147 protein-coding genes, 1 tRNA gene, 1 rRNA gene and 1 riboswitch are annotated in these 169834 nt (G+C 40.9%); of the genes, 71 read left to right on the forward strand and 78 right to left on the reverse strand.

Translation table 11 applies throughout. The annotated features are described in order from the left end of the window. A 16S ribosomal RNA gene (locus ACPEH5_RS08710) occupies positions 1 to 185 on the reverse strand; the annotation flags it as partial. Positions 186 to 916: 731 nt separating this feature from the next. Here ACPEH5_RS08710 and purH point away from each other — a divergent pair. Both purH and purD read left to right on the forward strand, forming a co-directional pair. Then, entirely contained in the window at positions 917 to 2506 is a 1590-nt protein-coding gene (purH, locus tag ACPEH5_RS08715) for a bifunctional phosphoribosylaminoimidazolecarboxamide formyltransferase/IMP cyclohydrolase (protein ID WP_042849013.1), read from the forward strand. A 17-nt stretch (positions 2507 to 2523) separates the two neighbouring features. Further along, entirely contained in the window at positions 2524 to 3807 is a 1284-nt protein-coding gene (gene purD / locus ACPEH5_RS08720; RefSeq protein WP_042849014.1) for a phosphoribosylamine--glycine ligase, read from the forward strand. A gap of 270 nt (positions 3808 to 4077) precedes the next feature. Here purD and ACPEH5_RS08725 read toward each other — a convergent pair whose 3' ends face one another. From ACPEH5_RS08725 to nudC, 6 genes are all read right to left on the reverse strand, one after another. After that, on the reverse strand, positions 4078 to 4719 hold the full coding sequence (locus ACPEH5_RS08725) for a DUF1481 domain-containing protein (RefSeq protein WP_306804129.1): 642 nt from the start codon (positions 4717 to 4719) through the stop codon (positions 4078 to 4080). 74 nt (positions 4720 to 4793) lie between these two features. Beyond that, positions 4794 to 5066, reverse strand: a complete 273-nt coding sequence (locus ACPEH5_RS08730; RefSeq protein ID WP_004264522.1) for an HU family DNA-binding protein — start codon at positions 5064 to 5066, stop codon at positions 4794 to 4796. 199 nt (positions 5067 to 5265) lie between these two features. Beyond that, positions 5266 to 5853 (reverse strand): YjaG family protein, encoded by a 588-nt coding sequence (locus ACPEH5_RS08735; RefSeq protein ID WP_042849016.1) that lies wholly within the window; start codon positions 5851 to 5853, stop codon positions 5266 to 5268. A 74-nt stretch (positions 5854 to 5927) separates the two neighbouring features. Beyond that, positions 5928 to 6599, reverse strand: coding sequence for a deoxyribonuclease V (gene nfi / locus ACPEH5_RS08740; protein ID WP_048605386.1), 672 nt, complete (start codon positions 6597 to 6599; stop codon positions 5928 to 5930). A gap of 109 nt (positions 6600 to 6708) precedes the next feature. Further along, the gene (gene hemE / locus ACPEH5_RS08745; protein WP_042849018.1) at positions 6709 to 7773 is read right to left on the reverse strand and encodes a uroporphyrinogen decarboxylase; all 1065 of its coding nucleotides are present in this window, start codon (positions 7771 to 7773) and stop codon (positions 6709 to 6711) included. Between the two features lie 92 nt (positions 7774 to 7865). Beyond that, complete coding sequence (gene nudC, locus ACPEH5_RS08750; RefSeq protein ID WP_042849020.1) at positions 7866 to 8657, reverse strand: NAD(+) diphosphatase; 792 nt, start codon at positions 8655 to 8657, stop codon at positions 7866 to 7868. A gap of 243 nt (positions 8658 to 8900) precedes the next feature. Between nudC and ACPEH5_RS08755 the strand changes: the two genes are divergently transcribed. From ACPEH5_RS08755 to thiH, 14 genes are all read left to right on the forward strand, one after another. After that, the gene (locus ACPEH5_RS08755; protein ID WP_042849021.1) at positions 8901 to 9953 is read left to right on the forward strand and encodes an ABC transporter substrate-binding protein; all 1053 of its coding nucleotides are present in this window, start codon (positions 8901 to 8903) and stop codon (positions 9951 to 9953) included. Positions 9954 to 9985: 32 nt separating this feature from the next. After that, entirely contained in the window at positions 9986 to 10807 is an 822-nt protein-coding gene (locus ACPEH5_RS08760; protein ID WP_042849022.1) for an alkaline phosphatase family protein, read from the forward strand. After that, positions 10800 to 11702 (forward strand): ABC transporter permease, encoded by a 903-nt coding sequence (locus ACPEH5_RS08765; RefSeq protein WP_042849023.1) that lies wholly within the window; start codon positions 10800 to 10802, stop codon positions 11700 to 11702. Before ACPEH5_RS08760 ends, ACPEH5_RS08765 begins: the two co-directional genes overlap by 8 nt. A 43-nt stretch (positions 11703 to 11745) precedes the next feature. Then, complete coding sequence (locus ACPEH5_RS08770) at positions 11746 to 12519, forward strand: ABC transporter permease (protein ID WP_094301225.1); 774 nt, start codon at positions 11746 to 11748, stop codon at positions 12517 to 12519. Next, positions 12519 to 13535 carry an ABC transporter ATP-binding protein gene (locus ACPEH5_RS08775; RefSeq protein WP_042849026.1) on the forward strand — a complete coding sequence of 339 codons (1017 nt, stop codon included), beginning with the start codon at positions 12519 to 12521 and terminating at the stop codon, positions 13533 to 13535. The genes ACPEH5_RS08770 and ACPEH5_RS08775 overlap by 1 nt, the downstream gene beginning before the upstream one ends. An 18-nt stretch (positions 13536 to 13553) precedes the next feature. Further along, positions 13554 to 14216, forward strand: coding sequence for an HAD family hydrolase (locus ACPEH5_RS08780; protein WP_166686809.1), 663 nt, complete (start codon positions 13554 to 13556; stop codon positions 14214 to 14216). Between the two features lie 210 nt (positions 14217 to 14426). Beyond that, positions 14427 to 16466, forward strand: coding sequence for a hypothetical protein (locus ACPEH5_RS08785; RefSeq protein WP_166686808.1), 2040 nt, complete (start codon positions 14427 to 14429; stop codon positions 16464 to 16466). A 53-nt stretch (positions 16467 to 16519) separates the two neighbouring features. Continuing rightward, on the forward strand, positions 16520 to 17746 hold the full coding sequence (locus ACPEH5_RS08790; protein WP_131680935.1) for a hypothetical protein: 1227 nt from the start codon (positions 16520 to 16522) through the stop codon (positions 17744 to 17746). A 182-nt stretch (positions 17747 to 17928) separates the two neighbouring features. Continuing rightward, positions 17929 to 18041, forward strand: a riboswitch (TPP riboswitch). 141 nt (positions 18042 to 18182) lie between these two features. Continuing rightward, positions 18183 to 20156, forward strand: a complete 1974-nt coding sequence (thiC, locus tag ACPEH5_RS08795) for a phosphomethylpyrimidine synthase ThiC (RefSeq protein ID WP_048605394.1) — start codon at positions 18183 to 18185, stop codon at positions 20154 to 20156. Beyond that, complete coding sequence (gene thiE, locus ACPEH5_RS08800; RefSeq protein ID WP_042849031.1) at positions 20140 to 20805, forward strand: thiamine phosphate synthase; 666 nt, start codon at positions 20140 to 20142, stop codon at positions 20803 to 20805. The genes thiC and thiE overlap by 17 nt, the downstream gene beginning before the upstream one ends. A gap of 70 nt (positions 20806 to 20875) precedes the next feature. Beyond that, positions 20876 to 21634 carry a HesA/MoeB/ThiF family protein gene (locus tag ACPEH5_RS08805; protein WP_042849032.1) on the forward strand — a complete coding sequence of 253 codons (759 nt, stop codon included), beginning with the start codon at positions 20876 to 20878 and terminating at the stop codon, positions 21632 to 21634. Continuing rightward, positions 21622 to 21822: a sulfur carrier protein ThiS gene (gene thiS / locus ACPEH5_RS08810; RefSeq protein WP_048605395.1), complete on the forward strand. Its 201-nt coding sequence runs from the start codon at positions 21622 to 21624 to the stop codon at positions 21820 to 21822. The genes ACPEH5_RS08805 and thiS overlap by 13 nt, the downstream gene beginning before the upstream one ends. Before the next feature lie 2 nt (positions 21823 to 21824). Beyond that, a complete protein-coding gene (locus ACPEH5_RS08815) occupies positions 21825 to 22595 on the forward strand; it encodes a thiazole synthase (RefSeq protein WP_042849034.1) in 771 nt (256 codons plus the stop codon). Continuing rightward, positions 22592 to 23713, forward strand: a complete 1122-nt coding sequence (gene thiH, locus ACPEH5_RS08820; RefSeq protein ID WP_423727029.1) for a 2-iminoacetate synthase ThiH — start codon at positions 22592 to 22594, stop codon at positions 23711 to 23713. Before ACPEH5_RS08815 ends, thiH begins: the two co-directional genes overlap by 4 nt. 58 nt (positions 23714 to 23771) lie before the next feature. On the opposite strand, the gene ACPEH5_RS08825 is transcribed toward thiH, so the two are convergent. Then, a complete protein-coding gene (locus ACPEH5_RS08825; protein ID WP_129467290.1) occupies positions 23772 to 25073 on the reverse strand; it encodes a uracil/xanthine transporter in 1302 nt (433 codons plus the stop codon). 866 nt (positions 25074 to 25939) lie between these two features. Between ACPEH5_RS08825 and pepT the strand changes: the two genes are divergently transcribed. Both pepT and dcuC read left to right on the forward strand, forming a co-directional pair. Next, positions 25940 to 27193 carry a peptidase T gene (gene pepT, locus ACPEH5_RS08830; RefSeq protein WP_042849037.1) on the forward strand — a complete coding sequence of 418 codons (1254 nt, stop codon included), beginning with the start codon at positions 25940 to 25942 and terminating at the stop codon, positions 27191 to 27193. Further along, positions 27190 to 28563 carry a C4-dicarboxylate transporter DcuC gene (gene dcuC, locus ACPEH5_RS08835; RefSeq protein WP_129467291.1) on the forward strand — a complete coding sequence of 458 codons (1374 nt, stop codon included), beginning with the start codon at positions 27190 to 27192 and terminating at the stop codon, positions 28561 to 28563. The genes pepT and dcuC overlap by 4 nt, the downstream gene beginning before the upstream one ends. Positions 28564 to 28633: 70 nt before the next feature. Here the strand turns inward: dcuC and ACPEH5_RS08840 are convergent, their stop codons facing one another. The 19 genes from ACPEH5_RS08840 to fkpA form a co-directional block, all read right to left on the reverse strand. After that, positions 28634 to 29506, reverse strand: coding sequence for a VWA domain-containing protein (locus ACPEH5_RS08840; protein WP_241105347.1), 873 nt, complete (start codon positions 29504 to 29506; stop codon positions 28634 to 28636). Between the two features lie 423 nt (positions 29507 to 29929). Beyond that, positions 29930 to 34150: a DNA-directed RNA polymerase subunit beta' gene (rpoC, locus tag ACPEH5_RS08845; protein WP_042849041.1), complete on the reverse strand. Its 4221-nt coding sequence runs from the start codon at positions 34148 to 34150 to the stop codon at positions 29930 to 29932. 109 nt (positions 34151 to 34259) lie between these two features. Then, a complete protein-coding gene (rpoB, locus tag ACPEH5_RS08850; RefSeq protein WP_042849042.1) occupies positions 34260 to 38288 on the reverse strand; it encodes a DNA-directed RNA polymerase subunit beta in 4029 nt (1342 codons plus the stop codon). Between the two features lie 358 nt (positions 38289 to 38646). After that, entirely contained in the window at positions 38647 to 39015 is a 369-nt protein-coding gene (rplL, locus tag ACPEH5_RS08855) for a 50S ribosomal protein L7/L12 (RefSeq protein ID WP_042849043.1), read from the reverse strand. 60 nt (positions 39016 to 39075) lie between these two features. Beyond that, complete coding sequence (rplJ, locus tag ACPEH5_RS08860) at positions 39076 to 39573, reverse strand: 50S ribosomal protein L10 (RefSeq protein WP_042849044.1); 498 nt, start codon at positions 39571 to 39573, stop codon at positions 39076 to 39078. A gap of 329 nt (positions 39574 to 39902) precedes the next feature. Then, positions 39903 to 40604 (reverse strand): 50S ribosomal protein L1, encoded by a 702-nt coding sequence (gene rplA / locus ACPEH5_RS08865; RefSeq protein ID WP_042849045.1) that lies wholly within the window; start codon positions 40602 to 40604, stop codon positions 39903 to 39905. A 4-nt stretch (positions 40605 to 40608) separates the two neighbouring features. After that, the gene (rplK, locus tag ACPEH5_RS08870; RefSeq protein WP_042849046.1) at positions 40609 to 41037 is read right to left on the reverse strand and encodes a 50S ribosomal protein L11; all 429 of its coding nucleotides are present in this window, start codon (positions 41035 to 41037) and stop codon (positions 40609 to 40611) included. A 177-nt stretch (positions 41038 to 41214) separates the two neighbouring features. Further along, on the reverse strand, positions 41215 to 41760 hold the full coding sequence (gene nusG, locus ACPEH5_RS08875; protein ID WP_004264378.1) for a transcription termination/antitermination protein NusG: 546 nt from the start codon (positions 41758 to 41760) through the stop codon (positions 41215 to 41217). Next, on the reverse strand, positions 41761 to 42147 hold the full coding sequence (gene secE / locus ACPEH5_RS08880) for a preprotein translocase subunit SecE (protein ID WP_042849047.1): 387 nt from the start codon (positions 42145 to 42147) through the stop codon (positions 41761 to 41763). 247 nt (positions 42148 to 42394) lie between these two features. Beyond that, positions 42395 to 42580, reverse strand: coding sequence for a hypothetical protein (locus ACPEH5_RS08885; RefSeq protein ID WP_129467292.1), 186 nt, complete (start codon positions 42578 to 42580; stop codon positions 42395 to 42397). Positions 42581 to 42747: 167 nt separating this feature from the next. Then, complete coding sequence (gene tuf, locus ACPEH5_RS08890) at positions 42748 to 43932, reverse strand: elongation factor Tu (protein WP_166686806.1); 1185 nt, start codon at positions 43930 to 43932, stop codon at positions 42748 to 42750. A 78-nt stretch (positions 43933 to 44010) separates the two neighbouring features. After that, positions 44011 to 46137, reverse strand: coding sequence for an elongation factor G (fusA, locus tag ACPEH5_RS08895; RefSeq protein WP_129466963.1), 2127 nt, complete (start codon positions 46135 to 46137; stop codon positions 44011 to 44013). A gap of 85 nt (positions 46138 to 46222) precedes the next feature. Further along, positions 46223 to 46693, reverse strand: a complete 471-nt coding sequence (rpsG, locus tag ACPEH5_RS08900; RefSeq protein ID WP_004262486.1) for a 30S ribosomal protein S7 — start codon at positions 46691 to 46693, stop codon at positions 46223 to 46225. 98 nt (positions 46694 to 46791) lie between these two features. Further along, positions 46792 to 47166: a 30S ribosomal protein S12 gene (rpsL, locus tag ACPEH5_RS08905; RefSeq protein WP_004923923.1), complete on the reverse strand. Its 375-nt coding sequence runs from the start codon at positions 47164 to 47166 to the stop codon at positions 46792 to 46794. A 136-nt stretch (positions 47167 to 47302) separates the two neighbouring features. Beyond that, on the reverse strand, positions 47303 to 47590 hold the full coding sequence (gene tusB, locus ACPEH5_RS08910) for a sulfurtransferase complex subunit TusB (protein WP_042847582.1): 288 nt from the start codon (positions 47588 to 47590) through the stop codon (positions 47303 to 47305). A 39-nt stretch (positions 47591 to 47629) separates the two neighbouring features. Beyond that, positions 47630 to 47959, reverse strand: coding sequence for a sulfurtransferase complex subunit TusC (gene tusC / locus ACPEH5_RS08915; RefSeq protein ID WP_208292484.1), 330 nt, complete (start codon positions 47957 to 47959; stop codon positions 47630 to 47632). A gap of 55 nt (positions 47960 to 48014) precedes the next feature. Then, on the reverse strand, positions 48015 to 48419 hold the full coding sequence (gene tusD / locus ACPEH5_RS08920) for a sulfurtransferase complex subunit TusD (RefSeq protein WP_042847585.1): 405 nt from the start codon (positions 48417 to 48419) through the stop codon (positions 48015 to 48017). After that, positions 48416 to 49120: a helix-turn-helix transcriptional regulator gene (locus tag ACPEH5_RS08925; RefSeq protein WP_042847586.1), complete on the reverse strand. Its 705-nt coding sequence runs from the start codon at positions 49118 to 49120 to the stop codon at positions 48416 to 48418. Before ACPEH5_RS08925 ends, tusD begins: the two co-directional genes overlap by 4 nt. Positions 49121 to 50193: 1073 nt before the next feature. After that, the gene (gene fkpA, locus ACPEH5_RS08930; protein ID WP_042847796.1) at positions 50194 to 50937 is read right to left on the reverse strand and encodes an FKBP-type peptidyl-prolyl cis-trans isomerase; all 744 of its coding nucleotides are present in this window, start codon (positions 50935 to 50937) and stop codon (positions 50194 to 50196) included. 253 nt (positions 50938 to 51190) lie between these two features. Here fkpA and ACPEH5_RS08935 point away from each other — a divergent pair, with 253 nt between their 5' ends. Next, the gene (locus ACPEH5_RS08935; RefSeq protein WP_042847589.1) at positions 51191 to 51412 is read left to right on the forward strand and encodes a SlyX family protein; all 222 of its coding nucleotides are present in this window, start codon (positions 51191 to 51193) and stop codon (positions 51410 to 51412) included. A 57-nt stretch (positions 51413 to 51469) separates the two neighbouring features. Here ACPEH5_RS08935 and slyD read toward each other — a convergent pair whose 3' ends face one another. The 4 genes from slyD to kefG form a co-directional block, all read right to left on the reverse strand. Further along, positions 51470 to 52069 (reverse strand): peptidylprolyl isomerase, encoded by a 600-nt coding sequence (gene slyD / locus ACPEH5_RS08940; RefSeq protein ID WP_042847590.1) that lies wholly within the window; start codon positions 52067 to 52069, stop codon positions 51470 to 51472. Between the two features lie 88 nt (positions 52070 to 52157). Beyond that, entirely contained in the window at positions 52158 to 52361 is a 204-nt protein-coding gene (locus ACPEH5_RS08945; RefSeq protein ID WP_042847592.1) for a YheV family putative zinc ribbon protein, read from the reverse strand. Positions 52362 to 52372: 11 nt separating this feature from the next. Next, positions 52373 to 54178, reverse strand: a complete 1806-nt coding sequence (kefB, locus tag ACPEH5_RS08950) for a glutathione-regulated potassium-efflux system protein KefB (RefSeq protein WP_042847594.1) — start codon at positions 54176 to 54178, stop codon at positions 52373 to 52375. Beyond that, complete coding sequence (gene kefG, locus ACPEH5_RS08955; protein WP_042847597.1) at positions 54178 to 54732, reverse strand: glutathione-regulated potassium-efflux system ancillary protein KefG; 555 nt, start codon at positions 54730 to 54732, stop codon at positions 54178 to 54180. The genes kefB and kefG overlap by 1 nt, the downstream gene beginning before the upstream one ends. Before the next feature lie 222 nt (positions 54733 to 54954). Between kefG and ACPEH5_RS08960 the strand changes: the two genes are divergently transcribed. Beyond that, entirely contained in the window at positions 54955 to 56889 is a 1935-nt protein-coding gene (locus ACPEH5_RS08960) for an ABC transporter ATP-binding protein (protein WP_240133407.1), read from the forward strand. Between the two features lie 75 nt (positions 56890 to 56964). Here ACPEH5_RS08960 and adiA read toward each other — a convergent pair whose 3' ends face one another. Both adiA and ACPEH5_RS08970 read right to left on the reverse strand, forming a co-directional pair. Further along, the gene (gene adiA / locus ACPEH5_RS08965) at positions 56965 to 59232 is read right to left on the reverse strand and encodes an arginine decarboxylase (RefSeq protein ID WP_240133408.1); all 2268 of its coding nucleotides are present in this window, start codon (positions 59230 to 59232) and stop codon (positions 56965 to 56967) included. 109 nt (positions 59233 to 59341) lie between these two features. Further along, a complete protein-coding gene (locus ACPEH5_RS08970) occupies positions 59342 to 60202 on the reverse strand; it encodes a MurR/RpiR family transcriptional regulator (protein ID WP_240133409.1) in 861 nt (286 codons plus the stop codon). A gap of 256 nt (positions 60203 to 60458) precedes the next feature. Here ACPEH5_RS08970 and murQ point away from each other — a divergent pair, with 256 nt between their 5' ends. Together murQ and murP are read left to right on the forward strand one after the other, a co-directional pair. Then, the gene (murQ, locus tag ACPEH5_RS08975) at positions 60459 to 61370 is read left to right on the forward strand and encodes an N-acetylmuramic acid 6-phosphate etherase (RefSeq protein ID WP_042847603.1); all 912 of its coding nucleotides are present in this window, start codon (positions 60459 to 60461) and stop codon (positions 61368 to 61370) included. A gap of 27 nt (positions 61371 to 61397) precedes the next feature. After that, on the forward strand, positions 61398 to 62867 hold the full coding sequence (murP, locus tag ACPEH5_RS08980; protein WP_042847605.1) for a PTS N-acetylmuramic acid transporter subunit IIBC: 1470 nt from the start codon (positions 61398 to 61400) through the stop codon (positions 62865 to 62867). A 57-nt stretch (positions 62868 to 62924) separates the two neighbouring features. Here murP and ACPEH5_RS08985 read toward each other — a convergent pair whose 3' ends face one another. Continuing rightward, positions 62925 to 63530 (reverse strand): LysE family translocator, encoded by a 606-nt coding sequence (locus ACPEH5_RS08985; RefSeq protein ID WP_048605414.1) that lies wholly within the window; start codon positions 63528 to 63530, stop codon positions 62925 to 62927. 102 nt (positions 63531 to 63632) lie between these two features. Between ACPEH5_RS08985 and ACPEH5_RS08990 the strand changes: the two genes are divergently transcribed. Genes ACPEH5_RS08990 through ACPEH5_RS09000 form a run of 3 tightly spaced genes read left to right on the forward strand, consistent with a single transcriptional unit; the run spans position 63633 to position 65746 of the window. Beyond that, on the forward strand, positions 63633 to 64616 hold the full coding sequence (locus ACPEH5_RS08990; protein ID WP_042847799.1) for a hydrolase: 984 nt from the start codon (positions 63633 to 63635) through the stop codon (positions 64614 to 64616). Next, entirely contained in the window at positions 64613 to 64822 is a 210-nt protein-coding gene (locus tag ACPEH5_RS08995; RefSeq protein WP_048605415.1) for a YheU family protein, read from the forward strand. Before ACPEH5_RS08990 ends, ACPEH5_RS08995 begins: the two co-directional genes overlap by 4 nt. 57 nt (positions 64823 to 64879) lie before the next feature. Then, entirely contained in the window at positions 64880 to 65746 is an 867-nt protein-coding gene (locus ACPEH5_RS09000; protein ID WP_042847611.1) for a phosphoribulokinase, read from the forward strand. A 90-nt stretch (positions 65747 to 65836) separates the two neighbouring features. On the opposite strand, the gene ACPEH5_RS09005 is transcribed toward ACPEH5_RS09000, so the two are convergent. Beyond that, positions 65837 to 66238 carry an OsmC family protein gene (locus tag ACPEH5_RS09005; protein ID WP_042847613.1) on the reverse strand — a complete coding sequence of 134 codons (402 nt, stop codon included), beginning with the start codon at positions 66236 to 66238 and terminating at the stop codon, positions 65837 to 65839. Between the two features lie 355 nt (positions 66239 to 66593). Here ACPEH5_RS09005 and crp point away from each other — a divergent pair, with 355 nt between their 5' ends. From crp to ACPEH5_RS09020, 3 genes are all read left to right on the forward strand, one after another. Beyond that, positions 66594 to 67226 carry a cAMP-activated global transcriptional regulator CRP gene (gene crp, locus ACPEH5_RS09010; protein ID WP_004262556.1) on the forward strand — a complete coding sequence of 211 codons (633 nt, stop codon included), beginning with the start codon at positions 66594 to 66596 and terminating at the stop codon, positions 67224 to 67226. Between the two features lie 191 nt (positions 67227 to 67417). Further along, a complete protein-coding gene (locus ACPEH5_RS09015; RefSeq protein ID WP_226693575.1) occupies positions 67418 to 68404 on the forward strand; it encodes a hypothetical protein in 987 nt (328 codons plus the stop codon). 175 nt (positions 68405 to 68579) lie between these two features. Then, positions 68580 to 69929, forward strand: coding sequence for a hypothetical protein (locus ACPEH5_RS09020; RefSeq protein WP_166696966.1), 1350 nt, complete (start codon positions 68580 to 68582; stop codon positions 69927 to 69929). A 60-nt stretch (positions 69930 to 69989) separates the two neighbouring features. Here the strand turns inward: ACPEH5_RS09020 and ACPEH5_RS09025 are convergent, their stop codons facing one another. From ACPEH5_RS09025 to ppiA, 3 genes are all read right to left on the reverse strand, one after another. Then, positions 69990 to 71204, reverse strand: a complete 1215-nt coding sequence (locus ACPEH5_RS09025; protein WP_042847617.1) for an aspartate aminotransferase family protein — start codon at positions 71202 to 71204, stop codon at positions 69990 to 69992. A gap of 129 nt (positions 71205 to 71333) precedes the next feature. After that, on the reverse strand, positions 71334 to 71909 hold the full coding sequence (locus tag ACPEH5_RS09030) for an aminodeoxychorismate synthase component II (RefSeq protein ID WP_042847620.1): 576 nt from the start codon (positions 71907 to 71909) through the stop codon (positions 71334 to 71336). A 403-nt stretch (positions 71910 to 72312) separates the two neighbouring features. Then, positions 72313 to 72885 carry a peptidylprolyl isomerase A gene (ppiA, locus tag ACPEH5_RS09035; RefSeq protein WP_042847622.1) on the reverse strand — a complete coding sequence of 191 codons (573 nt, stop codon included), beginning with the start codon at positions 72883 to 72885 and terminating at the stop codon, positions 72313 to 72315. Positions 72886 to 73215: 330 nt separating this feature from the next. Between ppiA and yihA the strand changes: the two genes are divergently transcribed. Further along, the gene (gene yihA / locus ACPEH5_RS09040; RefSeq protein WP_042847624.1) at positions 73216 to 73827 is read left to right on the forward strand and encodes a ribosome biogenesis GTP-binding protein YihA/YsxC; all 612 of its coding nucleotides are present in this window, start codon (positions 73216 to 73218) and stop codon (positions 73825 to 73827) included. Positions 73828 to 74302: 475 nt separating this feature from the next. Here the strand turns inward: yihA and polA are convergent, their stop codons facing one another. From polA to ACPEH5_RS09060, 4 genes are all read right to left on the reverse strand, one after another. After that, positions 74303 to 77095, reverse strand: coding sequence for a DNA polymerase I (gene polA / locus ACPEH5_RS09045; RefSeq protein ID WP_131680831.1), 2793 nt, complete (start codon positions 77093 to 77095; stop codon positions 74303 to 74305). Between the two features lie 422 nt (positions 77096 to 77517). After that, positions 77518 to 78138 carry a thiol:disulfide interchange protein DsbA gene (dsbA, locus tag ACPEH5_RS09050; RefSeq protein ID WP_226693573.1) on the reverse strand — a complete coding sequence of 207 codons (621 nt, stop codon included), beginning with the start codon at positions 78136 to 78138 and terminating at the stop codon, positions 77518 to 77520. Between the two features lie 33 nt (positions 78139 to 78171). After that, on the reverse strand, positions 78172 to 79167 hold the full coding sequence (locus ACPEH5_RS09055) for a serine/threonine protein kinase (RefSeq protein WP_423727034.1): 996 nt from the start codon (positions 79165 to 79167) through the stop codon (positions 78172 to 78174). Positions 79168 to 79173: 6 nt separating this feature from the next. Further along, positions 79174 to 79443: a YihD family protein gene (locus tag ACPEH5_RS09060; RefSeq protein WP_042847634.1), complete on the reverse strand. Its 270-nt coding sequence runs from the start codon at positions 79441 to 79443 to the stop codon at positions 79174 to 79176. Positions 79444 to 79659: 216 nt separating this feature from the next. On the opposite strand from ACPEH5_RS09060, the gene mobA reads away from it, so the two are divergent. The 8 genes from mobA to ACPEH5_RS09100 all read left to right on the forward strand — a co-directional run bounded on the left by mobA (position 79660) and on the right by ACPEH5_RS09100 (position 88277). Beyond that, a complete protein-coding gene (mobA, locus tag ACPEH5_RS09065; protein ID WP_048605421.1) occupies positions 79660 to 80247 on the forward strand; it encodes a molybdenum cofactor guanylyltransferase MobA in 588 nt (195 codons plus the stop codon). Positions 80248 to 80249: 2 nt separating this feature from the next. Next, entirely contained in the window at positions 80250 to 80768 is a 519-nt protein-coding gene (mobB, locus tag ACPEH5_RS09070; protein ID WP_131680828.1) for a molybdopterin-guanine dinucleotide biosynthesis protein MobB, read from the forward strand. A gap of 232 nt (positions 80769 to 81000) precedes the next feature. Next, positions 81001 to 81837 (forward strand): BglG family transcription antiterminator LicT, encoded by an 837-nt coding sequence (licT, locus tag ACPEH5_RS09075; protein WP_042847639.1) that lies wholly within the window; start codon positions 81001 to 81003, stop codon positions 81835 to 81837. Between the two features lie 176 nt (positions 81838 to 82013). Next, complete coding sequence (gene bglF, locus ACPEH5_RS09080) at positions 82014 to 83909, forward strand: PTS beta-glucoside transporter subunit IIABC (RefSeq protein WP_131680827.1); 1896 nt, start codon at positions 82014 to 82016, stop codon at positions 83907 to 83909. Between the two features lie 11 nt (positions 83910 to 83920). Further along, the gene (locus tag ACPEH5_RS09085; RefSeq protein WP_281110833.1) at positions 83921 to 85315 is read left to right on the forward strand and encodes a glycoside hydrolase family 1 protein; all 1395 of its coding nucleotides are present in this window, start codon (positions 83921 to 83923) and stop codon (positions 85313 to 85315) included. A 175-nt stretch (positions 85316 to 85490) separates the two neighbouring features. Beyond that, positions 85491 to 86795, forward strand: coding sequence for a carbohydrate porin (locus tag ACPEH5_RS09090; protein WP_071547625.1), 1305 nt, complete (start codon positions 85491 to 85493; stop codon positions 86793 to 86795). A 137-nt stretch (positions 86796 to 86932) separates the two neighbouring features. After that, entirely contained in the window at positions 86933 to 87631 is a 699-nt protein-coding gene (locus ACPEH5_RS09095; protein WP_187550763.1) for a helix-turn-helix transcriptional regulator, read from the forward strand. A 49-nt stretch (positions 87632 to 87680) separates the two neighbouring features. Beyond that, positions 87681 to 88277 (forward strand): glutathione S-transferase family protein, encoded by a 597-nt coding sequence (locus tag ACPEH5_RS09100; protein ID WP_166686802.1) that lies wholly within the window; start codon positions 87681 to 87683, stop codon positions 88275 to 88277. Between the two features lie 79 nt (positions 88278 to 88356). Here ACPEH5_RS09100 and gorA read toward each other — a convergent pair whose 3' ends face one another. Both gorA and ACPEH5_RS09110 read right to left on the reverse strand, forming a co-directional pair. After that, the gene (gene gorA, locus ACPEH5_RS09105) at positions 88357 to 89709 is read right to left on the reverse strand and encodes a glutathione-disulfide reductase (RefSeq protein ID WP_166697082.1); all 1353 of its coding nucleotides are present in this window, start codon (positions 89707 to 89709) and stop codon (positions 88357 to 88359) included. Positions 89710 to 89848: 139 nt separating this feature from the next. Further along, positions 89849 to 90691 carry a 23S rRNA (adenine(2030)-N(6))-methyltransferase RlmJ gene (locus tag ACPEH5_RS09110; protein WP_048605429.1) on the reverse strand — a complete coding sequence of 281 codons (843 nt, stop codon included), beginning with the start codon at positions 90689 to 90691 and terminating at the stop codon, positions 89849 to 89851. Between the two features lie 234 nt (positions 90692 to 90925). On the opposite strand from ACPEH5_RS09110, the gene ACPEH5_RS09115 reads away from it, so the two are divergent. Together ACPEH5_RS09115 and yhjD are read left to right on the forward strand one after the other, a co-directional pair. Beyond that, a complete protein-coding gene (locus tag ACPEH5_RS09115) occupies positions 90926 to 91330 on the forward strand; it encodes a DUF1090 domain-containing protein (RefSeq protein ID WP_042847646.1) in 405 nt (134 codons plus the stop codon). 205 nt (positions 91331 to 91535) lie between these two features. Next, positions 91536 to 92528: an inner membrane protein YhjD gene (gene yhjD, locus ACPEH5_RS09120; RefSeq protein ID WP_370661209.1), complete on the forward strand. Its 993-nt coding sequence runs from the start codon at positions 91536 to 91538 to the stop codon at positions 92526 to 92528. 47 nt (positions 92529 to 92575) lie between these two features. Here yhjD and ACPEH5_RS09125 read toward each other — a convergent pair whose 3' ends face one another. Continuing rightward, a complete protein-coding gene (locus ACPEH5_RS09125; RefSeq protein ID WP_131680826.1) occupies positions 92576 to 93637 on the reverse strand; it encodes an NAD(P)H-dependent flavin oxidoreductase in 1062 nt (353 codons plus the stop codon). Positions 93638 to 93722: 85 nt separating this feature from the next. Here ACPEH5_RS09125 and ACPEH5_RS09130 point away from each other — a divergent pair, with 85 nt between their 5' ends. Continuing rightward, positions 93723 to 94604 (forward strand): LysR substrate-binding domain-containing protein, encoded by an 882-nt coding sequence (locus ACPEH5_RS09130; RefSeq protein ID WP_071547624.1) that lies wholly within the window; start codon positions 93723 to 93725, stop codon positions 94602 to 94604. A gap of 39 nt (positions 94605 to 94643) precedes the next feature. Further along, positions 94644 to 95648 carry a serine hydrolase domain-containing protein gene (locus tag ACPEH5_RS09135; RefSeq protein ID WP_166685439.1) on the forward strand — a complete coding sequence of 335 codons (1005 nt, stop codon included), beginning with the start codon at positions 94644 to 94646 and terminating at the stop codon, positions 95646 to 95648. Positions 95649 to 95689: 41 nt separating this feature from the next. Here the strand turns inward: ACPEH5_RS09135 and ACPEH5_RS09140 are convergent, their stop codons facing one another. The 11 genes from ACPEH5_RS09140 to glyQ form a co-directional block, all read right to left on the reverse strand. Then, positions 95690 to 97180: an insulinase family protein gene (locus ACPEH5_RS09140; RefSeq protein ID WP_129466952.1), complete on the reverse strand. Its 1491-nt coding sequence runs from the start codon at positions 97178 to 97180 to the stop codon at positions 95690 to 95692. Between the two features lie 168 nt (positions 97181 to 97348). Next, a complete protein-coding gene (locus ACPEH5_RS09145; protein ID WP_131680825.1) occupies positions 97349 to 98047 on the reverse strand; it encodes a HAMP domain-containing protein in 699 nt (232 codons plus the stop codon). 195 nt (positions 98048 to 98242) lie between these two features. Continuing rightward, positions 98243 to 99247, reverse strand: coding sequence for a dipeptide ABC transporter ATP-binding subunit DppF (gene dppF, locus ACPEH5_RS09150; RefSeq protein ID WP_042847655.1), 1005 nt, complete (start codon positions 99245 to 99247; stop codon positions 98243 to 98245). Continuing rightward, positions 99244 to 100224 (reverse strand): dipeptide ABC transporter ATP-binding protein, encoded by a 981-nt coding sequence (gene dppD, locus ACPEH5_RS09155; RefSeq protein ID WP_042847656.1) that lies wholly within the window; start codon positions 100222 to 100224, stop codon positions 99244 to 99246. Before dppD ends, dppF begins: the two co-directional genes overlap by 4 nt. A gap of 12 nt (positions 100225 to 100236) precedes the next feature. Next, positions 100237 to 101139: a dipeptide ABC transporter permease DppC gene (gene dppC / locus ACPEH5_RS09160; RefSeq protein ID WP_129466951.1), complete on the reverse strand. Its 903-nt coding sequence runs from the start codon at positions 101137 to 101139 to the stop codon at positions 100237 to 100239. Positions 101140 to 101149: 10 nt separating this feature from the next. Beyond that, a complete protein-coding gene (gene dppB, locus ACPEH5_RS09165) occupies positions 101150 to 102169 on the reverse strand; it encodes a dipeptide ABC transporter permease DppB (protein ID WP_048605437.1) in 1020 nt (339 codons plus the stop codon). Between the two features lie 304 nt (positions 102170 to 102473). Beyond that, a complete protein-coding gene (dppA, locus tag ACPEH5_RS09170) occupies positions 102474 to 104081 on the reverse strand; it encodes a dipeptide ABC transporter periplasmic-binding protein DppA (protein WP_042847660.1) in 1608 nt (535 codons plus the stop codon). A gap of 605 nt (positions 104082 to 104686) precedes the next feature. After that, positions 104687 to 106261 carry a ShlB/FhaC/HecB family hemolysin secretion/activation protein gene (locus ACPEH5_RS09175; protein ID WP_281110812.1) on the reverse strand — a complete coding sequence of 525 codons (1575 nt, stop codon included), beginning with the start codon at positions 106259 to 106261 and terminating at the stop codon, positions 104687 to 104689. Positions 106262 to 106489: 228 nt separating this feature from the next. Further along, a tRNA-Pro gene (locus ACPEH5_RS09180) sits at positions 106490 to 106566 on the reverse strand. Between the two features lie 220 nt (positions 106567 to 106786). Further along, positions 106787 to 108856, reverse strand: a complete 2070-nt coding sequence (glyS, locus tag ACPEH5_RS09185) for a glycine--tRNA ligase subunit beta (RefSeq protein WP_281110813.1) — start codon at positions 108854 to 108856, stop codon at positions 106787 to 106789. Positions 108857 to 108865: 9 nt separating this feature from the next. Beyond that, a complete protein-coding gene (gene glyQ / locus ACPEH5_RS09190; protein WP_004262647.1) occupies positions 108866 to 109774 on the reverse strand; it encodes a glycine--tRNA ligase subunit alpha in 909 nt (302 codons plus the stop codon). 199 nt (positions 109775 to 109973) lie between these two features. Here glyQ and ACPEH5_RS09195 point away from each other — a divergent pair, with 199 nt between their 5' ends. Continuing rightward, positions 109974 to 110537: a DNA-3-methyladenine glycosylase I gene (locus ACPEH5_RS09195; RefSeq protein ID WP_042847664.1), complete on the forward strand. Its 564-nt coding sequence runs from the start codon at positions 109974 to 109976 to the stop codon at positions 110535 to 110537. Positions 110538 to 110743: 206 nt separating this feature from the next. Next, complete coding sequence (locus tag ACPEH5_RS09200; RefSeq protein ID WP_042847666.1) at positions 110744 to 112000, forward strand: valine--pyruvate transaminase; 1257 nt, start codon at positions 110744 to 110746, stop codon at positions 111998 to 112000. 265 nt (positions 112001 to 112265) lie between these two features. Here ACPEH5_RS09200 and ACPEH5_RS09205 read toward each other — a convergent pair whose 3' ends face one another. After that, positions 112266 to 113924 carry a putative transporter gene (locus ACPEH5_RS09205; RefSeq protein ID WP_042847668.1) on the reverse strand — a complete coding sequence of 553 codons (1659 nt, stop codon included), beginning with the start codon at positions 113922 to 113924 and terminating at the stop codon, positions 112266 to 112268. 387 nt (positions 113925 to 114311) lie between these two features. Between ACPEH5_RS09205 and ACPEH5_RS09210 the strand changes: the two genes are divergently transcribed. Then, complete coding sequence (locus tag ACPEH5_RS09210; protein WP_281110814.1) at positions 114312 to 114614, forward strand: YceK/YidQ family lipoprotein; 303 nt, start codon at positions 114312 to 114314, stop codon at positions 114612 to 114614. Positions 114615 to 114932: 318 nt separating this feature from the next. Here ACPEH5_RS09210 and ACPEH5_RS09215 read toward each other — a convergent pair whose 3' ends face one another. Further along, entirely contained in the window at positions 114933 to 116261 is a 1329-nt protein-coding gene (locus ACPEH5_RS09215) for a DUF3748 domain-containing protein (protein ID WP_281110815.1), read from the reverse strand. A 122-nt stretch (positions 116262 to 116383) separates the two neighbouring features. On the opposite strand from ACPEH5_RS09215, the gene ACPEH5_RS09220 reads away from it, so the two are divergent. Next, positions 116384 to 116998 carry a trimeric intracellular cation channel family protein gene (locus tag ACPEH5_RS09220; protein WP_042847674.1) on the forward strand — a complete coding sequence of 205 codons (615 nt, stop codon included), beginning with the start codon at positions 116384 to 116386 and terminating at the stop codon, positions 116996 to 116998. A 111-nt stretch (positions 116999 to 117109) separates the two neighbouring features. On the opposite strand, the gene ligB is transcribed toward ACPEH5_RS09220, so the two are convergent. Next, positions 117110 to 118819 carry an NAD-dependent DNA ligase LigB gene (ligB, locus tag ACPEH5_RS09225; RefSeq protein WP_166686796.1) on the reverse strand — a complete coding sequence of 570 codons (1710 nt, stop codon included), beginning with the start codon at positions 118817 to 118819 and terminating at the stop codon, positions 117110 to 117112. A 315-nt stretch (positions 118820 to 119134) separates the two neighbouring features. Here ligB and gmk point away from each other — a divergent pair, with 315 nt between their 5' ends. The 5 genes from gmk to recG are packed head-to-tail and all read left to right on the forward strand — an operon-like array spanning position 119135 to position 125043. Then, entirely contained in the window at positions 119135 to 119758 is a 624-nt protein-coding gene (gmk, locus tag ACPEH5_RS09230) for a guanylate kinase (protein WP_042847679.1), read from the forward strand. 56 nt (positions 119759 to 119814) lie between these two features. Next, on the forward strand, positions 119815 to 120090 hold the full coding sequence (gene rpoZ, locus ACPEH5_RS09235; protein ID WP_004262665.1) for a DNA-directed RNA polymerase subunit omega: 276 nt from the start codon (positions 119815 to 119817) through the stop codon (positions 120088 to 120090). A 19-nt stretch (positions 120091 to 120109) separates the two neighbouring features. Continuing rightward, positions 120110 to 122227, forward strand: a complete 2118-nt coding sequence (gene spoT / locus ACPEH5_RS09240) for a bifunctional GTP diphosphokinase/guanosine-3',5'-bis pyrophosphate 3'-pyrophosphohydrolase (RefSeq protein ID WP_129466948.1) — start codon at positions 120110 to 120112, stop codon at positions 122225 to 122227. Positions 122228 to 122232: 5 nt separating this feature from the next. Next, complete coding sequence (gene trmH / locus ACPEH5_RS09245) at positions 122233 to 122946, forward strand: tRNA (guanosine(18)-2'-O)-methyltransferase TrmH (RefSeq protein ID WP_042847682.1); 714 nt, start codon at positions 122233 to 122235, stop codon at positions 122944 to 122946. Positions 122947 to 122961: 15 nt separating this feature from the next. Next, positions 122962 to 125043, forward strand: coding sequence for an ATP-dependent DNA helicase RecG (recG, locus tag ACPEH5_RS09250; protein WP_042847683.1), 2082 nt, complete (start codon positions 122962 to 122964; stop codon positions 125041 to 125043). Between the two features lie 107 nt (positions 125044 to 125150). Here the strand turns inward: recG and gltS are convergent, their stop codons facing one another. After that, complete coding sequence (gene gltS, locus ACPEH5_RS09255; RefSeq protein ID WP_042847684.1) at positions 125151 to 126365, reverse strand: sodium/glutamate symporter; 1215 nt, start codon at positions 126363 to 126365, stop codon at positions 125151 to 125153. A gap of 235 nt (positions 126366 to 126600) precedes the next feature. Here gltS and ACPEH5_RS09260 point away from each other — a divergent pair, with 235 nt between their 5' ends. Both ACPEH5_RS09260 and ACPEH5_RS09265 read left to right on the forward strand, forming a co-directional pair. Beyond that, positions 126601 to 127989 (forward strand): uracil-xanthine permease family protein, encoded by a 1389-nt coding sequence (locus tag ACPEH5_RS09260; protein ID WP_042847810.1) that lies wholly within the window; start codon positions 126601 to 126603, stop codon positions 127987 to 127989. Between the two features lie 125 nt (positions 127990 to 128114). Next, the gene (locus tag ACPEH5_RS09265; protein ID WP_166686795.1) at positions 128115 to 129875 is read left to right on the forward strand and encodes an AsmA family protein; all 1761 of its coding nucleotides are present in this window, start codon (positions 128115 to 128117) and stop codon (positions 129873 to 129875) included. Positions 129876 to 129951: 76 nt separating this feature from the next. On the opposite strand, the gene fabY is transcribed toward ACPEH5_RS09265, so the two are convergent. The 4 genes from fabY to ACPEH5_RS09285 all read right to left on the reverse strand — a co-directional run bounded on the left by fabY (position 129952) and on the right by ACPEH5_RS09285 (position 133098). Continuing rightward, positions 129952 to 130866 carry a fatty acid biosynthesis protein FabY gene (fabY, locus tag ACPEH5_RS09270; RefSeq protein ID WP_042847688.1) on the reverse strand — a complete coding sequence of 305 codons (915 nt, stop codon included), beginning with the start codon at positions 130864 to 130866 and terminating at the stop codon, positions 129952 to 129954. Positions 130867 to 130889: 23 nt separating this feature from the next. Beyond that, complete coding sequence (gene dtd / locus ACPEH5_RS09275) at positions 130890 to 131327, reverse strand: D-aminoacyl-tRNA deacylase (protein WP_042847691.1); 438 nt, start codon at positions 131325 to 131327, stop codon at positions 130890 to 130892. Positions 131328 to 131391: 64 nt separating this feature from the next. Then, positions 131392 to 132006 carry a glucose-1-phosphatase gene (gene yihX, locus ACPEH5_RS09280; protein WP_042847693.1) on the reverse strand — a complete coding sequence of 205 codons (615 nt, stop codon included), beginning with the start codon at positions 132004 to 132006 and terminating at the stop codon, positions 131392 to 131394. A gap of 165 nt (positions 132007 to 132171) precedes the next feature. Further along, entirely contained in the window at positions 132172 to 133098 is a 927-nt protein-coding gene (locus ACPEH5_RS09285) for a LysR family transcriptional regulator (protein WP_071547616.1), read from the reverse strand. 265 nt (positions 133099 to 133363) lie between these two features. Between ACPEH5_RS09285 and ACPEH5_RS09290 the strand changes: the two genes are divergently transcribed. The 3 genes from ACPEH5_RS09290 (at position 133364) to abgT (ending at position 137728) form a co-directional block, all read left to right on the forward strand. Then, positions 133364 to 134686, forward strand: coding sequence for a M20 family metallo-hydrolase (locus ACPEH5_RS09290; protein WP_206226946.1), 1323 nt, complete (start codon positions 133364 to 133366; stop codon positions 134684 to 134686). Further along, entirely contained in the window at positions 134679 to 136127 is a 1449-nt protein-coding gene (locus ACPEH5_RS09295; protein WP_042847700.1) for a M20 family metallopeptidase, read from the forward strand. The genes ACPEH5_RS09290 and ACPEH5_RS09295 overlap by 8 nt, the downstream gene beginning before the upstream one ends. A gap of 74 nt (positions 136128 to 136201) precedes the next feature. After that, on the forward strand, positions 136202 to 137728 hold the full coding sequence (gene abgT / locus ACPEH5_RS09300; RefSeq protein WP_042847702.1) for a p-aminobenzoyl-glutamate transporter: 1527 nt from the start codon (positions 136202 to 136204) through the stop codon (positions 137726 to 137728). A 46-nt stretch (positions 137729 to 137774) separates the two neighbouring features. Here abgT and typA read toward each other — a convergent pair whose 3' ends face one another. Further along, the gene (typA, locus tag ACPEH5_RS09305; RefSeq protein ID WP_042847704.1) at positions 137775 to 139598 is read right to left on the reverse strand and encodes a ribosome-dependent GTPase TypA; all 1824 of its coding nucleotides are present in this window, start codon (positions 139596 to 139598) and stop codon (positions 137775 to 137777) included. A 433-nt stretch (positions 139599 to 140031) separates the two neighbouring features. On the opposite strand from typA, the gene ACPEH5_RS09310 reads away from it, so the two are divergent. Together ACPEH5_RS09310 and ACPEH5_RS09315 are read left to right on the forward strand one after the other, a co-directional pair. Beyond that, positions 140032 to 140889 carry a PadR family transcriptional regulator gene (locus tag ACPEH5_RS09310; RefSeq protein WP_281110817.1) on the forward strand — a complete coding sequence of 286 codons (858 nt, stop codon included), beginning with the start codon at positions 140032 to 140034 and terminating at the stop codon, positions 140887 to 140889. 139 nt (positions 140890 to 141028) lie between these two features. Beyond that, complete coding sequence (locus ACPEH5_RS09315; RefSeq protein ID WP_042847710.1) at positions 141029 to 141427, forward strand: hypothetical protein; 399 nt, start codon at positions 141029 to 141031, stop codon at positions 141425 to 141427. Positions 141428 to 141452: 25 nt separating this feature from the next. Here ACPEH5_RS09315 and ACPEH5_RS09320 read toward each other — a convergent pair whose 3' ends face one another. Next, positions 141453 to 141704 carry a colicin Z C-terminal domain-related protein gene (locus ACPEH5_RS09320; protein ID WP_281110819.1) on the reverse strand — a complete coding sequence of 84 codons (252 nt, stop codon included), beginning with the start codon at positions 141702 to 141704 and terminating at the stop codon, positions 141453 to 141455. A 443-nt stretch (positions 141705 to 142147) separates the two neighbouring features. Between ACPEH5_RS09320 and glnA the strand changes: the two genes are divergently transcribed. The 13 genes from glnA (at position 142148) to ACPEH5_RS09385 (ending at position 154795) form a co-directional block, all read left to right on the forward strand. Continuing rightward, positions 142148 to 143557, forward strand: coding sequence for a glutamate--ammonia ligase (gene glnA, locus ACPEH5_RS09325; RefSeq protein ID WP_042847713.1), 1410 nt, complete (start codon positions 142148 to 142150; stop codon positions 143555 to 143557). A 155-nt stretch (positions 143558 to 143712) separates the two neighbouring features. Then, positions 143713 to 144762 carry a nitrogen regulation protein NR(II) gene (gene glnL, locus ACPEH5_RS09330; RefSeq protein ID WP_042847714.1) on the forward strand — a complete coding sequence of 350 codons (1050 nt, stop codon included), beginning with the start codon at positions 143713 to 143715 and terminating at the stop codon, positions 144760 to 144762. Between the two features lie 9 nt (positions 144763 to 144771). Further along, positions 144772 to 146238, forward strand: a complete 1467-nt coding sequence (glnG, locus tag ACPEH5_RS09335) for a nitrogen regulation protein NR(I) (RefSeq protein ID WP_423727030.1) — start codon at positions 144772 to 144774, stop codon at positions 146236 to 146238. A gap of 647 nt (positions 146239 to 146885) precedes the next feature. Further along, positions 146886 to 147410, forward strand: a complete 525-nt coding sequence (locus ACPEH5_RS09340) for a fimbrial protein (protein ID WP_042847716.1) — start codon at positions 146886 to 146888, stop codon at positions 147408 to 147410. A gap of 59 nt (positions 147411 to 147469) precedes the next feature. Further along, a complete protein-coding gene (locus tag ACPEH5_RS09345) occupies positions 147470 to 148138 on the forward strand; it encodes a fimbrial biogenesis chaperone (RefSeq protein ID WP_048605455.1) in 669 nt (222 codons plus the stop codon). Positions 148139 to 148164: 26 nt separating this feature from the next. Beyond that, positions 148165 to 150675, forward strand: coding sequence for a fimbria/pilus outer membrane usher protein (locus tag ACPEH5_RS09350; RefSeq protein ID WP_048605456.1), 2511 nt, complete (start codon positions 148165 to 148167; stop codon positions 150673 to 150675). Between the two features lie 13 nt (positions 150676 to 150688). Continuing rightward, entirely contained in the window at positions 150689 to 151660 is a 972-nt protein-coding gene (locus ACPEH5_RS09355) for a fimbrial protein (protein ID WP_042847719.1), read from the forward strand. A 9-nt stretch (positions 151661 to 151669) separates the two neighbouring features. Continuing rightward, positions 151670 to 152185 carry a fimbrial protein gene (locus tag ACPEH5_RS09360; protein WP_042847720.1) on the forward strand — a complete coding sequence of 172 codons (516 nt, stop codon included), beginning with the start codon at positions 151670 to 151672 and terminating at the stop codon, positions 152183 to 152185. Positions 152186 to 152199: 14 nt separating this feature from the next. Then, a complete protein-coding gene (locus tag ACPEH5_RS09365) occupies positions 152200 to 152697 on the forward strand; it encodes a fimbrial protein (protein WP_042847721.1) in 498 nt (165 codons plus the stop codon). Positions 152698 to 152748: 51 nt separating this feature from the next. After that, positions 152749 to 153039 carry a helix-turn-helix domain-containing protein gene (locus ACPEH5_RS09370; protein ID WP_281110820.1) on the forward strand — a complete coding sequence of 97 codons (291 nt, stop codon included), beginning with the start codon at positions 152749 to 152751 and terminating at the stop codon, positions 153037 to 153039. Further along, positions 153026 to 153991 carry a fimbrial protein gene (locus tag ACPEH5_RS09375; RefSeq protein ID WP_131680890.1) on the forward strand — a complete coding sequence of 322 codons (966 nt, stop codon included), beginning with the start codon at positions 153026 to 153028 and terminating at the stop codon, positions 153989 to 153991. The genes ACPEH5_RS09370 and ACPEH5_RS09375 overlap by 14 nt, the downstream gene beginning before the upstream one ends. A gap of 204 nt (positions 153992 to 154195) precedes the next feature. Beyond that, entirely contained in the window at positions 154196 to 154435 is a 240-nt protein-coding gene (locus ACPEH5_RS09380; RefSeq protein ID WP_042847724.1) for a helix-turn-helix domain-containing protein, read from the forward strand. 72 nt (positions 154436 to 154507) lie between these two features. Continuing rightward, entirely contained in the window at positions 154508 to 154795 is a 288-nt protein-coding gene (locus ACPEH5_RS09385; protein ID WP_129466941.1) for a helix-turn-helix domain-containing protein, read from the forward strand. A 67-nt stretch (positions 154796 to 154862) separates the two neighbouring features. Here ACPEH5_RS09385 and ACPEH5_RS09390 read toward each other — a convergent pair whose 3' ends face one another. After that, positions 154863 to 155744, reverse strand: a complete 882-nt coding sequence (locus ACPEH5_RS09390; protein ID WP_042847728.1) for a LysR family transcriptional regulator — start codon at positions 155742 to 155744, stop codon at positions 154863 to 154865. A gap of 182 nt (positions 155745 to 155926) precedes the next feature. Between ACPEH5_RS09390 and ampC the strand changes: the two genes are divergently transcribed. Then, positions 155927 to 157069: a class C beta-lactamase gene (gene ampC, locus ACPEH5_RS09395; protein ID WP_281110822.1), complete on the forward strand. Its 1143-nt coding sequence runs from the start codon at positions 155927 to 155929 to the stop codon at positions 157067 to 157069. Between the two features lie 408 nt (positions 157070 to 157477). On the opposite strand, the gene hemN is transcribed toward ampC, so the two are convergent. From hemN to pstS, 11 genes are all read right to left on the reverse strand, one after another. Further along, a complete protein-coding gene (gene hemN / locus ACPEH5_RS09400; protein ID WP_042847731.1) occupies positions 157478 to 158851 on the reverse strand; it encodes an oxygen-independent coproporphyrinogen III oxidase in 1374 nt (457 codons plus the stop codon). Positions 158852 to 159182: 331 nt separating this feature from the next. Then, on the reverse strand, positions 159183 to 159698 hold the full coding sequence (yihI, locus tag ACPEH5_RS09405; protein ID WP_048605465.1) for a Der GTPase-activating protein YihI: 516 nt from the start codon (positions 159696 to 159698) through the stop codon (positions 159183 to 159185). A 474-nt stretch (positions 159699 to 160172) separates the two neighbouring features. Next, positions 160173 to 161507: an NCS2 family permease gene (locus ACPEH5_RS09410; protein ID WP_042847736.1), complete on the reverse strand. Its 1335-nt coding sequence runs from the start codon at positions 161505 to 161507 to the stop codon at positions 160173 to 160175. Positions 161508 to 161692: 185 nt separating this feature from the next. Next, positions 161693 to 162445: an amino acid ABC transporter permease gene (locus ACPEH5_RS09415; protein ID WP_166696981.1), complete on the reverse strand. Its 753-nt coding sequence runs from the start codon at positions 162443 to 162445 to the stop codon at positions 161693 to 161695. Between the two features lies 1 nt (position 162446). Continuing rightward, positions 162447 to 163199 carry an amino acid ABC transporter permease gene (locus ACPEH5_RS09420; protein WP_240133371.1) on the reverse strand — a complete coding sequence of 251 codons (753 nt, stop codon included), beginning with the start codon at positions 163197 to 163199 and terminating at the stop codon, positions 162447 to 162449. An 89-nt stretch (positions 163200 to 163288) separates the two neighbouring features. Next, entirely contained in the window at positions 163289 to 164128 is an 840-nt protein-coding gene (locus ACPEH5_RS09425) for an ABC transporter substrate-binding protein (protein ID WP_042847740.1), read from the reverse strand. A gap of 548 nt (positions 164129 to 164676) precedes the next feature. Beyond that, complete coding sequence (phoU, locus tag ACPEH5_RS09430; protein WP_036958602.1) at positions 164677 to 165390, reverse strand: phosphate signaling complex protein PhoU; 714 nt, start codon at positions 165388 to 165390, stop codon at positions 164677 to 164679. A gap of 13 nt (positions 165391 to 165403) precedes the next feature. Continuing rightward, positions 165404 to 166180, reverse strand: a complete 777-nt coding sequence (gene pstB / locus ACPEH5_RS09435) for a phosphate ABC transporter ATP-binding protein PstB (protein WP_042847741.1) — start codon at positions 166178 to 166180, stop codon at positions 165404 to 165406. A 37-nt stretch (positions 166181 to 166217) separates the two neighbouring features. Continuing rightward, positions 166218 to 167099: a phosphate ABC transporter permease PstA gene (pstA, locus tag ACPEH5_RS09440; protein ID WP_042847744.1), complete on the reverse strand. Its 882-nt coding sequence runs from the start codon at positions 167097 to 167099 to the stop codon at positions 166218 to 166220. Position 167100: 1 nt separating this feature from the next. After that, positions 167101 to 168057, reverse strand: coding sequence for a phosphate ABC transporter permease PstC (gene pstC, locus ACPEH5_RS09445; RefSeq protein ID WP_042847813.1), 957 nt, complete (start codon positions 168055 to 168057; stop codon positions 167101 to 167103). A 114-nt stretch (positions 168058 to 168171) separates the two neighbouring features. Next, positions 168172 to 169215, reverse strand: a complete 1044-nt coding sequence (pstS, locus tag ACPEH5_RS09450) for a phosphate ABC transporter substrate-binding protein PstS (RefSeq protein WP_042847746.1) — start codon at positions 169213 to 169215, stop codon at positions 168172 to 168174. Positions 169216 to 169834: the final 619 nt, after the last annotated feature.

Consider the following 169834-nt stretch of genomic DNA (forward strand, 5'->3'; position numbering starts at 1 on the left):
AGAGATTATGCGGTATTAGCCACCGTTTCCAGTGGTTATCCCCCTCTATCGGGCAGATCCCCATACATTACTCACCCGTCCGCCGCTCGTCAGCGGGAAGCAAGCTTCCCCTGTTACCGCTCGACTTGCATGTGTTAGGCCTGCCGCCAGCGTTCAATCTGAGCCATGATCAAACTCTTCAATTAAAAGTGTTTGATGCTCAAAGAATGTTTACTGTCGCCTGATTTCCGAAGAAACCAGATTACCTATTAGTTCATATATATGAATTAACGTGTTAGTCACTCTTCAAGACTTAAAATCAAATATTTTTTTGATAGTGTCCTGTGAGTGCCCACACAGATTGTCTGATAAATTGTTAAAGAGCGTTGCGACATTTCTTTTGGAAATTCGACTCAGTTTTTATTAACTTAGGTCGTTGTCGCGAGGTGGCGTATATTACGCTTTCCTCTGTGAGAGTCAAGCAATTTTTTGCTTTTTCTTTTCAGAATCTCTCGCTGCCGTTTCAGTGTTCATCGCGCTTTGCGTTGTCTTGTTCCCGGTCAGTGGATGCGCATTATAGGGGGTCTCAGAAATCTCGCAACCTTTTTTTTAAGATTTTTTGGCATTTTTAGTTCAACTGCTGCATTCCACAGCAAAACCCCCACTTATACTGAGTTATCCACGAAATTATCCACAGGCTAAAAATAATTTAAAATTTATCGCGCATTACGCAAACGTTTGCGTTACAATTAGCGCGAAATTTCAGCATTGATTTTATTTTTATGTTCTGAAATTGTTAGTGACTTATATATTGCTATTGAAGAAGCTTGCAAATTCCGCACTGCTTTTATAAATAGGTATATAAGAAGAGCACTCAGGCTTTCGCTAATTAGATATTGTTATTGCCTTATTTATTCAAATCCAAGGGATCTATCTCATGCAACTGCTTCGTCCTATTCGTCGTGCCCTGCTTAGTGTGTCTGATAAAACAGGGGTTGTTGAATTCGCTAAGGCGCTATCTCAACGTGGTGTTGAGCTTCTATCTACTGGTGGTACTGCAAAGTTACTAGCTGAATCAGGACTTAAAGTAACTGAAGTGTCAGATTACACAGGGTTCCCTGAAATGATGGATGGTCGGGTAAAAACATTGCACCCAAAAGTGCACGGAGGGATCTTAGGTCGCCGTGGCACTGATGATGCCATCATGCAATCCCATGATATTGCACCTATCGACATGGTAGTTGTGAATTTATATCCTTTTGCTCAAACAGTAGCAAAACCAAACTGCACACTTGAAGATGCTGTTGAGAACATCGATATCGGTGGTCCAACAATGGTACGCTCCGCAGCAAAAAACCATAAAGACGTTGCAATTGTGGTAAATAGTAATGATTACCAAACCATTATTGATGAAATGGATGGTCACGAAAACTCCCTTAATTGGTCAACACGCTTTGACCTTGCTATCAAAGCATTTGAGCATACAGCCGCTTATGACAGTATGATTGCTAATTACTTCGGTGAATTAGTTGCCCCTTATTATGGTGATACCACACAACCTTCTGGCCGTTTCCCTCGCACATTGAATCTAAATTTCATCAAAAAACAAGATATGCGTTATGGGGAAAATAGTCATCAAGATGCGGCGTTCTATATAGAAGAAAGCCCAAAAGAAGCGTCTATCGCGACTGCACAACAAATTCAAGGTAAAGCACTCTCTTATAATAATATTGCTGATACTGATGCAGCCCTTGAGTGCGTTAAGTCATTTGATGAGCCTGCGTGTGTGATCGTTAAGCATGCTAATCCTTGTGGTGTCGCAATTGGCAATAATATTCACACCGCTTATGACAAAGCGTTTAAAACTGACCCAACTTCTGCTTTTGGCGGTATCATCGCTTTTAACCGCCCATTAGATAAAGAAACTGCACAGGCAATTATTGAGCGCCAATTTGTTGAGGTGATTATCGCGCCTTCGATTGCTAAGGATGCACTGCCAATTCTTGAAACCAAACAAAATGTACGCGTACTTGAATGTGGCGAATGGAGTAAACCTGTTGCTGGCTTAGATTTTAAACGTGTCAACGGTGGTTTATTAGTCCAAGACCGCGATTTAGGTATGGTTGAAGCCGAAGAGTTACGCATAGTCACAAAGCGCCAACCAACTGAGCGTGAATTAAAAGATGCCTTATTCTGCTGGAAAGTCGCTAAGTTTGTGAAATCAAACGCCATCGTTTATGCCAAAAATGACATGACAGTGGGGATCGGTGCTGGTCAAATGAGCCGAGTATACTCAGCAAAAATTGCTGGGATCAAAGCTGCCGATGAAGGCTTAGAAGTTGCAGGTTGTGCAATGGCATCTGACGCATTCTTCCCATTCCGTGATGGTATTGATGCCGCTGCCGCTGTTGGAGTGACTTGTGTGATCCAACCTGGCGGGTCGATTCGCGATAATGAAGTCATTGATGCTGCAAATGAACATGGCATCGCAATGATTTTCACAAATATGCGTCATTTCCGTCACTAGTTATTAGGAGTTTAATAATGAATATATTAATTATTGGTGGCGGTGGTCGTGAACATGCTTTAGCGTGGAAAGCGGCTCAGTCTCCTCTAGCCGATAAAGTCTATGTGGCACCGGGTAATGCAGGTACCGCATTAGAACCAGCTATTGAGAACGTTAATATTTCTGCTACTGATATTGATGGATTACTACAATTTGCGAAAGATAATCAAATCGATTTAACCATTGTAGGTCCTGAGGCTCCTTTAGTTATTGGTGTTGTTGATACATTTACACAAGCTGGGCTAACTATTTTTGGTCCAACTCAAGGTGCTGCCCAACTTGAAGGCTCTAAGGCGTTTACTAAAGACTTTTTAGCTCGTCATCATATTCCAACCGCAGCATATGAGAACTTTACTGAAATAGAACCCGCTTTGGCTTACTTAGATAAAGTTGGTGCGCCAATCGTGATTAAAGCGGATGGGCTTGCGGCCGGCAAAGGCGTTATTGTTGCGATGACTCTGCAAGAAGCTAAAGATGCAGTACATGATATGTTGGCTGGCAATGCGTTTGGTGATGCAGGGCATCGGATCGTAATTGAAGAGTTTCTTGATGGTGAAGAAGCTAGTTTTATCGTGATGGTCGATGGTGAAAATGTCATCCCAATGGCAACAAGCCAAGACCACAAGCGTGTAGGTGACGGCGATACTGGCCCAAATACAGGCGGAATGGGCGCTTATTCCCCGGCTCCTGTTGTTACTGACCAAGTACATCAGCGCGTTATGGAACAAGTTATTTACCCAACAGTTAAAGGTATGGATAAAGAAGGAAACCGCTATCAAGGTTTTCTATACGCAGGTTTAATGATTGATAAAGCAGGAAACCCCAAAGTGATTGAATTTAACTGCCGCTTTGGTGACCCTGAAACTCAACCTATTATGATGCGTTTACAGTCAGACTTAGTCGCTCTATGCTTAGCGGGTGCAAAAGGTGAACTGGCAGGCAAAGATTCATTATGGGATGAGCGCCCGGCTTTAGGTGTTGTGATTGCTGCCGGCGGTTACCCAGGTGATTACCGCAATGGCGATATAATTTCTGGATTGCCAACCAGTGAAGCAGCTGATAGCAAGGTATTCCATGCTGGTACTCGCATGAAAGAAGGCGAAGTGGTTACTGCCGGTGGCCGTGTATTATGTGTTACCGCACTGGGTGATGATATTGAAAAAGCCCAAACAAAAGCATACGAGACAGCTAAAAACATTCACTGGAATGATAGCTTCTATCGTAGCGATATTGGCTACCGCGCTATCGCCCGTATTAAGTAATAGAACAAATAATAGAAACAAAAGACCATAAGCTGATAAGAGGAAACTTTTATCAGCTTTTTTATTGCTTATCTTTCTTTTTATTTCTTTCTATCTTTTTATTTTTTGAACTTGTTTTTGCCTTTTACCTTCACACCGCCAATGGCTCTAAGTATTTCGAATCACAGCAAAGCTGCAAGAGAGAGAATCTCTAGGAGCATACATAAGTATGTGACTAGGGTGAACGAACGTAGCAATGCAGCAGTGGTTCGAAAAACGACGAGCGGTTATTTATAAACTATCTCTAGAAGGTTGCCAGCGGCAAAAATCAGTATCCGCTACCATCAAAAGTTGTGTCCCCTCAGGAGACTCTAACCACGCTAAATTTAATTGTGAGTGCCAAATTTTTGCACGACTTTCTATCCAATTTTGTGCATAAGGTTCGAAAGTGACATCCCGAACCTCCCCTTCACAAGTTGTCACCTTCCCTTGCTGCCAATGCCCTTGATAAAGTTTTACATCGCCAACAATCAAAGCGGTATTAGTTTCAAGAATACGTTCAGCCTCAAAACGCCAACGCGCAATCTCATCTGTTGAAAGTGGGGTTTTACTATTTTGCTGGACACGCTGCATAAAAATAACTTCATCATTTTTATTAAAGCGTAATTGTTCCATGATATCGCCACTTTGTTGGTTTAGAACTTGGCTGCGGATCTGCCAGAGAGCACCTGAGCGATATTCAAAGAAATTAACGGAAGTCCCCGTACCTTTATAAGGACTATAAACGACCATTAAGACAAGAGGTTGGCTTTTTGCATCGTTGAGCCGCCACATACGAATGACGCCATCATCAGCAATAAAACCACTTGCGCTAAATTCAGGGAGTTTTGGCGCATTAGAAGAGCAGGCGCTTAGTATTGAGATGACTCCCAATACCAGCAACCCTTTTTGAATAAGCAAAAGGGGTAGTTGTTTACCCCTTCTGGCAATTCGTCTGTACAATGTACTTATTTTACTGCTTCTTTCAATGCTTTACCGGCAGAGAAAGCAGGTACAGTTGTTGCAGGAATTTGGATTTCTGCTTTAGTTTGTGGGTTGCGACCAGTACGAGCTGCACGATGGCTAACTTTAAAAGTACCGAAACCGACCAGTTGGACTTGCTCGCCTTTTTTCAGCGTTTCTGAAATAGCATTTAAAGTAGATTCTAATGCTGCTTTTGCCTGAACTTTGGTCAGGTCCGCTGATTCTGCGATAGCATCAACTAATTCAGTCTTATTCATAAATTATCCTTACACAGTGTGTTTATCGTTTGCAAAGCATCGAGTGCGTCGGATATGCCAAATTGACAGCCCCTGATACACGCCCCCGATAGCCACTTCTTCTTGCCCCTAAATGTAGACCAGAGTCGGGGCAAATGTGAAGCCTTAGTACTCAGCATTACTGCGCTAAGTCACGTTTTCGATAATGAAAACATGAATATTAGCTTAAAGTAATACCTATATTGCTCACCCCCGCTTCACGGAGGTCAGATTTTAATCCTTTAATTAACTCTAAGTCGCGCTCTTCACAAGCTGCCAGTAAACGGAAAATGTCCCACTGGATATCCCACTCTTCTTCTATAGCAGGTATGTCTTTGAGTTCTTCTTCTGTCATTTCCCGCCCTGCTTGAGTCATTTCGAGCATGGCAACTGTACGAATGGATGCTTCGCTAACCAATATTGCATGTTCGAGTGTTTCACCACTCAATTTTGAGTGAATGATTTCCCCTAATGCAATACAGGCATCAATAGCTGGATATACACCATACATATCGAAATCATCGGCTGTAGGGATAATTTCTTCTAATTTTTCTAACTGATTGTCGAAATTAACTTTGCTATCTTTGATAACCAATGTTTCCCATACTATATCGAGAATAGAGCGGTACACTTTGGCATCTGCAAATTCAGTTTGCTGACAAAACATTTGAAAGTTGGGATACATTCTTTCGCATAAGCTTGCCATAAATGTGACATGTTGCCAGCTTTCTAATTTTTCCAACCTCAAATGAATGGGATTTCTTAACATAATTTCTGACTCATCAATCTTAATACTTCGCAGTTTACCTGAAAATCTGTCAATGCCACATATTTTGCTGATAATTAGCTGATTTTCTCATTCATTCGCTTAAAAAACGTTCGATTTGATGCAATTCCATCAGCAAAACGGGTTGGTTCCGGCAATTTATATCCTCTTAGACACTGCTTAACCCATGTTAATGATGATGAAAAACCTATCTTATGACCTGGCGAAACATACAAGGGTTTGCAGCGTTTCTTGCTACGTAATACCCAACCTAATTGATTTTCACCCATCATTAATGGGCAACAACTTTCAGGCTCTTCACCTAATACAACATCATCACCACATAAACGGCTTTTGGCGACACCAATTGTTGCCACATTTGCTTGTAAGCCAAAGTGACAAGCAACACCAAAACGCCGAGGATGCGCAATCCCTTGGCCGTCAACTAAGACTAATTCAGGTTTGTGCTGTATTTTTCCCCAAGCCGCCATTAACCCAGGTACTTCCCGAAATGAAAGTAACCCCGGGATATAAGGCAATTGGGTAGGGACTCGCGCTATTTGGTACTCAACCAATTCTAATTGTGGCCACGATAAAACAACAATGACGGCTCTCGTGACTGTGCCTTGTTGCTCAAAACCCACATCTGCCCCACCAACCCATTTTGGATGCAACATTTCATCATGCAAAATAATTTGTGAAGCTTGGTCAGTTTGTTGTTGTCGTAATGATTGAGTATCTAGAACCATAATGCGTCCAATGCTTATCGAACTTAATTATTCTTAATCATAGATGATAATGGTGTACTTACAAGGTTCAATAAATACACCACAAATCAAGAACATCAATAAATGATAATTACTGATGGTATTGGCGAGAAAAACGGTGAACTGCGTCCACAAAAGCACCAGCGTGCTCAGGTGGAACATCTTGATGGATGCCATGACCTAAGTTGAATACATGACCCTCACCTTGGCCAAAGCCTGCAAGTATATTTTTCACCTCTTCTTCTATACGAGCAGGGGGAGCATAGAGCATTGATGGGTCCATATTTCCTTGCAGAGCGACCTTATCACCGACACGGCGACGAGCATCGGCAATTTCAGTTGTCCAATCTAGTCCTAAAGCATCGCAGCCTGTTGCCGCCATTTCTTCTAACCATTGACCGCCACCTTTGGTAAATAAGGTAACAGGCACACGGCGACCATCGTTTTCCCTGATCAACCCATCAATAATTTTTTGCATATAGTTTAGGGAGAACTGCAAATAATCACGCTTAGTGAGCACCCCACCCCAAGTATCAAAAATCATGATAGATTGCGCACCAGCTCGAATTTGCGCATTAAGGTATAAAATGACGCTGTCCGCCAGTTTATCCAATAATAAATGTAACGTATTTGGATCTTCATACATCATTTTTTTGATTTTGGTAAAGGCTTTGCTGCTACCACCTTCCACCATATAGGTCGCCAATGTCCAAGGGCTTCCTGAAAAACCAATTAGAGGTACATTACCTTCGAGGGCTTTACGGATGGCACGTACTGCGTCCATCACATAACCTAGTTCCATCTCAGGGTCAGGAATAGGAATATTTTTCACATCTGCCGCACAAGTAATGGGCTTGTGAAAACGAGGGCCTTCGCCAGTTTCAAAATAAAGGCCAAGCCCCATAGCATCGGGGATTGTTAAAATATCAGAAAATAAAATAGCCGCGTCTAATGGAAAACGACGTAATGGTTGTAACGTAACTTCACAAGCCAACTCTGTGTTCTTACACAAAGCAATAAAATCACCAGCTTCAGCACGTGTTGCTTTATATTCAGGCAGGTAACGCCCCGCTTGACGCATCATCCATACAGGGGTTACATCTACAGGCTGACGTAGCAAAGCACGTAGATAGCGGTCATTTTTTAACTCAGTCATTATTTACTCCATTATTATAAGTGGCCGCCGCAAATGGCTAAAAGCGAATATACCTATTGTAACATGTAAAAAGTAACATTATCAGCGCAGTACTATTTACTTATTTCATATTCCTGTTGGCGGCATAGCGCTACCGTGTCTTCAATCAAGCGCCTTGCAATTGTATCCCCCGGAGGGATAAGCGGTAATTCATTGTAATGATACCAATTTGCACTCACTAATTCTTTTGGATCAACTTGGATTTCACCACTTTCATAATCTGCTAAAAACCCCATCATTAATGAATGAGGAAAAGGCCATGGCTGCGAAGATACATAACGAATGTTTTTTATCTTTATATTACTTTCTTCCATGACTTCGCGGGCTACAGCTTCTTCTAATGTTTCTCCCACCTCAACAAAACCAGCAAGTACAGTAAATAATGGGTTTTGTGAGTGTCGTCGGTGCTGGGCTAAGAGAATATGATCATCACGGCGGATCCCGACAATAATGCAAGGCGCAATTTGTGGGTAATATCGCTCATGGCAATGGTCGCATAAGCACGCCCATTCGGTGCTACTATGGCGCATCGCGGTACCACAATATCCACAATAACGATGTGAGCGATAAAATTCAGCGAGTTGCACCCCGCGTCCGGCTAAACGAAATAACCCCTCATCTTGGGAAGCGACTAAGCGTGGAGAGGCCATATCCGATGGCATTTTTTCCGCAATTAACCAAACAATTTCACCTTGCCACTCACCAATTGGTGTCGCTATTTTTCCAATTAATGAATAGTCCTTAGCCGTTCCTCTAGGAATATCCCCACGAGGTAGCCATAAGCGACCAGCGAAACAGACGAACCACCAGCCACTTTCTGTTCCTACTAATGTTAATTTATCCATTTTTAGTATCTTTCGTTAATTTGTATATTGATAAAAACGAGACAATTATTCACACAATACACTTCTTTTAAAGAATGTCATTCAAACGTTTGTTTCATCTTTTTTCATCACTAATTTTGACACTTTTTAGACGAACCATTCCATAAAATGTCTAAAAAGTGTCACAAAAAGGTCAACTGTCTGTCACCTGTTAAAATTAGGATGCTAGGTAACCAATACGGCTCCTCAAGAGTGAGAACAAAGATGAAAGCAATTGTACCGGCAATTTTCCTATCACTAACAACCTCCAGCGTGGCATTTGCCTCAGATGCTAACCTAACAGAATTAATCAATGCCGCGAAAAAAGAAGGCCAAGTTTATAGTGTAGGCATGCCTGATACTTGGGCAAATTGGAAAGGCACTTGGCAGGATTTAGCTTCTCAATATGGTTTAAAACACCAAGATACCGATATGAGCTCGGCGCAAGAAATAGCGAAATTTGCTGCTGAGAAAAATAATGCCACTGCCGATATCGGTGATGTGGGCGCAACTTTTGGGCCAGTTGCGGTGTTAAAAGGGGTCACCCAACCCTATAAACCAACTACTTGGTCACAGATCCCCGATTGGGCAAAAGATAAAGATGGTCATTGGGCGTTGGCCTATACCGGCTCCATCGCTTTTATGATTAACAATGAGTTAGTCAAAGATGCACCAAAGAGCTGGGATGATTTGCTAAAAGGTAAATATAAAGTCACCGTTGGTGATGTCGGGATTGCTGCACAAGCAAATAATGCCGTTCTAGCTGCTGCATTTGCTCGTGGTGGTAACGAAAATAACCTAAAACCTGCCATTGAATTTTTTGCCGAACTGGCAAAACAAAAACGTCTATCCGTTAATGACCCAACCGTAGCTAATATTGAAAAAGGTGAAGTCGAAGTTGGGATCTTGTGGGACTTTAATGCCTTGAATTATCGTGATCAGATCAACCGCGATCGCTTTACTGTCGTGATCCCATCTGATGGTTCTGTGATTTCCGGCTACACCACTATTATTAATAAATACGCGAAAAACCCAAATGCAGCAAAACTAGCCCGTGAGTTTATTTTCAGTGATAAAGGGCAAATTAACCTTGCCGAAGGCTACGCTCGCCCAATTCGCGCACAATATCTAACTTTACCAGCAGATATTCAAGCTAAGTTACTACCAGAAGAACAATACAAAAATGTTCAGCCAATCAAAGATGCTGATGGTTGGGAAAAATCCTCTCGCAATTTACCGAAAATGTGGCAACAGCAAGTGCTAATCCACCAGCAGTAATCTAATCACTTGATTTTAGGAATAAAAGTCTGATGTCTGATAAAGTCATACTTGTTGTCCTAGACGGTTTAAATTATTCAGTAGCCCATCATTGCATGGGCTATCTCAATGGTCTTATCAAAGCCGACAGCGCAACACTATATAAGTTGGAATGCGAACTCCCTTCAATGTCCCGCCCACTGTACGAATGTATTTTAACGGGAGTTCCCCCCGTTAAAAGCGGTATTGTGAATAATGATATCGTACGGTTATCAAATTTCGATAGTATTTTCTCCCTCGCTCGTCTTGCTGGTAAAACTACGGCGGCAGCAGCTTATTACTGGGTTAGTGAACTATATAACCGAGCACCATTCGTTGCTGTTCGTGACCGCTTTACTCAAAATGAATTGCTACCTATTCAATATGGCTGTTTTTACCAAGCAGACCATTACCCTGATGACCACTTATTTATGGATGCCGAGTATCTTCGCAACCAATTTTCCCCTGATTTTTTATTAATTCACCCAATGAATATTGATGATACTGGGCATAAATTTGGTTTTGATTCTTCTCAATATCGCAATGCAGCACGTCATGCGGATATCATCCTGTCAAATTATATTCCCGAGTGGATCAAGCACGGTTATCAAATCCTCATTACTAGCGATCATGGTATGAATAACGACCGCAGCCATGGTGGTACGTTACCAGAAGAATGCTCAGTACCACTGTTTGTTATTGGTTCAAAATTTTCACACCAACCTTGTGATATAGAACAAACTGCCATCTGTGGCACTGTTTGCCGTTTACTTGGCGTGGACCCTATCGATAAATCAGTTTGTGAATCCCTATTACAAGGAGAAAATCATGGCTGATATTATCGCCCCCTGTGAGCAGGCTAACCAACAACAGGGAAAAATAGCCATGTTAAAAAAACGATTATCTCGTTTTCATTGGCATGCCTCACTATTACTACTGCCATTTATCATACTATTTTGCTTATTCCAGATAGCCCCTATGGTTTGGGTACTAGTGAATAGTTTTATTTATGAAGAAACTTGGTCACTAGGTAACTATCTCGAAGCCTTTAGTAATGACTTTTATCTGCAAGCTTTCGAAAATACCTTATGGCTTTCTGTCATTTGTAGCGTGATAGGCTTATTTATCGCCAGTATAACCGCCTTTTCCATCTATAAAATGCAGGGAAAAGTACGCCGGATTATGATTTCTTTCACCACTATGGCAAGTAACTTTAGTGGTGTCCCACTTGCCTTCGCCTTTATTATTATTCTGGGATTTAATGGCGCTATCACTCTACAACTTAAAGCATGGGGGATTATTGAAGACTTCAATATTTACAGTGCGAGTGGCTTGATGCTGCTGTATATCTATTTCCAAATCCCATTAGGTATTTTATTACTTTATCCTGCATTTGATGCTTTAAAACCTGAATGGGAAGATGCCGCAAAAACGATGGGCGCCAGTAAGCTAACATACTGGCTAAAAGTTGCGATTCCGGTGCTTTCTCCCGCTTTACTTGGCACATTTATTATTTTGATTGCGAACGCGATGGGGGCATATGCCAGTACTTATGCACTGACAAGTGGTAATTACAACCTTGTGACTATTCGTATCGCTAGTTTAGTCTCTGGCGATTTGTTCTTAGAACCCAATATGGCCGCTGCATTATCTATGTTGCTTATTACTATTTTGGGGTTCATTACTGCAATCCATCACTGGTTAATAAAACGGAGCTACCATGCAAAGTAACTCTGCTATTGGCTCTGCTAACATACATAATCCCCATTCCAAAATGTGGGTTCATAAACTGATATTAATTAGTGTTGCTAGTCTACTAGCCCTACCTATATTAGCGACTTTTCTTTACTCAATTGCCAGTTCATGGGGCGCAACGGTGCTACCCGATGCTCTATCCATAAAATGGTATCTGCAATTGTGGCAAGACCCGCGCTTTTTAATGGCGTTTGGTCGCTCACTCATTATTTGTTTTGGCACATTGCTAGTAAGTACGCTAGTCATTTTACCGATGACTTTCGCGGTATTTTATCGTTTTCCAAAACTCAAAGGTTTAATGGATTTATTGGTCATTTTACCTTTTGCTATTCCTCCCGTGGTGTCCTCTGTCGGTTTACTGCAAATTTTTGCGGATGAGCCATTTATGATAGTCGGCACACCGTGGGTCCTCATTGGTACCTATTTCACTATCACTTTACCTTTTATGTATCGGGCACTCGCCAATAGCTTCCAAGGTATTCATTTACATGACTTAATGGATGCGGCTCATTTACTTGGTGCCAGTAGTTTTAAAGCGTTCATGATGATAGTGCTACCTAATATTCGTAAAGGTATGTTGGTTTCATTATTAATTTCATTTTCTTTTTTAATGGGTGAGTTTGTGTTTGCCAATATTTTGGTGGGAACACGCTATGAAACCTTGCAAATCTACCTTTTCAATATGCGCCAAACGAGTGGGCATTTCACTTCTGCACTCGTGATGTCTTATTTTCTGTTTACATTATTGCTGACATGGTTAGCAATGCGGTTAAATCGTTCAGGAGATGAATGATGAGTTATGTTATTGCTGATAATTTAACGAAGTCCTTTGGTTCAAACAATGTATTTTCTGATATCCAATTTACGATTGAAAAAGGCGAGTTTATTACTTTATTAGGGCCTAGTGGCTGCGGGAAGTCGACACTGTTACGTTGCATTGCAGGGCTTGAACAGCTCAACCATGGTGAACTTTACATTAATCGTAAAAATGTTACACAACAAGCTGCACAACAGCGTGGTGTCGGAATGGTATTTCAAAGTTATGCTTTATTCCCCAATATGACTGTGGCTGAAAATATTTCGTTTGGTTTAAAAATGCGTAAGGTCGATAGTAACGATAGAGTCAAAGCCGTTGCTGAGGTAATTGAAATGGTGGAATTACAAGGCAAAGAACAGCAATATCCACATCAATTATCTGGAGGTCAGCGCCAACGCGTTGCCTTAGCGAGAGCCTTGGTCATGAAGCCTCAAATTTTGTTACTTGATGAGCCATTATCTGCACTTGATGCACGTATTCGTAAGCGTTTACGCCAACAAATTCGCCATATTCAGCGTGAATTAGGTTTAACCACCATTTTTGTTACCCACGATCAAGATGAAGCCATGATCATGTCAGACCGAATTTTTCTGATGAATAAAGGGCAAATAGTACAAAGTGATAGCGCAGAAAATATTTATACTCAGCCAGCTAACGAGTTTGTTGCGCGCTTTATGGGTCATTACAACCTTGTTGATTCGGAAAAAGCAAATGCAATACTAGGCCTTAACTTGCAAGGGTTACTCGCGATTCGACCTGAGTCGATTTATGTCAAAGAATCGGGTCGTCAATACGGTGAACATATATCGCACCCTGTTGATGCTATTATTGTAGATCACCAATTACTGGGGAATATTATTCGTTATAATGTAAATACGCCTGTCGGGGTCATGACAGTCGATTTACTCAATCGCTCATCAGAGCGTTTATTCGAGCCAGGTACTCACCTTGAATTAATGTTTAATAAAAACGAAATTCGCGCACTTAGCTAATAATTAGATAGGAATATAATGCAAAACCAATTAGCCATTTTCGACTTGGATGATACCTTAATTCAAGGAGATAGCAGCGTACTGTGGACACAATATCTGTGGGATAAGCAAATTATCCGCGACCCACAATTTGTAGAAGCAGATAAAGCCATGATGGCGCAATATAATGCAGGCACATTAGATATGCCAACTTACTTACGCTTTAACCTACAAACTCTCGCCAATGTAAAAGTTGAGCAAGTAGATATCTGGTTGGACGATTTTGTACAAACCGTGATTTTACCGCGGATCTACCCTGAAGCGATTAGAACGATCGCAAATTATCGAGCGAAAGGTTTTCCAATTATTGTAATCTCCGCAACGGTGGCCTTTATCGTGAAAAAAATTGCAGATCAATTAAATGCAGATGTCGCAATGGGGATCGATATCAAACAAAAAGATGGCTGCTACACCAGAGAGATTGACGGCGTTCCAACCTTTAAAGAGGGCAAAGTCAAACGCCTGTTAGCTTGGGTTCGCCACCAGCCAATTACTGATGCCTACATTTATTTCTATACTGACTCAGCTAATGACCTGCCAATGTGCCAATTTGCTGACGAAACCTTTATCGTCAACGGTGACTCTCGTTTGCAACAAGCTGCTACGGAATATAACTGGCCACAATATACTTGGCACTTATGACTTATAAAAAATAACCCCTTGGGAATAGTGTTAGAGACTCTAAAATATAACGAGTATGATATGCAGACTGTACAACTTTCATTTTACTCACACTATTTCCTGTATCAGATCAGAATCTAATTACAGAAAATTTGTTCTGCCTTTTCGAAAGAAATAGCTTTTCCGCTAATAGACAATGTCCTCCTATTCACAATACCCATTGAGGACAAAATGCCAAATATTAACAACACTCACTTACTACATGCCAATACTGACTATATTATTACATTAGCGCAGGCAGATACTGATGATGGTATTAAGAATTTTTTTATTGATAACCATACAAATACGGCTTATCAATTAGTTTCATTGAAAAACCGTGAAATCCAGTTTCATCAAACAGCCCCATCAATATTAGATATCTTAAAAAAAAATGGTTCTCTTCTAGCAAACAGGATGGTTCACGTTAACCTTTCAGAATTAATTCAAGGTATTAATTTAACGGGTAATTCAAGCTTAACTACAAACCCAAATTTCACGAAATTAATTCTTAGCCAATATAATACTGTTATTACACAGCCCAATAGATTCAAAGCTATCTCTGAATTAAGTCAAGTTGAAAAAAACCAATACCAACAACTCACAAGATCAACTGATACCGCACAACTCCGAGCCGCTTTACTCTCGCTCATTGATGATGAGGTAAAAGGTGAGCTGAATATAATGGCCAAAGAATGGGGGATGTATGGCATGTCTGCTTGTGAAGTTGATAAGAAAAGCTATGCCCTATTCAAGGAATTCTATGACGAAAAAATGAAGGAACATGCCGTCTGTAAGGATGACTACAAAAAACTCGACTTTGCTACCCAAAACATCAAAACCGCCATTACAGACCCCCGCTGCCTTAATGCTAAATTAACCCCACTTCAAATATTCAAAGCAGCCTATCAGTTAGGTGATATTCCTGCCGTTTCTAACTTTCGTTTTATGTTCAACCCTGCAAGTAAAGACGATGGCAAATACCGCGAGTGGATGTATCACTTTGATAATAGTAATTATGCTGCTGAATTTAAGCTGATCACCACGCGCACTGCAAATAGCCTTGAAGCAAATACCGAACAATGCTTAGCCGCATTTCCATATGATACAGAAAGTACAATCCGCTTTACGAAAAACGAAGCCGCCACCAAATTCCCAACAATGGACAACCTACAGCATGAGTTTAGCCATGTTCCAGGTGCGCACTATACTGTTATTCGCAACCCCAATAATACAACACCGATTGAAACTGGCATTCGCACTGAAATGATTGTCCACCACCGTTCTGCTAGCGGTCAAAATGAAACCCAATCACGAGATGCTGAATTGATGACATTTCATGGTACAGAACGCTGCCAACCTTTTCTTTCAATACAAGAGCTTGCGAGTGCACCACACCTGACATCACTACAACGCTTTGTATTAGGTGGATTCATTGATACTGACCCCAACGAATTTATTGACAAGTTAAGGGAGGAGAAAGAGACCTTAAATGCACAAGTCAAACAAAGCATTCAACATCAGCATTTCGTCCCTTTAGATAACATTACTGTTGCTAAATTCAGTGAACAAGGCATACAAGTCACTAATCAATCATTATTTAATAAACAAGTGTCAACCTATGATAATTTACCCGAAGTATTAGATAAAATTCCCAAACTGAAACTTGACCACCCATTAACTGAGCAACAAAAAACGGTTCTCGCGATAGTCCCTTTGCTAATGAATTACGACCAAAATGCAGAACTGAAACCTGACTGTTCTGAAAATAAAGCGTTTCCCGCAAGAACACAGCTAAGAGAGCGCACTAAAGAAGCTTTTACAAAACCGCTCCTACGTGACCTACCTAATATAACGTTTCACGATCCCGCCGATCACTTAATCGCGAATCAACATATTATTCAGTTGGCCAAAGATATTCAGCAGTTTTACCAAGATGTGGTTCAATCCCTGACGATATCCAATACCGAGCCAAAACAAATTGCCTTATATGAAAGCCGAGCGGCACTAGCGGAAGAATATATCGGCCAGTTTGATAAACGAGCGACATACCCTGAGACTCATCAGGTATTAGCATTATTTACTTATTATATGATTGAAGATTTAAAATCAGATTCTGAGCTTCAACGTAACAACCAAGCGCTATTCCATAAAATTGAAGCCCAACAGCGCCCTTTATTACAACATTTTGCCAGTCACCGCTTACTCAACGACATGCTCTCGGATGGCTAATGCAAGTCAAGCCCTCAGCCGACCCAATGATGTAATATAGGAAATACATTAATATGATGAACCATGATTACCGTACGATGATTGCCCAGTTTACAAGTCTTCCCCCAGATAATACCCAGCCATACACGGCTAGGCTCTCCATTGAGAGACCTTCTAGTGAATATATTAAATTAGATGCTGTACCCGGAAGCAGTTCGAGTAGTATAGAAAAAATGACACATCCATTAGCGGGGAGCCATAAATCGACAGAGATGTCCCCCTATATGATATCGTTACTCGGCGACCAAGCAAGCTTACGCTTTGCTGAAAAAGTGTTTCAATCGCCAAAACAGCGCCTGTTCGACCAATGGGGAATAGATAATACATGCCAAAGCTATACTGATAAATGTACTCAGCTAGATACCATTGTTCGTTTTTACTTTCGTGATCAACAGTCACAATTAAAAAAGATTGAGCTAAATGGCCAACCATTTATTGAACAACAGCCAACCAAACCTTATTTTCTTGGTCAGAAAGTTATAACCCCTGATTTTACAATCCATAGAGCACAAGAACAGCAACAGAAAAACACGTTATTACAGAGTAAAACGCGTGATGATTGTGCCTTATACTTTAATAAACAGCCTATCCTTGATCTGCAAACCTATAATGATCAGGTATACAAGCAAGAATCCCAAATACGTCAGGGTAATAATTTTTTAAATGAAGCTAAGTATTTTATTCCTATGGTGGAATACCTGACTCATTTTGGTCAAATAAAAGATCTCTTAGTACAAAATTCGCTAGAGTGTAGTAGTGACGAAAATACCCCTCATTTTCAATTTATTCCGCATGATGTGAAGTTACCGCTGTTACAGCAAAAAACATTGCCCTCTGACAATGAAAAATATAAATGGGTGGATTGGTTTTTACCAACGCTATGCATTGAAATGGATAGCGCAAAAGTTGACTGGCAGGAACAGACCTTATTAATCCAAGACTTTTGCCAAAAATTATCAGGCGAAAAACATATTAGTACGACATCAGTGTTCCAACATTTGGGGGATAGGCAAGTCAATATGTATTTAATATTCAAAAACGATGAATCTCGACTCACGCCAGAGCAACTTAAGCAATCACCGGGCTGGCTTGAATCCTGTGGGGTATTTATTACGGATACGCCAAAAGCAACATTATTTACTCATCAAGGCGCAGAACAATACTACGCACCTTATGGTGAGCTAGAAATAGATAAGCAACAAATATTGGCTGCCCTTGAACAACATATTAATTATAACTGACCACTTACTTTAGACTTGGTTCCTCTAAACCAACCACTATCCACTTCCTCTAAATTATTCAAGTAAGAAGCAGGCGGCAAGCGAGGGTATTCCAAGGAGCATACATCAGCATGTGACTTGGATAGCCGAGTGCAGCCAACGCACTTATCGCTTGAAGAATGACGAGGAAGGCTTATACTGATTAATTCTTGTCGGAGTGCCTAGTATGTGAAAACATCAGGCTGAGACCGTTAATTCGGGATCCGCGGAACCTGATCGGGTTAATACCCGCGAAGGGAACAAGAGTAATCATTTAGCGCAATTATCACTGCCTTGTAAGGTGATAAATTAGCCGCAATATCTTTTTATTACTCCTCCGAACTCCTGACAAGCAACTTTCTTTCGATAAACCCGCTACACAAAACTGTGATAGCCGAGACAATGTCAGGAAATTGCTATGTCCAATAATACACAACAAAACGTCATCCCTACTGCAGACTTATCGCCACAAGCGGCACCGGCACGTACACGTAAAGCTCAAAGAGATGCAGCAGAAAACTTTATTAATACAGTTTCTGGTGTATCATTCCCTAACTCTAAACGCATTTATTTACAAGGTTCTAGAGAAGATATCCAAGTCCCTATGAGAGAAATTCAACTCTCTCAAACTTTAATTGGGGGTGATAAAGACAACCCACAATTTGAAGATAACGAACCTGTTCCTATCTATGACACTTCTGGCCCATACGGCGACCCAACTTCTGAGTTAAATGTCCACATAGGCTTAAAAAAAATTCGAGCCCCTTGGATAAACGAACGAGCAGATACCATTACCGTAGAAAGCTTAAGCTCAGACTTCACACAACAACGCTTAGCAGATGCAGGCCTTGACCATCTCCGCTTTAACAACCGCCCTAAACCATTAAAAGCGCAAAATAATAAATGTGTAACCCAATTACATTATGCGCGCAAAGGGATAATTACCCCAGAAATGGAGTTTATCGCTATCCGTGAAAATATGGGCCGCGAACGTATTCGCGGCGAAGTGTTATTACAACAACACCCTGGACAGGCTTTTGGGGCAAATTTGCCCGAAAATATTACACCTGAGTTTGTCCGCCAAGAAGTGGCGGCTGGTCGAGCAATTATTCCTGCGAATATTAACCACCCAGAATCTGAACCCATGATAATCGGTCGCAACTTCTTAGTTAAAGTGAATGCGAATATCGGTAACTCATCCGTGACTTCATCTATCGAAGAAGAGGTGGAAAAACTGATTTGGTCAACCCGCTGGGGGGCTGATACCGTTATGGACTTATCAACTGGGCGTTATATTCACGAAACTCGCGAATGGATTTTACGCAATAGCCCTGTGCCTATCGGGACGGTTCCTATTTATCAAGCGCTCGAAAAAGTAAATGGTGTAGCTGAAAACCTAACTTGGGAAATGTTCCGCGATACCCTGCTAGAGCAAGCCGAACAAGGTGTTGACTACTTTACCATCCATGCGGGAGTGCTACTACGTTATGTACCAATGACGGCTAAACGCCTTACGGGAATTGTCTCTCGCGGTGGCTCTATCATGGCAAAATGGTGCTTATCTCATCACCAAGAAAACTTCCTATACGAAAACTTCCGCGAAATCTGTGAAATTTGTGCCGCTTATGACGTTTCCTTGTCATTAGGCGATGGCTTACGTCCAGGATCAATCCAAGATGCGAACGACGAAGCACAATTTGCTGAACTTCATACCCTTGGCGAGCTGACCAAAATTGCATGGGAATATGACGTCCAAGTAATGATCGAAGGCCCAGGTCACGTCCCGATGCAAATGATCCGCCGCAACATGACGGAAGAATTGGAACATTGTCACGAAGCCCCATTCTATACCTTAGGACCACTCACGACAGATATAGCTCCGGGTTACGACCACTTTACCTCGGGTATTGGTGCAGCAATGATCGGCTGGTTTGGCTGTGCGATGCTTTGTTATGTAACACCTAAAGAACACTTAGGGTTGCCTAATAAAGACGATGTAAAACAAGGGCTAATCACCTATAAAATTGCCGCCCATGCCGCTGACCTTGCCAAAGGCCATCCCGGAGCACAAATTCGAGATAACGCCATGTCTAAAGCGCGTTTCGAATTCCGTTGGGAAGACCAATTCAATTTAGCACTTGACCCTGAAACCGCACGCAAATACCACGATGAAACCTTGCCACAAGCATCTGGAAAAATTGCGCATTTCTGTTCAATGTGTGGGCCGAAATTCTGCTCAATGAAGATTTCCCAAGAGGTCCGCGACTATGCTGCTAAAAAAGAAGCTGGCATGGAACAAATGTCCGAAGCATTTCGCGCACATGGCAGTGAGCTTTACCATGGTGCTGAAATCGTCAATGCAGAGGTGACTAATAATGAAAAAATCGCCTAGCGCTGTCACTATTCCTAGTACACCTTTTCCAGCTACCGAAAAATACCTCGGGCTTTATCCTGTTGTCGATTCGGTTGAATGGATTGAACGCCTGCTCAATGCAGGTGTTTCCACCATCCAATTGCGCATCAAAGATAAAACTGATGAAGAAGTACGCGATGATATTCAACAAGCAATTGCCTTAGGGAAAAAGCATAACGCCCGGTTATTTATCAATGATTACTGGCAATTAGCCGTTGAATTAGGAGCCTACGGCGTACACTTAGGCCAAGAAGACTTAGAAACCACGGACTTATTGGCAATTCATCAAGCAGGCCTTCGATTAGGCATTTCAACCCATGATGAACATGAACTCACCATCGCAAAATCAGTGCGCCCTTCCTATATTGCGATGGGACATATATTTCCAACACAGACCAAAGAGATGCCATCTTCCCCTCAAGGATTGGAAACATTAAGGCAAATGGTTGCTGCAACACCTGACTACCCAACCGTCGCAATCGGGGGAATTTCTATCGACAGAGTTCCTGCAGTGCTTGCAACCGGCGTCGGTAGTGTTGCCCTCGTGAGCGCAATTACGCTGGCTGACGATTGGTTAGCCGCAACACAGACACTGTTAGATTTAGTTGAAAACAAGCGTTTATATTAATACTTGATAATCATGGAGTTATTGCGATTTCTCGTAATTTCTCCATGATGATAACTCGAAAGGATCTATCATGTTGAGTGACCAAGAATTTATGCGTTACAGCCGCCAGCTCTTACTCGAAGATATCAGCCCTGAAGGTCAGCAAAAGCTCAAAAATAGCAAAGTGCTGATTGTTGGATTAGGGGGATTAGGTTCACCTGCCTCTCTCTATTTAACTGGGGCTGGTGTAGGGGAACTATGGCTAGCCGACCATGATGACTTACATGTATCTAATTTACAAAGGCAGGTTTTATACGATAGTGACGATATTTCGCTATCAAAAGCTCAGTTAGCAGCCAATAGACTCAACCAGCTCAATCCGCTGGTAAAAACACATGTCATAGCCCAACAACTTGATGTTAAAAGCTTAATTCCATTAGCTGAGCAAGTCGATCTTGTCCTTGATTGTTGTGACAATATGGCGACCCGCCATGCAGTCAATGCCGCCTGTGTTATGACAAGTACTCCTCTCGTTAGTGGTAGTGCTGTTGGGTTTGGTGGGCAACTGATGGTACTCGAACCGCCATTTCGTTCAGGCTGTTATGCATGCCTCTACCCTGAACAAAGCGAACCGGAACGTAACTGCCGCACCGCCGGTGTCCTAGGCCCTGTCGTCGGTGTTATTGGCACATTACAAGCATTAGAAGCCATAAAACTCCTTGTCGGCCTTCCTTCCTCTTTGAGCGGTAAGTTGCGGTTATTCGATGGCAAGCAGCAGCTCTGGAACACATTGCAACTCTCTCCATCCTCGCAATGCCCAATCTGTAGGGAGGAAATATGCATATCATAATTAACGACCAACCCATGGATTTTGATGCACCGCTTACGGTCAATCAATTGTTTGCCGCTCTTCAACGACAAACAGCAGGAACCGCACTTGCCATTAACCAAGTGATTATTCCTAAAAGTCAGTGGGATTCTCATGTCATCAATGACCAAGACAATATCTTGTTATTTCAAGCTATCGCTGGGGGCTAATGATGTTAAAAATTGCAGATTTTACTTTTCAATCACGTCTGTTTACTGGAACAGGCAAATTTGCCAGCGCGAGCCTGATGCAAGATGCTATTCAAGCCTCAGGGAGCCAATTAGTGACTATGGCAATGAAACGTATTGATTTACGTGGAAAAAATGATGGTATCTTACAGCCACTTCAAGAACTTGGCGTAAAACTATTACCCAATACCTCTGGAGCAAAAAACGCACAGGAAGCCATTTTTGCCGCACAACTCGCCCGTGAAGCATTAGGCACTAACTGGGTTAAACTCGAAATTCACCCTGATATGCGTTATTTGCTACCAGACCCAATTGAGACCTTATTGGCCGCAGAACAATTAGTTAAAGAAGGCTTCGTCGTTCTACCTTATTGCAGTGCAGATCCCGTACTTTGCCGACGCCTTGAAGAAGTCGGTTGTGCTGCAGTTATGCCGCTAGGTGCACCTATTGGCACCAATAAAGGCTTAGCTACGAAAGAAATGTTACGCATTATTATCGAACAAGCTACTGTGCCTGTTGTAGTAGATGCAGGGATTGGTGCTCCCAGCCATGCGGCAGAAGCTATCGAAATGGGGGCCGACGCGGTCTTAGTCAATACGGCAATTGCTGTCGCTAAACAGCCGGTCTTAATGGCAAAAGCCTTCAAGCTCGCCGTCGAAGCCGCTGAACTTGCTTACCAAAGCGGGTTAGCTGCGCCTCAACAACAGGCTCAAGCATCTAGCCCATTAACTAGTTTCTTGGGAGCATTATCATGATCCCGAGTTTCAAAGAACGCTTAGAAACACTGAATTGGGATGATATTACACTGCGTATTAACAGCAAAACGTCTCATGATGTGGAACGGGCTTTAGCCAATGATATGCTCACACTCGACGACTTTATGGCATTGCTATCGCCTGCTGCGCAGCCTTTCATTGAAACGATGGCGCAAAGAGCACAAATGCTGACTCGTCAACGCTTCGGCCATGCAGTTGGGTTTTACGTCCCACTTTATTTATCGAATTTATGTGCAAATGACTGTACTTATTGTGGTTTTTCAATGAGTAATAAAATAAAGCGTAAAACCTTAAATGATAATGAGATAATTAATGAATGCGAAACCATCCGTAAAATTGGCTTTGATAGCTTATTATTAGTCACAGGTGAGCACCAAAATAAAGTCGGAATGGATTATTTTCGTCATACACTCCCAATTATTCGCCAATACTTTAGCTCGTTAATGATGGAAGTACAGCCATTGCACACTGACGAATATAAGGAATTGAAATCATTGGGGCTTGACGGGGTAATGGTCTACCAAGAAACCTACCATGAACCGACCTACCAATTACATCACCTAAAAGGTAAAAAACAGGATTTTCACTGGCGTTTAGCAACACCTGAGCGCTTAGGGGAAGCGGGTATTGATAAAATTGGCTTGGGCGCTTTGATTGGTTTATCAAATAGTTGGCGCACTGACTGTTATATGGTGGCTGAGCATCTACTGTATTTACAACAATATTACTGGCAGAGCCGCTATTCTATCTCATTTCCACGCTTACGCCCTTGTGCGGGGGGAGTAGTCCCAGCATCGATTATGAATGAAGCGGAACTCGTCCAGCTTATCTGCGCCTTTCGCATCCTTGCACCCAATGTAGAGCTATCACTTTCTACACGTGAATCCCCCTACTTCCGTGACCATGTTGTGCCTCTCGCAATTAATAACATAAGTGCTGGCTCGAAAACCCAGCCGGGTGGATATGCGGATACCAAAGAAGAATTGGAACAATTTTCGCCAAATGATAATCGCAGGGCAGCACAAGTCGCGGACGTACTTGTTAAAGCAGGGTTACAACCTGTTTGGAAAGATTGGGATGGTTATTTAGGACGCTAAGTATCATCAGTATTAATGGAAAGCATCCCATTAATACTGATTAATTTTGTTTTTATTCCTAAGCAATTTTATCCCAGTTAATCGTATTTTCTAAAACCAATGCCAATATGATCCCCATTAATAAACCATTTCCTAACAGAGAGCTGAACATAATGGGTAAGGAATCCAGTACAGCTGCGGGCGCTGACATTAAAAATATGCCAATAAAAATAGGTAAGGCAAGACGATAGATGTTGCGTGCGTTCAGTTTTATATCTGCGAGAAATGAAAACGACGAAAAAAGTAAAGGTAGATAAGTCGCTAACATGACCGCACTTCCGATAGCAAGCGGTAATGAACGAAAAAACTGCGTTAATATGGCAACCCCACCAACACAAAATAAGATCAGACTACCGATACAAAAAGAGAGCCGTGAACTGTCTTTGGTTTGCGTAATTAATCCAATGGAGGAAACAAAAGGAGAATAAGGCACTACCCCTATCGGGGCCGACAACATAGTGACCAAACCTGACATAATAAAACTTCGGCGATATAAGGACTTAGTCGGTAATGAATGAGGATAAAACACATCCGTCCCCCGCATAGCCCCAAACGTGTTTGACGTATTTAATATCCCAGCCAAAATAGCTGTGAGTACAATACTGATACTGATTTGATCAGATTTTCCTAATGGAAATAACATCCATTGGGCAGAAGAAACTGATGACACTGTATTACCAAATAGCCCGCTATATGTAACCCAACCAATAATGGTCCCCATTAATAGTGCATACTTACTGATATTCGAAGGCAAATAAATAATCACCCCAATAACAAAAATAAGTACTGCTAATGCCAGAAAGAAAACTGGGTAATTAACTGTAACACTGTCCCCTGCTACACCAAAAGGTAAACCTAGCATCCCTTTTAAGAAAATAGTGACTAACTGGGCCCCAAGTAAAAACATAAATACTACAAGTACCCCAGGTTTAAATAATTTAGCTAGCCAACCACCTACCCCACTTAGACCAATTAAAACAGTCAGTAATCCAGACAAAAAAATACCAATAGCTAAGCTCCACCCCACCGTCTCAAGCGCTGTTCCTTGCATAGATTCTGATAATGTCACCGTTAAAATAGTTGCCCACCATAACCCTGTAGGACCTTCCATTACAGCGCGTTTATGACCTAAAAAAGTTTGAAGTAGACAGGCTAATGCCGTTAAGAGAAAAGCATATTGCGTGATCACAAATGTGGTCTGTGACGATAAATGGAAAGCGGATTGTAATGTAGGGGGAATAACGACCGTGTTACAAAAAATAAAAAAGAACCATTGAAAACCAGAAATAATATTATTTTTTTTAATGAGGGAATATTGCATATTGGTTCCTTGCTTTATCTTACTTAGCGTACTACAGCGTAGTAATATTTAATTTTTTCTATCTACTTAAGTATTTTCAATGTTATCTATTTGCATCATGACAAAAAAATAGCGCAAGTACCATTAAAATACATTTTAATCTATATATTGAATTTTATGGTCTCTTTATATTAATTAATCAATTTTATTTATTCATTGTTAGGTTATCGATAAATTTACCATAGTATAAATCAAACCACCTTCACGTATTTTTATAATCACATATAAAAACAAGATACTCCTTTTTAGATTGCATCTTCTATAACTTTCGTTTTTTTTCGAAAACGAAAAATAAGTAATAATACTTAAATACATGATTATTATAAAAATAATCTCAATATAAAAAGACGTTCACGATGTAAGGAATTAGCTTTTTGTACTTAATTATTGTTATAAATCAGAATTAACATCTATTTAAAGTTGTATTTATATATTGTAAAATTAACATATAAAATTAACTATATTATTTAAAATATTTTTATTCATTAAGAAGGATGTCTTTATTAATATATTTAAGATAAGTGAATAGGAAATAGTTTGTTAAATATAACATACAATAGAAGGATAGTTATTACGCTTTAATATCAATATATTAACAATAAAACATGAGGGTGAAATAAAGTATCTCATTTTAATTCATTACGCAAATAAAGCCACTATTAATTATCAAATTTATATTGTAACTAGCATTTCTTAAAAAAAATGAACAGGTCTGATATTCAAAACCTCTTTCTTCGTGATAAAAGAATGATGTTGTGAAATCAAATTACAACCGCAGAAAAAACTAATGTAAAACACATTCGATAAAATATCGGAGAATTAAAAGAATGAATATTGTTGATCGGTTTATTTCTTATACAAAAATTAACACCACCACTGACAGGGAAAAGGGCGCAGCTGGGATCATGCCATCTTCAGAAGGACAGCGCGTTCTAGCGAAACAACTTGTTCAAGAGTTAGAGGCTCTTGGCGTTGAAGATATTAAATTGCGAGATACGGCTATTGTTACCGCCACTTTACCTTCCAACCTTGATTATGATGTCCCAACAGTCGCTTTCTTCGGCCACTTAGACACCAGTGCAGAACAAACCAATGACACTAAAGCACAGATTTTGCCATACACTGGCGAAGACCTATGCATGAATAAAGAACTCAATATTTATCTACGTAAGAGTGAGTTCCCTGAACTGGTGAATTACATTGGTGATGACATCATCGTCACCGATGGAACCAGCCTATTAGGCGCTGATGATAAAGCGGCAATAGCCTCTATCATGGATATGCTGCAATATTTCAAACAAAACCCAGAAATCAAACATGGCACCATCAAAATTGGCTTTGTTCCAGATGAAGAACAGGGGCTCCGCGGCGCTAAAGCTTTTGATGTGCAAGAATTTGGGGCGGATTTTGCTTATACATTAGACTGCTGCGGGATAGGTGAATTAGTGTATGAAAATTGGAACGCTGGCGATGCCGAAATTATCTTTACTGGTAAATCAGCACACCCAATGTCTGCAAAAGGTAAATTAATCAATTCACTATTAATGGCGCAGAAGTTTATTGCTATGTTACCAGGCGGTGAAGCACCTGAATATACCGATGGCCGTGAAGGTTATTATTGGGTAAAACAAATGTCAGGTAACAGCGCACGTACTGTCCTAAAAATGGATGTGCGTGATTTTACAGAAGAAGGTTACCGCACCCGTATGGCTTTCTTAAAAAAATTAGCAGAAAGCTGTGAAGGTTTATGGGGTAAAGAGAGCGTTGTTTGTAAATTATCAGACCGTTATTCTAACGTTTATAACAGCTTGCAAGGTGAAAACCGCTACCCGATCGATATCGCCGTTGAGGCGTACCAAGCTTGTGGTATCACGCCTAAAGTGATCCCAATGCGTGGTGGGTATGATGGCGCAGCATTGTCACAAAATGGCTTGCCTTGCCCAAATATTTTCACTGGTGCACATAATTTCCACTCCATCTATGAATATTTGCCAGTAAAATCACTGTATGCTGCAAGTGACGTATTAAAACAAGTCGTACAAATTACTGCTGAGCGCTTCAAACCAGGAGCTAAAGCATGATCCCAATCCTAACGGTTCTGATTATCGTTGTTTTGGTTGCGCGGTTTATTTTGAAGGGATACAAAGCTGAACCAGTATTATTAATTGCTGGTTTAGTATTGATGATATTCACCCTAGCCCTTGGCTGGGGGCCTATCCTCCCTAAAAATGTCACCACCACAGGGATAACTTGGCTCGACCCATTTGAGGTCATGCGTGATTTATTCAGTAGTCGCGCTGCTGATCTCGGTTTAATGATCATGGCATTGATGGGCTTTGCGCACTATATGGACCATATCGGTGCCAATGAAGCGGTAGTGCGTGTTGCAACCAAGCCACTGAAAAATATGCGTTCACCTTATGTACTACTATTTTTCTCTTTCTTGTTGGCGAGTATCTTGCAATTAGCCATTCCATCAGCAACAGGCTTGGCCGTATTGTTAATGGGTACCATGTTCCCAATCATGATTGGCTTGGGGTTATCACCGGCATCTGCGGCTGGGGTTATCGCGACATCCCTTGGTGTTGCCTATACACCAACGGCGATTGATGCTATCCGTGGCGCAAAAGCTGTTGATATGTCTGTCGTTGAATATGTACTTTATTACCAAGGCCCTGCCGCATTAGCAACCGTCCTTGTTGTAGGAATTACACATATATTTTGGCAGCGCCATTGTGACCGTAAACAAGGCTTTGTACCAGAGATTGGAAAAGCGGTACAGTCTCACGAAAAAGAAGAAAACAAAAAATCCGTACCCGGATACTATGCATTTCTTCCTATGTTACCTATCGTGATGGCTGTTGGTACTTCAAACTTATTCTTTAATGGTATTCACTTGGATGTCGTCACAATCGTATTAATTGCTATGGCAATCTGTATGGTGATTGAAACTGCACGAGTCCGTAATTTCAAAATAGTTTGTAATGGCTTCCAAACCTTTTTAAATGGAATGGGCCATGCGTTTAGTAATGTCGTCGGGTTATTAGTTGCGGCTGGTGTTTTTGCTCATGGTATTAAAGTCAGTGGTGCTATAGACCAACTTATCCTTGGTGCAGAATCAGTCGGCTTACCGCCATTTGCAATGGCAATTGTGTTTGCCTTAGTCACTCTTGCTGCAGCAATTATTATGGGTTCAGGTAATGCACCATTCTTAGCATTCGTGGAATTAATCCCACAAATTGCTCACAGTATGGGCGTTAACCCAATCGCTATGATCCTGCCGATGCAACAGGCTTCTCATATGGGGCGTGGTATGTCCCCTGTTGCAGGGGTTATCATTGCGGTTTCCAGTGGAGCTAAACTACAACCTTTCGATGTAGTCAAACGTACTGCTGTACCATTGATGGTCGGGTTTGTTGCCCACTGTGCAATTATAGGTATTTTTTATTAATCACGAAACTTATCAATAATAATGACAAAGCGGGAAAATATTCCCGCTTTTATTTTTTAATAACATAACATTAATGCTGACACTGGCATGGCTCATCATGTTTTGTATCTGAGTCTATTGGGCAACAAGAGTTGATTGTTTTATTGATGATATTGGATAATGTGTTTACCGTATTAATAATTAATGGCAAGTTGTCACACACCGCATCACAACTTAATAAACCTTTATCTGGTTTTACTGGTGGGGTTAAGCTATCGCACAGTATTTCCTGTAAAACCAACGAGAAATTCGCAATTCCTGTGGTGTAAATGTACGCACGTCCGTCGGTTTCTTTGGCGAGTCGTTCATACTCTCTCGTCACGTTATCTCTATCAGCAAGAGTTGGAAAACGATCTAGATTGGTGGGGCTATCGTCTGGCGTACCTTGGTAGGTATATACTTTAATTCCTCTTTCTTGAGCCACAGATATAGCTTCATTATTTTTGGCGATAGCAGCACGAGTGAGAATTCCGCCGCCCCCTTCCATTCCTTCATCACCCAATACAAAGATAGCCCTACGGGCATCATCGCGCCAATCAAAATATTTACTAATATCAATAACCGCGCGACATAAATCCTCTTTATTTCCAGCGTGATCTCGCCCGTCAGATTCTTTAAACGGCAATCTAGCTTGTAGATCCCTTTCGTTTGCACCTATCTTGATTAAATATTCGCTGGCAGATTGATCAAACTTTGTGTTTGCCCAATTCCCTTCTATGCCTAAAAATGTCGCTCTAAGATGGGATGGACACTTTGCTGATGCCGCTTCAATCGTCGCATCAATCTGTTGACTTAAATCCCCTGCTTCATCAGCCATTGAACCGCTGGTATCAATAATAACGACTAAATCTAAAGCAATAGGGCCGTTACCTGTCACTATTTGTGCTGTATTTTTATTATGCATAATAGATGCTTGGGATGTCTGGATATTCGGTGGGAAAATACTATCTTTACTATTATCTATATTTTTATTCAAAATGATTATCCTATCGTTTATTAATTAATATTTTTATAATTCAAACTTATTAATAATAAATTAAAAGTGAAATTATAAGTTTATCGTCACACATCGGAGATAAACATTATTAATTTATTTCCCTCAATAATCACTTAATTTATAAAATCAGCTTATAGTTAAATTTAACATTCAATATTAAATTTAATTAACGCTATTATTTATAAATAAAAATCAAAATAATAATACAGCAAGTCATATAGCTACCAATTGAATAATTAAAAATACTATCGGTTGATATTTAATTTATATATAAAAAAACCGATGCACATAAGTCATCGGTTTTTTCTAGAAAACTAAGACTAATAGGTCTTAATTTTTGTCGCTAGTAAAGCCAGCGTTTAACAGTTCAGCTAAGTTCGCTGTTGCTTCATCTGCACTCACTTGTGGAGCTTCCACAACATCATTCAGATGACGGCGACGGATACGGTCTTGGTGATACGCAAAACCAGTACCTGCAGGGATCAGACGTCCAACAATAACGTTTTCTTTCAGACCACGCAGTTCGTCACGTTTACCTGCAACCGCTGCTTCAGTCAGTACGCGTGTTGTTTCTTGGAACGATGCTGCCGAGATAAAGGATTCTGTTGCCAGAGATGCTTTAGTAATACCCAACAGGTCACGAGCATAGTTAGCTGGAATTTTACCTTCAACTTCCAGTTTACGGTTAGAAACTTTAACACGTGAGTACTCAACTTGTTCACCTTCGAGGAATTCTGAACTTCCAGCATCCGCGATGGTAACTTTACGCAGCATCTGACGCACGATAACCTCAATGTGTTTATCGTTTATCTTAACGCCTTGTAAGCGGTAAACTTCCTGAACCTCGTTAGTGATATAACGTGTCACTGCATGAACACCACGCAGACGCAGAATATCATGTGGAGATTCTGGGCCATCGGAAACAACATCACCGCGTTCGACGATCTCACCTTCAAACACGTTGAGCTGACGCCATTTAGGGATCATCTCTTCGTATGGATCACTACCATCTAATGGTGTGATAACCAAACGACGCTTACCTTTGGTTTCTTTACCAAACGAGATAATACCGCTAATTTCAGCCAAGATAGCTGGTTCTTTCGGACGACGAGCTTCAAACAAGTCAGCTACGCGTGGCAGACCACCCGTGATATCTTTTGTACCCACAGATTCTTGTGGAATACGTGCTAAAGTATCACCCGCGCTGATAGCAACACCATCATCTAACTGAACAATCGCTTTACCCGGTAAGAAATACTGAGTTGGCATATCAGTGTTAGGAATAAGAACATCGTTACCTTTTGCGTCAATAACACGCAAAGCAGGACGTAAATCTTTACCACCACTAGTACGTTCAGCGCTATCCAGTACAACGATTGAAGACAGACCAGTTAATTCATCAGTCTGACGCGTCATCGTTTGACCATCAAGCATGTCAGAGAAGCTGATAAAGCCTGAAACTTCACTGACGACTGGCATCGTATGTGGATCCCAGTTAGCAACAGTTTCGCCACCTGTTACCGCAGCGCCATCGCCTTTCGTCAAGTGCGCACCGTAAGGGACTTTATAGCTTTCTTTCGTACGACCGAACTCATCGATCAGGCGAAGTTCTGTATTACGTGAAGTAATAACCAACTTACCTTCTGAGTTAGTAACATATTTCGCGTTAACTAATTTCAGCGTACCTGTGTTACGAACTTGAATGCTAGATTCAGCTGCCGCACGAGATGCCGCACCACCGATGTGGAACGTACGCATCGTCAACTGTGTACCCGGCTCACCGATTGATTGTGCCGCGATAACACCGATAGCTTCACCTTTGTTGATGATATGACCACGAGCAAGGTCACGACCATAACAGTGAGCACACACACCGAAGTCAGTTTCACAACTTACTACTGAACGAACTTTAACGCTGTCGACTGAGTTAGCTTCTAACAAGTCACACAGTTTTTCGTGCAGTAATGTGTTACGTGGAACTAAAATATCCGCAGTACCTGGAACCAGAATGTCTTCTGCAGTCACACGACCCAGTACACGCTCACGCAGTGGTTCTTTCACGTCACCACCCTCGATAACCGGAGTCATCAGGATACCTTCATGAGTACCACAGTCGTCTTCAGTAACAACCAAGTCCTGTGCAACGTCAACTAAACGACGAGTCAAGTAACCGGAGTTCGCTGTTTTCAATGCGGTATCGGCAAGACCTTTACGCGCACCGTGCGTCGAAATAAAGTACTGGAGAACGTTCAGACCTTCACGGAAGTTTGCCGTGATTGGTGTTTCGATGATTGAGCCATCTGGCTTAGCCATCAGACCACGCATACCCGCTAGCTGACGGATCTGAGCAGCAGAACCACGAGCACCGGAGTCGGCCATCATAAAGATACTGTTGAAAGAAACTTGTTGTTCTTCTTCACCATCACGGTTAATAACCGTTTCAGTTGACAAGTTTTCCATCATTGCTTTTGCAACGCGTTCGTTTGCAGCAGCCCAGATATCGATAACTTTGTTATAACGTTCGCCTGCTGTTACCAAACCAGATTGGAACTGTTCTTGAATTTCAGCAACTTCTGCTTCTGCTTCTGCGATGATCCCAGCTTTTTTCTCTGGAATAACCATATCGTCGATACCAACCGATGCACCAGAACGTGCCGCATAGGCAAAACCGGTGTACATGATTTGGTCAGCAAAAATAACGGTTGGCTTCAGACCCAATACGCGGTAGCAGGTGTTCAGCATTTTGGAAATCGCTTTCTTACCGAGTGCTTGGTTAACCAATGCATAAGGCAGACCTTTCGGTACGATCATCCATAAAATTGCACGACCAATCGTGGTATCAACTAAACCAGTATTAATCGTAATGTTACCTTCCGAATCTTTAACTTCTTCAGTGATACGGACTTTAACACGGGCATGCAGTGATGCATGACCTGAACGGTAAACACGCTCAGCTTCTTTAGGGCCGGCTAACACCATGCCTTCGCCTTTCGCGTTTACACAGTCACGAGTCATGTAGTAAAGACCTAATACAACGTCCTGAGAAGGAACGATGATAGGCTCACCACTTGCAGGTGACAGAATGTTGTTTGTTGACATCATCAACGCACGTGCTTCTAACTGAGCTTCCAGAGTTAGAGGAACGTGTACCGCCATTTGGTCACCATCGAAGTCGGCGTTATATGCCGCACAAACGAGTGGGTGCAATTGGATAGCTTTACCTTCGATCAAGATAGGTTCGAAAGCTTGGATACCCAGACGGTGAAGTGTTGGTGCACGGTTCAGCATAACTGGATGTTCGCGGATAACTTCATCCAAGATATCCCAAACAACGGCTTCTTCGCGCTCAACCATTTTCTTCGCAGCTTTAATGGTTGTTGCCAGACCACGTAATTCTAATTTGCCATAGATAAATGGTTTGAATAACTCAAGTGCCATTTTCTTAGGCAGACCGCACTGATGCAGACGTAGGTATGGACCTACGGTGATAACAGAACGACCTGAGTAGTCAACACGCTTACCAAGTAAGTTCTGACGGAAACGACCTTGTTTACCTTTGATCATATCAGCCAAAGATTTCAGAGGACGTTTGTTAGAACCAGTGATAGCACGACCACGACGACCGTTATCTAACAGAGCATCAACCGCTTCTTGCAACATACGTTTTTCGTTACGTACGATGATGTCTGGCGCAGCCAGATCCAGAAGACGTTTCAGACGGTTATTACGGTTGATTACGCGACGATACAGATCGTTGAGATCGGACGTTGCGAAACGGCCACCATCCAATGGAACTAATGGACGCAGATCAGGTGGTAATACTGGCAGCACATTTAGGATCATCCACTCTGGTTTGTTGCCAGATTGAATAAATGCTTCCAGTAGTTTGATACGCTTAGTCAGCTTTTTACGCTTAGTTTCAGAGTTAGTTTCGTTTAACTCTTCACGCAGCGTTTCACACTCGTTCTCAAGATCGAGGTTTTTCAGCAGGCCTTGGATAGCTTCCGCACCCATTTTCGCATCAAATTCGTCACCGAACTCTTCTAGCGCATCTAAATATTGCTCTTCTGTCAGAATCTGTGCACGCTCAAGGCTAGTCATACCACCTTCAACGACGACATATGATTCAAAGTACAGAACGCGTTCGATATCACGCAGTGGCATATCGAGCAACAAACCGATACGTGATGGCAGTGATTTTAAGAACCAGATATGTGCAGTCGGAGAAGCAAGTTCAATATGACCCATGCGCTCACGACGGACTTTGGTCTGTGTAACTTCAACGCCACACTTCTCACAAATCACACCACGGTGTTTTAAACGTTTGTACTTACCGCACAGACATTCGTAATCTTTTACTGGCCCGAAAATACGTGCACAGAAAAGACCGTCACGCTCAGGTTTGAACGTACGGTAGTTAATGGTTTCTGGCTTTTTCACTTCACCGAATGACCACGAACGGATCATATCAGGCGATGCCAGAGCAATTTTGATCGCATCAAACTCTTCGGTCTTGGTTTGCGCTTTCAGAAACTTTATTAAGTCTTTCACAAAATGGCTCCTGTCGGAGTTAGACCTGTCAGGTGAGTGTTCAAAGCCACTCTCCCCAAATCCCAGTGCTTACATAGGCCGGAAGGCGAGCCCTCCGGCACAAAACGAATTACTCGTCTTCCAGCTCGATGTTGATACCCAGTGAGCGGATTTCTTTCAGCAATACGTTGAAAGATTCCGGCATACCAGGTTCCATCTGATGGCTGCCATCGACGATGTTTTTATACATCTTCGTACGGCCGTTAACGTCATCCGATTTAACTGTAAGCATTTCTTGAAGAGTATAGGCTGCACCGTATGCTTCCAGTGCCCACACTTCCATCTCCCCGAAACGCTGACCACCGAACTGCGCTTTACCACCCAGCGGTTGCTGAGTAACCAAGCTATAAGAACCTGTTGAACGGGCGTGCATCTTATCGTCAACCAAGTGGTTCAGTTTCAGCATGTACATATAACCAACAGTAACTTGACGTTCAAAACGCTCGCCAGTACGACCATCGAATAATGTAATCTGACCTGAAGTTGGTAGACCACCCAATTTCAGTAGTTCTTTGATTTCTTTCTCTTTCGCACCATCAAATACTGGTGTTGCAATTGGCATACCTTTTTTCAGGTTCTCAGCCAAACGCATAACTTCTTCGTCAGAGAAAGTGTTCAAGTCAACTTTCTGGCGCGGGTCATCACCTAAATCGTATGCTTTTTGGATAAACTCACGCAGTTTGGCAACTTCTTCTTGCTGTTTAAGCATAGCATTGATTTTCTCACCAATACCTTTCGCAGCCATCCCTAAGTGGGTTTCCAAAATCTGACCGATGTTCATACGTGATGGTACGCCCAGCGGGTTCAGAACGATATCAACTGGGTTACCGTTTTCATCGTAAGGCATGTCTTCAACTGGGTTGATTTTTGAGATAACACCTTTGTTACCATGGCGACCCGCCATTTTATCACCCGGTTGGATCTGACGTTTAACAGCCAGATAAACCTTAACAATTTTCAGTACACCCGGTGCTAAGTCATCACCTTGAGTAATTTTACGACGTTTCGCATCGAGTTTTTTCTCAAACTCAGATTTCAGTTCATCGTACTGTTCAGCTAACTGTTCTAACTGGTTTTGCTTCTCTTCGTCTGCTAAAGATAGTTCTAACCAACGATCACGAGGCAGTTTATCCAGTTTTTCAGCTTCAATTCCGCCGTTAACCAGTACAGAACGGATACGAGCAAACAGACCTGCTTCAAAAATACGCAGTTCTTCTGTTAAGTCTTTCTTCGCATCACGTAACTGAGTTTCTTCGATCTCTAATGCACGTTTATCTTTCTCTACGCCATCACGAGTAAATACTTGTACGTCAATAACCGTACCAGAAACACCGTTAGGAACACGTAAAGAAGAGTCTTTAACGTCTGATGCTTTTTCACCGAAGATAGCACGTAACAGTTTCTCTTCTGGCGTTAATTGTGTTTCACCTTTAGGTGTCACTTTACCGACCAGAATGTCGCCGCCTTTCACTTCTGCACCGATATAAACGATACCGGATTCGTCAAGTTTAGAAAGTGCAGCTTCACCGACGTTTGGAATATCCGCAGTGATTTCTTCAGGCCCTAATTTAGTGTCACGAGACACACAAGAAAGTTCCTGAATGTGAATAGTTGTGAAACGGTCTTCTTGAACAACACGCTCAGAGACTAAGATGGAGTCTTCGAAGTTATAACCATTCCATGGCATGAATGCCACACGCATGTTTTGACCAAGCGCTAATTCACCGAGGTCTGTTGAAGGACCATCAGCTAACACGTCACCACGTTCAACTGGTTCACCTAAAGATACACAAGGCATCTGGCTAATACAGGTATTTTGGTTCGAACGTGTATATTTGGTCAGGTTATAAATATCGATCCCAGCTTCACCCGGATACATCTCATCTTCGTTAACTTTAATCACGATACGAGAAGCATCAACGTACTGAACTGAACCACCACGTCTTGCAACAGCAGTAACCCCTGAGTCAACCGCTACTGCGCGTTCCATACCTGTACCTACCAACGGTTTGTCAGCACGTAAAGTAGGAACCGCTTGACGTTGCATGTTCGCACCCATCAATGCACGGTTAGCATCATCGTGTTCAAGGAATGGGATCAGTGACGCCCCTACAGAAACAACCTGTTGGGTCGAAACGTCCATATATTCAACTTGTTCACGGCTGAATAAGCTTGATTCACCTTTGTTACGACAAGTGATCAGTTCTTCAACAAAGCTACCATCATCACCTAAAACGGTGTTCGCCTGAGCAATGATAAAGTTGCCTTCTTCGATTGCAGACAGATAGTGAATTTCGTCAGTAACTAAGCCATCACGAACTAAACGGTATGGGGTTTCCAAGAAACCGTACTCATTGGTCTGTGCATAAACAGATAATGAGTTAATCAGACCGATGTTCGGGCCTTCAGGCGTTTCGATTGGACATACACGACCGTAGTGAGTTGGGTGAACGTCACGTACTTCGAAGCCCGCACGCTCACGAGTCAGACCACCTGGACCTAACGCAGAGATACGACGTTTGTGCGTAATTTCAGATAGCGGGTTGTTCTGGTCCATAAATTGGGACAGCTGGCTGGAACCAAAGAACTCTTTAACTGCCGCTGAAATTGGTTTCGCGTTGATCATGTCTTGTGGCATTAATGCATCAAGGTCGCCCAGAGAAAGACGCTCTTTCACTGCACGCTCAACACGGACCAGACCTACACGGAACTGGTTTTCTGCCATCTCACCAACAGAACGAATACGACGGTTACCTAAGTGGTCGATATCATCAACTTCGCCTTTACCGTTACGGATATCGATGAGTTTACGCATAACATCAATGATGTCTTCTTCACTCAAGATACCAGAACCTTCGATTTCTTCGCGGTTCAGTGAACGGTTGAACTTCATGCGGCCTACTGCAGACAAGTCGTAACGGTCTTCAGAGAAGAATAAGTTTTCGAACAAGTTCTCAGCAGCTTCACGTGTTGGTGGCTCACCAGGGCGCATCATACGGTAGATTTCTACCAGTGCACTTAAACGATCGTTAGTTGGGTCGACACGAACGGTTTCAGAAATGTAAGCACCGTGGTCTAAGTCATTAGTAAACAATGTTTCGATTGTTTTATGACCTGACTGGCTTAAACGCGCTAACATATCTAAAGAAAGTTCCATGTTCGCTGCACAAATCAGCTCACCAGTACTTTCATCAATGTAGTCTCTTGCAACAACTTTACCTGCAATATATTCAACAGGTACTTCGATGTTACTAACTTCTTCTTTTTCTAACTGACGAATATGACGTGCTGTGATACGGCGGCCTTTTTCTACATAGACTTTACCGTTCGCTTCGATATCAAAAGAAGCTGTTTCACCACGTAAACGCTCAGGAACTAGCGTCATCATCAGTTTGTTATCGCGGATTTGGAAGACAGTTTTTTCGAAGAACAGATTTAAGATATCTTCAGTACTGTAATCCATTGCACGTAGAATAATGGTCGCTGGTAATTTACGGCGACGGTCAATACGTACAAATAGGTTATCTTTCGGGTCAAATTCGAAATCAAGCCATGAACCACGGTAAGGGATAATACGTGCGTTATATAGCACTTTACCTGAAGAGTGTGTTTTACCTTTATCGCTGTCAAAGAATACACCAGGGCTACGGTGTAACTGAGAAACGATAACACGCTCAGTACCGTTGATAACGAAAGTTCCGTTTTCAGTCATGAGTGGAATTTCACCCATGTAGACTTCTTGTTCTTTGATGTCTTTAACTGTACCTTCTGGCGCTTCACGCTCATAAACGATGAGACGTAATTTCACTCGTAAAGGTGCAGAGTAAGTTACACCGCGAATTTGACATTCTTTAACATCAAAAACAGGCTCGCCTAAACGATAGCTGACATATTGTAGTTCAGCATTACCGCTATAGCTCTGAATTGGAAACACAGAACGGAAAGCTGCTTCTAGCCCATTCTGGCCATCTGGATCTTGCTCGATAAACTTCTGGAACGAGTCAAGTTGGATAGAAAGGAGATATGGTATGTCCAAAACTTGTGGACGTTTACCAAAGTCCTTACGAATACGTTTTTTCTCGGTATAGGAGTAAACCATAGGTTTCCTCAGCTCGTTGATCAGTGACCCAAGTGGTTAGCTCTTTTAGTAAGAGTCTGAACCGCAACGCGTTTTTTATTAGAAACGGAAAATGAATACTTTCCTTAATACTCATTGCTATTACTCTTAAATCATTTCATTGCGTTACATTTGCTACCGAGCTACCCGAGCGGGTCGTAGCTAAGAACACAGTATATTAAGTCGTCAATAGAAAGAAGTATTGGAGGGTTGTTGTTAACATTAAAACTGCGTGAAAAGCTGTTAACACCCATCACGCTTTACAGCGCAAAAAGGCTGGTGATTAAAAAATCACCAGCCGTCAGCCTAAATAAACTAGGCTGCGTTCTTGAAGTTAAACTTATTTAAGTTCAACAGAAGCGCCTGCTTCTTCAAGAGCTTTCTTCAGAGTTTCAGCTTCGTCTTTGCTTGCGCCTTCTTTGATAGTCGCTGGAGCTGATTCTACCATGTCTTTAGCTTCTTTCAGGCCAAGACCAGTTGCGCCACGAACTGCTTTGATGACTGCAACTTTGTTGCCGCCAATACCAGTCAGAACAACATCAAACTCAGTTTTTTCTTCAGCAGCTTCAGCAGCAGCACCTGGTGCAGCAGCAACAGCAGCAGCAGCAGAAACGCCGAATTTTTCTTCCATCATAGTAATCAGTTCAACAACGTCCATTACAGACATTTCTGCAACTGCATCAAGGATTTGGTCTTTAGTGATAGACATAACAAGTGTTCCTAAAATTCAGAAATAGTTTATACGTTAAAAAGCAACGAAGGAAAGGGCTTATGCAGCTTCTTTCTGATCGCGCAGAGCAGCCAGAGTACGAACCAGTTTGCCGGCAGCGGCTTCTTTCATGGTTGCCATCAGGCGTGCGATTGCTTCTTCGTAAGTTGGGAGAGTTGCCAGACGATCGATATCTTTCGCTTGGATTAACTCACCTTCAAAGGCCGCAGCTTTAATCTCAAATGCTGGATTCGCTTTCGCGAACTCTTTGAACAGACGAGCAGCAGCGCCCGGATGTTCGTTAGAGAAAGCAATTAAGGTTGGACCAACAAACGCGTCTTTCAGTACATCATAAGAAGTACCTTCAACAGCACGGCGGATCAGTGTATTACGAACAACACGGATATAAACGCCAGCTTCGCGACCTGCTTTACGCAGTTCAGTCATTTTTGCTACAGTTACGCCGCGTGAATCAGCAACAACTGCAGAAAGCGCGCCTTTGGCTACTTCGCTGACTTCAGCAACAATCGCTTGTTTGTCTTGAAGATTTAGTGCCATTAGCTTCTTGCTCCTGGATTAACCGGGAAACCCCCGGGACTCACATCACTCAGACACAACATGTGTTTGAGCGCTAAAACACGGTGAGCAGAATCCAGAATAAAATTCTAGGTATCTCTGTCACCGTCTACGCAGGCAAATTAAGTAGCTATTAATAACTAATAAACTACACCTGCGGTCTTGGACGGGGTCTGGAAAGGCCAGACTCCATACCGAAATTCGTGGTTTGTTGAGCATATTTCTATACCCAACAAACTCAAGGCGTCAAATTCTATACAAAATTGACGCAAAGGTAAAGCCTAATTACCAATTAGCCAAAGCTATGGAAATTAAACTGTCGCTGATAAACCAGCTTGGTCAACAGCAACACCTGCACCCATCGTCGTAGACAGGCTAACTTTCTTGATGAAAACACCTTTAGCTGAAGCTGGTTTTGCTTTTTTCAGAGCAACCAACAGAGCTTCTAAGTTTTCTTTCAGTTTGTCAGCATCGAAATCAACTTTACCGATAGTGGTGTGGATGATTCCGTTTTTGTCATTACGGTAACGAACCTGACCTGCTTTAGCATTGTTAACTGCTTCAGCAACGTTTGGTGTTACAGTACCAACTTTCGGGTTTGGCATCAGACCACGTGGGCCTAAAACTTGACCTAATTGGCCAACAACGCGCATTGCATCTGGAGATGCGATAACAACGTCGAAGTCCATTTCACCAGCTTTGATTTTATCAGCCAGATCTTCCATACCAACCAGTTCAGCACCTGCAGCTTTAGCAGCTTCAGCGTTTGCGCCCTGTGCAAATACAGCAACGCGAACTGAACGGCCAGTACCGTGTGGCAGTACAGTAGCACCGCGAACGTTTTGGTCAGATTTACGAGCATCGATGCCCAGGTTGATAGCTACGTCAACGCTTTCTACGAATTTAGCAGTTGCTAATTCTTTCAGCAGTGCAACGGCTTCGTTGATGTCGTACTGTTTAGTTGCATCAACTTTCTCACGGATATTGCGCATGCGCTTAGTCAGTTTAGCCATTGTCTTAGTCCTCCACTACCAGGCCCATGGAACGAGCAGTACCTTCGATTGAACGCATCATTGCGTCAATATCAGCACCAGTCATGTCCGCAGCTTTAGTTTCAGCGATTTCGCGAATCTGAGCAGAGGTCACTTTACCAACTTTGTCTTTGTTAGGCTTGCCTGAACCAGACTTAACGCCAGCTGCTTTTTTCAGCAGAACTGCTGCAGGTGGAGTTTTGGTAACGAAAGTGAAAGAACGGTCTGCATAAACAGTAATAACAACAGGAATTGGTAAACCTTTTTCTAGGCTGTCTGTTTTTGCGTTGAACGCTTTACAGAATTCCATGATGTTAACACCTTGTTGACCCAGAGCTGGACCAACTGGTGGACTTGGGTTCGCCATACCAGCTGCAACTTGCAGCTTAACGTAGGCTTGAACTTTCTTAGCCATGATATTTCCTCTAGATGGGTGATAGCGCCTTACGATTTGCAAGGCTCCCCGTTACATTAAACATGCCCCGCCCTATATTAAGCCAGTTAAGAGGCTAAATTGGCAAAGCATAAAAACAAAAGGCGCGAAATTGTAGTCAAATTTCACGCCTTTTGCAAGTCAGTTTTGTCGTTTAGATTAGGCTTTTTCGACTTGGCCAAAATCCAATTCGACTGGAGTTGCACGACCAAAGATAGAAACAGAGACTTTTAAGCGGCTCTTTTCATAATCGATTTCTTCAACAACACCGTTAAAGTCAGCAAATGGACCTTCACTAACGCGAACCATTTCACCAGGTTCAAACAGTGTTTTCGGACGTGGCTTATCACCAACTTGTTGTAAGCGGTTCATGATCGCATCAACTTCTTTATCGCTAATAGGTGCAGGTCGATCTGACGTTCCACCAATGAACCCCATTACACGTGGTACACTACGTACTAAGTGCCAAGAGTCATCGTTCATGACCATTTGGACTAAGACATAGCCTGGGAAGAATTTACGTTCACTCTTACGGCGCTGACCGCTACGGATTTCAACAACCTCTTCTGTTGGAACCATAACTTCGCCAAAAGAATCTTCCATAGCATGTAATTTGATATGTTCACGTAAAGACTGTGCTACGCGACCTTCAAAACCAGAGAATGCCTGAATGACATACCAGCGCTTTTTAGGTGAATCGGACATTTAGAATAACCTCAGGCTTGTAATAAATGAAACTAAACGCACCAGGATACCATCTAATCCCCACAGTATTAATGACATAACCGCCGTTACTGCGGCAACAATCAATGTAGTTTGTAATGTTTCCTGGCGAGTAGGCCAAATGACTTTTCTCATCTCAATGCGAGCTTCGCGCGCAAACGCCAGTGTTGCTTTACCTTTTGCAGTCCATAAAGCGACAGCACCCGCAATAGCGACAACAGCCACGACCGCAAAAGCACGCAGGGCGAGATTATATTGACGGAAGTAATAGTTGCCGACAATAGCAATTATTAATAGGGCACAGACAATTACCCATTTGAAGATGTCTGCACTGCGTCCACTTCCTTGAGCTTCGCTATTCGCACTCATAATTCAACCTGTTACCATGAAGTATGTACAAAGCCAGCTTGTTTACAAAGGTAAAACAAGCAAGCCAAACCAATAGAATATGCCAACATATCCCCCAAATACTACCAACTCAACCTGTAGCACCTGATAAGGATATCAATAACATCACCTGCGAGTTAAAGGCGATTAGCCTTGTTTAATGGAGTTAAATTAGCGCTATTGGTTCTGCAAATACGACTAAATGCAGTCACATTCTATTTCGCAAGTACTATTTGTTGGCCAGTACTATCCATTTCACAAGTGCTATCCATTCCGCAGGAATTTCAGCATGCTCAGCAAATTTTTCAACCACACCAATAGGAAAATAACCTTCTTTTTTGTGGCAGCGGTAAAATATACCATATCTTCTGAGCAAAACCTTAATAAATCTCATATAACTGCGTAAAGTAAACAACGCAGTTACCAATTTATTGTTTCAAATCGTTGTTTCAGAGCCTATCTCACCAATAATTATATAAACGATTGATGAGATAGGTTCTTAATTTTGCAACGTATAAAAAGGACGTCTAATAGACGCCCTTTTTTACTAAAGTAGTTCTTTCTTATTCAGAAAGAGCGGTATTATGCAATGATTTTTGCAACAACACCCGCACCTACAGTACGGCCACCTTCACGGATTGCGAAACGTAAACCGTCGTCCATCGCGATTGGGTGGATCAGGGTAACGATCATGTTGATGTTATCACCAGGCATTACCATTTCTACGCCTTCTGGCAGTTCGATAGTACCTGTTACGTCAGTTGTACGGAAGTAGAACTGTGGACGGTAACCTTTGAAGAATGGAGTATGACGACCACCTTCATCTTTGCTCAGAATATAAACTTCTGATTCGAACTGAGTATGTGGTTTGATTGAACCTGGTTTAGCCAATACTTGACCACGTTGAATTTCTTCACGTTTTGTACCACGTAACAGAACACCAACGTTCTCACCTGCACGACCTTCGTCAAGCAGTTTACGGAACATTTCAACACCAGTACAGGTAGTTTTTACAGTGTCTTGGATACCAACGATTTCAACTTCTTCACCAACTTTGATGATACCACGCTCAACACGGCCTGTTACTACTGTACCACGACCTGAGATTGAGAATACGTCTTCGATTGGCAGCAGGAATGGCTTGTCAATTGCACGCTCTGGCTCTGGGATGTAAGAATCCAAGTAACCTGCTAATTCAACAATTTTCGCTTCCCACTCTGGGTTGCCTTCCAGCGCTTTCAGAGCTGAACCACGAACAACTGGAGTGTCGTCGCCTGGGAAATCGTATTGAGACAGAAGTTCACGAACTTCCATTTCAACTAATTCTAACAGCTCTTCGTCGTCTACCATGTCACATTTGTTCAGGAAAACGATGATGTATGGAACACCAACCTGACGACCTAACAGGATGTGCTCACGAGTTTGTGGCATTGGGCCATCTGTCGCAGCAACAACCAGGATTGCACCGTCCATCTGAGCAGCACCAGTGATCATGTTTTTAACATAGTCGGCGTGTCCTGGGCAGTCTACGTGTGCGTAGTGGCGAGTTGGAGTATCGTACTCTACGTGAGAAGTAGAGATGGTGATACCACGCGCTTTTTCTTCTGGTGCGTTATCGATTTGATCGAATGCACGCGCTGCGCCGCCGTAAGTTTTAGCCAGAACAGTAGTGATAGCTGCTGTCAGAGTAGTTTTACCATGGTCAACGTGGCCGATAGTACCAACGTTAACGTGCGGTTTTGAACGTTCAAATTTTTCTTTAGACACGACTCTATTCCTTATGGAGTTCCCTCTTCACTATAAAGAAGGAACTTAAATTAAAGTAGTTAATCGATAAAAAACCGATTATTTAGCGTTACGAGCTTCGATAACAGCTTGTGCAACGTTGTTTGGTGCTTCATTGTACTTCAGGAACTCCATAGAGTATGAAGCACGACCTTGTGTCTGAGAACGCAGGTCAGTAGCATAACCGAACATTTCCGACAATGGTACTTGTGCACGAACGACTTTACCAGTAGGTAGGTCATCCATACCTTCAATCATACCACGACGACGGTTCAGGTCACCAATAACATCACCCATGTAGTCTTCTGGTGTTTCCACTTCGACTTTCATGATTGGCTCAAGCAGAACTGGTTTAGCTTTTTTGAAGCCATCTTTAAACGCGATTGATGCCGCAAGTTTAAACGCCAATTCAGAGGAGTCAACATCATGGTAAGAACCGAAATGTAGACGAACACCCATGTTAACCACAGGATAACCCGCTAATGGGCCAGATTTCAGCTGCTCTTGGATACCTTTGTCAACCGCAGGGATGTATTCAGTAGGAATTACACCACCTTTGATTTCGTTGACAAATTCGTAGTCCATTGGAGCACCGTCTTTATCGTTTTTGTCCAGTGGGAACATATCGATAACGACATGACCATACTGACCACGACCACCAGACTGTTTAGCGTGTTTACCTTCGATATCAGTCACTTTAGCAGTGATTGCTTCGCGGTAAGCTACTTGAGGTTTACCAACGTTCGCTTCAACTTTAAATTCGCGACGCATACGGTCAACCAGAACGTCCAAGTGCAATTCACCCATACCAGCGATGATAGTCTGATTCGTCTCTTCATCACTTGATACGCGGAAAGATGGATCTTCTTGCGCCAAACGGCCCAATGCGATACCCATTTTTTCTTGGTCAGCTTTAGTTTTTGGTTCGATTGCAACAGAGATTACTGGCTCTGGGAATTCCATACGCTCTAGGATGATTGGTGCATCAATCGCACATAAAGTATCACCTGTAGTAACGTCTTTCAGACCGATAGCTGCCGCGATGTCACCAGCGCGAACTTCTTTAATCTCTTCACGTTTATTAGCGTGCATCTGTACGATACGGCCAAAACGCTCTTTTTTCGCTTTAACTGCGTTCAGTACTGTGTCACCTGAGTTAACAACACCAGAGTAAACACGGAAGAACGTCAAGTTACCCACGAATGGGTCAGTTGCAATTTTAAATGCTAATGATGAGAATGGCTCATCATCACTTGCGTGACGCTCAGCTGGAGTGTCTTTACCGTCGTCCAGAATACCATTGATCGCAGGTACATCTGTTGGCGCAGGTAAGTAATCGATAACTGCATCCAGCATCGCCTGAACACCTTTGTTCTTAAATGCAGAACCACAGGTAACCAGGATAATTTCACTTGCAAGAACACGTTGACGTAATGCAGCTTTAATTTCTGCTTCAGTCAGTTCTTCACCGCCCAGATATTTCTCCATCAGTTCTTCTGATGCTTCTGCTGCGGTTTCGATTAGGTTGTTGTGCCACTCTTCAGCTGCTTCTTGCATGTTCGCAGGGATATCTTCGTATTCGAAGGTAACGCCTTGGTCTTCATCGCTCCACTTGATTGCTTTCATTTTCAGCAAGTCAACAACACCAGTGAACGACTCTTCTGCGCCTACTGGTAATTGCAGTGGAACTGCGTTAGCTGCTAAACGTGTTTTTAATTGCTCAACAACACGTAAGAAGTTCGCACCCATACGGTCCATTTTGTTAACGAACGCAATACGTGGAACTTTATATTTGTTAGCCTGACGCCATACAGTTTCAGACTGTGGCTGAACACCACCAACCGCACAGTAAACCATTACTGCGCCATCAAGAACACGCATAGAACGTTCTACTTCGATGGTGAAGTCAACGTGTCCTGGGGTGTCGATGATGTTAACACGGTGTGGCTCATACTGTTTTGCCATACCAGACCAGAATGCAGTAGTCGCAGCAGATGTGATAGTAATACCACGCTCTTGCTCCTGCTCCATCCAGTCCATTGTTGCAGAACCTTCGTGAGTCTCACCAATTTTATGGTTTACACCAGTATAGAACAGAATACGTTCAGAAGTTGTGGTTTTACCGGCGTCGATGTGTGCACTGATACCGATATTACGATAACGTGCTATGGGCGTTTGACGGGCCATTTTTTCCTCTCTCGTGGGCGTTCATTTCTTCATATAAAGGGTAGCAAAGGCTACCCTGAGATACAGCACTAAGGTCGATAAAAAATTACCAACGGTAGTGTGCGAACGCCTTGTTAGCTTCTGCCATACGGTGAACGTCTTCACGTTTCTTAACAGCGGAACCTTTGTTCTCAGCAGCATCTGATAATTCGTTTGCCAGGCGCAGAGCCATAGATTTATCACCGCGTTTACGAGCAGCATCAACGATCCAACGCATTGCCAGGGCATTACGACGAACCGGGCGAACTTCAACTGGAACTTGGTAAGTTGAACCACCAACACGGCGGGATTTAACTTCCACAGTCGGACGCACGTTATCCAGTGCTAATTCGAATGCATCAAGTTCAGTTTTACCAGAACGCTGAGCAAGGGTCTCAAGTGCGTTATATACGATTGCTTCAGCAGTAGATTTTTTCCCGTCTACCATCAGGATATTTACAAATTTGGCCAGTAATTCTGATCCGAACTTAGGATCTGGAAGAATTTTACGTTGACCTATTACGCGACGACGTGGCATGGATATGACTCCGTTGTTAATTCAGGTTTGTCCAAAACTCTACGAGTTTATTTTGACATTAAGATTAAAAATGTTTGGCCTTACTTAACGGATATCCATTAAGCCTTAGGCTTTTTAGCGCCGTACTTAGAACGTGCTTGTTTGCGGTCTTTAACACCAGAACAGTCCAGTGCTCCGCGAACGGTGTGATAACGCACACCTGGCAAGTCTTTAACACGACCACCACGGATAAGAATTACGGAGTGTTCCTGCAAGTTGTGGCCTTCACCACCAATGTAGGAAGAAACTTCATAACCATTAGTTAAACGAACACGGCATACTTTACGTAATGCTGAGTTTGGTTTTTTAGGAGTAGTAGTATATACACGTGTACATACACCACGTTTTTGCGGGCAAGCTTCCAGTGCTGGAACGTTGCTTTTCACAACTTTCGAGCTACGGGATTTGCGTACCAGCTGATTAATAGTTGCCATTATTAAAAAAGCTCCTGGTTTTTTTGCTTCGTAAACACGGATTTCGACCTCGTTCGCCAACATGACGATACACGAGGACGCGAAATTTTATTGCTGACTGGCTCAGGTGTCAAGAAATATACAACTTTTAGTGCCTTTATATGGCAAAATGTTGTTTTTGGACTTCTGTTAGCTTCACAAAACCTTGATAAGTGATTACAGAAACTGCGTTTGAGAGGGAATTTTGTAACCCCCGCGCGTTGATGTCTACATCTAATGCATACAACTGAGCCCCTGTTTTTTGCAATGCATCAAGGTAAGGCGACTGCTGTACCGCGACAACCACGCCATCTTGCATCAGTAAAACTACGTCTTTATCAGTAATTAAACGTAACACTGCCGAAAAATCACAACTAAACGGAGATGTTGCTAATGTATACAGCATAGAAAAGATCCTATCATAGATCAAAAACCACACAAAAGATTAAAATCTAAGCACCACATCGCATTCCGCAATTTTCTTGCGAATCTCTTCAACGCCAAGGATCTTAGGCGGGACTACCCATTCATGATGTTCATCCAACCCTCTTTCTTGCATAGAAGCGCGGCAAAGATAAATATTTTCAATATCATACAGCGGTAAAATTTTAAACGTAGCGATGTAATCTCGGGCCAGAACTTTGCTAGGTTGTTGTTTTGCAAGAAGCTGAAAAATACCATCAGAAATAAAAAATACATTAATGTCTTCTGTCAGCGCTGAAGTCGCCAATAAGGCATCTAACCCTTCTCGGCCACTTGCATTTCCATGAGGCATAGTTGTAAAGACAAAGGCAATTTTTTTCACACAATACCTTAGTGTTGGGCTGTTCTTAGAATTGGACTGTTCTGTCTGTGGTCATCATAGCCTCAGCTAAGCTCCCTAAGCCGCTCATGATGAAGCCATTTGCAAGATTAGCGACGGGCAGCGTTAAATTTTGCGCTTGTTCTTGGTCAACGATACCCCGTCGTAATGCGGCAGAAACACAAATGTGCATTTCACACCCTGATTGCTCTGCCAGTTCCTGCCATGCTGCAACTAAATTAAATTCATCCGTTGCAGGCGAGGTCAACAAATTAGCATTGGTCACCCCTTCCCGATAAAAAAATAGGGTTTTCAATTGGTGCCCTTCTGCAAGAAGGGCTTTCGCAAATTGGAACGCACTTGTGGCTTGTTGCGTTCCATAAGCCGGACCAGTAACTAATAAACAGTAACTTAATGAATTTACGTGACTCATTCACCGCTCTTGAATTGACGAATATATAAATAAACTGTGTGTTTAGAAATATTCAGGCGATCAGCAACTTGGTTTATCGCGTCTTTGATATCGAAAATCCCTTTTTCATAAAGGTTAAGTACTACCTGCTTGTTTTTCGCATTATTCGAAACATTACGGTCATTACCGACTTCTTCGATAGTATATTCCAGTGTTTGTGCAACAAGATCGTCAACAGAAGATGCAAAGTTAACATCTGAAGTGACTTCTTGTTTTGTTTCTGGAACAAACGATTGAATAATTTCAGAGAATGGCACATCCAAGTTCATATTAATACATAGCAAGCCAATAACACGCTGCTTACGATTACGGATAGCAATAGTCACTGATTTCATTAAATCGCCACTTTTAGCTTTCGTAAAATAAGCCTTGGAAGCGTTGGATTCTTCATCTGCCATATCATGCAACATGCGCAGTGCGAGATCCGTTATCGGCGAGCCAATTTTACGACCAGTGTGTTGCCCATTCGCTATTCTCACTGCTGAACAGTTTAGGTCTTCCAAAGAATGAAGAACAATTTCGCAGTGCCCACCAATTAACATTGCTAAGCCATCAACCGCCGCTTCATATGATTTTAAGATTTCGTGGTCGGTCTCAGTAAACGGCTGGTTATCCAGTATATTGATATCGCTGAGGTCGTGTGACTGTAAAGAATCTGACATTTTCAACATCATCCTTCTAAATGTAAAAATTCATCCCGTTGACTAATAAGGCATTCATTATTCGACTAATTTACCTTAATTATACGACTTGTAATCAACAATTATGATGATAAAAAATAAAATAGAGTCTTGTGAAGTTAAAACTCCAAGACGTTGTCGTCAAGCGAATGAATGCAAGACAGTCTGTTTTATCACAAGTTTTAAACAATTTGAGAATTTTTTTACAGAAAATTCATCAAGGTTAGTCTCTTTCGTCACCACCATGGTGTGACGTATCGACAACTTACTCATTAACCGGGAGTACCTCGACTTAGCAAGATCTATAACAGAGTAAATTTAGTTTTTTCGTTATTCATATAAATGGGACTATTCGCGATAGTGATTTATTATTAATAATATATGTAAAACCAACTCATAATTATTAATTAAATAATAAAGGTATAATTATTTACAATTTTACTTAGCTGAAATAACATCAAAAACTCACCATTATAATTAAAAAGCAATTTCACTAAAAAATTTTATTAATTCGTAAGGTTTCTTATGCCAAAATACAAATCTATAGTTCTAACTATTTACTTTCTAATAGTTTCATTCAATGAAATATATGACTTATTACTGTTAATCACCGGCACTGTCACGGTGCACATTGATGAGCTGACCATCTATTCAATCAGTTTTACTTTACTGATTATGGCAATGCGCTCACTGCTACTTACCTCTGTGCTAAATTATTCATTACATATTAAATCCATAATTAAACGCATTTTTATGTTAGCCATTTCATTAATATTAATCGTTGATGTGATTAACCTTTTTGTTTTTTATTTATCAGATATTGACATTTCATATTTTACGCCTTTCCATATCATTAGAAACTCACCTAAAACATTTATATTTTTAACCGTATTATCTACTGTATTTTCTTTATTTTTAAATAAGGAGCTTTCATGGCAGGAAACAAAGATATCTTATAGATGCTAATGAGTCGCCATAGAGATAATTAAAATGCTTTATACAAAAAAAACCCAAGACCTGACGCCTTGGGCTCTTGAAACAAACTTTATTTGCGCTTATTTAGCCGCTGGTTTGATATCTAATAATTCAACATCAAAGACTAAAGTTGAGTTTGCAGGGATACCCGGAACGCCGTTTTCGCCATACGCTAAATCAGCAGGGATCACTAACTGCATTTTACCGCCTTTTTTCAGGTTAACTAGACCTTCAGTCCAGCCTTTAATGACTGAGTTTAAAGGAATAGTCAGTGGCTCATTACGTGTGTATGAGCTGTCAAATTCAGTACCATCAATCAGAGAACCTTTGTAGTGAACAACAACGGTTTCGTCTGCTTTAGGTTTTGCACCTGTACCTTCTTTTTCAATTTTGTACAGTAAGCCAGACTTAGTTTTTACTACGCCTTTTTCTTTCGCATATTTTTCGCGGTACTCAGCACCTTTTTTCTCATTGCTTGCTGATTCTTCTTTCATTTTTTTGTCGGCAGCTTCTTTGACTTGCCCTTCAAATTGACGCAGTGTTTCTTCAACCTCTGCATCCGTCATTTTGCTTTTGCCATTGAAAGCATCTTGAACACCCGCCAGTAATTGAGCGTTATCCAAGTTAATACCAATGGTTTTTTGTTCTTCTAAAGAATTCTGCATGTAGCGGCCTAATGAAGCACCTAATGCATACGCATTACGCTCTTCTGCGTTTTTGAATGCGCTGCTTTGTGCTTTGGCTTCCGCTGCCATCACCTGTGGAGCAGCGAAAGTAAATGCTAGCGTAGTTGCTAAAAGGCTTGCCTTAAACAGTGATTTCATCCTAATCTCCGATAACTTTTATTCGAGTATGTTCGAATAGCGAACTATTCGTTTTTATGTTTATTGATAATCAACTTTTAACTTTAGAAACTGATTACCAAATTAGTATAGAAAAAAATAAGAATTTCTTAGACTACATTAACAAAAAGAGGTTTCATCGCCTACATCTTTAACTAAAACTTATCTATGGATTTGTAATGTTCGGTTATTATGATGGTTTAATTATGACAAATACATCTAAGGAGAGTCGAAGATGGGCTCATCTGATACATTAGAACAACGTTTAGAACTTTTAGAAAGCAAAGTCGCCTTTCAAGAATTGGCGATTGAACAACTCAACCAAGTTATCACCGACCAACAAATGCAACTTAACCGTATGCAAGAGCATTTACGCATTGTGACGGAAAGGCTGAAATCTTCGCAAGATAGCCATTTAGCAAGGCCAGAAGAAGAAACACCCCCTCCTCATTATTAATGAGGCCACAAAAAAGGAAGCTTTCGCTTCCTTCTAATACTTAGCTATTGCTAGTTATTAATGGCAACCGCAGCCGCCTTGTTTGTGACCATGGCCTTCGCCACCGCCACAACAACCGCCTTCTGAGCCGTGGCTATGACCGCCACCGCCACAGCAACCACCTTCGTGGTCGTGGTCATGGTCGTGACCGCCTGCACCATGAACGTGCCCATGTGCAATTTCTTCTTCTGTTGCTTCACGAATAGCCATGACTTCAACATTAAATTTCAAGTTTTGGCCTGCTAACATGTGGTTACCATCAACGATAACTTCATCACCTTCAATACCGGTGATTTCAACAGGAACTGGGCCCATGTCAGTGTCAGCTAAGAAACGCATACCCACTTCTAGCTCATCAACGCCCATGAATACATCTTTAGGAACGCGTTGAACTAAGTTGTCATCGTATTGACCATATGCATCGTCTGAAGCAACTTCAACATCAAAGTTTTCACCGACAGCACGTCCTTCTAATGCTTTTTCTAGACCTGAAATTAAAGACCCACGGCCATGCAAATAGTCCATTGGCGCGCTTGCTGGGGACTCATCAACTAAAACACCGTCTTCTGTTCTTACTTGATAAGCCAAGCTGACCACCAAGTCTTTTGCTACTTTCATGACATCTCCTACTACCCATATGGGGAAAATTTTTCTGCCAATTGTACCGAAAAACTATAGTGATGTATTGAGAATTGACAAAATTCTCTCATTCAGGTGTAAAAATCCCTATAACTTGCTCTTTTTCCCTAATATGCCCAGTTGTTTCATCCCCTGCTTGACGCTGCTGATCGCCACAATTGACACATTCAACTACATCAATTTTATCTTCACGCCACATCATTAACGTGTCTTGTGACTTACATTTAGGGCAAATTGCACCTGCAATAAACCGTTTACGTGTTGACGACATGTTGGTTTCCTTTATTCATCTTTATTCCAGCCATGTGGCTGGCGATGCTCTCTAAGCATTTCTTTTTCAAACAGCTCATTTAACTCGCGCCTTGCCTCTTTGACACGAGAAACTTGGCCGCTATCCCCTTCATTTTCAGGAATAATCTCTCTAAGCACACGCATATCTAGACGGCGGAAATGTTGTTTAGCTCGGTATGCTTTATGTGGATGCATACCGGTACTAATTAATGCCTTACTCCCCAATTCTAATGCGCTAGAGAAGGTTTCTCGACTAAAGTCAGTGACACCACTTTGCAATAATTCGTGTGCCTCTACACGGCCTTTCGCGCGTGCGATGATATGTAAATTAGGGAAATTCTCTTGGCATAAATGTACAATTTCCATAACTTCTTCGGGCACATCACTAGTGATCACAATTGCCTTCGCTTTTTCTGCTCCCGCTGAGCGCAATAATTGTAGCTCACGCGCATCCCCATAATAAACAGTATAGCCATAGCGCCGCATTGTACCTATCGCTGTAACATCCTGTTCAAGTACGGTAATTTTGACTTTATTGGCCATTAATAGGCGGCCTACCACTTGCCCCATACGACCAAAACCAACCAAAATAACATGAGGGTCGTTATCTTCGACAAATGGTTTTTCACTTGACGTTGGTTGCCGATTATAGCGGTAGTTCAGATAAGCGTCTATCAACTGCATCACAAGTGGTGTTGTCATCATAGAAAGGGTGACGACCACCAATAAGAGGTCCATTTGGCGCTCGTCAATCACACTTGCACCAGATGCGGTTGCGTAAATGACAAAAGCAAATTCCCCGCCTTGACTTAAAACACCAGAAAATTGTGCTCTAGCACCATTCCTAAGCCTTGCTGCATGGCTCAGGCCATAAAGGACAAGGGCTTTTACCGCGACAAGAATGACCACAGCAACCAAAACTTGTGGTAAATACGCCCAGAGTATTTGTAAATTTAGTGACATCCCAACTGAGATAAAAAATAACCCCAGCAATAGCCCTTTGAATGGCTCAATATTAATTTCGAGTTCATGGCGAAATTCTGTTTCTGCTAGCATCACACCTGCCATAAACGTCCCTAATGCCATTGAGAACCCAAGGCTTTCCATTATTAATGCAGACCCTAACACTACCAATAGTGCTGCAGCTGTAAAAATTTCATGTACGCCTGATTTCGCCGCTAATTTAAACATTGGGCGTAACAAGTAACGCCCCACCACCCATAAACCGGCAAATGCGATAACTTTTAAGCCAATCTTTTGCCAATCACTTGTGGCCGAATCCCCAGCTAATAAGGGGATCAATGCCATAATGGGGATCACCGCCATATCTTGGAATAACAACACAGAAAAACCAAGCTGCCCGCTTTCTTTGTTGGACATGCCTTTTTCATTCATGAGTTGCAAAGCCATAGCGGTTGAAGACATTGCCATCCCCAGCCCACCAACCACAGCAGCTTGCCAAGAAAACTTCGCTAAAAATAACAGTGATGCCATTATTGCCGCAGTAACAACCACCTGCACGGTTCCTACACCAAAAATAGAGCGCCTAAGTTCCCACAGTTTAGATGGTTTTAACTCTAAACCAATTAAGAACATTAGGAATACCACCCCCATTTCAGAGAAATGTAAAATGTCATCGACGTTATGAATAAAGCCCAAAACAAATGGCCCAATCATAATCCCCGCGAGTAAATACCCAAGCACCGCCCCTAAACGGATTTTTTGTGCAATAGGTACCATCACCACACCGGCACATAAAAAAATAATGACAGATTCAAATAGCCCCAATTCTGACATTAGGAGAGCCCTCCCGCGCTTAGCGGTTGTTGTATCCATTGACGGTAGTCATCAATCAGCTGTTGAAACCGCTCAGTGGGCTGCCGACGTGCTGCATAAATAATGATAGGTTCCAACCATTGCATATCACACATCAATGCGGTCAATTCAAATGGTCGAAGTATTTCGTTAAGTGGGTAATGATTATAGCCGTCATGTTGATATGCATGAATGGGTTCGCCTGTCGTGATCACAGAACGCCAGTATTTCCCTTTCAGTTTTTGATAGCCCATCTCCGTTGCAAAACGGCGCGTTAAAACACGGTCAAACCATTCTTTCAACAACGCAGGGCAACTATAAGTATAGAGAGGGTGTTGAAAAACAATGATATCGTGCTGGCACAGTAATTCTTGTTCCGCAGTTACATCAATAAAATAATCAGGATAGGTTGCGTATAAATCATGGACTGTCACATGTTCAAAACCACACACCACACTAAGTAATGCCTTGTTAGCAATAGACTCATCAGGGTCTGGGTGAGCGTAGATCACCAGTACTTTAGGTGTATTTGACATCTTTCCCTCCTCAAAGGCGTGTCAGACGGAACATTTTCCGTTACCATGCAGCCTGCTATACTCGTCATACTTCACGTTGCTGTGTTGTTGACTACGCGCATTCGCACTAGTCACCTACTTAAATAGGCTCCTAGCGACTCATTTGTTTGTCGCCTAACAGCACCGTGAATTATTTAGAGTATATACGTTGATAATTTAACATATTTTTAATAGACGGTTGCTATGATTGTTTTCTCTTCACTCCAAATTCGCCGAGGTGTTCGTGTCCTACTGGATAACGCCACTGCGACGATTAACCCTGGCCAAAAAGTTGGTTTAGTGGGTAAAAACGGCTGCGGTAAATCGACCCTTCTAGCACTATTAAAAGGCGAATTACAAGCTGAAGCAGGTTCTGCAACCTTCCCAAGTAATTGGTCCATGGCATGGGTCAACCAAGAAACCCCTGCCCTTGATGTCCCTGCCCTTGAGTATGTGATTGACGGTGACCGTGAGTTCCGTGCTCTAGAACAAAAGCTACAACAAGCCAATGAAAAAAATGATGGCCATGCCATTGCGGTTATCCATGGGCAACTCGATGCAATTGATGCATGGACAATCCGTTCTCGCGCCTCCAGCTTGCTACACGGCTTAGGCTTTAGCCAAGCGCAATTAGACTCACCAGTGAAATCTTTTTCTGGTGGGTGGCGTATGCGTTTGAACCTCGCTCAGGCTCTACTTTGCCGTTCTGACCTATTACTACTCGATGAACCAACTAACCACCTTGATTTAGATGCGGTTATTTGGTTAGAAAAGTGGCTTAAAGGCTACCAAGGTACATTAATTTTAATTTCCCATGATAGGGATTTCCTTGATCCAATTATTGATAAAGTCCTGCATATAGAACAAGAAAGCCTGTTCGAATACACGGGCAACTATTCTTCTTTTGAGCGCCAACGTGCAACTAAATTAGCACAACAACAAGCGTTGTATGAAAGCCAACAAGCAAAAGCCGCTCATTTACAAAGCTATATTGACCGTTTTAGAGTGCAAGCGACAAAGGCCAAGCAAGCGCAAAGCCGTATTAAGATGTTAGAAAAAATGGAAATGGTGGCGCCCGCTCATGTGGATAACCCGTTCCATTTTTCATTCCGCAAACCTGAAAGCTTACCTAACCCATTATTAAAAATGGAAAAAGTCAGTGCGGGTTATAGCGAAAAAGTCATTTTGCAATCGATAAAATTGAATTTAGTGCCCGGTTCACGTATTGGTTTATTAGGCCGTAATGGTGCTGGTAAATCCACCTTAATTAAAATGCTAGCTGGCGATTTACCACCATTACAAGGGGAGATCTCCCTCGCTAAAGGTATTAAGTTAGGTTACTTTGCTCAGCATCAATTAGAGTATCTACATCCTGAAGAATCGCCCTTGCAGCATCTAGCTCGTTTGGCTCCTGAGCAAACTGAGCAGCAGTTACGCGACTATTTAGGCGGTTTTGGCTTTAAGGGTGACCAAGTGACAGACCCTAGTGGCCGTTTCTCTGGCGGTGAAAAAGCACGCTTAGTCTTAGCGTTGATTGTTTGGCAGCGCCCGAATCTGTTGTTACTCGATGAACCAACCAACCACTTGGATTTAGACATGCGCCAAGCGTTGACAGAAGCCTTAATGGCATTTGAAGGGGCTTTAGTGGTGGTTTCCCATGATAGGCATTTATTGCGCTCAACTACCGATGAGCTGTATTTAGTTCACGGCGGCGCGGTCGAGCAATTTGATGGTGATTTAGAAGATTACCAACAATGGCTTGTCGAGCAAAACAAGCTGGAACTACAGCAAGTCCGAGATCAACAAGAAAAAGATAAGCCTGCGGCAACTTCAACAGTCACCGCCCAAGATAGAAAAGACCAAAAGCGCCGCGAAGCAGAATTCCGTCAACTGACTCAGCCAATCCGTAAAAAAATCACGGAATTGGAAAAGCAGATGGATAAACATTCCAACGCCCTGAGTGAGCTAGAGGCAAAACTTTCTGATGCAGCTATCTATGAACAAGATAAAAAAGCCGATTTGGCAGAATGTTTGAAAAAGCAGACTGAGCACAAATCAGCACTTGAAGACGTTGAAATGGAATGGATGGAGCTGCAAGAACAGTTAGAAACCATGACCAGTGAGTTTGAAATAAATTAGTTATAAAACATCACAATTCCTTAAAATCACGAAAAGCTATCTTTGATAGCTTTTCGTTTTTATCATAGTTGAATCTTATCCTTTCACACACATCACATAATACTGCCCATCGATAATTTCAGTCCCTTCGGTTTCGTGTTCAAAACCGGGGAACTCACTGTCCCACGCTTGCAAGCTATGCAAGTAACCGATATGTGGACTATTTTTATCACCGAAGCTTTCACCTGATAACAACATTGGGATACCCGGTGGATACGGAATTATTGAGTTAGCAGCAATGCGCCCTGCCAGTTTATCAAGGGGCACCGCTTCAACACGGTTAGCGACAATCTCTTGGTACGCATCCCTTGGGCTCATCATTACTTCAGGCAGTTGCTCATAAGCTTGGTTCAGTTGCCCTCCGGGGTTATTTTTTTGCAGATAAGTGAACATTTTATCACCTAAGTCACGTAACCCCATATGACCATAAATCTCAGGAGCGGTTTCCACCACTTCCGGTAATACCTTCTTCAGCCCAGTATTATTGTCATAGTGGCGTTTAAAAGACAGCAGCGCATTGACCAAAGTCCCCCACTTCCCTTTGGTGATCCCCATAGAAAACAAGAACATAATCTGGAAGTCAGTGGTGCGGGTCGGCACAATACCATAATGATTTAGCCACGCGGTCACTAGTGCCGCGGGTACACCTGTACCCAGCAGTTTGCCATCCTCCCCCATTCCCGGTGACAAAATACTGACTTTAATTGGGTCAAGCATCGCCCAGTTTTCAGGGATATCCTTAAAACCGTGCCATTTATCTTCAGGATTCATTACCCAGCAGCTTTGCTCTTTCATCAACAATTGAACAGGGGCTTCTTCAAAGGCATAACCTTTACCTGTTGCAGGGTCTTTCACCATTTCCTGATTCCATGGTTTAAAGAACCATTCATCATCGTTAAGAAACTCTTTATACAAGTAACCTAATGATTGGCGAAAATCGATAGCTTCACGAATAACTTCATCTGTCAAAGAACGCCCACTATTACCATCCATCATATCTGCTGCGATATCATTCGAGGCACAAATCGCATACAGCGGTGAGGTGGTGGCATGCATATGATAAGCCTGATTAAAGCGATTGAAATCAATAGCATTACGGCCATTTCGGATATGAATAAATGAGGCTTGTGAAAGAGCGTTAAGTAATTTATGAGTGGAGTGTGTAGCAAAGATGGTCGGTTCATCGCCATTTCGTGGTTCATCCCGCATGGCAAAATGGCCATGATAAATTGGGTTAAAACGTGCATAACCGTACCATGCCTCATCGAAATGGATTCTATCTAAGGATTTATCGAGTAAATCTTGCACCTTACGTGCATGGTAGCAAACACCGTCATAGGTGCAATTGGTTACCACGCTATAAGCTGGGCGTTTGCCGATTTTATCCGATGTTAGTGGATTTTGAGCGATTTTTTCAGTGATCGCTTCCGGCGTCATCTCTGTCGGGTAAATTGGCCCAATAATTCCGTAGCGGTTACGACTCGGGGTCATGTATACGGGCTTAGCTCCGGTAAGGATCAGCCCTTGTTCGATAGATTTATGGCAATTTCGGTCGATTACCACCACATCTTCATCAGTCATACAGGCTTGCATAATGGTTCGATTGGAGCCCGAGGTTCCCACAACCACGGAATAAGACTGGTCAGCCCCGAAAATACGCGCTGCATTTTTTTCGCACTCACCAAAAGCACCGGTATGATCCAGTAAAGAGCCTACTGCGACGCGTTCAATACCAATATCAGTACGAAATAAATTTTCACCAAAAAAATCATGATAAATGCGGCCCGCAGGGGTTTTGGTAAAACCAACGCCACCTTGGTGACCCGGTGCTGCCCACGAGTATTCATGTATATCGCTATATTTAATTAAGCTTTTCATCAGTGGCGGCAATAATTGCGCACGATAACGAATAATAGCGGCGAGGACGCGCCCTGCGATAAAATCAGCTGAATCTTCTAAAATCCATGCAAACTCATCGACTTGTTCCATCATTTTTCGGTCAAATGCCGTTAAAGCTTCTTCGCGATCACTCAATAAAAAAACGGGGACATCTTCTTGGCGGCGATGAAGTTGAGTAATTAATTGATGTGCTTGTGTTTGTTCTTGTTTGTCGGACATATCACGCCCATATAACAAACAATCAATGCTGGTATTCGAGCGAATGTATGCCATTCCATCTTCAAAATCGCGGATAATCACGGTCTCTACGTGTTCATCATTAAGCTCACTAGCAAGCCTTGCTACGGCATGGCTGATAACGGAATCTTCGTCGGTTAACTCAGTATAAACAATGAGTGCTCTCATCAATAATTCCTCTTAAACTAGTTAAAATTAAAATACTTATATCGTTAGTCTTAACGTAAATAAGGATTTTTTGCAAAGTTATCGATGAGCCCGTTCTTCCTTTTCAACGCTATTCATCTAATTTATTAATAACAACTCTTGCATTCATTACTAGCGATTTTGCTTTGCCTTCTCGCCTTTGTAATAGCGCCATAAAGATTAAATCGGTCAGCGTATTCTGAGCGGTTCTCGATGAAATAGAAGAACTACGCCATTCATCTTCTTCTGCGACACTTTCAAGAATGTAATCAGAAATTTGTGCAAGAGGTGAATGCCGGTCCCGGGTAATGGCAACCACACAGGCTCCTTGTTTACGTGCAATATTAGCCGCTGTTAGCATGTCTTTGCGTTTACCTGTAAAAGAGATAACTATCTGTATGTCATTGGCATTAAGTGTTAAAGCGGCGGCAATTTGCACATGATGGTCGGACTCGACGAGTGTCGTAATACCTATTTTTTGTAACTTGTAGCTCAAGTCCTTTGCCGTCAGCCCTGACCCACCAATGCCAACAATTTGTACTCGCTGAGATTGGTCTATTCGTTCGACAATTTTTTCAAATTGCTTGAAATCAATTAATTTTGTTGTTTCCGTGATGGAATGGTTCTTTTCCATCGCTAATTTTTGAGCTACTACCATCAAGTTATCATTCGGTGCAATACGGTTATGCAAAGCCACGTGAGGGGCACTTTCATTAAGCTGTTGACGCCCAATAATCTCACTTAATGCCAGTTTTAGCGCTGGGTAGCCTTTTACCCCAACTTTTTGACTAAACTTAACAATAGCTGATTGGCTCACATCTAAGATTTCTGCCAATTGTTGAGAAGATAAGTTCAGTACGTTTTCCGGATTTTCAATAATAAATTGTGCAATTTTACGTTGATTTTCGGCTAATCGCGGTAATGAATAAGTAATGATATCCAATAATGTCATGACAACCTCAGCTGATAATCGCTATATCAGGGTTCATAAAAATAAAATAATAATAAATTATTCCTCTTTTAATTCGCTGATGAATCAAAAATAATAACTATAATTCAATCACATACAATTTAAAGCCATTAAAAAAATAACAAAATATTCTTTTATATTCGCAAGTTAGAATAGATAACACCGTGATTCCAATCACACCATTGGAATAAATAATTCCTTAATATTAATCCAATTATGGATTTAGGAGCAATTTTTTATGGCTATCGATTTAAGCAAAATGGTAACGGAAAGCCGCAATGCGGCGAGTACGCATATTGACCAACTACCGACCTTGCAAATGCTGCAAGTGATTAACAACGAAGACAAACAAGTCCCTTTGGCAGTCGAGAAAGTTCTTCCTGAAATTGCACAATTGGTTGATAAGGTCGCAGACGCATTTCTAAACGGCGGGCGGTTAATTTACTCGGGAGCAGGAACATCAGGGCGTTTAGGAATACTTGATGCCAGCGAGTGCCCACCAACATACGGTACCCCCCATGAGCAAGTCGTTGGGCTTATTGCAGGCGGTCACCAAGCGATTTTCCGTGCCGTTGAAAATGCAGAAGATAAACCCGAATTAGGTGAGCAAGACCTGAAAAATATTCAATTTAATGAAAAAGATATACTCGTTGGTATTGCTGCGAGTGGGCGTACCCCATATGTGTTAGGTGCGTTAGCCTATGCAAACAAGATTGGTGCAACCACAGCTGCCATCAGCTGTAACCCAAATAGCCCTATCGCTAATGCAGCAGATATCGCTATCACCCCTGTTGTGGGCGCAGAAGTGGTCACAGGCTCTTCACGCATGAAAGCGGGAACCGCTCAGAAATTAGTGCTGAATATGATCACTACTGGCGCGATGATCCGCATTGGAAAAGTATTTGGTAATTTGATGGTCGATGTAGAAGCCACCAATGCCAAATTAATTGAAAGGCAAACGAAGATTGTCATGGAGGCAACAGACTGCGACCGAGCAACCGCAGAAACCGCGCTTCAACAATGTGATAGGCACTGTAAAACGGCCATTTTGATGGTGTTAACCGGCCTGAATGCCGATGATGCACGTCAACTACTCTCGGACAATCATGGTTTTATTCGTACAGCACTCAATATGGCACCTTCCGCCTAATTCGCGGATTTTAATGAGATAAATGGTATGGCTAAAATAACAATAGAAATGATGCAGCAGATCCTGCAACAGGTTGGGGGTCGTCGCAATATTAAATTAGCGGGTAACTGTATGACCCGTTTACGACTCACACTCAATAATGATCAATTAGTCGATAAAGCCGCACTAAAACAAATCGCAGGTGTGCTTGGCGTTATCGAAAGTGATGAACAACTGCAAATTGTTCTGGGCCCCGGTAAAGCCCAAACTGCCGCGGACTTAATGAACCAAATGCTAGAAGATGCTGAAGATGATATCGACGAGTCTTCTCATCAGACCCAAGACCTTAACCAAATTGCTTCTGCTAATAAACAGCAGTTAAAAAAGAAACAAACTAGCGCAGTACACCGCTTTCTCTCAAAATTCGCCACCATATTTACCCCCTTGATTCCAGGATTCATCGGAGCGGGTCTTTTGATGGGGATAGCCTCATTGCTTGGGTTGTTAGTCGCCAATGAAAACTTATTTCCACCGGACTCCCAACAGTTGGGCTGGTTAAAAAGTGCCATTGCCTATCTCGCGATATTCGGCAAAGGTTTATTTACCTTTATGGGACTATTAATTGGCTATAATGCCCAAAAAGCCTTTGGAGGTAGTGGCGTTAATGGTGCCATTATTGCCGCTTTATTTATTTTAGGTTACGACCCAGAAGCAACAAAAGGCTTTTATTCGGGGATGTCAAACTTCTTCGGCTGGCACATTGACCCTCGAGGCAACATCATTGGAATTTTAATTGCCTGTATTTTTGGGGCATGGGTTGAAAAACAAGTTCGCAAAATTATCCCATCCAGCCTTGATATTATTTTAACCTCAACCATAACTCTGTTAATTGTGGGCGCAGCAACCTTTATCTTTATCATGCCGATTGGTGTTTGGCTGTTTGATGGAATGTCTTGGTTATTCATGCACTTAAATGGCAATCCTATTGGAACAGCTATTTTGGCTGGGGTGTTCTTAATCGCCGTGATGTTTGGTGTTCATCAAGGGTTTATTCCTGTCTACGTTGCCCTCGTTGATGCACAAGGGTTTAACTCACTATTTCCGATATTGGCAATGGCGGGCGCTGGTCAAGTGGGTGCAGCCCTCGCCTTGTATGTGAAAGCGAAAAAAGGTTCAGTCACCCGTGGGCAAATTGGTGGCGCCCTGTTCCCCGGTTTCTTAGGGATCGGTGAGCCGCTGATTTATGGTGTCACACTCCCGCGCGTCAAACCGTTTGTCACCGCCTGTTTAGGTGGCGCAGCTGGTGGTTTCTTTATCGGGGCCGTCGCGTGGATGGGGTTACCTGTCGGTTTAAATACTGTGTTTGGGCCATCTGGGTTAATTGCCATTCCATTAATGACATCCGGTCAAGGTGTCCTCGCCGGGATGGCTGTGTACGCGGGGGGAGTATTGGTTTCCTATGTGTGCGGCTTCCTATTTACCTACCTGTTTGGTAGTAAAGGCGTAGATTTAAGTTAATCATGCCCTAAACAAAAAGCAGCTCTTAGGGCTGCTTTTTTCAATCAATAAAAAACGCTATTCCAACCAAATCAATGGGACACACAGCGCAGTTAGCAGCCCCATCGCTAAATTAAAGATAAACCAAGCTTGGCGACTACGTAAAAATAAGCTAATCAATGAGCCAAAGCCCATCCAAATCAAACCTGCCACTAAGTTGACGATTACAAATGCCACGCTCATGACTAAAATAGATTGGCTGAATAACTCACCAGGCAGGCTAAAGCCACCAACTGCCCCTAGCCCCATCATCCAAGCTTTAGGGTTTAGAAATTGTAATAAGCCCCCCTGATACCATGTTACGCTTTTCCCCACTTCGCTATCCGTCTTAATTGGTGCATAATTAGCTGTTGCTGTTTTCCATGCCAGCCAGAGAAGATACACACTGCCCACCACTTTTAAGGCAATATGAATCGCAGGATAGAGCAATAAAAGTGCAGCAATACCAAATGCTGAGAGGTAAAGTATCGATTGCATACCTAGCATAATACCTAAGCATAATGTAATCGCATGACGAAAACCGTAGTTTGCCGCACTTGATGTTAGCAACATATTATTAGGGCCGGGTGTGACTGCTGCAATGAATAGAAATGTAAAAAGAGAAAAGATCAGCCCCAGTGTCATTTATAATTTAATCCTCAAACCCAAATTTGTTTACTTGCATCACAAAAAAATAACAGTATGTTATGTGACTCACAAGAGCTCCTATTAAATAAAAATAAGGTTATGTCTGAAAACTTTCGTCCAATCAGTTGGGCTAAAAATCCACACCTCCAAACTCTACTGCCTAGGATTTTTCGTAGAACCCCGAAAATTAAACCTATTTGGCAGCGACTTGAATTGCCTGACGGTGATTTTATTGATCTCGCATGGAGTGAAAAACCTGAGCTTGCGGCTCATAAACCACGCTTAGTCATTTTTCATGGGTTAGAAGGTAATTTTAAGAGCCCTTACGCTCATGGAATGTTAGAAACAGCGGAAAAACACGACTGGCTAGGCGTTGTCATGCACTTTCGTGGATGTAGCGGCGAACCCAATCGCCAACAGCGTATTTATCATTCAGGTGAAACCGATGATGCTCGCTACTTCTTACGCTGGTTAAAACAAACTTTTGGTGATACGCCAACGGCTGCTGTGGGGTATTCCCTTGGTGGGAATATGTTGGCTTGTTACTTGGCTGAAAGTGGTCAAAATGCGGATTTAGATGCGGGAGTGGTTGTATCTGCCCCATTAATGTTAGAGGCTTGCTCCCTACGAATGGAAAAAGGCATTTCCCAGTTTTATCAGCGCTATTTATTAAATGGCTTAAAACGTAACGCAACTCGTAAACTCGTACGCTATCCTGGGTCATTACCACTGAATTTATTGCAGCTTAAGCAAGTTAAACGCATTCGTGATTTTGATGATGTTATCACTGCACGTATCCACGGTTTTGATGATGCCTCAGATTACTATCAGAAATGCAGTGCATTACCTAAATTGGCTCACATTACTAAACCAACATTAATTATTCACGCCAAAGATGATCCATTTATGGCTCCTGAGGTTGTTCCTGATTTATCTTTTCTTCCCCATAATGTGGAATATCAAATGACAGAACATGGCGGGCACGTTGGTTTTGTCAGCGGGACCTTTAGAAAACCGCAAATGTGGCTAGAAACTCGAATTCCGCAATGGTTAACCCCTTATTTAAATAAGGAAAACCCATGATTATTCCTTGGCGTGAGTTATCTCCAGAAGCACTGGAAAACCTCATCGAAAGCTATGTTTTACGAGAAGGAACTGACTATGGGGCACATGAGAAAAGCTTACAAGACAAAGTTAATGATGTGAAACGGCAGTTAGTTTCTGGCGAAATTGTGCTAGTCTGGTCTGAATTGCATGAGTCGGTTAATTTCATGCCTAAAACCCGCTAACCCGCTTTGTTCGCTATTTTGTCATAGTGGACATAAGCGCAACACAGGGAGTTCGCTATGTCCAAAAAACATCCGATTATTGCTATCACCGGTTCCAGTGGTGCAGGCACGACCTCAACTAGCCAAGCATTCCGTAAAGTTTTCCACCAACTCAATATCCAACCAGCTACATTAGAAGGGGACAGCTTTCATCGTTACACGCGGCCTGAAATGGACATGGCTATCCGCAAGGCGAGAGAACAAGGTCGGCATATCAGTTATTTTGGTCCTGAAGCGAATGACTTTGCTTTGCTAGAACAAACTTTAATTGATTATGCAAAAACAGGTTGTGGACAATCACGAAAATACCTACATACCTATGATGAAGCGGTTCCGTACGGTCTACAACCAGGTACTTTTACACCTTGGGAACCACTCCCTGAAAAAACTGATGTGTTATTCTACGAGGGTCTGCATGGTGGGGTTGTTACACCTGAGCATAATGTAGCTCAACATGTTGATTTACTTGTTGGCGTTGTCCCGATTGTCAATCTTGAATGGATTCAAAAGTTGGTTCGTGATACGACCGAAAGGGGCCATTCCCGTGAAGCGGTTATGGACTCTGTTGTGCGTTCAATGGGGGACTATATCAACTACATTACCCCTCAGTTTTCGCGTACTCATATCAATTTCCAACGAGTTCCGACTGTAGACACTTCCAACCCATTTTCAGCCAAAACTATCCCTTCACAAGATGAAAGTTTTATTGTGATCCGCTTTAGAGGGCTCGAACACATCGATTTCCCCTATTTGCTTTCAATGATCTGCGGTTCTTTTATTTCGGCTATGAATACCATTGTCGTACCCGGAGGAAAACTCGGTCTAGCAATGGAATTGATCATGATGCCATTAGTTGAAAAGTTAATTAATCAGAAAAACAGTTAAATTATTTCTCAAATAATAAGTAAGACGCTTACCATTAATTAAGGTAAGCATCTTTTTATTAAAATTTTAATATAAAAAATAAATTTATTTTTAATTTTTTATTTCAAAGCTATGAGTGACTTCAACCGTTTTTTCTAGCATCAGTGCCACTGAGCAATATTTTTCAGCCGAGAGCTGAACAGCTCTTTCAACCGTTTTTTCCGTTAATTCATTTCCTGTTACGATAAAATGCAAATGTATTTTAACAAAATAACGTGGAGCTTCTTCACGGCGCTGCGATGTTAATTTAACTTCACAATCAGTAATATCATTTCGCCCTTTTTGTAAAATTGAAACGACATCTATTGCACTACATCCACCTGCCGCCATTAGCACCATTTCCATTGGGCTAGGTGCTTTATCACCTGCATTACCATCCATCATGACTTGATGCCCTGAAGCTGACTCACCTAGAAAGGAAAGTCCTTCTACCCATTTTACTCTTGCTTCCATTTTATTCCCCTTGAAATGAAATCGGTTTAAAGGCTACATTGTTCCATAGATATAATGAATGTTATATCAGCTTTATTAGGCTGAAGCGATACAGGGGAGACTTTCTTCATTGGATATGCTACAAACAATACTTAGTTGATAGGACTAAGATCAAAACTCAGCGGTTTAATTGATTATATTATAGTGTTGATATCAATTTGTTTACCCTAGCCTATCGAATGCGCTGAAGTTATTCAGCTCTTCACATTATTTAGGGTATATAAGGCAAATTAATATGCTAAGCTAGTGACTTTAAAGCCAGCCTTTCTGGTAAGCTTTTCCGGATGGCTGCAATAACATACAGAGGATAACGCTAATGGTTCTCGGCAAGCCACAAACAGACCCTACTCTTGAATGGTTTTTGTCACACTGCCATATTCATAAGTATCCATCCAAGAGCACACTGATCCATCAGGGTGAGAAAGCAGAAACCCTTTACTATATCGTTAAAGGTTCAGTGGCTGTTTTAATTAAAGATGAAGAAGGCAAAGAAATGATCCTCTCTTACCTGAATCAAGGGGATTTCATTGGTGAACTGGGGTTATTTGAAGAAGGGCAAGAACGTACTGCGTGGGTGAGAGCTAAAATCGCTTGCGAAGTTGCTGAAATTTCTTACAAAAAATTCCGTCAATTGATTCAGGTTAACCCTGATATTTTAATGCGTCTCTCAGCGCAAATGGCCAGTCGTTTACAAACAACATCCGAAAAAGTCGGCAACCTTGCCTTCTTAGATGTCACAGGCCGTATCGCTCAAACCCTATTGAATCTAGCGAAACAACCTGACGCAATGACCCACCCAGACGGTATGCAAATCAAAATTACCCGTCAGGAAATTGGCCAAATTGTCGGTTGTTCCCGTGAAACTGTTGGCCGTATTTTAAAAATGCTGGAAGATCAAAACTTGATCTCTGCACACGGTAAAACCATCGTTGTTTACGGTACACGTTAATTAACCTTTCAGCCTCGCTCTCTTGGCGAGGCATGCAATTTAAAATAGCTTTATATCGTCGATATAAGGCTATTTCAGTTTAATTATAGCAACATATTTATATGCTTATATTAATGAGTATCGTTTCTTTATATTTTATCTATTTAGCTCTCTATAAAATAATAATCATAATATTAAGTAGGGTTATATTTATGAAAATTACACTTAGCAATTTGTCAGGCCATTCCGAACTTTTTAAAAACATTAGCAATTCCGATGATTTTATAAAGAAAATCTTTGCTGTGACTGCATCATCGAGAAAAGAGCCCTTATCCACTCAGCAACAATCTAAACTATCAGATGCTTATAGCCTAGAAAGCATTGACTCAGCTTATGAAAGTGATTCAGAAAGTATAAATAATACTAAATTATTGAGCGCTGACGAATTTAAGCATAAAGTTAATCAATTGAAAGTCCGCTTGTATAAATTTTATGCATCTACTTTTTATAATGAACAAGATGCAGACTCACTAATAACAGAAAACCAGACAGTTTTTGAGGATTTTAATAGTGCTGATAAAGAAATTCGTAAATATGCTGATTTTTTGTATCCGCACGTTAAAACTCCAGGGATTAACATCAAAAACTCAGAAATAAAAAACGAAATCATAAAAAATCACCATCATCCTAAGCAACTAGAAAATAAAAATAGCACTAAAACCCCTTTAATAACCAGAACAAACAAAAAAAATACCAATAATATTGATTTACCTTTGGAACCAATGAAACAAAAAACAAAGAATTCCTCTCAGAAAAAATTTAAATATGTGCACTATAAAGTCGCTGATAATAATCAAGATAATTCCAAATACATTCCTCTACCTAAAAGCACTTTTGAATTCAAGGGAAATATACAACAAACAAAAACTTCAGTATTAAGAACACAATATATCATGCAACATTACAAACTATCTAACAAATCTATGCCATTAGACTATAAACCACGAAAAAATCACTTTAATAGAAATGTTAATTCAATTAAAACCGCTGACTTAATAAAAATAAGCAATAGCATTGAAAAAGAAAAAAGACTAACCATGGAAATGAAGGCACTTAAAGATAATATATTTGAAATACAAAACCAAATTCATATTAACGATAATTTATTGAAAGAATTAAAAAAACAAACCATTAAATAAAACATCTCTATTTTATACAAGATCATTATTAATTCAAATGATTAATAATACATTATTAGTAAAATCATAATGCCATAAGATAAAATCAATGCATTGAATAAATTAATTATTTCAATATTAAGCATGAATATTTATTTAGCAAATTACTTTTTTAATATTAATATAGGATATGACTATGAAAACCACCCCCCTAGATACCACCACAACTAGCTCACTATACAGAAAAAACTCATCAACTGGGGCTAAGAAAGAAACACCCACTATTACACAAAAAATTAAAAATTTGAAAATAAATAATCCATTCTCATTTTTTCATTTTAACAAAAAAAATACGGAATCAAAATTCTATATTAGCTTACCAGAAGCTGGTTCAAAGGGAAGTGATTTAAATTTACTTAATAAATTAAACTCAAACAAAAAAACAATTTCTTCCCTTGAAAATAAGCTTATAAATAATTCATTTAATATCCCACAATTCATTAAGGATTTAAAAAATAAAACAGAAAACTCCATTGATAATTTACTAGGTAAGAATGATTTTTTTAGCGAAATTCCAGCTACAGATAAAATCATAGAGAAACAAAATGAAACAATAGGCTATCTTAAACATTACCTAGATTTATTAGACAAAAATAAAAAATTGACCAATAAAAGCGAAGAGCTAAAAAACGAAATTGATGATCTGAAATCAGCCATAAGATATGAATCAAAAATAAGAGGAATTGCATACTTAAAAAAAGAAAGTAAATACTTAGTGTCATTAGAAAAAGAAATACCAATGGAAAATAACATAGAAGGAAAAAATAAAAAAATCGAAAAATTAATTAAAATACAAAACTCAGTAAAAATTTTATTGAGTAATGAGTTAAAAGATATAAGAAATAAAGTTCACAATATTACATTGGATAAAAATGCTCTAGAAAAAAATATTTTAGCTCTGAAAAAACCGATAATATGTGAATCTTTCATTACCTACGATGAAGATAATACACCTATTTACCACAATGAGTCTCACGACTTTGATTTTGATGACCTATTTGAAAAAAAATTAGAAACTGAAAACACAAAAAACAATAGAATTATTAAAAACTTAATATTAGAAAATGACTTGTTATATAATTCAATTGAAGAGTTAGATAATGATAACCTTGATTATAGAGGTTTAGTCCAAGACTTAAGAATTGATAATAATAATAAAAATCATGAAATTAGAGCACTACAGGAAAAGCTTGCCAACAAAGCGCTATCCATGGCCTCAATTAGTCTCACCTCGTTATCTTCTGGCTACCATTCCGATAATGAAGACAATAACCTTACATCAGATCTTAAGGTTAGTGAGGAAAAAATAGCTCAAAAAGAAGAGACACTAAAAAATAAATATCCTTTAGCCAATAATAAAGGAGTAAAAAAATATTTATATACACATAAAGTTCAATGCCTAGCTGCTGGAATACCAATTAGTAGTTCAAAAGAGCAATTACAAGCACGATTGAAGGCAATAAAAATACAATTACCAACTCAGTAAATGCTATAAAAATTAAACTTTCAATAAGTTGCAGAAATTATTCTGCAACTTATCTCTTAGTTATTTCAACAACTTCCCAATCGCTGTCTCTAATTTCACCATACCGCTATTAATTTCTTCTTCAGAAATAATCAGTGACGGCGTAAACCGCAATACATTAGCACCCGCATTAAGCATCATTAAACCTTCTACTGCACTGGCTTGCAGGATATCTTTCGAACGGTTCAATAGTTTGCCGTCTAACTCAGCACCAATTAATAAGCCCATTCCTCTGATCTCAGAAAAAACGTGGTATTTATCATTCAGTTTATTTAAATGAGCGATAAATAATTCACGGCGCTTTTCGACACCATTTAGTACTTCCTCAGTATTAATAATATCAAAGGCCGCATTCCCTACCGCACAAGCCAATGGATTACCACCATAGGTAGTACCGTGAGACCCAACTTCCATTGTTTTAGCAATTTCTTCTGTGGTGATCATAGCACTAATAGGAAAGCCACCCCCCAGTGCTTTTGCCGTGGTTAAAATATCGGGGGTCACATCATAATGCATATATGAAAATAATTTCCCTGTACGCCCCATACCGCTTTGTACTTCGTCAAAAATTAACAGTGCATTATTTTCATCACACAGCTTACGTACACCTTGTAAAAATGCAGATGTTGCCGCGGTCACCCCACCTTCACCTTGTACAGGCTCAAGCACTACCGCACAGGTATTTTCATCTATAACCGCTTTTACTGCTTCAAGATCGTTGAAAGGGACATGGATGATATCGGCAGGTTTTGGCCCAAAACCATCTGCATATTTCGCTTGCCCACCAACAGAGACCGTAAATAATGTTCTGCCATGGAAAGCTTGCTTAAATGCAATAATCTTAGTTTTATAAGGATTATATTTGGTGATGGCATAACGACGCGCTAACTTAAATGCGGCTTCATTCGCTTCAGAACCTGAATTAACAAAAAATGCACGGTCAGCAAAAGTAGCGCTAGTTAATTTTTGCGCTAACTTAAGTGCTTGCTCATTGGTAAAAATATTACTGACATGCCACAGTTTTTCGCTTTGTTCACGCACTGCCGACACTAAGCTAGGATGGCAATGCCCAAGGGCAAGAACGGCAATCCCCCCTGCAAAATCAATATATTCTTTACCTTGCTGATCCCAAACACGGCTACCTTCACCTTTAACTGGGATAAACTCAGCGGGTGAAAAAATAGGCAACATAACTTGATCAAAAGTCTGCCGATTGACTGATTGTTGTTCTGACATACCCCTCACCTACCCTTACTCTCTGCTAAAATGAAAATATAATCATCAAATATGAATAAAAAATCACAAAAGAGCAATAGTTAACGGAGAAATATGCATAATTAATTTGTTATCAATGATATTCGCAAACTAATACTTCAGAAAATTATTCAGTAATTCATGACCTTGTTCACTTAGAATACTTTCTGGGTGGAATTGAACACCTTCTATAGGTAAAGTTTTGTGCCGTATTCCCATGATTTCATCAACATCACCGTTATTTAATGACCATGCTGACACATCAAAAGAAACAGGAAGTGTCTCTGCTGCAATAACTAAAGAATGGTAACGAGTCACAGTCAAAGGACGGTTTAAACCTTTAAACACACCTTGGTGATTATGATGGATTGCTGATGTTTTGCCGTGCATAACTTGACGAGCCTTAACGACTGATGCGCCAAAAGCTTGCCCAATCGCCTGATGCCCCAAGCAAATACCCAAAATAGGGAGTTTACCCGCAAAATATTTTATTGCCTCAAGGGAGATACCAGCCTCATCAGGCGTACATGGCCCAGGCGAAATCACAAGATGGGTAGGCGAAAGCTGTTCAATTTCTTCGATGGTAATTTCATCATTACGTTTTACAACAACCTCAGCACCTAACTCACAGAAGTATTGGTATAAGTTGTAGGTAAATGAATCGTAATTATCAATAAGTAGAAGCATATTAGGCTATCCGACTGATTTTTATCATTATATATTATTTTCTTATGCATATTTTTTAGGTCTTGGCAATCAGAACGATGATTAAAAACGCTAAAAAATAATAAGGTCGGCTATCATAGCACAGCCAAGACAAGAAAATAGCCTATTTAAGTCAATGAATGCTTTTATCAGAAATAATTTTCCATATAAAAATCATGGAATTATATTTACATTACGATAACAAAATGATATTGAAGTTAAGAATTACTTTAAATACAAGGAAGTAAAAGCCACCTCAAAAAATAGAAAAATCGGATTAACTTTTAGTGGATAACACAAGTAAGGTGCATCAGAACATGTCACAGAACCGATATTTACAACTCAAGCGGGTAGGTAAATTCACCTACCCACTGTGTATATAAGATTAAGGCTTTTTAATCACTTCTGCTGAAATGATAGTAACGGGTTCAACAGGAACATTTTGATACGGACCAACATTCTCTGTTTTCACTTTAGAGATTTTATCCGCTACATCCATACCTTTTACCACTTTACCAAAAACCGCATAACCAAAGTCACGTTGACCATGGTCTAAAAACGCGTTATCAGCAACGTTAATAAAGAACTGGCTTGTTGCGCTATCTTTATTTGCAGTACGAGCCATAGAGATGGTGCCACGTAGGTTACGTAGCCCGTTATCTGCTTCATTTTTAATTGGCGCTCGAGTTTGTTTTTGCTGCAAATCTTTATTAAAGCCACCGCCTTGGATCATAAACCCAGGAATAACACGGTGGAAAGTGGTTCCGTTGTAATAACCTTCATTAACATATTGAACAAAGTTTTCTGTCGAAACAGGGGCTTTCTTACCATTCAGTTCTAATTCAATATCACCTGCTGAAGTGACTAATTTAACATAAGTCTCACCCGCCGATAATGCAAAAGAGGACGCGCTAATTGCGCAAATGGCCAAAATTGGCACAAAAATTCGTTTTAACATGTAAGATCCCTTTCATTGTGACTCATTACAACTACAATCAAGCAATTCTAGAGCGAAGCTAGCAAGATTGCTGAAGATTTACCTATATTTACGCCAAAAACGGTCAAACCTACCAAGCGTGTTAAATTGTAGACTAATTTAGACAAAAAACTTCACAGATAATGATTATTTATCAATTAGCTAGATTTTACGATTTATATCACGCTAAAGGTAAAGCATTTCACTATTAAGTCAGTAAAACCAATACAAGGGATATTTCAAGTTGTCGGGATGGCGTAAGCAAAGCTATAATCCCCCAGCCTTTTGAGGCTAACTCAGGGAGAACGACAAATGGCAATTAAGAATCATAACTACCAGATGGCAAAATTTGTCATCAGTGCACCGGATATTCGGCATTTACCAAAAGATACCGGTATCGAGGTTGCTTTTGCTGGCCGCTCAAATGCGGGTAAATCAAGCGCTTTAAACGCATTAACTCAACAAAAAGGTTTAGCACGCACCAGTAAAACCCCAGGAAGAACTCAGCTAATCAACCTATTTGAAGTTGAGGAAGGCATTCGCCTTGTTGACCTTCCCGGTTATGGTTATGCCGAAGTTCCCGAAGAAATGAAACGCAAATGGCAACAAGCGCTCGGTGAATACTTACAAAAGCGGGAATGTATTAAAGGGCTTGTGGTGCTAATGGATATTCGCCATCCATTGAAAGATCTTGATATGCAAATGATAGAATGGTCTGTTGCAATGAGTGTACCAGTCCTCGTTTTACTGACTAAGGCGGACAAACTTGCCTCTGGCGCGAGAAAAAAACAGCTGACGGAAGTGCGTCAAGCTCTTGCACCACTTGAGGGGGATATTGAAGTTGAATATTTCTCAGCACTGAAAAAAATAGGCGTTGATAAACTTCGTATTAAGTTAGATAGCTGGTATAACACACCAATTTAATCCCATCACTGTGTGAGCTAGAAATAGCTCACTAAGCCTTTGATAGTCTAATCTACTGAATTTTAGGCAAAAAAAATGCTCCAATCAAAAAAATTGACTGGAGCAGCTAATATTCAGCTAAATCCGATTACGTGAAGTAAAAGGTCTGAAAGATAGAACATCTTACCTCTGTACCCTACGCCTATTAATGTACTTTATTTTTCGCTCGAAAAAAAGGCTTTTTGTAGTTTTTTTTCAAAGCTTACTACGATTCAGCAAGTACATCTTAAAAATACAGCCCTAAAAACGTATTTTAATTACATATTTATGAGAGGTAAGTCGCATAAATATGTCATGAAATCATTCTGTTTTCATTGTTAGTTTAGTGGTTTATCGGGTAGTTATATTCAATTTATAGTGAATAATGTCAAATGCATAAAAAACGCCTAATGGTTTTATTAGGCGTTTTTTATTGTCAGTCAGATAAAACTAATAATTAATGAGCTTCATCCCAATTATTACCTATTCCAATATCTACTTTTAACGGAACATCCAGTTTCATGCTTTGCTCCATTAATGTCTGAACCTGTGCTTGTACCTGTTCGAGTTCTGACTCCTTAACTTCAAACACTAATTCATCATGAACTTGCATTAGCATATCAGCATGGGGTTTCTCTGTTTGTAGCCACTCATCGACAGCAATCATTGCCTTTTTAATAATATCAGCAGCTGTTCCTTGCATTGGAGCATTGATAGCTTCACGTTCAGCAGCTTTACGGCGCATACCATTACTTGATTTTATATCAGCCAAATAAAGCCTGCGCCCTTCTAGTGTTTCAACGTAGCCTTGTTCTGATGCTTGTAGACGTGTATTTTCCATATAGCGTAAAACACCCGGGTAACGTTCAAAATAGAGATCCATATAACGTTGAGCTTCACCACGCGGGATACCTAATTGCCTTGCTAGCCCGAATGCGCTCATCCCATAGATAAGACCGAAGTTAATTGCCTTAGCACTACGACGCTGATCACTGGTTACTTGTTCAAGTGGAACACCAAATACCTCTGCTGCCGTTGCTTTGTGAATATCCTTGCCTTCCGCAAATGCAGTGAGTAGGCCTTTATCTTGAGATAAATGTGCCATGATACGTAATTCAATTTGTGAATAGTCCGCAGCCATGACTTTATAGCCTTCGCGTGCAACAAAAGCTTGGCGAATACGGCGGCCTTCTTCTGTTCTTACTGGGATATTTTGTAAGTTTGGGTCCCTTGAAGACAAACGCCCAGTCGCCGTAACGGCTTGATGATACGACGTATGCACACGCTGCGTACGTGGGTTTATCATAAGCGGTAGTTTATCTGTGTAAGTCGATTTCAATTTAGCTAAACTACGATGCTCCAGAAGTAATTTTGGTAAAGCATGGTTTAATGCAAGTTCTTCAAGTACTTCTTCATTGGTCGAGGCTGCACCACTTGGCGTTTTTTTGATAACAGGTAGTTGTAATTTTTCAAATAAAATTGCCTGTAATTGTTTTGGTGATGCCAGATTAAACTCTTCACCAGCGAGCTCAAACGCTTCTTTTTCAAGTTCTGCTAAACGCGCAGTAATGATTTTCGACTGTGCGGCTAATACTGTTGCATCAATCAAAACCCCTTTACGCTCCATTCTGACTAAAACAGGAACTAATGGCATTTCGATATTCTTAAAAATATGGTTAAGTTTTGGCTCAGCTTCCAATTGAGGATACAGTGCTTGGTGCAGTAATAATGTTACATCAGCATCTTCTGCCGCATAGTTCGAGGCCTGCTCTAACGCGATTTGATTGAAAGTTAGCTGTTTTTTGCCTTTGCCCGCAATTTCTTCAAAACTCACTGTCTTATGGTTCAAATGACGCTCAGCCAAACTGTCCATATCATGACGGCCCATCCCCGCAACGCTATTGAGCACATACGACTCCAACATCGTATCGTAGCCGATACCTTTTAACTCAATGTCATAATTTTCAAGAACTTCCGCATCGTATTTCAAGTTTTGCCCGATTTTGAGGATTTTTTCACTTTCCAGTATCGGTTTCATTGCTTGTAAAACTTCATCCAGTGGCAACTGAGCTGGTGCATCAAGATAATCATGGGCTAACGGTAGGTAGGCGGCATGACCCGCTTCAATTGCAAATGACATCCCCACAAGGCGCGCTTCTTGTGTGTCTAAGCTATCTGTTTCAGTATCAAAAGCAAACAAAGATGCTGAGCTCAATTTTTCCACCCAGCGGTCTAAGTCTGCCTTTTCTAAAATTGTTTGGTAATTTTCAGCATTTAAGGTGGGGGCCGTCGGTACTGAGACTTTTGCCGTAGATGTTGCTATAGCCGGATTTGCTTTAGCAGTTGAACCTTTACCTTCCATCCACGTCCCATTTTCTACATCAGACAACCAGCGCTTGAATTCATAACGGCTAAACAACTGATGCAATTTGTCTACATCAGGTTGATCGACGCGTAACTCTTCACAGGTTTTGTCTAACTTAACATCCGTTTTAATAGTGGCCAGTTGGTATGATAAGAAAGCTAATTCACGATTTTCAGCCATTTTTGGCGCTAATGTTTTAGACCCTCTAAAGCCCAAAGGCGCTATAGCTTCTAGGTTCTCATATATTTTTTCTAAGCTGCCAATCCCTTGTAATAAAGCCAGCGCTGTTTTTTCACCAACACCAGGCACACCTGGGATATTGTCTGATGAATCCCCCATTAACGCTAAGAAATCGATGATAAGCTCAGGTGGAACCCCATATTTTTCTTGAACCTCATCCGGACCTAAAATAGTGTTATTCATGGTATTGATGAGCGTAATATTAGGCTCCACAAGTTGTGCCATATCTTTATCACCAGTACTAATCAAAACAGGTGTACCGTTACGACTAGCTTCACAGGCCAAAGTACCTATTACATCATCAGCTTCTACACCAGAAACAACGAGCAACGGTAGCCCCATAGCTTCAACCATACTGTGTAGTGGTTCAATTTGTGCGCGTAAATCATCTGGCATCGGCGGGCGATGAGATTTATAACTTTCGAATAACTCATCACGAAATGTTTTTCCCTTCGCATCAAAGACAACAGCAACATGGCTAGGTTTATATTGCATGACCAAGCTACGCAGCATATTAATTACGCCATACATAGCCCCTGTAGGTTCACCAGCACTGTTGGTCAAAGGTGGAAATGCATGGTAAGCACGGTATAAGTAAGAGGAACCATCAACCAAAATAAGAGGGTTTTCTGCAATCTGAGCCATAATCTGTCATCATCTTTTATCGGGAACGAATGCTAATAGGATGCCATAATGTCGCTTCAGATACATCCCAAGTTTTTTCCACTTAACCACTTTGTTAAAATCTCGCCGATCAGCATCTTCTTTCAAGTAAACGACCTAGCTATAGTTAACCTAAGTGATTACTTTCATTAACTCTAGTCACTTAATGTTACTAGCTGCTTTGACAAAACCTGTGGATAACCGTGTGTATAAATTTATGTTGCTCAGTAAATTCAACAAGTAACATGCATTAAAAAGACTAAAACAAGAAAGTAATATCAATGACTTAGTGTAATGAAGAATTGCTTTAATGCAAAGAAGAGGAGATTAAGTAATTGTGGATATTGATTCAATATACTTTATATGACAGTTGATGGTGGCGATATTACCACCATCAATCATACTTATTTTTTATTGACTAAAAAATTCACAACGTTAGAGAATTCTTTACCATAGTCTTCGGCGTTATCTACAGTGATGCCGTTATTACGTACTTGGTATTTACCATTAACAAATACAGCTGGAACGCCTCTAAGCTTTAAGTTCTGCGCGGCTTGTCTTTGTTGCTCAACAAGACCTTTAACAACGAAACTATTTAAAGCTGCATCATACTTCTCAGCAAGAATACCAGCTTTGATAAAGGTATTACGGATATCTTCTTTGGTGTTAATAGTTTGCGTTTTTTGAATACCTTCAAACAAAAGAGGGGTCATTTTATCTTCTACTTTCAGAACAGTAGCAACCACCCAAGCTTCAGTTAAATCAGGCCCCAAAGGACCAAGGAAATCGACGTGATAGCGCGCTTTTGTTACATTGTCTGGTAAGTTTTTTTCTACTGTTGCAGGTACTTTATACACAGTTTCAAATTGGTAACAGTGTGGGCAATAGAAAGAGAAAAACTCAATAACTTGTGGTAAACCTTGCACAGGTTGTACCTCAGTGTACTCTTTACCTTCGGTATAATTTGCCGCAGCAGCACCAAATGACATAGCAATACCAAGCAAAGCCAACATAATTTTTTTCATATACTACATTCTCCAAAAACAAAGACTTAAAAGTTAAAACTGAGGGGTTAACTGCAAAGGGGGATCTTTCAATCGTTCGGTTTGTTGTATAAATTCGAGTGATTGTCTTTTCCAAAAATCATCAGCTTGCAGCCATGAAAATGCACGAGGGAATGCAGGGTCTTGCCAGCGACGGATAACCCATCCAAGATAATGCACCATACGCATAGCCCTGAGAGGTTCAATAAGCTTTAGCTGTTTTACATCAAAGTCACAAAACTCATTATAACTTTCTAATAATGTATCTAATTGAATGACCTGCTCTTGACGAGGGCCATTTAATAACATCCATAAATCTTGGATTGCGGGACCATTTCGAGCATCATCAAAGTCCACCAGCCAAGCCTCATCTCGCCATAAAATATTACCGGGGTGGCAATCACCTTGTAAGCGAATTGACGACAATGTTGTAGGCCACAGTAATTTTACTTGTGCAATTAATGCATCCAGTGACTCAATAAACTGCTCTTTATAACGTGCAGTTATCAGTGGGCTAGATGTAATTATGTGCCGAGGTTGATCAAGGTATTCCTCAACACCCATTGTAGGACGAAATGCAAAGTTTTTACGTTTACCAATCTGGTGTATTCGCCCTAATAAGTGCCCTACACTTTCTAATTGAAATAAATTATCAGTTTCATATTGCCGACCACCGATACTCGGAAAAACAGCAAATAAAAAACCACCGAACTCTAATACTGTTTGCCCTGCAAATTCAATTGGTGCAGCTATAGAGAGACCTTCCTCGACTAATTCCAATGTAAAGTCGTGTTCTTCTTGAATTTGTGAGCGGTTCCAACGTTCAGGGCGATAAAATTTCACCACATAACGCTGACGGTTTTCGTCTTGAAATTGATAAACTCGATTTTCATAGCTGTTTAACTCTGTTAAGCCCGATTCAGGGTAAATCCCCACTTCCATCAAGGCATCTAGAATCAAATCAGGAGAAATTCCACTGAAATGGAAATTCGAATGCTCTATTTTATCCATCACAGTTTAATCTTTAATGATGCCGCGAGCGCGCAAAATGGCTGTTTTAAAGTCATCTTCATAATCTTTTTTTAGACCAGGGATCACTTCATTACTGTTCGTGCCACGCATTTTTAAATGATAAATTAGTACATCATCTGTCAATTCAGACAAACTGCCTTTAAAACCTGCTTCATCTGCCAGCTTTTGTAATAACTCTACTAGGTTTAAATCTGAATTATCTTTCCAAACAGGATGTAGTAGCTCAATAACTTCATTTAAACGATGGCATTTCATGTTTATTCCTTTATCACGAATATTCGATACAAGTTACCAATAATCATACAAGAGAAAAAGCGAACTGTTGTCAATCTACGTAAAGTTTAACTGCAATTGTGACGAATATTCATTGATTTTATAACCAAATAGAATAAATTTTAGCAATTACTATACTCGAAGGTGTTTTCTGGGAATGTTAAAACATTTTATTGAAGATATTCAAGGATATTGAACATGACGTTTCGCCAGTCAATAACAGGTGTCATACTTGCAGGTGGCCTAGGCACCAGAATGGGGGGGCAAGATAAAGGTTTAGTCCCTTTGATGGGTAAACCTCTTTACCAACACATATTAGAGCGCCTAAGCCCACAGGTAGGGTCAATAATGATCAATGCCAACCGTAACCAAGCTCGTTACAATGAAAGTCAGTTAACGGTTATTTCTGATTTAGAGAATAACTTTTCTGGCCCTCTTGCAGGTATGCAATCTGCAATGCATTATGCCAAAACTGATTGGTTGCTATTTGTCCCCTGCGATGTCCCCGCTTTTCCGCTAAATTTAGCTGAAAAAATGTTTAACGAAAAAGGCAATCATTTAGCCTGTTATGCACAAGATGAAAGACGCGAGCACCCTACATTTGCCTTGCTCCATCGTTCATTAAAAACACAACTTGATGATTACCTTGCAAGAGGTGATCGTAAATTGATGATATTTATGCAAGAAGTTAATGCAAAAGGGATTATTTTTTCATCAGAATTCGATGCATTTGCAAACCTAAATACCTTAGAAGATAGTCGTAATTGGGAGTTACAACAAAAATAACTATGAAGCAAAATACTCTACCTCTACTAGGAATTACTGCTTATAGCGGTACCGGTAAAACAACATTGTTGAAAAAAGTGATCCCTTTGCTCCGCCAGCGTAACTTACGTGTTGGCTTAATCAAACATACACACCATGATATGGAAGTAGATAAACCGGGCAAAGACAGCTTTGAACTACGCAAAGCTGGGGCTGACCAAACCTTAGTCGCCAGTCAAAAACGCTGGGCACTGATGACTGAAACCCCTGATGCCAATAAAATGGATTTGTATTATTTAGCGAGTCGCTTCGACCCCGCGTCATTAGACCTTATTTTAGTCGAAGGGTTTAAACAGGAAACGATCGATAAAATTGCCTTGTTTCGTTCAGAGGTCGGTAAGCCACTCAACGGCTTGATTGACAACTATGTCGTTGCTGTTGCTAGTAATGAAATTATCGATACCAATGTGCCACAGTTAGATATTAATAACCCTGAGCAAATTGCTGATTATATTGTATCTTGGTGGCAAAAGAGCCATTAGTTTGCTAATTTTTGTGTAATTAATAAACAAGTAAATTTGGATTAACTATACATAGCAATACGAGGTTCCTCACATTTTCAAGCTTTGGCATTTGAATTCATATCCCAATTTGATTAAAGTGCAGAAAAGTAAGAATACTGGATTGTTACTGTCATTACTGACAGGCAAAACCTGATATACCAATGATTTGTCATTGGGCTATCGGGTTTTTTTCGTTTCTAAGGGATTGAAAGTGAAGATCGCAAAAATATTAAACAACAATGTGGTCATTGCCCTGAATGAGAAACAACAGGAAATCGTTGTCATGGGGAGGGGCTTGGCATTTCAAAAAAAAGCACATGACGATGTCGATATAACAAAAATTGAAAAAATTTATGAGTTACGTAGCGACGAGTTAACTGCTCGGCTTAGCGAATTACTTAGCCATATTCCCATTTCCATCATGAAAACCTGTGATGAGATAATTCAACGAGCTAAATACCAGTTAGGTGAATTAAACGAAAGTTTATATATTGTATTAACCGACCATTGCAATTATGCCATTGAAAGGCAAACAAAAGGCTTAGCAATCACTAATACCATGCTATGGGAAATACAACGTTTATATCCAAAAGAGTACCAATTAGGCTTAGATTCATTAGCTCTAATTAATGAAAAACACGGTATCGAGCTACCTGTTGATGAAGCGGGGTTCATTGCTTTACATTTTGTAAATGCACAACTTACTGGGGAAATGCCCGTTGTCATACAAACAATGAAAGTAATGCAAGAAATCATTAATATCGTGAAATATAACCTCAAAGTTGACTATCATGAAGAAACTTTGAGTTATCAACGTTTTATTACTCACTTAAAGTTTTTTGCCCATCGCATGATGAATAATACACCCGTGCCAAATGATGATGCTTCGATGCATCTTGTCATTAAAGAAAACTATTCAACATCTTGGCGATGCGCCGAAAAAATAAGCCAGTTTTTACAAAAAAAATACCAACGCACTTTAACGGATGAGGAATGTATGTTTCTTACTATCCACATTGAGCGTGTCAGAAAAGAGAACTCGATATAACTTAATTAAATACGCTATGTGACTGACTTACAATAAAAACCTAATGGATTGTTACCGCCAATTCTGGTGGGCAAAACCTGATAATGACTCTTCTTACTGATAAGAAGAGAGTATCAGGTTTTTTTTTGCACATTCATAGCACTAATGTTTATCATCATGTGATAAAGGAATATTTTATGAAGTACCAACCTTTAGCAGAACAAATCATTCACGATGTTGGCGGTCAAGACAATATCGTCAATGTTATTCATTGTGCCACTCGCTTACGCTTTAAACTTAAGGAAATAAAACAAGCCAACCCTGAACATTTGAAACAAAATTCAGAGGTGATTACCGTTGTTGAAAGCGGTGGACAATTTCAAGTTGTCATTGGCAATCACGTTCATGAAGTCTATAACGCAATAAATCAATTAATTGGCAAAGAAGATACAACCGTAGTGTCTCCCTCTAAAAAAGATAAAAACCTATCCAGCGAAAAAGAGGATAAAGAAAATATTTTTAGCCATTTTATCGATATTGTTTCCAGTATATTCACGCCAATACTGGGAGTTATGGCTGCATCAGGGATTTTAAAAGGCTTTCTTTCTTTATTTGTTACACTTCATTGGCTATCAGAACAAAGTGCCACCTATAAATTATGGTTTGCAGCCAGTGATTCACTATTTTATTTCTTCCCGCTAGTGCTCGGTTATACCGCAGGGAAAAAATTTGGGGGTAGCCCATTCTTAACCATGGCTATTGGAGGTGCGCTAGTACATCCATCCATGTTAACTGCGTTTCAACAAAGCCTTGCGGGCGCAGCTCCCGAATATTTTTTAGGAATTCCACTCACATTTATTAATTACAGTACGTCTGTTATTCCTATTATCTTTGCAGCTTGGCTGAGCTGTTTATTAGAAAAAAGGCTGAACCTCTTATTACCTGCGGCGATGAAAAATTTTATTTCACCATTTTTATGTTTATTAATTATCGTCCCCCTCACTTTCTTGGTTATCGGCCCGTCAGCAACTTGGTTAAGCCTATTAATTGCAGATACATTCCAAGCTATTTATAACTTTACCCCCATTATTGCTGGCGCATTTATGGGCGCAATTTGGCAGGTGTGTGTTATTTTCGGTCTACACTGGGGAATTGTTCCAATTAGTATCAATAACCTCAGTGTATTTGGGCAAGATGCACTCGTGCCATTACTTCTCCCTGCTGTTGCTGGGCAAGTCGGTGCAGCACTTGGCGTCATGTTAGCAACCCATAATGCAAAAATGCGAATTATGGCAGGCTCTTCCGTCACCGCGGGGATCTTTGGTATCACTGAGCCCGCTGTGTACGGTGTTACCCTACCACTACGCCGACCTTTTATCTTCGGCTGTATTGGAGGCGGTGTCGGTGGTGCAATCATCGGCTACAGCCAAACGCTAACTTACTCTTTTGGGCTAGTGAATATTTTTACCTTTACCCAAATCATCCCTGCAAGCGGCTTTGACAAAACCGTTTGGGGAGCAATCATCGGCTCATTGATTTCATTTACCTTCGCTTGCCTAGCAACCCGTTTTTTTGGCGTTAAAAAGCAGCCACAACAAGCTCAACCTACTGATGTTCAAGTGCAACCCGTTGCTCCGAATGACATTCTATCGCCAATGTCTGGCCGTACATTACCTTTAAATGAAGTTCCCGATGAAACCTTTGCAAGTGGATTACTCGGCCAAGGTACTGCAATTATTCCAAACATTGGTGCGGTATATGCCCCATTTGATGGGGAAGTGGCCTCATTTTTTAAAACTGGGCATGCGCTAGGTCTATTAAGTCAAAGCGGTATTGAGGTGTTGATCCATGTGGGTATAGACACTGTGAAACTAGACGGTCTCTACTTTACTCCTGAGGTAAAACAGGGGGATACGTTCAAAGCCGGTGACCTGTTACTCACCTTCGATTTAGAAAAAATTATTGAATCTGGTTATGACGTAACAACACCAATCATTGTTAGTAATAGTGATGACTATGCTGCTGTTAAAACCATCACGCTCAACCAAACAATCAATCCCGGTATTACATTCATGACAGTTAATCCGAAATAAGGAATAAAATGATGACAAAATTTCCTGAGACATTTTTATGGGGAGGCGCCATTGCAGCAAACCAAGCCGAAGGCGCTTATTTGACAGCAGGAAAAGGGTTAAGTACCTCTGATGTTCAACCAAATGGTATTTTTGGTGGAGTCGTTAAACGCACCAATAATGACCAATATATTAAAGATATCGCTATCGATTTTTATCATCGTTACCCAGAAGATATTGCTCTTTTTGCTGAAATGGGGTTCACCTGTTTACGTACCTCTATCGCATGGAGCCGTATTTTCCCACGTGGCGATGAGCAAGAAGCAAATGAAGAAGGGCTGGCTTTCTACGATAAATTATTTGCAGAAATGGCGAAATACCATATTCAACCTGTAGTTACTTTATCTCATTATGAGATGCCCTATCACTTAGTCACGGAATATGGTGGTTGGGGAAGTCGCCAAGTCATTACATTTTTTGAACGCTATGCACGCACTGTTTTTCAACGGTATAAAGACAAAGTCAAACTTTGGCTCACATTTAACGAAATCAACATGTCACTTCACGCCCCGATGACAGGTGTAGGATTAGTAGAGACCAGTTCAAAAACAGCGATTTATCAAGCTATCCATCACCAACTTGTTGCCAGCGCAAGAGTGACAAAAGCCTGCCATGAAATTATCCCTGATGCCAAAATAGGGAACATGTTGCTCGGTGGGTTAGTTTATCCCCTAACATGCAAGCCCAATGATATTTGGGAAGCCATGACTGAAAATCGCACATGGTTATTCTTTGGTGATGTTCAATGCCGTGGGGCTTACCCCGGTTATATGCTACGTTATTTTAAAGATAACCAAATTCATCTGAATATTACCGAAGAAGATAAACAAGATCTTAAACAAACTATTGATTTTATCTCTTTCAGTTATTATATGACTGGCTGCATTACCGCAGATAAAGAAGAATATAATAAGAAACGAGGTAATATTCTCAGTATGATCCCAAACCCTCATTTAGAAAGCTCACAGTGGGGATGGCAAATTGATCCTCAAGGGCTAAGAACAATATTAAATTTATTATGGGATAGATACCAAAAACCATTATTTATTGTTGAAAATGGGCTAGGGGCTATCGACCAAGTGACTCCTGAGGGAGATATTATTGATGATTACCGCATACAATATATTAACGACCATTTAGTCCAAGTACATGAAGCCATTCAAGATGGTGTAGATGTTATGGGTTATACTAGTTGGGGACCGATTGATATTGTTAGCGCCTCAAATGCGCAAATGTCTAAACGTTATGGGTTTATTTATGTTGATAGAGATGACCAAGGCAATGGCACGCTTGAACGCAAACGGAAAAAAAGCTTTTATTGGTATCAAAAAATCATTAAGTCAAAAGGGGAGTTATTAATTCGTTAATTAACCTAATTAAATATTGAGGGGTTTATACTTTATAAGCCTCTCTAGTAATATTACAGATATTATATAGGTAGTTTCTACATCCTATATTTAATATATAAAATTTACGTAGATATTAATAAATACTATTTTGTATTTATTAGTTTTTTGCGCCTTAAAATAGGTTCCATAATAAATGAATAAAAAAATTATATTTCCCCTGTTATTTTTAACATTACCCGCTATTGCTAATGAACAATCATGGGATGGTACTGTATTAGGGTTTGAACCTGCCCCTAAAGGGCTATTTGGCGACATGCTTGGCATTCGCCCTATTTTATCGGATCATGGTTTTTCATTTCATAGTAATTATTTAAGCCAAGTTGCCTATAATGCAAGTGGCGGTTATGATGATGATAAATACACCGCTTATATTGACCAATTTGCCTTCACCTTTACCCAAGACCTAGAGCGGTGGACAGGCATCCCAGATGCTCGTATTGAAGGGAATATTGTTAACCGCAATCACAATGATGACCTCACCTTAAAACGGGTTCAAGACCCACGAACTCCTAATTATGACCAAACCCAAGAAAGTGCTGGCGGTGGTTCTATTACACGCTTAGGTTGGCTAACTTTCGCCCGAAGTTTTGACGAACGCCGTCTCACTTGGCGTATTGGCATGATGAATAAAGTACAAGAATTCGACCAAATTATTCCATGTGATTTTCAATTGCGCACCCAGTGTGGTGGTAAATCTGCAAATGCTCTTGTCTGGAGTAACTGGAATATTCACACGTGGGGAACCACTGTCAGCTATAAAATCACACCAGAGGTGACTATTAAAACAGGGGTTATGGAACAAAATCCTCAAGCAACTGATAGAAGCCACGCTTGGAGCTGGTCAACTAAAGGCAGTAAAGGCATTGTATTACCTTTAGAGGTCGAAAGCCGCACTTTCGTCAATGGGTTACCGGGGGCCTATAATGTAGGATTATTGTACACCAATGCCAAACAGCAAGATCTCTACAAAGATAAAACCTACCACAGCACATGGTTTATCTATGGTGGCATGAACCAACAATTAACTCGCCACCAAGACGACCCCAATAGAGGTTTAAGTTTATCCTTAAGTGGAAGCTACCACGATGAACGTAGTAATTTTATGAATTATGTGGTTTCAAGTTCCTTGCGTTATCGTGGATTATTCGATGCAAGGCCTGAAGACTGGGTGGGTTTAGGTGTTTCTTATATTGAATTAAGTGATCACTTTGCCAAAGGCCAAAAACAGTATAACCAACAATTTGGCATCACAGATTACCATGACCCTTTCTTTCGCCCTATAACCTCTAACGCGTTTAACGCAGAACTGTATTACCGTTTCAAACCGGTTTCTTGGCTAGAGCTACAACCTGATGTCCAATACTGGCACAATCCAGGGGGGATTAAGCAAACCTCTGATGCATGGGTACTCGGCTTAAAAACCGTCGTCACTTTCTAAACATATCAGGCCTGAAAGCTAAACTTACCGGCTATCAGGCCAATAATTTTCCGCCATCTTTCGCAGCTTTGATTTTTCCCTGTAATACCCTATTCTGTGTTTAATTTCTTAATCTATCGTTCTAGCTAGGCTGATAAATGACTCGCACTCAACGCTTACTGACTTTATTGCAAATACTCAAAGAAAACCGCTACCCCATTACGGCAGAAGCTCTTGCTTCTCAGCTACAAGTCAGTATCCGCTCTATTTACCGAGATATTGAGTCGTTACGCAACCAAGGAGCTGAAATCTTAGGTGAGGCGGGTATTGGTTACCAACTAAAAACCGGCTTATTATTGCCTCCACTCACTTTCGATGAAAATGAACTGGAAGCACTGGTTTTAGGTTTGCGCTGGGTTAAAAGTAATGCCGATAGAGAGCTAAAAAACTCAGCAATACGTGCCATTAGTAAAATAAATGCTGTCGTAGCAGGTAATTCACAGAAAATCTTAAACCAAAACACCTTGTTTGCGCCCACCACACATTTCCATGAAATAAACGATATTATTGCTAAAGACTTGCGCCTAAGCTTGCGCGAAGAATGTAAAGCTCAAATTATTTACCTAGATGGCCAGAACCAACAGAGTGAACGAATTATTTGGCCGATTGCAATTGGTTATATGAAAGATTCCCAAGTACTCGCCGCTTGGTGTGAATTACGGGAAAGTTATCGCCATTTTCGTTTAGACCGCATTCAATCCTATCGTGCCCTTGAGCATAAACTCCCCTACCCTAAAAATTATTTGCTTGAACGATGGAGTAAAGAAATCCTCTGCGTGTCTACTGACAATTTCTGACACAGCTCTACCTTATAGTAAGTGCTCAACTTCTTATAAGGGAATAATCATGAGCGAACTGGTGCTTTTTACTAATTCAATGTCACGCGGTAATACTGTTGACCTACTGTTAAAAATTTTAGATGTTCCTTATAAACGTATTGAATTAGATTATGGTGCAGATATGCACACGGCCGAATATTTGGCAATTAACCCAATGGCAAAAGTCCCAGCATTGGTTGATGGTGAGGCTATCGTCACTGAAACAGCGGCGATTTGTTTATATTTAGCGGACAAATTTATTGAAAAAGGCTTAGCTCCTGCACTTAACGACGCCAAGCGTGCTGATTATTATCGATGGTTCCTCTTTACCGCGGGCCCAATAGAAACTGCGTTCACAATTAACGGCCTTAATATTCAGCTCAATGAAGAACAACAAAAATCATCTGGATTTGGTTCTGTTGAACGCACAATGGCGTGCTTAGAAACCGGTTTAAATAACGCTAAACCTTTTATTTGTGGCGAGCAATTCACCGCAGTGGATGTGTATGTAGGGGCATTTGTAATATTCTTCACTAAATACAATTTGATGGAAGTCACACCAGCAATGAAAGCTTACATGAAAAGCTTGTCAACTATTCCTGAAATTGCCGAGCTACTCGCGTAATCCCCATGTAAAAAGAGCCAAGTTATTAACTACTTGGCTCTTTTATTCATTAACAGTATAACCAATATTATTCGTATGCTTAACGCATAGTCACAAACTCTTCCGCTGCGGTTGGGTGAATAGCCACAGTGTTATCAAAGTCTTTCTTGGTTGCGCCCATTTTTAACGCTACTGCGAAGCCTTGCAGAATTTCATCCATACCAAAACCAATGCCATGAATACCGACAATTTTTTCTGCTTCACCCACACAAATTAACTTCATACGGCAAGGTTGACGATGAGAAGTTACCGCAGTATACATGGCTGTGAAAGACGATTTATAAGTTTTCACATTTTCAGCGCCATATTTTTCAACGGCTTCTGGCTCAGTTAAACCCACAGTGCCAATTGGTGGGTGTGAAAATACTACCGTTGGAATATTACTGTAATCTAAATGTTCATCTGGTTTATTATTAAATAAACGTTCGGATAAACGACGCCCTGCCGCAACAGCCACAGGAGTCAATTCAACAGCACCAGTATTATCACCCACTGCATATACACCAGCGACATTGGTATTTTGGTATTTATCCACTTTGATGTAGCCTTTCTCATCCAGCTCAACACCCGTGGCTTCAATATTCAGGTTATCCGTCATTGGCTCACGACCAATAGCCCAAATCAATGCATCAACTGTATGCTCTTGGCCATTTTCCAATTTTAACGTTAAAGAACCATCGGCATTTTTTACCACTTCTTTTGGAATAGACTCTGTGTGCAGTTTTGGCCCTTCCGTGTTCATAACTTCAACCAGCGTTTCTACAATCAGAGGGTCGAATGAACGCAGTGGCGCATGTTTACGAACAAATAAGTGTGCTTGCGCACCGAGTCCATTTAAAACACCTGCCAATTCAACAGCGATATAACCCGCACCCACCACTGCAACACGCTTTGGTAGCGCTTCCAGCTCGAAGAAACCATCAGAAGTCATACCATACTCTGCACCAGGGATAGCAGGGATCACAGGGCGACCACCGGTGGCAATTAAAATATGATCCGCGGTATAAGTTTCGCCATCCACTTCAACAGTATGTGCATCAACAAAACGAGCAAAACCACTGATCACATCAACTTTATTATTGCCAAGAACGCGGTCATAAGATTGATGAATGCGATCAATATAAGCAGTACGGCTATCAATTAATGTTTTCCAATCAAAACGATTAATTGTCGTATCGAAACCATAGTCAGGACCATAATTACGAATGGCTTCAGAAATTTGTGCCGCATGCCACATAACCTTTTTCGGTACGCAACCTACGTTCACACAAGTTCCACCTAATGCTTTAGCCTCAATTAAGGCACATTTTTGCCCATACATTGCTGCACGGTTCATCGACGCAATACCACCGCTTCCGCCACCAATTGCAATATAGTCGTAATGTTTGCTCATAATTTGGTTATTCCCATTGATTGAATGACTCATTGATTCATTTTCTCGCATCATGCTATTGATTGCCATGGCATGAATAGCGTTTTATGATAGCTAATACCTGTTAATTCAATTGGCTATACCTATCCTATTGTGCGAATTATTCTGGTACAACCCACTCAACTAAAGTATGCCCTATACCTTCAGGCACCAGTGTTTTATGTAACCAAGGCAGCACATTTTTCATTTGCTGTTCCAATTTCCACGGTGGGTTGATGACAATCATACCCGATGCCGTCATGCCGCGTTGGTCGCTGTCAGGTCGCACAGCCAATTCGATTTGTAAAATTCTGCGGATCCCTGTTGCTTCTAATTGATTAAGCATACGTTTTATTTGTTGGCGCAACACGACGGGATACCAAATTGCATAGGTTCCCGTTGCAAAACGTTTGTACCCTTCAACCACACCTTTAACGACCGCTTCATAGTCTGTTTTCATTTCATAAGGTGGGTCCATCAACACAAAACCTCGACGACTTTGTGGTGGTAACTTTGATTTTAATTGTTGATAGCCATCTTCTTTAGAAACTTGTGCTCGATTATCACGTGAAAACTCAGTACGTAATAACGGATAATCGCTCGGATGTAATTCCGTTAATACCAGTTTATCTTGCTCACGCAATAAATATTTGGCTAATAAAGGCGAGCCCGGATAATAACGCAAACGGCCATTATCATTGAGCTTACGTACAATACTCATATAGGGCTGTAATTCCTCAGGTAAATCTGGTTGCTCCCATATCCGCGCAATCCCTTCGAGGTATTCACCTGTTTTTTCTGCATGTTCACTGGTTAGTTGATAACGACCTGCACCTGAATGCGTGTCTAAATACAGAAAAGGTTTTTCTTTCTCTTTTAGAGACTCAATAATCAAACTCTGTACCGTGTGTTTTAACACATCGGCATGGTTGCCTGCGTGAAAGCTGTGACGATAACTTAACATGTAACGTTTATTTCCTGAGGAAATTCAACACTAGCCAAATAAGATGACTACTATTAAATAGGTGCTTTAAAGAGTGCCTTTTTGAACAAAAAATAGGCCGGATTAATTCTTCAGCCTCATTATAGCTAAATTTAGCCACAATTGTCACAGTGAAGGCAGCGCTAAAATTCACATGACCTAAATGAAATAAAACGCTATCCTAAATACAAATTTCAACATAACCAGGGGTAAATCATGAAGAAGCTACTGATAGTAACCACAGCTTCCGCTTTGTTTTTTGTAAGTTCATCAGTCATGGCAGCTAAAACACAAAATGGCTGCGACATTAAAAAACAAAGAATTGAAGCACAGATAAAATACGCGAAACAGCATGGCAACCAATACCGTGTTCGCGGCTTAGAAGAAGCATTAGATAACGTTAATCGTTATTGCACCCCAGAGTCTTTATATCGTGATAGCCAAAAGAATGTCGACGAAAAACGTGAAAAAGTGCAAGAACGCGAAGCTGAATTAAAAGAAGAAAAGCAACAAGGTAATGACCTCAAAAAGATTAAAAAACGTGAACGCAAATTAGCTGAAGCGCAGGCTGAATTAAAAGAAGCACAAGACGAGATGCAGATATACAAAGGGGCTCTTTAATTTTGATATATTCCCTTTTTCCTGATTAATGAATTGGTTACTTTCACTGCACAATATCATTCCAATGACATTTGTTTATCTAAAAAATAGGCATTGGGATGAAGTTACCCTTTATTTTAGGCTATAGTATTGTGCATATCATTCATAACTAGCCACTGAACAAGGCCAAAGTAAGACAGTTTTCGTTGCAGGAAAAGGGGATTAAATGTCGAATATGCAGGAAGAAGAACAAAAAGATAGCAACAAGCTGAAAGCGACACTGAATAAAAGTATTGATGGCAGTAAAAAAGCGCTCACATTCTCAATGCGTGTTGTTAATTTTATTTGTGCAATTCCATTTATTGCACACCTCATTCGTACCGCACAACGTTTTACTGACCGTATGGGAAACCAGTTTGGTGCCGCAATTACCTATTTCTCATTTCTATCGTTAATTCCTGTTTTAATGTTTTCATTTGCAGCTGCGGGTTTTGTCTTAGCCAGTAACCCTGAACTACTTGAAAAATTAGTCCGAGGAATTTCTGCAAATATTACTGACCCAACCCTAGCTAATACATTAGAAAGAACCATCGATACTGCAATTCGCCAACGTACGACGGTCGGGTTAACCGGTTTAGCCTTAGCGGTATATTCAGGGGTCAACTGGGTAAATAACTTACGTTTAGCTATTTTGGCTCAATCGCGCCCTGTATGGGAGCGAAATGAAGATGAGCACGAAAACATTATTTTCCGCTATATCCGCGATTTTTTTGCTTTGATTGGTTTGCTGATCGCATTGGTTGTCACAATCATGCTCACTTCAGTGGCCGGTTCTGCACAAGCAACCATTGTCAGCACATTAGGGCTTGATGGTATCGAGTGGTTAAAACCTGCGTGGACACTAATAGGGTTAACTATTTCTATCATGGCTAATTTCCTATTATTTTTATGGATTTTTTGGATTTTACCTCGTATGCAACATCGTCGTCGGTCCCTCATCAAAGGGACTTTTCTGGCTGCCATCGGGTTTGAAATTATTAAATCAATCATGACATGGATTTTACCGAACCTAGCGTCATCTCCTTCCGGTGCAGCATTTGGTTCAGTACTAGGTTTAATGGCTTTTTTCTACTTTTTTGCCCGTTTAACCCTATTTTGTGCAGCATGGATAGCTACCGATGAGCAAAAAGACTCATTGCCTACCGAAACAACGCTTTAATCATCCAATTAGGGCAGCGATAATCGCCGCCCTACTATTTACACAATTTATCCATTCATCTCTTCAACCCACGTTTTCACAAGCAAGGCGGCTGGCATTTCGCGTATTTTCACTAGGTTTTTCCCTGCCCAATGAGCAGAAAAGTCATCACTCCCCAACTGACTTGCTGCGGCATTTAACTGTTTTGCAATATCATAAGCAATTGGATAATCAGGTAATTCATTTATTTTATAATCAAGGCCTATTTGCGTAAATTGATTCGCAATCCCCCTTGCCGGCCGCCCTGAGATTACAGTTGTTAAAGTGGTGGTATCCGTTGTCTGGCTTTTCAATTTTTGCCGATAGCTACTATTTGCGGCAGATTCAGGACACAAAATAAACGCCGTTCCCAACTGCGCTGCGGTTGCACCGCCATCTAATGCCCCTTTGATATCATAACCATCCATCATTCCCCCTGCTGCAATAATAGGTAACTGGGTCTGTTTTATAAGTAATGATACCAATGCGTTAGTCGTTAATTGTTCATCTTGCATATTTACATCAAATATACCGCGATGCCCACCAGCCTCAATACCTTGAGCAACAATTGCATCAATCCCGGCCTGTTCTATTAACTGGGCTTCTTGCAAATTAGTCGCGGTGGCTAAGGTATAAATGCCTTGCGACTTTAATTGCTGTACGACCTCGACTGAAGGGATATTAAAATGAAAGCTGACTGAAGCTGGTTTCATCTCTAACAACATCGCCAACATTTCAGAGTTACCTAAAAAAGTTTGGTAGATTTCATTAAGATGAGTTGGAGGAGCCGTATTAAACTGAGCAAAGTAAGGCGCCAGATATTCTATCCATGCGCGTTCATTAGTTTGGTTGCGTTTTGGTGGTTGATGACAAAATAGATTCACATTGAATGCCTTATCTGTCAGTGCCTGTGTTTGAGCTATCATCTGACGTGCTTGTTCAACTGTGCTTGCCCCTAACCCTAATGAACCTAACCCACCGGACTCAGAAACTGCCGCCACTAATGCAGGTGTAGACACCCCCACCATCGGTGCTTGAATGATAGGATAGCGTAAGCCTAACCGGTGTAAAAATGCATTTTCTTTAGCCATTTTCTTTCCTTTATTGTAATGTCGGGATACACTTTACTTTCTTACATTGAGAATGAATATAGCACTATATTCACATAAAGAGAAAATGAACACTGAAACTCTTAAAATATTCTGTACCGTTGCTGCTGAGCTCAATATCACCCGCGCAGCTGCACGTTTAGGTCGCGTACCATCGAATATCACAACACGAATTCAACAATTGGAGTCAAATCTTGGCGAACTGTTGTTTATTCGGCAAAATAAACGCCTTGAACTTTCAGAGGCTGGTAGGCAATTTCTTGATTATGCTCATCGGTTATTAGCCCTTGAGGAAGAAGCTCGCCATGTCATTAGTGGGGGGCGAGAAGGTGGGCAGTTGCGTATTGGAAGCATGGAAAGTACGGCGGCTTGTCGGCTACCCATACCTTTAGCACAATTTCATCAGCAAAACCCAAATACTAAATTGTTATTACGTACTGGGTCTTCACTTTCATTGCTAGAACAAGTCAATAGCGGCAAACTGGATTGTGCGTTTGTCGCACTGCCTTCTGCGCTATATGAACCTAACCAACTCTCACAAATGGGGATCAAGACCGAGGTCATTTGGCAAGAAGAATTGCAATTGTTGCTTCCTGAACATGAACATTCAGCAACCATTGTAAATCAAGTTAAAACCCGTTGTTTAGCGGCTTTTGCACAAGGGTGTAGCTATCGGAATATTGCGGAGCAATGGTTAAATATTCCAGCAAGTTTCGATTGGAATGTACAAGAAATGAACTCTTATCACGCGATGGTGGCTTGTGTTACCGCAGGGAGCTGCGTGGCACTTCTTCCAAAAAAATTAATCGAATCAATGCCTGTTTCATCTTTAAAATTAGGCAGAATTACAGTGACTCACTGTGATACCCTTTTGATTTACCGCGAAAATTACCATGTCCCTGCTTTTAGCGCATTTAAAGCGTGTATTAGTGCATCTAGTCATGATTAATATAGTGCCTTCATTATAATTACCTAACATGGGGTCATGATGACTAGCTTTGTGAAACAACTTGAAGAATTAACCTGTGGGGTTGTTCTCTATTATCACAACCAGACGAAAAGCAGTGTTGCTAGTTTCTGTTCTAGGGGATCAGACCTTGCAGGCTCCCCACTCACTGTCGATACACCACTACGGATAGCGAGTAATACAAAAACCTTTACCGCGGCAGCGATTTTACGACTTGCTGAATTAGGCAAACTGAGCATCAATGATGCTATCTCTAAACATATCGACCCAAAATATAATTTATTACTAAGTGCCCAATATGACACGAATGCAATTACCGTGCGTCATTTACTCAATCACAGTAGCGGGCTATTAGACCATGCTGATGCCGACTACCTAACTGAAGTTCTCAAACGCCCTAATTATCAGTGGAGCCGTGCAGAGCAATTAGAAATGTACATCCACAAGCAGTTTCCATTTTTTCCACCTGCTAAATCGTACATCTACTCAGATACTGGCTATATTTTGTTGGGGGATATTATTGAGCGAATAACAGGCAAATCACTTGGTCTAGCAGTAAGAGAATTACTCAAATTTGATTCAATTGGACTAGAAACTGCCTATTGGGAACACCTAGAATCTCCCCCAACAATAGCAGCACCTAGATCACGCCAATATTTAGGGAAGTTGGAAGGGACACATATCCACGCCTCTATGGATGCTTATGGCGGTGGTGGTTTAGTGATGTCATCAAAGCAGATGGCAGTGTTTTTAGAGGCGCTTTTCGGGGGGGCTATTTTTTCATCGCCAGCGACCCTAACAACCATGTTAAGTACCGGCCCCCATGATGGAGCAGAAAATTATCGACTCGGCATTATGGCAAATGTTGTTAACGGCATTACCTTATATTCTCATTTAGGTTTTTGGGGCTCTGTGGCTTATTACTCCCCTCAAACAAAAACAAGTGCCGCAGGGTTTGTCGATAACAGGGGTTCACGAGAAATACTAATAACGGCTATTGAATCGTTACTAAGCCAACAAGTTTGAAAAAGGATAGCCAATGGCGACCAACGGCTACCCTTCATCATTTATTGTGCAACGGCCGGTTTAGCAGGCACGAGATCTGTTTGCGTGGCAGTTGATGTGGAGGCTTGAGGCCAAAGTGCTTTAATAAATTTTTGGCGAATTTGTTCCGCATCCATTGTTTGTTTATCTTTTGGCTGCGCTAAAACAAAAGCTGCTTCTTGCGATAATAAGCGACGCGCTTCCATGTTAACTTGCTCAAGGCTTTGCGATGCTAAAAAAGACTGCCTTAAACGTTGATACTGTTCGGGAGCAATATCAACGACCCCATTTTGCTGGGAAATCAAACGCTGACTAATCAAAACATCAGTGCTAGTGCGGGCATAGGCAGCAAACAATTGCGATAGCTGCACCTGTTTTTCTTTCATCATGTCATCAAACAGCTCGGCAGGGATACCATTTTGGTTAATTGTAGCTAACTCATTAATGACAATATCAGTCACCGCGGCCATTTTTTCGGGTGCAGCACTGACAGATAGCGTACAAGTGGCTTTCTGGTATTGCACACGACAATCAAGCCCGGGGACCACTTCACCTTGGTTAAATTTTTGATTAAACGTTTTTTGCAAAGAACGATAAACCGCTTCGCGCGCTAAGTCACTTGCCCAATAACGTAATAATATATTTGAGTCTTTAATTGGTAACCAATCGATATCCCAAATCAAAGAAAGGGTATCCTGCGCCAGTTGCTCTTGTAAAATATCAATAGATTGTGGTTTTACCGTCGATAGCACCGCGACAGAAACAGGCTCAGAGCGTCTGCCTTCTAGAGATGAAAAAGTTTGCGATATCGAGTCAGATAACATCCGAGAATCCACATGACCAGCAACGTATAACGTCATCACATCCGGCGTATACCATTTTTGGTAAAAAGCGTTCACGCTTTCGAGATCGACATTGTCATTTGGTTTTTGGCCAGGGTCATAACCCATCATCGCAGAACCTTTTAAACGAGCTCGCCAAACTGGGTCGCTTGCATTTAAAGGCAGTGTTGCAACAGGCACGTTTTCAGCTGTTAAGCCATTATGCAGTGTCGTTTCGGTATATTCGGCTTTCACTACAGAGGTAGCTAGCCAACTCAATGCTTGCTTGATTAAATCAGGCCTGTTGTTAGGTAAACTTAAGCTGTAAGTTGTGTAATCATAAGAAACAACCGCAGGTGGAATTGGCATGTCTGGGTCTGTTGCCTGACGCCAAAACTCTTGTAACGTTGCGGTTGGAAATGTTTCAGTCTGATGATACAACGCCATTTTAGGAATTAAATAACTGTACCCTTTCTCACTCGCTTTTTCTGTTAATGAACCTGTTTTAATTGCTAATCTGAGTTGGATACGGTCATTTGGACGCTGTGGTGTTTGTAATAATTGCCAGCTAAAGCCATTTTCTAGCTTTCCTTGCTGCCATGCTGGATCAGGTTGCAGAGATTCAGCGCTTGCAAATTGAGTCACTGATAATAATACAACACTGATAATATACCGAACTTTCAAGCCCTGCATGTAAACCCCTATGTGTTTTATATCTTTATATTTAACCGCAAATTACGACAGGTAAATTAACGAAAAGCGTGAACTTACCGGGTTAAACAATACCGTTTGGCTTTATCCAATTTTAATTTTCACCACTATAACGATATTAGACCATAAAGCTGAGTTCATGTTCATGGCTTAGTCTGAATTTTGCTGTTTTCTTTGACGGTTGTAACCTTTTGCAAGTAACCCAAGCTCATCATCATGATGATATTCAGAAACAACCAGCTGATTAACTTGATCATTTGCCTGTAACTCGATAGCCATTTTACGCAATGGCCTGACAATCATCCTGCTGACACACCACGTCATTGCAATAGCAATGATAAGCACCAACAATAAGTAAGTCGTTGTCATCAATGCCAGTGTGTTTAAAGCAAACCGATATACACGATTAGGGTCGACTTGTAAGGTTAAATACCCTTGAGGCTTCGCTTGCAATACAGCATTGCCGTATGCATATAAAGGTACCGTCATTTCGACTGGAATGCCGACAAAGTAAGTCGCCCACTCGGGGATTGGCTTCGGTGTTGCAAAACTTAAATTCATCACCGTTGCATTATCAACCGTCACAATCGCATTACCCATAATACCTGATGTCTTTAAGCTAATGAGTAATCTTTTCGCCTCGCTAAGGTCCGAACTTAGCAATGCGTCGGTTAATGGTTTCTGAATTTGTACAACAGCATTACTAAGCTGGTCTAAATAATCTTGCTTACGTTGTTCGATTAAGTAGCTGAATTGGATAGCTAAAAAAAGCGCGAGAGAGAGTAACGTAATTCCAAAGAATACGATCATACTTTTTAACGTTAGTGAGCGTTGGACCTGTGTGTTCATTTGACCACAACCTTCCTAATCAAGCAGCTTTTTAAAGAAAAATAGAAACGTCAATCAGTATACTTGATTTTATCCCCAAAAGAGTAATTTAAAAAGAAAGATTGGATATTTAGGATAAACGATATCCTAAAGAGAATTAAATATAAAATAGAAGAGAAAAACGGCAGAAAGTCAGACTTTCCGCCGTATTAAACATTAACTCACGACAACAGATTGTTTCTCGTCTTCATCAACAGCAAAACACGCTACCAACTGTTGGTCATACTCATTTAATGTCGGCTGGAACTGAGTACATTGGCCAAAAGCTCTACGGCAACGAGCCGCGAAAGCACAGCCTGGAGGTGGGTTCAGTGGGCTCGGCAATTCCCCTGTTAACTTAATACGTTCACGCCTTGAGTCTGGGTTTAACCTTGGTGTTGCAGATAACAAGGCTTGTGTATAAGGATGCAAAGGGTTATTAAAAATCTGCTCTTTCGTGCCTTTTTCAACGCAACGTCCTAAATACATTACCATGACCTCATCAGCAATATGCTCAACCACAGATAAGTCATGGGAAATAAACACATAAGACAAGCCAAGATCCTGTTGTAAATCCATCATCAAGTTTAATACCTGAGCGCGAACAGAGACATCCAGCGCAGAAACAGGCTCATCTGCAACAACAATGTCTGGGTCAAGCATTAAACCTCGTGCTATCGCAATACGTTGTCTTTGCCCTCCCGAGAACATGTGTGGGTATCGGCTATAATGTTCTGTTTTTAAACCTACTTTTGCCATCATTGATAATACTTTTTCTTTGCGCTGTTCTTTCGATAGCGAAGTATTAATCAATAAAGGTTCTTCTAAAATTTGCCCCACCTTTTTACGGGGATTCAATGAGCCGTATGGGTTTTGGAAAACAATTTGAATTTTCTGACGACGCAGCTTCTCCGCTGATTTATCTCTAATCAGCAAATTTTGATCTTGATAATACAATTCGCCATCAGAAGGTTGCTCTATCATCGTTAACAAACGACCAAGTGTGGATTTACCGCACCCCGACTCCCCAACTACGGCTAGCGTTTTACCTTTCTCTAATTCAAAAGAAACCCCATCTAACGCTTTAAGGGTTTTCTCCGCAGAAAAAAAACCACTTTTAACAGAATAATACTTTTTCAAATCCACGGCTTTTAGCAATGGGGTATGTTGTTTGTCACTCATAATGTTGGCCTCCCCATATCATCTAACGGCATATGGCATTTGACTTGGCGATCACCAACGGTTTGTAACATTGGCTCCTCTTGACGGCACTTATCCGTTGCGTATGGGCAACGTGGATTTAATAAACAACCGACAGGCCTGTCATATTTACCGGGAACAACACCAGGGAGTGATGCTAAACGTGATTTATTCGTTGCAAACTCAGGTAATGCTCTCAATAGTGCTTGGGTATAAGGGTGACGTGGGTGTTTAAAAATATCACTCGCTTTTGCTGATTCAACCACCTGCCCTGCATACATCACGATGATATGGTGTGCAGCTTCAGCCACAAGTGCAAGGTCATGGGTGATCAACACTAACGCCATGTTTTCTTGCTGTTGTAGCTCCAAAAGTAGCTCAATAATCTGCGCTTGAATTGTGACATCCAAAGCTGTTGTTGGCTCATCAGCAATCAACAGTTTAGGGCGACAAGCAATCGCCATTGCAATCATCACCCGCTGACTCATCCCACCTGATAATTGATGGGGATAGACATCCAAGCGTGATTGAGGATCAGGGATACCTACCATGTCGAGTAAATCGACAGCCCGCTGTTTCCGTGTGCTTTTACTGCCGCCTTGATGCACTTTGAGTGCTTCCATGATTTGATAACCCACGGTAAAACATGGGTTTAGGCTGGTCATCGGGTCTTGGAAAATCATCGCGACATCCGCACCAATAATTTGTCTACGTTCTTTTTCAGGCATAGACAATAAATCGCGTCCATCAAACTCCAACGATTCTGCCATCACTTTCCCGGGGTAATCAATTAACCCCATGATGGCAAGTGAGCTAACCGATTTCCCAGAACCAGATTCACCGACGATACCAACGACTTGCCCTTTATCAACGCTATAACTGATACGATCAACCGCGCGAAATGGCGCTTTTCCATCGCCAAAATGAACCGAGAGTTGTTCTACATTTAACAGTGCCATTAGATTACCTCATCACTGCTTGAGTTTTGGATCGAATGCATCGCGTAAACCATCACCCATCAGGTTAAACGCAAGCACCGTCAGTAAAATCGCCAGTCCTGGGAAAGTCACCACCCACCATGCACTCTGTGCAAACTGCAGCACATCAGACAGCATAGTTCCCCACTCAGGAGTTGGTGGCTGAGCGCCCATACCGAGGAAACCCAAAGCAGCCATATCTAAGATAGCATTCGAAAAACCTAAAGAGGCCTGTACAATCAATGGAGCCAAACAGTTAGGTAAAATATTCACAAACATTTGACGTATTGAGCCTGCACCAGCAACTCGAGAGGCCGTCACATAATCACGGTTCACTTCCACTAAAACGGCGGCACGCGTTAACCTGATATAGTGAGGTAAAGCAACAAAAGTCAGAGCAATAGACGCATTAACAATAGAAGGCCCAAAAATTGCGACTAAAACTAAAGCCAATAGCAAGCTAGGTAATGCCAACATGATATCAACTACACGCATGATTAGCGCATCAACAATACCACCGAAGTAACCTGCAATTACGCCAATGGTCACGCCCATTATCAAGGACAGCACGACAACCAAGCACCCAACTAATAAAGATAAACGAGCGCCATACATCAAGCGAGAAAGTAAATCACGCCCAACATCATCCGTTCCTAGAATAAACTGCCAGCTCCCACCCTCATCCCAAACTGGTGGAGCCAATAAAAAATCACGAAACTGTTCATCAGGGGAATGTGGTGCTAATACACCCGCAAAAATAGCAATTAGTACCATCAGGATGATATAAAACATCCCAACAACGGCCCCTTTATTACGTTTAAAATAATGCCAAAATTCTTGTAATGGTGTCATCGGCTGTGGGGCGCTGACAACAGTTGGCTCAGTAGATTGAGACATTTAGCGCTCCTTATTTTTTATGACGAATGCGTGGATTTACAATGCCATATAGCAAGTCGACCACTAAGTTAACAAAAATGATCAGCGTTGCCACGAGCAGTACGCCACCTTGTACGACAGGGTAGTCACGACGTTGCAGCCCTTCGATTAACCAACGTCCCAACCCAGGCCATGAGAAAATAGTTTCTGTTAAAATAGCGCCAGCTAACATGACGCCAACTTGTAAACCGATAACCGTTACAACGGGGAGTAAAGCGTTGCGTAGTGCGTGGATTAGGATCACGCGTGCACGGCCAAGGCCTTTCGCTCGCGCTGTTCGAATATAATCTTCGCCTAACACTTCCAACATTGATGAACGCGTCATGCGAACAATAACCGCCAGAGGGATCGTCCCTAATACAATAGAAGGCAATATCAAGTGCTCAACAGCATCAATAAAGTTACCTTCTTCACCCCAAATCCAAGTATCGATTAACATAAAACCGGTCAGTGGGTTTGAATCATCAAGGAAGACCATATCACTCACCCGCCCAGCAACTGGAGTGAGGTCTAATTGCACCGACACTAACATGATGAGCATAATCCCCCACCAAAATATCGGCATTGAATAACCCGTTAAAGAAAGACCAATCGCGGTGTGGTCAAAGATTGACCCACGTTTTACAGCGGCTAAAACCCCAACAGGGATACCAACAGAAACCGCAAAAATCATTGCACAAGTGGCTAATTCAACTGTCGCTAAAAAGCGAGGTAAAAACTCTTCCCAAACACCAATACGGCTTTTTAGAGAAATCCCTAAGTCACCATGAAATATCCCATTAACATAATGCAGATATTGCTTCCAAAGTGGCTGGTCAAGGCCTAACTCAGCCATTAAGTAGGCGTGCCTTTCAGGAGAGATCCCCCTCTCCCCAGCCATGATCATAACTGGGTCACCGGGGATCATGTGAACAAAAGCAAAAGTAAGTAGTGTGATACCGATAAACGTCGGGATCACAAGCCCCAATCGTCGGAGGATAAATTGCAGCATATCCTGAATCTCTTTAATAATGCCGTTGACGGCTCTTAGTCCGTTTGGCTACTCAGAAAATAAATTTTCCGGGTGCTCACAAACAACTGAACTTCTCTGTTTCTTCTAAGTCTTTGGGTTATTGATCCTTATGGGTGCTGCTTACAGCACGCTTAGATGCAAGAAACCGTTAACATGATTAATTTACAGACTACTTAATACAAAACTCACCGTGCAAAATTATCATCTAGAAGAATACCCCTTAGAGGAGAAAACGCCCCGCGCTGCAAATTAGCAACGAAGGGCATTAACAGATTAGATACGATTACTTCTCAATGTCGACGTTTTCGAAGTGATGTTTACCTAATGGATCAACCACATAGCCTTTCACTTCCTTACGTACAGGTTCAAACACCGTTGAGTGTGCAATGATAAGCGCAGGAGCCTGCTCATTCATTACGACTTGTGCCTGTTTATACAATTCGACGCGTTTGTCATGATCAGCCGTCTGACGTGCAGGTTGGATCAAGTTTTCAAAGCTTTGATTACACCATTTTGAATAGTTAGAACCTTGTTCTTTTGCTGCACAGCTAAATAATGTTGCGAAGAAATTATCAGGGTCACCATTATCACCAGTCCAACCCATCATCACGGTTTGAGGCTCACCATCTTTCGCACGTTTGAGATATTCGCCCCACTCATAGCTCACAACTTTAGATTTAACACCGATCTTTGACCAATCCGCTTGGATCATTTCAGCCATACGGCGCGCATTTGGGTTATACGGACGTTGTACTGGCATTGCCCATAAATCAATCTCAAAGCCATTAGGGAAGCCTGCTTCTGCTAATAATGCTTTTGCTTTTTCAGGGTTATATTCATAATCCTTCACAGCGTCGTTATATCCCCACATTGTTGGCGGGATTAAGTTTTTCGCTTTCTGACCTGCGCCTTGATAAACCGCATCAATGATGGCGTCTTTATTCACTGCCATTGAGAGGGCTTGACGAACTTTTTGGTTATCCAGTGGTTTTTTCTCAACATTATATGAAAGATAGCCAACGTTCAGACCTGGCTGCTCCATCAATGTAATGTTTTTATCTTGCTTCATCCGCTCTAAGTCAGCCGGGTTTGGATATGGCATAACTTGGCATTCATTTTTTTGTAACTTAGCATAACGTACTGAAGCATCCGGCGTGATTGAGAAAACTAAGCGGTCAAGTTTCGGTTTTGTACCCCAATACTGATCATTGGCTTTATACAGAATACGAGAGTCTTTTTGGTATTGCTGTAAAACAAATGGGCCCGTCCCTATTGGGTTTAAGTCCACTTTTTCTGGCGTACCTGCTTTGAGCATTTGGTCCGCATATTCCGCAGAAAGGATTGATGCAAAGTCCATAGCCATATCCGCTAAGAATGGAGACTCAGGGCGAGTTAGCGTAATTTTTACTGTGTTATCATCAACTTTTTCAACTTTATCAATGATTTTGTCCATATCCATGCCCATAAAGTACTCATAGCTACCACCTGATACTTTATGATATGGGTGATTAGCGTCTTTTTGGCGCATAAATGTGTAGATCACATCATCTGCATTGAAGTCACGGCTTGGCTTAAATTGTTTATTAGAGTGCCATTTAACCCCTTTGCGTAAATGGAAGGTATATACCTTGCCATCATCACTTACTTCCCAGCTTTCAGCTAAGCCAGGTGCGATCTCTGTTGTCCCTAATTTAAATTCAACTAAACGGTTATATAATGGGATTGAACTTGCATCATACGTTGTTCCAGAAGTAAAGAGTTGAGGGTTAAAACCTTCAGGAGAACCTTCTGAACAATAAACTAATGTTTTTGCTTGTACTGAGGCCGATACAGCCAATGCTGCTAATGTTAACCCTACAGTAAGTAGACCTGTCTTTTTAATAGAGCGCATCTGTATGCTCCTATGTTGTTTTTGCTTAATGCCTAAACCCGTCATATAAATGACAGATGTAGTATCTGTATTTTTTGTTATTCATTGTGCAATTAATCAACTGTCACTCACTTCGTCAATAGCCGTATTTGCTACACACCCACAACTCTCGTAACATATTAGAAACATTTGTCACGCTAAATTAGCTTAATATATTACCAATCAAGACAAAAGGCAGACGTTATAACCACATTATTATTGATGATTAGTGTTTTATGTTTGAGCTATTTATTTTTATATTTGTGATTAAGTGCTGAATTAGTGAACGAATATAGCGTGCTATACGGAGGTATGCAAAATAAAACTCTAAAGGAAATAAAGTTAGAAACTATTTTAGTTTGTTATTATTTAGCTTGTTTTTCATGCAGACAAAAAACATTCAACTAAACAAGCTAAACATAATTTTAACTATTTGATAACTTAAAGAATAAAATCGCTATATGTCACTTTTTTATTTAATTAGACTGAATACAGAAAATGCTTTTATACCCACCATAAAAGATATAATTATCCAAAATTAAAATATATAGAATAAAAACAAATGGATACAGGAAAAACCAATTAAGTTAATAATGAAAACTGAATTTAATACCGGAACTGACTGTATTGAAAGCAAGCGGCTGAGATTGCCATAAAGGGGTATCAATGAATAAATGGTAAGACAAGCCCTTTAACTGACCTTTCGCGCCTATTTTACAGCCTAACAGTAGGTTCTCTTTCCAAAATGTCGCTCGGTCATTCGCCGTTGTTCCTAAGCCTAATGACGAATACAACTGTACATGTGGCCAAGGAGTCTGCCACCGCAGCTCATTGTGAAATTTTAAGCTATGATCCCCCATTTCAAAATGTTTTACCCCCGTAAGAAAACCACTCATACCGCCATTTCCTATGAATGTATCACGTTCTAATAAAGCATCTAGATTGGAACGACTTAACTGCACATCAAGTTGGCTTAGATAATAAAACGGCTGTATTTCTCTCAAGTTAGACAGTGAAAACTGAAAGATTTGTGCTTTATCCAAACCTGTCGTTTTTTGTGCATTAGCACCAAACCAATCTACCCCTTGTTTGTATTTTAAAGAAACAAGCGTATTCCCCTTTAAAAAATCAACCTGATGGGAAAATTCAGCAATAGCATAGCTCGCCAGACGTTTTTGCGTCTGTAAACGTAAGTCGGATAAAAAAGTATCACTTTTTTGAACTTGGCTACCAATACCGAATGAAGTAACTGCGTTTTCAGTGCGATTCAGTATGCGCTCAATTTGTAGCAATAAACCCCAGCTACGCTGTTGAAAAGGTAAATTAACATCATAATTTGTTATTACTACTTGGTTTTTATGGTACTCAGCAGATACAGAAAATAGCCAATAGTGGTATGGGAGAGAATATAACAATACCATTGATTTCATTTCGCTTCCGTTAAAAGCATTTAAGTGATGGTTAACCTCTGAATACAAAAAATCACTTCGTAGTAAAGGGTTTGCAAGCATCCATATATGGCTTATAACATTAGTCGTTTGCCCAGCAGCCCTGTGAGCTTCATAAGAAATCACCCCATTTAATGCACGGCGTTGCTGGCCAACAACGATAACTTGAGTAGCATTTTTATCAGCGTCATCAGGCACTAGATTTATATGAAATGGAAGTAAAGATACATTCTGTAAATTAGATAAGCCTTGTTCAATATGGCGGAGATTTAATAGGTCCCCTGGCTTCAGTGGAAAAATAGATAATAAAGAGCGATCTTTGTTTTTTTCATTTTGGTAACTCACCGCAGAGATAGTCCCCTCAACGATTTTTATACGCAAAATACCAAACAAAAATGTTTGCTCAGGATAGTATAAATATGAGGTTAAATAACCTGCGCGGACAAGGTCAGCTGTAATATAATCGGCATACTCCAATAGCTTACGATCATCAACGCATTGCCCTTCAATTTGCTGCCTCCATGCATTAATACGTCTTGGCTCTACTTTAGTTAACCGCTGGGAATTTACCAAATGAACTTGATTAATAAGAATGCATTGCGCGGTATTAATAGGTTGAGTTATAGCGGAACTATAAGCGTGAGAAGTAACAAGAATATATAACCCTAACAATAAAAAACGAATGTGTTTTGGTACAACGTATTTTGCTTTCATTAACAGGTCCTTGTCATGAAAAACTGTTTTATTAGCTAAAACCACCCTAATAGAGGGAGCTGCCAGCAAAAAATACGTAACCCATGAGATATTCTCAAACCGTATGCTTTTATCTATATCAGCAGAATCTAGGTGTTGGATGCAAGTAAAGTTATTCTTAAAAATGGAGAGGAAATGAGAAGTGCCATAAACGGAAAAACCCACCTCATTGAGGTGGGTTTTAAAATTTGGTCGGCGAGAGAGGATTCGAACCTCCGACCCACTGGTCCCAAACCAGTTGCGCTACCAAGCTGCGCTACTCGCCGAAAACGGTGTGAATAATACTGCCAAGAATGGGGGTCGTCAACCCATTTTTTATTAATTTGGCTCGAGTGCTGATAAAACCACCAAAATGGTAAGGTTTATAGGCAACTCACCTTATTTTACTAAAAAAATAAGCACTAAATTAATTTAGTGCTTATTTATCAAACAGATTAACTTTTATAAAAATAGCATCATAAAACCAGTTTATGGCCTAATTTTAAGTTATTGCAGTAAAGAAATATCTGCTACCTTTAAAAACAGCTCACGTAATTGGCTTAATAGCGTCAAACGGTTAACACGAACCGCTTGGTCTTCGTCCATTACCATCACATTTTCAAAGAATTCATCCACTACATCGCGTAAAGAAGCTAGCTCAGCTAATGCTTCTTGATAATTTCTTTGCGCAAACATTGGAGCAAGCTTTTCTTGTAGAACTACAACATGAGTTGCTAGTTTCACTTCTTCTGGTGTTTTCAGTACAGAAGCTAAGACAGTATCCGCTAATTTTTCTTCTGATTTACTCAGAATATTAGAAACACGCTTATTTGCCGCTGCAAGCGCTTGTGCTTCATCTAGCGTACGGAAGTGAGTCACAGCTTTAACTCGTGCATCGAAGTCAGCAGGTTGAGTTGGGTGACGAGCTAATACAGCTTGGATGGTATCAATGCTATAACCTAATTCTTGATACCAAGAACGGAATCGGCCAAGCATAAATTCGACCACATCATTAACGACGTCTTTATTCGTTAATTTATCGCCGTATAAACGAGCTGCTTCGGCGGTCATTTCAACGAGATCAAGCTGATAGCCTTTCTCAACGATAATGCGTAACACACCCAAAGCCGCGCGACGAAGAGCAAATGGGTCTTTATCACCTTTAGGGTGCTGCCCAATACCAAAGATACCGGCAAGTGTATCCATTTTCTCAGCAATGGCTAATGCAGCAGAAACATCAGTAGAGGGAAGTGCATCACCGGCAAAACGTGGTTGGTATTGCTCTTTCAGAGCCAATGCGACGTCTTCTGATTCACCATCATGCCGAGCATAATGCATACCCATTACACCTTGAGTATCTGTGAATTCAAACACCATATTGGTCATTAAGTCGCATTTAGCGAGTAAGCCAGCACGAGTCGCATGATTAACGTCTGCACCAATTTTATTGGCAACCCAACCCGATAGTGTTTCTAAACGGTCTGTTTTATCACGCAAAGTACCTAATTGCTTTTGGAATAGCACCGTTTCTAAGCGCGGTAAGTTGTCTTCTAAACGTTGCTTACGGTCAGTTTTAAAGAAAAACTCCGCATCAGCTAAACGAGGGCGTACAACTTTTTCGTTACCTGAAATAATTTGTTGAGGATCAGAAGATTCAATATTCGCCACAAAGATAAAATTAGGCATTAATTTACCCGCATTATCATAGACGGGGAAATACTTCTGGTCACCTTTCATGGTATAAACCAATGCTTCAGATGGGACGTCTAAAAATTTCTCTTCAAACTTCGCCGTTAAAACAACTGGCCACTCAACCAATGAAGCAACTTCTTCAAGTAAACTATCAGTTAAATCAGCGTTACCACCTAAAGCTTGAGCCGCCTTTTCTGCATCCGCTTTGATTACGGCTTTACGCTCTTCGTAATCAGCCATCACTTTACCGCGTTCACGTAGGATAGCAGGATATTGCTCGGCGTTATCAATGGTGAATTCTGCTTCACCCATAAAACGATGCCCACGAATTGTGCGCCCACTCTTAATACCTAAAATTTCACCCTCAATGACATCACTACCTAACAGCAATGTTACAGTGTGAACAGGGCGAACAAATTGGGTGTCTTTATCTGCCCAACGCATTAATTTAGGAATAGGTAGTTTAGCAAGTGAGCGGCTAACCATATCAACCAGTAGTTCATTCACGGCTTGCCCTTTAACTTGGGCACGATAAAGTAACCACTCGCCTTTATCGGTTGTTAAACGCTCAGCTTGGTCAACGGTGATACCACAGCCTCGAGCCCAACCTTCTGCGGCTTTAGTTGGTTGGCCATCAGGGCCAAAAGCCTGAGAAATAGCAGGACCACGTTTTTCAACCTCACGGTCAGGTTGGGAAGATGCTAAATCAGCAACTTTTAGTGCCAAACGACGGGGTGCAGCAAACCACGTTACCGCGCCATGCGCAATATTCGCGCTATCAAGTTCGCTGGTAAAATTTGCAGCAAATGATTCAGCTAATGAACGAAGAGCCTTCGGCGGTAACTCTTCGGTGCCGATTTCCACAAGGAAAGTCTGTTGAGTCATGACAGCCTCTTAATTCTTATGACACATAGGGAATCCAAGCGCTTCGCGTGAAGCATAATAAGCTTCAGCAACCCCTTTCGTCAGGGTGCGGATACGTAAAATATAGCGTTGGCGTTCAGTAACAGAAATAGCTTTACGCGCATCAAGTAAGTTAAAAGTATGAGCAGCTTTCAAGATACGTTCATAAGCCGGCAGTGGAAGTGGAGTTTCCAAAGCGAGCAGATGTTGAGCTTCTTTTTCATATTCTTCAAAGCATTTGAAAAGAAAATCAACATTTGCATATTCGAAGTTGTAAGTTGATTGTTCAACTTCATTTTGATGGTAAATGTCACCATAAGTGGTTTTGCCCAGCGGACCATCACACCATACAAGATCATATACGCTATCAACACCTTGGATGTACATCGCCAAGCGTTCCAAGCCATAAGTGATTTCGCCAGTCACAGGTTTACACTCAAGCCCACCCACTTGCTGGAAATAGGTAAATTGAGTCACTTCCATACCATTTAACCATACTTCCCAACCTAAACCCCAAGCCCCTAAAGTTGGGTTTTCCCAATTATCTTCAACAAAGCGAATGTCATGAACAGTTGGGTCAACACCCAGCTCTTTTAAAGAACCGAGGTATAATTCTTGGATGTTATCTGGTGATGGTTTAATAATCACCTGAAATTGATAATAATGCTGCAAACGGTTTGGGTTTTCACCATAGCGGCCATCTGTTGGCCGGCGAGATGGCTGAACATAAGCCGCCGCAATAGGCTCAGGGCCTAATGCTCGCAAACATGTCATTGGGTGGGAGGTTCCTGCGCCGACTTCCATGTCCAGTGGTTGAACAATGGTACAGCCTTGGCGCGCCCAGTAATCCTGCAATGTCAGGATAAGACCTTGAAAGGTTTTGGTATCAAACTTTTGCATGTTAGATCCGCACGCGATACGTTAAATTAATGAAAGTACGTCAGTATACCCTTTGACCGCAAGATATACAGCATTGAATATGTCTGTATTTATTCTAAAAATAAAAAAAAATACTTTCACCCCTTTTAGGCTGGTTATTTATACAGTATAAATATCTCATTTTTAAAAAAGATTAATATGATTGTAAAAAGGATGAAAAATGAATACAGCATCAACACGTTGCCATTGGGTTAATAAAGACCCTGAATATATTGCTTATCATGATCATGAATGGGGCAAACCAACCCATGATAACCAAGCCCTGTTCGAAATGATCTGCCTTGAAGGGCAACAAGCAGGTCTTTCTTGGTACACTATTTTGAAAAAACGCCAAGGTTATCGGGAATTATTCTATCAATTTGATCCTAAAAAAATCGCCTTGATGAACGACAGTGATATAGAACGCCTTATGCAAGAGCCCCGTATTATCCGTAATAGGTTAAAAATTAAAGCGATAATTGCCAACGCAAAAGCCTATTTAGCAATGAAAGAAAGCGGAGAGGACTTTTCCACTTTTCTTTGGCAATTTGTTAATGGCCAACCTATTGTCAATGGCTGGGAAAACTCGTCCCAAGTCCCCGCCGAAACAGAACTTTCTATGCTGCTTTCTAAAGCGCTCAAAAAACGTGGGTTTAAGTTTGTCGGTTCAATTACTTGTTATGCCTTTATGCAAGCCACTGGCATGATAAATGACCATTTAATACATTGTTGCCAGTTTAAATAAATTAGTGTTTATGGATGATACTTAGCGTATAAAAAGAAAAAGAAACTATCAAACCATTAACATCGCAGAATTTTCATCCATTAATTTATCCATTGCCAGATATTTAAATCACAAATATATGCAAATGAGCGGTTGAACTCTAAGGTTCAGCAGAGTATGTTTTAAATCCTATTAACAATTTATATAGACATATGTGAATAAATGCGATGATATTCTCTAAATTTGGTAATAAATTTGCTCAAAATTCAGGTATTTCATTATTAATGAAAGACTTGAATGAAGGCATAAGAACCCCCGGCTCCATAATGTTAGGGGGAGGGAACCCAGCTCATATCCCTGAAATGGACAAGTATTTCCAAGATCTGTTAACTGAAATGTGTGCTAATGGCCAATTGACGGACACTTTATGTAATTATGATGGTCCTCAAGGCAAAGATGCCATGTTGAAAGCGCTTGCTGCAACACTAAAAGCAAAACTAGGTTGGAATATTAGTGCGAAGAATATCGCTCTATCAAATGGTAGCCAAAGTGCGTTTTTCTACCTATTTAACTTGCTAGCTGGTCGCTTTGAAGATGGTATCACCCGTAAAGTTCTATTTCCTTTAGCGCCTGAATATGTGGGTTATGCGGATTCTGGGCTCGACGATGATTTATTTGTCGCCAACAAACCGCAAATTGAATTTCTACCTAATGGTCAATTTAAATACCGTGTGGATTTCAATACACTAGAAGTCACTGATGATATTGGTGTTATTTGTGTTTCTCGTCCAACAAACCCAACTGGTAATGTAATTACCGATGAAGAAGTTGAACACTTAGATCAATTAGCTAAGCAAAATAACATTCCACTATTAATAGATAATGCTTATGGTGTTCCTTTTCCAGGTATTATATTCAGTGAAGCCACACCATTTTGGAATGAAAATGTCATTCTATGTATGAGCTTATCTAAACTTGGTTTACCGGGGACTCGTTGCGGTATTATCATCGCGAATGAAGAAATCATAGAAGCCGTCAGTAACATGAATGGCATTATTAGCTTAGCTCCCGGTGGGATTGGGCCTGCCCTAGCTTTAGAGATGCTGAAAAAAGACGACCTTATATCGCTGTCCCAAAATGTCATAGGGCCTTTTTACAAACAACGTGTAGAAGAGGCAATTGACATCATTCGCCGTTATATCCCTGAAGATAAGTGCTTAATACATAAGCCTGAAGGGGCTATTTTCCTGTGGCTATGGTTTAAAGATTTACCTATTAATTGTTTAGAATTATACCAACGCTTGAAAAAACGGGGGGTCTTAATGGTTCCCGGCCACTACTTTTTTCCTGGTATCGAGCAAGATTGGCCACATGCACACCAATGTATGCGTATGAACTATGTTCCTGAACCCGCAAAAATTGAACAAGGCATTAAAATACTGGCTGAAGAATTAGAAAAAGCTTATCAAGAAGTCACTTCTTAAATTGAAGTAAAAAAAAGCCCTTTCAATGATAGAAAGGGCTAAAATTAGCGAGAACTCCGTAATTGAAATCAAATTTATTTTTCAATACGAATATCATTCAAAACTATTAAAACAGGTTTTAGACTTGGTGATTGCTTGAACAACGGTACTTTTTATCTCTATATATCGTGATACTAACTATTATTTTTTATGTACCTTATCAATCACAGCCCTTCTAACTCACCCTATCAAATTGAAAAATATATATTTATTTTATAAGAAAACGCTAAACTGCCCAAAATAAGATTGCAAGTAATTGAGGAGAAATAATCCTTAAAAACATCGCCAATGGATATACTGTCGCATAAGATAATGCAGGGGCACCACTCGTCGGGTGAATACCATTTGCAAATGCCAGTGCCGGAGGGTCAGTCATCGAACCCGCTAATACCCCACAAAGGCTTAAATAATTCATTTTGCCAAAAATTCGGGCAACGACCCCCGTAATAAATAAAGGCACAAACGTAATCAACAAACCATAGCCAATCCACGTTAACCCATCACCTTTAATTAAGGTATCAATAAACCCACCACCAGAATTTAGCCCCACCACAGCTAAAAACATCACAATACCGAGCTCCCTTAAAGCAAGGTTAGCGCTCGGTGGCATAAACCAATATAAGCGGCCAATAGTCCCTATCCGGCCTAAAATTAATGCGACAACCAGCGGCCCACCAGCTAAACCTAATTTAAGTGCGGCAGGAAAACCTGGTACAAAAACGGGAATAGACCCCAATACAACCCCAAGACCAATACCAAGAAAGACTGGAAGCATTTGTACTTGTTGAAGCTTTTGTTTCGCATTACCTAATAAAGCAGTCACCGCTTCAATAGATTCAGGCCGTCCAACAATATTTAGAATATCGCCAAACTGTAAAACTGAATTATTATTTGCCACCAAATCAATACCTGTACGATTTAGGCGTGTAACCACAACATCATATTTTTGTTTTAAATTTAGCTCTTTAAGCCGTTTACTTAGTACAGCATCATTGGTCACTACCACTCTGACAGAATGTAAAGTTGAATTTGATGTCGATAACGAGGCATCGACTTCTTCACCCAAAATTAAACGAACTTTGTTTAAATCTTCTTTCTGACCAACAACATGAAGTAAATCACCCAAGTGAATCTCTGTTGTTGGTTGAGGGACAACAAGCATATCGCCACGCTTTAACCTTGAACAAACAATGGCTTCACTACCAAGCAATGGAACATCTTGCATCATCAAACCATCAAGATTCGCGTTACGAATAGCAATGTTCATTGTTTGTAGGGCATCGCGCTGTTGAAAATTAGAGCTATTGAATGCAGACGCTTCTTTATCCACTGAAATTCGAAAGATAATTCGTACAAGCCACATCACCAATAAAATACCGCAAATCCCCATAGGATATGCCATGGCATACCCCATTCCCATTTGGTCAACAAGATTTGGGTCTGAGCCTAAATCTGTTAAAATTTGCTGCCCTGCCCCCAGAGATGGAGTATTGGTTACTGCGCCTGAGAAAATACCTAATATGATTGGCAAAGGAATATTAGCGACTTTATAAATAATTGCGGTTACAACAGCCCCTAATACAACGACCATCAATGCAAAGCCATTAAGCTTCAAGCCCGAAACTCGAAGCGAAGAGAAAAAACCGGGTCCAACTTGAATACCTATCGTGTATACAAAAAGTATTAAGCCAAACTCCTGAATAAAATGCAGCATGTCTTTATTGAGTTGTAAACCATAACTTTGAGCAAAGTGCCCAACGATGATCCCTCCAAAAAGGACACCTCCGATACCTAACCCAACATTACGGATTTTCCAATTACCAATCCATAATCCAAGCGCGGCAGCCAACGCCAACAAACTTACAGTAAGAGCTAATTCACTCATAGACCGCATCCTTTTGACGATAAGTAACCCATTACCTCAACCTAAATAGGCGAGAAAACATACTACTGAATCGATTATGCCAAATAGCACAGCAGTAATATGTGCCATAGAGCACAGTTCAGGATGAATTAAAATGGCTATTTATTTGAGTTTTCAATCTGATAACAAATATAGAATAGTAAACCTTTATTCTTTAACGTTATTCACAGTCTATATAGATACACAAAGAATAAACAACCTCAGCTAATACTTAAAAATAATGCATTAACATAAAAAATATATCTTGTTAAATTCGATAATAATATCGCTCTGTCATTGTGAATTTTTTGTTTTTAGTTATTATAACTACAAGTTAGAACTAACAAACCAATTTAGGTTAACTAGCATATGTCGAGTTTAATTTCAGCACGGTTACTTACCCTTATAATACCTGTTATTTTAAGTGGTTGTTCAAGTATTATGACTCATGCCGGCCCTTCAGAAGGCTATTATCCGGGTTCTAAAAATAGTATTAAAATGATTAAAGATGATGAGACAGGTTGGGTTGTTAGGCCGCTACTTGCTATTGACCTTCCATTTTCTTTCATAATGGATACCCTTTTAATTCCATTAGACTATTCTAGGTCGAATAACGACTCAAAAGAAGATTCCCCCAAAAAGCGCTTGGAAGAATTAGATAAAAAACAATAAATTAATGAATTTATTTAATGTTACCTGTTTTTTAATGGTAATGACTTAATTTAAATAATTATATACCCACTAGTTTTATGGGATTTTTGTAAACTTAAAGGCAACTAACAACCTATTTTTTATAATAGTTTTGATTAGAATTATCTTTTTATTGGGTCAAAGTAATTAAACTATAGATGCTTATTTATATAGCCTAAATTAAATGTTATCTTCCTACTTTGACGAGAAATAACAACAGAATAAAATAAAGCAAATTATGAATAAAAAAGTTAACTAGAACATTTTTATTCATAATAATAGTGAATACCTTACTAAAATTTAACAAGATAACCCTGTTTCTACGATATAAATTTGCCTGAAACCATCTAGGTCACGCATAAAAGCAATCAGTTTATTGTTAGGAGAAAAAACAACAGCATCTGCTACTGGAGGTTGCTGGGTTCTCTCTGTTAATCTTTCTATAGCCCCAGATGCAACATGACAACGAACTACACTGTTATCCCAGATAAAAGCGATATACTCACCAGTGCTATCCCAATTAAATGCTGATTGAATTGGAGATAAGCTATGAGTAATTTGTAATATTCCCCCTGTAAGTGTATCTACTAAATATAACTGAGCATTACCGTGGTCGTCTGCCATCAAACAGGCGATTGATTGACCATTCGGTGAGGCTCTAAGCCAATGCCTTGGCTGCTTTGCTAGCCCTGGGAACTTTCTGTGATGTGTAAAGGTTAAACGCCTTTGAGACACCCCTTTTGGTGGAAAGGGCATCCGTGACTCCGTGCCTTGAATGGGGCACTCCCCTGCTATTGTGTATTTTTCAGGCTTTGCTGGGAGATCAACAAGATAAACCTCTGGCACAATGTCCCCATTTATAGAATGGGTATCACCAATAAATGCTAATGCCCTTTCTTGCCACTCCCCATTGCTTTTTTGATACCCTCTAACCCCGACCCACCCCTCTTCATATGCTCGGCTAATTTGATCGCTATTTGGCGCAGGCTCTAATGTGGTTTGCGTTACTACGCAACAGAAATAATCCCCATTATATTCCCTACAATGCTGTTTCACAGCGACCTCAACAGACCCAGCTGGAACGGCTACAGCTACATTCCGTTGGTCTAATTTTGCATCTAATTCATGCATTACATGGTCGTTATAGGTAAAACTCAGCCATTTTCCATCAGGGCTAAAAACATGTACATGAGTGCCTCCCCTTAACGCCCCCACTAAATAAGGAGGTGTAATACACATGGCATCAATAGGATAGGCAACATTTAGCTGTTCATCATGAACGTATACTCCTCGACGATGATGAAAGTCATACTGCCAATGCTCATCTGGATATTCAGGGCCGTGTATAAAGGCATATTTGGCCGGTGAATTTGGGCTGACAGTAACAACACCGACATGAGCCCCGTGACTCGCACGATAAATCTCAACCAGTTGTAACGTATTTACATGAATTTTTTCTATCGATAAACCAGTAAAAGAGCTCCCGCTTGGACGGACATCATAAGCTAACCATTCGCTATCAGGCGTCCATACATTAATATTAGTCAGCTGATGACATCTATTATCATAGGTTAAACGTGTTTCTTTATAAGGTAATTTGCTATTCAATCTGTTATCCTTTGGCATCATTAACTATCACTATCGGATTACTTTAACTAATCTACCCTATTGAGTACTAGAAAATCTCAGTCGAGAAGTTATTAAAGTAATAATACCCTTTAGTAATAACCTTAGCATCGAATAAAACCATCATGTTATTAAGTGTACTTTATATCATTGGTATCACCGCCGAAGCCATGACTGGGGCGCTTGCTGCTGGTCGGAGAAAAATGGACGTCTTTGGCGTCATCATTATTGCATCTGCCACTGCGATTGGCGGTGGCTCCGTCCGTGATATTTTACTTGGTCACTACCCTCTTGGTTGGGTCGAACACCCAGAGTATATTCTGACTGTTGCTGGAGCCGCTATTGTAACAATTTGGATAGCTCCGATGATGAAACACTTAAGACGGTTATTTTTAATTTTGGATGCTATCGGGCTTATTGTTTTTTCTATACTTGGCGCTCAAATTGCGTTAGATATGAATTACAGCCCAATCATTGCAGCAATCGCCGCAGTGATTACTGGTGTTTTTGGTGGTGTTTTAAGAGACATGTTGTGTAATACCATACCTTTAGTGTTCCAAAAAGAAGTCTATGCGGGTGTCTCTTTTGCCGCTGCTTGGATTTACATCGGTTTGGTGCATACCCCACTCCCCAAAGATATTGTCGTTATCATTACCCTTGTTGTTGGCTTAAGTGCTAGGTTAATAGCAATTCGCTATCGCCTTGGGCTTCCCATTTTTAATTATGAAAGCCAAGATTAATTACCTCTATAACCAAACTTCTCGCCCCAAAGTGAACTGAACGACGGGGCTCTGCCGTATGTTGAATAACAACTTTTGAGTGATTACTTACTCCCCATTAACAACACTAAATTAAGGGGAGTTTACTTGTCTACCCGCCAACACTTGTAGAATCAATTGGACTTCAGGCTCTGCTAACCATTTGCTAAGTTTTTTCTTTTGATTGGCGGTTAATTTCATTTTGTTAATCACAGATTGGTTATCCAACATTTTCAAATCAGTAATTCGCCCTATATATTCTTTTGGTAAAGGGATCGCTAGCCCCCTTAACCATGCAGAAAGTGGTTGGACACTGGCCAATCTTAATTGCTCAATTAATAACTGATTTCTTTTATTTTTAGGTAAACTATTTTGCCATGACTCTGATAGCCATGTTGTTAGCTGAGTGAGGTTATTATGAGTGACCCACTGCTGCCATGTGGCTTCACTGATCCCTTTCATATTTAATTGCTTACCTAACCAAACGAGCCTCGCAACGAACTGTTGCAGGCAAGACCTCGTATAAGTAAAACAAGTTAATGAGTGGAATTGTATAAAATTGGTGGTATCAGGATAAAGTCGTTCTTCTCGCCGCCAAACAACTTCTTCAATTTTCGGTGTCCCCAACCCTGAAAGGGAGACAAGGACTTTATCTCCGACTAACAAATCACGTTTTTTCCATGAAGACAGCGACCCTAGACTTACCCTAGAAATTTTTTTTGAATCAATCGTCACTGGGCTAATGACTGCGACAACACTGACCCGCCCTGTTCGACCTACTTTGAACTGTAATTCGACGATACCTGACAACGTGCTACGAAACGGGTATTTCCACGCTATCGCCCAACTATTTTGCTTAGCCTGCCAAGCCTGTGCGCTTGGGGCAGGGAAACTTTTTAATACTATGCCGTCGGTTACGAAAGGTAATTTACTTTGATAGTAATATTCACGTAATTGCTTAACGTCAGCTTTACTTTCAATCTTATGGCTATATTGCTCTGCAAGTGGGAAGCCGATTTTAGAAAGTAATGACAGCTGTGTTTTGGGGTCAGTATTTCCCGATGGCCACGCCCAAATGAAAATGCCAATATTATTTTCATTGGATGTTGGCAAATTTTTTCGCATTAACCACCCAGCGACTTTATTTCTCGCATTCATTCCCCCATATTCTGCTTGAATATGTTCATGCATTTGCCAAAAAAGCTCCCCCTGAAGGATTAATGTCCCCTGATGTTTAATTTTTTTAGGTACTGTAGGGATAAAATCCGCTTTTGCTCGCCACTCTATGCCTTCAAGGTTATTACCTCTACTTATCATTGAAATAAGTTGCCCATTTTCATAAACCAAGCTGACTGCTACACCATCGATTTTTGGTTGAAGCCAAATATCCTTGCGTGTATTTATCCAGTTATAGACTTCTCGTTCATTAAGTTTTTTTAACCCTGTATGGGGGATTGGGTGTTTAGCCAATAACACTTTTTCAGGAAGAGGGACAGGGGGAAGTTTTTCTGAAAGCTGGCGACACCGCTGCATAGAGCGCCATAGGTTGAGTAATTGGTCATAGGCTTCATCACTAATTGGGCTACTACCTGATAACTGATAAGCCTGATCCCACTTCTGTAATTGTCCCCCTAACCTATTACTCTCTTGAGCTATTAAGGTGAGGTTTTTTGCTTCGCACAGTCCGTCAACTGAATGATTACTCGCCGCCTGCACCACATTTACACCAACCACTAACCCAACAATTAATTTGCTTAGCCTATAAACTAAAACCAATATATACCTACAGATAATAGAAAACATAAACATTCCTTGTCGTTATCCACCGATGACGGTGCCTTCATTTAGCTCTTTTCTACCCCCTTAAGCATGAAGCTATTTTTTGTAGCACTCATATCAAAATGCCGTTATTTGCAAAAGTCTTCGCAAAAAAAATGTGATTTTCATAAGTAAAAGACTAATTTCTGGAACCGGCTCACAACTTGATCGCAAATTAAATATTTTTATCTAAAATTCATGGTTTATTGTTATCGCTGCATGTTAGCGCAAGTATGTGTATACTATGTCGGGTTTATCACCATCTTTTATGTTTAATCCTCGACTATTCAAGAAATCATCATGATACAAGGCACGTTATATATTGTTTCTGCGCCTAGCGGTGCGGGTAAATCAAGTCTCATTCAGGCTTTATTAAAAACACAACCATTGTATGACACTCAAGTTTCTGTTTCTCATACAACACGAGCAGCACGTCCTGGGGAAGTTCATGGCGAACACTATTTCTTTGTATCTGAAGCTGATTTTTTAGGTATGGTCGAAAAAGGTGAGTTCTTAGAACATGCTTGTGTTTTTGGTAATTATTATGGAACGTCTAAACCTATCATCGAAGATGTCCTAAATAGTGGTGTCGATGTTTTTTTAGATATTGATTGGCAGGGAGCGCAACAAATTAGGGCAAAAATGCCTGAAGCCCGTAGTATTTTTATTCTCCCTCCATCAAAAGATGAGTTATATCGCAGGTTACGAGGCCGTGGGCAAGACAGCGATGAAGTGATTGAAAAACGGATGTCGCAAGCAGTAGGTGAAATTGAACATTTCAACGAGTATGATTACCTTATTGTTAATGATGATTTCAACACGGCATTAAGTGATTTACAATCTATCATCCGAACTGAACGTTTGAAATTAGAGCGCCAAGTTCAAAGACATGGTGCTTTAATCAGCAAATTACTAGCAGACTGAGAATAGTTTCAGTATCATATCAGGTCATTTTTTTATTTCTTTGGAGTAGCACACTTATGGCACGCGTAACTGTTCAAGACGCAGTAGAGAAAATTGGTAACCGTTTTGACCTCGTATTGGTCGCAGCACGTAGAGCTCGTCAGTTACAAACGGGCGGAAAAGACCCTTTAGTTCCTGAAGAAAACGATAAATATACTGTTATCGCGTTACGTGAAGTAGAAGAAGGCTTAATCAACGGTCACATTTTAGATGTGCGTGAGCGCCAAGAGCAGCAAGAGCAAGAAGCGGCTGAAATGCAGGCAGTTTCTGCAATCGCTGAAGGTCGTCGCTAATCACTAAGGTGGGTCTGCCTTGTATCTGTTTGAAAGCCTTAATTTAGTCATTCAAAAGTATCTCCCTAAAGAACAAGTTGAATTACTAAGAAAAGCCTATGTTGTCGCGCGGGATGCCCATGAAGGACAGACCCGCTCAAGTGGTGAGCCTTATATAACTCACCCAGTTGCTGTTGCTTGTATTCTTGCTGAAATGCGGCTGGATCATGAAACACTTATGGCAGCGCTACTTCATGATGTGATTGAAGATACTCCAGCGACATTCCAAGATATAGAAGAGCTGTTTGGTACCACGGTGGCCGGTTTGGTCGAAGGGGTATCCAAACTAGACAAGCTTAACTTTCGCGACAAAAAAGAAGCTCAAGCAGAAAACTTCCGCAAAATGATCATGGCGATGGTAAAAGACATCCGGGTCATTTTGATCAAACTGGCAGACCGCACTCACAATATGCGCACCTTAGGGTCTTTAAGGCCTGATAAACGCCGTCGCATTGCTCGTGAAACCCTTGAAATCTATAGCCCTTTAGCTCATAGATTGGGTATACATCATATAAAAACAGAGCTCGAAGAACTCGGTTTTGAAGCGTTATATCCTAACCGTTACCGCGTAATCAAAGAAGTGGTAAAAGCGGCTAGAGGTAACCGTAAAGAGATGATCCAAAAAATCCTCTCTGAAATTGACGGCCGCCTAACCGAAGCTGGTGTACCTTGCCGAGTCAGTGGGCGGGAAAAGCACCTTTATTCCATCTATCGTAAAATGCACCAAAAAGAGCAGCGTTTCCATTCCATCATGGATATCTATGCTTTCAGGGTTATTGTCAAAGATGTGGATACTTGCTACCGCGTGTTAGGCCAAATGCATAGTCTATATAAGCCACGTCCGGGGCGTATAAAGGACTATATTGCTATTCCTAAAGCTAACGGCTATCAATCGCTACATACCTCTCTAATTGGGCCTCACGGGGTACCTGTTGAAGTACAAATTCGTACTGAAGACATGGACCAAATGGCTGAAATGGGGGTTGCTGCACACTGGGCTTATAAAGAACAAGGTGAACAAGGCACTACAGCGCAAGTTAGAGCACAGCGCTGGATGCAAAGTTTGCTTGAATTACAACAAAGTGCGGGCAGTTCATTTGAGTTTATTGAAAGCGTTAAATCAGACTTATTCCCTGATGAAATTTACGTTTTTACACCGGAAGGGCGAATTGTTGAATTACCGACCGGAGCAACGCCTGTTGACTTTGCGTATGCCGTGCATACTGATATTGGCCATGCCTGCGTAGGCGCCCGTGTTGACCGCCAGCCTTATCCTCTATCACAGTCACTCACTAGTGGTCAAACTGTCGAAATCATTACTGCTCCTGGTGCGCGGCCAAATGCAGCTTGGCTTAATTTTGTCGTGAGTTCGAAGGCTCGCGCCAAAATACGCCAATTATTAAAGAATTTAAAACGTGAAGATTCTATCAACTTAGGTCGCCGTTTACTGAATCACGCTTTAGGAGCCGGAAATAAATTAGCGGATATCCCCCAAGGGAACATCGATGCTGAACTGGCACGCATGAAACTACACTCAATTGATGACCTACTGGCAGAAATCGGGTTGGGGAATGCAATGAGCGTAGTCGTTGCCCGTAATTTACAAAATAACGCTCAAACGACACCTGAAGAACAACCTGTCGTAGAAAGTCGCAACAAATTATCAATCAAAGGGGCTGATGGCGTTTTAATTACTTTCGCCAAATGTTGCCGCCCTATTCCCGGCGACCCAATTGTCGCACATATCAGTCCCGGTAAAGGTTTGGTTATCCACCATGAATCTTGTCGCAATATACGCGGTTATCAAAAAGAACCCGATAAATTTATGCCGGTCGACTGGGATAACGACACTAATACCGATTTCATCGCTGAAATTAAAGTGGATATGATCAACCACCAAGGTGCTCTTGCAAACTTAACTGCCGCAATCAATGATGCAAACTCTAGTATTCAAAGTATGAATACTGAAGAAAAAGATGGTCGCGTGTATTGTGCCTTTATCCGCCTAACAACTAAAAACCGTGTTCAATTGGCGAATGTCATGCGTAAAATTCGTATCATGCCAGATGTCCTACGTGTTAGCCGAAACCGTAATTAACTACTATGAATGAACGCCGCTATCGCCGCATTTGCCAAATGATGGCGATGCGGCAACCCGACCTAACTCTCTGTCTTGAAGAAATTCACAAACCTCACAATGTTTCCGCTATTGTACGTAGCGCTGACGCCGTAGGGGTCCATCAAATTCATGCTATTTGGCCCGACCAACAGATGAGGCTCTCTGTCTCCTCAGCCGCGGGAAGCAATAGTTGGGTAAAAATCATTTCGCATCAATCAACTGAAGATGCGATTACCCAAATAAAATCACAAAATATGCAAGTTCTAGCAACCAACTTATCTGAGCATGCGGTTGATTTTCGCGAGATTGATTATACCCGTCCAACTTGTATTATGATGGGGCAAGAGAAAAAAGGAATTTCACAACAAGCTCTCACATTAGCGGATAGCCATATCATCATTCCAATGGCAGGCATGGTGCAATCTCTAAACGTTTCAGTTGCTTGTGCATTAATCCTATATGAAGCACAAAGGCAACGGCAGCAAGCGGGCATGTATGAACGCGAATACAGCCTACTATCGCCACATGAACAACAAGAATGGCTATTTGAAGGTGGCTACCCTGTACTGGCAGAGGTTGCTAAACGTAAAGGCCTTCCTCGCCCATTTATTAATGATCAGGGGCAGATTGAAGCTGATGACGAATGGTGGGTACAAATGCAATTAACTGAAAAAATGAAAAGACGGCAATTTGGTTAAGGAAAAGGACATAATATGAATAATGGGCTACTTGATACCATTTCTCTGACCTCATTGCATGGAATTGGTGCAAGCCAGTCAGAAAAGATGCGTAAAATCGGTTTGAACACCGTTCAAGATCTGCTCCTCCATTTTCCTCTTCGCTACGAAGACCATACCCGCCTTTACCAAATCAAAGATCTTTTACCTGGAACTACAGCAACTATTACTGGCGAGGTGTTACAAACAAAAGTTGTCTTTGGACGACGAAGGATGATGACTTGCCTGATAACAGATGGAACCGGCAACCTCACCTTACGTTTTTTCAATTTTTCTGCGGCGATGAAAAACAACTTAGCCGAAGGGCGTCGGGTTACAGCTTATGGTGAAGTACGTCGAGGAAATACAGGCCCAGAAATTATTCACCCTGAATATAAAGTTTCTCAAGATGCCGATAATGTTACTTTACAAGAAAATTTAACACCGGTTTACCCCACAACAGAAGGGGTACGCCAAGCCACATTACGCAAAGTCATCGATCAAGCTCTTGCTCTGCTTAGTAATGGGAAAATTAAAGAACTACTTCCTGAAGAACTTAGCCGGGGGATGATTAGCTTACCAGATGCAATACGCCTGTTGCACACCCCTCCACCAAACGTCGCGTTGAGTGAACTGGAAAAAGGTCATCACCCAGCCCAAAAACGTTTAGTGCTTGAAGAGCTACTCGCTCACCACCTAAGTATGTTAGCGATCCGTGCAGGTAATGAGCGTCTGTATGCAGAGCCATTAATCAATAATGGTAAGCTAAAAACACAACTCTTAGCCCAACTTCCTTTTTCACCCACCAAGGCTCAAAATCGAGTTGTCAGTGAAATCGAAGCAGACCTTGCTAAAAACGCGCCTATGATGCGCTTAATTCAAGGTGATGTCGGGTCAGGGAAAACCCTTGTCGCGGCCTTAGCGGCTCTCTGTGCTATCGAGAATGGCAAACAAGTTGCCTTAATGGCACCTACCGAAATTTTAGCGGAGCAACATGCTAATACATTTAAGCAATGGTTCGAACCTTTAGGTATCAAAGTTGGCTGGCTCGCTGGGAAGCAAAAAGGTAAAGCACGCCAACAGCAACAAGAAGCGATAGCCAATGGTGAAGTGGCAATGGTTGTTGGGACGCATGCTATTTTCCAAGAACAAGTCAGCTTTAAAGCTTTAGGGCTGGTAATTATTGATGAACAACACCGCTTTGGGGTTCATCAGCGGCTCGCTCTGCGTGAAAAAGGCGAAAAACAAGGCTTCCACCCCCATCAATTAATTATGACCGCAACGCCCATTCCACGCACGCTAGCAATGACCGCCTATGCAGACTTAGATACATCAATTATTGATGAACTTCCACCGGGTCGAACACCTGTAACTACGGTTGCAATACCGGATACACGGCGTAATGATATTATCGAACGAGTTCGCCAAGCTTGTATCGAAGAAGGCCGCCAAGCCTATTGGGTATGCACTTTGATTGAAGATTCGGAGTTATTAGAAGCTCAGGCCGCTCAGGTAACAAGTGAAGAATTAGCCCTAGCATTGCCTGAATTGAAAGTGGGTTTGGTACACGGTCGTATGAAACCCGCAGAAAAACAAAGCATCATGGCTGCTTTTAAAAATAATGAAATTCAGCTACTTGTTGCGACCACGGTTATTGAGGTCGGTGTAGACGTGCCTAATGCCAGTTTAATGATAATCGACAACCCTGAACGTTTAGGCCTCGCACAACTGCATCAATTAAGAGGGCGTGTAGGGCGAGGGGCTATCGCCTCCCACTGTGTATTACTCTATAAAACACCGTTAACTCACACCGCAAAGCAAAGGTTGCAAGTCTTACGAGACAGCAATGATGGTTTTGTGATCGCCCAAAAAGACCTTGAAATTCGCGGGCCTGGGGAGCTATTAGGGGCGAAGCAAACGGGTAATGCCGATTTTAAAGTCGCTGATTTATTACGCGACCAATATATGTTGCCAGAAGTGCAACGCATTGCTCGTCATATTCAGCAACACTACCCTGAAAACGCGCAGCAAATTATTGATCGCTGGTTACCAGAGCGGGAACAATATAGCCACGCTTAATTATTACATAGCAACCTATCATTATTGTTTATTCATATCTTAAAACGAAAATTGCCGTGAAAAATTTCACGGCAATACCTGCTTTACTTATTATTATTTAATCTATGTTATCCAGCAATCGTTGGAAATATCGGTAGCAATAGATACAGTTTAATCACGATTGCATTAACGATATCAATAAAGAATGCTCCAACCATTGGCACGACTAAGAATGCTAGGTGAGATGGGCCTAGCCTATCTGTTACCGCCTGCATATTTGCAATTGCAGTCGGTGTCGCACCAAGACCGAAGCCACAATGACCCGCAGCTAAAATAGCAGCATCATAATTTTTGCCCATCACTCGGAAGGTGACAAAAATCGCATACCCTGCCATAACACAAGCTTGAACAGCCAAAATAACTATCATCGGAATTGCCAATGATGCTAATTCCCATAATTTTAAGCTCATTAATGCCATTGCTAAGAATAATGAAAGGCTGACGTTCCCCATGACGGAAACCGCGCGATCAAATACACGGTAAAAACCCAGCAATGATAAGCTATTACTTAAAATCACACCGACAAACAGCACACACACAAATTTCGGTAACGCGAACACTGTGTCCGCTAATAAACCTGCAATATAGCTTCCCACCAGCAAACAGATAGCAATTAATGCAATAGTTTCAATTAAAACCATTGAAGTGATCATTCGCCCTGATTGCGGTTTTTCAAATGCGCTAGGAACGTCTTTATCATCGTCAGTATTTCCCGGCGTTGGGATATTTCGAGTTAAGAAGCGAGCAACAGGCCCACCGATTAACCCACCCAGAACCAAACCAAACGTTGCACAAGCCATAGCAACTTCTGTTGCACTCTGGAAACCGTAACTCTCGGTAAAAATTTTACCCCATGCCGCACCAGTACCATGACCACCGGATAAAGTTACAGAACCCGCTAACAGCCCCATTAATGGGTCTAGGCCAAGTAACTCAGCAAGAGCAATACCCACCGTGTTTTGAACAAGCAGTAACCCTACAACAACAAAAATGAAAATAAACAATGCCTTACCACCTGCCTTCAAACTCGCTAAGTTAGCATTTAGGCCGATTGTGGCAAAAAATGCCAGCATCATTGGTTCTTGCAGTGATAAGTCAAAAGAAAGGCTCCAGTCAAATAATTGCTTCAGCAATAAAAGACTAAAAGCGACTAACAACCCGCCCGCAACGGGCTCTGGGATAGTGTATTTTTCAAGAAAGGGAACTGATTTTACCAGTTTACGCCCAAGCAATAATACTAAGGTAGCAGCTACTAGCGTACCGTAGACATCGAGATGATACATTTACGTACCTCGTCTGTTGTTAAAATTATTAAAAACCAATAAGACGTTAATATCTTCCTTAAAACGCCAAAAGCAGGTTATAGGATTAGAAAAAAAAACTGTTATAAATACAAGTTAAAAGATATAAAAATGTGACAGCGTTATTTAACTATCGTATAAAACTTTTTCTGCGCAAACGATTGCTTTTTAATTTCGCCGCATTACAATGCGTTTTTTGGTGGGGGAAATGAAGGCAATGAATACTGCAACGTCTGAAAAACAAACTACAGAAGCAACCATACAAACACAAAGTGAGCTTATCTATAAATTAGAAGACAAACCACCGCTACCACAGGCTCTGTTTGCCGCGGGGCAACACCTTCTGGCTATGTTTGTAGCTGTTATCACGCCAGCAATGTTAATTTGCCAAGCGCTTGGGCTACCAGCTCACGACACCCAACGTATTATTAGTATGTCCTTATTCGCTTCAGGGATTGCTTCTTTAATTCAAATTAGAGCATGGGGCCCTATTGGTTCAGGTTTACTTTCTATTCAAGGCACCAGTTTTAACTTTGTTGCACCTTTAATCATGGGCGGAGTCGCACTAAAGCAAGGTGGGGCAGATATTCCCTCAATGATGGCAGCACTATTTGGTACTTTACTCGTTGCCGCACTAACTGAAGTGATTCTTTCCCGCTTCTTACATTTAGCTCGCCGCGTCATCACACCGTTAGTGTCTGGTGTTGTGGTCATGATCATCGGGTTATCGTTAATTCAAGTTGGCCTAACATCCATCGGTGGTGGCTACGGTGCAATTAGCGACAATACCTTCGGTTCCCCCGATTATTTAATTTTAGCGGGAGTGGTACTCGCCGTTATTATTTTATTAAATCGCCAGAAAAACCCGTACTTACGTGTTGCTTCACTCGTCATTGCCATGGCTGTCGGCTATATTGTTGCTTGGTGGATGGACATGTTGCCAACTGCGCAACCAGCAGAAGCTAACCAAGCGATAATTACCGTACCAGAACCGTTTTATTATGGGTTATCATTTGATTGGAACCTACTCGTCCCACTTATTCTTATTTTTATGGTGACCTCTTTAGAAACGATTGGTGATATCACTGCGACTTCGGATGTATCAGAACAACCCGTTCGTGGTCCTTTGTATATGAAACGTATTAAAGGTGGGGTGCTCGCTAATGGTTTAAACTCAATGGTTTCTGCTGTATTTAATACCTTTCCGAACTCCTGCTTTGGGCAAAATAACGGGGTGATCCAGTTAACAGGGGTCGCTAGCCGCTACGTCGGTTATATCGTCGCCTTAATGCTCGTATTGCTAGGTTTATTCCCTGCTGTTGCAGGCTTTGTACAGCAAATCCCTGAACCTGTTCTGGGTGGCGCGACCATCGTGATGTTCGGCACTATCGCCGCGTCGGGTGTACGTATTGTGTCTAGAGAGCCATTAAATCGTCGAGCAATCATGATAATCGCCCTTTCACTTGCGGTAGGAATGGGGGTCTCACAGCAACCTCTGATCCTACAATTTGCGCCCGACTGGCTAAAAACCTTATTTTCTTCTGGAATTGCTGCCGGTGGTTTAACTGCAATTGTTCTGAATTTAGTCTTTCCCCTCGAAAAATAAGCTTTCATTTTAACCGTCAGAGTTGAATATTCTGGCGGTTCTTCTGTATGCTATCCTTAAACTGCCGCGATATTAAACAAGTCTCTATCTTGTTATCCACCCACATGATGAAGGAGTAGCAAGCCGTGAAATGGTTAATCAAATTTGTTACCTATGCACTTTTGCTACTATTACTTCTATTTATTTTTGCCTATATTGGCTTACAGACGCGTCTAGGAGCCTCCTATTCCAGCCAATTTTTAAGTCAATTTACCCGTTATGATATTAATGTCGGGGTCATGGGGCATGAGTTTTCCAACCCTGGGGAATTTATCTTTCAAGATGTTAAGTTAGCTTCAGAAGACAAAAACCTCGTCTTGGATGCACGGCAAATTGTCGTCGATATCAACTGGCGTAATTTATTCAGTGGAAATGCTATTCGGCGTTTTGTTATTACACAAGGTGACTTGTCAGCTGCCATCACACAAGGGGAAATGCTCTTACCTATCACTGCGGATATCTTGCAATTCGAGAACAGTAAAATTCTGCTAAAACAAGGTGATGATGATATTCAGGTTGATGGGTTCACTGGGGGAATAACACCTTGGCAACCAACAGTTAACTCCCCTTTTGGCTATGGTGATTTTCGTTTTACAGCCAACCAATTAAAAATGAATAAACTGTCGTTAAAAAATGTCGCAGTGACAGGGAAACGGCAAACGCAAGCCACTGAAATTAGCAAAGCAAGTGCCTACCTAAATAATGGCTATGTCTCAGGGGAAGGTAAACTATTTGCTGATGGTTCAATCACAATCGGTTCTCTCATCATGAATAAAGTGGGCTGGGAAAACAGTATTGATTTCGATACATTATTTACTGCGATTAAAAGTGATAGAACCATAAAAATCAAAAACCTTGAATTAGCCAATATTGATATTCAAGGTAAAGATTGGGCTCTTTCAGGGCTGAGTACTGAAATCGACCACCTTGACCTCGTTCGGGGAAGTTGGTCTAGCCCTAAAAGTAAAATCAGTTTCAATGTTGAGCAACTGGTTGTGAAAAACCAACAACTCAGCACACTGATTGGCGAATTAAATATTGATGGCGATGCCCTTAATATCGATAAGCTATCTGGTTACTACAATAAAGGGGTATTCAACCTAAACGGCACTTGGCAACGTAATGACCAAGTACTGACCATCAATGAAGGCAAGCTAGCGGGTATTTTGTACACATTACCTGAAACATGGCTATCCTTCTTGGCAGAGCCAGCTCCTGCATGGTTATCTGGGTTATCCATCAAGAAATTTAGCTTATCTCAGTCTCTGTTAATGAATATCCAACCCGAGTTCCCTTTCGAGTTTACAGCGTTAAGTGCCAACATTGAAAACGTTGATTTGGTCAAACAAAAACAATGGGGAGTTTGGAGCGGTAAAGCGACGTTTAATGCAGATAGCGGCACAATTAACCAAGTTCCAGTTCGACGTCCATTCTTAGAAGTTCGTCAAAGTGGCAAATCTTCAGCCGCTGCAAGTTTAACGGTCAGTACTGATAAAGGTATCAGCAAAATCGGTTTGCTGGTTAAGCAAACGCCAAATAAAGTGCCATTCCTGTTACGTGCATCCGGTTCTAATATTGATTTAACTGATTTAAATCAGTGGGGCTGGTCTGGTTTCCCAGCACAGGTTATTGGTGATTTTGATGCGACTCTACAAGGCGATTTACTCGCACCGTCTCTCTCAAAAAGCCTAAACGGGGAGCTAATGGCCGTTCCGTTACAAGGTAAACGTATGTTCAGAACCGTTGTTAACGGGGTAGTGACTTCTTCAGTTGAAACCGAAGCAGAACAACCGCCAATGGAAGGAGCAATACTTCAAGAAGAGGTCCCTGTACTAGGTACGCCATAATAAACACAAAACTAAGGCAGGTAACGCTAATTATATAAATTACCTGCCTCTGTTATTTAATAATCAAAAATATACTTTATTTTGTTGTTTCAATGGGTAATACCATATAAGTCCCACTAAAAACAGCACCCACTTGGTTATCAGTATTACTTACCTCGACCTTAAGTTTCACTCGGGCTCGGCTGCCACGAGCTAATCGGTCAAGGTCACCACTCATATTTGCTAAATCAGCAGTGGCGGTTGGCCTACCACTGACAGGCTTACCGTAGCGGATATTCGCATCCACTAACACAATCTCACCGCCTAACTGGTGTTCCTGCATCAATAACCAAATTAACCCCCAACCCGTTAATGTTGCTAACGAAAATTGGCTGCCTGCGAAAATAGTTTCATGGGGATTTTGATTGCCCGCTTCGGGCATGGTTGTTATAAAGCGAGTCCCTGTGTACTGCTCTATCCGTACTCCCATTTTCTCGCTCAATGGTATGTATTTATACCAAGCTTGTTGCAATTCACCGCACCAATCTGGACGGTGTAAAATTTGATCTAAGGTTTCAATCGGTTTAATCATCAAATAATGACGAACTGGTGTTTTTAACTGCCCTGCGACTATCCCGCGATTTGCAAACCCCATTTTATCGAAAAAAGGAACCGCTTCTTCACGCACACTGGATACAATCCGCTTCACCCCTTCTTGGCGTGCAACAGACTCAAGTGCCATGATAATCAGCTTCCCCAGCCCTTTACCTTGCATTACTGGGTTGACGGCTAAAAAACGGATCGCACCTTCGTTATCTGCATTAATATATAAGCGGCCGATCGCAAGAATACGGTTTTTATCATCAACAACCATTTGATGATGTGCAGTGGCATCATAGCCATCTTTCTCTGAACCTAGGGGTTGATTAAAAGGTTTTCTCAACATTTCCCAACGAAAATGGTAGTAAGTTGCAAACTCAAGTTCATCTTTCGGCGTACGTAGATGGTACATCGTTTCCCCCTTAAAAAGTTGATTCACACCTGTAGCCAGAAGGTGACCGGTCCATCATTAGTTAAATTGACTTGCATATCTGCAGCAAACTGGCCTGTTTGCGTATTAATGCCTTGTTGGCGGCTTTGCTCAACAAAGTATTGATACAAGCGGTCTGCACGCTCTGGCTCTGCCCCACCAGAAAAGCTGGGTCTCATACCCTTTTTGGTATCTGCGGCTAAAGTAAATTGCGAAACAACCAGTAAACTACCGCCAGCTTGTTGGACGTTTAAGTTCATTTTTCCTTGTTCGTCACTAAAAATACGGTAGCCCAGCACCTTTTCACATAAACGCTTTGCCTTTTGCTCATCATCGTCTTTTTCGACACCAAGCAAAACCAGTAGACCTGAATCAATTTGCCCTACGGCGGTTTCATCAACAACGACACTCGCGTGAGTGACTCTCTGAATTAATGCAATCATGTTTACTCTATAACAAAAAGATGGAGCAACGTTTTACAGTTACTCCATTATAAAAACCAGTAAGTTACTTAACTTCGGCACTAAAATCGTAAGTCCGGAAATATTCGGGAATGGTGTCTTTACTGGTAACATGGATACTGCGAATGCCAAGTGCTTCCGCGGCTTTTACATTTTCCTCAACATCATCAAAGAAAATAGCATCTGCAGCATCAAATTCTTCAGATTGCAGAACATATTCATAAATTTCCGGGTCAGGCTTACGCATGCCTAAATCTTGGGATAGGTAAAGGAAATCAGAGCTAGCTGCAATTTCTGGGTAGTGTTCTGGCCAATAGTCTAAATGTAGGCGATTCGTATTTGATAAGACGACAACACGGTGCCCTTGTTCGCGCAAGCGCTCCATGATATCAATCACTTCAGCTCTTAACGAAATAAAAATAGCATGCCAGCCTTCAGCAAAATCTTCAAAGCTCAGTGTAATGCCCATTTCTTCACACAGAAGCTCTGCGAACTCGATATCTGAAATTTTGCCACATTCATGCAATTGAAAGATATTACCAAAAGAAAACCGCGATTTGATTTCTTCACTTGGTGTACCACTAAGCTCAGCCCATTTATCAAACACACGATTAAAGTCGATATCAATAATCACATTACCCATATCGAAGATATACAGCATAAATTTTCCTCATTGTTATTCACTAAATTTACTTTAATCATTATTCATGCAACTGAACAGCCCTAATTGGTGATATTTCACGTTATTTTGTCAAAATATTGGTGAACCACTGACTCAGGAAACCGCCTTACTTAACCATTCCTTTAATAGATAAATGCAAAAATATTATCTGCCTACCTTATTCCCATCATCATTATTACGGCAATAAATACGAAATAATCGGGCTAGGTGCTCCCCTGCGGGTGTCAATGTGGCATCTCTTCGTTGAACCAAAGCAAAGGTGGCATAGGGTAATTGTTCTTTTAAATCTAAAGCGATATACCTTTGTTCGAATAACGGCTCGTCGATCGTATCCACAGAAACAATGGTTAGAAAATCGCTTTGAGCAACTAAACTTAAGCAGCCAATTAACGTTTCGCAAGTTACGCTAAAGACCATGGGACGCTCCATCAACGAAAAAACGTCAGCAAGTTGCTTATAATACGTCCCCTTGGGAGTTGGCATCGTCCAATCACAATCAACCAACTCACTCAAAGATTTCGCATGCCGTAAAGGATGGTCTTTACGCATAATCACCTTGTACTCTTTTTGCATCAGCCGCTCAAAATTAAATTCTGCGTCTAAACTGCCTGGGTAATATGTATTAATCGTAAAATCCAGCTCTCCTTGCCTTAGCTGAGTTAACATGGTTAGTAGCTGCCCTTCCATGATACGCAATTTAATATTGGGGAAATCGCGGTGAAATTGTGTGACGACTTTAGGCATCAAAGAACGAGCGATACTCCCTGCCACACCAATATTGACAGTCCCGCCAATCAAACCAATCCGTTGGGAGATTTCCTCCTGCCCAACCCTTAACTCTTCAAGAATTAAGCTCGCACGCCTTAAAAAACCCTCACCGCATTCTGTTAAGTAAATCCCTTGGTTGCTGCGAATAAATAACTTTGCCCCTAACGTACTTTCTAATTCACGAATCGATTTCGTTAGTGCCGGTTGGGAGAGTTGTAAAAAACGGCTAGCGGCTCGAATGCTGCCATGACGGCTTACCTCTACAAATGCCCTAAGCTGATTCAATTTTATTGCTGGAGCCATGTGTTTACCCCGATAACTTTTAGTTATATAGCGAAAGATAATTGTATCTTTTTTGCTCTGATTTGATTGTGTAAAGTCTAAAAACAAAGAAACAAATAATTAACATTTAGCCTTTTAAAATAATTTTTAAAGGTAAAAAATACATCAGCATCTAAATAAATTTATTTTTAATTAATAAACAAAATTTTATCTCGCTAAATGTTAATAATTCGTAATCAAACATAACAGAATTTACTTTTTTTGTGATAACTAAAAGAGATAAAAAATGGATACTGACTTATATGCCACTATCAATCAAATGGCACAGCAGTTACAGACATGGCGTCGAGATTTTCACCAATATGCAGAGTCTGGTTGGTTAGAATTTCGTACTGCGACTCTAGTAGCAGAAGAGCTGCATCAGCTTGGCTACCAATTACAACTTGGCAAAGAAGTGATTAAAGCTGACGCTAGAATGGGGCTCCCTTCTCCTGCTGAATTAGAAAAACAAGAAAAAAGAGCAATTGAGCAAGGGGCTCTTACCCAATGGCTAGGGCATTTCTCTGGGGGGTTTACAGGAATTGTCGCGACATTAGATACCGAAAGACCCGGTCCAACTCTAGCTTTCCGAGTCGATATGGATGCCCTTGACCTAAACGAAGACCTTTCGTGCCAACACCGTCCTTACAATGAAGGGTTTGCCTCTTGTAACCCACACATGATGCATGCCTGTGGTCATGATGGCCATACCGCTATTGGATTAGGGCTTGCGCATGTTCTCAAACAATACGAATCCAAACTCTCCGGTCGTATTAAAATTATTTTCCAACCAGCGGAGGAAGGCACTCGCGGCGCGAAATCCATGATGGAGGCAGGTGTTGTCGATGATGTCGATTTTTTTGTTGCTATTCACCTTGGAACTGGAGTCCCACAAGGCGAAGTCGTTTGTGGCAGCAGAAACTTTTTAGCGACAACTAAATTTGATGTTACTTATCAAGGTGTTGCTGCTCATTCAGGTGCAAAACCTGAAGATGGTAAAAATGCATTACTGGCCGCAGCCCATGCGACTTTAGGCTTATATGGCATTCCACGCCATAGTGAAGGTAGTTCTCGAATAAATGTTGGGGTTTTACAAGCAGGGATCGGTCGAAATGTCATTCCAGACTCTGCGTTATTAAAAGTAGAAACTCGAGGTGAAACTAATGAAATTAATGAGTTTATCTATCAAAAAGCCCTAAATATCGTCGAGGGTGCAGCCAAGATGCAAGATGTTTCCGTTGATATTAAATTAATGGGCGCTGCACAAAGTAGCCATCCAAGTCCACAATGGGTTGATTTTATTTGCGATTTGGCTCAAGCCCACCTCCCTGAATTCACATCTGTGGTGAAAGACCGCTCCCAAGCCGCGGGCTCTGAAGATGCGACCTACTTTATGGAGCGCGTCAAACAACTCGGGGGACAAGCAACTTATATGATTTTTGGCACCCAGCTCAGCGCGGGTCACCACAATGAGCGCTTTGATTTCGATGAACAAGTGATGACGACCGCCGTTAAAACGCTGTCCACTATCGCCCTGCATTTACCTGAATTCGGAGCTCAAAATGGATAATACATTTACATCATTTATTAATGATTATATTGAAAAAAACCAACATCAATTCACTACATTAAGTGATGATATTTGGGATCATCCAGAAACACGTTTTGAAGAAACTTACTCATCGACTCTGCTCGCTGATGCGTTAGAAAAGGAAGGTTTTCACGTCGAAAGAGGCGTTGGTAATATCGAAACCGCTTTTATCGCAAGTTACGGTTCAGGCACTCCCGTTATTGCACTACTCGGGGAATTCGATGCCCTTGCAGGCCTGAGCCAACATTCGGCATGCAGTGAACCTAGCCCAGTTATTGAAAATGGAAATGGCCACGGCTGTGGTCACAATTTGTTAGGTACCGCTGCCTTATCCGCCGCTTATGCAGTCAAAGCATGGCTAAAAGAAAATAACTTATCGGGTACGGTACGTTTCTATGGCTGTCCGGGTGAAGAAGGCGGTTCAGGTAAAACCTTCATGGTGAGGGAAGGACTATTCAATGATGTTGATGCCGCAATTACTTGGCATCCAGAATCTTTTAGTGGCGTCTTCAACGTCAAGTCTCTTGCTAATATTCAAACGGCTTTTCGTTTTAAAGGTATTGCATCACATGCAGCAAACTCACCTCATCTTGGACGTAGTGCTTTAGATGCAGTAACGCTCATGAATGTCGGCGTTCAGTTTCTACGCGAACACATTATTCAAGAGGCACGCATTCATTATGCCGTCACCAATACGGGCGGTGCCTCTCCAAATGTCGTACAAGCAGATGCAGAGGTTCTTTACCTTGTGCGCGCTCCGCAGCTCGATGAAGCGCAAGATATTTACCAACGCGTTATTAAGATTGCTGAAGGCGCGGCCTTAATGACCGGCACTCAGTTAGAGGTGCGTTTTGACAAAGCATGTTCAAACTATGTACCGAATCGCACTCTAGAACATGCGATGTTTAATCATATTACGGAATTTGGCATCCCTGAATATACAGAACAAGAACGCCAATTCGCTGAACAAATCTATAGCACTCTGACTAAAGATGATTTGCGCAATGCCAAATTGAATGCAGCTCGTAGTGGCGGTGAAAAAGGGGTGCTTTGGTGTGAAAGGCAAGGTAATAAAGTACTCACTGACGAAGTGCTACCTTACGTTGAGTCAAAAGAATTAATGTATGGCTCAACAGATGTAGGAGATGTCAGTTGGGTGACCCCTACTGCGCAGTGTTTTAGCCCATGCTTCGCATTCGGTACCGCACTACATACATGGCAGTTAGTCGCTCAGGGGCGCACATCCATTGCTCATAAAGGAATGCTGCTCGCAGGAAAAATTATGGCATCCAGTGCACTTGAGTTGTTCTTAAAACCAGAATTATTAGCACAAGCTAAAGCTGAGTTTCATCAACAAAGACAAACCGCACCCTATCAATGCCCTATCCCTAAAGATGTAACGCCTTCAAAATTAAAGTAGTTCCTTATACTGGCGGGATTTATCCCGCTCAATAGTCATAACAATAACAATGAATACAGACACAAGGAAATTCTATGAGTGACACAACAACTCATCACAAAAGCCCCGGTGCGATTTTTCGCTGGATAGAGCGCGTGGGAAATAAAATACCTAACCCGTTTATTTTATTTGTTTATTTGATTGCGGTACTCATGATTGCTACTGCAATTTTGTCTTGGTTTGGTTTATCCGTTAAAAACCCAGCCAATGACGAAATGGTTAGCGTTAAAAATTTATTAAGCGTTGAGGGATTACAATGGATTTTGCCCAATATTGTTAAAAATTTTAGTAGTTTTGCCCCTCTTGGTGCCATTCTTGCACTTGTGATTGGTGCCGGTTTAGCCGAAAAAGTCGGTTTACTCCAAGCTCTGATGTATAAAATGGCTTCCGGCATTAATAAACGTTATGCCAGCTATATGGTGCTATTTATTGCTTTTTTTAGCCATATCTCTTCTGATGCTGCGCTGGTCGTCATGCCACCCTTAGGAGCGCTAATTTTTATTGCTGTAGGCCGTCATCCTGTTGCTGGCTTACTAGCTGCAATTGCAGGGGTCGCTTCAGGTTTTACTGCTAACTTATTGATTGTCACGACGGATGTCTTATTGTCAGGGATAAGTACAGAAGCGGCCATGATCATTGACCCAAGCCTTCATGTTAGTGTTATTGATAACTGGTATTTTATGGCTACGTCAGTGATTGTACTCACGATTGCGGGGGCACTACTTACTGATAAATTTATCGAACCTCGCCTGCCTATATGGGAAGGCACATCCCATGACCGAATCGAACAATTAACACCTATTCAAAACCGTGGATTATTGATGAGTGGGCTGTCTGCATTAGTTTTTATCGGTCTAGTGGCTTTACTTGTTGTGCCTGAAGGTGCCCCACTACGCGATCCAATCACCAATACAGTGATCCCATCCCCTTTCATTAAAGGGATTGTTCCTGTCATTATTATTTTCTTTTTCGTGGTCTCCATTACCTATGGTGTATCAACAAAGCAAATCAAAAAGCCTAATGATATTCCTGATTTATTAGTTGACCCAATGAAAAGTATGGCAGGGTTTATTGTTATGGTTTTCCCCCTTTCACAATTCGTTGCTTTTTTTAACTGGAGTAACATGGGGAAATTTATGGCGATTGGGTTAACCGACTTACTGGAAGCCCTTGGTATGACCGGAGTACCTGCGTTTATTGGTTTGATGTTCCTATCCGCTTTCCTTTGTATGTTTATCGCAAGTGGTTCAGCTATCTGGTCGATCCTCGCCCCAATATTTGTTCCTATGTTTGTGCTACTAGGTTTTCACCCTGCATTTGCTCAGATTGTGTTTCGTATCGCAGATTCAGCGGTGCTACCACTTGCACCTATGTCACCTTTTCTTCCTCTCTTTTTAGGTTTTTTACAACGCTACTATAAAAATGCACAGCTCGGAACTTATTACACCTTAATATTACCGTATCCTATTGTCTTTTTTATAGTTTGGATGTTATTGCTTGTTGGCTGGTACTTTGCAGGACTGCCTATAGGGCCGGGTGTTTACCCACAACTCAACCCATAAAAAAGGCGCCTTTCGGCGCCTTCTTATTAACTAATTTAACTAAAAATTAGTCTTCTTTTGTACGGCTCGCGCGACGACGATCGTTTTCAGTCAGGTGACGCTTACGCAGACGAATAGACTGCGGAGTCACTTCAACTAATTCATCATCATCAATAAACTCAAGAGCTTGTTCCAGAGTCATTTTAATTGGTGGTGATAATGTTGTCGCTTCATCAGTACCTGACGCACGCATGTTAGTCAGTTTTTTACCCGTTAAGCAGTTAACTGTTAAGTCGTTAGAACGAGAGTGAATACCAATGATTTGGCCTTCATACACTTCTGCACCGTGACCTAAGAATAACTTACCACGATCTTGTAAGCTGTACAGTGCATAAGCAACTGCTTTACCTTGACCGTTAGAGATCAGAACACCGTTCTGACGACCACCGATTTCGCCTGGGCGAACATCGTCGTAATGGCTGAATGTAGAGTACAGTAAACCAGTACCTGAGGTCATCGTCATGAATTCTGTACGGAAACCAATCAAACCACGGCTTGGGATAATGTAGTCAAGACGCACACGGCCTTTACCATCTGGCATCATGTCACGTAGGTCACCTTTACGCTCACCTAACGCTTTCATCACATCGCCTTGGTTTTGCTCTTCAACGTCTAAAGTAACTTGTTCGAATGGCTCTTGTTTACGGCCATCGATTTCACGAATGATAACTTTCGGACGAGAAACGGCTAATTCGAAACCTTCACGACGCATATTTTCAATCAGAACAGATAAGTGAAGTTCACCACGACCAGAAACACGGAATGCATCTGGGTCTTGAGTTTCTTCAACACGTAGTGCCACGTTGTGCACCAGTTCTTTATTCAGGCGGTCAAGGATTTGACGTGAAGTCACAAATTTACCTTCTTTACCGCAGAATGGTGAGGTGTTAACACAATAGAACATGCTAACTGTTGGCTCATCAACGGCTAATGCAGGCAGAGCTTCAACGCTACCCACTTGGCAAATAGTGTCAGAAATATTCAGTTCACCTAAACCAGTTAGAGCAACGATATCGCCCGCATCGGCTTGCTGTGAGTCAATTCGCTCTAAACCTAAGTGTGTCAGAACTTTACCGATTTTACCGTTGCGAGTTTTGCCTTCGCTATCGATAACAGTGACTTGTTGGTTTGGCTTCACAACACCACGTTTAATACGGCCAATACCGATTACGCCTAAGTAGCTGTTGTAATCTAATTGCGATACTTGCATCTGGAATGGACCATCGATGTCAACTGCTGGCGGCGCAACGTGCTCTACGATAGCTTCGTACAGTGGCGTCATGTCTTCAGCCATTTCAGTATGGTCAAGACCTGCAATACCGTTTAATGCAGATGCATAAACGATAGGGAAATCGAGTTGCTCATCCGTTGCACCTAAGTTCACGAATAAGTCGAATACTTGGTCTACAACCCAATCAGGGCGTGCACCTGGGCGGTCAACTTTGTTGATAACAACAATAGGACGTAAGCCGTGGTCGAACGCTTTTTGCGTTACGAAGCGAGTCTGTGGCATTGGGCCATCCATCGCATCAACAACCAGCAGAACGCAGTCAACCATAGACATAACGCGCTCAACCTCACCACCAAAGTCGGCGTGGCCTGGGGTGTCTACGATGTTAATGTGATAACCATTCCATTGGATAGCGGTATTTTTAGCAAGGATGGTAATACCACGCTCTTTCTCCAAGTCGTTGGAGTCCATAACACGCTCATCAACAGTTTCACGTTCACCGAACGTACCTGACTGCTGCAGTAATTTACCAACCAGTGTGGTCTTGCCATGGTCAACGTGAGCGATGATGGCGATGTTTCTTAAATTTTGAATTGACAAGGATTTTTACCGTTTAATTGACAGGAAAGGAATATGCTTTTTTAGCCGTTATTATCGACCAAAACATACTTTCTACGTTAATTTGCTGTTATTTTACACGTTTTTCCGCAGAAGTGGAATAAATGTGAAACCCATCACTGTATAAAAAGTTTTTAACGAAAAAACATTCAGTTGCATAACAGCGCCAAAATACCCAATAAAATAGTGAGTATCAGCACTAATAATTCACAAAGTAGCAGAATAATACGCTAAAAACTCAATATTAGCAGCCAAAAAAAAGAATATAAAATAGACTTTCTTTCTTAACTACCTTTTTTAATGTCTTTTTGTGTCATTTAGATATATCTAAATTGACTAATTAGATATATCTAAATATAGTGAAACGACAAAATAGATTCGATATATCTAAAGTTACAAGCTAAGGAATAACTATATGCTAATTAAATCTTGTCGTCATGTATATTATGCACAGCATGACGAAAATCAGCATGACCACCACCATAACGGCTGTCATGGTAATCATCGTCATGAACACAAAGAATGTTGCCATGGTGAAGGGCGTCATAGTCACGAACACAGTGAAGAACGCTGCCATGGTGAAGGCCGTCATAGTCACAGACACAGTGAAGAACGCTGCCACGGTGAAGGCCGTCATAGTCACAGACAAAGTGAAGAACGCTGCCACGGTGAAGGCCGTCATGGTCACGGACATGGTGAAAAATGCTGCCACGGTGAAGGCCGTCATGGCCACGGACATGGCGGTGAGCGCCAAAGGGGTCGAGGAAGAGGCAAAGGTCTGCGTCGTCTATTTGACCATGGTGACCTTCATATTATGGTGCTTTCATTAGTTGCCAAAAAACCAAGTTATGGCTATGAGATAATTAAAGATATTCAAGAAGCCTCTAACGGTCTTTATGTGCCTAGCCCTGGTGTAATCTACCCAACTCTTACACTACTAGAAGAACAAGGCTTCTTGGAATCACAAATTGTTGAGCGGAACCGTAAAAGCTTTACTATCACGCCTGAAGGAGCATCGCATTTAGCTCAGAATAAAGACATCGAAGTGGTGATTGCCCGTAAACTGGCAAAAGCACGCGATATGCAACAAGGTGGTAATTTAGCGGAAGACATTGAAATGGCGGTCAGTCGTTTTAAAGCATTATTACGCCATAAAATGGTTTTAAAGCAGCTCAATGAAGAACAAACTCGCCAAATTGCATCCATCATCAATGATGCAGTAAAACAAATTGAAGAAGTGAATACGTTACTAACCAATAGTAACGATGAATAATGTAAGAGGCTCATATTCTTTGTTATATGGGCTTTCTTTATATATACGAGTTCTACTCTTCTCGCATCTCAGAATAAATAACATGAAATATTCTGTTTATACTATAAACAATTGAGTATTTGGAATGATAATAACATTTATGAATAATTCAAAAAAAATCTTTTTTATTTCATCTATAGCAATTATAACGGGGCTATTGCTCATTAGTTGCAAAATTAAAAGCGATAACATTTTATCTTACTCTACAAATAATTCTTTTTTTCAATTAGATAAAGAATGTATCGAATCATATAAGGATGAATCAAAAAATAATGAACATATTGTTTTTATAACACTTAGCAATACAAATAATTGCCGACCTAAACTATATGATTTTCTAACCAAAAATAAAAATAAAAAAATGAATGTTTATTTTAATAACGTTCTTATTCAAAAAAACATTCATTTAGGAAACATCCATTCATTAGATGATGGTTTTTACCAAAATCTAAACAATCAATCTAATTTAAATTTATTTAAATCTTTGATGAATAAGTAAAGTTAGCATAAAGCCACTTTTAGATTTAGTACCTAACTTCTATCGTCAGCCCTACTGAATGGCTCTTAAACCTAATCCGGTCTTGTCCTGCCCCATTATTTCCATTAATTCTATATGAGCCAGGCCTCATAGTACGAACGGTTCTATCACCTGAATTGGTTACATATTGTATTTCAGCATCAAATGAAACAGTATAAGCGCTATTCCCTACGTGCGTATGAAGATTAACCCACGGTCCCCATGCTAATGGTGGAGCCCAACCTTGAGATCTTGCCATATATTTATACCCCTATTAACCATGTCGTCACTTTTCCACATAAATATTATGTAAAGTACAAAAATATATTTAGATTCAATACTCAATGTTGCTCAAATATATCCTTATTAATACTGGCATAAGCGAAGAACATAAAATATTATATTTATGATGAATGCATGACATAAATGATTCGCATTTAAAAAAACGCACCAAAATAGTGCAAGCAACTAACAAAAAGCACCAATTTAGTGCATTTTATTCCATTTTATCATTTTCTCTCCCATCATTTCTTTGTAACAATCAGAATTTACTATAATTTAAAAAGTTGGCATGATTTTCGCTTATATATTTACAGAGCGAATAACAGTGCCTCGTTTTACACGACTCACTACCGCTAGACAAAAAACAACAAGCGCATCATCTAGACGATTGTTGATTAGACCCGACCAGGAGAGCCGAGAATGTCCGCTGAACATGTTTTATCGTTAATAAAAGAGCAAAATGTTAGATTTATTGATCTGCGCTTTACCGATACTAAAGGTAAAGAGCAACACATCACTATCCCTGCTCACCAAGTTGACGAAGACTTCTTTGAAGAAGGCCAGATGTTTGATGGTTCATCTATCGGTGGATGGAAAGGGATTAATGAATCAGATATGGTATTGATGCCAGACCCATCAACCGCGGTTATCGACCCATTCTTTGCTGACATAACCTTAATTATCCGTTGCGATATTTTAGAACCAGGCACTATGCAAGGTTATGACAGGGACCCGCGTTCAATTTCAAAACGCGCTGAGGACTTTTTACGTTCTAGCGGTATCGCTGATATCGTTCTGTTTGGTCCAGAGCCTGAATTTTTCGTTTTTGATGATATCCGTTTTGGCAATAATATGCATGGTAGCTACTACCATATCGATGATATCGAAGCAGCGTGGAATACTGGCACAAAATACGAAGGCGGCAATAAAGGTCATCGCCCAGCAGTACAAGGCGGCTATTTCCCAGTTCCCCCCGTTGATTCATCACAAAACCTGCGCTCTGCAATGTGTACCACAATGGAAGAAATGGGCTTAGTGGTTGAAGCGCATCACCATGAAGTGGCAACAGCAGGTCAAAACGAAGTTGCTACCCGCTTTAATACCATGACCAAAAAAGCGGATGAAACCCAGATTTATAAATATGTTGTTCATAATGTTGCCCATGCATACGGTAAAACCGCAACCTTTATGCCAAAGCCACTCGTTGGTGATAACGGCTCAGGTATGCACTGCCATATGTCTTTGTCTAAAGACGGTGTTAACCTGTTTGCTGGTGACAAATACGGCGGTTTATCTGAGATGGCGCTGTACTACATCGGCGGTATCATTAAACACGCTCGTGCGCTGAACGCATTTACCAACCCAACAACCAACTCATACAAGCGTTTAGTTCCGGGCTTTGAAGCACCAGTCATGCTGGCTTACTCAGCGCGTAACCGTTCTGCATCTATCCGTATTCCGGTGGTTGCCAGCACTAAAGCACGTCGTATTGAAGTACGCTTCCCAGACCCTGCGGCTAACCCATACCTCGCGTTTGCTGCACAGTTAATGGCAGGCCTTGATGGCATTATCAATAAAATCCATCCAGGCGATGCAATGGATAAAAACTTATACGACTTACCACCTGAAGAAGCCAAAGAAATCCCAACAGTTTCAGGCTCTTTAGACGAAGCCTTGGCTGAGTTAGATAAAGACCGTGAATTCTTAACCCGTGGCGGTGTATTCACGAATGACGCCATTGACGCTTATATCGAATTAGTTCGCAGCGATATCCAGCGTGTCCGTATGGCACCACACCCTCTCGAATTTGAAATGTACTACAGTGTGTAACACGCCGTTCCACTGCTAGTCTTTGTTGCCGTGAAGCACTTGCCCCATCTTTTGATGGGGCCTTTTCTCTGTAAAATATTAGCGGAACAAAATCAAATATCGGTTGTTTGGTCTATCAGGTATAATGCACCAAAATAGTGCAGGAGCAACATTACATGAAAACCGAACATTTGCCAGCACCAGAACAACTTCTCGATTCACTAATTAATAGCGTGCTGATTTTGGATTACGACCTGGTTATCCACTATGCCAATCATGCTGCACTCCAGATTTTAACTCAAAGCCAGCGTAAGCTATATGGTACCCCTCTCCCTCTTCTCTTTAGTTATTGTTCACTCAATGATGAACTGATGTTGAGTAGTTTAAAGGAAGGGCATAGCTTTACAGAAAATGAGGTCACACTGGTGTTTAATAACCATTCCCATGTGATGTCTTTCAGTGCTCAGCCATTTTCTGAACAATTTATTTTAGTTGAGCTTTCTCAACTTGATAGTCAACGGCGTCTAAGCCAAGAATTAGCGCAAAATGCCCAACAACTTGCAGCCCGCGAGCTCATTCGCGGACTTGCCCATGAAATAAAAAACCCACTAGGCGGTTTGCGAGGTGCTGCGCAGTTATTATCTAAAGCACTGCCTGACCCTCAACTGAATGAATATACTCAAGTTATCATTGAGCAAGCTGACCGCTTAAGGGCGCTTGTCGATAGGTTGCTTGGTCCACAATATCCGGGTCCTAAAACCCAGCAAAGCATTCATCATATAATGGAAAATGTGACGCGTTTGCTATCCTTAGAAAAGCCGGATAATGTCACACTGGTTCGTGATTATGACCCAAGCTTACCTGAACTCGAATATTACCCTGATCAAATCGAGCAAGTACTACTAAATGTAGCACGCAATGCGCTGCAAGCTCTCGCGGTAACTGGGGGAAATATTACGCTACGGACACGCACCGCATTTCAGGTGATGTTACAAGGTGAACGCTATCGACTAACAGCGCGTATTGATATTGAAGATAATGGCCCAGGTATCCCATTAGCAATTCAAGACACTTTATTTTACCCAATGGTTAGTGGGCGACCTGATGGTACAGGGCTTGGTTTATCTATTGCTCGAAGCTTAGTCGACCAACACGCGGGTAAAATCGAATTTACCAGTTGGCCGGGGCATACCGAGTTTTCTATTTATCTACCAATCAAAAAATAGGAGATATCTATGGCACAGGGAAAAATTTGGGTTGTTGATGATGACAGTTCTATTCGCTGGGTATTAGAACGGGCACTTAGCAGTGCTGAATTTTCATGCACCTGTTTTGATAGCGCTGATGCTGTTCTCGCTGCCTTAGAGACCTCACTTCCTGACGTGTTGTTATCTGATATTCGTATGCCAGGCACAAATGGTATTGAATTACTAAATACTATTAAGCAATCTCATCCCTTACTGCCGATTATTATCATGACGGCGCATTCAGACCTTGATGCCGCGGTCAATGCTTACCAATTTGGGGCCTTTGATTATCTACCAAAGCCATTTGATATTGATGAAACAGTGGCACTGGTCGAACGGGCACTCAATCACAGCCGTGAACAAAATCACACTGATCGGGATACTAAACAGCAGGCTCCTATTGTGTCTTCAACCATGATTGGTGAAGCCCCTGCCATGCAGGAGGTTTATCGAATCATTGGTCGCTTATCTCGCTCATCCATCAGCGTGCTAATTAATGGTGAATCAGGAACAGGGAAAGAGTTAGTTGCTCACGCCTTACATCAGCATAGTCCTCGTGTTAATCAGCCATTTATTGCACTGAATATGGCTGCGATCCCGAAAGATTTAATTGAATCCGAACTATTTGGTCATGAAAAAGGGGCATTTACCGGTGCAACCCAAGTGCGCCAAGGCCGGTTTGAACAAGCCAATCATGGGTCATTATTTTTAGATGAAATTGGCGATATGCCCCTCGATGTGCAGACTCGATTACTACGCGTTCTCGCTGAAGGGCAATTTTACCGGATTGGTGGTTATACTCCTGTAAAAGTGGATGTGCGTATTATTGCAGCAACCCACCAAGATCTCGAAAAACGCGTCAAAGAAGGGCTTTTTCGTGAAGACTTATTTCACCGGTTGAATGTCATTCGAGTACAATTACCACCATTACGCGAGCGTACCGAAGATATCCCACGCCTTGCGCATTACTTCTTACAAAATACCGCTAAGGAGTTAGGTGTAGAGAGTAAAGTGCTACATGCTGATAGCGAAAAAATCCTCCAGCGCTATTATTGGTCGGGTAATGTCCGCCAATTAGAAAATGTTTGTCGCTGGCTCACAGTGATGGCCGCTAGCCAAGAAATTTTACCGCAAGACCTACCGGAAGATTTGCTGGAAGAGCGCCCGATACAAAATACTGAAGAAAATAACCTGAAGGCCAATGAATACGTAATTTTACCTACACATCAAGCCAACTCAGAAGCACAATGGTTTGAATTATTAGAAAAGTGGGCTAATAACGCGTTATCAGCAGGTAAAGACGATTTATTAGCACAAACAATTCCTATATTAGAGCGTACTATGCTAAGTTGCGCATTGACATATACCAAGGGCCATAAACAAGAAGCTGCCCGTTTATTAGGCTGGGGAAGGAATACTTTAACTCGAAAATTAAAAGAATTAGGGCTTGAGTAATTCATTATTTGTTTATGTAAGCCTAATTAAAACAAAAGCATATCATTAAAATAAGGTGGTGAAATAAAAGAATACATCTCCATCTTATTTATGATAATTAGCTTAACATTTAATTTTCTCTCTCAGCCATTGATAATAAAAACAATAAACAATCACTTATATAGACCATTGAAATGCGATGGTTAATAAATGATATCCATAATAAAAACACCAAAACAAGCATATTTAGACCATCGTGATTTGATATTTATAATGATTTTTCATTTTTAGATAATATAAATGACAAACACTTCAAGTATACTCTATATGCTAACGCCTGATAAACCCAAACAATCACCATATAAGAGATAAATTAAATTTATCCACCACTTTATAGGTAATCTTAGTTTTATATCGTTATTTAACTTTAGTAAAAAACCCAGTAAAAATGAAATTTACCTTAAGTAAGCACATGGAGTTAATTATTAACCCATAGTGTGTTAATTACTTATTATGATATTAATCATATTAAAATTTAATTATATTTCACCAAATATAACAAAACTTGTTTATTTTAAAAAATAGATTCAAAATACTCTTCAGTTGAGTAATTGATATTTTCAACCACTCAATGAAAAATAAATAAATTATATTCCGGAGAAAAACAGATGAAAAAGAATTTACTTGCATCATTAATTGCTGCATCCTCAATCTTTGCTATTAATAATGCATTAGCAGCGGATGGTACTATTGATTTTACTGGTGAAATTATTGACCAAGCCTGTGAATTAGCTGCTGGTTCTGATGCATTAAAAGTTAATTTAGGTAAAGTTTCAAAAACCGCATTACCAAGTGCAGGTAGTACTGCTGCCGCCACTAAATTTACCATTAAATTAATTAATTGCCCAACGACTGTAACAAGTGCTTCTGTTAAGTTTGATGCGGATTCTTATATCGGCGATGATGAAGTTATTAAATTAAAAGAAGAAACTGGTGTTGCAACTGGTGTCGGTATTCAAATTACTGATGATGCTAATAAAGTAGTCCCACTATTTACTGCCTCTAAAACATACCCATTAAAAGATGGTGTTGAAAATAATTTAGACTTCAGAGCACGTTATATTGCTAAATCTGACACTGTAACTCCTGGTCCTGCTAACGGCACTGCAACATTTACAATCAATTATAACTAAATAACAAATAAGGTTTAAAAGGAATTAAGCCTTATATAATTATAATCAATGGTGGTATTATGAAATTCATTATCTATATTTTCATTTCTGTATTTACACTATTAAACACTGCATATGCAGGTGTAATTATTGGTGGAACTCGTGTTATTTACAATGAGGGAAACAAAGATGTCAGCATTAGTGTAGAAAACCCAGATAAGATCCCTTATTTAATTCAGTCTTGGATTGATAATATCGATGAAAAAAAACAATCTGATTTTGCTATAACACCACCATTATTTAGGTTGAATCCAGATAACACAAATGCACTTAGAATCTTTCTAACTGAGAATAAACTACCTAATGATAGAGAGTCATTATTCTGGCTGAATATAAAAACGATCCCTGCGACAGAAAGAACAGAAAATTCATTGCAAATTGCATTTAAAACACAAATGAAGCTGATCTATCGTCCAAAAAGCTTAAAGAATGTTGATTTTATTGAAGAACAAAAAAAATTAGTATGGTCTAAGTCAGGAAATAACATTATTGTTAAAAACCCAACTCCCTATTTTATGAACTTTCAAAGCATTAGCTTTAATGGAACTAAAGCAAATGATGTTTCTTATGTCGCACCATTTGCAAGTGCATCTTTTGACGTTAATAACCCTAGTTCTAATGGAATAATTAAATGGGAAGTTATTAATGACTATGGGTCTGCACCAGAAACACTCGAAAAGAAAATATAAACTTATAAAATGAGTTAGGTTACGATATGAAATTAAATAAAATATTTCTTGGCCTATTATTATATTTAGGCTATACGACGGCATTATATGCTGAAGAAAAACCAGATGATACAGTCTATTTTGACCCTGATTTTTTAGAGCTACCTAATAAAGATTCAGTTGACTTATCACAATTTGAAAATGATGAACAATTAGCAGGGGATTACTATGTTGATATCTATGTTAATACCAACCTAATTGGTGCTAAAAGCCTTAAGTTTGATAAAGACAGTAATAACAAGTTAGCTCCTTGTTTATCTCTTAATGATCTCAAAGAATTTGGCATTAAAGTTAATGATTACCCTGAATTGCAACATTCAGGAAGCCACTGTATAAACCTTGCTGCCATTCCTGATGCAAAAAGTGATTTTGAATTTGGTTCACAACGTTTATATCTTAGTATTCCTCAAATTGCCTTGGATAGAAACCCAAGGGGATATGTTGATTTAGCTAACATTGACAATGGAATCAACGCGTTATTATTAAACTATAGCTATAATGGTTCAAAAAATTACGACCGAAAAAATAATGATTCAGATAGTACATCTCATTATGTGAATTTAAGACCCGGTATAAATCTTGGGGCCTGGCGTTTGCGTAACTATACAACATGGTCCAGTAATAATGACCAATCCGGTAAATGGGACACCATTTACACTTATGCATCGCGTGGCATTAATAGTATCAAAAGCCAATTAACTTTAGGTGATAGTGTTTCGCCTTCGATGGTTTTTGATAGTGTGCCCTTTCGTGGTGCACAATTGGCAACAGATGACGATATGTCCCCTGAAAGCTTGCGTGGTTATGCGCCTGTAGTTCGCGGGATAGCACGTAGCAATGCACAAGTAACAATCCGCCAAAATGGCTACATTATCTACCAAACTGAAGTGGCTGCTGGTCCTTTTGAAATTACAGACCTCTACCCAACAGGGGGGAGCGGCGATTTACATGTCACAATAAAAGAGTCTAATGGTAGCGAGCAATACCAAATTGTTCCTTTCGCTTCATTACCCGTATTACAACGTGAAGGGTATTTTTCTTATAGCGTAACTGGCGGTGAATACCGCGCTTATGATAATAGCATTGATAAAACAAAATTTGGTCAGTTCACCTTAATCTATGGCTTGCCTTATGGCATCACCGCATATGGAGGAAGCCAAGTTAGTGAACATTACCAGTCTTATTCCATTGGTGCAGGGCAAAACCTTGGGCGCTTTGGTGCCTTATCAATTGACGTTACTCATGCAAATTCAACGCTCAGTAATGATGTTAAGGAAAAAGGCCAATCATACCGTTTCCGCTATAACAAAAATATCAATGATATTGGTACTAATATCGCATTGGCAGGTTATCGTTATTCCACCAAAGGCTTTTATAGTTTAGCGGAAGTGTTTGATGGTTATAGGGATACAAACTATGCCCCTGAAATTGAACGACGCCGTAATCGTGGTGAAATTACCCTCAGCCAAAACTTAGGGGATAGTTTTGGTTCAATTTCTGTTGGTTATATTAATGAAGATTATTGGAACAGTGACCGAAAAACGCAATCTGCCACGGTGGGTTATAACAATAGTTGGCAAGGTGTCAGTTATAGTTTGAATTATACCTATAACAAAAATACCAATAGCTATTCTTATCGGTCAGGAAGTCGTTCAAAAAGCGAAGATGACCATCAATTAGCGCTTTCCGTCAGCGTACCCTTTTCGGTATTTGACGATACCTTCTATTACAACTTTAACAGTAGTAGCAGCAGTAATAGTGCAAGTACCGGAAGCATTGGTCTTTCAGCATCACAGTTAAATAACCGGTTAAATTGGAGCGTTCAACAAGGCTTTACTACTCGAGACCAAGGCACTAACGGTAATATGAATGCTTCTTATAAAGGCCAATATGGTGAAGTCTCAGGCGGTAGTGGCTACAGCAAAGACAGCTATAACCTCTATTACGGGGTTAACGGTAGCTTAGTCGCACATTCTGGCGGCCTTGTACTTGGCCAACAGTTGGGAGAAACCGCGGCGCTTGTTGAAATTCCTGATGCAGGTGATGTACCGATCCTAAACCAAGCTGGGGTGACTACAAATAACCAAGGTTACGCATTGGTACCTTATGTCACTGCTTATCGCAAAAATATGATCGATATCGATACCTCTGCATTACCTGAGAATACTGAGATGGATTTATCCAGTCGAAGTGTTTCACCAAGCCGAGGGGCTTTAGTCAAAGCGAGCTTTACCGCAAACGTTGGCTACCGCGCAATTATGCTGCTGACTTTTACTGACGGTAAACCTGTACCTTTTGGCGCCCAAGCTATCTTTAACGATAACCCGCAGTTAAACAGTATGGTGGGGAATGATGGCGAAATTTATTTATCAGGCTTAGCTGAAAACGGCAATTTTATTATTCAATATAACGATAAACAACAATGCCAAGTCAATTATAACTTAGCAGGTATATCGAATTATATGGGGTTATATAAAACAGCAGCAGTTTGCCGATAATAAGGAATAAATAATGAAAAATTTTATTTATAAATCGATATTGGCTATGAGTTTTATATATTTATACTCAGGGTATGCTAATGCAGCTTGTACCTTAAACCCAAATTTAAATAATAAATTCGCTAACGTACCGACCGCAGTATATAACATTCAATATGATGATATTACACCTAGAGATTTAGGGTCTCTCCGTGCTGATTTTTCATCTACATCTCAGTGGGTAGCTAGTGATTCCAGTTCTTGTGCTACTTCATACTTAACGGGGAGTTTTATCAATAGCTGGTCACCAAATGCCAATAAAGTTGCCCTATCTAATATTCCGGGTATTGGCATTTCTGTTACAACCGCAGGCATTGGAGCGTTTAATGCTTCATGGGATAAAAACAACTCCAATTATAATATATTAACAACGCATTGGGGCATCACAGTAAAAAAACTTGGTTCGGTAACACAAGGTGGCACATTAAGAGCCGGAAATGTCGCAAGGTTAACCGTAACTTACCGTGCACCAACCAGTGTGACGTGGACTTTAACAACCTTAAATATGCCAACTAATGCTATTCGTATCAATGTGCTTAGCTGTTCATTAAAGAATAATCAGTCAACCTACAATATTGATATGCAAGATTGGTATGATACACAATTTCCTAATATAGGCTCAACCAGTACACCGGTTGATATTCCAATTACATTAACCTGTGCGGCAGGTACCAATATTAAAGCGACTGTCACAAGCTCTAAATATGAAGATGCGGCGACAGGAAAATTAGGGCTAACAGGAGCTGATAGTGCTACTGGTGTCGCAATACAATTATTGGATAAAAATAATAATCCAATCAAGCTAAATACCAAGAACAGCCTGCAAAATAATGTTCCGGCTGGAGACTACATGTTTAATTGGAAGGCTCGTTATATCAAGACGGCAGATAACATCACGCCAGGTACAGCGAATGCCTCTGCTACTGTAAATATTCGCTATGAGTAGGAATAAAAAATGAAAATAATAGTTAATAATTTAATTTTACTTAGTAGCTTAATAATCAGTGGGAATTTATTTGCTGCTAGCACAGTGACATTGAATTTTACCGGAAATATTAAAGCGGCTACTTGTAATATTACTGGTGGGAATAATATTGATATTGACCTAAAAAGTATTTCTGCAGATGTCTTTAAAAATACCAATTCAGGTTCCCCATGGAAAAACTTTAATATTAGCTTAAATAACTGTTCTACCTATATTAACCAAGTAAAACTGACGTTTACAGGAACCGCGGATACTGCGGATGCAACAAGTTTATACAAAAACCAAGGTACGGCAAGGAACCTAGCTGTACAACTACAAAATGGTAATGGAACAACCGCTTTAGGTAACCAAAAAGTATTGCAAGTCACTACAAATGGACAAACAAATATTAACATCCCATTAAGAACACGTGCGTTTAGCTCATTAGGTAATGTCACCCCTGGGACTATTTCTGCAAATATTACAGCAACAATTACCTATTTATAAACAGGGAAAAGAATATGAGACACTTTATTTTATTTCTATCACTAATGAGCTGCTCTTTCATTGTTTTTGGGCAAGCTGCGAATATTAAAGTACACGGTACTGTCATAGCTGCGCCTTGTGAACTTGAAAAATCTAATTACCTTATTGATTTAAAAAAGATTAATATTTGGAATATTAAGGATACACAAAAATCGTCATGGGTTGATTTTTCAGTTAAGCTCAAAAATTGCCCTGTAGGAACAAGCCAAGCTGTAATGGCTATATCAGGTACTCCAGACCCAACAACTCCAGAGTATTTTATAAACAACGGGACAGCAAAAAATGTTGCTTTGAATTTAGCAAGAACTGCAAATAAAGCGACTATAAAAAACGGCGATACCATTACAACAAATGTCAACACACAAACTAGAAGCGTAGAAATTCCGTTATCAGCTAGAGTTTCAGGTTATGGTAATGGAATGATTGCAGGGTCTTTTAAAAGCCACTTAGAATTTACATTTACTTATCAGTAATTAAATATAATTTCTTATTACGCCTATATTTATTTTAATAGGAGATACATTATGTCTAATTACTACCCTATTTCCAAAATAGCTGGAAGTAAAATAACATATTATAGAAAAATGAATGGAATGACATTAAACCAGATTGCAAACATAATTGGTGTGAGTGAACAACAACAATCAAGATATGAACATGGTATTAACCGAATAAATTTAGATAGGCTAAATCAGTATGCTGAGATATTTAACATTAGTATATTAGAGTTTTTCATCTTCACTGAAATAGAGAAAGAATATATTAAAAAAGAATTCCCTATAAAAACCAGAGGAAACATCTATGAAGAAATCTAATATAAAAGCATTATTAATGACAACACTATTGTATTCTACATATTCATATTCTGCTTGTATTCAAAACCCAAACTTAAGGAATATTAATGTCAATGTTCCTACACAAACTCATACTATTCAATATGATGATAATTCAACAAGGAATTTAGGTACATATACAATTCGTTTTGCTAGTGATAATATTACGACATTCTCAGGAAAAGACGGCCAATGTGGACAGGCAAGATTACATGCCAGCTATATAAATGGCTGGGTGCCAAACTTAAATAAAATAGCTGCCACTAATATTCCAGGTATCAGTGTAGAGATTCGAGCCGTAGCAGGGGCATTAGATTATTATAGCCCATACCCTATCGGAGATAGAATGCCATGGCGTATTGCAGTGCCCAAATGGGTTTTTATAGTAAAAAAAACCGGAAATGTAACACAGTCTAATACCCTTAAGGCCGGGGCTGTTGCACGATTAATCCAAGAAAACCCTAACCATATAAATTGGAATATCAGTACATTAAATATACCGATGAATGCCGTGCGAATAAATGTAGCAAAATGCACAACAAAGTCGAACAACTATACCGTTGTTTTAGGTGATTGGTATGACACACAATTTAAGGATATTGGCGCAGTAAGTGCTAGTGTTAATATCCCGATCACCTTAAGTTGTGCTGCCGGAACTAATATTAAAACAACCATTACCAGTAGTGCGGGGTATGTTGATACGCAAACAGGGAAAATCAAGTTATCTGGCACGGGCTCTGCAACAGGTATTGCCATACAACTACTAAATGCAAGTAATGCCCCTATAAAACTAGCTACTAAAAACAATACCATAACTAATTCAGCTGCTGGAGATATCCGGTTCAACTGGAAAGCTCGCTATATTAAAACGGCAGCTAAAATAACGCCTGGGAAAGCGAACAGTACAGCAACAGTCAATATTCGATATGAATAATTGGCCTAGTTTTAAGTATCATATTACGACCATCTAAAATGGGTGGTCATTAAATAATACCATTCCATATAAAAATACAATATCTTGATTTAAACACATGCTTTTTTTTAAATTATCTATATATTAACTATTAAGCTCTAGTTTTTGCCTTATCTATATCTAGTGTAGCCCTGTTGTTTATGATTTATTTTATAAAGGGAAAACATGTCAAAAAATTATTCAATATCCAAACAAATTGGATATCAAATTTATTATCATAGAAAAAAGTTAGGTATTCCTATATCTATTATATCTAAGGAAATAGGAATTAGTCCACAACAACAATCTAGATATGAACGAGGAGTGAATAGAATAAATATAGATAGGTTATCTCAATATGCAGAATACTTTAAGATTGATATTAAATCTTTTTTTCATTTTTTTAGTACTAAAAAAGAGAATTAAACCACATAAGAAACATTAATAATATTAAAAATCCTTAATTAATTTTGTGTTATTAAAATTAGAGAGAACATTATGAAACGAAAAATATCAAAATCTGTTGGTCTAAAAATTAGAGCATTAAGAGAAGCTAATGGTATGAGCGGAAAAGAATTAAGTAGCTTATTAGGTATTAGCCAACAACATCAATCACGTTATGAAAATGGCGAAGTCAATATCCATGTTGATACGATATATCAATTATCTCAGATATTTAATATTGACCCTGCCTATTTTTTAACTGACGAGACAGAAATAAATAAAAATACAGACACCCCACTTAGTAAAAAAAATTATTTTTCTGCTGAGGCGTTAGTATTTTAATATTTAAATATGAGCATCATTATATGCTGATTTATTAAATATCGGTGCATGACATTATTGCACCGATTTATCTTTGTTGGGATTCATCCAATAACCAATTACGGAATATCATCATCGCAGGTGTACATGGTTTGGACTTCAAACGACTAAGCCAATAGCCCCCTAATGTCACTGAAATATCAAATGGCTGCACTAAACTCCCAGCACTCAACTCATGTTCAAACATACAACTCGGTACCAATGCCACACTATCCGTTAATAACGCAGCTTCAACCATTAGACGAGACGAGTCAAACACAGGCCCTTTCACTCGCCACGGCTCTAAACCTGCGGCAAGAAACCATTTTTCCCATTCATCTTTACGGTATGAGCGTAATAAATGATGCGCTTTTAAATCTAGGGGAGTCGTTAAGCGGTTAGCCATTTTCTCAGAGCATAACACAGTATGCGATGCGCTAAATAATGGAATATTCTCAGCCAGAGGCCATAACCCCTCCCCAAAGCGTATGGCAAAATCAACACCTTCTGCCGCCAAATTGACTACGTTATTATGTGTCATAATCCGTAAATCAATATACGGGTATAAATTAGAGAATTTTGATAATTGAGGTAGTAACCAACCCACCGCAAATGTTCCCACTACTGATATACTCAACACTTCATGGTAGTGCCCATCATCAAACTGCTGCAATAAAGACTCAATTTGGTCGAAAGAACGACTCAACACAGGTAGGAGAGCTAAGCCTTCATCTGTTAAGGCCAACCCTCTAGGTAAGCGGATAAATAATTCTAAACCTAGTTGCTCTTCTAATAACCGAACCTGCTGGCTTACCGCTGCTTGGGTCACATTCAATTCCATACCTGCTCGCGTGAAACTTAAATGGCGGGCAGATGCTTCGAATGCACGCAAAGCATTTAAAGGTAGTCGATGACGATAATTCCCTGACATAAGATTTTCTTTTACCTCATCGAACTTTATATCGTTTTAAATGAAGGCGTAAAACACGCATACTGCTATACAACAACGGTATAACAGCCTAGAAATCTATACTAAAGCACTTCAGTTATGCAATGAAGTTCTTCCTTATTTATATTAGCAACAACTTAAACTTTTATTTAATTGGACTACCTATGAGAAATGTTTTTCGTCAGGGGCGGATTTTTGCCGCTCTTAGCTTAGCCTTAACCACAATTTCAGCCAACGCGCTAACTCAACAAAACGTTGATAACATTATTAAACCACTAATGAAACAACAACAGATACCCGGAATGTCGGTGGCAATCTCGATTGAAGGAAAGCACTATTTTTATCATTACGGTGTATTGTCTAAGCAAAACAAAGCCCCTATCAATAACAACACATTATTTGAAATTGGCTCTCTTTCGAAAACATTTACAGCAACATTAGCCGCTTATGCACAAGAACAAGGTAAATTAGATTTCTCACAAAAAGTGAGTCATTACCTACCCGAGTTAACAGATTCAGCATTTGACCATATCACCGTGATGAACTTAGCCACCCACACCTCTGGATTACCATTATTTGTGCCGGAGACCATTACGAATTCAGCTGAATTAATAAGCTATTACCAACATTGGCTCCCTGAAAAAACCATTGGAGAATATCGTTCTTACTCAAATTTAGGTACTGGATTATTAGGCATCGTCACCGCTAAACAACTCAAAATGCCATTTGAACAAGCGATGGAAAAATTAATGCTGCCTTCACTGGGGCTCAAACATACCTATATTCATGTCCCTAAGCACCAAATGAAAAATTATGCTCAGGGTTATAATAAGAAAGATCACCCAGCGCGAGTGGCACCACAGATTTTAGATGCCGAATCCTATGGTTTGAAATCTACTGCCAAAGATTTGATCCGTTTCTTAGATATTAATATGCAGACGGTAAAAGTCGCAAAATCATGGCAAGAAGCGGTAGAAGATACCCACACAGGCTTTTATCTAACAGATTCATTTGTACAAGATATGATGTGGGAAAGTTACCCGTGGCCTGTCTCTTTATCACAATTACATCAAGGTAACCGTGATGAAATGGCATTACAGCCACAGAAAATCGAAGCAATTAAACCGGCAATGCCGCCAGAAACGCGAGCGTTCTACAACAAGACAGGCTCCACAAATGGTTTTGCAGTTTATGCCGCCTTTATCCCTGAAGAACAAATCGGCATCGTGATTTTATCCAATAAATGGTACCCAATTTCCGACCGCATCACCGCAGCTTATCAATTAATTGAAAAGATTAATGAATAAATTAGATTTCTGACGAAGAGTAGATGCTCTAAATAGTTCGTTCTGTAGCTAGGCGGCAAGAGAAACTAAGCACTAGGAGCATACATAAAGTATGTGACTAGGGTTAGTGAACGTAGCCAACAACGCTACAGCACGAAATATGACGAGGAGTAGATGCTCTATATAGTTCGAGTACCACTAGGCGTCAAAGTGAAAACAGCGCGGGAAGCATACGCTAAGTTGTGACTAAGGTTAGTGAACGTAGCCAACAACGCTACAGCATAAAATATGACGAAGAGTAAATGCTCTAAATAGTTCGTTATGTAGCTAGGCGGCAAGAGAAACTAAGCCCTAGGAGCATACATAAAGTATGTGACTAGGGTTAGTGAACGTAGCCAACAACGCTACAGCACGAAATATGACGAGCATTCAGATGACGCGGGAAAACTGCCGCTGCCTCATCTGCCTACGCAAATACACATCAAAACACATGCAAATATTACGAATAAGTAAACGTCCTTGAGGAGTCACCTTAATCCCTGTTTCGCTAATTTCGACTAGGTCATCTTCTGCCATTGGTATCAATAAGTTTAAGTCTTCTGCAAAGTAAGATTTAAAATCAATTGGATATAGTGCTTCTATTTGTGCGAAATTCAGTTGGAAATTACAAATTAAGGTTTTGATAACATCACGACGTAAACAGTCATCATCCGTTAATACCAACCCACGCCACAGCGCATGCCCCTGCTCTTCGACTTGTGCATAATAGGTTTTTAAATCTTTTTGGTTTTGAGCGTAGTTATCCCCTAACATGCTAATCGCCGAGACGCCGAGCCCTAACAGATCACAGTCCCCTTGGGTGGTATACCCTTGGAAATTACGGTGCAGTATGCCTTCACGCTGGGCTACCGCAAGTTCATCTTCTGGGCGTGCAAAGTGATCCATACCGATAAATTGATAACCATTTCCAGTGAGTGTAGCTATCGTATCTTGAAGAATATCCAGTTTTTGCTCTGCGCTTGGCAGATCTTCATCTTTAATTTTACGCTGCGCTGCAAACAAATTAGGTAAATGTGCATAATTAAATACACTTAAGCGGTCAGGTGACAGCTCTGCCACTTTTTTCAGGGTAAAAGCAAAACTTTCTGGCGTTTGCTTTGGCAAGCCATAGATAAGGTCAATACTGGTTGAAGTAAACCCTGTTTCTTTTGCTCGCTTAATTAGAGCAAAAATAAACTCTTCATCTTGCTCTCGGTTAACCAATACTTGCACTTCTTTATTAAAGTCTTGTACCCCCATACTCAGGCGGTTAAACCCTTCAGCGCGTAAATGGTCTATCATATCCAACTCAATTTCACGCGGATCGACTTCAATCGACATCTCTACGTTATCTGCAAAATGAAAGTGCTTTTTCAATAAACCGACTAGATGGCTAACTTGCACTTTATCAAGATAAGTTGGTGTACCGCCTCCCCAGTGCATCTGAGTAACAAGACGTCCTTTTAATAAAGCTGCACGCTGAATAATTTCTTTTTCAATGACTTGTAGGTATTCATCTGCTTTATGTTTTTGGCGAGTAACTAATTTATTACAGCCACAGAAATAACAAAGCTTATGGCAAAAAGGAATATGAACGTAGAGCGATAAAGGACGGTCGGGATAACGCTGAGTTGCTTGAACAAACGCACTTTCGTCATAATCTTGGTTAAATTCCAAGGCAGTGGGGTACGATGTATAACGCGGCCCTGAATAATTATATTTTTGAATGAGAGCGAGGTCCCAAACAATATTTTGCTCTGACATAACATTCCTCAATTGACCAAAAGCTTAAACCATCACAACGGGTTGCACCTTATTTAATTTGTTATTCGGTGATGTGAAAATTTTATAGCATACATAACGTTATAGACTCTAAATATTTCAAGTTGTGGCTAGGCGGCAAGTGAATGAGTCGCTAAAAGTATACATAAGTATATGACTAGAGCGAATGAGCATAGCCAACAATGCTGCAACTTGAAATATGACGAGTATAAAGATGTTAAAGAAAAGAGACTTGATGCAACATCAAAGAAAAGTGTATTTATGAAAAATAATAGCGACATCCCCCGAATATACGAGGGATGGTTAAACGAAGTTATTTACTTTTTAAGATACGCATGATGTCATCGAGTTTTTCTTCGTCTTCTTCCTCTTCTTCTTCAGCATATTCTATGCCTAAAATGTTCATCAGCTCATCAATACGGTCTAAACAAGTATTGATATATTTCTGTTCTTCTGCGGTAACGGTCTCACCATCTTCCAAACGTGCTAACAAACCATCTAAACGGTCATCACTTTCTAACAATGCTAACTCAGCTTCAGGGGTTAATTTTTCTTTAACTACTGGCTGTTTTTTCTCAACCACAGGTTTAGTCGCTGAATTATCATCAACAATTAAAGGCACTGGTTTTTTACTGCCTAAGCGTGGGTCAACAATGTTATTTTGCCCATTATTTTGGCTGCTTGATGACTTATCTTGGTAGCGACTACCTGATTTATTACCACGATGTTTACTTTCGCGCTTACGCTCACGACCTTCTGCGTTCAATTCTTCTTTCGTTTTACGGTATTTTTTCTTTGGCTTACTTGCCGGTTTTTTTGGTGAATTCATGGCCTGATACCTTGATAAAGTCAGTTTCTGCTGCGAAATCTAGCAGTTTCCCATGAAGGGGGAAAGTACTAGTTTGCAATTTCAGTAGATTTTTATCTCACCTGACCTTCACAGCAGTAGTTTATTAATTATACCCTAAATAATTTGCGTTGCATGTACGCTCATGCAACACAAATTATTTAGGGCATGGAGGGGGCAAATAATAAAAAGAGAAATGATTAACTCATTAAATAATGCAAGTTGTGACTAGGCGCCAAGCGAGGTTATCTCGGGGAGCATACACAAGTATATGGCCCGAGTAACCAAGTGTAGGCAACAACGCCACAGCTTGAAGTATGACGAATATTAATGCGCTAAATAGTTTGAGCTGTAGCAAGGCGGAAGAATTGCTAATTCCTAGGAGCATACAAAAGTATGTGACTAGGGTTAGCAAACGCAGCCAACACCGCTACAGTTCAAAATATGAAGCACATGTTAGGCGTCGACTAGGATCATTTTTAACAGGAACATCGCCGCAACTAAAATGACGCACAGCCCCAGATCACGCCAGCGCCCCGTACCAATTTTCATTGCGCAGTAGGCAATAAAGCCCAGTGCGATACCTTCGGTAATAGAGAAACTAAACGGCATCATTACTGCGGTAATAAATGCAGGCACAGACTCGGTTAAATCGTCCCATTTCACCCGCGTTAAGCTTGAAGTCATCAACACACCCACGTAAATCAGGGCACCTGCGGTTGCATAAGCAGGAACCATACCTGCAAGAGGTGAGATAAACATGGTCAATAGAAATAGAACGCCCACAACAATTGCGGTTAAGCCAGTACGCCCACCAACAGATACCCCTGAAGAGCTCTCAATATACGCAGTCACTGATGATGTTCCCATTGCAGAACCTGCCACCGAACTCAAACTATCCACATACAGGGCTTGTTTCATTCGTGGAAATGTCCCGCGTTCATTGGTAATCCCAGCCTTATCCGTCACGCCAATCATAGTGCCCGATGAGTCAAACAGGTTTACTAACATAAAGGCGAAAATAACACCTGATAGCGCTAAATCTAAAGAACCAGCAAAATCGACTTGCCCAACCACACTAGTGATACTTGGTGGCATGGAAAACACACCCGAATATTTCACATCACCCAGCGCAAGACCGATCAATGTAGTCACGGCAATAGACACCAAAACTGCTGCATGAATATTACGCGCTGCCAGAATTGCGATGATAAAGAAACCCAGCGCCCCCAGCCAAACGTTATGGTGAGTTAAGTTACCAATTGAGACCAGTGTATCTGGGTTTGCAACAATAATGCCTGAGTTTTTTAACCCCATCATGGCAATAAATAAACCGATACCACTGGTGATCCCGACACGAAGACTAAGCGGGATATTAGCAATAATCCAATAACGAATACGGAACAATGTCAGAATAAATAAACCAACCGCTCCCCAGAATACTGCGCCCATAGCGACTTGCCACGAATACCCCATGGCCCCGACGACAACAAAAGCAAAAAAGGCATTCAGCCCCATTGCAGGTGCTACCGCGATTGGTAAGTTTGCTAATAGCCCCATCAAGATACTACCAATAGCAGCAATCAAGCAGGTGGTAACAAACACCGCTTTAATGTCCATCCCTGCAACAGAAAGAATTTGTGGGTTAACAAAGACGATATACACCATCGTCAGAAAGGTCGTGAAGCCTGCAACAACTTCTGTTCGTGCGGTTGTGCCGTGTTCCTGTAATTTAAAAACACGCTGAAACAAGCCCTGCGGTTGTGCCGAGCTAGAAGATTGATTACTCATTAGATATAGCGCCCAAAAAAAGTTTTTTTCGCCCTATACTACAATTAAAAATCACAAAAGAAAACGATTGCGTAAACCATAATAGGCAAAAATGTCCTAACTAACTGATACAGCAAGCCGAAATAAGAAAAATAATCAGATAAGTGTTGTTGAGATAATAGCGGTTATTACACCGCTATGTTGACTTAAGACAGCGCCAATAGCTTTTGCCTACGCCAAAACAATAAGCTACGCTTCGCGGCTCGTTTTTGAGGTTCATTTTGTGTGCTTAGCCTTTTCGCTACCCTATTCGCAATAATTTCCACCGCAAAACACATCACAAAATAAATAAACGCCACAAATAAGAAAACCTCGAGCGGGTATACCATTTCACGGTTATTCACTTGAGTAGCTAAAAATGATAATTCAGCAACCCCCACAATATAAGCTAGAGAGGTATCTTTAATTAATGCAACCCATTGATTAATAAATGAAGGTACCATCATTCGTAACGCTTGTGGTAAAACAATGTGCCAAAGCACCTGCCAACGGCTAAAACCCAAAGACATGCCAGCTTGCCACTGCCCTTTACCAATCGCTAAAATCCCCGCCTTTACCGCGTGAGCTAGATATGCTGAAGTAATCAACGCTAATGCACATACCACAGTAGCAATCCCAGGGATTTCTGCGCCAAGCAAAATAGGCAACAGAAAGTAGGTCCAAAAAATCAACATAATCACAGGAATTGCACGGAAAAAGCCTAAAATAGCGGCAAATAGGTTAACCCAGAATCCACGCAGCATGGCTAACGCAATACCACCCAACGTCCCCAATACTATAGAAGCCGCCCCCGCAAGTAAGCTCATGAGTAAGGTTAAAGCAGCGCCTTCGAGTGGGCCGTCAGGGAAAGTACCTAATAATAAATATTGCCAGTTTTGCTCAATAATCGAAAAATCCATTTTATGCCCCTTGAGCTAAATTACGTTGTTGGCGCCACTGCCCCCAGCCTTCCATTAATGCAATAATGGCAATGTACAACACTGTGGCAACACCAAATGCGGCGAAAGTTTGTAATGACTGGCTATCCACTTGCCGCGATACATAAGAAAGCTCCGCCACCCCAATCGCCATCGTTAACGATGAATTCTTTACCACATTCATATATTGGCCAAGTAAAGGCGGCATAGCGATTTTAACCGCTTGAGGCAACACCACGAGTTTCATCGCCTGCCAAGAAGTTAGCCCCAAAGCGAAAGCAGCATATTTTTGCCCCTGACGAACGCCCCTGATACCTGCTCGAATTTCCTCAGCAATAAAGGGTACGGTATACAAGGTCAAACCAACAAAACCCGCTAAAAATTCAAATGATGGCCACCCTACGGGTATCCCCAACAATTGGATTTCATGGGGTGTATTCAACCATTCCATTGTGGCAGATGGTAAAATTTCACCAGAAGCGAAATACCAAAAAAATAGCTGCACCAACAAAGGCGTGTTTCTAAAAATAGAAATATAGATGTTCACTCCCCAACGAAGAGGAGCAATCTGGCTATCCTTTGCTGATGCAACTAGAAAACCTAATAAAGTAGCCGCAATAATGGTACACACAGAGATCCAAACTGTGATCAAAAAACCATAGCCGAACCATTCAAGGTACTGTGGTGCCAGCAGATGTTCTGACCAAAAATTACCGCTGGAAAATTTCTCAAACATAGTCAATCACCATTCTACTTGGTTCTATTAACCAAGAACCCCGCACAATGTGCAGGGTAACCAACAAGTTATTTTTTTATTTCAGGCCATTAAGATTGAGGCTGTTGTTCGCTTAATGGTGCAAACTTAAAGTCACCACGTGGTTGGGCGGCTTTAGTTTCTGGGCCAAACCAACGGTTGTAAATCACCTCGGCTTTGCCGTCTTTCTCTAATTTCAACAGTGTTTCATTGACGTTTTCAACCAAACGTGTTTCGCCTTTGCTTGCTGCAAGTGCTTGATATTCTTTTGTTAGGCTGAATGGCGAAATTTCAAAATCAACTTTAACTTTCTCAGGTAAATTACCTAATAAACCCACCAATTTTGCATCGTCTTGGGTAATAGCTTGTACGTTACCATTACGCAGTGCAGCAAATGCCTGTGGGGTATCATCGTAAGAAATCACTTTAGTGTCTGGAAAACGCTCACGTAAAGTGACTTCTTGTACGGTGCCTTTATCTGCACCGATACGCAGAGGTTTAATATCATCAGGGGTTTTTAATACGCCTTTACGGGCAATAAATTTTTGCCCGGTAGCAAAATCAGGGATGGAAAAATCAACTTGTTTTGCGCGTTCATCGGTAATGGTAAAATTCGCCCCAATAAGATCAACTTTGCCAGAAGTTAAAAGTGGAATACGATTCGCAGGATTAGTCGGACGAAGCTCAAGTTTTACCCCTAGGCCATCAGCAATTTCTTGTGCGATATCCACATCATAACCAGCCAATTTCTTAGTTTGAGGGTCAATAAAACCAAAGGGCGGGTTGCTATCAAAGACTGAAATGCGGATCACTCCGGCTTGCTTGATATCATCTAATTTATCTGCGCTAGCGACATTCGCTGTCAGCGCCAAACCTGTGAGTAGAACAGTTGAGAGAATACGAGCTTTCATTGAACACCTCTGGCGGTAAATTTATGTAAATCGACCGTCACAAGCTATCAACTATCTCTTAGCACTTGAAATACTATTAAATAATATATTTATAACTAAGAGGAATAAATGAAGTGAATAAAGAAAGGGGGAAACTTTATACAAGGACCCCGAACATGGTTAAACCATCAATAGACTCTTATTGAGCAAGAAGAAAGTCGGTAGAAGAACGTTTTATACGCTAAACAATTTGTTCTAAAGTAAGCTGACGCCGATATTCAAGAGTAATACTCTAAATAGTTCGGGCTGTAGCTAGGCGGCAAATAAAATTATCCCTAGGGGCATACACAAGTATGTGACCCGAGTAGTCGAACTCAAATATCAGAACTACAGCTTGAGGTATGATAGGTATTTAATGCATTAACCTCATATATTAATACTCTAAATAGTTCGCGTTGTGGCTAGGCGGCAAGCGAGGATATCTCGGGGAGCATACATCAGTATGTGACCCGAGTAACCGAGCGAAGCCAACACCGCCACAGCACGAAATATGACGAGTATTCGAGTAATTATTTATTCGTTAACATCTTCTCAAGACTATCCCCACCGACGTGACGGAAATCTTGCCCCTTCACATAGTAGAAAATAAATTCACAGATATTTTGACAACGGTCGCCAATGCGCTCAATGGAGCGTGCGCAGAACAGTGCCGTTAATACACTCGGGATTGTCCGCGGGTCTTCCATCATATAGGTCATTAATTGACGTACGATACCCTCATACTCTTGGTCAACTTTTTCATCTTCACGGTAAATACGGATGGCTTCTTCAAGATCCATTCGTGCAAATGCATCAAGTACATCATGTAGCATTTGTACCGTATGACGGCCTAATGATTCCAAACTCACTAACAAAGGCTGATGTTGATGAGAGAATTTCTCCAATGCAGTTTGGCAGATTTTGTCCGCAACATCGCCAATCCTTTCCAATTCTGCAATGGTTTTTGAAATTGCCATAATCAGACGCAAATCACTCGCTGTTGGCTGGCGCTTGGCAATAATTTTTACGCACTCTTCGTCAATCGCCACTTCCATCATATTGACTTTATGGTCATTCTCAATAACTTCACGTGCTAAGGCTTCATCCTGATTATGCATGGCCGTAATGGCTTTGGTGAGCTGTTCTTCCACCAGCCCTCCCATTGTCATCAACTCAGTATGGATATGTTCCAGTTCAGCATTGAACTGCCCCGATATATGTTTGTTGTGATTCAGCGTATCCATCGTCGGCTCCATATCAACCGTAGCGGCCAGTAATATAATCTTCAGTTTGCTTCATTTCAGGGGTCGTAAACATCTTGTCAGTGTGATTAAACTCAACTAACTCCCCTAAGTACATGAATGCCGTATAATCAGAACAACGTGCTGCCTGTTGCATATTATGGGTAACAATCACCACAGTGTACTCTGATTTTAATTCACTAATTAATTCTTCAATACGACCCGTTGAGATAGGGTCAAGTGCAGAGCAAGGCTCATCCAGTAACAATACCTCTGGGCGAATAGCTATCCCACGAGCAATACATAAACGTTGCTGCTGACCACCAGACAAGCTATAACCACTTTGGTGGAGTTTATCTTTAGTTTCATTCCATAATGCAGCTTTTGTCAGTGCCCATTGCACACGCTCATCCATTTCTACACGCGATAATTTTTCAAATAAACGGACTCCAAATGCAATATTATCGTAGATAGACATTGGGAATGGAGTGGGTTTTTGAAAGACCATTCCTACTTTTGCTCGTAATAACGCGATATCTTGTTTGTCCGTCAGGATATTCTGACCATCTAATAAAATTTCACCTTCTGCACGTTGTTCGCCATACAGCTCATACATTTTATTAAAGGTACGTAACAATGTGGATTTACCGCAGCCTGATGGGCCGATAAATGCCGTCACTTTATTCTTTTCAATGTCTAAAGAGATATTTTTCAGCGCGTGAAACTTGCCATAGTAGAAGTTGAGGTCACGAACTTTAATTTTACTGTTTGCAATTTCGTTTGCATTAATCATGGTTTACTTTTCTCTCTAAATCTTTAGTTATCCGGGCTTAGTGTTTTTTCTGTGCAAACACAACACGCGCAATGATATTAATCAGTAGGACACATAGGGTAATTAATAACACCCCAGCCCATGCAAGCTCTTGCCATTCAGAGAATGGACTCATTGCAAATTTGAAGATAGTCACTGGTAAGTTGGCAATTGGCTCGCTCATATCTGTACTCCAGAACTGATTCGACAGTGAAGTAAACAGTAACGGTGCGGTTTCCCCCGCAATACGTGCAATAGCCAGCAAAATCCCCGTGATAATCCCGGATACAGATGCTTTTAGCGTAATAGATAAAATCATTTTCCATTTTGGTGTGCCGAGTGCATAAGCGGCTTCACGCAAGCTATCCGGCACTAACTTCAACATATTTTCAGTTGTCCGGATAACAATTGGAATTTGCAACAATGCAAGTGCGACAACCCCAGCCCAACCGGAAAAATGCTGCATCTGTGCAACCACGATGGTGTACACAAACAGACCTACAACGATAGATGGCGCTGATAATAAGATGTCATTAATAAAACGAGTTACCGAAGCTAACCATGACTTACGGCCATACTCTGCTAAATAAATCCCCGCTAAGATCCCTAAAGGAGTACCGATAACCGTAGCCCAGAGGATCAGTAAACCACTACCAACAATGGCATTTGCTAAGCCGCCACCTTCTGTATTAGGCGGTGGGGTCATTTCAGTAAACAGATTGAGGGACATCCCATCAATCCCTTTCGTCACTGTAGAAAATAAAATCCAAACTAACCAAAACAAGCCAAAAGCCATGGTTAACATCGAAACCAATAGAGCCATTCTATTGATTTGACGGCGCCATGCTTGACGGCGAGCGCGTTCTTTTTGATTGACGGCAATAGGTTGAGATAACGACATATTAACGGCCCTCATTCTTCGCAAGGCGCATAACCATCAGCTTGGAGATTGCTAGCACAATGAATGTGATAACAAATAGAATCAGCCCAAGCTCCATCAAGGCAGAGGTATGCAAGCCGCTTTCTGCTTCTGCAAACTCATTCGCCAATGCAGAGGTGATACTATTACCTGGCATAAATAATGACACGCTATCTAGTTGATAAGTATTACCAATCACGAATGTCACCGCCATGGTTTCACCCAATGCGCGGCCTAGACCTAACATCACCCCCCCAATTACCCCATTACGGGTATAAGGCAGAACAATGTTCCAGATCACTTCCCATGTAGTACAGCCAATACCATAAGCTGACTCTTTCATCATCACAGGAGTTTGTTCAAATACATCGCGCATAACAGACGCAATGTAAGGAATAATCATAATCGCGAGGATGATCCCCGCAGCTAAAATACCGATACCGAATGCTGGGCCTGAGAATAACTCACCAACAATCGGAATACTCGACATCACATTCCCCACTGGTTCTTGGAAATATTCCGCAAACAACGGCGCAAAGACGAATAACCCCCACATCCCATAAACAATACTTGGGATAGCAGCAAGGAGTTCAATTGCAATACCTAGAGGCCGTTTTAACCAGTTAGGTGCAAGCTCAGTTAAAAATAAGGCGATACCAAAACTCACTGGTACCGCAATGATCAGAGCAATTAACGATGTCACAATCGTGCCATAAATAGGCACAAGCGCACCGAACTCTTCCGCTGGAGCATCCCACTCTTTGGTCCATAAAAACGAAAAACCAAATTTTTGCATACTTGGCCAAGATGCAAAAATAAGGGAGATAATAATACCCCCAAGCATTAATAAAGTGATTAGCGCGGCAATCTTTACCAATGCACCAAAAATCACATCACCTGATTTGCTAGGAGCTTTAAATGCCGTTGTTTTTTCGGCCATGCGCTTTGTTCTCATTCCACACCTACTTGCTTACGTAGGATTTAATTTACTTCATTTAGAAAGCGGATGTTAGATCCTCTAACATCCGCCTGCCACTGCCAACCCGAGGTTCACTTAGAAAAGTGCTTTACCTTGGCTATCTTTTACTTCTGTTTTCCATGCTGCGCGAACAGCTGTCACCACTTCTTCAGGTAAAATTGCGTAGTCTAATGCTTCCGCTTGCTTACCACCTTTCTCATAGGCCCAGTTAAAGAAGTCGAGCGTTGCTTTACCCTTTTCAGCATTAGCTTGCTCTTTGTGTACTAAAATAAAAGTTGTCGATGTGATTGGCCATGCATTGGCACCATCACGGTTCGTGAGGTCTTGAGCAAAAGATTTAGACCAATCAACTTTTTTCGCTGCTGCGCTGAAACTTTCACCTGTTGGCGAGACTGCTTCGCCATCCGCAGATATCAGTTTAGTATAAGCAAGATTATTCTGTTTTGCGTAAGCATATTCCACATAACCAATAGAACCTGGCAGACGCTGAACAAATGCTGCAACGCCATCGTTACCTTTACCACCTACGCTATTTTTTGGCCAGTTAACTGTTGAGCCCGCACCAATATCTGATTTCCAGCTTGCACTAACTTTCGCTAAGTAGCTAGTGAATACGAAAGTGGTACCTGAGCCATCAGAACGTCTGACGACTGCGATAGTTTGGTCTGGTAGGCTAACATTTGGGTTTAACTTAGCAATAGCAGGGTCATTCCACTTAGTAATTTTACCTAAATAGATATCCCCTAAAGTGTTGCCATCTAAAGTCAGTTGCCCTGACTCAATGCCTTTTACGTTGACAGCCAGGACAACACCGCCAATGACTGTTGGGAACTGAAATAAACCATCTTTTTTCAGTTTTTCGTCAGTTAATGGCGCATCAGAGGCACCGAAATCAACGGTTTTTGCATTAATTTGTTTGACACCACCAGAAGAGCCAATCCCCTGATAGTTTACTTTATTACCTGTTTCTTTCTGATAAGAGTCTGCCCACTTTGCATAAACAGGAGCGGGGAAAGTCGCGCCAGCTCCGGTCAGGCTGGTAGCAGCAAAAGAAGACATTGCGGTCAAAGATAAAGTTGCTGCCATTACGCTTGCTAAGGTGGTACGCGTCATTTTCATAATCCCTCCGGGGATGTATAGAAACAATCAAGTATAAAATTGTTGGGTGTATGTCACGGTAGGAAAAATAGGACAATTTAGTTACGACAACATGTCGTTTTTATGACAGTTTTATGACAATTGCTGATTTTTTCGCTGGCGAGAAAACAAAAACGAAGAAAAATACAATTTTATAACTTAAAATTCAATCAGTTATAAAAACAAAACTTCAAAACTAATATCAAAAAGAAAAATGACAGACTGTCATAAAAGCGAAAAATATTTTTATCCTGCAACTATAAAATAATACTCAAAATAATTTGTGTTGCAGCTAAGCAACCAGAGAGGATATCTCGGGGAGCATACATAAGTATGTGACCCGAGTAGCCGAACGCAGCCAACAACGCTGCGGCGCAAAGTGTGAAAAGTAAAGGAATAGCGCTAAATAGTTCAAGTTGTAGGTAGCCCCTAAAAAAGAGAGCCTCTTTTTCCTACTTGATACAAATAATACTCAAAACAATTTGTGTTGCAGCTAGGCGGCCAAAGAGGATATCTCGGGGAGCATACATAAGTATGTGACCCGAGTAGCCGAACGCAGCCAACAACGCTGCGGCGCAAAGTGTGAAAAGTAAAGGAATAG

Source organism: Providencia sp. NPDC089933 (assembly GCF_049545585.1).
Classification (GTDB): domain Bacteria; phylum Pseudomonadota; class Gammaproteobacteria; order Enterobacterales; family Enterobacteriaceae; genus Providencia; species Providencia huashanensis.

Coding starts and splice junctions, on each gene's coding strand:
- purH (WP_042849013.1), top strand. CDS start 917: ATGCAACTGCTTCGTCCTATTCGTCGTGCCCTGCTTAGTGTGTCTGAT.
- purD (WP_042849014.1), top strand. CDS start 2,524: ATGAATATATTAATTATTGGTGGCGGTGGTCGTGAACATGCTTTAGCG.
- ACPEH5_RS08730 (WP_004264522.1), bottom strand. CDS start 5,066: ATGAATAAGACTGAATTAGTTGATGCTATCGCAGAATCAGCGGACCTG.
- ACPEH5_RS08735 (WP_042849016.1), bottom strand. CDS start 5,853: ATGTTAAGAAATCCCATTCATTTGAGGTTGGAAAAATTAGAAAGCTGG.
- nfi (WP_048605386.1), bottom strand. CDS start 6,599: ATGGTTCTAGATACTCAATCATTACGACAACAACAAACTGACCAAGCT.
- hemE (WP_042849018.1), bottom strand. CDS start 7,773: ATGACTGAGTTAAAAAATGACCGCTATCTACGTGCTTTGCTACGTCAG.
- nudC (WP_042849020.1), bottom strand. CDS start 8,657: ATGGATAAATTAACATTAGTAGGAACAGAAAGTGGCTGGTGGTTCGTC.
- ACPEH5_RS08755 (WP_042849021.1), top strand. CDS start 8,901: ATGAAAGCAATTGTACCGGCAATTTTCCTATCACTAACAACCTCCAGC.
- ACPEH5_RS08760 (WP_042849022.1), top strand. CDS start 9,986: ATGTCTGATAAAGTCATACTTGTTGTCCTAGACGGTTTAAATTATTCA.
- ACPEH5_RS08765 (WP_042849023.1), top strand. CDS start 10,800: ATGGCTGATATTATCGCCCCCTGTGAGCAGGCTAACCAACAACAGGGA.
- ACPEH5_RS08770 (WP_094301225.1), top strand. CDS start 11,746: ATGTGGGTTCATAAACTGATATTAATTAGTGTTGCTAGTCTACTAGCC.
- ACPEH5_RS08775 (WP_042849026.1), top strand. CDS start 12,519: ATGAGTTATGTTATTGCTGATAATTTAACGAAGTCCTTTGGTTCAAAC.
- ACPEH5_RS08780 (WP_166686809.1), top strand. CDS start 13,554: ATGCAAAACCAATTAGCCATTTTCGACTTGGATGATACCTTAATTCAA.
- ACPEH5_RS08785 (WP_166686808.1), top strand. CDS start 14,427: ATGCCAAATATTAACAACACTCACTTACTACATGCCAATACTGACTAT.
- ACPEH5_RS08790 (WP_131680935.1), top strand. CDS start 16,520: ATGATGAACCATGATTACCGTACGATGATTGCCCAGTTTACAAGTCTT.
- thiC (WP_048605394.1), top strand. CDS start 18,183: ATGTCCAATAATACACAACAAAACGTCATCCCTACTGCAGACTTATCG.
- thiE (WP_042849031.1), top strand. CDS start 20,140: ATGAAAAAATCGCCTAGCGCTGTCACTATTCCTAGTACACCTTTTCCA.
- ACPEH5_RS08805 (WP_042849032.1), top strand. CDS start 20,876: ATGTTGAGTGACCAAGAATTTATGCGTTACAGCCGCCAGCTCTTACTC.
- thiS (WP_048605395.1), top strand. CDS start 21,622: ATGCATATCATAATTAACGACCAACCCATGGATTTTGATGCACCGCTT.
- ACPEH5_RS08815 (WP_042849034.1), top strand. CDS start 21,825: ATGTTAAAAATTGCAGATTTTACTTTTCAATCACGTCTGTTTACTGGA.
- thiH (WP_423727029.1), top strand. CDS start 22,592: ATGATCCCGAGTTTCAAAGAACGCTTAGAAACACTGAATTGGGATGAT.
- ACPEH5_RS08825 (WP_129467290.1), bottom strand. CDS start 25,073: ATGCAATATTCCCTCATTAAAAAAAATAATATTATTTCTGGTTTTCAA.
- pepT (WP_042849037.1), top strand. CDS start 25,940: ATGAATATTGTTGATCGGTTTATTTCTTATACAAAAATTAACACCACC.
- dcuC (WP_129467291.1), top strand. CDS start 27,190: ATGATCCCAATCCTAACGGTTCTGATTATCGTTGTTTTGGTTGCGCGG.
- ACPEH5_RS08840 (WP_241105347.1), bottom strand. CDS start 29,506: ATGCATAATAAAAATACAGCACAAATAGTGACAGGTAACGGCCCTATT.
- rpoB (WP_042849042.1), bottom strand. CDS start 38,288: ATGGTTTACTCCTATACCGAGAAAAAACGTATTCGTAAGGACTTTGGT.
- rplL (WP_042849043.1), bottom strand. CDS start 39,015: ATGTCTATCACTAAAGACCAAATCCTTGATGCAGTTGCAGAAATGTCT.
- rplJ (WP_042849044.1), bottom strand. CDS start 39,573: ATGGCACTAAATCTTCAAGACAAACAAGCGATTGTTGCTGAAGTCAGC.
- rplA (WP_042849045.1), bottom strand. CDS start 40,604: ATGGCTAAACTGACTAAGCGCATGCGCAATATCCGTGAGAAAGTTGAT.
- rplK (WP_042849046.1), bottom strand. CDS start 41,037: ATGGCTAAGAAAGTTCAAGCCTACGTTAAGCTGCAAGTTGCAGCTGGT.
- nusG (WP_004264378.1), bottom strand. CDS start 41,760: ATGTCCGATTCACCTAAAAAGCGCTGGTATGTCATTCAGGCATTCTCT.
- secE (WP_042849047.1), bottom strand. CDS start 42,147: ATGAGTGCGAATAGCGAAGCTCAAGGAAGTGGACGCAGTGCAGACATC.
- fusA (WP_129466963.1), bottom strand. CDS start 46,137: ATGGCCCGTCAAACGCCCATAGCACGTTATCGTAATATCGGTATCAGT.
- rpsG (WP_004262486.1), bottom strand. CDS start 46,693: ATGCCACGTCGTCGCGTAATAGGTCAACGTAAAATTCTTCCAGATCCT.
- rpsL (WP_004923923.1), bottom strand. CDS start 47,166: ATGGCAACTATTAATCAGCTGGTACGCAAATCCCGTAGCTCGAAAGTT.
- tusB (WP_042847582.1), bottom strand. CDS start 47,590: ATGCTGTATACATTAGCAACATCTCCGTTTAGTTGTGATTTTTCGGCA.
- tusC (WP_208292484.1), bottom strand. CDS start 47,959: ATGCCTCATGGAAATGCAAGTGGCCGAGAAGGGTTAGATGCCTTATTG.
- tusD (WP_042847585.1), bottom strand. CDS start 48,419: ATGAGTCACGTAAATTCATTAAGTTACTGTTTATTAGTTACTGGTCCG.
- ACPEH5_RS08925 (WP_042847586.1), bottom strand. CDS start 49,120: ATGTCAGATTCTTTACAGTCACACGACCTCAGCGATATCAATATACTG.
- fkpA (WP_042847796.1), bottom strand. CDS start 50,937: ATGAAATCACTGTTTAAGGCAAGCCTTTTAGCAACTACGCTAGCATTT.
- ACPEH5_RS08935 (WP_042847589.1), top strand. CDS start 51,191: ATGGGCTCATCTGATACATTAGAACAACGTTTAGAACTTTTAGAAAGC.
- slyD (WP_042847590.1), bottom strand. CDS start 52,069: ATGAAAGTAGCAAAAGACTTGGTGGTCAGCTTGGCTTATCAAGTAAGA.
- ACPEH5_RS08945 (WP_042847592.1), bottom strand. CDS start 52,361: ATGTCGTCAACACGTAAACGGTTTATTGCAGGTGCAATTTGCCCTAAA.
- kefB (WP_042847594.1), bottom strand. CDS start 54,178: ATGTCAGAATTGGGGCTATTTGAATCTGTCATTATTTTTTTATGTGCC.
- kefG (WP_042847597.1), bottom strand. CDS start 54,732: ATGTCAAATACACCTAAAGTACTGGTGATCTACGCTCACCCAGACCCT.
- ACPEH5_RS08960 (WP_240133407.1), top strand. CDS start 54,955: ATGATTGTTTTCTCTTCACTCCAAATTCGCCGAGGTGTTCGTGTCCTA.
- adiA (WP_240133408.1), bottom strand. CDS start 59,232: ATGAGAGCACTCATTGTTTATACTGAGTTAACCGACGAAGATTCCGTT.
- ACPEH5_RS08970 (WP_240133409.1), bottom strand. CDS start 60,202: ATGACATTATTGGATATCATTACTTATTCATTACCGCGATTAGCCGAA.
- murQ (WP_042847603.1), top strand. CDS start 60,459: ATGGCTATCGATTTAAGCAAAATGGTAACGGAAAGCCGCAATGCGGCG.
- murP (WP_042847605.1), top strand. CDS start 61,398: ATGGCTAAAATAACAATAGAAATGATGCAGCAGATCCTGCAACAGGTT.
- ACPEH5_RS08985 (WP_048605414.1), bottom strand. CDS start 63,530: ATGACACTGGGGCTGATCTTTTCTCTTTTTACATTTCTATTCATTGCA.
- ACPEH5_RS08990 (WP_042847799.1), top strand. CDS start 63,633: ATGTCTGAAAACTTTCGTCCAATCAGTTGGGCTAAAAATCCACACCTC.
- ACPEH5_RS08995 (WP_048605415.1), top strand. CDS start 64,613: ATGATTATTCCTTGGCGTGAGTTATCTCCAGAAGCACTGGAAAACCTC.
- ACPEH5_RS09000 (WP_042847611.1), top strand. CDS start 64,880: ATGTCCAAAAAACATCCGATTATTGCTATCACCGGTTCCAGTGGTGCA.
- ACPEH5_RS09005 (WP_042847613.1), bottom strand. CDS start 66,238: ATGGAAGCAAGAGTAAAATGGGTAGAAGGACTTTCCTTTCTAGGTGAG.
- crp (WP_004262556.1), top strand. CDS start 66,594: ATGGTTCTCGGCAAGCCACAAACAGACCCTACTCTTGAATGGTTTTTG.
- ACPEH5_RS09015 (WP_226693575.1), top strand. CDS start 67,418: ATGAAAATTACACTTAGCAATTTGTCAGGCCATTCCGAACTTTTTAAA.
- ACPEH5_RS09020 (WP_166696966.1), top strand. CDS start 68,580: ATGAAAACCACCCCCCTAGATACCACCACAACTAGCTCACTATACAGA.
- ACPEH5_RS09025 (WP_042847617.1), bottom strand. CDS start 71,204: ATGTCAGAACAACAATCAGTCAATCGGCAGACTTTTGATCAAGTTATG.
- ACPEH5_RS09030 (WP_042847620.1), bottom strand. CDS start 71,909: ATGCTTCTACTTATTGATAATTACGATTCATTTACCTACAACTTATAC.
- ppiA (WP_042847622.1), bottom strand. CDS start 72,885: ATGTTAAAACGAATTTTTGTGCCAATTTTGGCCATTTGCGCAATTAGC.
- yihA (WP_042847624.1), top strand. CDS start 73,216: ATGGCAATTAAGAATCATAACTACCAGATGGCAAAATTTGTCATCAGT.
- polA (WP_131680831.1), bottom strand. CDS start 77,095: ATGGCTCAGATTGCAGAAAACCCTCTTATTTTGGTTGATGGTTCCTCT.
- dsbA (WP_226693573.1), bottom strand. CDS start 78,138: ATGAAAAAAATTATGTTGGCTTTGCTTGGTATTGCTATGTCATTTGGT.
- ACPEH5_RS09055 (WP_423727034.1), bottom strand. CDS start 79,167: ATGGATAAAATAGAGCATTCGAATTTCCATTTCAGTGGAATTTCTCCT.
- ACPEH5_RS09060 (WP_042847634.1), bottom strand. CDS start 79,443: ATGAAATGCCATCGTTTAAATGAAGTTATTGAGCTACTACATCCTGTT.
- mobA (WP_048605421.1), top strand. CDS start 79,660: ATGACGTTTCGCCAGTCAATAACAGGTGTCATACTTGCAGGTGGCCTA.
- mobB (WP_131680828.1), top strand. CDS start 80,250: ATGAAGCAAAATACTCTACCTCTACTAGGAATTACTGCTTATAGCGGT.
- bglF (WP_131680827.1), top strand. CDS start 82,014: ATGAAGTACCAACCTTTAGCAGAACAAATCATTCACGATGTTGGCGGT.
- ACPEH5_RS09085 (WP_281110833.1), top strand. CDS start 83,921: ATGACAAAATTTCCTGAGACATTTTTATGGGGAGGCGCCATTGCAGCA.
- ACPEH5_RS09090 (WP_071547625.1), top strand. CDS start 85,491: ATGAATAAAAAAATTATATTTCCCCTGTTATTTTTAACATTACCCGCT.
- ACPEH5_RS09095 (WP_187550763.1), top strand. CDS start 86,933: ATGACTCGCACTCAACGCTTACTGACTTTATTGCAAATACTCAAAGAA.
- ACPEH5_RS09100 (WP_166686802.1), top strand. CDS start 87,681: ATGAGCGAACTGGTGCTTTTTACTAATTCAATGTCACGCGGTAATACT.
- gorA (WP_166697082.1), bottom strand. CDS start 89,709: ATGAGCAAACATTACGACTATATTGCAATTGGTGGCGGAAGCGGTGGT.
- ACPEH5_RS09110 (WP_048605429.1), bottom strand. CDS start 90,691: ATGTTAAGTTATCGTCACAGCTTTCACGCAGGCAACCATGCCGATGTG.
- ACPEH5_RS09115 (WP_042847646.1), top strand. CDS start 90,926: ATGAAGAAGCTACTGATAGTAACCACAGCTTCCGCTTTGTTTTTTGTA.
- yhjD (WP_370661209.1), top strand. CDS start 91,536: ATGTCGAATATGCAGGAAGAAGAACAAAAAGATAGCAACAAGCTGAAA.
- ACPEH5_RS09125 (WP_131680826.1), bottom strand. CDS start 93,637: ATGGCTAAAGAAAATGCATTTTTACACCGGTTAGGCTTACGCTATCCT.
- ACPEH5_RS09130 (WP_071547624.1), top strand. CDS start 93,723: ATGAACACTGAAACTCTTAAAATATTCTGTACCGTTGCTGCTGAGCTC.
- ACPEH5_RS09135 (WP_166685439.1), top strand. CDS start 94,644: ATGACTAGCTTTGTGAAACAACTTGAAGAATTAACCTGTGGGGTTGTT.
- ACPEH5_RS09140 (WP_129466952.1), bottom strand. CDS start 97,180: ATGCAGGGCTTGAAAGTTCGGTATATTATCAGTGTTGTATTATTATCA.
- ACPEH5_RS09145 (WP_131680825.1), bottom strand. CDS start 98,047: ATGAACACACAGGTCCAACGCTCACTAACGTTAAAAAGTATGATCGTA.
- dppF (WP_042847655.1), bottom strand. CDS start 99,247: ATGAGTGACAAACAACATACCCCATTGCTAAAAGCCGTGGATTTGAAA.
- dppD (WP_042847656.1), bottom strand. CDS start 100,224: ATGGCACTGTTAAATGTAGAACAACTCTCGGTTCATTTTGGCGATGGA.
- dppC (WP_129466951.1), bottom strand. CDS start 101,139: ATGTCTCAATCTACTGAGCCAACTGTTGTCAGCGCCCCACAGCCGATG.
- dppB (WP_048605437.1), bottom strand. CDS start 102,169: ATGCTGCAATTTATCCTCCGACGATTGGGGCTTGTGATCCCGACGTTT.
- dppA (WP_042847660.1), bottom strand. CDS start 104,081: ATGCGCTCTATTAAAAAGACAGGTCTACTTACTGTAGGGTTAACATTA.
- ACPEH5_RS09175 (WP_281110812.1), bottom strand. CDS start 106,261: ATGAAAGCAAAATACGTTGTACCAAAACACATTCGTTTTTTATTGTTA.
- glyS (WP_281110813.1), bottom strand. CDS start 108,856: ATGACTCAACAGACTTTCCTTGTGGAAATCGGCACCGAAGAGTTACCG.
- glyQ (WP_004262647.1), bottom strand. CDS start 109,774: ATGCAAAAGTTTGATACCAAAACCTTTCAAGGTCTTATCCTGACATTG.
- ACPEH5_RS09195 (WP_042847664.1), top strand. CDS start 109,974: ATGAATACAGCATCAACACGTTGCCATTGGGTTAATAAAGACCCTGAA.
- ACPEH5_RS09200 (WP_042847666.1), top strand. CDS start 110,744: ATGATATTCTCTAAATTTGGTAATAAATTTGCTCAAAATTCAGGTATT.
- ACPEH5_RS09205 (WP_042847668.1), bottom strand. CDS start 113,924: ATGAGTGAATTAGCTCTTACTGTAAGTTTGTTGGCGTTGGCTGCCGCG.
- ACPEH5_RS09210 (WP_281110814.1), top strand. CDS start 114,312: ATGTCGAGTTTAATTTCAGCACGGTTACTTACCCTTATAATACCTGTT.
- ACPEH5_RS09215 (WP_281110815.1), bottom strand. CDS start 116,261: ATGATGCCAAAGGATAACAGATTGAATAGCAAATTACCTTATAAAGAA.
- ACPEH5_RS09220 (WP_042847674.1), top strand. CDS start 116,384: ATGTTATTAAGTGTACTTTATATCATTGGTATCACCGCCGAAGCCATG.
- ligB (WP_166686796.1), bottom strand. CDS start 118,819: ATGTTTTCTATTATCTGTAGGTATATATTGGTTTTAGTTTATAGGCTA.
- gmk (WP_042847679.1), top strand. CDS start 119,135: ATGATACAAGGCACGTTATATATTGTTTCTGCGCCTAGCGGTGCGGGT.
- rpoZ (WP_004262665.1), top strand. CDS start 119,815: ATGGCACGCGTAACTGTTCAAGACGCAGTAGAGAAAATTGGTAACCGT.
- trmH (WP_042847682.1), top strand. CDS start 122,233: ATGAATGAACGCCGCTATCGCCGCATTTGCCAAATGATGGCGATGCGG.
- recG (WP_042847683.1), top strand. CDS start 122,962: ATGAATAATGGGCTACTTGATACCATTTCTCTGACCTCATTGCATGGA.
- gltS (WP_042847684.1), bottom strand. CDS start 126,365: ATGTATCATCTCGATGTCTACGGTACGCTAGTAGCTGCTACCTTAGTA.
- ACPEH5_RS09260 (WP_042847810.1), top strand. CDS start 126,601: ATGAATACTGCAACGTCTGAAAAACAAACTACAGAAGCAACCATACAA.
- fabY (WP_042847688.1), bottom strand. CDS start 130,866: ATGTACCATCTACGTACGCCGAAAGATGAACTTGAGTTTGCAACTTAC.
- dtd (WP_042847691.1), bottom strand. CDS start 131,327: ATGATTGCATTAATTCAGAGAGTCACTCACGCGAGTGTCGTTGTTGAT.
- yihX (WP_042847693.1), bottom strand. CDS start 132,006: ATGCTGTATATCTTCGATATGGGTAATGTGATTATTGATATCGACTTT.
- ACPEH5_RS09285 (WP_071547616.1), bottom strand. CDS start 133,098: ATGGCTCCAGCAATAAAATTGAATCAGCTTAGGGCATTTGTAGAGGTA.
- ACPEH5_RS09290 (WP_206226946.1), top strand. CDS start 133,364: ATGGATACTGACTTATATGCCACTATCAATCAAATGGCACAGCAGTTA.
- ACPEH5_RS09295 (WP_042847700.1), top strand. CDS start 134,679: ATGGATAATACATTTACATCATTTATTAATGATTATATTGAAAAAAAC.
- abgT (WP_042847702.1), top strand. CDS start 136,202: ATGAGTGACACAACAACTCATCACAAAAGCCCCGGTGCGATTTTTCGC.
- ACPEH5_RS09310 (WP_281110817.1), top strand. CDS start 140,032: ATGCTAATTAAATCTTGTCGTCATGTATATTATGCACAGCATGACGAA.
- ACPEH5_RS09315 (WP_042847710.1), top strand. CDS start 141,029: ATGAATAATTCAAAAAAAATCTTTTTTATTTCATCTATAGCAATTATA.
- ACPEH5_RS09320 (WP_281110819.1), bottom strand. CDS start 141,704: ATGGCAAGATCTCAAGGTTGGGCTCCACCATTAGCATGGGGACCGTGG.
- glnA (WP_042847713.1), top strand. CDS start 142,148: ATGTCCGCTGAACATGTTTTATCGTTAATAAAAGAGCAAAATGTTAGA.
- glnL (WP_042847714.1), top strand. CDS start 143,713: ATGAAAACCGAACATTTGCCAGCACCAGAACAACTTCTCGATTCACTA.
- glnG (WP_423727030.1), top strand. CDS start 144,772: ATGGCACAGGGAAAAATTTGGGTTGTTGATGATGACAGTTCTATTCGC.
- ACPEH5_RS09340 (WP_042847716.1), top strand. CDS start 146,886: ATGAAAAAGAATTTACTTGCATCATTAATTGCTGCATCCTCAATCTTT.
- ACPEH5_RS09345 (WP_048605455.1), top strand. CDS start 147,470: ATGAAATTCATTATCTATATTTTCATTTCTGTATTTACACTATTAAAC.
- ACPEH5_RS09350 (WP_048605456.1), top strand. CDS start 148,165: ATGAAATTAAATAAAATATTTCTTGGCCTATTATTATATTTAGGCTAT.
- ACPEH5_RS09355 (WP_042847719.1), top strand. CDS start 150,689: ATGAAAAATTTTATTTATAAATCGATATTGGCTATGAGTTTTATATAT.
- ACPEH5_RS09360 (WP_042847720.1), top strand. CDS start 151,670: ATGAAAATAATAGTTAATAATTTAATTTTACTTAGTAGCTTAATAATC.
- ACPEH5_RS09365 (WP_042847721.1), top strand. CDS start 152,200: ATGAGACACTTTATTTTATTTCTATCACTAATGAGCTGCTCTTTCATT.
- ACPEH5_RS09370 (WP_281110820.1), top strand. CDS start 152,749: ATGTCTAATTACTACCCTATTTCCAAAATAGCTGGAAGTAAAATAACA.
- ACPEH5_RS09375 (WP_131680890.1), top strand. CDS start 153,026: ATGAAGAAATCTAATATAAAAGCATTATTAATGACAACACTATTGTAT.
- ACPEH5_RS09380 (WP_042847724.1), top strand. CDS start 154,196: ATGTCAAAAAATTATTCAATATCCAAACAAATTGGATATCAAATTTAT.
- ACPEH5_RS09385 (WP_129466941.1), top strand. CDS start 154,508: ATGAAACGAAAAATATCAAAATCTGTTGGTCTAAAAATTAGAGCATTA.
- ACPEH5_RS09390 (WP_042847728.1), bottom strand. CDS start 155,744: ATGTCAGGGAATTATCGTCATCGACTACCTTTAAATGCTTTGCGTGCA.
- ampC (WP_281110822.1), top strand. CDS start 155,927: ATGAGAAATGTTTTTCGTCAGGGGCGGATTTTTGCCGCTCTTAGCTTA.
- hemN (WP_042847731.1), bottom strand. CDS start 158,851: ATGTCAGAGCAAAATATTGTTTGGGACCTCGCTCTCATTCAAAAATAT.
- yihI (WP_048605465.1), bottom strand. CDS start 159,698: ATGAATTCACCAAAAAAACCGGCAAGTAAGCCAAAGAAAAAATACCGT.
- ACPEH5_RS09410 (WP_042847736.1), bottom strand. CDS start 161,507: ATGAGTAATCAATCTTCTAGCTCGGCACAACCGCAGGGCTTGTTTCAG.
- ACPEH5_RS09415 (WP_166696981.1), bottom strand. CDS start 162,445: ATGGATTTTTCGATTATTGAGCAAAACTGGCAATATTTATTATTAGGT.
- ACPEH5_RS09420 (WP_240133371.1), bottom strand. CDS start 163,199: ATGTTTGAGAAATTTTCCAGCGGTAATTTTTGGTCAGAACATCTGCTG.
- ACPEH5_RS09425 (WP_042847740.1), bottom strand. CDS start 164,128: ATGAAAGCTCGTATTCTCTCAACTGTTCTACTCACAGGTTTGGCGCTG.
- phoU (WP_036958602.1), bottom strand. CDS start 165,390: ATGGATACGCTGAATCACAACAAACATATATCGGGGCAGTTCAATGCT.
- pstB (WP_042847741.1), bottom strand. CDS start 166,180: ATGATTAATGCAAACGAAATTGCAAACAGTAAAATTAAAGTTCGTGAC.
- pstA (WP_042847744.1), bottom strand. CDS start 167,099: ATGTCGTTATCTCAACCTATTGCCGTCAATCAAAAAGAACGCGCTCGC.
- pstC (WP_042847813.1), bottom strand. CDS start 168,057: ATGGCCGAAAAAACAACGGCATTTAAAGCTCCTAGCAAATCAGGTGAT.
- pstS (WP_042847746.1), bottom strand. CDS start 169,215: ATGAAAATGACGCGTACCACCTTAGCAAGCGTAATGGCAGCAACTTTA.